The organism is Streptomyces sp. NPDC008163 (assembly GCF_042956885.1).
Lineage (GTDB): Bacteria > Actinomycetota > Actinomycetes > Streptomycetales > Streptomycetaceae > Streptomyces > Streptomyces drozdowiczii_A.
On sequence record NZ_JBIBHG010000006.1, the window covers coordinates 245,559 to 460,975 of the forward strand.

Genomic DNA, 215,417 nt, shown 5'->3' on the forward strand with positions numbered 1-215,417 from the left:
CTCAAAAACCCGCCCCCCCCCCCCCCGGCGGGGCTGGCGGGGGGGTCCCGCCCGTGCTCGGGGGGGGGGGGGGCCCCCGGGCCCGGGGCCGGGGGGGGCCCCGGGGGCCCCCGCTTCTCCGTCAGGCCGCCGGCCGGGTCGCCTTGAGGGAGTACATCAGCGGGATGCGCGGACGGTCCGGCGGAAAGCGGAAGAAGTCGTCGCGTCCGCGTTCCAGGACCGGGAAACGCGCGAAGAGCGAGACGTCGTGCTCGTGAAGGAACTCGATCCGCAGACCGGCGGCAGCCAGCGCGGACACCACGCTGCCCACCGGATGCTGCCACTCGACGCTTCGGTTGTGGACGGTCGGGGCATCGAAGTCCGCGTACGTACCCGGCGTCTCGTCCACCCATGCCTCACGGCTGAAGTAGTCGTGGACGATCCGCGAACCCGTCTCGTCGTCCAGGCAGTCCGTGAGCGGATGGAACTCCGCGAGGTAGAGGAAGCCACCGGGCGCCACCAGCGAGGCGACCGTCTCGGCCCAGCGCTCGATGTCGGGCAGCCAGTTCAGCGCGCCGACGCCCGTGTAGACGATGTCGTACGAGGAGTCCGGTACGGCCTGGGCCGCGTCGTACACGTCGGCGGCGACGAAGGCCGCGCGGTCGGGGCCGAGCCCCAGATCCTGGGCGAGGGCGCGGGCGGTCTCGACGGCCGGTTCGGAGAAGTCGAGGCCGACGACCTGCGCAGCGCCGTGCCGCGCCCAGGAGAGCGTGTCGAGTCCGATGTGGCACTGCAGGTGCAGCAGCGACCGCCCGGTCACATCACCGACCTCGGCCAGCTCGAAGGGGCGCAGAGCGTCCTTCCCCGCTCGGAAGGAGCCCAGGTCGTAGAAGTCACTGCCTGCGTGGATGGGCACACGTTCATCCCACATCCTGCGGTTGGCCTCGCGCCAGTCGGGCGGTATCGGAGCGGTGGACATGTGCGCGAGGTTATCCACAGGCTGCGGGCGAAGCGAACGGATTGTCGGGCGCCCGGCGCAGAATGGGGTCATGACTGAGGCCACTGGTTCGCCGACGACCGCATCCGTCCCGCTGTGGGAGCAGCGTTTCCGCGCTCCCCGGGTGTCGCTGCCCGACTGGGCCGAGGACGCGCCGGACCGCGCGTTGTTCGTCTCCAACGCCACGGGGACCTACGAGCTGTACACGTGGGACCGGGCGACCGGTGAGCAGCGCCAGGTGACCGACCGGCCGAACGGGACGACGGACGGTGTGCTGACGCCGGACGGCGCGTCCGTGTGGTGGTTCGACGACACCGACGGGGACGAGTTCGGGGTGTGGATGCGCCGGCCGTTCCACGGCGGGGTGGACACCGGGTCCGCGCCGGCCGCGCCCGGCCTCGCGCCGTCCTACCCGGCCGGGCTCGCGATCGGCCGGGACAACACGGCGGTGATCGGCCGTTCGACGGACGAGGACGGCACGACGGTTCATGTCGTACGGCCCGGCGCGGACCCCGTGGAGATCTACCGGCACCGCGAGTCGGCCGGGGTCGGCGACCTGAGCCATGACGGGACGCTGATCGCGCTGGAGCACACCGAGCACGGGGACGCGATGCACTCCGCGCTGCGCGTGGTCCGGCCGGACGGGACGACCGTCGCGGAGCTGGACGACACCGAGGGCGGCACGAAGGAGCTGGGCCTCGCGGTCCTCGGCTTCGCGCCGGTCGACGGGGACACCCGGCTGCTGGTCGGACACCAGAGGCGCGGACGCTGGGAGCCGATGATCTGGGATCCGGTGGCGGGCACGGAGACGGACCTGGCCATCGACCTGCCGGGCGATGTGGGCGCCGAGTGGTATCCGGACGGCTCCGCGCTGCTCATCGAGCACGGCTTCGAGGCCCGCAGCGAGCTCTGGCGGTACGAGCCCGTCGCGGCCGACGGCAAGCCGGTCCGGGTGGAGACGCCGACCGGCACGGTCTCCGGCGCCACGGCCCGCCCGGACGGGACGGTCGAATATCTGTGGTCGTCGGCGGCCGAGCCGCCCGTCGTCCGCTCCACGACCGGCGCGGTGGTGCTCGACCCGCCCGGCGCCAAGGCCCCGGCATCGGTGCCCGTCGAGGACGTGTGGGTGGACGGGCCCGGCGGTCGCATCCACGCCCTCGTCCAGCGTCCGGCGGCTCCCGCCGAGGGGCCGTTCCCGACGGTCTTCGAGATCCACGGCGGCCCCACCTGGCACGACAGCGACGCCTTCGCGGCCGGCCCCGCGGCCTGGGTCGACCACGGCTACGCGGTCGTCCGGGTCAACTACCGCGGCTCGACCGGATACGGACGGGCGTGGACGGACGCGCTCAAGCACCGGGTCGGGCTGATCGAGCTGGAGGACGTCGCGGCGGTACGGGAGTGGGCGGTCAGGTCCGGCCTCGCGGACCCGGCGAAGCTCGTCCTGGCCGGCGGCTCCTGGGGCGGCTATCTCACGCTGCTCGGCCTCGGTACGCAGCCCGGTGACTGGGCGCTCGGACTGGCCGCGGTGCCCGTGGCGGACTATGTCACGGCGTATCACGACGAGATGGAGGCCCTGAAGGCGATGGACCGCACGCTGCTGGGCGGGACGCCGGAGGAGGTGCCCGAACGGTTCGAGGCGTCGTCGCCCCTGACGTACGTGGACGCCGTGCGCGCCCCGGTCTACATCTCCGCCGGGGTCAACGATCCGCGCTGCCCGATCCGCCAGGTGGAGAACTACGTGGACCGGCTGAAGGACCGGGACGCCGTGCACGAGGTCTACCGGTACGACGCGGGGCACGGCTCGCTCGTCGTGGAGGAGCGGATCAAGCAGGTGCGGCTGGAGCTGGACTTCGCCCGCCGCCACCTGCCCGGCGTGTCGCCTGCGGGGCCCGGAGACCCGGCCGGTCCGGGCGAGGAGGTGCCGGCCGGCGGCGCGTAGGAGTGGCGTCGCCCGGCGCGTAGGGGACGGATGAAGGGCCGCTTTCCGGGTGCCCCCGCTCCGGCCGGCCGGAGCGGGGACCGTACCGTGGAGGGGTGTACCGGTTCCTGCTGACCCCGCGGTGGTGGGGGATCAACCTCTTCGTCGTGCTGGCGATCCCGTTCTGCGTGTTCATGGGCACCTGGCAGCTCGGCCGCTTCGAGGACCGCGTGCACACGCACGAGGCCGCCGAGAAGCAGCCCGCGCCCGGCTCCCGGGCCGCCGAACCGCTCGACGAGCTCCTGCCCGTCGACACGGAGACCTCCGGCCGGCCCGCCACCGCGACCGGGCGGTACGCGGACCGCTTCCTGGTTCCCGGCCGTGAGCTGGACGACCGGAAGGGCTTCTACGTCCTGGACATGCTGCGGACGGACAGCGGCAAGGCCCTGCCGGTGGTACGCGGCTGGCTGCCCGGGAAGCCCGGACAGACCCGGGTGCCGCCCGCGCCGGCCGGCCGGGTCACGGTGACCGGCGACCTCCAGGCATCGGAGAACGCGGGCACCGCCGGGGTCGGCGCGACGGGCGGGCTGCCGGACGGCCAGGTCGGCATGATCAGCGCGGCCTCGCTCGTCAATCTGGTGCCTTACGACGTGTACGACGCCTGGGTGACGCTCCCGGCGAGCGGTGCGGGCGGCTCCGGGACGACCGCGCTGCGTCCGGTGCCGGCCGCCGCGCCGGAGGGCGGCGGGCTCGACCTCAAGGCCTTCCAGAACCTCGGCTACACGGGTGAGTGGTTCGTCTTCGCCGGGTTCGTGCTCTTCATGTGGTTCCGGCTGCTCCGGCGCGAGGCCGAGGCCGCCCGGGACGTCCGGCTCGGACTGGTCCCGGGGGCGGAGGCCGCCTCCCCGCCGGCCCCCGAGGAGGAGGCCGTCACCGACGCGGAGGTCCGCTCGGGAGCATGAGCGGGCGGCCTCGGCGGCGCGGACCCGCCCGGCGCCCCCGTAGCAGGCCCACCGGGCGCCCCGTAGCCGCTCCTACGACGACGGTTCCAGGACGCCTGTCCGGTAGATCGTTCCCGCGCAGGCGTTGTCGATCTTCGCAGCGGCGACCGGAGCCCCCGGCTCCGGGGTGTGCTGCACGGAGATGCTGCCCTGGGCGGGGGTGCCCCCGTCGGAGCCGAACTGTGTCTCCGTGCCCGTCTCGCTCTCTCCGGTGTCGCCGCCCGCAGCGGCCCCGGCCGAACCGCCGCTGCCGGCTCCCGCCGCGCCGTCCGTCGGCGTCGGGGAGGGCGAGCCACCGGTGGACGGGCAGGTGTCCTTGGGGACCCAGGCGAACTGCACCTCGTAGACCGCGTCCGGCTTCAGCAGGACGACGGCCTCCTCGGTGGCGGGGGCGGGCAGACCTGAGGCGGGGTCGCCCTCGGTGTGCTTGACGACCTGGATCCGGGTCGGATCGGCGGCGCCCATCGCCTCGAAGCCCACGGTGCCGCCGCTGCTCACCGCGCAGTTCTCGCCGGAGACGTTGGCGATGCGGAAGGCCCCGTACACCGTGCCGTCGGCACCCGCCGCGCCGGTACTGGCCGACTTCACGCCGAGCTGTGCCGGGTCGCACGGACGCATGACGTCCACCGCGCTTCTGGCGGGATCGGCTGACGGGCCGGCCGGGTCGCCGTCCTGGCCCTGGGCGCCGCTGTCGGACGGGCTCGTGGTGCTCTCCGGAAGCCCCTGGCCGCCGTTCGGGTGGCCGCCACCGCTCTCGCCGCCACCGCCGTTACCGGTGTCCGCGCCGGAGTCGTCGCCGTTGCCGCCCTGCGCCTGCTCGCCGTGGCCGGCGATGGCGGGGCTGGCCGTGCTGGAGCCGTCCGAGTTGGCGACGTGTACGAACGCCGGGATCGCGGTGCCGATGAGCAGTGCCGCCGCGGCGGCGCCGACCAGGGCCTGCCGCCGACGGGCCCGTCGGACGGGGACCGCGCGCTGCAGCCGGTCGAGGCTGCCCTCGCTCGGCTCCAGGCCCTGCACGACACCCTGCATCATGCGGCGCAGCGCGTCCTCGGCACCGTCGTCGCCCTCGTCGCCGAAGGGCGGGCCGCCGCCGGACGGGCCCCCTCCGCCGAACAGGCCGGCCGGGGCCACGAGGCCCTCGGTGTCGCCGTCGCGGTCCGCGTGCGGAGCGTTCTCCGGCCCGTGGTTCACAGTTCCGTTCCCAGTCCGGTCCAGCGGGAACCCGCGCGAGGCACCGCGCCGGTATCCGTTGCGGCCCCCCGGCCGCGGGTCCTGTTCATGGTCGTGATCGTGGTGGTCGTCGCGCCGGCTCATACCTGCGCCTCCATCACCACGCGCAGGGCGGCGATGCCGCGTGACCCGTACGCCTTCACCGAGCCCAGGGATATCCCCAGCGTCTCGGCGACCTGAGCCTCGGTCATGTCCGCGAAATAGCGCAGGACCAGCACCTCGCGCTGGCGCCTCTGGAGGCCGCGCATCGCCTTGATCAGCGCGTCCCGCTCCAGCTGGTCGTACGCCCCCTCCTCGGCGCTCGCCATGTCCGGCATCGGCTTGGAGAGCAGTTTCAGCCCGAGGATCCGGCGTCGCAGCGCCGAGCGGGAGAGGTTGACGACGGTCTGCCGCAGATACGCGAGGGTCTTCTCGGGCTCGCGGACCCGGTTGCGCGCGGAGTGCACGCGGATGAACGCCTCCTGCACGACGTCCTCGCAGGATGCCGTGTCGTCCAGCAGCAGGGCCGCGAGGCCGAGCAGCGAACGGTAGTGGGCGCGGTAGGTTTCGGTGAGATGGTCGACGGTGGTTCCGGCTGCCACGCTCTCTTCAGCACCCTCGCGCTGCGCCGGCAGCCCCGTCTGGCGCGCGGCGGGCATGGGCGCGATCACCGGCATGCCACCGGCTGCACGGGCCCGTCGGAGCGGTCGCACCGAAGCGCCGCGCAAGGGGCCCACCACTGTGATATCGAGAACCTCTGCCACGCCAGTTGGACACGCTTCCCCCCGTCAGGGTTGTACGCATACGGCACCGCGTTTGAAGCCCTGCGCAATGCCTTCATACGTACCCGCTCTTCCCCAGATGCCTCGCACATGCGCCCCGCCGCGCAAGAAGTGACCGCTTAGACGCCTGGCGCCCGACCCGCGGTTGCAACGAACCGAAAGGTCATCGTCTGTCACGGCGACTGCCCAGCTCAAGAGGTTCAGACCAGCGAGTTGCTCACAGAACGTTCACAGAAAGTGCAAAACAGGTTCGATCCGGACCTCATGATCGCGGCCGGTCACGACCGGGGGAATTCGGCGGCCACGGATTCGGCGATCTGGGCCACGTTGAGCGCGGCCCCCTTGCGGAGGTTGTCGCCGCAGACGAAGAGTTCCAGCGCCTGCGGGTCGTCCAGCGAGCGCCGGACCCGGCCGACCCAGGTCGGGTCGGTGCCGACCACGTCGGACGGGGTGGGGAAGTCGCCGGCGCCCGGGCTGTCGTACAGCACGACCCCGGGAGCGGTCGCCAGGATCTCGTGGGCCCGGTCGACCGCGACCTCGTTCTCGAAGCGGGCGTGCACGGACATCGAGTGTGTGGCGACGACGGGTACGTACACACAGGTCGCCGACACCCGCAGGCTCGGCAGGCCGAGGATCTTGCGGCACTCCTCGCGGATGGCCAGTTCCTCGGACGACCAGCCGTCCCCGGCGTCCGTCCCGGCCCACGGGACGACGTTGAGCGCGACCGGAGCGGCGAACGGGCCGCCGTGCGTGTCGCCCACGACACGGCGCACATCGCCCGGTTTCGTACCGAGTTCGGTGCCGGCCACCATCGAGAGCTGTTCGCGCAGGGCGGCGACCCCGTCGCGGCCGGCGCCGCTGACGGCCTGGTACGAGGAGACGACGAGTTCCCGAAGGCCGAACTCGGCGTGCAGGGCGCCGACCGCGACGATCAGCGCCAGCGTGGTGCAGTTCGGGTTCGCCACGATGCCGCGCGGCCTCATCCGCACGGCATGGGGGTTGATCTCGGGCACGACGAGCGGAACGTCGTCGTCGGTCCGGAAGGCGGCGGAGTCGTCGATGACGACGGCGCCCTTGGACGCGGCGAGCGGGGCCCAGCGCGCGGAGACATCGGCGGGCAGCAGGAACAGTGCCACGTCGATGCCCTCGAAGACGTCCTCGGTGAGTTCGAGGACCTCGCTCTCCTCACCGCGTACGACCAGCTTGCGGCCGGCCGAGCGCGGTGAGGCGACGAGTCTGACCTCGCCCCAGACGTCCGCGTGCTGCGAGAGGATCTGGAGCATGACGCCACCGATCGCCCCGGTCGCACCGACGACCGCGAGCGAAGGGCGGCGTGCGGTCATCGGCCGGTGCCCCCGTACACGACGGCCTCGTCGGAGTCGCTGTCGAGACCGAAGGCGGTGTGCACGGCGCGCACGGCCTCGTTGACGTCGTCGGCACGGGTGACCACCGAGATCCGGATCTCGGACGTCGAGATCAGCTCGATGTTGACGCCGGCGTCGGACAGTGCCTCGAAGAAGCCCGCGGTGACCCCGGGGTTCGTCTTCATACCGGCGCCGACCAGGGAGATCTTGGCGATCTGGTCGTCGTAGCGCAGCGAGTCGAAGCCGATCACGCCGCGGTTGCGCTCCAGGGCGTCGATGGCCTTGCGGCCCTCGGCCTTCGGGAGCGTGAAGGAGATGTCCGTCAGACCCGTCGACGCGGCGGAGACGTTCTGCACCACCATGTCGATGTTGACCTCGGCGTTCGCGATCGTACGGAAGATCGCGGCGGCCTCGCCCGGCTTGTCGGGCACGCCGACGACGGTGATCTTGGCCTCGGAGACGTCATGGGCGACTCCGGAGATGATCGCGTGCTCCACCTTCTGGTCCCCTTGCGGCTCGTTGCTGACCCAGGTGCCGCGCAGTCCGGAGAAGGACGAGCGGACGTGGATCGGGATGTTGTATCGGCGTGCGTACTCGACGCAGCGGTGCAGCAGCACCTTGGAGCCGGACGCGGCGAGCTCCAGCATGTCCTCGAAGGAGATCCAGTCGATCTTACGGGCCTTCTTGACGACCCGCGGGTCGGCGGTGAACACGCCGTCCACGTCGGTGTAGATCTCGCAGACCTCGGCGTCCAGCGCGGCCGCGAGCGCGACGGCAGTGGTGTCGGACCCGCCGCGGCCGAGGGTGGTGATGTCCTTCTTGTCCTGGGACACACCCTGGAACCCCGCGACGATCGCGATGTTCCCCTCGTCCAGCGCCGTACGGATACGGCCCGGCGTCACATCGATGATGCGCGCTTTGTTGTGGACCGAGTCGGTGATGACGCCCGCCTGGCTGCCGGTGAACGACTGGGCCTCGTGGCCCAGGTTTTTGATCGCCATGGCCAGCAGTGCCATGGAGATCCGCTCTCCCGCGGTCAGCAGCATGTCGAACTCACGCCCGGCCGGTATCGGGGATACCTGCTCGGCGAGATCGATCAACTCGTCCGTCGTGTCGCCCATCGCGGACACCACGACAACCACCTGGTTGCCGTTCTTCTTGGCATCGACGATTCGCTTGGCGACGCGCTTGATGCCCTCGGCATCGGCTACGGAGGAGCCTCCGTACTTCTGCACGACAAGGCCCACGTGCGCTCCTCGCTCAGTCCATTACTGCGGTCGGCTCAGTTTAACGAGCAGCCCGGAAACGCCCCGCTGATACCACATGGTGAGATGTCCCGCTCACCACGTGATCATCGGGGCGCCACCCGAACCGCTCGTACCGGCCTGCTGCCCACCGAACACGTACGCATTCCCCTTTGTGGCCCAGCCCACACGTGGTCGCGCCGACCGGACCCGCCTACTTCGCCGGGCGCAGCCCCAGCGGGCCCGCGATCTCCTCGAACATGACGCGGCCCGCCTCCTCGGCGAGGTCGTCGTCGCCGGCGTCCTGGTCGGTGTCCAGGCCGTCCAGCTCCTGGAGAGGCTGGTTGAGGCGGATGTGGGCGATCAGGGACTGGAGGGCGCGGAGGGTGGCGGAAGCGGTGGAGCCCCAGTTGGAGAAGTAGGAGAACTGCCACCACCACAGGGCCTCGGTGGTGCGGTCCTCCTCGTAATGGGCCAGGCCGTGGCGCAGGTCGGTGACGAGGTCGGCCAGGTCGTCGGAGATGCGGGATGCGACCGGGGCCTTGCGGGGCTCGTACGGGTCGAAGACCTCGGAGTAGACGTCGATCGGCTCCAGGAGGGCCGCGAAGCGCTCGCGCAGGCCGTCCGCGTCCGGTTCGGCGCCGAGGTCGGGCTCGTAGCGCTCGTCGGGGACGATGTCCTCGTACGCGCCGAGCCGGCCGCCGGCCAGCAGGAGCTGGGAGACCTGGAGAAGCAGGACCGGAACGGCCTCTTCCGGCTCCTCGACCTTGGACACCTCGGTGACCGCGACGATGAACGTCTTGATCTGGTCCGCGATCTGGACCGCGAAATCGCCGGGGTCCTGCGTGACGGTGTTCAACGTGGCGTCAGACATCGAGGAGACCTCCCGTGTGCACGGTCGGAGACGGTGAGTAGAAGATAACCGCGCTGAACGTAAAGCCGCCGTGAGATGCGGAATCGCGACCGTCAGACATCGAGCAGCCGCCTCCCCTCGAAGGCGCGGCCGAGCGTGACCTCGTCCGCGTACTCCAGGTCGCCGCCCACCGGCAGGCCGCTGGCGAGCCGGGTGACGCGCAGGCCCATCGGCTTGACCATCCGCGCCAGATACGTCGCGGTGGCCTCGCCCTCCAGGTTGGGGTCGGTCGCCAGGATCAGTTCGGTGATGGAGCCGTCGGCGAGACGTGCGAGGAGCTCACGGATGCGCAGGTCGTCGGGGCCGACGCCCTCGATGGGGCTGATGGCCCCGCCCAGCACGTGGTAGCGCCCCCGGAACTCACGGGTCCGCTCGATCGCGACGACGTCCTTGGGTTCCTCGACCACGCAGATGACCGACCGGTCGCGCCGCTGGTCGCGGCAGATGCCGCACTCCTCTTCCTGGGCCACGTTGCCGCAGACCGCGCAGAAGCGGACCTTGTCCTTGACCTCCAGGAGGGCGTGGGCCAGGCGCCGCACGTCCGTGGGCTCCGCCTGCAGCACGTGGAAGGCGATCCGCTGCGCGCTCTTGGGACCGACGCCGGGCAGCCTGCCCAGTTCGTCGATGAGGTCCTGAACCACGCCTTCGTACAACGGAACGCCTTCCTGACTGAGTCGGCTGAGTCGTGGTACGTACCGTAGGGGGTACGCACGGTCTTGGGTATGCGGCCGGTCAGAACGGGAGGCCGGGCATGCCGCCGCCCAGGCCCTGGGTCAGCGGGCCCAGCTTCTGCTGCTGGAGCTGCTGGGCGTTCTCGTTGGCCGCCTGGACCGCCGCGACGACGAGGTCCGCGAGGGTCTCGGTGTCCTCCGGATCCACCGCCTTCGGGTCGATCACCAGGGAGCGGAGCTCTCCCGAGCCGTTGACCGTCGCCTTGACCAGACCGCCGCCCGCCTGACCGTCGACCTCGGTCCTGGCAAGCTCTTCCTGGGCCTGGGCGAGCTCCTGCTGCATCTTCTGGGCCTGCTGCAGCAGCTGCTGCATATTGGGCTGACCACCACCGGGAATCACGGTCACTCCAGGCATTTCGACGACAATTGTTTCGGTACGCCGAGCCTACGTTGTCCCCGGGCGGCGCGCCCCACCCGCCGAGGAGCAACTCTTTCGGGTGAGATCCAGGCGGCGGTGCCGGGTCTCCTATACCTGACCAGAGGCCGTGCACACCCGGGAATACCGCGATTTCGACCCCACGGCCCACCATTCGGCGGTAGGAAGAGCATGCGTCCCGACACGCACGCGCCTACCCCTCGTCACGCATGGTTACGCATGGGGGACTGCCCGTCGCGTCCAGGGGCCGGGAGCGGAGCAGAGATCCGTCCCGTCGTCGAGTACGCGGCCGAGAGCACGCGTCGCCATGCAGCATGCAGAGGAGTACCCCGGTGAGTCAGCCGGAGATGCAGCCCGAAGTGCCGCCCCGCAAGTCCGGCACGTCCGGCCCGGCGGGTGCGGCCGCTCCCTCCGGTACGGACTCCGAGGACCGTGCGGGGCGGGTCCGTGACCTGACCGGGGAGCCGTTCCCGCTGGGGGACTGGGGGGAGCCCTCCCAGCGGCTGGACGAGCTCTACCGGTGGCTGGAGGCGGACGCACTGCGCACCGCCGACTGGTATCTGAACGACCGGCTGTGGAAGCGGCGCGGCGCCAGAACGCTGCGGATGGGCACCGCCGCCGGGGCGGTCGCGGGTGCCGCCCTGCCGCTGCTCGACCTGACGGGCGCGCTGCACGGTGCCGCCGGCTGGGGCTATCTGTCGCTGTTGCTCGGCGCCGCGTGCATGGCGTGCGACCGCTACTTCGGCCTGACCTCGGGCTGGATAAGGAACCTCGCGACCGCGCAGGCCGTGCAGCGCCGGCTCCAGGTGCTCCGGTTCGACTGGGCGTCGGAGTGCGTACGGGAGGTGCTCGGCCCGGCCGAGGGCACCGCGAGCGAGGCGACCGAACGGTGCCTGGGCGTGCTGCGGCGCTTCTCCGAGGACATCACGGAGCTCGTGCGGTCGGAGACCGCCGACTGGATGGTGGAGTTCCGGGCCGGGCCCGCACCGCTGGGGATGCAGGCCCTGGTCTCCGGCGGCTCCGGGAACGGGCGCCCGGAACCGGGCTCGGCGCCCGGCCGCTTCCCGCTCCAGTCGATGGGCCGGCCGAACATGCCCCGGCAGCGCCCGCCGGAGTCCCCGCGCTGACCGTTCGCCGGACGGCGCGGGGACTCCGGCGCGGGGCACCGGGACCGCGTCAGCTGAAGACGATCATCGATCCCTGGGCGAGGCTGCGGGTGGCCGCGGCGTGCAGGCCGAGCCAGACGTGGCGCTCCCGGGCGAAGGGGTTGTCGTCGTACGGGACGGAGGTCGCCGGTTCCTCCAGCTCGGTGGGGGCGGTGGGCGGAAGGGGGGCGGCCGGCGGGTTCGCCGGGTCGATTCCGATGGCCGGGGCGACGAACTCCAGCTCGCGCAGCAGTCCGTGCGCGGAGCCGAGCGGGCCGCCCGCCGCCAGCAGGTCGTCGGTGGAGACGGGCGCCTCGAAGTCGAGGGGGACGTACGCCCCCGCGTGGTCGAAGTGCCAGACCAGGTGCGACTGCCGGGCCGTGGACTCGAACATCTCCAGCAACTGCTCGTAGTCCCCGCCCAGCTCACCGACCGGCGTGACGGCGAGGCCGCTGAGCTGGAGCAGATAGGCGCGGCGGAGGAAGTGCAGGGCGTCGTAGTCGAAGCCCGCGACCGGGGCGACGTCTCCGGTCAGTCCCGGCATGTAGGCGTAGACGGGGACGGGCGGCAGTCCGGCCTCGCCCAGGGCTTTGTCGTAGAGGGCGATCTCTTCGGCGAAGGGGTTGTCGGGGCTGTGGCACAGCACATCGACGAGGGGGACAAGCCACAGGTCACAGGCCACGAAGTCTCGCTCTCCAACGGGGGCGTGCGGTGGTCGGGACAGCGTAATGCGACCGGCAGCGCGCGCACAGTGGTCGCTCACGACCTGCCCGGGGCGTGGAGGGGCGGCGGCGGCGCCGGGGGCTCAGGCGTGCCCCTCGGTCTCGTCCGCGGACGGCCCCAGCCCGGCCAGGCGGTCGGCCCAGCTCAGCGCGTGGCCGTTGTACCCGTCTATCACCGTGCGCAGGGCCTCGCGGTCCCGGTGTGTGATGGCGGCGACCAGTTCGGCGTGGCCGTTCCACAGCCAGTCCCGCAGATCGGCGTCGCCCCGCAGGTAGGGCACGGCGAACACCCATGCCTGGACGCGCAGCCGGTGCAGGAAGTCGCTGATGTAGCCGTTGCCGATGAGCCCGCCGAGCTCGCGCCAGAAGCGCAGGTCGTAGCCGATGAGGATGTCCAGGTCACCGCTGCGGGCCGCGCGGGCGGCCTCCTCGGCCCGGCGGCGCACGGAGACGAGCGCGTCCCGGTAGTCGGCACGCCGGTCCGGGACCGGCTCGGGGAAGACGTCCCGGATGACCCCGTCCATGACCAGGGCGCGGGCCTCCACCATCGCCCGGTAGTCCGCGACCGTGAACTGGTGCACCCGGAATCCGCGGTGCTGGTCGGATTCGAGCAGGCCCTGCGCGGACAGGTCGAACAGCGCCTCACGGACGGGGGTCGCGGACACCCCGTACTGCTCGGCGATCTGCTTGACGGTGAACTCCCGCCCCGGCAGCAGACGCCCGGCGAGCACCTCGTCACGCAGCGCGTCCGCGATCTGCTGCCGCAGGGTGCTGCGGGTGACGGCTCCGCTCGGGCACATGGCGCCCCTCCCCCATTCGGTTCCGGGTCACCTTAGACCGGGGTCGCACCGGCCCCGAGCCCCGGAGGGGCCCGGCCGGACGATCCACGCCGCTATTCTCGTCCCCGTCCGGCGTGTTGTCGTACGGGGGAGGCCGCACACCATGGAGAAGCTCGGGTCGACCGATCCACAGCGCATCGGCGCCTACCGCCTGCTGGGACGCCTCGGCGTGGGCGGGATGGGCCAGGTGTATCTGGCCAGGTCCGACCGGGGCCGTACGGTCGCGCTCAAGCTGGTACGCGAGGAACTGGCCGCCCAGCAGGAATTCCGGGACCGCTTCCGCCAGGAGGTACGGGCCGCCCGCCGGGTCGGTTCCACGTGGACCGCGCCCGTCCTGGACGCCGACACCGAGGCCGACGTCCCCTGGGTCGCCACCGGATACGTGGCCGGTCCCTCCCTGCACGCCACCGTCTCGGGAAGGCCGGGCACCGCGTCCGGCCCGGCCCCCGGCGCCTACGGTCCGCTGCCGGAGCGGTCCGTCCGCGTTCTCGGCTCCGGGCTGGCGCACGCCCTGAAGGCCATCCACACGGCCGGCCTGATCCACCGGGACCTGAAACCCTCCAACATCCTGCTCACGATCGACGGCCCGCGCGTCATCGACTTCGGGATAGCCAGGGCTCTGGACACCATCACCGACGGCGGCCTCACCCGCACCGGCGCCCTGGTCGGCACCCCCGGTTTCATGTCTCCGGAGCAGGTGCGGGGCGAGCGGGTGAGCGCGGCCAGCGATGTGTTCTGCCTGGGGTCGGTGCTGACCTACGCCCTGACCGGCCGGCTTCCCTTCGGCGCCGTGGCCAACGAGATGCACGCCCTGCTGTTCCGCATCGCGCAGGAGGACCCGGACCTGACCGGGGTCACTCCGGGGCTCGACGACCTGATCCGCGGCTGCCTCCACAAGGACCCGCAGGCCCGGCCTTCCACCGACGACATCCTGGCGCTCCTGGCCGACGGCGACAACAGCGCGGAACCCTGGCTCCCGGGCGCGCTCCTCGCCCAACTCGGCCGCCACGCCGTGGAACTGCTCGACTCCGAGGACCCCGAAGACGCTGTGCCGGCCGGCGACGCCCCGACGGACGCGGGGGCGGGCGGCAGCGCCCCGACCGCGGTGGCGGCCGACAGCGCCCCGAAGGACGCGGTGGCGGGCCCGGATCCGGCCCGGACTCCGAGCAACGCCCCCTCCCCGAGCGCCTCCCCCGTCCCGGGGGCCGGGAAGCCGCAGGGCGCGGTCCCTCTCACCAAGCCCGGCGCCCCGGCCGACGCGGTGAGCGACGCACCGTCCGGCGCTGCTCCCGACGCGCGGCCCGCCGCTGCTCCCGATGCCCGGTCCGAGCCCCCGTCCGGGGCCCCGTCCGACGCTCCTTCCGCCGTCCCGGCCGTACCGGGCGCCGAGCCTCCCGTCGAGCCGGCAACCGAGGTCATCGACGCCCCCACCGGTCCGACCGCCCCGCTCCCGTCCCCCGGGCTGCCCGGGCCCGTCCACGCGCTCCCCGCCTCGGCCGCCGGCGCGGCCGCCACGCCGCCGAGCGGGCCGCCCCCGGCCACCCCGCCTCCCGGCTACGGCTACCCGCACCAGACCGCCCAGCCGCAGCAGGTCCAGGGCTTCGGCCACCCGCAGCAGCCCAACCCCGCCCAGGCGTACGGCTATCCACAGCAGCCCGGCCAGGGCCAGGCATACGGCTACCCCCAGCAACCGAGCCCGGACCACGGCTACCCGTACGGCTATCCGCAGCAGCCGGGCCAGGGCGCCACGCCCCCGTACGGGCCCGGCTACCCCACCGGCACCCAGCATCCGGCCCCCGCTCCCGAACCGGCCCGCAGGAGCAGCGGCTCGACCATCGCGCTGATCCTCGTCGCCGTACTGGTCGCCATAGGCGCGGGCGGGTCCGTCTACGCCCTCATGAACGACCAGGGCGGGACGCCCACGGCCAAGCCCAGCCGCTCGGCCGGTCCCTCCCCGTCGCAGGCCATCGACGACTCCCCCTCCCCCGACGTCTCCCCGGACCCCTCGCCCGACGACGGGGACAACGGCGAGGAGGGCGGCGTCCCCGACGGGTACCTCGGCTCCTGGTCCGGCAGCATCGACAATGCCACCGGCCACTCCACCCGTGAACTCGTCATCCGCCAGGGCGCGGTGGGAGACACGGTCCTCACCCTCACCGCCGAGGGCCCCCTCGCCACCGGCGGCACCTACCGGTGTGTCTTCGAGGCGACCCTGACCGCCGAGGCCGCCGACGGCGAGTCCGTCAGCATCGGCCCCTCCACGGTGACGGAGGGCGAACCGGCGGCTTCCTGCACTCCGGGGGCTCCGACCACGCTCACCCTGCTCCCGGACGGCGGGCTGAGCCGTGAGAACACGTCGAGCGGCGAGAAGCTGACGTACACGAAGACCGGCTGACCCGCCGGGCCGGGCGGGGCCGGAACCACCCGTGCGTGCACACGGCTGCCCTTCGCCCGTCCGCGCCGCCGGTTTCACTGGACGAGCGGCCGGAGCGACATGAGCAGGTGCTGGTGGACCGTGTCCCCCGCCCCGTCCGCCGCTGCCGTCGCTTCCTCGTGGTCCCGGTGTCCGGTGATCATGGCGCGCTGCCCCTGGCCCATGAGCTGGAACCGGACCACCGGGGTGTCGAATGTGGCCAGCGCGTCCATCAGGTAGGACGGGTTGAACCCCACGGTGATCTCGTCGGCGCCGAGGAGTCGGGCAGGCAGACGCTGGGATGCCACGTCGTCCTCGTAACCGGCCTGGAGCAGGACGGAGTCGCCGCTGAACGCGAACTGGAGCGGGCTGTCTCCGTCCGCCACGACCGCGACCCGCTTCACCGCCTCGACCAGCGGTTCGCGCTCGGTCACCGCCTTGACCGGCCGACTGAGCAGGAACAGCTTGTCGTGGCGCGGGAGCCTGCCGTCGAGCAGCCGGACCGTGGTGCGCATGCCCTCCCGTTCGAAGCCCGCCGAACCGCCGTCCAGGGCGAGGCGGACCGTACCGGGGCGGGCGCCGACCGAGCGGGCGATCTCGCTGAGCCGACGGGCCGAGACGACGACGTCCGCCGTGGCGCCGTGGCCCGTGGGCCGCCAGTCGAGCGTGCGGACGGCGAAGCGGTAGCGGTCGGTGGCGGCGAGGGTCATCCGCCCGCCGTCGAGCGCCAGGCGGATTCCGGTGAGCGTGGGGAGGGTGTCGTCCCGGCCGGCGGCCACCGACACATCGGCGACGGCCGCCGCGAACTCGGGCCCGTCCACCTCACCGAGTATCTCCGGCAGCGGCGGCAGCGCGGGGTAGTCGTCCAGGGGCAGGACGGACAGCCCGAATCCGGCGCCGCCGCCCGTCACCGTGAACCGTGAACCCTCGACCGCGCATTCCACCGGTCCGTCGGGCAGCACCTTGCACACGTCCAACAGGCGGCGCCCCATGACCAGGACCTTCCCCGGCCGTTCCGTCCGCGCCGCGACCTCGATGCGGGCGGACGCCTCGTAGTCCAGACCGGAGATGCTCAGCCTGTCGTCCGCCGCTTCCAGCAGCAGCCCGCCGAGGACGGGCACGGGTGACCGGGTGGGCAGGACGCGGGCGGCCCAGGAGACGGCGTCCGTCAGCTCGCCTCGTTCGATCCGGAACTCCATCGTGATGACCTCTCCTCGTGCGCCGACCGGCTGCGGTCCCGACGCTTGCGACGTTAGAGGCGGCCACTGACAACGAGGCGGGGGACGCCTCCGTCCGCAAGGCCGGAGGCGTCCCCCACACGAGTGAAGTTGCCGGATGAAAGCGCTGGTCAGCAGCTCAGGTTGGAACCGGGCGTGGTGCCGAGGATCTGCACGAACGCCTGGTACTTGTCGATGCGGCTCTGGACCTGGGCGGGGTTGCCGCCGTTGCACTCGATCGAGCCGTTGATGGAGCGGATCGTCTCACCGAAGCCGGCGCCGTTCACCATGGCGTTGTGGGCGGTCATGGTGCCGGGGCCGCTCTGGGTGTTCCAGTACCAGAGACCGGTCTTCCAGGCCACGGCCGCGTCCTGCTCGACCAGGTAGGGGTTGCCCAGCAGGTCGATGCCGAGCGCGTCGCCCGCGGCCTTGTAGTTGAAGTTCCAGCTGAGCTGGATCGGACCGCGCCCGTAGTACGCGGCCTGGCCCGCCGGGCAGCCGTAGGGCTGGCTGCTGTCGCAGTAGTGCGGGTAGTTGGCGGTGTTCTGCTCGACGATGTACACCAGCCCGCCGGTCTCGTGGCTGACGTTGGCGAGGAAGGCCGCGGCCTCCTGCTTCTTGACGGTGTCACTGCCCGTGTTGGCGAAGCCCGGGTAGGCGTCCAGCGCGGCGACCAGCCCGCTGTACGTGTAGAAGGAATTGCGGCCCGGGAACATCTGGTTGAACTGCGCCTCGCTGACCACGAATCCGGAGGACGAGCCCGGGTCGCCCGGGTCCGTGCCGCCTCCGCTTCCGCAGGCACCCTGGTCGGCCCAGACGTCCGAGCTGCCCGGCTTCTCGTTCTGCGTCCACCACTTGGCGGTCCAGTTGTGCCCGTTGTACGAGGCGGTGCCGCCGCCCGTGTAGACGGACGAGGCGTTCCAGGCGGCCGCGCAGTCGGCGGCCGACGCGGTGGTGGCGGGGAGTACGACGAGCCCTGCGACGACCGCGCCCAGCGCGGCGAGCAGGCCCATGATGCGACGGAACATCTGCACACTCCTTCGTCGCGGCGCGCCGGTCGTCGCGGCGCACCGCCGTGGGGGGTTGCCGCCACTCAAGCGCGGTTGGTCTGGACCTGTCAAGGTCTAGACCAAAAACCGGAACCTCTTCCACCGCGCCGACCCCGGAGCCTCCCGCGACGCAAAGACCGCATCCGCCCCGGAGCTTGAAACGGCATCAGCAGGTGAGATGCGAACCCGGATCGACGCCGATGACCTCTGTGATGTGCTCGTACTTGGCCGCCCGCGCCTGCACCGAGCCGGGGTTTCCGCCGTTGCACTCCAGTGAGCCGTTGAGCGAGCGAATGGTCTCACCGAAGCCGGCCCCTCCGACCATGGCGTCGTGGGAGGTCATGGTGCCGGGGCCGTTCTGGGTGTTCCAGTACCAGAGCGCGGTCTGCCAGGCGACGGACGGATCACGCTCCACCAGCCACGGGTCGTTGAGCAGATCGAGACCGAGCGCGTCTCCGGCGGCCTTGTAGTTGAAGTTCCAGCTGAACATGATCGGGCCGCGCCCGTAGTAGGCGGACTGGCCCGCCGGGCAGCCGAACGGCTGGCTGTAGTCGCACTTGATCCAGTAGTTGGCCTCGTTGATCTCCTTCACGTACCGCAGGCCGACCGACTCGAAGTCGGCATGCGTCAGGAAAGCCGCGGCCTCCCGGCTCCTGGTCTCCTCGGTCCCGGTGTTGGCGAAGCGGGGATACGCGTGCAGCGCGTCGATCAGGCCCTGGTAGGTGTAGAAGGGGTCGCGCTCGGGGAAGATCTCGTCGAACTCCGCCTCGCTGATGACGAAGTCGGACACCCCTCCCGTACAGGCGCCCGCGTCCGCCCAGACAGTGGTGGCGCCCGGGTTCTCGTTCTGCGTCCACCACTTCGCCGTCCAGTTGCGGCCGTGGTGCGAGACCGTGCCGCCGGCCCGGTAGGCGGTCGAGGAGCTCCAGAGGGGTGCGCACGACGCGGAGCCTGTGGCGTCCGAGGCGGCCGGCGCGGCGGTTGCGGCACCGGGCAGGAAGGCTGCCGCGGCGACGACCGCGCTCAGTACGGTCAGGATGCTCTTGATGCGGTTCAGCGCTGCTCACTCCTTCGACAGGACGGGCATGGTGCGCCGCACACCCCGGCGGGCGGGCCGTGCGAGCATCCCTGCACCCAACCGTCGCTGGTCTGAACCTGTCAAGGTCTAGACCAGACGGCCTCACTGGGCGCGCACACGGCGGAGGGCCGGGGCTCAACCGCCGCCCCGGCCCTCCTGTGCACCCGTACGACTACAGGAACGAGTTGATCTCGATGGTCTCGGTGCGGCCGGGGCCGACGCCGATAGCGGAGATCGGGGCGCCGGACATCTCCTCCAGCGCCTTCACGTACGCCTGCGCGTTCTTCGGCAGGTCGGCGAACGTCTTCGCCTTGGTGATGTCCTCGGACCAGCCCGGAAGCATCTCGTACACCGGCTTCGCGTGGTGGAAGTCGGTCTGGCTGTACGGGAGCTCCTCGACGCGCTTGCCGTCGATCTCGTACGCGACGCACACCGGGATCTGCTCCCAGCCGGTCAGCACGTCCAGCTTGGTGAGGAAGAAGTCGGTGAGGCCGTTGACCCGGGTCGCGTACCGCGCGATGACCGCGTCGAACCATCCGCACCGGCGGTCACGGCCGGTGGTGACACCGCGCTCGCCGCCGATACGCCGCAGCGCTTCGCCGTCCTCGTCGTGCAGCTCGGTCGGGAACGGCCCGGCGCCGACACGGGTCGTGTACGCCTTGAGGATGCCGATGACCCGGCTGATCTTGGTCGGACCCACACCGGCACCGGTGCAGGCGCCGCCCGCGGTCGGGTTCGAGGAGGTCACGAACGGGTACGTGCCGTGGTCGACGTCGAGCAGCGTGCCCTGGCCGCCCTCGAACAGGACGACCTTGCCCTCGTCGATGGCGTTGTTCAGGACGAGCGTCGTGTCGGCCACGTAGGGCTTGAGCTGCTCCGCGTACTGGAGCATGTCCTCGACGACCTTGCCGGCCTCGATGGCGCGCCGGTTGAAGACCTTGGCCAGAAGCTGGTTCTTCTGCTCCAGGGCCGCCTCGACCTTCTGCTCCAGGATCGACTCGTCGTAGAGGTCCTGGACGCGGATGCCGACCCGGTTGATCTTGTCGGCGTACGTCGGGCCGATGCCGCGACCGGTGGTGCCGATCTTGCGCTTCCCGAGGAACCGTTCCGTCACCTTGTCGACGGTGACGTTGTACGGAGTGATCAAATGAGCGTTGCCGCTGATCAGCAGCTTCGACGTGTCCACGCCGCGGTCGTTCAGCCCACTCAGCTCGGAGAGCAGGACCGCCGGGTCGACGACGACACCATTACCGATGACCGGGGTACATCCCGGTGACAGGATGCCGGAGGGGAGGAGATGCAGTGCGTACTTCTGGTCACCGACGACCACCGTGTGGCCGGCATTGTTGCCGCCCTGGTAGCGCACCACATAGTCCACGGATCCACCGAGGAGGTCGGTGGCCTTTCCCTTGCCCTCGTCACCCCACTGAGCACCGAGCAGCACAAGTGCGGGCACAGGCGTACACCCCTTCCGGGCGGGGCATGTCCAAGGTCAGGGGGCGTACGAAAACGCCGTACATGCCGTACGTCGTTGTACGGCACAGTCCGAACCGTCGAACCGGGTGCCCCGGAATAGACGAAACCCCTGGCGCAATAGCGCAAGGGGCTCTTGCACCAAGATGCTACCCGAGGAAGGACCGAGGTGTCGGCTGCCCAGCCCCCCGGTAACGGTGCGCCCCACCTGCTGGTGGTGATCGATCCGGTCGCCCGGCGGACGGACGGCGAGTCCGTCCGCATCGCGAAGGACGTGCTGAGCGCGGGCTCGCACGCCAAGATCTGCCTCCCGGACAGCCCCGGGGAATTCGCCCGGGCCCTGTCCCGCCGGGGCGGCCGTCGGCCGGTGGTGATCGGCGACGACCGGGCGCTGCGGCGCGCCGTGTCGCTGCTGCACCGGGAGCGGGAGCCCGCCATGAGCGCGTTGTCGCTCGTCCCCGTCGGCGCGTCGGGCGCGCTGGAACTCGCCCACTCGCTCGGCGTGCCGAACGGCGCCGTGGCGGCGGCGCGCACGGCGCTGGACGGGGCGGTGCGCCGCCTCGACCTGCTCGTGGACGACAGCGACGGCGTGGTTTTGGGCGCGCTGCGCATCCCCGCGCTGAACGGCGCCCCCGGCACGGGTGTGGACCGCCCGGGCGTGTCCTCCGTCTGGGATGCCTGCCGCTCCCTGGTCCGCACCCTCGTGCGCCCCGCACCTCCGGAACCGCTCCCCCTGCCGCCGACGCACCGGCTGCGCGTGGAGGCCGACGGCGTCGTGCTGAACGACCTCGACCGTCCGGTCGCCTCCGTGACGGTGACGTCGGGCTGCGGCGACGACGGCCTGGCCGCCGTGACGATCGACGCGCCGGACACCGCCCCGGTCACCACGGAGGCGAAGGCGGTCACGGTCTCGGGGGCGGACTTCCGCTACCGGGCGGACATACAGGTCGCGGGGCCGGTGCGGACCCGGACGTGGACGGTCCGGGCGGGGGCCTGGGGGCTGATGCTCCCGGCGGGATAGCGGGCGCGGACGGTCAGGCGCCCGCGCCGGAGCTGCCCGCCGGCAGGTCGAGGGTCTTGCGGTGCTCCTCCCAGCGGCCCATCAGCCCCTCCAGCTCCGACTGCAGGAACTCGAAGAACGCCGCCGTCTCGGCGATCCGGGCGCCGGCCGGGGTGTGCTCGCCGAGCGTGCGCGCGCCTTCCTTGAGGGTGCGCTCCCAGCGGGTGAGGACCTGGTCGCGGCTGGCGAAGGTGGTGTACCAGATCTCGTTGTGCAGGCGGTACCGATCGCGGCGCGAGCCCGGTTCGCGTTCGCGGCCGACCATGCTGACCTGCGTGAGGTAGTTGATCGCGCCGGACACGGCGGCGGGGCTGATCTGCAAGGCAAGGGCGAGCTCCGCCGAGGTCATCGAGGCGTCGTCGTCCGCGAGCAGCGCCGCGAAGACGCGCGAGGCCATGCGCTGCATCCCCGCCTCGGTCATCTCGGACGCGAACCGCTCGACAAACCGCGCGACGGCCTCGGCATCTCGGTCCCCGGGGCCCCGGACCGCGCCCTCGGCCGCCATTTCCTCCGCGGATTCGCCGCTCATCCCGCTCCTCTTCCTCCGTGCGCCACTGCATGTCACTCCTTCGAGTTTATACGGTTCCTTAACTTCACAATTTTGTGAAAGTAGCGTACGTTCAAAATCATGACGAAGGCAATCACCGTGGCCGGACTGTGCAAATCGTTCGGCCGGACGCAAGCGCTGGACGGGCTCGACCTGGCCGTCGAGACCGGTGAGGTCCACGGCTTCCTCGGTCCGAACGGATCGGGGAAGTCCACCACCATCCGGGTCCTGCTGGGGCTGCTCAGAGCCGACTCCGGTGCGGCCCAGCTGCTCGGCGGCGACCCCTGGCACGACGCGGTCGAGCTGCACCGCCGCATGGCATACGTGCCGGGGGACGTCACGCTCTGGCGCAACCTCTCCGGCGGCGAGGTGATCGACCTGTACGGGCGGCTGCGCGGCGGTCTCGACGAAGCGCGGCGGGCGGACCTCGTGGACCGCTTCGAGCTCGACCCGACGAAGAAGGGGCGGACGTACTCCAAGGGGAACCGGCAGAAGGTGGCCCTCGTCGCCGCCTTCGCGTCGGATGTCGATCTGCTGATCCTGGACGAACCGACCAGCGGGCTCGATCCGCTGATGGAGGAGGTCTTCCAGAGCTGCGTGGCCGAGGAGCGTGAGCGCGGCCGGACGGTGCTGCTCTCCAGCCACATCCTGAGCGAGGTCGAATCGCTCTGCGACCGGGTCAGCATCATCCGCCAGGGCCGGACGGTGGAGACCGGATCGCTGGCGGACATGCGCCATCTGACGCGCACGCACATCAGCGCCGAGCTGATACGCGATCCGGACGGCCTGACACAGCTCCCAGGTGTCCATGACCTCGGCGTCGAAGGGCGGCGGGTCTCGCTCCAGGTGGACACCGACCAGCTGGACGCCGTCCTCAAGTCCCTCTCGCTGTCCGGTGTCCGCTCGCTGACGTGCACCCCGCCCACGCTGGAAGAGCTTTTCCTCCGGCACTACACGGCGGACGGCGCTCAGTCGTCGGGGGTGGTGGCGCGATGACCGCCGTGCCCCTCGTGACGAAGGCGGGCGTGCGACGCCGGGCCTCCACCGGACAGCTCACCGGGACCTGGGCCCTGCTGAGACTCGCCCTGCGGCGGGACCGCATCGTCATCCCCGTCTGGGTTCTCGTGCTCGGCGGCTCCTTCTTTTCCGTCGGTACGTCCATCTCCTCGCTCTACGAAACGCCCGCCCAACGGGCCCAGCTCGCCGCGTCGATGAACGGCAACAGCTCCGTGCGGGCCATGTACGGGCCCGTTTTCGGCGACTCCGTCGGGGGCCTTGTCAGCTGGCGCATGCTCGCCTTCGGCGCGGCGCTGGCGGCGGTGATGAGCCTGGTCGTCGTCGTGCGCCACACCCGGGAGGAAGAGGAGACGGGGCGTCAGGAGATGCTTTCGTCGGCGATGGTGGGGCGCCGTGCTCCGCTCACCGCCGCACTGCTCGCGGCTCTGATCGCCAACGTCGGCCTGGCGCTGGTGATCACAGCCGGAATGGCCGGCTCGGGTGCGGGTGGCGCGGGAGCGGTGGCGCTCGCGTCGGCCGTCGCCGGGGTCGGGTCGCTGTTCGCCTGCACCGCAGCGATCGCCGCGCAGTTCACCGAGAGCGGGCGCCTCGCGAAGGGGGTCACGGCGACGGCGGTGGGTGCCGCGTTCGTCCTGAAGGCGGCGGGCGACTCGGCCACGGACGACGGCTCCTCCCTCCTCACCTGGCTCTCCCCCCTCGGCTGGGCGGAGAACGTCCGGCCGTACGCGGAGGAGCGCTGGTGGGTGCTCCTCCTGATCGGCGGCGCGGTGGCGGTGCAGTGCCTCGTGGCGTACGCGCTGACCGGGCGCCGGGACGTCGGCATGAGCTTCCTGGCGGCGCGCCCGGGGCCGGCGCGGGGCCGGATGTCCACCGCCTGGGCCCTGGCGATACGGCTGCAACGCGGCGCGCTCCTGGGGTGGACGGTGTCCTTCGCCGTGGTCGGCTTCGTCTTCGGCGGACTGGCCGGCGGGGCGGCGGACCTCGTCGGGGACAACGAAAAGGCCCGGGAGATCTTCGAGCGGATGGGCGGGCAGTCCGGCCTCACCGACGCGTTTCTCGCCTCGATGGTCTCCGTGCTCGGCACGGTCGCCGCTCTGTACATCGCCGCGTCGGTGCTCCGGCTGCACGGTGAGGAGACCGCCGGCCGCGCGGAGCCGGTGCTCGCGGGCGGGGTCGGCCGGCTCCGCTGGGCGGGGGGCCATCTGCTCATCGCCTTCGGCGGGGCGGCCCTGATCATGGCGGTCGGCGGTCTCGGCCTGGCGGCGGGATACGGCCACGCGCTCCCGGCCGTGCTCGGCGCCTGCCTCGTGCAACTGCCCGCCGTCTGGCTGCTCGGCGGGATCACGGCCCTGCTCCACGGGGCGATACCGAAGGCGGCCCCGGCGAGCTGGGGCGCGGTGGGGCTGTGCCTGGCGCTCGGCTGGATCGGGCCCGCCCTGGACCTGCCGCAGCCGGTGCTGGACGCGTCGCCCTTCACGCACCTGCCGAAGCTGCCGGGAGCCGGGATGGAGTGGGGGCCGGTGCTGCTCCTCACCGCGTTGTCGGCGGCGCTGGTGGCCGCGGCCCTGGCGGCGTTGCGCCGCCGGGATCTGGTGACGTGAGAGCGCGGCGGGCGGACGGGGGCAGGGCGGGCGGATAGGGGCAGGGCGGGCGGATGGGGGCAGGGGCCGGTGGCCGCCCACCCCCGCCCGGGAGAGCCCGCCCCCGCCCGGGAGAGCCCGCCCCCGCCCGGGAGCCCAGCCCCGCCCGGCATCCCGCCCGCCCCGCGGACTCACACCTCGACCCGCAGCTCCTTCAGGCCCCTGATGACATAGCCCGGGTTCCACTCGGGCTCGGCGGCCAGTCGCAGGCCGGGGGCCTTGCGCAACAGCTCACCGAAGGAGGCGGCCAGCTCGACCCGGGCGAGCGGGGCGCCCAGGCAGAAGTGGATCCCGGCACCGAAGGTGATGTGCGGGTTCTCCCGCCGGGCGAGGTCCAGGGTGTCCGGGGCCGCGAAGCGGGCGGGGTCGCGGTTGGCCGACCCGAAGAGCAGGGCCACCTCGGAGCCCCGTGGAATGACCGTGCCGTCGATCTCGATGTCGTCCAGGACCCAGCGCTCGAACATCTGGAGGGGAGTGTCGTACCGCATCAGTTCTTCCAGCGCCGTGGGCAGCAGCCCGTGGTCGGCGCGGAGGGCGGCCAGTTGCTCGGGGTGGCGCAGCAGCGTCCACCAGCCGTTGACCGTGGTGTTGACGGTCGCCTCATGCCCGGCATTCAGGAGGAGGACGCAGGTGGAGACCATCTCCTGCTCGCTCAGCCGCTCGCCCTCGTCGTGGGCGGCGACGAGGGCGGAAATCAGGTCGGTGCCCGGGTGGACGCGCCGCTCGGCGATCAGCTCGCGCAGATACGCGGAGAATTCGAGGGAGGCTCGGACGGCGGCGCGGGCGGTGTCCTCGGACGGGTTGAGCTCGAACATCCCGCAGATCGCCGCGGACCAGGGCCGCAGCGGGGCCCGGTCGGACTCCGGGATACCGAGCATCTCGGCGATCACGGCCACGGGCAGCGGCTCGGCGACGGCCGCCAGCAGGTCGCCCCCGCCCTGCTCGACGAAGTCGTCCACGAGTCCGGCGGCCAGCCGCTGGACGGTGGGGACGAGTTGTTCGACCGTGCGCGGGGTGAACGCCTTGGACACCAGGCGCCGGATGCGGGTGTGGTCCGGCGGTTCGAGGTCCAGCAGCCCCTGCCCGTTGAGCGTCTCGAACGGCTCGTGCTCCGGGGGCGGGGGTGTCCGGCCGAACTCCTCGTGTGTGAACCGGTGGAGGTAGGTGCGGCCCAGCCGCCGGTCTCGCAGCAGGGCCGACACATCGGCGTAGTGCGGGACGAGCCACTGGTCGGTGGGCTCGAAGTAGTGCGCCCGGCCGGTGGCCCGCAGTTCGGCGTAGGCGGGGTACGGGTCGGCGACGAACGCCGCCGACCAGGGGTCGAACGGGGCGGGGGAGGTGCGGGGCTGGTCCATGGGCCGACGCTAGACCACGGTGCTCAGGAAGGGGTGACCAGGCGGGCCTCATAGGCGAAGACGGCTGCCTGGGTGCGGTCGCGGAGACCGAGTTTGACCAGGATGCGGCTCACGTGGGTCTTGATGGTCGACTCGGCGACGACGAGATGTCCGGCGATCTCCGCGTTCGACAGGCCCTGGGCGATGAGGACGAGCACCTCCGTCTCGCGCTCGGTGAGGTCGCCGACCCGGGCCAGGGCCGGAGGGCGGGGAGCGGAGGCGAGTCTGGAGAACTCGGTGATCAGGCGCCGGGTCACGGTGGGGGCCAGCAGCGCCTCGCCGGCGGCGACCACACGTACGCCGTCGGCGAGCTGGCGGGCCGAGGCGTCCTTGAGCAGGAAGCCGGAGGCCCCCGCGCGCAGGGCCTGGTAGACGTATTCGTCGAGGTCGAAGGTGGTGAGGACCAGGACCTTCGCGTCCGCGTCCGCGGTGACGATCTCGCGGGTCGCCTCGATGCCGTTGAGCTCCGGCATGCGGATGTCCATCAGCACCACGTCGGGGCGGAGCGCGGCGACCTGGGAGACGGCCTCGCGGCCGTTCACCGCCTCGCCGACGACCTCGATGCCCGGCATGGCGTTGAGCAGGACCGAGAAGCCCTCGCGGACCATCATCTGGTCGTCCACGATCAGGACCCGGATCGGCGGGGCGGCGGGCTGCGTGGTCATACCTGCTCCTTGAAGGCGCCGGGCGCACCGGGCGCCGTCTGCTGGGCGGGGATGAAGGCCGTGACCTCGTAACCGCCCTCCTCGGTGGCCTCGGCGGTCATCTCGCCGTTCAGCATCGCGACCCGTTCCCGCATGCCGGTGATCCCGTGCCCGGCCCCCGGCGACGGCTTCACCGGAGCGGTCGGCGGTCCGTTGACCACGCGCAGGCCGAGCCCGCCGAGGACGTAGCCGATCTCGACCCTGGCCGTGGCGCCCGGGGCGTGCCGCAGGCTGTTGCTGAGCGCCTCCTGGATGATGCGGTACGCCGACAGCTCGACGCCCGGGGGCAGTTCACGGACCGCCCCGGTCACCGCCTTCTCCGTCACCAGGCCCGCGTCCCCGACATTGGCGAGCAGCCGGTCGAGGTCGGCGAGGGTGGGCTGCGGCGCGTCCGGTGCCTCGTAGTCGTCGGCCCGGACGACGCCGAGGACCCGGCGCAGTTCGGTGAGCGCGGCCACGGCGTTCTCCCGGATCGTGACGAACGCCTGCTCCAGCTCGGGTGGCGGGTTCTCCACCCGGTACGGGGCGGCCTCGGCCTGGATGGCGACGACGGACATGTGGTGGGCGACCACGTCGTGGAGTTCGCGGGCGATCGTGGTGCGCTCCTCCAGCAGCGTGCGCCGGTCGCGCTCGACGGCGGTGACGGTGCGCTGCACGGTGACCTCGCGCTGCGCCTCCCGCCGTACCTGGACCAGGCTCACCACGAGCAGCGCGAACGCCGAGACCACGGCCATGCCCGCGGTGTTCGGCCCGCCGGCCCCGCCGGTGACGACGCCCTCCACGACCAGGCCCAGCAGCAGCGTGAGCACCCACATCCAGGCGGCGGTGCGCGGCCGGGTCCTGGCCGCGACGACGAACAGCACCACCAGGTGGGAGATGAAGACGCTCGGCGACCACGGTTCGTAGCCGCCCACCACCACGCTCACCGGCATCAGAACCATCGACATCCAGAACGCCCCGACGGGCCTGATCAGCGTCATCGCCACGCAGACGGCGGGCAGCAGCCCGGACAGCAGGACCCCGGCGTTGCCGGTGACCGTGAACCCCGCCATGAAGGTGATCAGCGCGACGCCCAGCACCACCGCGTGCGGGGTCCACGCGGCCCGTGCCGCGAGCCGCCGCGGCAGCCGTCCGGTCAGGGGCCCGTCCGTGCGCATCGGCCCCATCGGCCGGTAGGCGAAGGCGTCCTCGAAGAGGTCTTCCCGGAGGTCGTCCATGGCACGCGCGGCGAGCCGTAGCTCCGGGCTTCTGGTCTTGGTCTCGGTCACGCCTCAACGGTAGGCGGGGCGGCGGGCCGGGTCGTCAGCAGTGGTGCGGATTCCCGGCCGTCCGTCGCAAGTACTACGCGCCTGCCGCCACGCGTCTACCAGGCGAGCTGAGCGATCTCTTCCGCGACCACCGCGCACGCGTCCGCGGCCGGGTCGATCAGCGGGAAGTGGCCGACGTCCGGCAGCAGGGTCAGCCCCACCGTCTCGCCCTCCTTCGCCGCCGCGTCCACAAACGCCTCGGAGACGGCCGCCGGGACCGTGAGGTCCGTCGTGCCCTGGACGACGGCGGTCGCGATGCCCGTGGGCAGCAGCCGGGACGGATCGGCGTACGCACTCCGCTCGGCGAAGTCCTCCTCCGTTCCCAGCAGCTGTCCGACCGCCCCCGAGCACACGTCGAGGGCGACCGCCGAGCCGAAGTCCGCGATCGGCGCCAGCGCCACCACGCCCCGCAGTGCGGGCGGCCTCGCGAGCCGCCACGGCGAACCCTCCGGCAGGACGTGCCGGGCGGCGGCCCACAGGGCCAGCTGCCCGCCCGCCGAGTGCCCGGTGACGACGATCCGACGGACGTCCGCCGCCGGCAACTCCCGCGCCAGCAGCTCCGGCAGCGCGTCCATCGCGGCGGCGACGTCGTCGAAGGTCTCCGGCCAGCGCCCCGCCACCGGGCCGGTCCCGCGCTGCTGCGGGAGCTCGCTGCCGCGCCGGTACTCCACACTGGCCACGGCGAACCCGCGCCGCGCCAGGAAGTCCGCGAACGGCGACACATGGGCCCGGTCGAACGGAGCCCGCCACGCGCCGCCGTGCAGCACGACCACGACCGGCGCGCCGGTGAGGCCCCCACGCGGGGCGTAGAAGTCGATGACCTGGTCGGGGTGGCTGCCGTAGGCGGCGGACGCGTCGGGGGCGACGGCCGGATGCGAGAAGGCCGACTCGGTCTCGGCGGCGTCCCGCTCGCGCGCGGCGGAATCCGACATCCTGCTCCCACCCTCCCTGTCGTCCGGCCCAACTGGCCTGACCTGCGGGGACGGTACCAGTACGGCAGAGGACCCCGATCACCGGGAATCGGCACCCCCGGTCCCGCGTCGAAGCCCGTGCACGGCACCTGCCCCGCGACATGGCGCCGTCCGGTGACCGGGGCGAGCCGGTCACCGGACGGATGCGGCAGCCTACGCCGCCGGAGCGCCCAGAACCTCCGCGAGCACCCGCGCCGCGCGTTCCGCGTCCGCGAACCCCACGTACAGCGGTGTGAAACCGAACCGCAGCACATCGGGGCGGCGCAGGTCCCCGACGACACCGCGCGCGATCAGCTCGGCCATCACGGGCTCGGCGTCGTCGCACCGCAGCGCGACCTGGCTGCCCCGTTCCGCGTGGGCGGTCGGGGTGACCGAGGTGACCCGCCCCTCGGGGGCGTACGCCTCGACGCACTCCAGGAAGAAGTCCGTCAGGGCCAGGGACTTGGCCCGGACCGCCTCGATCCCGACACCGTCCCAGACGTCGAGGGACGCCTCCAGGGCCAGCATGGACAGGATGTCGGGCGTGCCGACCCGGCCCCGGACCGCTCCGTCCGCCGGGGTGTATCCGGGCGTCATCGCGAACGGGTCCGCATGCGACGTCCACCCCGGAAGAGGCGAGTCGAAGGACGCCTGGTGGCGCTCGGCGACGTACAGGTAGGCGGGCGAACCGGGGCCGCCGTTGAGGTACTTGTACGTGCAGCCGACCGCGAGGTCCACGTCGTGCTCGTCCAGGCCGACGGGGAGCGCGCCCGCGCTGTGGCACAGGTCCCAGACGGCGATCGCGCCCGCGGCCCGCACCGCGGCGGTCAGCCCCGGCAGGTCGTGCAGCCGGCCCGAGCGGTAGTCGACGTGGTTGAGCAGGACGGCGGCGGTCCGCGGACCGAGCGCGTCCGGTACGTCGGCGGGGGCGACCGGGACGATGCGGTGACCGGTCATCCGGGCCGCCGAAGCGGCGATGTAGCCGTCGGTGGGGAACGTCTGCGCGTCGACCAGGATCTCTTCGCGGCCCTCCGGCGCCAGCCGGGTCGCGGCGACGAGGGCCTTGAAGACGTTCACGCTGGTCGAGTCCCCGACGACGATCTGGCCGGCCGCCGCACCGACGATCGGGGCGATGCGGTCACCGATCCGTTCCGGCGCCGTCCACCAGCCGCTCTCGCCCCAGGACCGGATGCGCAGCTCACCCCACTCGCGGGTGAGGACCTCCTGCACCCGGGCGGGCACGTGGCGCGGCAGCGCGCCGAGCGAGTTGCCGTCCAGGTAGACGGTGTCGTCCAGGGTGAACAGCCCGCGCAGCGGTGCGAGGGTGTCCTCGGTGTCGAGCGCCTGTGCGCGCTCCTGCAGGTCAGACATGGCTGCGGGCCGTCCAGAGCTCGGGGAACACGTTCTTCGTGGCGCGCTTCTCCAGCCAGGCCACGCCGGCCGAGCCGCCGGTGCCGGTCTTGGAGCCCATGGCCCGCCGGGTCGCGAGGAGATGGTCGTTGCGCCATCGCCACACCAGCTCGCCCACATCGGTGAGCACCTCGCCGAGGCGGACCAGTTCGTCGTTCTGGTCCGGGTTGGCGTAGATCTCCGCCCAGACGGCCTCGACCTCGGGCGACGGCTCGTACTTCTGGGTCAGGTCCCGGCCGAGTACGGACTCCGGGATCGCGTGCCCGCGCCGGGCGAGCAGGGCGAGGGCCTCGTCGTACAGGCCGGGCTCCGCGAGGGCCTTCTCCAGCTCCGCGTGGACACGGGGCGCGCCCCGGTGCGGCACCAGCATGGACGCGGACTTGTCGCCGAGCAGGAACTCCATCCGCCGGTACATCGCCGACTGGAAACCGGAACCTTCGCCGAGCGAGGACCGGTAGGAGTTGAACTGGGCGGGGGTGAGCTGGGCGAGCGGTGTCCAGGAGGCGTTCAGGGCCTCCAGTTCGCGCAGCGACCGCTTCAGCGCGTCCTGCGCGACGTCCAGGCGGTCCTCGCGCATCGCGTGCGCGGCGGTCTCCCACTCATGGACGATGACGGTGAACCACAGTTCCATGACCTGGGTGGTGACCAGGAAGACCATCTCGCCGGGATCGTCCGAGCGGAGGTGCTGGAGGTGGGTCAGGACATCCGCCTGGACATAGTCCTCGTACGGAGTCGTGCCCGCGAAGTCGAGGTGCGGGGTCGCCGCACCGGTGGCTTCGGGGTCGGGGTGAATCGTCGACATCGCTGTCTCCTCGACACGAGCTTCCGGGTAGCGGTCCGCCCCTTCCCCTCGGAAGTGGAGCCCCGGTCCCCTGTTCGCATCCTAAACGCCTGCTCCGGACACGCGCAGGCCCCGCAGTCGCGGATGCGGAACTGCGGGGCCTGCGGTACGGCGTCGACTAGCCGAGGGTCTCGGCGGCGGTCGGCGAGGAGTCGCGGAGGAACGTCGAGCAGCGCTCGTACTCCTCCTGCTCGCCGATGGCCTGCGCGGCCCGGGCGAGGGCGTGCAGCGCGCGGAGGAAGCCGCGGTTCGGCTCGTGCTCGAACGGCACGGGGCCGTGGCCCTTCCAGCCGGCCCGGCGCAGCGCGTCGAGGCCGCGGTGGTAGCCGGTGCGGGCGTAGGCGTACGACTCGATGACCCGGCCGCCCTCGAACGCCTCGTCGGCGAGCTGTGCCCAGGCCAGCGAGGAGGTCGGGTACTTCGCCGCGACGTCGGTGGGCGCGGTGCCGGCGGCGAGCAGCTCGCGCGGCTCCGGGTCGTCGGGCAGGTGGGTCGGGGGCGGGCCCCCGAGCAGGTTCTCGTGGATCGACATGCTCCCAGTGTGCCTGGCACGGGGCCCCGCCGAGGACCCGGCGGGTATGAATCCGGCCCGGTCCGTGCAGCCGGCGGACCCGCCGCCTCCGTCACCCCCCGGCGTCCGGCCGGGCGGTCTCCGGCGCGGGTTCCAGCGGCGGGCTCGTGACGCCGCAGTGCACCGCGCACTCGGGCCGCGCGCTGTCCTCCACGGGGGCGGGCGTGCGAACGGTCGCCCAGGCGATCAGCGCGCCGAGCACCAGCAGCCCGGCGCACATCGGCATCGCCCGCCGGAACGTCGCGGCGAACTCCCCGGCGTCCCGGTACGCCTCCGGCCCCATCCCGGCGAGCAGCGGCAGCGCGGCCACCGCGATCAGGCCGGCGGCGCGTGCGGCGGCGTTGTTGATGCCGCTGGCCAGCCCGGCCCGCCCGGTGTCCACGGAGGCCAGCACGGTCGCGGTGAGGGGCGCCACGACGGTGACGAGACCGACGCCCAGGACGGCCACGGCGGGCAGTACGTCGGTCAGGTAGCCGGTGACGGAGTCGGAGCCCTCCCCCACGCGCAGCATCAGCAGCATGCCCGCGGCGGCGATCAGCGGCCCTGCGGTGAGCGGGATGCGCGGGCCGATGCGCTGGCCCAGCTCGCCCGAAGCGGCCGAGAACAGCAGCATGAGGAGGGTGGTCGGCAGCAGTGCGGTGCCCGCGCCCAGCGCCGAGTAACCGGCGACGACCTGGAGCTGGATCGCGGAGAGGAAGAAGTAGCCGCCGAGCGCCGCGTACACGCACAGGGTGACGATGTTGACGGCGGTGAACTGCCGTGACGCGAACACCGACGGCGGCAGCATCGGATGTGCCCGCCTCCGTTCGAGCTGCACGAAGGCGGCGCCGAGGAGCACCCCGCCCAGCGCCGACCCGATCACGGCCGGAGAGGCGCCCTGCCCCGGCGCCCCGATCAGCGCGTACGTCACCAGTGCGAGCGCGAGGGCGCCGAGGGCCGCCCCGGCGACGTCGAAGCGCCCCTCGGCGTTCGGATCCCGGGACTCCGGTACGTGGCGCAGCGCGACGGGCACGCAGACGGCGGCGAGCGGCAGGTTGAGCAGGAACACCCAGCGCCAGCCCGGCCCGTCCACCAGCCAGCCGCCCAGGAACGGCCCGACGGCCGCGCCGACCCCGCCGAATCCGGACCACAGCCCGACCGCGCGGGCCCGGTCGTCGGGGTGGAAGCTCGCCTGGATCAGGGCCAGCGAGCCGGGTGTCAGCAGCGCGCCGCCGACCCCTTGGAGGGCGCGGGCGGCGATGAGCACGGGGGCGTTCGGCGCGAGGCCGCAGACCAGTGAGGCGGCGGCGAACCAGATGACACCGACCACGAAGACCCGCCTGCGCCCGTAGCGGTCGCCGAGCGCCCCGCCGAGCAGGATCAGCCCGGCGAGGGTCAGCATGTAGGCGTTGACCGTCCACTGGAGCGCGGCCAGGTCGGTGCCCAGGTCGTCGCCGATGCGGGGCAGGGCGACATTGATGACGGTGGAGTCGAGCATCGCCATGCTCGACCCGAGCACCGTTGTCAGGACGACCCAGCGCCCGGCGGCGGAGGCCACCCGGATCGAGGGCCCGTCCGCTTCGCTCTTCTCCATGGCCTCAGCATCGTCGGCACCCGGCCGAAGGGCCACCGGGAGTCCTCAGGAATCGACCCGGACCGCCTCGATGCCCCGGATCAGCGCGTCGAGCCCCGCCTGGACCTTGCTCCGGGCGCACCCCACGTTCAGCCGCACGAAGCCCTCGGCCCCGTACGTGCTGCCCGGCATCACCGCGACCCGCTCCCGCTCGATCAGGACACGCTGCAACGCCTCGTCGTCCCGGACGCCGGCGCGCCGCAGATCGATCCAGGCCAGGTATCCGGCCTGCGGCGGCTCCCACTCCAGGGCCGGGAACGCGGTGTTCAGCCGGTCGGCGACCAGGGCCAGGTTCTCCGCGACGTACGCGCGTACCGCGTCCAGCCACGGCCCGCCCTCCCGGTAGGCGGCGATGTGCGCGGTCAGCGAGAGCACCGCCGGTGAGGCGAGGCCCTCCGCCGTCTCCATACGGCGCAGATACTCGGTCCGGTCCTCGGGCCGCCCGATGAGGCCGTACGAACCGGTCAGCGCGGGGAAGTTGAACGACTTCGAGGCCGAGCTGATGACCGCCCAGCGCGCGTCGCCGCCGACCCGGGTCCACGGCACGTGCGGGAGCCCGTTGTGCACGAAGTCCGCGTGGATCTCGTCGCTGATCACCGCCACGCCGTGGCGCGCGGCGAGTTCGGCCATCCCGGCGAGCTCCGCCTCCGTCCACACCCGGCCGGACGGATTGTGCGGGGAGCAGACCACGAGGACCTTGCTGTCCGGCCGCGCGAGCTCCCGCTCCAGCGCGTCGGAGTTCCCCAGCGGCACGCCCCGCAGCTCCCGTCCGAGCCCGTGGATCGCCTTGCGGAAACCGTCGTACGTGGGCGTGTGCAGGACCACCCCATCACCCTCGGCGGTCCACATCTGGAGCAGCTGCGAGAGCTGGCTGAGCACCGACGGCCCGTACACCAGGCTCCCGGTGTCGATCTCGGTGCCGTACCGCGTCGCATACCAGTGGGCGACGGCCGACCGGAAGTCGCCCAGTCGCCAGTCCGTGTAGCCGAGCACGCCGTGTTCGAGGCGGGTACGCAGGGCGGCCAGCACCTCGGGGGCGGTCTCGAAGTCCATGTCGGAGATGGTGAACGGCAGCAGCCCGTCCACCCCGAAGCGGTCCGCGACCCCGTCCCACTGGACGCACCAGGTTCCGCGGCGGTCGATCACGGTGTCGAAGTCGTAGGACGTGCTCACAGCTGTTCCCTCGGGTCGTGCGTGACGGATCCGGACATGCCGTGGGCCCGGCACCCCGAGGGGTGCCGGGCCCACGGCACACATCCGTACCGGATTACTTCAGCTTGGTGCCGGTGGAGCGCAGGTTGGCGCACGCCTCCGTGACGCGCTTGGCCATGCCGCCCTCGGCGGACTTGCCCCAGCTGCGCGGGTCGTAGACCTTCTTGTTGCCGACCTCGCCGTCGACCTTCAGCACGCCGTCGTAGTTGCGGAACATGTGGTCCACGATCGGGCGGGTGAAGGCGTACTGGGTGTCGGTGTCGAGGTTCATCTTCACAACGCCGTTCTCCAGCGCGGTGGTGATCTCCTCGGCGGTCGAGCCGGAGCCGCCGTGGAAGACGAAGTCGAACGGCGACGTCTTGCCGTACTTGGCGCCGACGCCCTCCTGAAGGTCCTTGAGGAGCTCCGGACGCAGGACGACGTTGCCCGGCTTGTAGACACCGTGCACGTTGCCGAACGAGGCGGCCAGCAGGTAACGGCCCTTCTCGCCCAGACCCAGCGCCTCGGCGGTGCGCAGCGCGTCGTCCACGGTCGTGTAGAGCTCGTCGTTGATCTCGTGGGTGACGCCGTCCTCCTCGCCACCGGTCGGGGTGATCTCGACCTCAAGGATGATCTTGGCGGCGGCGGCCTTGGCCAGCAGCTCCTGGCCGATGGCCAGGTTGTCGGCCAGCGTCTCGGCCGAGCCGTCCCACATGTGCGACTGGAACAGCGGGTTCAGACCCTTGGCGACGCGCTCGGCGGAGATGTCGAGCAGCGGGCGGACGTAGCCGTCCAGCTTGTCCTTGGGGCAGTGGTCGGTGTGCAGCGCGACGGTGACGTCGTACTTGGCGGCGACGATGTGCGCGAACTCGGCGAGGGCAACGGCGCCCGTGACCATGTCCTTGTTGTACTGGCCGCCCAGGAACTCCGCGCCGCCGGTCGAGATCTGCACGATGCCGTCGCTCTCGGCCTCCGCGAAGCCGCGCAGGGCGGCGTGCAGGGTCTGGGTCGACGTCACGTTGATGGCCGGGTAGGCGAACTTGCCTGCCTTCGCCCGGTCGAGCATCTCGGCGTATGCCTCGGGGGTTGCGATGGGCATCTGTCCGCTCCTTGGGATGTGCGGGTGTGCGTTGCTGGGTCCCTGACCTGGGGGCGACGTCATCGTCGCCCCCATCTTCCCAGACTCTGCTTCCGGCTCCACCCGGCGGTGTCCCCCAGGATCGGGGGCGTCCGTTCGCAGGGATACGACAAAGGCGGTCGGTTTCACGTGAAACCGACCGCCTCCGGAGAAACCCGCAGGTCACGCCAGGTCGAGGTCCGCGACCGTGTAGACGTGGACGTACGGAAGGCCCGCCTCGGCGATGGCCGGGGCGGCACCGCGCTCCACGATCACGGCCACGGCCACGACCTCGCCGCCGGCCTCGCGGACGGCCTCGACGGCGGTGAGCGGCGAGCCGCCGGTCGTCGAGGTGTCCTCGACGACGAGGCAGCGACGGCCCTTCACGTCCGTGCCCTCGATCCGGCGCTGCATCCCGTGGGCCTTCTGCGCCTTGCGGACGACGAAGGCGTCCAGCTCCTGGCCACGGGCCGCGGAGGCGTGCAGCATCGACGTGGCGACCGGGTCGGCGCCGAGCGTCAGCCCGCCCACGCAGTCGTAGTCCAGCTCGGCCGTCGCGTCGAGCATGACCTGGCCGACCATCGGGGCGGCCTTGCCGTCCAGCGTGATGCGGCGCAGATCGATGTACCAGTCGGCCTCCAGGCCGGAGGAGAGCGTCACCTTGCCGTGAACCACGGCCTTGTCCTTGATCTGCTGGAGCAGCTCAGCACGTACGTCAGTCATGGCTACGAGGATAAGGCGCGCGTTTTCCGCGGCGGCCCGCCCGAGGCCGAGGCCCGCCCGGGACCGCGGCCCGCCCGCCGGACGGAGCCCTGCGCTCAGAGCCGGCGCCAGCTCCAGGTGGTGGCGATCTCCAGCGGCTCGATCGGAGTGACATAGCGGGGGTCGGTGTTCAGCCCGTTCGGCGGCCCCGACTGCGGCTCCACGCAGACGGCCTCGTCCTGCTCGTCATAGATCACGACCCACTCGGACCGGCTCTTCACCGTCAGCTCCAGCCGCTGCGGCCAGGTGAGGGTGACGTCGACACCGTCCGGCATTCCGAAGCAGTCGTCCCACGGGCCGGCCAGCGGCGGGATCCGGCGGCCGGTCGGCAAGTGGTTCTCGCCGCGCTCCTCCTGCCAGGCGGCGTCGAAGTCGATACGGACCTCCTCGCCGCTGTCGAGGCGGCGGCGGAACCACGGGTGCCAGCCCGCCTGGGCCGGGAAGGAGTCCCCGTACGTCTCGATGCCGAAGGCCAAGGTGAGGGAGTCCTCGGCCAGTTCGAAGGTCTGGGTCACCCGGCCCGGGTACGGCCAGGGGTCGGCCAGGTCGTAATAGAACGACGCCTGGGTCCCGGTCCCCAGGGCGGTGTGCCACGCCGTGTCGCGGCCGGTCCCGTGGATGGCGTGCGGCGGAGCGGTCAGCGGCAACTGGTGGAGGACGCCACCGTCGCGGAACTGTCCGTTCTCGGTCCGGCCGCACCACGGCACCATCGGGAAGCAGCCGTACCGCTCCCCCTGCCGCAGCAGTTCGGTACCGCCGATCCGCAGGCTGCTGATCCGGCAGCCGTTGGCGGGGTTCACGGTCAACTCTGTGTCGCCGACGGAGAGCCGGACGTCCTTCTCGCTACTGCTCACGGGACGACCCTACTGGCGCCGCTACCTCCGGCGCCGCAGCGCCCGGCTGACGACCACCGCCGAGGCAAGGGCCAGCGCGGCGGCCGGGGCGACCCAGCGCAGCGTCGCACCCGCACCGCCCGAATCCGGCGAGGGCACGGGGGCGTACCGGCCGCGCGGCGGGGCGTGGTCGACCTCCTCCGCACTGCGCCCGATCATGGTGCGCCGGGCATGCGCGGCCTCGGCAGGCGGCCCGTCCGGCACGGTGAACTCGATCCCGGCGACCGGGTCCAGCGACGACGGCGGGATGGGCGCGTCAAAAAGGGACTCCCGGTCCTCCGACGGCTCCCCGTCCTGTGCCCCGTCCTGTTCCGCGCCCCGCTCCCCCGGCTGCTCCACGCCCGGCGCCTCGTCGGGGGCGGCCTCGTGGGTCGGCAGCGACTCCTCGGCACCGCTCAGGGGGCCGGAGCCGCTGAGCGGGGAGCCGGCCGAGGGCTCGGGGCCGGTCTGGTCCGCGTCCTCGGCAGCCTCTTCGAGCGCCTTCTCCACGGCCTCCCCGACGGCCAGCTCATCGGCGGTGACCTCCGCGGCACCCGGCGTCCCGGCCGCGCCGGCGGAAGCCCCGTCGGTGGAGGTCCTGTCACCCGCAGCCCCGTCGCCCGGGGCCCCCGCCGCGCTGCCGGTGCCCGGCGCGCCTCCCGCCCCGCCGCCCCACGCCTCGTCGGCCGCGCCCTCGCCCTGGGCGGCCAGCGACTCCGTCACGAGCTGCTGGGCGAACCGGTCCAGCAGGCGGTGGGCCGTCGACAGCGCCGCGGCCGGCTCCAGGTCCCGCAGACGGCCGTCACCGGTCGCGCCGCCCTCGAAGGCGATCGACGTGCCCTCGTCGCCCTCCGTCAGCCGAAGGGTCAGGGACAGCTTCACGGAGCCGCCGCCCCGGGCCTCCGCGCCCTCGCCCTCCACCAGGACGGCGTGCACGGAGTCCACGTCCGGGTCGCCCGGCAACGGCGTGAGGCGCAGGGTGCCCCGGTACGTGATGGTGTGGCCGCCGGCCCGGATTCTGAGCCGGCCCTCCAAGGGGCCCGCCGACGCGTCGGCGTCCTGCTGGAATCCCGGTACACAGCGGGCTACCCGGACGGGGTCGCCCAGCGTCCGCCGCAGGGCCGGGACCGGAACCGGAACGAACACCTCATGCTCCATGGTGAACGAGCCTACTCAGCCCCAGCCGTCCCGTCAGCGCTTCCGCCCCCGCGACCGCCCCCGCACCCCGTCACCTCGCTCACCCGCGACCGCCCGGCTGCCGCACCTCACCGCTCCTCCCAGTAGCGCGGGTGCACCAGCGTCGACGGCGCGAGGCCGGACAGCCGCCCGGCCTCCGCGCTGCGCCCCGCGTCCAGCAGCCCCGGCACGCTCAGGGAGCGCAGCGCGGGCGCGTCCGGGGCCAGGCCGAGCGTGGGCGTCGCCGCCGTCCCGGCCAGCAGGAACCCCCAGCCGCGGTCCCCGTCCGCACTGCTCCCCGCCCGGTCGGGGCCGATCGTGAAGCCCGACCGGCGGCCGTGAATCAGGTAGGGGCGCGGACGCAGCCCGGCGGCCCGCATGGACGCCTCGACCGTCCAGTAGGTGCGCGGTCGCACGACGGGCGGTCCCGCGTGCACCGCGAGCCGTCCCCCCGGTGCGAGGGCCTCGGCGACCAGGCCGTAGAACTCCGCCGAGTAGAGCTTCGTGCCGGCGGAGATCCCGGGATCCGGGAGGTCGGAGATCACCACGTCGTAGCGCCCGCGGGCGGTCCGCAGCCAGGTGAACGCGTCCCCGGTCACCGTCGTCACACGGGGGTCGTCCAGCGCGTGCGCGTTCAGCGCGGAGAGCGCGTGGTCCGTACGGGCCAGTCGGGTGACGGCCGGGTCCAGCTCGACCAGGGTCACGCTCCGGACGTCCGGGTAGCGCAGCACCTCCCGCGCGGCCAGCCCGTCCCCGCCGCCCAGGATCAGCACCCGGGCGTGCGTCCCCTTCATCGCCGGGTGCACCAGCGCCTCGTGGTACCGGTACTCGTCGCGGGAACTGACCCGCAGCCGTCCGTCCAGATAGAGGTCCAGGGAGCTGCGCCCCGCCCCGGTCAGCACGACCTCCTGCACATCGGTCTGCACGGCGACCCGCACCTGGTCCCCGTACACCGCGCGGCGCGCCGCGCGCTCGAAGTCGTCGGCCAGCAGCGCGGCCGTGGCCAGCACCGCGATCACCGTGACGTTGGCCGCGATCAGCAGCCACCGCGTCCTGGGGATCAGGTCCCGCCGGAACACCCACAGCACCAGCGCCCCGCCCGCCGCCGCGTTCACCGCGCCGGTCAGCAGCGCCCCGGTGAGCTGGCCCAGCATCGGCAGCAGCAGGAACGGGAAGGCGAGGCCACCGACGAGCGCGCCCACGTAGTCCGCCGCGAAGAGATCGGCGACGGCCCCGCCCGCGTCCTGCCGGTCCACCCGCTGGATCAGCGTCATCAACAGGGGGATCTCCGCGCCGATCAGGATGCCGATCGTCAGCGAGAATCCGACCAGCGCGTACCGCGACTCTCCGAACCAGGCGAACGAGGCGTAGAGCACCAGCGCCGAGAAGCCTCCCACCAGGGCGAGCGCCGCCTCGATCAGCCCGAAGCCCACCGCCGCCCGGTTGCGTAAACGTTTCGCGAGCAGCGAGCCGATCCCCATCGCGAACACCATCACGGAGAGCACGACGGACGCCTGGGTGACCGAGTCACCGATCAGATAGGAGGCGAGCGCCACCAGTTCGAGTTCGTACACCAGTCCGCAGGCGGCACAGACGAAGACGGCGGCCAGCACGAGGTACCGACCTGTCCTCGGCCTGACGGGAAGCCGCGCCGCGCCCCCTCGCAGCGACACCTGGTGGTCGATCATGCCGCGAACGCTACGTCACTGATCGCTTGCCGCTTGTCACCCACAAGGGTGTAACTGGCGCACCCGAAGCGCGGCGGGCGTGCGTCACAGCGCCACCGCGGGCGTCCGTACGCCCACCCGGGTCCGCGTGACGACGAGCTGGCCCTCCTGCGGGTACGCGTGCCAGGTGCGCCACCGCACCTGGCCCTCCGTCCGCTGGGCGAGCATGGCCGTGAAGGCGTGCGGGCTGCCCGGAAACGTTCCGGCCAGGCCGTGGGGATGGTCGGCGACGAGCGCCAGCAGTTCCTGTGCGCGCCCGGCGAAGGAACCCGCGCTCAGCGTCTCGACGCGGGCGGCGAACTCGTACTCCCAGTCGCCGACCCGCTTGGCGACGCCCAGCGGCAGCGGCGTGCTGCTGCCGGGCATACAGGCGACGGTCTCGGAACAGCTGCCCTGCTCCTCTTCCAGAAGCACCTGGTGGGAGGCGCCGAGCAGCCGCAACTGCATCGTGGCGCCGCCGAGTTCGAGGTCGAGGACGGCCAGCGCGGGAAGCGGCTCGCGCCCCAGCGCCCAGGCCAGATCGGCGGCACGGGTATCGGAATAGGCCGTATGAAGGGTCGTGAGCATGGGTCGGCTCCGCAAACACGCATGGACACATGGACAGGGGACGCCCCCGCGTCGTGCGCGTGGGAGGTGGGAAGCGCCCGATCAGGTCCAACTGGGGTCCGAGGGCTGGATGTTCTCTCCCATGAGGGAATCACGAACTACGCCGCACTCACAGCGTTTTTGCCCAACTTGCCGGGGTTTCCATCCCCCTCGGGGGGCCTTCCGCTCACCTGTTCACCGCAGACCCATGAGAGGCCCAACAAAAAGGAGCCCGGAGGGACTTGGCGCGTGCCACCGCGCGTCCCCCCGGGCCCCCGGGCGTGTGCACGGACACGCCCTCGCGGACCAACTGCCCCGTGTCAGCTGCCTCCGCCGCATCCGCCCCCGCCGCCGCAGGAGGAGCCCCCGCCGCACGAGGACCCCCCGCCGCAGGAGTGACCGCCCGAGTGGCCTCCGGAGTGGCCTCCGGAGTGGCCGCCCGAGTGCCCACCGCTGCCGCAGGACGAGCCGCCGCCGCTGTCCCCGGCCCACCAGCTGCCCCCGGCGGCCGAGCCGCCCGCCGTGCCGCGCCGCCTGCTGCGCGCCGGCGTACGCCCCCGCCCGCCGGCCCCCGCCAGCTTCGCGACGAGGAACACGACCAGCACGAACAGAATCACGCCTACCAGCACACCGCCCATGACCTCACGTCCTTCCTTCCCCCGAAGCGAGGCCCCCCGCTCCGCGCCCCATCCGGCGTGCAGGGGAGATGCCCCTGCCGCCGCACGGCCAAAGCAGACTTGAGCAAGTCCAGAGCTTGCGCGCAGGATGGCGGCCATGACACACGGACGACCGCTGCTCAACCGCCGCCTCGCCGAGTTCGGCACGACGATCTTCGCGGAGATGTCCGCGCTGGCCGTCCGCACCGGAGCCATCAATCTCGGCCAGGGCTTCCCGGACACCGACGGCCCCGAGGAAGTCCGCGAGGCCGCGGTGCGTGCCCTGCGCGACGGGCGGGGAAACCAGTACCCGCCCGGCCCCGGCGTCCCCGAGCTGCGCACCGCGATCACGGGCCACCAGCAGCGGCGCTACGGCCTGGCGTACGACCCCGACACGGAGGTGCTGGTCACCGCGGGCGCCACCGAGGCCATCGCCGCCTCGCTCCTGGCGCTCCTGGAACCCGGCGACGAGGTCATCGCGCTGGAGCCGTACTACGACTCGTACGCCGCCTCCATCGCGATGGCGGGCGCCACGCGCGTTCCCGTCACGCTGCGCCCCGACACCTCCGCGGGCACCTACCGGCTGGATCTCGATGAACTGCGCGCGGCGGTCACCCGGCGTACCCGGCTGCTGCTGATCAACACCCCGCACAACCCCACCGGCACCGTTCTCAGCCGCGAGGAACTGCACGCGATCGCGGAGCTGGCCTGCGAGCACGACCTGCTCGTCGTCACCGACGAGGTGTACGAACATCTGGTCTTCGAAGGCGAACACCTGCCGCTGGCCGGCTTCCCCGGCATGCGCGACCGCACGGTCACCATTTCTTCCGCCGGCAAAACATTCTCGTACACCGGCTGGAAGATCGGCTGGGTCACCGGCAGCGCCGAGCTGGTGACGGCGGTGCGCTCGGCGAAGCAGTATCTGACGTACGTCTCCGGCGGGCCGCTCCAGTACGCCGTCGCCGAGGCGCTGCACCTGCCCGACAGCTTCTACGAGGAACTGCGCGCGGACCTGCGCACCAAGCGGGACCTGCTGTGCGCGGGCCTCGCCGAGGCCGGGTTCGCGGTGTACCGGCCGGCCGGCACGTACTTCGTCACCACCGACATCCGCCCGCTCGACGCGGCCGGTGACGGCATCGCGTTCTGCCGGGCACTGCCGGAACGCTGCGCAGTGGTCGCCGTCCCCAACGCCGTCTTCTACGACCACCGCGACGAGGGCGCGCCCTTCGTGCGCTTCACGTTCTGCAAGAGGACGGACGTGCTCGAAGAGGCCGTCACCAGGCTCAAGCAGCTGTGACACACGACGAGGCCCGGTGCGGGATTCCCGCGCCGGGCCTCGTCGAAACGCCTGCGCTCAGGCGTCCGGAGCCGACTGCTCGGTGCCGTCCTCGGGCTTCTGCTCGGCCGGGGCCAGACCCAGGCGCTCCAGCAGCCACTTGTCGAACTCGATCGAGGCGCGCACCCAGCTGACCGTCGAGGAGACGAAGTGCTCCAGGGAGACGCCGGTGCCGATGAGCATCTGCGCCTCACCGATCAGCCGGACCGAGGGGCCGGCCTCCTCGGAGCCCTCCTCGGGCTCGTGGGTGTGCGTGTAGACCTTGGGCCACAGGGTGCGGCGGTTCCAGTCGTCGATCGCGTCGAGGAGGACCGGACGCTGGTCCGTGGCGTGCGGGCGGTCGTAGAACGTACGGACCGAGAAGACCTGCTGTTCGCCCTCGCCGCGGAACATGAAGTACGTGCGGAATTCCTCCCACGGCGCGGCGAGGTCGCCCTCGTCGTCGACGACGTACTTCAGCTCCATCTGGTCCAGCAGCTGCTTGACGAGGTCCTGGTCAGGGACGACGGGGCCCTCCGGTCCTGCCGCCTGCGGTTCGGGCTGAGCCCCGAAGTTAGGAATCGAGGACGGGTCGATAGACATCGCTGGTACTCCTGTGGATCTCGTGGTTTCCTGCCGACGACCCTAACCGCGTTTGGCCGTCGCGGCGTAGACCGCCCGGGCTACGCCTTCTCCGGGATCATCCCCGCCCCGGCCCCCCGCACCCGGGCCCAGGCAGCGGCGGCCAGGGCGGCACAGACAACCCCCAGGACCCCGGCGGCCCCGATGGTGGTCGCCGAGGAGCCGGTCAGCTCGGTCACAGCGCCCCCGGACGCCACGCCGATGCCCTGCATGGCGATCATCCCCGACCGGGCGAGCCCCAGCGCCTGGCCCCGCCGGTCGGCCGGGGTCAGCAGGACGAAGGTGGCCCCGGCGGTGACCTGGTACGCCGAGCACACTCCGGCGACGAACAGCAGCAGCATGGCTACTTCCGCACTGGGATCGAGCAGGTAGCCGGCCAGCGGCAGATTCGCGGCGACGGCCAGCGGGCCCAGCAGCCGACGCCGGGTCTCGTCCCCGATCCCCGGCCGTACGAGCACGGCCGCACCCAGCACCATTCCCGCCGGATGCGAGGCCAGCAACAGCCCCACCGCGTAGGCCCCGCCGCCGGCCTCGTCCGCGAACGGGGCGGCCAGCCCCTCCGGCAGGACGACGAAGCCGGCGAGCCAGCCCATGACGAGCAGCGAGCGGAGCCTGCGGTCCGACCAGATCAGTGCGGCGGCGGCGCCGACCTGCGCGCCGAGCTTCGCCGTGCGGGCCTCGGCGCTCGCGACCGGGCGGGCCTTCACCCCGAATCTGATGATGACCGCCGAGAGCAGGAAGGTCGCCGCGTTCACCGCCAGCGAGCGGCTGCTGCCCAGCCACGCGACGATCAGGCCGCCCCCGGCGAATCCGACCAGCTGGCCGGCCTGATGGGTGATCTGCATGATCCGCTGGCCGCGCTCGTAGCGCTCGACGCCTAGCAGGGTGGGCAGCATCGCGCCCTGGGCCGCGCTGAACGGCGCCTCGGCCAGTTGCGCCAGCACCAGCATCCCGGCGAGCAGCGGCAGAGGCATACCCGGCAACGCCATCAGCCCGACCAGCACCATCCGGGTGAGATCGCAGGTGACCATGACCGTGCGCCGGGGAAACCGGTCCGCGAGGCCGGAGAGCAGTACTCCGGACAACAGGGCCGGCAAGGTGGTCAGGGCGTAGGTCGCCGCGGTCCATCCCGGTGATTCCGTACGCTCGAAAACAAGCAATGACAACGCCACGCGAGCCAGCTGGTCGCCCAGGATCGACTGAGCATAAGCAGACCAAAGGGTACGGAATTCGCCAAGGTGAAAGAGATTGTCAGATCTGGACTTCTTGGGCCCGTTGTTTATCTCATCGCCTATCCGCTCGTTCATGCGGGCACGCTACCGGCCGCCCGATTCGAGCTCTAACCCCTGCGACGGGAAGGCTGCCGCAGGTGCAGCGCGGTGTCCTGTTTATGCGTGCACGTCGGGCCGCACCGCGCGGCTCTGTGCCCCGAACTCCCTTGCCAGGAGGGATGTGAGAGGGCCCACGACCGTTCCCCGGCAGGAGTTGACGCACCGAGGACGGTCTTGGCCTTTGGCTCGATATCGATGTTGAAAAATGGATCACCCGGAGCGGGAATGTGACCCCCGACTTCTCGGGTGTCACATTCCCGGCCGACCGTCCCCTGCCCGGCCGCTCTCAGCTCGCCGTGCCCACGATCAGGCCGTCCTCGAAGCGGTCCACGCGAACCGTGTCGCCGTCCCGGATCTCGCCCGCCAGGATCTCCTTCGCGAGGCGGTCGCCGATCGCCGTCTGGATGAGGCGGCGCAGCGGCCGGGCGCCGTACGCCGGGTCGTTGCCCTCCTCGGCCAGCCAGGCCAGGGCCTCCGGGGTGACGTCCAGGGTGAGCCTGCGGTCGGCCAGGCGCTTGGCGAGCCGGTCGATCTGGAGGCCCGCGATGTGCGCCAGCTCGTCGCCGGACAGGGCGGAGAAGACCACCAGGTCGTCAAGACGGTTCAGGAATTCCGGCTTGAAGGAGGCCCGGACGACCTCCAGGACCTGGTTCTTCTTCTCTTCCGATTTGGTCAGCGGATCGGTCAGGAACTGGCTGCCGAGGTTGGACGTCAGGATCAGGATGGTGTTCCGGAAGTCCACCGTCCGGCCCTGTCCGTCGGTGAGCCGGCCGTCGTCGAGGACCTGGAGCAGGATGTCGAAGACCTCGGGGTGGGCCTTCTCGACCTCGTCCAGCAGGACGACCGTGTACGGGCGGCGGCGGACCGCCTCCGTGAGCTGGCCGCCCTCCTCGTAACCGACGTAACCGGGCGGGGCGCCGACCAGCCTGGCGACGCTGTGCTTCTCGCTGTACTCGCTCATGTCGATGCGGACCATGGCCCGCTCGTCGTCGAAGAGGAAGTCCGCGAGGGCCTTCGCCAGTTCGGTCTTGCCGACCCCGGTCGGGCCGAGGAACAGGAACGAGCCGGTCGGGCGGTCGGGGTCGGCGATGCCGGCGCGGGTGCGGCGTACCGCGTCCGAGACGGCCTGCACGGCCTCGGTCTGCCCGATCAGCCGCTTGCCCAGCTCCGACTCCATGCGCAGCAGCTTCTGCGTCTCGCCCTCCAGGAGGCGGCCGGCCGGGATGCCCGTCCAGGCGCCCACGACATCGGCGATGTCGTCCGGTCCGACCTCTTCCTTGACCAGGGTCTCCTTGGGCTCGCGGGCGGCCTCCTGCTCGGCCTCGTCGGCTTCGGCCAGCTCGCGTTCCAGGCCGGGGATCTCCCCGTACAGCAGCTTCGACGCGGTGTCGAAGTCGCCGTCACGCTGGGCACGTTCGGCCTGGCCGCGCAGGTCGTCCAGGCGTTCCTTCAGCTCACCGACCCGGTTGAGGCCCTGCTTCTCCTTCTCCCAGCGGGCGTTGAGGCCGCGCAGCTCCTCCTCCTTGTCGGCGAGGTCGCGACGCAGCTTCTCCAGACGCTGCTTGGAGGCGGCGTCGGTCTCGTTCCTGAGGGCCAGCTCCTCCATGTGCAGCCGGTCGACGGAGCGCTGGAGCTCATCGATCTCGACGGGCGAGGAGTCGATCTCCATGCGCAGCCGTGAGGCCGCCTCGTCCACGAGGTCGATGGCCTTGTCGGGCAGAAAGCGGGAGGTGATGTAGCGGTCGGACAGGGTCGCGGCGGCGACCAGGGACGCGTCTGCGATCTGGACCTTGTGGTGGGCCTCGTAACGCCCCTTGAGGCCGCGGAGGATCGCGATGGTGTCCTCGACGGACGGCTCGGCGACCAGCACCTGTTGGAAGCGGCGCTCCAAGGCGGGGTCCTTCTCGATCCGCTCGCGGTACTCGTCGAGCGTGGTCGCGCCGACCATCCGCAGCTCGCCGCGGGCCAGCATCGGCTTGAGCATGTTGCCCGCGTCCATCGCGGAGTCGCCGCCGGCGCCCGCGCCCACGACGGTGTGCAGCTCGTCGATGAACGTGATGATCTGGCCGTCGCTCTCCTTGATCTCGGAGAGGACGGTCTTCAGGCGCTCCTCGAACTCGCCGCGGTACTTCGCGCCCGCGACCATGGCGCCCAGGTCGAGCGAGACGAGCCGTTTGTCCTTGAGGGATTCGGGAACGTCGCCCTTCACGATGCGCTGGGCGAGCCCTTCGACCACGGCGGTCTTGCCGACGCCCGGCTCACCGATGAGCACCGGGTTGTTCTTGGTGCGCCGCGAGAGCACCTGGACGACGCGGCGGATCTCCTGGTCCCGGCCGATGACCGGGTCGAGCTTGCCCTCGCGGGCGGCGGCGGTGAAGTCCGTGCCGAATTTCTCCAGGGCCTTGTACTGGCCCTCCGGGTCGGGAGTGGTCACCCGGCGCCCTCCCCTGCTCTTCTCGAACGCGTCCAGCAGCCTCTTCGCACTGGCCCCCTGCCCGTCGAGGATCTCACCGGCCCGGCCGCCCTTCGCGGCGGTCCCGATCAGCAGGTGCTCGGTGGAGACGTAGTCGTCGCCCAGTTCCTTGGCGCGCTGCGCGGCGTCCGCGATGACGGCGAGCAGCTCGCGGTTGGGCTGGGGCGGGGCGACGGTCGACCCGGTCACGCTGGGCTGCGCGGCCAGGAGCCGTTCCGTCTCGGTGCGCACGGCGATCTGGTCGGCCTCGACGGCGGCCAGCAGATCGACCAGATTCTCGTTGTCCTCGCCCGCGAGCAGCGCGAGCAGCAGATGGCCCGGGGTCAGATCGGCATGCCCGTCCTTCACGGCCCTGCTGGTGGCCGCGTTGAGGGCGTCCCTGCTCCTGTTGGTCAGCTCGGCGTCCACGTGCGCTGTCTCCTCCTTGCGATGACGAGTCCGTTCCCACTACTGACACGGTCAACGTGCACAAAGTTGAGTCTATTCCACTCAAGGCTGATCGCGGCCAGGGTTGAGCGCATTCCACTCAAGGCGAAATGCGGCCCTGCCCCTCTTCCGAGTGAACCGGCCGTCGCGGGCACCCGCCACCGCAGGCCGTTCCCGCCCGCATACGCTGGGACCCATGGCAGTCGACGTACACCAGCCGAGCCCCGAGTACCTCGCGTTCTGGCGCGAGAGCCACGTGTGCACGCTCACCACGCCCCGCCCGGACGGCACGCCGCACGTGGTCCCGGTGTGCGTGACGTACGACCCCGAGGCCGGCCTCGCCCGGGTCATCACCAACAAGCACAGCCGCAAGGTGGCCAACATCCTGGCCGCGGGCCCGGAGGGCGCCCGGGTCGCGGCGTGCCAGGTGCACCGCCGCCGCTGGGCGACCCTGGAGGGCGTGGCCCGGGTCAGCGCGGACCCGGAGCGGGTCGCGGAGGCCGTACGCCGCCACACGGAGCGCTACGACCGGGTGCCGTCCCCCAATCCGGACCGGGTCGTCATCGAGATCACCCTGGACCGGGCGCTGGGCCGCGGCTGAGCGGGCCGCCCGCGGGCAAAGCACAACGGCGCCACCGTGTTCAGGTCACGGTGGCGCCGTTGTGTGGGGGAAGTGACTGAGCGACGTGGAACGACGGGGGATCGCTCAGGCACTGTGGGGGGTGGCGGCAATGGCTTCGGGTTCGAACAGCTGGTGGTCACGCTGTGCGAGATTCACAAAAATCATGTCGTACCGGATGGCACAGCGCACCGGCTGCGGCGCACCCCGCGGCTTGCGCAGGCAACGGTAGGCACGGACCTCACCGTCGTCCTCGCGGGCGACGACGACCGGGTCGCCGAACAGAGTGACCATCAACGAGTCACCACGGTGGGGCAGCGCCGTGACGAGATCGATGAAATGCCACCCTGACCGGTAGGCGGTCGCCATCTCACGCCGGAAGGTCCGGTCGTCCGGGGGGGTGGTCATGTCAGGCGCCCGACCGGGCCGGCTGAATCCAGGCGATGTCGCCGGGGACTGCCTTTCCGCTGGACCAGGCAATGTCGCCCGCAGCGACGTCCGCCCGGGTCGACCAGGCAATGTCTCCAGCCGCCGCCCCGCCCCCGACCCTCGATGCAATGCCGCTGCCGCTCAGGGCCACGAGCCCCAGAGCCGCGACGAACGAGGCGGCAAGCGCCGAGCGAAGCATTCGCTTATACATAGTCGGCTTCGTCCTCACTTGTGGATTCTTCTCCCCCGCACCAAAGACGATGTCTCACCTGGGCACACGAACACCACTGAGTCGATGCATCATGTTCCTGCATGTTCATGAACCTGGGGGGTGGAGAAATGGTCACAAGCGATATAAAGCCGACACATCCTCATGGCATCACTGAGCTCTGTGCCGAAGGAAGGCATCTCTACGCGAGTGCGCTGCGTTCAGGCCGCATCACGCGGGCCGAGGTCGAACCCGCCCCCTGCCTCATGGACTTCGCACTGCTGCACCCCGACCCCGACGACGCCGCCTGGCTCAGGCCCGTACCGCCGTCGGCCGCACTGGCGAAGCATCTCAATCCCATCGAGCGCGAAATCCAGGAGCGGCGCCGGCACTCGGTCCGACTGGCCGAATCCTTCGTACCGTTCATGGACATCAGCGCGCAGGACGCGCCGACAACCCACGCCATCACTGTGCTGGAGGGCTTCAACCGGATCAACGCGGCGCTCGATCTGGCCACTGCAGAGTGCCTGACCGAAGTCCTCACCGTCCAGCCCGGCGGCGGCCGGAGCGAGGACCGGCTCAACGAGGCGCTGGAGCGCGGACTGTCCGTCGTGGACCGCGGTGTCAGCATTCGCACCCTCTACCAGCACACGGTCCGCCACAGCCCCGGAACCCTGGCGTACGCCGAGCAGATAGCCAACAAGAATGTCGAGATCCGGACCCTCGAAGAGCTCATCGAGCGGCTCATCATCTTCGATCGCACGGTCGCGTTCATCCCTGCGACGGACGACCGGCAGAACGCCCTGGAACTGCGCCACCCCGGCCTGGTCGAGTATCTGGTCAAGGTATTCGAGCAGTTGTGGGCCCGGGCCGCCCCGTTGCGCGAAGAGATCAAGTACGACTCCGTACCCCGTGGCCTCAGCGGTGTCCAGCGTTCCATAGCCCAACTGCTCGTCGAGGGGCATGTAGACGACTCGATCGCGCGGCGCCTGGGAATGAACGTCCGTACCTGCCGGGCCCATGTCGCCAAGCTCGCTGCCGCTCTCGGCAGCACCAGCCGCGCCCAACTCGGCTATCTGATCGCCCGGTCAGGAATCCTGGACCAGGATTCCTGACCGGGCGGCCGCGGCCCCAAAGATCCCCACCCCCCGGGCCGGGCGGGCGATCCACGCAATGGGGGAGAGCATGGCAACGCCCTTGATCAGCCGGTCGAGTTCCCGGCTCCCCCGACTCGTCCAGACTGGCCCGGGAACTGGGCCGGCACCACCGTCATCTTGCTGCACGGCTGGATCCCGCCGGTGCCTCCGTCCGCGGCGCTCGCCCATCTGCTCCAGCCGGTCACCCGCGAGATCCACGAACGCATCAGGCTCTCCGCGGCCCTGGCCGACTCCCTGGCACCCCTGGCCCCGTCGCCGGCACCGACCCCAACCTCGCGATCACGAAGCTCATGCACACCCTCAACGCCACCAGCCGCACCCACCTCGGCGCCCTGCTCGTCCGGTCCGGCCTCGCGGAGGGCCCCTCCGGGCCCGTGTGGGCTGACAACGCGAAGCGGCCCGCCACACCCGGAGAACCGGGGTGACGGGCCGCGTGGCGCGGGGTCAGTCCTTGGGGCGCTTGGGGCGCCAGACCACCAGGGCGCTGGTCTGCTGCACGTCCTGGTACGGGACCAGGTCGCGCCGGTAGGACGCGTGGACCTGGGCCTCGCGCTGCTGCATGGCCGCCGCGGCGCCGTCCACGGCCGCCGAGAGTTCGGCGACGCGCTGCTGGAGCGCCGCGACCTGGTTCTCCAGCTCGATGATGCGCTTGATGCCGGCGAGGTTGATGCCCTCGTCCTGCGACAGCTGCTGCACCGTACGCAGCAGCTCGATGTCGCGGGCCGAGTAGCGCCGGCCGCGTCCGGCCGTGCGGTCGGGCGAGACCAGGCCGAGGCGGTCGTACTGGCGCAGTGTCTGCGGATGCAGGCCCGAGAGCTGGGCCGCGATCGAGATCACGTACACCGGTGACTCGTCGGTCAGTTCATAAGGATTACGCCGTCGGCCGTCCACCTCAAGCTCCCTTCGCCGCCTGGAACAGCTCCGCCCTCGGGTCATGCCCCGCGGTCGCCTTGCGGTATGCCTCCAGCGCGTCCCGGGCCTCGGTACCGAGGTCGGTCGGCACGGTCACCTCGACGGTGACCAGGAGGTCGCCCCGGGTGCCGTCCTTGCGGACCGCGCCCTTGCCGCGGGCCCGCATCGTACGCCCATTCGGCGTACCGGCCGGTAGCTTGAGTGTCACGGGCGGTCCGCCGAGCGTCGGCACCTTCACCTCGCCGCCGAGCGCCGCCTCCGTGAAGGTGACGGGCACCGTGACGGTGAGGTTGTCGCCCTTGCGGCCGAAGACCGGGTGGGCGTCGACGTGGACCACGACGTACAGATCGCCGGCGGGTCCGCCGCGCTCGCCCGGGGCGCCCTTGCCGCGCAGCCGGATGCGCTGCCCGTCCGAGACGCCCGCCGGGATGCGCACCTGCATGGTCTTCGAGGAGCGGGCCCGGCCGCTGCCCTTGCAGACGTCGCAGGGGTCCTGGGCGATGAGGCCGCGGCCCTTGCAGTCCACGCACGGGTCGGTCAGCGAGAAACCGCCGCCGCTGCCGCGCGAGACCTGACCGGTGCCGACACAGGTCGGGCAGACCCTGGGGGTGCCGTTCTTGTCGCCGGTGCCGGAACACGCCTTGCAGGGGGCCTGGCTGGACATCCTGAGCGGGACGGTGGCCCCGTCGACCGCTTCGGTGAAGCTGAGCGTCACCTCGGACTCGATGTCCTGGCCGCGCCGCGGCTGCACCCTCGTTCCGGCGCCGCCGCCGCGATTGAAGAGGCCGCCGAACACGTCGCCGAGGCCGCCGCCGCCGAAGCCGCCTGCGCCGCCGCCCTGACCCCCGCCCGGGGCGCCTCCGAAGAGGTCCCCCAGGTCGAAGTTGAAGTTGCCCTGGGCGCCGCCCGGCCCGGCTCGGAAGCCGCCGTTGCCGAAGAGGGCGCGCGCCTCGTCGTACTCCTTGCGCCTCTTGGCGTCACCGAGGACGTCATTCGCCTCGGAGATCTCCTTGAAGCGCTCCTCCGCCTTGTCGTCGCCCTTGTTGGCGTCCGGATGGAACTCGCGTGCGAGCTTCCGGTACGCCTTCTTGATCTCGGCGTCGGTGGCGTCCTTGGGGACGCCGAGAACCTTGTAGTAGTCCTTCTCGACGAAGTCCTTCGTACTCATCGACGTCCCTCCTTCCGGACGACCGGCCGGGAGCCCCCCGTCCGGGCGGCGCCGGGCCCGCAGGCCCTGGCACCGGCCGGACGGGAGGCCCTGGTGGCCAGGCGGTGTACTGCCAGGTGATCGGACAGGATGTCAGACCTCCTCGCCGCCACCGCTCTCCTCGTCGTCTGCCTTCTCTTCCTTCGCGGCCGCGGGAGCCGCCCCCGGCTGGGGTTCGGCGACCGCGACCCGCGCGGGGCGGATGGTGCGCTCGCCGATCCGGTAACCGGGCTGCAGGATCGCCACGCAGGTCGTCTCCGTGACGTCCGGCGCGTAGCTGTGCATCAGGGCCTCGTGGACCGTCGGGTCGAAGGGCTCGCCCTCCTTGCCGAACTGCTGGAGGCCCAGCTTCGCGACGACCGTCTCCAGCGATTCGGCCACCGACTTGAACCCGCCCACGAGTTCGCCGTGCTCCCGGGCCCGGCCCACGTCGTCCAGGACGGGCAGCAGCTCGGACAGGAGGTTCGCGACGGCGATCTCCTTGACCGTGACCCGGTCCCGCTCCACACGGCGGCGGTAGTTCTGGTATTCGGCCTGAAGCCGCTGGAGGTCGCCGGTGCGCTCGCTGAGCGCCGTGCGGACCTGGTCCAGCTGCGCGGTCAGGGCCGTGGTCTCGTTCGCGTCCCCGGCCGGGGCCGCCGCCTCCTCCTCGGAGGGGGTGGCGGCCTTCGGCTCGGCGTCGTCAGAGGTGGCGCCGGAGGGGACGTCGGGCTTCTCCTCGAAGCCCGGAGTCTCCTCGGTCACGCCGCACCGCCCTTGGAGTCCTTCTCGTCGTCCACGATCTCGGCGTCGACGACATCGTCCTGGGCGTCGCCCTGGGCCTGCTCGGCACCGGGCTGCGCGTCACCCTGCGGGCCACCCTCGGCCTGGGCGTTGGCGTACATCGCCTGGCCCAGCTTCTGGGAAACGGCCGCGACCTTCTCGGTGGCCGTGCGGATCTCGGCGGAGTCCTCGCCCTTGAGCTTCTCCTTCAGCTCGGCGACCGCGGTCTCCACCTCCGTCTTCACGTCGGCCGGGACCTTGTCCTCGTTGTCCTTGAGGAACTTCTCGGTCTGGTAGACGAGCTGCTCGCCCTGGTTGCGCGACTCGGCGGCCTCGCGGCGGGCGTGGTCCTCCTCCGCGTACTTCTCGGCCTCCTCACGCATCCGGTTGACCTCGTCCTTCGGCAGCGAGGAGCCGCCGGTGACGGTCATCTTCTGCTCCTTGCCGGTGCCGAGGTCCTTGGCCGTCACGTGCATGATGCCGTTGGCGTCGATGTCGAAGGAGACCTCGATCTGCGGGACACCGCGGGGGGCCGGCGGCAGACCGGTCAGCTCGAACATCCCGAGCTTCTTGTTGTACGCCGCGATCTCGCGCTCGCCCTGGTAGACCTGGATCTGCACGGACGGCTGGTTGTCCTCGGCCGTCGTGAAGATCTCGGACCGCTTGGTCGGGATCGTGGTGTTGCGCTCGATGAGCTTGGTCATGATGCCGCCCTTGGTCTCGATACCGAGGGACAGCGGGGTGACGTCGAGGAGCAGGACGTCCTTGACCTCGCCCTTGAGGACACCGGCCTGGAGCGAGGCGCCGATGGCGACGACCTCGTCCGGGTTCACACCCTTGTTGGCCTCCTGGCCGCCGGTCAGCTCCTTGACGAGCTCGGCGACGGCCGGCATGCGGGTGGAGCCACCGACGAGAACGACGTGGTCGATCTCGGAGAGCTGGATGCCCGCGTCCTTGATGACGTTGTGGAACGGGGTCTTGCAGCGGTCCAGGAGGTCCGCGGTGAGCTGCTGGAACTGCGAGCGCGTGAGCTTCTCGTCCAGGTGCAGCGGGCCCTCGGCCGACGCCGTGATGTACGGCAGGTTGATCGTGGTCTCCGTCGAGGAGGACAGCTCGATCTTCGCCTTCTCCGCGGCCTCGCGGAGACGCTGGAGAGCCATCTTGTCCTTGGACAGGTCCACGCCGTGTCCGTTGGCGAACTGCTTCACCAGGTAGTCGACGACGCGCTGGTCCCAGTCGTCACCACCGAGGTGGTTGTCACCGTTGGTGGCCTTCACCTCGACGACGCCGTCGCCGATCTCCAGGAGCGACACGTCGAAGGTGCCGCCACCGAGGTCGAAGACGAGGATCGTCTGGTCGTCCTTGTCGAGCCCGTACGCCAGCGCGGCGGCGGTCGGCTCGTTGACGATGCGCAGGACGTTCAGGCCCGCGATCTCGCCGGCCTCCTTGGTCGCCTGACGCTCGGAGTCGTTGAAGTACGCCGGGACGGTGATCACCGCGTCGGTGACCTTCTCGCCCAGGTAGGACTCCGCGTCGCGCTTCAGCTTCTGCAGGATGAAGGCGCTCATCTGCTGCGGGTTGAAGCTCTTGCCGTCCAGGTCGATCTTCCAGTCAGTGCCCATGTGGCGCTTGACGGAGCGGATGGTCCTGTCGACGTTGGTCACAGCCTGGCGCTTGGCGACCTCGCCGACCAGCACCTCGCCGTTCTTCGCGAAGGCGACGACGGACGGCGTGGTCCTGGCGCCCTCTGCGTTGGTGATGACGGTGGGCTCGCCGCCTTCGAGAACGCTGACGACGGAGTTAGTCGTGCCCAGGTCGATGCCGACCGCACGTGCCATTTCGATTCCTCCAACTGACTACTTGAGTGGATCTGACTCAAGGATGCACGACTCGCCTGCCGGAGTCAACAGACCTGAGTCGAGCAGACTCAACTTAGGTGCTCGCAGTGCGCGCCATCGGCGACACCTGGCGCCTCGGACGCCGCACAGCCCTTCCCCATCATGGCCGCATGGGATCGTTCTGTCACAAAATGCCGCGAGCAGCACAAAAGCGGCATTGGATCCGCCGATTGCAGGCAGGTGCGAACGATGCGTACGCAGAATCAGTGGGGAAGCGGACCCCGGCCGCGCCGCCGGCGCCTGCCCCGGATCCCCCGCCCGACCGCCGAACGCACCCTCGATCTGACCCTCGGTTCGGCCCTGCTGCTGCTCGCCTCCCCTTTACTGGCCGCCGCCGCCCTGGCGCTGGCCGTACGGGGCCGCCGCGTGACGCGGCGCTCCCCGCGCACCGGACTGCACGGCACCCCCTTCGTCCTGCGCTCCCTGGACACCCGGTGGCTGAAGCTGGACGTGGTGTCACGCCTGCACCACGTGGTACGCGGCGAGCTCTCCCTCGTCGGACCCGCGCCGCTCGCCCCGGGCGACGCGCGGAACGGCAGCGGGGGCGCCCGGCAGTGGCGCCAGGAGCTGAAGCCCGGACTGACCGGCCTGGCCCAGGTGCGGCACCGCTCGGGGATGCCGTGGGACGAGGCGGACCTCCTGGACCAGCACTACGCCGAGCACCGGGGGCTGCGGCTGGACCTGGCGGTCCTCGCCGAGGCCGTACGCGTACCCCTGCGCGAGGCGGCCCACACCTTGCCGTGGCCCGGCAAGGCACGCCTGAGCGACACAGATCACCGCCTGCCCGGCTACAGGACAGCGGAATAAGTGGGTAGTGTCGGCACAGACTGATTAAGTTACTGCTTAGTAGTAGCGATACTCGTAGTCCCAGTGGTCACTGGAAAGACGCAGTACTCGCTAGTAGACGCTGGATCGATCCCACCTCGCAGGCCCGAGGAGCCCCCAATGCAACTCGCCGCGATCATCGTGTCGCTGGTGCTGACCGTGGTCGGCGTTGCGCTCATCGCCCGAGCCGTCGCGCAGATCTACCGGTTCGTCACGCTCGGACAGCCGGTCCCGGCCGGCAGCCGCACCGACTCCGTGAAACAGCGCACGATCACGCTGGCCAAGGAGTTCGTCGGCCACACCAGGATGAACCGATGGGGCATCATCGGCATCGCCCACTGGTTCGTCGCCGTCGGCTTCCTGACCCTGGGCCTGACCATCGTCACGGCATACGGTCAGCTGTTCAAGGCCGACTGGGTCCTGCCCGTCCTCGGCGGCTGGCTGCCGTACGAGGTGTACACGGAGTTCATCGCGCTCGCGACGACCGTGGGCATCCTCGTCCTCATCGCGATCCGCCAGCTGAACCTGCCCTCCCGGGCCGGCCGCAAGTCGCGTTTCGCGGGGTCGAAGATGGGCCAGGCGTACTTCGTCGAGGCCGTCATCCTCGTCATCGGTCTCGCGATCATGACACTGCGCGGCCTTGAGGGCGCGCTGCACCACGTGGACGGCTACGAGGCCGCGTACTTCGCCTCGTACCCCCTGGTCGCGGCGTTCAAGGGGCTCAGCCTCGGCACCCTCCAGAACCTCGTCTACCTCACCGCGATGATCAAGCTCGGCGTCACCATGGCCTGGGCGATCACCGTGGGCCTCAACACCAACATGGGCGTCGCCTGGCACCGCTTCCTGGCCTTCCCGAACATCTGGTTCAAGCGGAACGCGGACGGCGCGGTGGCGCTCGGCGCCCTCCAGCCGATGACGACCGGCGGCAAGGAGATCGACTGGGAGGACCCCGCCGAGGACGCCGTCTTCGGTGTCTCCCAGGTCGAGCAGTTCTCCTGGAAGGGCATCCTCGACTTCTCCACCTGCACCGAGTGCGGCCGCTGCCAGTCGCAGTGCCCCGCCTGGAACACCGGCAAGCCGCTCTCCCCGAAGCTCCTGATCATGTCGCTGCGCGACCACGCGCACGCCAAGGCCCCGTACCTGCTGGCCGGTGGCGGCAAGGACATGGAGGGCGAGGAGAAGGCGACCGAGGAGCAGCTGAAGGACGTCCCCGCGGCCGCCCTCGCGGAGGCCGAGCGCCCGCTGATCGGCACGGTCGAGGAGAACGGCGTCATCGACCCGGACGTCCTCTGGTCCTGCACCACCTGCGGTGCGTGCGTGGAGCAGTGCCCGGTCGACATCGAGCACATCGACCACATCGTCGACATGCGCCGCTACCAGGTGATGATCGAGTCCGCGTTCCCGTCCGAGGCGGGGACCATGCTCAAGAACCTGGAGAAGAAGGGCAACCCCTGGGGGCTCGCCAAGAAGCAGCGCGTCGAGTGGACCAAGGAGGTCGACTTCGAGGTCCCGATCGTCGGCAAGGACGTCGAGGACCTCACCGAGGTCGACTACCTCTACTGGGTCGGCTGCGCCGGCGCCCTGGAGGACCGCGCCAAGAAGACCACCAAGGCCTTCGCGGAGCTGCTGCACATCGCGGGCGTCAAGTTCGCGATCATGGGCGGCGACGAGAAGTGCACCGGTGACTCGGCCCGCCGTCTCGGCAACGAGCCGCTGTTCCAGCAGCTCGGCGCGGAGAACGTCGCGATGCTGAACATGGCGTTCGGCGAGGACGACGAGGACGACTCGACGAAGAAGGCCAAGGCCGCGAAGAAGATCGTCGCGACCTGCCCGCACTGCTTCAACACGATCGCGAACGAGTACCCGCAGCTGGGCGGCGAGTACGAGGTCATCCACCACACGCAGCTGCTCCAGCACCTCATCGACGAGGGCAAGCTGATCCCGGTGACCCCGGTCGAGGGTCTGATCACGTACCACGACCCCTGCTACCTGGGCCGTCACAACAAGATCTACACGCCCCCGCGCGAGATCATCGCGAAGGTGCCGGGTCTCCGGAACGAGGAGATGCACCGTCACAAGGAGCGCGGCTTCTGCTGCGGCGCCGGTGGTGCCCGGATGTGGATGGAGGAGCGGATCGGCAAGCGCATCAACAACGAGCGCGTCGACGAGGCCCTCTCCCTCAACCCGGACATCGTCTCGACGGCCTGCCCGTTCTGCCTGGTCATGCTGACCGACTCGGTCAACGGCAAGAAGAACGACGGCAAGGCGAAGGAGTCCGTCCAGGTCGTGGACGTCTCCCAGCTGCTGCTCGACTCCGTGAAGACCCCGGCCGACCCGGCGGGCGACCCGGAGTCGGCGGACGAACCGGAGCCGGAACCGGCGAAGTAGCCGGAGCGGCGTCACGGCGCGGTGAAGCGGTCGGACCTGCCTCGGGGGCAGGACCGGCCGCTTCCGCGTTTCCCTTCCGCGTTTCCCCTGCGGAAGGGTGGGGAAAGCCCCCCGGGGTTCCCCTAGGGGATGTCACAGCTGGGCGTCAAAGGCCGGTACTTCCCCGGCCCCGGGCTCTCGTAACCGGCGGACCGGGTACGTTCGATGACGTGGCTGGATTCAGGATCGGACGCGGCCGGGACAACCGCACCCCGCAGCAAGGGCAACAGCAACCGCGGCAGCAGCCGTACGGCAATCAGGCACCGCCGCCGTACGGGCAGCAGCAATGGCCGCCGTCGGGAGGACAGGGCGCCCCGCACCACGCCGCACCGGGTCACCACGGCGGCCGCCAAGGGGGTGGTGGCTACCCGGGCGGCGGCTACGCCGGCGCCGGTCCGGACGAGCCGGAGTACTTCACCGACCCGACGCCGTACCCGTATCCCCAGGGCCCCAACCACGGCGGCGACCCGTACGCGAACAATCCGGGTCACACGCAGGCGTTCCGCGTGGACGAGGAGCCGTACAGCGACGGCAACGCCTACCGCGCCGGCCACGCGCCCGCGGCCCCCATAGGCCCGCGCCTGCACTGGAAGCAATTGCTGAGCGGCATCGTGACGCGCCCCGGCCCGACGTTCTGGCAGATGCGCGACTACGCGGTCTGGGGTCCGGCCCTGATCGTGACGTTCCTGTACGGCCTGCTGGCGCTCTTCGGCTTCGACCAGGCGCGCGACGACGCGATCCACGCCCCGGTCTCCAGCGCCGTGCCCTACGTGATCCTCACGGGCGTCTGCTTCGTGCTCGGCGGCCTGGTACTCGGCGCGGTCACCCACACACTGGCCCGCCAGCTCGGCGGCGACGGCGCGTGGCAGCCGACGGTGGGCCTCTCCATGCTGATCATGTCGATCACGGACGTCCCGCGCCTGGTCTTCGCGATCTTCCTGGGCGGCGAGAACGCACTGGTCGTCATCCTCGGCTGGGTCACCTGGCTGGCCGCGGCGGCGCTCCTCACCTCGATGGTGAGCAAGTCGCACGACCTGCCGTGGCCGAAGGCGCTGGGCGCGTCGGCGATCCAGCTGCTCGCGCTGGTGTCGATCCTGAAGCTGGGCACGATCTGACGGCTGCGCCGCACGTACGCGAAAGGGCCCCGGGTGACCGGGGCCCTTTCGCGCTGCGAGGCTGTTACTACGCGTCGAGGACCTGCCCACTGCGCCGCACGACGGGCTTCTCGACACTCCACGGGAAGTTGATCCAGCGGTCGGTCTTCTTCCACACGTACTCGCACTTCACGAGCGAGTGCGACTTCTCGTAGATGACCGCGGACCGCACCTCGGCGACGTGGTCGATGCAGAAGTCGCGCACCAGCTTCAGCGTCTTGCCGGTGTCGGCGACGTCGTCGGCGATGAGGACCTTCTTGTCCGAGAAGTCGATCACGTTGGGCACGGGCGCCAGCATGACCGGCATCTCCAGGGTGGTGCCCACGCCCGTGTAGAACTCCACGTTCACCAGGTGGATGTTCTTGCAGTCCAGCGCGTACGCCAGACCGCCCGCGACGAACACACCGCCGCGCGCGATGCTCAGCACCACGTCCGGCTCGTACCCGTCGTCGGCCACGGCCTGCGCCAGCTCCCGCACGGCGTGCCCGAAGCCGTCGTACGTCAGGTTCTCGCGTACATCGTCAGTCATCGGGCCCTCACACCTGCGTCCGGTGGAAATTCATGAAGGAGCGCGACGCGGTGGGACCGCGCTGCCCCTGATATCGCGACCCGTACCGCTCGGAGCCGTAAGGGAACTCCGAAGGAGAACTCAGCCGGAACATGCACAGCTGGCCGATCTTCATTCCGGGCCAGAGCTTTATCGGCAGCGTCGCGAGATTCGACAGCTCAAGGGTCACATGCCCGGAGAAGCCCGGGTCGATGAAGCCCGCCGTGGAATGCGTGACCAGCCCGAGCCGGCCGAGCGAGCTCTTTCCCTCCAGCCGCGACGCGAGATCGTCGGGCAGCGAGATGACCTCGTACGTCGACGCCAGCACGAACTCCCCGGGGTGCAGGATGAACGCGTCGTCCCCCTCCGGTTCGACGGTGCGGGTGAGATCCACCTGCTCGACGGCGGGGTCGATGTGCGGGTAGCGGTGGTTCTCGAACACCCGGAAATAGCGGTCGAGCCGCACGTCGATGCTCGACGGCTGCACCATCGACGCGTCGAATGGATCAATGCGTACGCGTCCGGCGTCGATCTCGGCGCGGATGTCCTTGTCTGAGAGAAGCACCCACCGAGGATACGCAGAACGCGCGGGCCCGCCCTCATCGGGCCGCCCGCGCGCCTGTCGTCCGTCACCCGCCGCCGCTACCGCTGCTCAAGCACCACGGGCACGGCATGCCGCAACCGAGCACACCGGGGACACCGGATGAGCCGCCCGGGCCCGATCCGCCCTGCCCCGAGCTGCTGCATCGGAAACGAGCTGGTTGCGAAAACGTGCCCTTCGGCACAGCGGACGACGGTGCGCTCCATGGAGTCCATCAAGTCCCTTCCCCATCAAGCCGTGGACGAGACCGCCACATTAGGGGATGAACAGGGCCCCCTCCACACACCACTCCGCCCACCCACGCTACGCCCCCAACTCCCGCGCCGCGCACAGCGGATCCGGGACGTCGCCGCGAGGGGATCACGATGGGGTACAGTGTCCGAGGATGCGCCGCTGGATACCACATCGGCCATTTTCGCGGGTGTAGTTTAATGGTAGAACATGAGCTTCCCAAGCTCAGAGCGCGAGTTCGATTCTCGTCACCCGCTCCATGAAAAAGCCCCAGGCCAGTGGCCCGGGGCTTCTTTGTTTGGGTCACCTTGGATGCGTTCGGTCGGCTTCGGTGGCCTCTCCCTGGATAATCGACGTATGGCATCACAGCCCAGCCTTTCCGATCTCCGTCGTGCCAAGTTCGCCCGGCGCATGCCCGCAGCGCTGTCCGAGCTCGCCGGCCCCGAGCACGGCACGGTGAGCCTGCCGCTCCCCCTTGCGTGGTCGGGACTGACCACGTTCGACCTCGACCAGCCACGGCTGCGGATGAGCTATTACCGCATCGTCCTGGCCGAGGGCCAGCACGACGACCTGGTGCGGTACCTCAATCGCAGCCTCCTCGTCAGCCTGTGGCCCACACTGCGCACGCTGATCAGCCGTGATGTCCGTGAAGTCTGGGAACGCGCCTTCGACGAGCTGGCTCACAGTGCCCAGGCTGCTGCGTGAACCTCACCGACCTGCACCGTCGCCTGCTGGCTGATGTGCTCGCCGTAGGTGGCGAATACCCTCTGGCGCTTACCGGTGGCTACGCTGTCCAGGCGCACGGCGCCTGGTCGATCGGCTCAGCCAGGACCTCGATGTCGCGACCGAAAATCCCCAGCGCATGGAGGACATCGCGACCGCCGTACGCATCGGCTTGGAGCACTGCGGATGGCAGGTCAGTGCTCTGGAAACAGACCCGCTGTCCGCGCGCCTGATCGTCACCGACCCTGTCAGCCGTGACGAGTGCGAGGTCGACATCCTCAAGGAAGCACTCTGGCGGCCCCCCGTACACACAGAGCACGGCTTGGTGCTCTCCCTCGAAGACGTCGTCGGCACCAAGGTCCGCGCACTGGCCGACCGGGGTCTCGCCAGGGACCTGATCGACGTACAGGCCGCCACGAACCGCTGGAGCCACGTCGAACTCGAAGAGCTCGGACGGCGTCACGCCCGCGACTCCTTCGACCTGAGCGAGCTCCAAGCACGGTTGATGGGAGCCGACTGGATCGACGACACGGAATTCGCCGCCTACGGACTCGACGAGCAAGCAACAATCGGGCTGCGCCAGTGGGCACAGGCATGGGCCACCGACATCGGCGAACGACTCCAAGAGCTGGAGACTCCGCACGAAGACTGATGGCCGCGTGGAGACCGGACATGCTCAGCAAGATGCACGTCTGGCCAGTCAGCACCCAGCGAACGTGCCCCATCCGTGCCCTTCAGAGCGGACAACCGCGGTCACGTGCGGTATCCATAGACCACACCGACCTCACACATCCCGACCGAACACGCAGGTCAGGACCACTTTCACTGACCCAGAATCGCTGATTCCCAAGCTCAGAGCGCGAGTTCGATTCTCGTCACCCGCTCTTCCATGAACCCCCAGGTCGTAGACCTGGGGGTCCGTCGTTGCCCAGACCTCAGGATCGCCGCACATGCCCGCAGCCCTATCGTTATGCGCGCCGGACGGGCACGCCTGGCCACATGCTGAGGTGGCGCGTCGTCGAGAGCGGGGGGAGCGGCATGGATGACGAGGCGCGGGCGACGGTGCTGGAACTTGAGCCATACCGAGGCGAGTTGGTTCGTTACTGCTATCGCATGCTGGGGTCGTACGCAGAAGCCGAGGACGCCGCTCAGCAGACCCTCGTCCGAGCTTGGCAGAACGCCGGGCAGTTCGAGGGCAGGTCGTCCCTGCGCTCATGGGTGTACCGCATCGCCACCAACGTGTGTCTGGACGCCCTGGCTGCCGGGAGGCGGCGGGCGCTGCCGATGGACCTGTCCGGGCCGTCGGACGGCGCCGCGCCTCCAGGCGCACCGGCGGACAGCACGCTGTGGATCAACCCTCTGCCCGATGGCGATCCGGCGGCTTCCGCGATGACCGGCGAGTCGGTGCGGCTGGCGTTCGTCGCCGCGCTCCAGCACCTGCCGCCCAAGCAGCGAGCCACGCTGCTCCTGCGGGATGTCCTCGGCTTCTCGGCCCGCGAGGTCGCCGACCTGCACGGCTGCACCCTCGCCTCCGCCAACAGCGCTCTCCAGCGGGCCCGCGCCACTCTGGCCGACCGCCGGGACAGGACCGGCGAACTCGGCCTCCCGGCGCCCGGTGGCACCCAGCAGGTCCTGGCCGAGCGGTACGCGACGGCGTTCTCCCGGTACGACATGGAGGAGCTGGGATTGCTGCTCCACGTCGACGCCACTCTGTCCCTGCCGCCGTACGCGAAGTGGATGCGCGGGATGGCCGATATCAAGTCGTGGCTGACCGGACCAGCCGTCGGCTGCCGCGGTTCGCGGCTCATCCCGACCGTGGCGAACAGCTCCCCCGCCTTCGGCCAGTACCGGCCCCGTACGGATGGGACCGGCTACGAGCCCTGGGCTCTCCAAGTCCTCGAGTTCTCCGGCGACCGCATCGAGAGCATCACGGCATTCCGTGACACCGCGCTCCTCTTCCCTCTGTTCGGCCTGCCAGGACACCTGAGCGGTGAAGCATGTCCCGGCGTCCCGACCTGATCACTTGGCGCTGCCCTCGGCGAGTGTGTGGGCGACGAGGGCATTCGCATGACCGTGGCCGAGTCCGTGTTCGGACTTGAGCCAGCCGACCAGCTCCATGTGCTTGGTGAGCGGGGAGGAACGAATGAGACCCTTCCACTCCGCGATCGGACGGCCGTACTTCTTCTCGATGGACGGGAAGTAACTGGCAGGGCCTTTCACCGCGTTGTCGTTCATGGTTGCTCCTTTTCGGATCGTGATCCTCTTGGTGGTACGGGTGAGAACAGCGTTCTGCTAGTGGTCGCCCGGAGTGTCGGCCAGCCGCGCCATCACCGCGCTCAGCCACAACAGACCGAAGCCGGCACTGGCGGTAAACGCAAGAACCGAGGCGGCAGAGGCCGCGAATCCGGCGAGGACAGCCACAGGCATGACACGCGATGCCACGGCCCAGCGGCGAAGACCCCGGGCGGCAAGCGGGCGAGCCAGAACGACGAGTGCCGCACACAGAGCGAGATAGCCGATCATTCCGGCAGCCATGTGGACCGCACCGTGGCCGCTCATCACCGTCGCGTCCGGGGAGCCTGCGGGGAAGCCCGCACCGGCGTCGGCCGGGAAGGCGGCTGCTGCACAGAAGGAGAGGCCGAACACTCCGACCAAGGCCGGTGCCCATACCTCGGCGGGGCCTCTGTGAAGAGTCCGCCGTAGCCCGGCCGCGCCGACGAACAGCAGCGCTCCGGTGACCACGAAACTCAGCGTCTGAACCCAGCCGGCCCCACCCAGAGCGAGTTGGCTGATCGCGTTTCGAGTGAAGTCGAAGCCGTCGCGCGTGAGGCCCTGGGCGATTCCGGTCGCAAGGAACAGTGGACCTGCCACCACACCACCGACCGTCAGCCACCGCGCCGTGGATCGCTGGATGGTGGCTACCGAGTGGATGGGGCCGGGTGTGGTGAACGTGCCGGTCATGGCGTGCCTTCCTCGTTGCGACGGTGTCACCCGTATGACCGACGACGAGCGGCAAGATGATCGACCTCCAGTGTGTGCCCTGGCTCACATAGAGGAGCACGGGTCTTTCAGTGACGAAGAGCTTGCCGAGGCCCGCGCGAAGATCTTCGGTTCCACAGTCGCCTCCAAGGGCGCGGACACCGCGTGAGCGAGCGACATCGACACCGTCGTCCTGGACTCGGAACAGCTCTCCGCCTGGATCGTCGCGCCGCCCACCCCCGTGCCCAGCAGAGCGGACAACAATGGTCGGGCGTGGTCCCCATAGCCCATGGCTGTGCATCCCGGCCCATGCGAAAGGACAGGTCAGAGCCGAGTCAACGCCCCCAACACCGCTGATTCCCAAGCTCAGAGCGCGAGTTCGATTCTCGTCACCCGCTCTTTGACGGGCCGGGTCGCCGGCCTCGTGGTCGCGGCCGTCGCACCGCTTCCGCGCCACGCGTATAGGTGTGGGGATTGCGGTCGGTGCTCAGCTGACGGTCAGGACGGTGTTGCCGCGTACTCGGCGGGCCCGGAGGTCGATGATGGCGTCGGCGGTACGGGACCAGTCGCGGACCGAGCCGATTTCGGGGTGCAGCCGGCCACCGGCGACCAGGCGTACCAGGGCGGCGAGGTCGTGGCCGTAGGTGGTGTCAGACGTGGTGTAGTCGAAGTGCTGGATGCGGGCCTGGTTGGGGCCCCCGAAGAAGTCGAAGAAGTTCAGGGTGGCAGGTTCGCGGCTGGCCTGGCCGAACCACACCAGCAGCCCGCCGGGGGCGAGCGCGGCCAGCGCGGTCGGCAGGCTCGTTCCGCCGACGGACTCCAGCACCACGTCGTAGGGGCCGGCGGCATCCTCGACGGAGGTGACCAGCTCGCAGGCGCCGAGTTCCATCAGCTTCGCACCGCGTTCGACGGTGGCGCTGACGGCAGTGACGGCGGCGCCGGAGGCGGCGGCCAGTTCGGTGACGTAGTGCCCCACCCCGCCGCTGGCACCGGTGATCAGCAGTCGGCGGCCGGCCACCGGGCCGGTGGCGCGCAGCAGCCGCAGCGCGGTGAGTCCGGCCAGGGGGAGGGCGGCGGCGGTGACGGCGTCGACGCTGTCGGGGAGTTCGGCGAGATCGGTGGTGGGCACGGCGACCCGTTCGGCCCAGCCGTGGGCGGGCGGGTGGGCGACCACACGGGTGCCGACGGCGGGTCCGCTGCCGTCGGCGGCGGCCCGTGCGACGGTGCCGGCGACGTCCTTGCCCGGCCGCCAGCCGTCCCAGCGGCGGGCCAGGCCGCCGTCGAGCTGGAACGTCTCGCCGCGGTTGACAGAGAACGCCTCGACCGCGACCACCGCTTCGTTGTCGGCGGGTTCGGGTTCGGGAGCCTCCCCGATGAGAACGGGCTGGTCGGTGTCGGCGGGCGCGCCGGGAAATATCGCCTTCATGGTCTTGCTGTCCTGTCGGGTGGATTGTCGGGTGGGTGGTTGGTGGTCGGTGGGCGGTTTCAGGCGACGAGCGCGCGCTGCCAGTGCTGGGTGTCGGCGTACTCGCGCATGTTGGTGATCTTGCCGTCGCGGACGGTGAAGACCCCGACGTTGCTCTCGCGGTACGGGCGGCCGGTCTTGCCGGTGGCCCAGGAGTCCCACTCGACCAGCACCTGGTCGCCGGCCCCGAAGTGGTGGGTGACCTTGATGCCGATCTCCTTTTCCGGGTCGAGGTGCGCGAAGGCGGTGGCAAGGAAGCCGTTGATCACCTGGTCGCGGCCCTGCCAGGTGCCTGAGATCGGCAGATCGCCGCCGTACCAGCAACTGCCGTCCACGGCCCAGGAGTCACGGATGGCATCCTGATCACCGGCAGCCAGAGCGTCGAAGTACCGCAGCACCACGGTGGTCGGATCGGTCTCGGTGAAGACGACGTTCTTGGCGTGCAGGGTGTCGAAGTGCTCGCGCACTGCGGCGATCTTGCCGTCGCGGACGGTGAAGACCGCGAGGCAGTGCTGGTCGTAGTAGCCGCCGGACCTGGCCTGGGCGCGGGTGTTCCACTCGGCGAGCACCCTGTCGCCCTCGGCGATCAGACCGTCGAAGCTGAACTCCATGGTCTCCGGCAGCAGTCGGGCCACCATCTGGGGCACGAACTCCTCGAGGATCGCCTCCGGCCCCGTCCAGGTGCCCGACAGCGGCAGGTCGCCGGCCAGGGTCCAGGTCGACTCGGCGGTGAAGAAGCCGCGCAGGGCCTCGATGTCGCCGGTCATCAAGGTGTCCATGTAGGCCTGGACGACGGCCTTGGCGGCGGCGGTGGCCTCCTGGGTACTCATCTTGTTCTGCCTTTCCGTGGGGCTGTCTCTCTCGGTGCCATGAACGTATGGCCCCGGTAGCGCGCGGGGGAAAGACCTGCTCTGGCTCAGCCGATACCAGTGCGGCATAAGGCCAGCTCAGAGGCCGGAACAGGGCGCGCCGCGTGGCATGGCTTCGCCGTCTTCGTGCCCTCCTGGCGGTGGCCGAGGAGCGGAATTCCATCCGCGCGGCCGCCCGGCCGCTGATAACCCGGCCCGCCCTCGGCCGCTGGATACCGCGAGCTGGAGAAGGACCCGGGCGTCGGACTCCTGGACCGCACCATCCACGGGTGACTCGATCACCGGGCCGCCGTCCGTGGCATCGGCGTCGCACGTCAGCCGGACGGTGCCGCCGACGCGTCCGGCCGCCGCGGACGGATCCGCCTCGAAGCCGTCACTGCATTCGGCATCGGGATCGGAATCGAAGCAACCTCGCATTCGGCAGCGGGATCGGAGCACCTTCTTTGATCCATTGGTGGATACGGGTACGGTTTACGGCGACATCGCGTGTCGGTCACCGGCTGGGTGAGGCATGGAGGTGTCGGGACATGCCCTCGGAGGCATTCCTTGTCAGTCGAGTTGAATCACACGATCGTCCACGCCCGGAACAACCGGGATTCCGCGGAATTCTTCGCGAACCTGCTCAACCTCGAGATCACCGCCGAGTGGGGCCCGTTCATCGCGGTCGCTCTGGGGAACGGCGTCACCCTGGACTTCGCGACCGTTCCGGTGGACAGCATCACGCCGCAGCATTACGCCTTCCTGGTCTCGGAGGAGGAGTTCGAGGCGGCGTACGCGCAGATCAGGGAGCGCGGCATCGAGCACTACGCCGACCCCCACCGGAAGCAGCCGGGCACCATCAATCACAACGACGGCGGCCGGGGCGTGTACTTCATGGATCCGGCGGGTCACGCCATGGAGCTCATCACCGTGCCGTACGGCGGCTGGACGACGACCTCGTAACCGCATGCGCCGAGGACCGCGCTCCCGTGGGGAATGCGGTCCTCGGGCGCTGCCTGGGCCCCGGGGGGCGCGGGCGTCAGCTCTGGGCGTCGTCGTCCGGCGGCTCCGTACTTCCGGCCGCACGCGTCTTCTCACGCATCTTGCGCACCAGCTCCGCCTTGCGGTCGGCGGCGCCCTGGCGGTCGAGGTTGCGGTGCGGGCCGTTGTTCTGCCGTTCGGCGCGGGACAGCTTCTTGCGCTGGCCGCCGCCCTGGCCCACGGGGTTGTTGATGTTCTTGCTGTCGGTCACGGGTTCTCCCGGTGGTGTGGTGAAGGGATCTACGGATTCACGGTGGGGGACGGGGCGGTGACGCGGGACGTCAGCGGGCCCGTCTCGCTCTCACCCGTAAATCGGCGCCTGGAAGAACATGCCGATGACGTTACCCGGTCCTGTCGGACCCGCACGCCATGCCTTTCGCCGGCCGGGGGCCCGGCCGGCGTGTGTGCCTGCCGGGCCCTCCCGCGTACCGGTGGGACCGTCAGTGCTCGGAGTACGTGAAGTCGCCCATGGTCCAGGCGCTGATGTCCGCGATCGCGACGCGGTACATCCCGCCCGTCTCCGGGATCCCCACCGTGCCCTGGAGGATCCGCGCCATGTGGAAGTGCAGATACTCGGGCGGGCTCTCCTTCCGGGCCGTAGCGGTGAAGACGGCGGAGAACTCGCCCAGCCGGGCCGAGTCCGTCAGGACCTCGGACACCCGCTGCCGCCATACGGCTTCGGGCGCCAGGCGGCCGGTGATGACGGCACCACCGGTGACCACGGTGAGGGACATCTGGTTGCTGTGCCCGGACTCCACCAGTGTGGCGACGTCTACGAGCAGCTCGTCAGGCTTCGACATGAGAGCCGATCCTATGCACGGCTCGGCCCGGCGTCCCGCAGTCGGTCGTCCTCCCGGGGTCGGATGACCCGACCGCGACCGTCACCCCTCTCCCCGACGCGGGTCATCGATATCCACCGCGATCTCGATATCCAGCGTCGAACGGAACGTGGCGGTGTTTCCCGAGACCCGGATCCGGTCGAAGGGATTGGACTCGGTGAAGAACAGCGCCCAGATCAGTGCCCGGTCGGTGGTCAGCCGCGCGAGGAAGCCATCCGATCCGTGCGACCCCTCGCCGCCCCACAGCAGACCCCGCACCCCCAGGTCAACGACGGTCAGGCCGTCGACGGCGGAGACCCACGACGGATCGTCCTCCAGCGTCGCGTCGAGGTCGAAGGGGGCGGCGACCGTGAAACCCGGTGGTACGTCCGGGGTGAGGTCGACGTCGTAGGAGCGCCCGTCGGCGTAATGGAGTGCGTCCCTGATGGGGAGCGTCCACTCTTCCCACAATCGCTCGATCGCAGTCATACGCGTCTGGCGCCTTTCGTCGTAGATCCAGCAGCACCGTCGAGTGTGACGGTCGCAGCGGTCGCCGTCCCGGTGTTCGCGGTCACGGCTCCGCACAAGCACAGCGGAACGGAGCGCACTCGCCGCGCCCGGCACCGAGGTACCGAGCCGGCTCCGGGGCCTCGCGCGTCACCGGCCCTGGGCCTCGAACAGGGCCGCATCGGCGTACGTCAGAGAGTGGGCTGCTTCACCGGCTGCGAGGCCTTCGGGCAGGGGTCGCACCACGCGCTTCCGCGCAGCACGGGTGCGCCCAGCCGCTCACCGGGACTCGCGCGTGCGTGCGAGCATGGGATGTTGGTTGTCGGGCGCTGGGGGGTCATGTCGTCGTGTTCGTGCCGCACTTCACGCTTCCGGAGGAGTTGTTGCTGCTCGCGCACGATCCCGTCGAGGGACGGACCGTGTGCCGGCCGTATGCGCTGCGGATCGGGATCGCGGGGGCCGTGGCCGCCGAACTGCTGCTGGCCGGGCGGGTCGTCGTACAGGACGGGAAGATCGGCGCGACCGGTGCGCCGGCGCTCGGGGACTCGTTTCTGGACGCGGCGCTGGCCGGGGTCGCCGGCCGTCGTAAGGGGCACAAGCTCCCGCGGTGGGTGCGCGAGACCGCGGGTGTGAAGACCAGCGCGGGCAGGACGGACGAGGTGTGGCGCCACCGGCTCGTCGCGCGCGGGGCCCTGCGCGAGGAGCGCACCCGGGCCCTGGGGGTCATCGCGCAGCGCCGCCACCGCGTGGGCCCGGACGACCGGACGTCCGCCGCGCGCGAGCGGGTGTCCGCCATGGGGCACGGGACGACCGACGACGAGCGCGCCCGGCTGCTGGCGGCGCTCGTCGGTGCGATGGGGCTGGCCCGGAACGTACTGCCGGGGGACGAGCTCTTCCGGGCGCGCAGCGAAGTGACGGCCTCCGCCGGCCGGGACCCCATCGCCCGCACCGTACGGGACCTGGTCCGCGAGCGGGAGGGCACGCCGGGGCGCACGCGCGGCGCCGAGCCGCTGGCCGAGGGCTCGGGCTGGAACCCGCTGAGCTGGATCTTCGACGGTGACGGCGGCGATGGCGGCGGGGACTGAGGGCGGGCGCGGTCCGCGCTAGCCTCGCGTCCATGCACAGCAGCCCGACAGCGCATGCGCGTTGCCTCTACGGGGACGAGTACGGGCCCACCCCCGCGTGCGGGCTGGAGCACGACGAGCACTACTTCATCGAGGAGTTGACGTTCGCCGACGCGGGCGCCGTCCTCGCCATGCTGCGTGAGCTGGCCCCGAACATCGTGGATGGCTACCTGCCCGTGTGGGTACGCAACCTGGCTTACCGACTCGTGCTGTTGCAGCGGCCGGACGAACCGGCGCTGCTGCGGGAGGCGGCTCAGAGCTTGTGGCTGCACGGTCCCGACTGGGACGACGTGGCCACCGGGCTGGTGGCGAGGGCCGATGAGCTGGAGTCGGCCGGCTGACGGGCTCGCACGACGCGGACAGAACCGCCGGCAGCTGGGTCGCGGCCCACCACGAGCTCGGGCGGGTGGACTTCGCGGCCGAGGCCAGGACGTGGATCGACCTGGTCACGAAGATGCCGGCTGCCTGACGGGACGCCTGGGGACGACGCGCTACGGGCAGCTGTCCTCGAACTTCACCGCCGTGATCTCGACCGGCTGCCCGTTCAGCTTCGTACCCGCCGCCGGTGCCTGGGTGCAGACCTTCCAGTTGCTCTCCAGCAGCACCATGCGGTCCTCGGCGGCGTCCTTGACGGTGAGCGAGGTACCCGAGTCGAGCGCGGCGCGCGCGGTGTTCACCGACCTGCCCGCGAGGTCGGGCATCCGGCCGCCCACCGCCTTCGGCGCCTTCTGGCCCTCGGCCGGGCACTTCTCCTCGGTCTTCACGGCGCCGAAGTCCAACTCGGTCGTCGTGGCGACCGACTTGCCCGCCCGGACGTTCTGGGAGCAGACCTTCCAGTTCCGGTCGAGCACCTGCATGCGGTCGCGGCCCGCGCTGTCGTGCGAGGTCAGGGTGGAGAAGCCCTCGGCCTGGGCCGCGTCCTGCGCGGACTGGAGGCCCATGCCGACGAAGTCGGGTACGGAGACCTTCGCGCCGGAGTCGTCGTCGGCCGGCCGGGCCGTGGCCTTCGGTGCGGGCGGCTCGGCGTCGGCCGTGGCGTCGGCCCTCGGCGTCGCCGTCACGGTGACCGTCGCGACCGGCGCGGGCGTGGCGCTGTTGGCATTCGCCGTGCCGCTGCCGCTGCCGGCGCTTCCCGCGACGGCTCCGGCGACGAAGAATCGTGAAGGTGGGCCGCCCCCTGGCAACGATCACCCGAACGAGGTAATTGACCGATCGTTCCAGTAAGGCCTACGATCTTGAACGTGGCCAGGACCAAGGAATTCGATCCGGAGGCCGCACTGCAGGCAGCCCTTGAGCTGTTCTGGCAGCGCGGCTACGAAGCGACGTCGATGGCCGACCTCGTCGAGCACCTCGGCATCGGCCGGGCCAGCATCTATGCCACCTTCGGCAACAAGCACGAGCTGTTCCTGAAGGCCATGGACCGTTACGCGGAGGGGCGCGATCCGCTCCTTCTCGCGGAGCTGTCCCAGCCGGGGCCCGCCCTGCCCGCCGTCCGGGCCGTGGTGCGCCGCATGGCCGACGAGGCCACATCGCTGGAGGCGCGGCTGCACGGATGCCTCATCACCAACACCGCGTCCGAGCTGGCACCGCACGATCCGGCGGCGGCCCGCCGCGTCGAGATCAGCTGGGAGCATCTCGAAACGCCGCTGCACTCCGCGCTCATCCGGGCCCAGGCCCAGGGTGAGCTGCCGGAGGACCGCGACCCGCGCGCACTGGCCCGCATGCTGCTCGTCCTACTCCAAGGCATACGGGTCGTCGGCAAGGCGTCGAGCGACCCCGCCCGCGTACGGGACGCCGCCGAGCAGGCCCTGTCACTGCTGGACTGAGCCCCGCCGCCCGAACGGCCTGCCACTCCCCGGCGCGAGCCGGAGGCGATCTCGCAGGGCCGGATAATGGAACGATCGATCCAGTACTTCACTCACGTTGTTCTCCGGAGGAGTTGCGGAAATGAACCTCTTCATCGGCAGGTCCGTCCTCGTCACGGGCGCCGGCTCCGGCCTGGGCCGTGCCACAGCGCTCGCCTTCGCCGCCGAAGGCGCGTCGGTGGTGGTCGCGGGGCGGACCCGGGCGTCCCTGGACGAGACCGTGCGGCTCATCGGGGCGAGCGGTGGCACGGCCACCGCGGTCGTCGCCGACGTCACGGAATCGGAGCAGGTCCGCCGCCTGGTCGAAGAGAGCGTGGACCGCTTCGGGGGGCTCCACATCGCGGTCAACAATGCCGGAATACTGCGGGGCTCCGGCCCGGTGGCCAACGTGACCGAAGAGGACTGGGACGCGGTGCTGCGGACGAACGTCACCGGGGTGTGGCTGGCGATGAAGCACGAGATCGCCCACATGCGCGCCCATGGAGGCGGCGTCATCGTCAACATCGCCTCCAACCTCGGGGCCCACCTGCGGATACCGAACGCCGCCGCCTACATCACGTCGAAGGCCGCCGTTTCCGCGCTGAGCCGGGCCGCGGCGCTCGACCACATCCACGAGGGCATCCGCATCAACGCCGTCAGCCCGGGAGCCTCCGATGCGCCGATGTCCCTCCGCCCGGGCGAGACCGAGGCCGACCGGGCGGAACGGGTGAAGTCGCAGAACCCGCTCGGCAGGCTCGCCGGGGCCGACGAGGTGGCGGCCGCGGTGCTGTATCTCGCCTCGCCCGCCGCCGGAGCGGTCGTCGGCACGGACCTGGTCATCGACAGCGGAGCGGCGGCGTGAAGAAGGGGGCGGCGGCGGGGCAGGGGTCCGGAGCCGGGAGTGGCGGGGTCCCCGGGGACAGGGCCTAGCATCGGGGCCCACCGATCACTGGAGTAAGCCGCCATGACCTTGTCGCCGCGTATCGGGGTTGTCATCGTGACCATGGGGACCCGACCCCGGGAGCTGGAGGCGCTGCTCGCGTCCGTGGCGAAGCAGGATGTGCCGGCCGCCCGCCTGATCCTGGTGGGCAACGCGACCTCGCTGGACGACGTCTCGACCGATGTCCTCGGCGCGGCGGGCACCCCCGGTGCGACCGAGGTGACGAAGGTGCCGCTCACGGAGAATCTGGGGTGCCCCGGCGGACGGAACGTGGGCCTTCGGATGATCTGCGATGCGGACGAGGTCGATGTCGTGGTCGAGTTGGACGACGACGGGCTGCTCATCGCGACGGACGTGTTCCGCGAAGTGCGGCGGCAGTTCGCCGAGGACCCGGGGCTGGGGATCATCGGGTTCCGGGTGGCCGACGAGCAGGGGCGGACCGAGCGGAGGTGGGTGCCCCGGCTGCGGGCGGGCGATCCGATGCGCGGGGGGCCGGTGACCGCGTTCCTGGGCGGCGGGCACGCCTTCTCGGTGCCGATGCTCCGGCGGATCGGGCTGTGGCCGGGGGAGTTCTTCTTCGGGCACGAGGAGTCGGACCTCGCGTGGCGGGCGCTGGACGGCGGGTGGGAGATCCGTTACGTGCCGACGCTGGTCCTCCAGCATCCCCGGACGTCGCCGGCGCGGCACGCCGTCTACTACCGGTTCACCGCGCGGAACCGGGTGTGGCTCGCGCGCAGGCGGCTGCCGGCTCCGCTGATCCCGGTCTATCTCGGCGTGTGGATCACGCTGGCCATGCTGCGGATGCGCTCGCTGACGGGGCTCAGGGCGTGGTGGGGAGGGTTCGTGGAGGGGGTCAGGACGCCGGCCGGGGAGCGGGCGCCGATGAGCTGGCGGACGGTGTGGCGGATGACCCGTCTGGGAAGGCCGCCGGTTCTGTGAGACAGGTGGACGGCGGAAGCGCTCCGGGGCGGCCGCCGCCACCCCGGAGCACCTGGTGGATCACGCCGTGCAGGAGACCGTGGGCCAGGTCCAGCTGCCGTTGGACTGGATGGTGACGCCGAAGTTGTTGCCACTGCCGTTGGGTCTGGCGGTCAGCACCTGGGCGCTGGGGTAACTGGCGCTGATGTTCCAGGTGGAGAGGACCTTCTCCGGGGAGGGGACGTTCATCGTCACGGTCCAGTTGCCGGAGCCGGAGACCGCGACGTTGAGGTTGTAGCGGTCGCCCCACTTCTCGCCGGCGGAGAGGGTGGCGGTGCAGCCGTTGTTGCCGCCGCCCGTTCCGCCACCGGTACCGCCGCCGTTGTCACCGCCGCCGGACGTACTGCCCAGCGTGATGCTGGAGCTGCCGCTGCTCTGGTATCCCTCGGTGGCCATGATCATGTAGTTGAAGCTGCCGAGGTTCATCCCGTGCTGGGCCCAGGCGTCGAAGTGGTTGCCGGTGGTGATGGTGCCGCCGGTCCGCTTGGACTGGCGGACGCTCCAGTACTGCTTGAAGGTCTTGTTGCCCTCGATCGAGGGGGCGTTGGTCCGGGTCGTCTCGTAGATGTCGTACGTGCCGCCGTCACTGGTGACCGTGCCCTTGAAGGTCCCGGTGGGCCGGTACGTACCCCAGTTGTCCACGATGTAGTACTCGACCAGGGGGTTCTGCGACCAGCCGTAGAGGGCCAAGTAGGCGTTGCCGGAAGGATTGAAGGAGCCGGAGTACGTCACGCTGCGGCGGCCGCCCGTGCTCCAGCCCTTGCCGGCGACGAAGTTGCCGGTATTGCTCCAGGACGTTCCGTAGCTGCCGCCGGAGCCGAGGTTCATGGAGACCGTGCCTGCGCTGTCCGTCCAGAACGAGTAGTAGTAGCCGTTGTTGGTCCCCGTCTGGTTGGAGGTGACGGTCGTGTCGGCGGTGGCCGTGCCGGGCAGGGCGATCGCCGCGACGACCGCGATCACCAGGGCGAAGGCGCTGCGGATGAACAGTCGTAGACCGTTCGGGGGTCTGGTGCGGCTCGTCGGATGTGCGGGGTTTGCGTGCATGGGGGGGATGTCCTCCTCGTCCCGTGAGCAGGTAGGCGTCGGCGGGGGCCTGCCGACGGCGCTCAGTGTTGGACCGCCCCCTGGGGGTGTCAATGGTTTCGGCATGAGTTGCGAAACCTTCGATTGCCCTACGGGATAGGCGAGTTGGACGATTGTGCAGTTCAACGACTACAAGCACGTGGGAAGTTCGGGACCGGTTCGATTCGAAGGAGGTGGTCCCATCGAACCGAATGGCCTTCATTTCGAAAGTTTCGGGTCGGTGAGGGCAGTGATCAGCCTCTAGGGTTTGGCACGTGGTGGTCGGTGAAGACGTACGGGCGGACGCGAGCGAGTCGGTGTGCGAGCCGTGGTGGCGGGTCCACCGTGTCCCGCTGGTATCCGTCGTGGCCGTGCTGCCGCTGTACGCCGTGTGGGCGGCCGTCCTGTCCACCGGTGGCGGTGACCTCGCCGCGCAGCTCGCCTGGTCCGGGTTCACCGCGCGCCACCCGGGATCGGCGTACAACCTGTCCTGGTACGGGGGGACGCACACCGCGAACTACAGCGTCTTCTCCTCGTACGTGATGGCACTGGTCGGCGTCCGCACGGTCTCCGTCCTCTCCGGGCTCGCCGCCACCTGGCTGCTGGCCCGTCTCTTCGTCCGTACGAGCATGCGCCGCCCGCTGCCGCCCGCGCTGCTGGGCGCGTTCGCGCTGTGGTGCAACGTCGCATCGGGGCGGACGACCTTCGCGCTCGGCGTGGCCGTCGGGCTCGTCGCCTGCCGTTACGCCCACCGGGCCTCGGTGGCCGTCGTGGCGGGGGCGCTGGCCACCATGGCGAGCCCGGTGGCCGGGCTCTTCCTGGTCGTCGTGGGCGCGGCCCACCTGCTCGACCGGCGGTGGCGCACGGGCGCGGTCCTGATGGTCCCGTTCTTCGCGGCCGTCGGCGCGACGACGCTGCTGTTCCCGTTCCGGGGCGAGCAGCCCATGCACGCGGACCGGGTGTGGATGCCGGTCCTCGTCTGCGCGGTGCTCGCGGCGGCGGCGCCCCGGACGCGGGAATGGCGGCTGACGCGGTACGGGGCGGTGGTGTACGCGGTCGGCGTGGTGCTGACGTTCCTCGTCGCGTCCCCCATCGGCACGAACGTCGAGCGGCTGCTCGGCCTGGTCGCGGTGCCCGTGCTGTGCGCGGCCGTCCTCGACACGGTCCGGGCCGGGGCGCGGGTGCGCGCGGGGCTCTTGGCCGCCGTCCTCCTGCTCTCCGGGCTCTGGCTCGTCGACAAGACCGTGGACGATCTGCGCGTGTCCACCCCCGTCCCGGCCTGGGCGTCCCGCACCGAGGGCGTCGTCGCCGCGCTCGACCGGCTGGGCGCCGACCGGGTCCGCGTCGAGGTCGTCCCCGCGCGCAACCACCGCGAGGCCACCGTCCTCGCCCCGCACGTGAACATGGCCCGGGGCTGGAACCGCCAGCTGGACGTCGAGCGCGGGCGCCTCTTCTACGAGGGGCGGCTCACCCCGGACCGCTACCGCGCCTGGCTCGACCGCTGGGCGGTGGGCCTCGTCGTCCTGCACCACGGGCGCCCGGACGGACCGGCCGAGGCGGAAGCGGCCCTGGTCAGGGGCGGGTTGCCGTGGCTGGACCAGGTGTGGGAGGACGACGGCTGGACGGTCTACCGGGTCCGGGAAGCCACCCCGCTCGCGTCCCCGCCCGCCACGGTCACCGGCGGCGACGACGCGGAGCTGGTCCTGCGCGTGGAGCGGGCCGGCCCGGTGACCGTACGGGTCGCGCACTCGCCGTGGCTCCGGGTGCGCGGGCCGGGCGGGGCCTGTCTGCGGCAGGAAGGCGAGTGGACGCGGCTGACCGTGCGGAAGCCGGGGACGTACCGGCTGGACTCGGCGTACGGACTCGCCCGTTTCACGGAGCGCGGCTGCTGAGAGCGCGCCGGGGCCCCGCGCACTCGGCCCGCCCGCGCGCCCGCGCGCCCTCGGCCCGCCTCCGCGCTCTCGGGCCCCGCCCGCCCCCTGCACCCCGGCCCCCCGCAAACCCCGGGCCCCGGCCGTGCGCCCTCCGGGCGAGCCCGCACCCTCCCCACGCCGGTGAGATCTCGGCAACACCCGGGCAATGAAATGCGGCGGAAACACACGGGGTCCCTCGTCGAAACGCGAGCCGGTCACGCTCGCAGTCGCTCCCACCGCTCACCGCCCCGAGGAGGGACTCCCCGTGACCCCCGTGACCGTGGCCGCGCCCGGCCTGGACACCGGCGACACCGCCTGGCTGCTCGCCGCCACCGCCCTCGTTCTGCTGATGACGCCCGGGCTCGCGCTGTTCTACGGCGGCATGGTCCGCACGAAGAGCGTCCTCAACATGCTGATGATGAGCTTCGTCTCGATCGCCCTGGTCACGGTCGTCTGGCTGCTCGCGGGCTATTCGCTGGCCTTCGGCGACGACGCGTTCGGCGGGCTGGTGGGGAATCTGGACCACTTGGGCCTGGCGGGCATCGGGCCGGACGCGCGGACCGGCGGGGTGCCGACCCTGCTGTTCACCACCTTCCAGCTCACCTTCGCGATCATCACGGCGGCGCTGATCAGCGGTGCGGTGGCGGACCGTACGAAGTTCGCCGCGTGGCTCGTCTTCGTACCGGTGTGGACGCTGCTCGTATACGTGCCCGTCGCGCACTGGGTCTGGGGGCCCGGCGGCTGGATCAAGGACGCGCTGGGTGCGCTGGACTTCGCCGGGGGGCTCGTGGTGGAGATCGCGTCCGGCGCCTCGGGGCTGGCCCTCGCGCTCGTGGTGGGGCCGCGCATCGGATTCCGGAAGGACGCGATGCGCCCGCACAACCTGCCGATGGTGATGCTCGGCGCCGGGCTCCTCTGGTTCGGCTGGCTCGGCTTCAACGGCGGCTCCGCGCTCGCCGCGAACGGGATCGCCGCCGCCTCGATGCTCAACACGCTCGTCGCGGGCTGCACGGGTCTGCTGGGCTGGCTCTTCGTGGAGCAGAAGCGCGACGGACACCCCACCACCTTCGGCGCGGCCTCGGGCGCGGTCGCCGGGCTGGTCGCGATCACACCGGCCTGCGGCACGGTCGGCATCGTGGGCGGCGCGGCGGTCGGGCTCGCGGCGGGTGCGGTCTGCTCGTACGCGGTCGCGTGGAAGTTCCGCTTCGGCTACGACGACGCGCTCGACGTCGTCGGCGTGCACTTCGCCGGGGGCGTCGTCGGCACCCTCCTGATCGGGCTGTTCGCGACCACCTCGATGACCGGCGGCGCGGAGGGCCTGCTGTACGGGGGCGGGGCGGGCCAGCTCCTGAAGCAGGCGGTGGCCGTGGTGGCGGTGGCGGCGTACACCTTCCTCGTGACGTACGGGATCGGCAAGGCGATCGACCGGCTGATGGGCCTGCGGGCCAGTGCCGAGGAGGAGGTCACGGGCCTCGACCAGACGCTGCACGCGGAGAGCGCCTACGATCACGGCGCGCTGGGCCACGCGGCCCCGCAGTCGGCGTCGCTCCCCAGGGACAGGAAGACCGCACCGTGAAGCTCATCACCGCCGTCATACGCCCGCACCGCCTCGACGAGGTCAAGACCGCGCTCCGGGAGGTCGGCATCCAGGGTCTGACCGTCACCGAGGCCGGTGGTTACGGCCGCCAGCACGGGCACACCGAGGTGTACCGGGGCGCCGAATACCGCGTCGATCTGGTCCCCAAGATCCGCATCGAGGCGGTCGTGGACGACGCGGACGAGGAGGCGGCCCTCGACGCGGTCGTCCGGGCCGCCCGGACGGACCGGATCGGCGACGGCAAGGTGTGGGTCCAGCGGGTGGAGACGGTGATCCGGGTGCGCACGGGCGAGCGGGGGCCCGACGCCCTCTAGGACCGCTGGCCTTCAACGGCGTTTCAGCAGGTCCGAGTCCAGGGCCACCACCACCGCGCGGGTGCGGTCGTTGACGTCCAGCTTGGCGAAGATGCGGAGCAGGTGGGTCTTCACCGTGGCCTCGCCGATGAACAGGCGGCGGCCGATCTCGGCGTTCGACAGGCCGTCCGCGACCGCTTCCAGGACGTCCGACTCGCGGGCGGTCAGGGCGACCGGGGCCGGGCGGCGCATCTTGGCGACCAGGCGCTGGGCGACGCGCGGGGCGAGAACCGTCTCGCCGCGGGAGGCCGCGTGGATGGCGTCCACCAGCTGTTCGCGGGTGGCGTCCTTGAGCAGATAGCCGGTGGCGCCCGCCTCCACGCCCCGTTCGATGTCCGCGTCGGTGTCGTACGTGGTGAGGATCAGCACCCGGGTCGGGGCGGGCCCCGCGACGATCTCCGTGGTGGCGCCGACGCCGTCGAGGACCGGCATGCGCAGGTCGAGCAGGGCCACGTCCGGGCTGAGGCGTTCGACCAGGGCGACCGCCTCGCGGCCGTTGCTCGCCTCGCCGACGATGTCGAGCGTCGGCTCGGAACCGAGCAGGGCGACCAGTCCGGCGCGCATCACGGTGTGGTCGTCGGCCAGGACGATGCGCAGGGGTGCGGGGGTGGACGTCATGGCACCTGGGGCCTCTCGTGCAGCGGGATGGTGGCGAGGACGCGGGTGCCGTCGCCGAGCGAGCTGGTGACGGTGAGCCCGCCGCCGAACTCCGCGAGGCGCCGGCGCATGCCGTCCAGGCCGAAGCCCCGGGAGTCCTCCACGACGAAGCCGCGCCCGTCGTCGGTGATCTCCAGTTCGGCGCCACCGGGGTGTTCGGTGAGGACGACGCCCACGGTGGTGGCGGCGGCGTGTTTGCGTATGTTGGCCAGGGACTCCTGGGTGCAGCGGAGCAGGGCGACCCGGGTCGGCTGGTCGCAGTCGATGTCCGCGAGTTCGGCGGTGACCGTGAGGCCGGTGTCCTCGGTGAAGCGGTCCAGCGTGCGGCGGAGCGTCGCGGCGACGGAGCCCGCGGCGACCCCGCTGCTGGGGGCGGACCCGACCAGGACCCGGGCCTCGGCCAGATTCTCCCGGGCCGTCTGCTCGATGGACTGCAACTGCTGGGCACTGCGCGCCGGGTCCGTGGCGAGCTGGGACCTGGCCGCCTCGGCGAGGACGATGATCGACGCGAAGCCCTGGGCGAGGGTGTCGTGGATCTCCCGGGCGAGGCGTTCGCGCTCCTCGGCCGCGCCCTGGCGCTTCTGGATCTCGGCCAGTTCGAGCTGGGTGCTCTGCAACTCGGCCCGCAGGGCGGCCCGTTCGTCGCGCTGGGCCAGGGCCCTGGGGGTCAGGACGGCCATCAGGACGGCGACCGCCCAGACGCCCAGCGAGGAGAGGGTGTTGTGGAGGAAGACCTCCGGCTCCCCGCCCTCCCTGAGACTCCCACCGACCGTGATCGCCAGCGCCCCGAGCCCCGTGAAGAGGACGGCGCCCCGGGGGCCGTCCACGAAGACGATGAACTGCGCGAGCATCACGGTGTAGAGGGCGCCGAATCCGTCGCCCAGGTAGGCGAGGAGCCCGAGCCCCGCGGTGAGCACCGACAGATAGCCGTACGGGCCCGGCACCCGGCTCCCGGGGCGCAGTCGCACCCGCGCGTAACAGGCGGCGATGACGACCGTCACGGCGAGGATGCCGAGCTTCCGGTCCCCGGGCGACCCGCCCGCCGTCGTGACCAGGGTGACGAGGGCGACGAGGCCCCAGGACAGGGCCTCCCAGCCGTGGAGCACCCAGATCCAGAGCGGGTCGCCGCGTTGCGGCCGTTGAAGCATGCCGGTCAGCCTACGGGGAGGGCCGGAGCGGCCTCGGTGGCGGCCGTGGTGCGGGGCTTCCGGGGCCAGGCGCGTTCCCCGAGGAGCAGCAGGAGCGACGGCAGGATCATCATCCGGATCACCACCGCGTCCAGGAGGACCGCCACCGCGAGGCAGAAGCCCATCTGCTTCATCTCCGTGAGGTGCAGGAAGACGAAGGCCGCGAAGATCGTGACCATGACGAGGGCGGCGCTCGTGACGACCTTCGCCGAGCGGGCGATGCCTTCGAGGACGGCCTCCCGGGCGCTCATGCCGTGGTCCATGGCCTCCTTGATCCGGCTGACGACGAAGACCTGGTAGTCCATCGACAGTCCGAAGAGCAGCACGAAGAGGAAGAGCGGGACGCGGGAGGCGATGGCGCCGAGCGAGTCGAAGTCCAGCAGCCCCTCGGCCCAGGTGCCCTGGAAGACCAGGACGAGGGCGCCGAGCGCGGCGGCCGCCGAGAGCAGGTTGAGGACGACGCCGATCAGGCCGATGACCGCCGAGCGGAAGGCGACCGCGGTGGTGACGAAGGTGAACAGCAGCAGGAAGCCGATCACCAGCGGCAGCTTGCCGCGTTCGTGGTGCACATAGTCCTGTCCGCGTGCCACGTCACCGCTGACCGCCGTCTCGGCGCCGGTCAACTTCCCGACGGTCGCGGGGATGTAGCGGTCGCGGAGGTGGTCCAGGGATGCGATGGCCTCGTCCGCGGGCGCGGGGTGCGGGACGGCCAGTTCGAGCACGGAGACCCGGCCGTCGGCGGAGGTGCGGAGCACGGGCCTGCCGGTGCGGGCGAAGAGCGGGTCGGCCTGGGCGCGCCGCCCGAGTTCGGTCAGCGCCGCCCTGGCCTCGGGCGCGCGGTCGGGGCTCGTACGGGTCACCACCTCGTGCTTCACGAGGAGTTCGGGATACGCGGCGGTCAGCCGGTCGTACACCTGCATGGCCGGGATGGAGCGGGAGAAGGTGTCCTTGCCGGGGTCGACGAGCTTGAGGCCCAGGGCGGGCGCGGCGACGGCGAGCATGACCAGGACCGAGGCGCACAGGGTGGCCACGGGGTGGCGCCGGGCGGGGCGCAGGAGGGCGGTGAAGACCCGGCCGTTCTCGGGCTTCGGGCGCTTGGTGGTGACCGGGGCACCGCGCTTCGCGCGCCGGGCGGTCTTCCTGGCGGCGCGGCGTTCGGCGCGGTGGCCCAGCTTGACCAGCAGGGCGGGGAGCACGGTGAGCGAGCTGAGCACGGCCACGGCGACGACCAGGATCGTGCCGGTGGCCAGCGAGGAGAAGATGACGTCCGTGGCGAGGTAGAGGGTCGCGGTGCAGACGATCACCGCGAGCCCGGAGACCACCACGGCCCGGCCGGCCGTCGCCGCCGCGAGCTCCACCAGGGCCTCGGGGCCGAGGCGGCCGCCCGCGCGGGCCCGTTCCTCGCGTTCGCGCTTGAGGTAGAAGAGGGTGTAGTCGACGCCGACCGCGAGGCCCATGAGCAGGATCATGTTGGTGCCGACGCCCGGGTCGGGCAGCAGGTGCGAGGCCAGCATGGACAGGCCCATCGTCGCGGCGATGGAGGAGAGCGCGAGCAGCAGGGGCACCCCGGCCATGACGACCGAGCCGAAGACGGCCAGCAGGATGACGAGCGTGACCGGCAGGGAGAGCCGTTCGGAAAGCGCGAGGTCGTCGCCGCGCTGGTCGTTGACCCCCTTGCTGATGGCCGGTGAACCGGTCTCCTCGACGACGAGTTCCGGGTGGGCGCCGGCCACCTCGGCGGTTTCCGCGAGGAGCGGGACGACGTTCTTCCTGCCGTCCAGCTCGGCGCCCTCCATGACGACGCTCACCCGCAGAGCGGTGCCGTTCGCCGAGGGGACCGGTGCCGCCACGTCGCGCACCTCGTCCAGGGCCCGCATGCGGGCGGTGAGTTCGCGGGCGGCCTGGTTCGCGCGGGCGGTGTCCAGGGGGCCGGAGGCGGACCGGATCAGGATGTGTTCGGTGGGCCGGCGCTGAAGGCCCGCGTCGGTGGCCATCGACTCGGCGTGACCGGCCTCGCCGACCCAGAAGTCCTTGGTGGTGGCGGCGTTGGAGCCGGCCGCGATGCCGGCCCCGAGGCAGAGGAGGACGAAGAGGAACCATCCGGTGATCGCGCGCCAGGGGTGCCGGGCGCTCCACCGGGCCATGTGTACGGGTCGAAGTCTCATGTCCCCCATGCTGTTTCGGAGGGGGGTGCGCCCGGCAGCCTCGTCCGGTGGAACCGGGGGTCCACCGGTCGGTGGACCCCCGGCTACGGCTCGGGCGCGGTGAGATACCGCTGAACGGTGGCCCCGAGCCAGTCCACGATCTCGTCCCGGCCGAGCGCCACGCTTGCCGGGAAGCGCAGTACGTAACGCGTCAGCGCGAGCCCCAGCACCGCCGAGGCGCACAACGCCGCCCGTGTCGACGCCTGTTCGGGGTCGTGGCCCAGGCGGCGGGCCAGCGGGATGAGCTGGTCGCGCAGCACGGTCTGCATGCGCTCGGCGGCGGCCGGATCGGTGGAGCCGACCCGCAGCAGCGCGGTCAGTTCGCCGTTCTCCTCCCAGAGGGTGAGGAAGTGGCGCACCAGCGTGCGGCCGATCTCGTCGTGCGGTTCGAGGGGCAGGCCGGGCAGTCCGGGGTCGATGGCGACGGCCGCCGCGAACAGGCCCGCCTTGTTGCCGTAGTAGCGCATCACCATCGACGGGTCGATGTTCGCGTCGCCCGCGATGGCCCGGATGGTCGCCTTCTGATAGCCGTCGGCCGCGAACCTCGCGCGGGCCGCGGCGAGGATCGCGGCGCGGGTGGCGTCGGAACGCCGTGCGGCCTGCTGGTTCTCCGTGGTGCCGGTCATACCAACGAGCGTAGGCCAACAACCGTTGACATACCAGAAGCGGGGTCCTACGTTAGCCAACACGCGTTGGCCAACGGGTGTTGGCAAAGCAGCGCGACCGCATCTCCGGGAGGGGACCACCATGTCCGTGGAGCTCAACCACACCATCGTTCCGGCCCGCGATCCTGAGGTCTCGGCGCACTTCCTGGCCGGCGTCCTCGGCCTGGCCGTCGATCCGCCGCTGGCGCACTTCACGCCGGTCAGGCTGTCGAACCGGGTGACCCTGGACTATGACCGGGCGGAGCGATTCGAGCCGCACCACTACGCGTTCATGCTCGGCGAGCAGGAATTCGACGCCGCGTTCGCCCGCATCCGGGACGGCGGAATCACCTGCTACGCCGACCCCGCGTGCCGCGAACCCGGACAGATCTACGAGAGCAAGCAGATCCCGGGCCGCCGGGGCACCTACTTCCGCGACCCCGACGGGCATCTGATGGAGATCCTCACACCGGGCGCCACCGAGCGCCGATGACCACCGCCGCACCCGAACGACGGAGAAGCGCCATGCCACGGAGGAGCACCATGTCACTGAAGAACGTCAACACCGCCTTGATCGCGGTCTGCACGCTGTTCGTGCTCTATCTCGGGCTGACCTTCATCCTGGCCCCCGAGGCGTCCACGCACGGGGTCGGCCTGCCCACGTGGCCCTCCGGAAACGGCGACGGGTTCCTGATCATGAAGGGCACCCGGGAGCTGGCCATGGGCCTGGTCATCGGCGTCCTGCTGGTCACGGGCCACCGCCGCGCCCTGGGGCTGGTCCTGCTGATGGAGGCGGTCGCCCCGTTCGGCGACATGATCAATGTGCTGACCCATGACGGACCGCTCTCCGCCGCGTTCGGCATCCACGGGCTGACCAGCGCGTTCATCGTGGTCACCGGGATGCTGGTGCTCCGCGAGACCGGCCGGGCGCGCACGGTGCCGGCTCCGCGCGCCGCCTGACCCGGCCGGGCCGAGCGACCCGTCAGAGCCGGGCCGCCAGACGGGCCTTCGCCTCCGGCCACTCGTCCGCGAGCAGCGAGAAGTACACCGTGTCGCGCCAACTGCCGTCCGGGCGGCGGCGGTGGCGGCGCAGGACGCCCTCGTGACGGGCACCGAGGCGGGCTATCGCCTGCTGGGAGCGCTCGTTGAGGTGGTCCGTCTTCAGCTGGACGCGGCCCATGCCCAGGTCCTCGAAGGCGTGGGTGAGCAGGAGCAGCTTGGTCTCCGTGTTGACGGCGGTCCGCCAGTACGCGCGGCCGTACCAGGTCGAGCCGATCTCCAGGCGCTCGTGCGGCACGTCGATGTCCAGGAAGGACGTCCAGCCGATGGCCCGCCCGGTGGCCAGGTGGACGACGGCGAAGGGGACGTACGAGGCGTTGGCGAGCATCGCGGCGAGCGCGGCCTCCATGTCCTGACGGGTGCGGGGCACCGGGCCGCCGAGCCAGCGCCAGACCTCGTCGTCGTCCCCGCCGGCGGCGAAGAGGTCGTCCAGGTGCCCGGGGGCGAGCGGTTCGACGCGGACATGGCGGCCGGTCAGGGTCACGGGGAGCGGGCGCGTGGCGGTCATGTCCGCAGCCTACCCTTGTACGTACTAGCGTCAAACAATGTATGCACTAGTGCGTATTTCCCGCGTCCTCCGTGTCCGCCTCGCCCTCCCGCCCGGCCGCCGCACGCATGGCCGCCGCCATGGACCGGATCTCGGGCAGCTCGTCGTACAGCGCCTGGCCGGGGCAGCTCGTCTGGTAGGTGTCGCGGTGGCCGGAGATGACGTTCAGCACGGCCACCTCGCCCTTGGGGTAGCGGCTCGCGTCGTTGGTCGAGCGGAGCCTCACCTTGCCGCGCGGGTCCTCGCCGGGGCGCAGCTTCCACGCCGCGAGGGTCGCCAGGGCCCGCACGACGGGGGCCGGGACCTTCTCGCCGTCGTGGTAGTCGCCGAGCACCGCGATGCCCACGCTGTCGGCGTTGAAGCCGGTGGTGTGGGCGCCGCGCACCGAGCGCGTGATGCCGCCGGCCCGGCCCTCGTAGATGGTGCCGCACCGGTCGACCAGGAAGTTGTAGCCGATGTCGTCCCAGCCCCGGCCCTTGATGTGGGCCTCCTCGACGTTCCGGATCAGCTCCGGGGCCTGTGCGCAGTCGTAGTCGTTCGTGTCGCCCGTGTGGTGGACGAAGACCGCGCGGACGGCGCCCGTGTAGGCGGCACGTTCCCGGACGATGGACTCGTCCGCGTGCCAGGCCGTCCTGCTGACGACGACCGGCTGCGGCGCGGCCACCGCCCGCGTGCGGGGGGCGGCGGGCGGCTCGGCCAGGATGTGGGGTACCGGGGCGTCCCGCGGCACCAGCAGGGCCAGCGGGAGAACCGCGGCACCCAGCCATATTCGGTGGGGCCACATGGCTCCACCCTGCGGCTATCCCGCCCGGCCCGCAGATGAGGTGGCCGATCGGGTGAAATCACCCCGGCCGGGGAATAGCCCCGGGCCGCGTCCGGACCTGCCCGGTCCGGCGATATCCTGGGGGCAGCAGCGGGCCGGTGACGGCCACTGCGCGGCGGTGGGGCCCGCCGTACCCGAACCGCGAGCGCTCACGCGCCGCCAACGGTCCCTACTTGCGCAGACGCGCGCCCGTATCCGACGGGCGCCCCGGCAGGTAGGAGACGTATGCCCGGCTCATTCACGAAGAACCCGCAGACCGCGGTCGTCGCCGTGGTCGCGCTCGGCGGCGCGACCGGCGCCTCGGCCCGCTACGGCGCCGGGCTGCTGTGGCCCACCGCGAGCGGCGGATTCCCCTGGACGACCCTCGTCGTGAATGTGACCGGCTGCGCGGTCATCGGGGTGTTCATGGTGGTGATCAGCGAGGTGTGGGCGGCGCACCGCCTGGTGAGACCGTTCTTCGGGACCGGGGTCCTCGGCGGGTTCACCACCTTCTCGACGTACGCGGTCGACATCGAACAGCTCGTGTCCAAGGACCGGGCCGGCACCGGACTGGTCTATCTCGGAGTGACACTGCTCGCGGCCCTCGCGGCGGTGTGGAGCGCGGTGTGGCTGACGCGCCGCGCACTGGCGTGGAGGCAGGCATGACGACACCCGTGACCGAACCGGGGCTGCGGCTGACCGTGCTGGTCGGCGAGTCCGACAACTGGCACCACCGGCCCGTCTACACGGAGATCGTGCACCGGGCGCACGCCGCCGGGCTCTCCGGCGCCAGCGTCTTCCGGGGCATCGAGGGCTTCGGCGCCTCCTCGATGATCCACACCCAGCGGCTGCTGTCCCTGAGCGAGGACCTGCCCGTGGCCGTGGTGATCGTGGACACGGAAGAGGCGGTACGGGCGTTCCTGCCGGAGATCGCCGAGCTGACCGGCGGCTGCCCGGTGACGCTGGACGCCTGCGAGATCGTACGGAGCGCCCGGATAGAGGGGGAACAGGGGTGAACTGGCTCCTGGTGATCGCCGGAGCGGCGGTCGGCGCCCCGCTGCGCTATCTCACCGACCGGGCGGTGCAGTCCCGCCACGACACGGTCTTCCCGTGGGGGACGTTCACCGTCAACATGGCCGGCTGCCTGATCCTGGGCACGCTGACCGGAGCGGTGGCGGCCGGGGCGGCCTCCTCGCACCTTCAGCTGCTGCTCGGGACCGGGCTGTGCGGGGCGCTGACCACCTACTCCACGTTCAGCTACGAGACGCTGCGGCTCGCGGAGGACGGGGCCAGGTTCTATGCGGCCGCCAATGCCGTGGTCAGCGTCGTCGTGGGTCTCGGCGCGGCCTTCGCGGGCGTCACGCTCGCCGAGGCGGTCTGGGCCTGACCCGGCGCTCGGAGGGCGGCGCGGTGATGGTGACGGGGACGCCGGAGGGGGCCTGCGCGCCGGTGATCCGGCTGAGCTCCTCCCCGCCGGAGCGGACCTCCGTGATCCGCGGGGTGATGCCCGCGTCGGCCATCAGCCGGATCATGTCGCGGCGCTGGCTGGGCAGCACCAGCGTGACGACGCTGCCGGACTCCCCGGCCCGGGCGGTGCGGCCGCCCCGGTGCAGGTAGTCCTTGGGGTCGGCGGGCGGATCGACGTTGACGACGAGGTCCAGGTTGTCGATGTGGATGCCGCGCGCCGCGACGTTGGTCGCCACCAGGACCGGGACGTGCCCGGTCTTGAAGCGCTCCAGGGTGCGGTTGCGCTCCGGCTGCGTCTTCCCGCCGTGCAGGGCGGCCGCCCGGACCCCGCTGTCGAGGAGGTGGGCGGTCAGCTCGTCCACCTCCTGCTTGGTGTCCAGGAACATGAGCACCCGGCCGTCGCGCGCCGCGATCTCCGTCGTGACGGCGAACTTGTCGGACGGCCGTACGTGGAGCACGTGGTGCTCCATCGTCGTCACGGCGCCCGCGGCCGGGTCCACCGAGTGGACGACCGGGTCGTTCAGATAGCGCCGGACGAGCAGATCGACGTCGCGGTCCAGGGTCGCCGAGAACAGCATGCGCTGGCCGCCCACCGGGATCTGGTTGAGCAGCTGGGTGACCTGGGGCATGAACCCCAGGTCGGCCATCTGGTCCGCCTCGTCCAGCACCGTCACCTCGACCCGGTCCAGGACGCAGTCGCCCCGCTCGATGAGGTCCTTGAGGCGGCCCGGCGTGGCCACGACGACCTCGGTGCCCCCGCGCAGCGCGGCCGTCTGGCGGCCGATCGACATCCCGCCGACGACGGTCGCCAGGCGCACCCGCAGCGGCTTCGCGTACGGGGTCAGCGCGGCGGTCACCTGCTGGGCCAGCTCGCGGGTGGGGACCAGGATCAGGGCGCGCGGATGGCGGGCCTCGGCGCGGTGCCCCGCCGTGCGGGCCAGCACCGCCAGGCCGAAGGCGAGGGTCTTGCCCGAGCCGGTGCGGCCCCGGCCCAGCACATCGCGCCCGGCCAGCGAGTTCGGCAGGGTGGCCGCCTGGATCGGGAACGGCTCGGTGACGCCCTGCGCGGTCAGCTCCGCCAGCACGGCGTCGGGCAGGTCCAGTTCGGCGAAGGCCGCGACGGGGGGCAGCGCCGGGGTCTCGGTCCGCGGCAGCTCGTACTCGCCCTGCCGCGCCACGGGCTTGCCGCCCTTGCCGGCGAAGCGGCGGTCGGGGGCTGCGGAGCGGCCCTGTCCGGAGCGGCCGGCGCCCCGGGTGCGGAAGCCGCCGCCCGCGCGGGAGCCCGAGGCACCCTGGCCCCGGGAGCGGGAAGAACGGTCGTGGGGGCGGGGGGCGCGGTCGCGGCTCAAGCGGAACCTTTTCGTCTGGGGCGGCTCTTTCCGATGGTAACCGGGGCGGGTGCGGGGCGCCGGGCCCGTAAAACCGGCCCCGGACAAGGACACTGACCGGACGGTCAGTTGATGACTGCCCGAGCAGGGGCCATAATGTGCGGGTAGCCCTTCACGCATCCCCCGTCGTGAAGGGCTACACCCCTTTGCGGGCGCGCGTGGCGGCAGCGCGCACCGGCGTCTTCACGGGCAAGGGACTCCCCTCGTGGCCCCCTGCCCATGTTTTTTCGAGTTAACAGTGACGTAGAGTGTTTGCGCAAGCCCGCTCCGGACACCGGATGAGATTGCTCCGCTTCACGCCCTCTCCGGTCGCCCGCCTCCGGGAGGGTGGTCGGGGGTTCGTTACAGTACGAGCCCGTTGACCGAATCGAGCGCCGCCCGGGGCCGGACAGGGGCCTGTGGCGGACGTGAACGTGGGGGCCGGATGGACAACGGCGAAGAGCGCGCGCCGGAGCTGCGGACGCTGCGCCAGAAGGTCGAGTACATGGTCGAGAAGACCTTCCCCGGCCGGAAGATCTCGGGCCGTTTCTTCGCCGACCTGGTCAAGGAGCGCGGCGGATCGCTCTCCCACAGCTACTTCTCCAACATCCTGGCCGGCAAGGTGACCCAGCCGTCCGAGGAGATCCTGAAGGCGCTCGGCCTGGGCTTCGGCGTGGACTGGCGGTTCTTCAAGGAGGAGTCCGAGGTCGTGGACGACGTCGTGGCCGGGCTCCAGTTCCTCGCCAAGCGGCGTACGGGCGAGATCAGCGGGCTCGCCGGGCGCGGGCTCGACGAGGACGGGCTGCCGCCCGAGCTGCTGCAGTTCGCGATGTCCCTGCTGCGGGACGCCGAGGAGCGCACGCCCCCGGCCGGCGGCGGACAGCAGGGCTGAGCCATGTCCCTGCGGAAGTTGCGGAGAGAGTGCGAGGAGGGTCTCGCGGAGCTGCCGCTGCCCTCGCCGTTCTCCATACCCGGCCTGGTGGCCAACATGGAGGCGGCCCGGGGCCGGACCATCGTGCTGCACGAGATGCCCGACCGGCTGGCGCGTGTCAACGCCGCCTGCGGGCTGCGCCTGAAGAGCGGGGACACCAGCTTCGTGCTGTACCGCCGACGCCCCACCGCGTACCAGACCCAGCACGTCATCCTGCACGAGCTGTGCCACGAGTGGTTCGACCACGGCACCTCGCTCGACGCCCAGCAGCTCCAGCGGCTGCTGCCCGTCTTCGACACCTCGCTCATCTCCCGGATGGTCGGCCCGGACGCGGTGCTCGCCCCGGACGCCGTGCAGGCGCGCGCGCAGTACGACACCCACGACGAACGCATGGCCGAATTCGGTGCCTCGCTGATCCCCCGGATGGCCCGGGACGTCACGAGCGATGACATGGTGGGGCGGCTCGCCAACTCGCTCTCGCGCCCGGTCGCCCACCGCCGCGGCGGCCTGTTCCGGCGTCCGTAGGATCCGTACCGCCCGGCTCGACTCCCCCCACACCCGAGGACTTCTTCCGTGACCCCGCTCGACCTCGCCGGCTATCTCATAGCGGGCCTGATGACAGCCGTCGCCCTGTGGCGCATGCCGGCCGCGCTCTGGGGTGACGAGGAGGACCGGCGCCGCCGGGCGCTGTGGGGGTGTTACGCGGGATTCGCGCTGGCGCTCTGGACGAAGACCCGGTTCGTACGCGTCGGGCTCAACGACAGCCCGGTGACCGACCTGTCCGTCCTCATCAAGCACTACACCGCGACCATCGCGATTCTGGCCATTCTCAGTTACATCGTGGCGATCTACGGCCGGTACGAGGACGAGGGCGACATCCCCCGGCACGTACGGTTCGCCCGGCTCATCCAGCAGGTCGCGGCCAAGGCGTCGGCCGCCACCCTGGTGCTGCTCACCGTGCTGTTCTTCACCGTGGTCGACCGCTCCACGCCCTCGGACCGCTTCGTCGCGGACCACGCCGGGCAGTGGGGCGCCACGCTGTACATGAGCGTCTTCTACCTCTACCTCGGCGCCGCGTCCGCCGTCTGCGCGTACCAGTGGGCGCTGGCCACCGGAAGCGCCCGGATGCGTCATCTGCGCGTCGGGCTCGGGATGATGACGTTCGCGATGTTCATCGGCGTCGGCTACACCGTCAGTCGGACGCTGTTCCTCTGGGTCAGCGTCGTGGACCGGCCGAGCGAGTCCTTCGCGCTGGACTTCGACGAGGTCACCGAGGCCGCCCAGGTCGTCCTCTTCCTCTTCTTCGCGGTCGGCGCCTCCATCCCGGCCCTGAGCAACGTCCGCCGCCGCGCCAAGCTCTGGCGGGCGCAGGTCCGGCTGCACGGCCTCTGGTACGAGCTGATGACCGCCTTCCCGGACCAGCCCTTCGAGCCCCCGCGCCCGCTGCCGCGGGAGCTCACCCGCTTCGACACGCCCGCCGACCTGCGCGTCGACCGCTGGGCGGCGGACATCGCGGACGCGGTCGAGAAGCTGCGCCACTACGTGCCGGACACCCTGCTGCCCGCCGCCGAGGCCGCCGCCGGGGCCGGCCCCGGCTCGCCGCTGTCCGCCGCGTACTGGATCAAGGCCGCGCTGAGCGCCCGGGACGGCGGGGCGGCGGCCGGTGAGGCGGCGGCCGTCTCCACCCAGCACGCCACCGACCAGGACGGCGAGGTCGCCTGGCTGGTCCGGGTCGCGGCGGCGTACCGCACGGTCACGCCGGAGCGGGCGCGTCAGATCCTCGACATGTGTGACACCACGGGCAAGGAGCAGCCGGCATGACCACCACCGACTCCACCGGCACGGCGTCGGCCCCCGACCACACCCTCGCGCGGCGGGTGACCGACGTCCTCCAGCCCCGCAATCTGCTCCTCGTCGGCATGCTCGGCATCGGGCTCGCGGCGGCCGGGGAGTGGACCGGGCTGCTCTGGGGGCTGCTCGGCGCGCTGTGCGCGGGGATCGTGCCCGCCGGATACATCGAGTGGGAGCGGGGGCGCGGCACCTGGGGCGACCGCCATGTCGTGGACCGCACCAAGCGGGCGCCGATCTTCTTCGTGATCCTGGGCTCCATCGGCGCCGGTTCGGCGGTCATGGTGCTGGGCGGGGCGCCCACCGGCATCCTGGCCGCGATGCTCGCGCTGTGGGCGATGACGGTCGTGCTGCTGGCGGTCAACACGGTGTGGAAGATCTCCGTGGACGCCTCCGTGGCCTCGGCCGTGGTCGCCCTGCTGGCCGCCGTCCACTCGCCGTGGTGGCTCCTCGGGTACGCGATGGCGGCCGCCGTCTCCTGGTCGCGGGTGGCGCTCGGCTACCACACGGTCGGCCAGGTCACGGCGGGGACGGCGCTGGGCGCGGCGACGGCGGGGGCGTTCCTGTTCGTGTGACCCCGGCTCAGAGCTCCGGGGGCACGGCCTCCGGCTGCTCCCTGGTCCGCGAGGCCATGACCGCGATGTCGTCCTCGGCGCCGGGGCCGAAGTGTTCGAGCACCCGGTCCAGGAAGGTCTCCAGATCGCCGTTGTCCGGCAGGGTCAGCTCCCCCAGCCGGGCGACGCAGGCGTCGATGTCCTCGCCGCGCCGCTCCACGAGCCCGTCGGTGTACATGAAGAGCACCGTGCCCGGGCCGCACTCCATCACCGCGGACCGGTAGCCGCCGAAGCCGGTGCCGAGCGGCGGGGCCGCCGGTACGTCGCAGATCCGGGTGCCCGCCGCGCCCGGGTCGAGGAAGACCGGCGGCAGGTGGCCCGCGCTCGCCACCTCGCACAGCCCGCCGTCCGCGTTGACCACGGCGAGCAGACAGGTCGCCGCCCGGTCGATCCCGGACCGCTCCACCATCCGGTCCAGCTGCTCCAGGATGCGGTGCGGGGGCAGCTCCTCGTCGGCGAGGAGGCGCAGCAGCGAGCGGTAGTGGCTCATCGCGACGGCCGCCTCGACGCCGTGGCCCATGACGTCGCCCATCGCCTTCAGGTGGCGCCCGTCGGGCAGCGGGATGACGTCGAACCAGTCGCCGCCCACCAGGACGCTGCGGTCGGCCGGCAGATAGCGGGTGGCGACCTCGATGTGCGGGTGGGGCGGCCGTGGCTCGGAGAGCAGGGAGCGCTGGAGCTCCAGGGCGATGGTGTGCTCGTGGGTGAAGCGGCGCGCGTGGTCGAGATGGACGGCGGCCCGCCCGGCGAGCTCCCGGGCCACCACCACGTCGTCGTCCGAGAAGACCGGGGAGCCGCCGGCCCTGAGCAGGCCGAGCACGCCGATCGGGGCCCCTCGCACGGAGAGGGGGACGGCGACCGCCGAGTGCAGCCCGAGCTCCCGGTAGGCGGCGACGCGCTCCGGGCTGGGCGCGACGCGGCTCAGCCGCTCGGGGTCGGTGAGGTCCTCGACCACGGGCTGGTTGGTGGCCAGGCAGCGCGGTACGGCGGCCTCCTCCTGATAGTCGATGTAGTCGCCGGCCACTCCGAACCGGGTGACGCCCCGGCTCAGCCCGCGTACCGCCGACATGGCCGCCCGGCGCAGCCGGACCACGTCGGGCGGGGCCGGGCGCACCGGCGGGGCGACGTCCGGCGGGAAGACCTCCACGATGGCGACGTCGGCGAGGCCGGGGACGACGAGGTCGGCCAGCTCGGCGCAGGTGGTGTCCATGTCGAGGGTGGTGCCGATGCGGGTGTTCGCGCTGTCCAGGAGGGAGAGGTGGCGCTGGGCCTGGGCGAGCCGGCGCTGTTCGTCGTCGGCCATGACCTCCAGCACGATCCCGACGACGCCGACGGCCCGGCCGTCCGTCTCCAGGCGGTGGTAGGCCCCGTGCCAGTAGATCCGGGCGGTCCCCGACTCGGCGGGCAGCCGGCCGCTGGAGGTGACCTCGCGGGCCCGGCCGTCCGCGAGCACGGCGCGCATCAGGTCCTCGCGGGCGTCGATGTCGGGCAGCACCTCGCTGGGGCGGCGGCCGATGTGGGCGGAGGGCGGGAGGCCGTTGCGGCGTACGAGGGCGTGATTGACGTACAGATAGCGCAGCTCGGTGTCGAACACGGCCACGCCCGCCGTCGTGCCGTCGAGCACGGTGGCGAGCGCCGTGACGTCGATGGACGGCGGATGGTCGGCGTGCACCGGCAAGACAAACCTCCTGAGGCAGGGCACGGGCCGCCTGCTGCCCGGCCCTTCATCCTCGGTCGCCGGGCCCGCTCCCGCATCCGCAGCAGCGCCTAGGGGGTGCCGGCCGCGTACGAGCCGGGGGTCGTGCCGAAGGCGTGGCGGAAGGACTGGATGAAGGCGCTCGGGCCGCTGTAGCCGCAGGCCACGGCCACCGAGGTGACCGAGCCGCCCGAGGCGAGCAGGGTCAGCGCGTGGTGCAGGCGGAGCTGGGTGCGCCACTGCGGGAAGGACATCCCGGTCTCCGCGCGGAAGAGCCGGCTGAGGGTGCGGGGCGCCGCGCCGACGGCCGTGCCCAGCTCGCCGAGGGTCCGGCCGTCCGCCGGGTCGTCCTGGAGGATGCGGGCGATGTCGCGGAGCCGGGCGTCGGCCGGGGTGGGCAGGCAGACCCCGAGCGGTTCGACCCGGCGCAGCTGGTCGAGCGCGACGCGCTCCAGGTTGCGGCGGCGGCGCGCGTCGCCGGTGAGCTCGGTGTCGTCGGTCAGGCAGGCCACGACCTCGCGCAGCAGCGGGGTGACGGCGAGGACGGTCGGCCGGTCGAGCCGGAGCGGATTGTCGGCCGGGGCGAAGCTGAGCGCGCGCAGCTCGGTCGGCCCGTACGCGAGGTGCGCGTGGACGACGCCCGCCGGAATCCAGACCGCCCGGTGCGGGGGCACCGCCCAGACGCCGAGCGGGGTGGCGACCTCCAGGACCCCGCGCGAGGGGCAGACCAGCTGGTGCTCCAGGTGGTGGTGGCTCTCGATGCGTTCCTGGTGCGCGAGCGGGACCCGGGCGGGGCCGTGCAGTGTGCGGCCGTTCAGCGACATGAAGAGGCAGATTATCGCTAGCCCGCTTCCCGGTGCGGCCGGAATCCTCGAAGGGACCCTTCGAGGAGGAGCGCCTTCATGACCACCGACAACGCCGCGCGGGCCGGTGCCCCGCCCGCCGACGCCCCCTCCGCCGCGGCCGCCGCCGCGCCCGTCTCCGCCTGGCGGCGGATGCGGATGTGGGGCGCCGCGCACGCCGTGGACGACCTCTACCAGGGCCTCGTGCCCGCCTGCGTCCCGTACTTCGTGCTCGACCGGGGCTACAGCTATGTCGCCGCCTCCGGGCTGACCCTCGCGGCGGCCCTCGGCAGCTCGGTGCCGCAGCCGTTCATCGGCCTCGCGGTGGACCGCTACCGGCTGCCCCGGCTGGCGCCCGCCGGGCTCGCCGTCGCCGGGACCGGGCTCGGCCTGTCCGGTCTGGTGCGGCCGTACGCCGCCGTCTGGCTGCTGATCCTGCTCTCCGGTCTGGGCGTGGCGATGTTCCACCCGGCGGCGGGCAAGGCGGCCCGGGAGGCGGCGGGCGACAGCGCGTCCGCGATGAGCGTCTTCGCGGCGGGCGGCAGCGTCGGCTTCTTCCTGGCCCCGGTGCTGGCGACCCCGGCACTCGTCGCGATGGGGGTCGGGGCGACGGCGCTGTTCATCCCGCCCGCCGTCCTGATGGCGTTCGTCCTGCTCCGGCACCGCCCGGCCGCCGCCCCCGCGCGCCGGGCCGGGCGGGCGGGGCGGGACCGCTGGCGGCCGTTCTTCTTCCTGACCGGGATCGAGGTGGTGCGCTCGGTGGCGTTCTTCGGCGCGATCACCTTCATCGAGCTGTTCTGGATCCGCCACCTCCACTCGGGGCGGGGCGTGGCCGGGGTCGCGCTGGCCTGCTTCCTGGTCGGCGGGGTCGCCGGCACACTGCTCGGCGGCCGGATCGCGGACCGCGTCGGCATGGTCCGTACGGTGCAGCTGGGCGGTCTCGCCGCCGTGCCGGCCCTGGTCGCGCTGCGGGTGACCCCGGGCACCCTGCTGCCGCTGGTGTTCGCGGTCCTGGCGGGGCTCGCGCTGAACGTGCCGTTCGCCGTCCTGGTGAAGCTGGGTCAGGACTACCTGCCGGGGCGCCCGGGCACGGCGGCCGGGGTCACGCTGGGCCTCGCCGTCAGCATCGGGGGCCTGATCGCCCCGGCGCTGGGGGCGGCGGCGCAGGCGTACGGGCCGCAGGGCGTGTTCACGATCCTGTGCGCCATCCCCGTACTGGCCGTGCTCCTCGGGTTGTTCCTCACCGAGCCGGAACCGTCCCCGGGTGGCTGACCGTCCCCCGTGACGGAGGCATGCTGTACGCGACACGGGCGGCACCACCGCCGCCCGGGCGCAGCACACCGAAGGGCACGCCATGGGATCGTCACCGCAACTGGGTTCAGCCGTACCGGACTTCACGCTTCCGGGTGGTGTGCTCACCGAGGACTCCTTCGAGCGGCGCGACTACAAGCTCGCGGAGGCGCGCGGCCGGACCCTGGTCCTCGCCTTCTATCCGGGCGACAACACCACCGTGTGCACGAAGCAGTTGTGCGCGTACTCCTCGGGCATGGAGACGTTCGAAGAGCTGGACGCGGAGGTGTGGGGGATCAGTCCACAGGGTGTGGACAGCCATGAGTCGTTCGCCCGCGCCCATGGGCTGCGCATGCCGCTGCTGGCGGACCCGGGCCGGGAGACGGCCCGGGCCTTCGGCGTCGCGGCGCCCGGGATCGGGGTGCGGCGGGCCGTCTTCCTGATCGACGCGGAGGGGGTGCTGCGGTGGAAGCACGTGGCGCTGCTGGGGGCGACGTTCCAGTCCCTGGACACCCTCGCCGACCAGTTGTCCGGCATCAAGAACGCGTAAAAGGTTGCCGGGTTCCGGCAATGTCGCACGGGGGGTGCGTATGGGACCATCCAGCCAGTTCGACGGAAAAGCAGCACGGGGGTCGGCGGGGCCGGGAGGGGTGATCATGTGACCTTGTTTCTCGGTCTCGGCATCGCGGGGGTCGCCCTGCTCGCCCTGTCGCTGATCTTCGACGGGATCCTGGAGGGCCTCTTCGGGGGCCTGCTGGAGGGCCTGTTCGGCGGGCTCGTCTCCCTTCCGGTGATCGCTGGCTTCCTTTCGATGCTCGGCTTCGGCGGCGCCATCGTGCTCGGCACGACCGGAGCCGGCACCCTCGTCGCCACCGCGGCGGGGGCCGCGGCCGGGGTGGTCGCCGCCCTGCTGACCTGGAAGTTCAGCCGCGCCCTGATGCGGGACCAGACCGACGCGACGCCGCGCGGCGAGGACCTGGTCGGCACGTCCGGGTCGGTGGTCACCGCGATCCCGGCCGACGGCTACGGCGAGGTCCTGCTCCGCCTCGGCGGCCATCTCGTGAAGCTGTCCGCGAAGTGCACGGTGCCGGTCGCGCGCGGCGCCGAGGTCTGGGTCGAGGCGTCGCTCTCCAGCACATCGGTGTCGGTCCGTCCCGTCGAACGCTGACCGGTACGCCCGGCACCATCACCGCTCGTCTCACGACTGCCCCCGCCAGGGGGCAGAGGGGGAAACCGCATGAGTCCCGTAATGATCGCGATCGTCGGAGTCGTCGTACTCCTCTTCCTGCTCGCCCTCGCCGTGATCACCCGTTACAAGGTGGCCGGCCCCAGCCAGGCGTTCATCATCACCGGCCGCCGGGGCAAGAAGTCCGTCGACCCGGTGACCGGCCGGACCAGCATCGACAACAGCGGCCAGAAGGTCGTCGTCGGCGGCGGCGTCTTCGTCGTGCCGTTCGTCCAGCAGAAGTTCACCCTGGACCTGTCCAGCCGGCACATCCCGGTCGCCGTGCGCGGCGCCGTCACCCTGCGCGGCGTCAAGGCCCACCTCGAAGGCGTCGCGATCGTCAAGGTCGGCGGCAGCGAGGACGCCATCCGGGCCGCCGCCCAGCGCTTCCTGCGCCAGCAGGACGGGATCGTCGGCTTCACCCAGGAGGTGCTGTCCGGCGCGCTGCGCGCCATCGTCGGCCGAATGTCCGTGGAGGACATCATCCGCGACCGCGCCGCGTTCGCCGGCCAGGTGGCGGAGGAGGCCGAGGCGAGCCTGTCCGGTCAGGGGCTGATCCTGGACGCTTTCCAGATCCAGGACATCACGACCGAGGGCTCCTACCTGGAGGACCTGGGCCGCCCGGAGGCCGCCCGCGCCAAGCAGGAGGCCGACATCGCGGAGGCCATCGCCCGCCGCGCCTCGGAGCAGGCCCGGCTGAAGGCCGCCGAGGAGATCGCGATCGCCGAGCGGACGTTCTATCTGAAGCAGGCCGAGATCAAGGCCGAGACCGAGGCGGCCGCCGCCAAGGCCAACGCCGCCGGTCCGCTCGCCGAGGCCGCCCGCCAGCAGGAAGTGCTCACCGAGCAGGAGAAGGTCGCCGAGCGCCAGGCCGCGCTGACCGACCGCGAGCTGGACACCAAGGTCCGCAAGCCCGCCGACGCCGCCCGCTACCAGGCCGAGCAGGAGGCGGAGGCCCGCCGCATCGCCCAGGTCAAGGAGGCCGAGGCGGCCGCCGAGCGCGCCCGGCTCACCGGTCAGGGCGAGAAGCTGCACCGCTCCGCGCTCGCCGAGGCGGTGCGCATCGAGGGTGAGGCGGAGGCCGCGGCCATCGCGGCGCGCGGTTCGGCCGAGGCCGAGGCCATGCAGAAGAAGGCCGACGCCTTCGCGCAGTACGGAGACGCGGCCGTGCTCCAGATGCTCGTCGAGGTGCTGCCCCAGGTCGTCGCCAAGGCCGCCGAGCCGATGAGCGCGATCGACAAGATGACCGTCATCTCCACGGACGGCGCCAGTCAGCTGTCCCGTACGGTCACGGACAACGTCGCCCAGGGCATGGAGCTGCTCAGCTCCACCACCGGTGTCGACCTCGCCGCGCTGCTCCAGAACCTCAAGGGCGCGGTGCCGAAGCCGGCCACCGCCGAGCCGGCGGTCCCGGTGGCTCCCGCGGCCCCGGCGGCCTCGGCCGAGAAGAACGGGAAGATCGAGATCGGTGACTGATCCCCGTACGAACTGATCCACCGTCGGACCCGACTCGCGTGCCCGGCCGGTTGCGCAACCGGCCGGGCACGCGTGTGCCGGGCCCCGGACCGTCACGCGCAGCCGGCCGGAAAACGGCCCTCCGGGGTGGCGCATACCTCCGGATAAGGTAATGCGGGTCTAAAGAGATCGCCAAGTGCCTCGCGCGTACCGCGCTCCTCGGGAGGAAGCCATGGGAACCCACCGCACCACGCTGCCCGGAGTCGGCGTCCAGTACGACTACACCACCGAGTCGGGGCAGCACATCTCCGTCGTGGTCCACCACGACGGGCGGCGGTTCATCGGTTTCTACGACCAGGACGACCCTGATTCGTGCCGGCTCTCCGTCCCCCTGACCCCACAGGAGGCGACCGGTCTCGCGCACCTCATCGACGCGGCGCCCATCGACGCCGTACGGACCGAGGGCATCGACCTGGTCACCGAGCACATCCCGCTCGGCGCCCGCTCGCCGTACGGCGGCCGGCTGCTCGGCGACACGAAGGCGCGGACCCGGACCGGCGCCTCGATCGTGGCGGTGCTGCGCACCCACAGCGCGCACCCGTCCCCCGGGCCGGATTTCCGGCTGGCCATCGGCGACACGCTCATCGCCGTCGGAACACGCGAGGGCGTCGACACGCTCTCCGAGATCATCGCGGAGGGCTGACCGTGCACGACACGACCGCACTGCTCATGGAGCTCGGCTCCGTCATCCTGGGACTCGGCATCATCGGGCGGTTCGCCGGCCGGATAGGGCTCTCGCCAATCCCCCTCTACCTGCTGGCCGGGCTGGCCTTCGGCGAGGGCGGGCTGCTGCCGCTCGGGGCCAGCGAGGAGTTCACCGCCGTCGGCGCCGAGATCGGCGTCATCCTGCTGCTGCTCCTGCTCGGCCTCGAATACAGCGCCTCCGAGCTGGTGACCAGCCTGAAGACGCAGTACCCGTCGGGGGCCGTGGACTTCGTGCTCAACGCGACCCCGGGCGCGGTCGCCGCGCTGATGCTCGGCTGGGGGCCGGTCGGGGCCGTCGCGCTCGCCGGTGTCACCTGGATCTCCTCGTCCGGTGTGATCGCGAAGGTCCTCGCGGACCTGGGACGCCTCGGCAACCGGGAGACACCGGTCATCCTCGGGGTGCTGGTCATCGAGGACCTGTCGATGGCGGTCTATCTGCCGCTGCTCACCGCGATGCTCGCGGGCGTCGGCCTGGCCGGCGGCAGCGTCGCCCTGCTGATCGCGCTCGGCACGGTCGGCCTGGTGCTCTATCTGGCGCTGCGGCACGGCCGGCTCATCAGCCGCGCGGTGTCCTCAGACAATCCGGAGATGCTGCTGCTCGTCGTGCTCGGGCTGACCGTCCTGGTCGCCGGGGTGGCCCAGCAGCTCCAGGTCTCGGCCGCCGTCGGCGCGTTCCTCGTCGGCATCGCGCTCTCCGGTGAGGTCGCGGAGGGTGCGCGCAAGCTGCTGACCCCGTTGCGGGACCTGTTCGCCGCCGTCTTCTTCGTGTTCTTCGGGCTCTCCACCAACCCGGCCGAGATCCCGCCGGTGCTCCTGCCGGCCGCGCTGCTCGCCGTCGTCACCGTCTTCACGAAGATCGGGACCGGCTGGTACGCCGCCCGGCGCGCCGGCATCGGACCGCGCGGGCGCTGGCGGGCGGGCGGCACGCTCGTCGCGCGCGGCGAATTCTCCATCGTCATCGCGGGTCTGGCCGTCGCCACGGAGCCCCGCATCGGCCCCATCGCCACCGCGTACGTCCTCATCCTGGTCATCGTCGGCCCGCTCACCGCGCGCTGGACCCAGCCGGTGGTCGAGCGCGTCCAGAAGTGGCGCGGCAAGGACGGCGGGTCCGCCGCTGCCGCGGACACCGCTCCCGTCCCGGCGGCCCGGGAAGAGGTCTCGGCGTCGACCGAGTGACGGTGCGTCGGGGTAGGGGCGGCGGGTGCGGCGCCGGTGCCCGCCCCGGCCGCCGGGCCCCTTACGCCCCCGCGGGCAGGTCCGGCGCCCAGCCCAGCGGGTAGGCGTCGGTGCCCTCGGCGGGGGCCGCCGCCTCGCCGCCCGCGTCGGTGAACGCCCGCAGCGCGTCGATCAGCGCGGCGCGCTGCGCGGGGGCGATGCGCTCCACGATCGAGGCGACCTCCCGGCGGCGGCCCGCCGTGACCTCCTCCACCAGGCGGTGGCCCTCGGGCGTCACCCGGAGCACCGTCTCGCGGCGGTTGGCCGGGTTGACCTGACGTTCCGCGAGGCCCGCCGCGATCAGCCGGTCGAGCATCCGCATCGCGGTGGAGGGGTTCACACCGAGGCGATCGGCGAGGGTGACGAGCTTGGCCTCGCCATGCGTGGAGAGCACCACGAGCAGCCGGAACTGGGGCAGCGTCACCCGGTCCTCGACCGCCGCGAGCGACCGGGCGGAGACGGCGACCAGCAGTCTCGACGCGGTCAGCACCGCACCCGTCACCGCGTCGACGTCGTCCCCGTCCGGGGCGGTCGGGGGGTCTTCGGGTGCCTGTCCGTGCGCGGCCATGCCCCTTTTTACCGCGCCCGCCCGGCTTACTCGAACCGGCGGTCATCCGATACGGAAACGCCGCGCAACCGGTACCGGACCGACAGCGGCGAGCGCTGGCACCGACCTTTGGATTGTGCAACGTTTGCATAGTGACGCATGAATCCGCAGCTTCGCCCGCTCCCCGGCGCCCGGCCCCGCCGACCGGCTGGCGGCGCACCGCCTTCCGGCTCCCCGTCCACCTGTTCCGCATGGGGCTCGGGCCGCTCTTCGGGGGCCGGCTTCTGCTGCTCGTCCACACCGGCCGCGTCTCGGGCCTCCCCCGCCGGACCGTCATCGAGGTCGTGGAGGCGGGCAGCCACGAGGGCCGGGCCTGCTGGACCGTCGCCTCGGGCTTCGGCCCCGGTGCGGACTGGTTGCGCAACCTGGAGCGCACCCCGCACGCCACGGTGCAGGTGGGCCGCCGTTTCCACGCGGTGACCGCGCAGGTGCTGACCGCCGGGGAGGGCGGCGAGCTGATGGCCCGGTACGCGCCCCGCCACCCCAGGGTCGCCCGACGGCTCTGCGGGTACCTGGGCTTCGAGGTGGACGGCGGTACGGAGGACTACCGGCGGGTGGGCGAGTCGATCCCGTTCGTCCGGCTCACGGAGGGCGCGAAGCGCTGACCCCTCAGACCCGCGCCGGTTCGGGCTCCCCCACGGGGTGCGGGCGGGGCGCGCCCGGCCGGTACAGGAACAGGGTGACGACGAGGCCGAGAGCGAAGAAGCCCGCGGACCACCAGTACGCGGTGGCGTAGCTCTCCAGCTGGGCCTGGGCGACGGCGGACGGGGTCGGCCTGCGGCCCACCAGGTAGTTCGTGGCGGCGGTGGTCGCGAGGGTGTTCAGCAGGGCCGTGCCGATGGAGCCGCCGACCTGCTGGCTGGTGTTGACCGTCGCCGACGCCACCCCGGCGTCCCGTGGCCCGACGCCCGCGGTGGCCAGGTTCATCACCGTGGCGAAGACGGCGCCGAGGCCGATGCCCAGGCAGAGCAACGGCGGCAGTACATGGGCGGCGTAACTGCTGTTCAGGTCCAAGGCGGTCAGCCACACCATCGCGGCGGCCGCGATGCCCATCCCGGTCGGGACGATCGGTTTCGCGCCGAATCGCAGCAGCAGCACATTCGTCGTCGTCACCGACGAAGCGATCATGCAGGCGACCATCGGGATGAAGGCGAGCCCGGTGGAGACCGGCGAATAGCCCAGGCCCTTCTGCAAGTAGTACGTGAGGAAGAGGAATACGCCGAACATGCCGCCGCCGGAGATGAACATCGCGAGGAACGACGCCGCCCGGTCCCGGTCCAGCACCACCCGCAGCGGCAGCAGTGGATGCGCCGCCCTGGTCTGCCACCATGCGAAAGCCGCCACCAGCACCGCGCCCGCCACCAGGAACCCCCAGGTCAGGGGCGAACTCCAGGCATGCGACTCGGCCTCCGAGAACCCGTAGACGATGCAGAAGAGACCGGCCGAGACCAGCAGCGTCCCCGGGATGTCGAGCCGGGGCCGGTCCGCCGGCGCCCCCGCCGTCAGCAGCCGCCAGCCGCCGACGAAGGCCAGGAACGCGAAGGCCAGGTTGACGTAGAGGCACCAGCGCCAGTCCAGGTACTCGGTGAGCACCCCGCCGAGCAGCAGCCCCACCGCACCGCCCGCCCCCGCGATGGCGCCGTAGATCCCGAATGCCTTGGCCCGCTCCTTGGGCACGGTGAACGTCGTGGTGAGCAGGGACAGCGCAGCCGGGGCCAGCAGCGCGCCGAACACGCCCTGGAGAGCGCGGGCCAGCACCAGGATCTCGAAGCTCGGGGCGGCACCGCCGATCGCGGAGGCGCCCGCGAAGCCGACGAGGCCGGTCAGGAAGACCACCCGGCGGCCCACCAGGTCGGCGATGCGCCCGCCGAGCAGCAGCAGCGAGCCGAAGGCGAGGGCGTACGCCGTGACGATCCACTGCCGGTTGCCGTCGCTGAAGCCGAGGTCCTGCTGGGCGGAGGGCAGCGCGATGTTCACGATCGTCGCGTCGAGCACCACCATCAGCTGGGCGAGGCCGATCACCCCGAGCACCCACCAGCGGTGGGACGGATGGTCCTCCCGGGCGTTCGCCCGGCGGGTTCCTGCTTCTCGGGGACCTGCTTCACGGGCCATGGGGCGGATCTCCCTCGCTGCGCACACCGCCGGAATCCCCCGGCTGATCACGCTAGGCGGAGGGAGCCGGTCCCGCATGTGGAGCGGAGCTCAGACCTCTTTGGCGGGCCAGTCGAGCAGCCGGGCGCCGATCACCGCGGTCTGGAGCGTGTAGCGGTGCTGGGGGTCCGCCGGGTCGGAGCCGGTCAGCTGGTGGATGCGTTCCAGCCGGTACGTGAGGGCCCGGACGCTCAGCGAGAGACGGCGGGCGGTCTCGGCGGCGACACAGCCCGCGTCGAAGTACACCGTCAGCGTCTTGAGGAGCGGTTCGGCGCCGCCCCGGGCCTTCTGGAGCGGGCCCAGCTCACTGCGGACGAGATCGGCCATGGCCTGCCGGTCCCGGGTGAGCACGGGGTAGACCAGCAGGTCGGCGGCGAACAGCACGGGGTCGTCCAGGTCCATCCGGTCCGCCAGGTCCAGCGCGTCCAGCGCCTCGTCGTACGACTGGACGACGCCGCCGGGGCCCCGGTGGGCGCGGCCGACGGCGACCCGGCCGCCGTCCGTCGCCGCGTGAGCCTGCTTCGCGAAGTAGCGCAGGACGTCGGGCTGGCTGCCGGGCGCGACGCACACCATGCGCCCGTCCTTCGTGGTGAGCAGGATCTTGCGGCCGCCGAACCGGGCCAGCATCGCCGACTCCACGTGCCGGGGCACCGCCTCCGTCTCGGTGTACGCCTCCGGGCCGGTCGCGACCGCCACGGCGTGGGCGCGCGAGAGGCGCAGCCCGAAACGGGTGGCGCGCTCGGCGAGCCGGCCCAGATCGCTGCGCCCGTAGAGGAGGTCGTCGATGAACTCCCGCCTGGCGGCCTCCTCGCGGCGCACGGTGAGGCGCTGGGCGCGCTCGAAGCCGTCCGCGAACGCGTCGACCGCCTGCTCCATCGCGGCCAGCGCACTGTCGGTGGAGGCGGCCACGGCGGCCGGAGTCGCGCCGGGGGCGGGGGCGGGCCAGGCGGCGCGGGTCTCGGCGAGATGCATGCGGACCAGGGCGCGGAGCTGGTGGCCGGCCTCGGCGGCCTTCCGGCCCAGGGAGCGGCGGGAGTCCAGCTCCTCGCGGGTGAGCCGCCTCCCCGAGACGGCCGCCTCGCCGAGTATCCGGGCGTAACCCTCCAGAAAGCTGTCGGGAATCACCGGTTCCGCCACGCGTCCGCCTCCGTTCCTGTCCCGTACCGACACCAGCCCAACGCACGAGGAGCGGTGCCGGTGCCCGGCATCGGAGAGCGGAGAACGTTGCCGCATTCCGGCAATGCGATCGGGCGTGCCCGGATGACACGATCCTGTCAGCACCAACCGGGGGACCAACGGGGGAAACACGGGGTGCAGGGGGGATCGGGGGAAGACCCGGCTGCCGCGGTGTCGTCGAGGGCGACGCCGTGGCACCGGGGTCCTGGACCGGTCCGCGCGGACGCCGGCGACATCGCCGACGGAACGGCAGGGGGGCGGGACCGATGCGGGAGTTCCTGGACGCGACGCTCTCCTTCCCGGCCGTGCTCTTCGCCGCCGCTCTGGTCGTCGTCATCGCCTTCTGGCTGCTCGTCCTGGTCGGCGCGGCCGACCACCACTCCTTCGACGCCGACCTGGACGCCGATCTCGCGGGCGTCGGCGGCGTCCCGGTCACCGTCTCGGTGTCCCTGATGATCGCCATCGGGTGGTTCTCCGCCCTGACCGGTTCCGTCCTGGTGCACCGCTCGGGCGCCGCCGGACCGCTGCGCGCCGTGCTGGCCTGCGCGGTGCTCGCCGGGGCGCTGCTGCTCGCCTGGGGTGCGGTGCGGCTGCTCGTCCATCACTTCCGGCGCTGCTTCCCCGACCAGCCTCCGCCATCGCGCCAGGACTTCCTGGGCCGCGTCTGCACGATCCGTACCGGCTCGGTCGGCCCGGACTTCGGCCAGGCCGAGGTCACCGCCGACGACGGGACCACCGCCACCGTCCAGGTGCGCCAGTTGGAGCCCGTCGACGCGGAGCTGACCTCCGGATGCTCCGGACTGCTGTACGCGTACGACGAGGCCGGGGAGTTCTTCTGGGTCTCGGCCTTCGACAAAGCGCTCGACCCGGGTCCGCCGCACGGCCGTACGGCCTCCGGCCCCGCCGTCTGAGCCACCGCTCCTGTCGGCGCGGTGCGCCCGTCCCGCCTGCCCGGACGCCGTGTTCCGCCGCGCCGTGTTTCACGTGAAACCGCTCATTTCCGCACCACCTGCCGCCAAGGACTGTCATGGATGCCATCTCCTTGGGCCTCGGCCTGCTCGTCGCCGTGGTCCTGCTCATCGCCGTAGCCGTGCTGCTGATCATCACCCGGCTCTTCCGCAAGGTGGAGCAGGGCAAGGCCCTGATCATCTCCAAGACCAAGAAGGTCGACGTGACCTTCACCGGCGCCGTCGTCCTGCCGGTGCTGCACAAGGCCGAGTCCATGGATATCTCGGTCAAGACCATCGAGATCCGTCGCACCGGGCGCGAGGGCCTGATCTGCCAGGACAACATCCGCGCCGATATCCACATCACGTTCTTCGTGCGGGTCAACAAGACCGTCGAGGACGTCAAGAAGGTCGCCCAGTCCATCGGCACCGAGCGCGCCAGCGACAAGGTCGCCATCCAGGAGTTCTTCGCGGCGAAGTTCTCCGAGGCGCTGAAGACCGTCGGCAAGCAGCTGGACTTCGTGGACCTGTACACGAAGCGCGAGGAGTTCCGCGACCGGATCATCCGGGTCATCGGTACCGATCTGAACGGCTATCACCTGGACGACGCGGCGATCGACTTCCTGGAGCAGACCCCGATGGCGCAGCTCGACAGCGCCAACATCCTGGACGCCCAGGGCATCCGGAAGATCACCGAGCTGACCGCGATCGAGCACGTCCGCACCAACGAGTTCCAGCGCACCGAGCAGAAGGAAATCACCCGGCAGGACGTGGACGCCCGGGAGACCATCCTGGAGCTGGAGCGCCGGCAGGCCGAGGCGGAGATCAAGCAGCGCCGCGAGGTCGAGACGCTGCGGGCTCGGGAGGAGGCGGCGACCGCCCGGGTCCAGGAGGAGGAACGCCTGGGCGCCCAGGCCGCGTTCATCAGGACCGAGGAGCAGCTGGGCATCCAGCGGGAGAACCAGGCGCGCGAGATCGCGGTCGCGCAGAAGAACCGCGAGCGGGTCATCGCCGTGGAGAACGAGCGCATCGAGAAGGACCGGATGCTGGAGGTCATCGGGCGCGAGCGCGAGACCGAGCTGAACCGCATCGCCGCGACGAAGGAGGTCGAGGCGGAGCGCCGCGAGGTCGCCGACGTGATCCGCGAGCGGATCGCGGTGGACCGGACGGTCGCCGAACAGGAGGAGTCCATCAAGACGCTCCGGTCCGTCGAGGAGTCCGAGCGCACCCGCAAGTCGGTCATCATCGCCGCCGAGGCGGAGGCGCAGGAGCGGCTGGTCAAGGACATCAAGGCGGCCGAGGCGGCGGAGGCCGCGGCCACCCACCGGGCGGCCGAGCAGCTGACGCTCGCGGAGGCGCGGCTGAAGACCGCCGACCTCGACGCGCAGGCCAAGCTGCGGCTCGCCGAGGGCATCCAGGCGGAGTCGGCTGCGCCCGGCCTCGCGGACGTCCAGGTGCGGGACGCGGCGGCGGAGGTGATCGAGAAGACGGGGCTCGCCGAGGCCGAGGCCACGTCCGCGCGGCTCAAGGCGGAGGCCGAGGGCGCCCGTCTCAAGGCCCTCGCGGACGCGGAGGGTACGCAGGCGCAGGCGACGGCCGACGCGGCGATGATCGGCGAGAAGCTGAAGGCGGAGGCCGCCGGTCTCACGGAGAAGGCGGCCGCGATGGCGGCGCTGGACGACGCGTCGCGCGGGCACGAGGAGTACCGGCTGCGGCTGGCCGCCGAGAAGGAGATCCGGCTCGCGGGTCTGGACGTCCAGCGGCAGGTCGCCGAATCGCAGGCGACGGTGCTCGCCACGGGGCTGGAGAACGCGGACATCGACATCGTCGGCGGCGAGTCGGCCTTCTTCGACCGGCTGGTGTCGTCCATCTCGCTGGGCAAGAGCCTGGACGGCTTCGTCTCCCACTCCGATACGGCGAAGGCGCTGGCCGGTCCGTGGCTGAACGGCGAGTCCTCGTTCACGGAGGATCTGACGCGGGTGCTGTCGTCGGTGTCAACGGGCGATGTGCAGAACCTGACGGTGTCGGCGCTGCTCATGCGGCTGATGGCCGCGCCCTCCGCGGGGGTCGGTGCGGACCAGGTCCGCGCGCTGCTGGACCACGCGCGGTCGCTGGGCCTGGCGGACGTCCCGTTGAGCGGCCTGGCCCCGGCGGGCCTGAACGGTACGCCGGTGTCGTAGGGGCCCGTGCCCGAACGCCCCACCGAGCCCCGTCCGTCCTCAATCGCCGGACGGGCTCGGACGGGCCGACGTCCGCAGCCCGTACGCCTACACCGGCGCCCTCCGTCCTCAATCGCCGGACGGGCTGGGTGGGGCCCGGCCACCGCTCGGAACCGGCCGGCCGGGCGGACCTTCCAAGCCCGTCCGGCGATTGAGGACACCGGGACAGCACGTCCGATCCGGCCCGCAGATCAATGAAGCCCGTCCGGCGATTGAGGACACCGCCGCAAGCCACACCGCAAGGAGCACCCAGTGGACACCGTGACCGCCCCCGCCGCCGGGGACTACGACGTCCTGCGGCGCCGCCTCCGCACGCACGCCACCGAACTCGCCCGCAGGGCCACCGACCTCAACGCCCGCCGCACCGAGGCGTTCGGCGCCACCGGCCTCCAGCTGCTCGGCAGCGAGCAGATCCGGACGGACCGCCCCTCCACCCCCCGCGACCTCGTCGCGCTCGGCGGCGAGCTGCTGTTCGGCTTCGAACGCGGCCCGGGCCGACAGGACGCCCCCGCCGTGGACGACGTGCTCGCCCTGTACGCCGCCGACCTCACCCCCGGCACCGGCACCCCCCTCACCGACGCCTCCTTCGTCCGTGAATTCGACGGCCTGCACCGCTACTTCCGCGACGCCCGCCTGCTGCGGCTGCGCCGGACCGAGGGCCGCCTCCTGGCGGTCTTCCGTACCGGCGACACCGCCGAGGACATCCGGGTCCTGCGCTGGGCGCTCGACCCCGACGGCTCCCCCGGCGCGTTCCTGGACGCGCGCGGCGAGCGCGACCACGTCTTCCCGCCGTCGCACGACTTCACCTGGACGACCGCCGGCCGCGAGGCCCACGTCGCGGGCCGCCACCCGCACCTCGCCATCGGCTGCGAGGCCGAGCTGTACGTGGACACGCTGGGCGGCACGCTCACCGTGAAGACCGTCAACGACACGGAGACGCCGGAGGGGATCTACGAGGAGCCGGTCACCGAACCCCTCCAGTCGCTCGCGGACGCCGAGGTCGAGTACGCGGAACTGGGCCCGCTCGTGCTGCTGCGGGTCCGCCCGTACAAGGAGGAGGCGCGGCGGTACCTCGTCTTCAACGCGCTCCTGGGCACCGTCACCCGCCTCGACGGCATCGGCCCGGCCTGCCAACGGCTCCCGGAGGACCAGGGGATCATCTTCCCCGGCGGCTTCTACCTGACGACCGGCGAGGCCCGGACCTTCGACATCGCGCAGCCGCTCACCGACCCGGTCTTCGAGGAGGCCGTGCGCTCCCCGAACGGCGAGGACGTGCTGTACGTCTTCCGCTCCCGGCAGGACGGCCGCAGCCTGCTGCTTCCGTACAACGTGATCCGCCAGGAGGTCGCGACCCCGCTCCAGGGCCGGGGCCACGCCCTGCTGGACGACGGCACGCTGGTCGTGCTGCGCGATCCGGTGGAGGACGGCCCGGCACGCGTACACCCCTTGCAGCGCTGGCAGACGCCCTACCTCTCCGACACCTGCGCCGCGTCCCGCCCGGCGGGCGAAGGCCCGCTGGCCCGGGTCGGCAACGCCGACCTCGTGCGCGGGATCTCCGACTGCCTGGCCCTCGCGCACGCCGCGTCCAAGACGACGCCGACGGCCGCCGTCTACGACCGGCTGGTCGCCGACTGTGTACGGGCGGGCGACCGCTACCACTGGCTGGACGACGCCGGACTCGGCTCCCTGGCGGAGCCCCTGGGCGAGCTGCGGGAGACCGCGCGCCAGGTCGTCGCCGAGTTCGAGGCGGTCCAGGCCCTCACCCGGCAGGCCGCCGACGCGCTCACCGAGACCGCCGACCGCATCACCACACTGGTCCGCCGGGTCCGCGGCGAGGCCCCGCGCACCGCCGCCGAGTGGGTCGACCGGCTCACCGAGCTGCGCCGCGCACACGGCCACCTGACCACCCTCGCCGAGATGCGGTACGCGGACACCGAGCGCATCGCGGAGCTCACCGCGACCACCGCCGAGGACATCGAGGCGGCCGCCCGCCGCGCGGTCGCCTTCCTGGCCAGGGACGACGCCTTCGCCGGGTACCACGAGGACATCGCCCGCCTCACCGACGAGGCCGCCGAGCTCGCCACGGTCACCGACGCCACCGCGCTCGGGGACCGGCTGGCCGCCATGACGGACGGCCTGGGCACCGTCACGGACGTCGTCGCCGGGCTCGACATCGGCGACGGGGTGGTCCGCACGTCGATCCTGGAACGCGTCGCGGAGGTCCTGGGCGCCGTCAACCGGGCCCGCGCCACACTCGACGCCCGCCGCCGCGCGCTCGCGGACCACGAGGGCCGGGCCGAGTTCGCCGCCGAGTCCGCGCTGCTCGGGCAGGCCGTCACGGCCGCCCTGGCCGCCGCCGGCACTCCGGAGTCCTGCGACGAGCAGCTGGCCAGGCTGCTGCTCCAGCTGGAGAACCTGGAGGCCCGGTTCGCGGAGTACGACGACTTCCTGGCGGAGCTGAGGGAGCGCCGGACGGAGGTGTACGAGGCGTTCTCGGCGCGCAAGCAGGGCCTCCAGGACGAGCTGGCCCGCCGCACCGAACGCCTCGCGGACTCCGCAGCTCGGGTCCTGGAGACGGTCGCCCGGCGCGGCGCCGCCCTCCCCGACGCGGACGCCGTCCACACCTACTTCGCCTCCGACCCGATGGTCGCCAAGCTCCGCCGGACCGCCGAGGAGCTGCGGGCGCTCGGGGACACCGTGCGCGCGGAGGAGCTGGACGGGCAGCTGCTCGCCGCCCGCCAGGAGGCGGGCCGGGCCCTGCGCGACCGCGACGAGCTGTACGCGGACGGCGGGTCCGTGATCCGCCTCGGCCGCCACCGGTTCGCGGTGAACACCCAGCCGTTCGAGCTGACCCTCGTGCCGCAGGACGGCACGCTCGCGTTCGCCGTCACCGGGACCGACTACCGGATGCCGGTGGCCGACCCGGAGTTCGCCGCGACCCGCCCGTACTGGGACCAGACGCTGCCCTCCGAGTCCCCGGCGGTCTACCGGGGCGAGCACCTGGCGGCCCGCCTCCTCGACGAGCACGGCGCGGACCGCCTCGCCACCCTGGACGACGGCGAACTCACCAAGCTTGTACGGGAGTCGGCGGCGGCCGCGTACGACGAGGGGTATCAGCGCGGGGTCCACGACGAGGACACGACCGCGATCCTGGCCGCGTTGCTGCGGCTGCACGCGGGCGCCGGGCTGCTGCGCTTCCCGGCCGCCGTCCGGGCCGCCGCCCAGCTGTTCTGGGCCCATGGGACGGACGAGGCCCGCCGCACCTCCTGGACGCGCCGCGCCCGCTCGCTGGCCCGCGCCCGGGAGACCTTCGGGCTCGCCCCGGCGGTCACCGCGCTCCAGGAGGAGTGGGCGTCGGTGATCGGCGGCGAGGGTGCGCGGTCCGTCGCCGCGTACCTCTTCGAGGAACTGACCGGCGGGCCCGAGGGCTTTGTGACGGGCGCCTCCGTCCGGGCGTTCCTGGACAAGTTCCGGCACGCCACCGGCACACCGGCGTACGACGACGACCTCGCGGCCCTCGCGGACGACCTGCCCGCCCGGCGCCAGCTCGTGGAGGGCTGGCTCACCTCGTACGCCGAGGCGAGCGGCACGGAGCTCGACCCGGGCGACCTCGCGGAGGCCGTCGCCGTGGAGCTGTGCCCCGAGCCCCTGCTCGGCCGGTACGAGGCGGACGCGCCGCTCACCGAGACCGTCGACGGGCTCCTCGGCGTGCACCCGCGCATCGAACGCGGCCGGATCACCGTCCGCATCGATGAACTCCTTTCCCGGACCGAGGAGTTCCGTACCGCCCTCGTCCCCGGATTCCGCGCCTACCAGCGCCGCCGCACCGCCCTGGTCGCCGCCGAGCGGACCCGGCTGCGGCTCGACGACCACCGCCCGCGCGTGATGTCGGCGTTCGTGCGCAACCAGCTCCTCGACGAGGTCTATCTGCCGCTGATCGGGGACAGCCTCGCCAAGCAGCTCTCCACCGCCGACGCCGACCGCCGCACCGACTCGCAGGGCCTGCTGCTGCTCGTATCGCCGCCCGGCTACGGCAAGACGACGCTCATGGAATACGTCGCCGACCGGCTCGGGCTCGTCCTCGTCAAGGTCAGCGGACCGAACCTGGGCCACGACGTGACCTCGCTCGACCCCGCGCAGGCGGGCAGCGCGACCGCGCGCCAGGAGATCGAGAAGATCAACTTCGCGCTCGAAGCGGGCAACAACACGCTGCTCCACCTGGACGACATCCAGCACACCTCGCCGGAACTCCTCCAGAAGTTCATCCCGCTCTGCGACGCCACGCGCCGCATCGAGGGCGTACGGGACGGCCGGCCGCGCACCTACGACCTGCGGGGCAAGCGGTTCGCGGTGTGCATGGCGGGCAATCCGTACACCGAGTCCGGGGCGCGCTTCCAGGTACCCGACATGCTCGCGAACCGGGCGGACGTGTGGAATCTGGGCGAGGTGCTGTCCGGCCGCGAGGACACCTTCGCGCTGAGCTTCGTGGAGAACGCGCTGACCGCCAACCCGGTCCTCGCCCCGCTCGCCGGCCGCTCCCGCGAGGACCTGGCGCTGCTGCTGCGGCTCGCGTCCGGGGACCTGACGGCCCGCCCGGAACAGCTCGAACACCCCTACGCGCCCGCCGAGGTGGACCGGATCACCGCCGTGCTGCGCCATCTGCTGCGGGCCCGGGACACGGTGCTCGCGGTCAACTCCGCGTACATCGCGTCCGCCGCGCAGACCGACGCCACCCGCACCGAGCCGCCGTTCCGGCTCCAGGGCTCGTACCGCAACATGAACCGGATCGCGGAGCGGATCGCGCCCGTGATGAACGACGCGGAGCTGTCCGCCGTCGTGGACGACCACTACGCGGGCGAGGCGCAGACCCTGACCAGCGGCGCCGAGGCCGCGCTCCTGAAGCTCGCCGCGCTGCGGGGCACGCTCACGCCCGAGCGGGCCGAGCGGTGGGCGGCGCTCTGCTCCTCGTACGTCCGCACCCAGGCGCTGGGCGGGCCCGAGGGCGATCCGATGACCCGCGCGGTGGCCGCGCTGGGGCTGCTCGCGGACCGGATCGCGGCCGTCGAGACGGCGATCGGGCGCGCCGCCGACCCGCGCCATCTGCCGGCCGGGCCGCACGACGACCGCTGACCGTCCTCGATCAACGGAAGGGAGCAGGGCATGCTGGGTCACGTGTCCTTCCCCCAGCAACCCCAACCCTCCCCCTTCACCGGCCACATGGTCGTCTGCGGAGACGACGCACTCGCCCAGCGGCTCGCCGTGGAGCTGCGTTACGTGTACGGGGAGCGGGTCACCCTCGTCGTGCCGCCGGAGCCGGGTGCGGTCAGGCCGGACGAACCGCTGAGCGGGCGCGGGCGGGCGGCCGCGCTGTTCGGGCGGATGGCGTCCGCGATGAACCGCAACGGCGGAGGGCTGTTGCACGGCGCGGACGGGGACTCCCTCGCGGGCGTCGAGCCGGTGCGCATCCTGCAGGCGGCCGAGCCGTCCGACGAGTCGCTGGCGGATGCGGGCATCGCCCGGGCATCGGCGGTCGCCCTCGTCTACGACGACGACGAGCGCAACATCCGGGCCGCGCTGACCGCGCGCCGGCTCAACCCCCGTGTGCGGCTGGTGATCCGGCTCTACAACCGCAAGCTGGGCCAGCATCTGGAGACCCTGCTCGACCAGGCGGCGGCCGTCGCGTCCCCCGGGCTCGACCCGGCCTCGATCGACGCCTCCACCACCGTGCTGTCCGACGCGGACACCGCCGCGCCGGCCCTCGCGGCCACCGCGCTCGCCGGGTCGACGCGGGTCATCCGGGCCGAGGGCCTCTTCCTGCGGGCCGCCGAGCGCACCCCGCCGCCGGGCGGCCAGATCGCGAACCCCGGTCTGTGCACCCTGGCCCTCCTCTCCTCCACCACCCACGACCCGGCGGGCGCGGAGGGGTCCGACAGCAGCGGGGCGGAGGGGCCGCAACTACTGCCCGGACCCGCGGAGATCGCCGCCGCGACCGGGCGCGGCACGGTCGTCCTGGAGGCCGTCACGCAGTCCGGTCCGGCGGCCCCGAAGCCCCGGATGAGCGGGCGGAGCGCGCCGCTGAGCCAGTTCTTCTCGCGGCGGCTGCGGTGGTCGGCGCTGGGCGTCGGGCTGGCGGTGCTCGGGCTCGCGGTGGCGTCCTCGTTCACGACCGGCGACCATCCGCTGCACGCGGCCTACCTCACCCTGCTCGACCTGTTCGCGATGGGCGACCCGGCGATCGGTGAACCGACCGCCCGCCAGGTGATCCAGATCCTCTCCGGCATCGCGGGCCTGATGCTCCTGCCGCTGCTGGTGGCGGGGGTCCTGGAGGCGTTCGGCTCGCTGCGCAGCGCCTCCTCGCTGCGGCGGCCGCCGCGCGGGCTCTCCGGGCACGTGGTGCTGCTCGGGCTCGGCAAGATCGGCACCCGGGTCCTGGTGCACCTGCGGGAGCTGGGCATCCCGGTGGTCTGCGTGGAGGAGGACCCGGACGCGCGGGGCATCCCCCTCGCCCGGCGGCTGCACGTGCCGGTGGTGCTCGGTGACGTCACGGACGAAGGGGTGCTGGAGGCGGCCAAGATCGGCCGCTCCCGGGGGCTCCTCGCGCTGACCAGCGTCGACACGACGAACCTGGAGGCGGCGCTGTATGCCAGGTCCCTCAAGCCCAGGCTGCGGGTGACGGTCCGCCTCTTCGACGACGAGTTCGCCACGGCGGTCTACCGCACGCTGCGCACGGCGCACCCGCAGGCGATCACCCGCTCCCGCTCGGTCTCCCACCTGGCGGGCCCGTCCTTCGCGGTCGCCATGATGGGCCGGCAGATCCTGGGGGCGATCCCGGTCGAGCGCAAGGTGCTCCTGTTCGCGGCAGTGGAGGTGGGCGGCCACCCCCAGCTGGAGGGCCGCACGGTGGACCAGGCCTTCCGCGAGGGGGCCTGGCGCGTCCTGGCCCTGGACGTGGCCCCCGGTTCCCTCGTCTGGAACCTCCACCCGGGCTACGTGCTGCGCCCCACGGACCGCGTCATCATCGCCGCGACGCGCCGCGGCCTCGCGGAGCTGCTGGGACGGCGCCGCCGCACGAGCCCGTCCGGCGTGTGAGACCCGGGGCGCGCCGTGCCCTCGGGCGCCGGACCGGCTGGGTACGCGCTACGGGCGCCAGCCCCGGCGGCACAGGACCAGCCGGTATCCGTCCGGGTCCTCCACCGTCACCCCCCACTCGTTCCAGTACGGGTTCGGGGAGGCGACCCTCGTACCGCCGCGGGCGAGCAGCCGGGCCACCAGGTCCTCCGGGACCGGGCCGTCCAGGTACAGGACGAGCAGGTCCTCCTCGGTGGGCCGGGGGGCGACGTGCCCCCGTGTGAGCTCCAGATGCCAGGGGGCATCGGGATGCCCCACCATGAGAAGGTCATGCGTTCCCGGCTCCCGCCCCGCATCCGCGCGGAAGAGGACCGTCAGCCCCAGCCCCTCCACCCAGAACCGTTCGGCGGCGCCGAGATCGCGGGAGGGACGGGCGAGGCGGACATGCGTCTCGGCGGTGAATGACACGGGGGTCCCTTCGTCGGGCGGGCGCGTGGCTGCGTTGCCGCAGCGTACGAGGGCCGCCGGGCCGCACGCATCGGCCATCGGACCTGGTCCCCGGGTCGGAAGGAATACCCCGCCCCCGCCCCCCGTTGTACGGGGCGTCGGATAGTTCAAGATTCAACAATAGCGACCAGGAGGCGGACGCCATGCAGTTCGGGATCTTCACCGTCGGGGACGTCACCACCGACCCCACCACCGGTACGACGCCGAGCGAGCACGAGCGGATCAAGGCCACCGTCGCCATCGCGCGGAAGGCCGAGGAGGTCGGGCTCGACGTCTTCGCGACCGGTGAGCACCACAACCCGCCGTTCGTCCCCTCGTCACCGACCACCACACTCGGCTTCATCGCGGCGCAGACCAAGAACATCGTCCTGTCGACCTCGACCACGCTGATCACCACCAACGACCCGGTGAAGATCGCCGAGGACTACGCCACGCTCCAGCACCTCGCGGACGGCCGCGTGGACCTGATGATGGGGCGCGGGAACACCGGCCCGGTGTACCCCTGGTTCGGCAAGGACATCCGCCAGGGCATCCCGCTCGCCATCGAGAACTACGCCCTGCTGCACAAGCTGTGGCGCGAGGACGTCGTGGACTGGGAGGGCACGTTCCGTACGCCGCTCCAGTCGTTCACCGCGACCCCGCGGCCCCTGGACGGCGTGCCGCCGTTCGTCTGGCACGGCTCCATCCGCTCGCCGGAGATCGCCGAGCAGGCCGCGTACTACGGCGACGGCTTCTTCCACAACAACATCTTCTGGCCCATGGAGCACACGAAGAAGATGGTGCGGCTGTACCGCCAGCGGTACGCGCACTACGGTCACGGCACCGCCGAGCAGGCGATCGTCGGCCTCGGCGGCCAGGTGTTCATGCGGAAGAACTCCCAGGACGCGGTACGCGAGTTCCGTCCCTACTTCGACAACGCGCCGGTCTACGGCCACGGGCCGTCGATGGAGGACTTCACCGAGCAGACCCCGCTGACCGTCGGCTCGCCCCAGGAGGTCATCGAGCGGACGCTGTCCTTCCGCGACGCGGTCGGCGACTACCAGCGTCAGCTGTTCCTGATGGACCACGCCGGACTTCCCCTGAAGACCGTGCTCGAACAGCTGGACATCCTCGGCGAGGAGGTCGTCCCCGTACTGCGCAAGGAGTTCGCCGCGCTGCGCCCGGCCGGCGTCCCCGAGACCGCGCCACTGCACCCCGCCCACGCCGCCACGAAGGAGAGCTGACCGTGTTCGCCACCGAACCCGTGAGGATCGTCGCCGTATCGGCGGGCCTCAGCAACCCGTCCTCGACCCGGCTGCTGGCCGACCGGCTGGCCGCCGCCACCCGCGAACGGCTCGACGCCACGCAGGACCGCCCGGTCGACGTCCGGGTCGTCGACCTCCGCGACCTGGCCGGGGACATCGCGAGCCACCTGGTGTCCGGCTTCCCGCCGCCCGCCCTGGAGGACGCGCTCGCGGCGGTGACGGGCGCGGACGGCCTGATCGCGGTCACGCCGGTGTTCACCGCCTCGTACAGCGGACTGTTCAAGTCGTTCTTCGACCTGGTCGAGAACACCGCGCTGACCGGCAAGCCGGTGCTCGTCGCCGCCACCGGCGGCACGCCCCGGCACTCGCTGGTCCTGGAACACGCGATGCGTCCGCTCTTCGCCTACCTGCGCGCCGTCACCCTGCCGACCTCGGTCTACGCGGCGTCGGAGGACTGGGGCGCGTCCGGCGACGAGTACACCGAGGGCCTGCCCGCCCGCATCCGGCGCGCGGGCGGCGAGCTGGCCGACGCCGTCAGCGGCGGCCGGGCGGTCTCCGGCGCGTCCAGGACGCCCGGGCTCGACGACGAGGTGGTCCCGTTCGAGCAGCAGCTCGCGGCCCTGCGCACGGCCTGACCGCACCCACGGAGATCGCCGTTTCGCCCGTTTTGACTAGAGTCGTACGGGAACACGTGATCCGAGCACAACCGCGGAACCGAGCTGGAGGCAGAGATGGGCAGGATCGTGGTGGGCGTCGACGGCTCCGAGTCGTCGGTCAAGGCACTGCACTGGGCCGTACGCCAGGCGGAACTGACCGGTGACACGGTGGAGGCCGTCAACAGCTGGGAGTACCCCGCCACCAGCTGGGCGTCGATGATGCCGGGCCTCCCGGAGGACTTCGACCCCCAGGCCATGGCCACGGTGTCGCTCACCGAGACCCTGGAGGAGGCGCTGGGCGCCCAGGGCGCCGCCGCCGTCAGCAAGGTCGTCGTGATCGGCAACCCGGCACAGGCCCTGCTGGACCGGGCGGAGGGCGCGAACCTACTGGTCGTGGGCGCGCGCGGCTACAGCGGCTTCAAGGCGACCCTGCTCGGCTCGGTCAGCCTGCACGTCACCCAGCACGCCTCGTGCCCGGTGACCGTCGTCCGCAACTGATCCGGTACGCAGGGGAGGGCCCCGCACCATGCGTGGTGCGGGGCCCTCCCGCGTACTCACAGCTCCACGACGTCCGCCACCGCACACGCCACGTTGTCCGGCGCGCCGGCCGCCTCCGCCAGCCCGATCAGCGCGCCCACGGCGGTGGACGGCCCGTCCGCCCCGGCCAGCACCCGCGCCAGCTCCCCGCCGTCGACCACCGCCGACAGACCGTCCGAGCAGAGCAGATAGCGGTCGCCGGGCAGCGCGTCCCGCACGTCCACATCGGGCCCGGAGCCGTACGGGCCGTCCCCGGCCAGCACCTTGAGGAGCATGGCGCGCTGCGGGTGCGAGAACGCCTCCTCCTCCGTCAGCGAACCGTCGTCGATCATCGACTGGACCAGGCTGTGGTCGTGCGTGATCCGGAACAGCTCGCCCCCGCGCAGCAGATAGGCCCGGGAGTCCCCGATGTGCACGAGCCCCAGCCGCGATCCCGTCCACAGCATCGCCGTGAGCGTCGTGCCGGACTCCTCCGGCGCCGTGCTCCCCGCCACCGCGTCCCGCACCGCGAGCGCCGCCCGCTCCGCCGCGTCGTGCAGGGTGTTCAGCAGCTCGCCCGCCGGCACCGCGCCCGGCGCGAGCGGCTTCAGGGCCTCGATCGCGGCCGTGCTGGCCCCCGCCCCGCCCGCGCCGAACCCGTCGGCGACCGCGAGCAGCCGGGCACCGGCGTAGACCGCGTCCTGGTTGGTCTCGCGCACCGCGCCCGTGTCCGTCCGGGCCGCGTAGCGGATTCCGAGTGTGCCCACCGATGTCATGACGTCCTCCGTCGACAGCTGGTCGATGAGGAAGGCCGCGAGATCACGGCGGGCCGCCGTCTCCGCCTCGACGCGCGCCCAGTACGCCCGGATCGCCGCGGCGGCCGCGCCGGAGTCCAGCGCGATCACCTCCCTGATCCGGGCGAGCGGCATCCCGATCCGGCGCAGCCAGGCCACCAGCCGGGCCGCCCGCACCTGCGCCGGGTCGTAATACCGGTAGCCGTTCACCGGATCGACCAGGGCCGGCGGAAGCAGGCCGAGCTCGTCGTAGCGGCGCAGCGCCTTCGCGGAGAGCCGGGACAGCCGGGCGAACGCCCCGATCGTCACCAGCTCCGCGCCGGGGCCCCGCCCCTGCCCGTCCTCCGTCACCGCACGCCTCCTCATACCGGGCGGACTTCCCGCCCCGGCACACTCGATCCTTGGCCTTCCCCCATGGAGAAGGTCAAGGATCGTTGACGTGCGGGTGGGCGCGGGCGTCACTCCCGCGTATAGAAGTAGTAGTACGCGGCTAGCAGTCCGCCGGCTCCGAGGACCAGCCCGAGCACCGACGCCGCCAGGATGCTCGCACCGGACAGGCTGTAGAGGAAGCCGATCGAACCCCCGGTCAGCACCCCGTACGCGGCGGCCCGCAGTTCGCGCGGCAGCCGGTTCTGGATGCGGCCGAGCCCGAAGCAGAGCACCGCGAGGACGGCGCCCGAGACCAGCCCGAGGGCCAGCCGGGTGCCCGTGAGGACCCCGCCGCCGCGGACGATGGCGGTCGCGTAGCAGCCCATGATCACGCCCAGCGTGACCGGGATCGCCCAGCTGAGGACCGGGCGGTGCCGGGCGGGCATCGCGTGCCTCCCGCGTGCCGGCACCGAAGCTTGTGCGGCCATGGCAGAGAGCTCCTTCCGTCACCCCCGCTTTCCCTCCAGAGCACACCTGGTCGGGCCGCCCGGCAACTCGGATGGCCCATGGCCCGGGGCGCCCCGGCGCCATCCGGGATTCCCTGGAGGGGTGCGGACGTATCTCTCGGTGGCCCTGTCGGCGGTACTGCTGGTGCTGCTGGCCGTCCTGGTGCCGCTGAGCGCGCTGTCCGCCTGGGTCGACCTGGAGATCGACGACACGGACCGTTACGTCTCCGCCGTCGCCCCGCTCGCCGACGACCCGGCGGTGCAGTCCACCGTCGCCGACCTGATCACCGACAACGCGATGAAGCAGATCGACGTCGGACCGCTCCAGAGCACCGTGCGCGATTTCCTGCACCAGGCCGTGAAGTCCTTCACCACCACGGAAGCCTTCCAGGATGCCTGGACCGCGGCCAACCGCACCGCCCACGAGACGGTCACCGCCGCGCTGGACGGGCAGAGCGGCGAGAGCGTCACCATCGACCTGGCGCCCGTCACGGAGCAGGTGAAGCAGAACCTGGTGGACAACGGGGTGCCGTTCGCCGACCAGATCCCCGTCCAGCACACCGACATCCAGCTGGTCTCCGCCGACCGCGCCGACCAGCTGCGGCAGAGTTTCCGGTGGCTGCGGACCGCGAGCGTGTGGCCCGCCGTCGGGACGCTCCTGTTCGCGCTGCTCGCCGTCGCGATCGCCTGGCTGCGCGGCGGGCCCGGCCGCCGGGCCCGCACCCTGGCCACGCTGTCCGGCACCGCCGTGGCCGGAGCCGGCTTCGCGCTCGGCGCGCTGGTGCTGCGGGGGCTGCTGGCGCTGGCCCGCGACCGGGTCCTCGACGAGGTCCCGGACAGCGACACCGGCGCCGCCGCCGCGGTCTTCGACGCGCTGACCTCCTCGCTGCGCACCGCGGTGTGGATCGTCTTCGGCCTGGGCCTGGCCGTCGCGGTGTGCGCGGTGGCGGCCCGGATCTGGGCCCAGCGGGTGCTGCCGGCCCCGGCGGAATGACGCGGCCGCTCCCGCCGGAGCGGCCCGACTGGGAGGTGTACGGATGCGAGCCATCGCCGTGAGCGCGCTGCGGGCCGACCCGGTGCTGGTGGAGCTGCCCAAGCCGGAGCCCCGGCCCGGCGAGGTCCGGGTGCGGGTCGAATACGCCTCGCTCAATCCGCTGGACTGGCAGGTCACGGACGGGTCCGCCGGTGAACTCGCCCCGGCGCCCCAGACTTTCCCGTTCGTCGTCGGCCTGGACTACGCGGGCCGTGTCGACATGATCGGTGGCGGCGAGAACCGCTTCCGGGTGGGAGACCCGGTGTTCGGGCGGGCGGATGTGGCCGACGCATGCGGCTCGTACGGGGAATACCTGTGCGTGGAGCAGGACTCCGCCATCACCCTCGTCCCGCGCGGTCTCACCTCACGCGCCGCCGCCGCGCTGCCGTCCGCCGGGATGGCCGCCGCCCAGATCCTGGAGGCGGTCGCCCTGCGCGGCCACGAGACCCTGCTGGTCGTCGGGGCGGCGGGCGGGGTCGGCTGCTGTCTGACCCAGCTCGCCCGGGCGCGCGATGTCCGGGTGATCGCGGCGGTGCGCGGTGACGAGCGGTCCAGGATGGGGTCGTTGGGCGCCGTCGCCTCGGTGGACCTGACGGACGGCCCGCCCGCCGATGCCCTGCGGAAGGCCTGCCCGGACGGCATCGACGCGCTCGCCGACCTGGCGTCGGCGGCCCCGGACGCGTTCGCGGCGTACGCGGCGGCGGTCCGGCCGGGCGGCATCGCGCTCTCGGCCCGGGGCGCCGCCGCCGGGGCCCGGCTGCCCGAGGGCGTCGGGGGCGTCGACTTCCGGCTCGACCCGAGCCCGGTCCTGCTGGACGTGCTGGCGGCGGGCGCGGCGGACGGCATCCTGCGCGTGCCCGTCGACGTGGAACTGCCGTTGGAGGAGGCGCCGTCGGCCCTGGCGCGCAACCGGGCGGGCGGGGCGCGCGGCAAGACGGTGATCGTGCTGCACCGCTGACGCGCGGCGCGGCTACTCCGCGGGGTCTGGGCCCGTTCCGCGCAGCCGGTCCATCTCGCGGCGGTCCCGCTTCGTGGGCCGCCCCGCGCCCCGGTCGCGTACCGGGACCTGGATCGCGGTCTCGCGCGGCGGCGGGGGCGGGCTGTTGTCGATGAAGCACTCGGCGGCCACGGGCGGGCCCACCCGCTTCTTCACCAGCTTCGACACGACGACGACCCGGTCCCGGCCCGCGTGCCGGAGCCGTACCTCGTCGCCGACGCGCACCGACTGCGCGGGCTTGGCGCGTTCGCCCGCGACCTTCACATGACCCGCACGGCAGGCGGCAGCGGCCTGCGCCCGGGTCTTCGTGAGCCGGACCGACCAGATCCAGACATCGACCCGGACGCTGCCCTCCGCCTGCGGAGTCTCACCCGAAACCATGCGCCCGACTCTAGGCGGTGGTCAGGACGGTACGCTCCCGCGTCAACTCGACGCCTACGCGGTGCAGGTGAAGTGGGGGCACCGTGAACGCCCGTACAGGGCCTCAGGACTCGGTCCGGGCTCGGTTCGCTCTCGGTTGTCCCACATGCGGGCCGTGCCGTCGAACGGCCTTATCCGGCCGCTAACCTTACGTATCCGCCCTGGCCAGGGATCAATTCCCGCAGTACGGACATTCATCGCACCCAACTCACGCGAAAGGCTCGCCCATGGGCATTCGGAGCTTGCTGCGCAAGGTGTTCGGCCGTGACCGCACGGAACAGGACGACCCGACGACGGCCACGGTCCCGCCCCAGGGCGCGCACACGAGTGCCACGGAGCCGGAGCCGGACGAGGCGCCCGTCAGGATCTCGGTCCCCGCCCCCGCGTCGTCGGACGACGACACGCAGACGGCCTCGTCGGACGCCAAGGCGTCGGACCTGGTGGCCGCGGCCTTCGACAACCCGGCCACGCCCACGGTCCCGGCCCAGGGCAAGGGCCCGGACGCGGTGGCGCCGGAGGCGCCCGGGGCAAAGGCGCCGGTGACGGCCGCCGAGACCGCCGAGGCGGAGGCCCCCGAGCCCGTCGCGGAGGCCGAGGCGCCCGAACCGTCCGCCGTGGCCGAGGCCCCCGAGCCCGTCGCGGAGTCGGAGCCGGTCGCCGAGACCGCCGCCCCCGTGACGGAGCCGGAGGCGCCCATCGCGGCCCCCGAGCCGGTCACGGCCACCGAGACCCCCGAGCCCGAGCCGGTCATCGCGAGCGAGACCCCGGAGCCGGAGCCGGTCGCCGAGCCCGAGCCGGTCGTGGCCCCCGAGCCGAAGGCGTCCGCCGAGCCGGTGGCCGCGCCGGCCCCTGTCGTGGTCCCCGAGCCGGAGGCCGCCGCCCCCACGCCGATCGTCATCGACATGGACCCGGAACCCGAGGCGGCCCCGGCCGCCCTCGCCGCCCCGGGCAAGCCCGCGCTCAGCCTCGCCAAGGTCAAGGCGCGGGCCCCCGAGCTGGCAGGGGCGTACAAGGCGGCGCAGGCCGGGCTGAAGGCCCACGGGCTGACCGGGCTGCGCGCCACGGTCTACCTGGTCCTGGACCGCTCCGGCTCCATGCGCCCGTTCTACAAGGACGGCAGCGCCCAGCACCTGGGCGACCGCACGCTCGCGCTCGCCGCGCACCTGGACGAGAGCGCCACGGTGCGGGTCGTGTTCTTCTCGACCGACATCGACGGCACCGGCACGGTGGAGCTGGACGGCCACGAGGGCCGGATCGACGCCCTCAACGCGGGCCTCGGCCGGCTCGGCCGGACGAACTACCACCGCGCGGTCGAGGAGGTCGTCGCGCACTACGAGGCGTCCGGCTCGACCGGTCCCGCGCTGGTGGTCTTCCAGACGGACGGCCCTCCGGACGTCCGGCAGACCGCCCGCCAGGCGATCGACGCGGCGGCCCGGCTGCCGCTGTTCTTCCAGTTCGTCGCGTTCGGCGAGGCGGACGCCAAGGGCTTCGACTTCCTGCGGAAGCTGGACGCCCCGAACACCGGCTTCTTCCACGCGGGCCCCGCCCCCCGGGAGATCCCGGACGCCACGTTCTACCGCGAGCTGCTGGCCGCGCTCCCCGCGTGGGTGGCCGCGCGTTCCTGAGACGCCGGCAGACGTACGGTCACGGCGAGCCCGCCCCCGGGGCCCGGCACCGCCGTGACCGTGCAGCCCCGGGTTGTCCGCCGCGTCCATGACGGGCCCGGTGTTGCGGACCTTCCAGCAGGCCGCCGCCGGGACCACCGACACGACACCGCGCCGGCCCGGCAGGTTCGCCACCCGCCGGCCCGGCGGCAGCCGGTTCCGCGCACCGGACAGGGACGCTCAACGACCCAGCGACTCCGCGTCCCCCATCACGATGACGGGCTCCATGGCCGGGTCGAGGGCGCCCAGGAGTTCCTTCATCCGGTCCTCGGTGACGGAGACACAGCCCTGGGTCGGTCCCCCGTGGTCCACGTGCACCCAGATCCCGCCGCCGCGCTCCTCGCCGAGGGGGCGGGCGTGGTCGAGCGGGGAGGTGCCGGGGACGCGGTTGTAGTCGATGGCGACGACGTAGTCGAAGGAGCCCTCCAGCGGTTCCCCGTGGAACCCCTCGCCCGCCACACGGAAGTCCGGGCTCAGGTCGTACGGCAGGGCCGTGTCCGGGGGCGCGAGGCGGCCGCCCGCCGCGGTCAGCGTGAAGACTCCGACCGGTGAGCGCAGATCGCCCTCCCAGTGCTCGTCGGTCCAGCCGTTGAGGGCGTTGTGGGCGGGCCAGGGGCCCAGCGAGGCTCGCCAGCCCGGCCCGGCGGGCCCGTCCCGGGTGTAGAGGACGGCGGTCGACCGGTTGTCATCCACCGAGTCGCCGGTCACCACGAACGCCTGCCGGGCCGTGGCCGGGACCGCCGCCCTGGTCTTCGGCCCGAGGCCGGGCAGCTCCGCCGGCTGCGGCGAGGCGGCCGGCGGCGACGGAACGGGCAGCACGGACGACGGCACCCCGGCGGGGGATGCGGCGGCGGACGCGGCGGCCCCCGGCGGCCCCGGCACGCCGCTGCCCCGAGCCTGATCCGTGGCGCCCCCGCTCATCTCCGTACCGGCGAAGCCACCCGCCCCACAGCCGGCGAGCAGCGCGAGCAGGACCAGGGAGCAGACGACGTGCGGCAGGCGCAGGGGTGTGCGCGAAGGGGGCACGGGCACGGAGGGCTCCTCAGCAGTGGATGCGCCGATGTCGGCCCAGCCAGTCATTGCCGCCCGCGTCACCGCCCAATCCGGGGCCGACCCCATCCGGCCGTAGGCGTTCAGGTGATTCGTGTGCTTAATCGGAACCGTTGGGGACGCGTCACGCGAACAGCCCCCGACCAGTGGCGGCCGGGGGCTGTTTCACGTGAAACGGGCGGAGCTACTTCTGCGCGTCCTTCGCCGGCGCGGCCGGCTTGCGGAGCTGGATGTTGAGCTCGCGGAGGCGGGTCTCCTCCAGGACGGTGGGCGCGCCCATCATCAGGTCCTGCGCGTTGCCGTTGAGCGGGAAGGCGATCGTCTCGCGGATGTTCGGCTCGTCGGCGAGCAGCATCACGATGCGGTCGACGCCCGGGGCGATGCCGCCGTGCGGCGGGGCGCCGAGGCGGAACGCCTTGAGCATGCCCGCGAACTCGCGCTCCACGGTCTCGCGGTCGTAGCCGGCGATCTCGAACGCCTTGATCATCAGCTCGGGCTCATGGTTCCGGATGGCGCCGGAGGACAGCTCGATGCCGTTGCAGACGATGTCGTACTGCCAGGCGAGGATGTCCAGCGGGTCCTTCTCCTCCAGGTCCTTCAGACCGCCCTGGGGCATCGAGAAGGGGTTGTGGGAGAAGTCGATCTTGCCGGTCTCCTCGTCCTTCTCGTACATCGGGAAGTCGACGACCCAGCAGAACCGGAAGACGCCCTCCTCGAAGTGGCCGGCCCGCTTGGCGGCCTCGACGCGGACGGCGGACATGATCTTGGAGACCTCGTCGAACTCGCCGGCGCCGAAGAAGACGGCGTGGCCCGGGACGAGCGAGAGGCGCTCGGTGAGCGTCTTGACGTCGGTCTCGGTGAGGAACTTGGCGATCGGTCCCGCCAGCGTGCCGTCCTCGCCGACGCGGACCCAGGCGAGGCCCTTGGCGCCGTGCTGCACGGCGTAGTCGCCGAGGCCGTCGAAGAACTTACGGGACTGGCCCGCCGTGTCCGGCACCGGAAGGGCGCGGACGTGCTTGCCGGCGAACGCCTTGAACTCCGAGTCCGCGAAGACGTCGGAGATGTCGACCAGCTCCAGCTTGGCGCGCAGGTCCGGCTTGTCGTTGCCGTACTTCAGCATCGACTCGCGGAACGGGATGCGCGGGAACGGCGAGGTGACGTGGCGGCCGTTGCCGAACTCCTCGAAGAGCTCGGTCATCAGCTTCTCGATCGGCCGGAAGACGTCCTCCTGCTCGACGAAGGACATCTCGACGTCGAGCTGGTAGAACTCGCCGGGCGAGCGGTCGGCGCGGGCGTCCTCGTCGCGGAAGCAGGGCGCGATCTGGAAGTAGCGGTCGAAGCCCGAGATCATCAGCAGCTGCTTGAACTGCTGCGGGGCCTGCGGCAGCGCGTAGAACTTGCCGGGGTTCAGCCGGGACGGGACGACGAAGTCACGGGCACCCTCGGGGGAGGTCGCGGTGAGGATCGGCGTCGCCATCTCGTTGAAGCCGAGGGCGACCATCTTGGAGCGGATCGCGGCGATCACGGCGGAGCGCAGCATGATGTTGCGGTGCATGCGCTCGCGGCGCAGGTCCAGGAAGCGGTACTCCAGGCGCCGCTCCTCGTTCACGCCGTCCTCGGCGTTGATCGTGAAGGGCAGCGGGCCGGCCTCGCCCAGCACCTCGACCTCGGAGACCTCGATCTCGATCTCGCCGGTCGGCAGGTCCGGGTTGACGTTGTCGGCGCCGCGCGCGGAGACCTTGCCGTCGATCCGGACGACGGTCTCCTTGGTGAGCTTCGCCAGGGCCTCGTTGCCCGGGGTGCCGGGGCGGGCGACGAGCTGCACGAGACCGTAGTGGTCGCGCAGATCGATGAAGAGGATGCCGCCCAGGTCTCGGCGATTGTGCAGCCAGCCGCTCAGCCGGACGTCGGTGCCGACGTCAGAGGCGCGGAGCTCGCCGCAGGTGTGGGACCTGTACCGATGCATCGTCGTTCATCCAGTCTTCGCGGTTGGGGGAAATTCAGCCCTCCCAGGCTACCGCCCGCGACCGGAGCGTTTCATTGTCATTGTCCGCGCCAAGATCGTCCGCGGACCGGCACCCGTGCCCTCGCCACGCATGCCGGTTTAAAGTGGGGCAATGCGCACCGAGGATGTGCTGGCCGCGACCGCGACCGGGCTGTGGCGCTGGGACAACGGAGCCGGGACGGTCACGCTCGACGCGGAGGCCGCCCGTCTCCTTGAGCTGCCCGCCGAGCCCGGCGTCTTCCGCGAGTCGGAGGTCCGCTCCCGCTTCCACCCCGTCGACTGGAACGAGATCGCCGGGGTGGTCGGCCTTGCCGTGGCGGAGGGCACCCTGGCCGAGGCCCGGCTGCGCATCGTGGACGGCAGCGGCCGGGTCCTGCGCATCGTGCGCAGCCGCTCCAAGCCGGTCCCGGCCGGCGAGGGCCGCGAGGACTACGTCCTCATCGGCACGCTCCAGGAGGTCGCCGAGCCCCCGCCGGGCACCGCCGGGACGCACACCGCCATCACCGGCGACTGGCGGCGCTCCCGCGAGGCGTTCCTGCTGGACGCGGGGCGGGCCCTGGCGGAGGCCGGGTCCACCACGGAGGTGCTGCGGGTCGCCTATTCGCTCTCCATGCCCGGCTTCTCGCCGGACGGCCTCGCGGTCTTCGGCGTCGAGGGCGAGCGGCTGACGGTCGTCGGGCAGCACGGGCACTCCCTCAGCGACGAGGGCCCCTTCACCGACATGCCGCTGGACACCGACTACCCGGCCACCGAGGTCGTCCGGACGGGCCGGGCGATCTATCTGCCCACGCCGGAGGAGTACCGGGCCCGCTACCCCGCCACCTGGCCGCTGGCCCAGCGGTTCGGGCGCCGCTCCTGGGCCTTTCTGCCGCTGATCGTGTCCGGGCGCACGATGGGGACCTGGATGGCCGGCTTCCGGCACCCGGTGGCGTTCTCGCCGGACGAGCGGTCGGTGCTGACGACCGTGGCCCGGATGCTCGCGCAGGCGCTGGCCCGGGCGGGCGCGGCGGACACCGAGCGGGAGCTGTCGCTGGGCCTCCAGCGCACGATGATGCCGTCGCTGGGCCCGGGCATCCCGGGCATGACCGTGGCGGCGCGCTATGTGCCGACCGGCGGCGGCCTCCAGGTGGGCGGCGACTGGTACGACCTGATCCCGCTGCCCAGCGGCCGTATCGCCCTCGTGATCGGCGACGTCCAGGGCCATGACGTGCGGGCGGCGGGCCTCATGGGCCAGCTCCGGATCGCTCTGCGCGCGTACGCCTCCGAGGGACACCGCCCCGACGCGGTGCTGGCACGCGCCTCACGCTTCCTCTCCGGCCTCACCGACCCGGGCGAGGACGACGACTCCACGGCCGCGCGCTTCGCGACCTGCCTGTACGCGGAGGCGGACCCGAAGACCGGTGTGCTGGACATCGCGCGGGCCGGGCACCCGGACCCGGTGGTGATGACCGCCGACGGCACCGCCGTCATCCGGCAGACCGAGGGCGGGCTGCCGCTGGGCGTCGAGGCGGACGCGGACTATCCGACGACCCGGTTCGTGCTGGAGGCCGGGGAAACGATCATGCTCTGCACGGACGGGCTGATCGAGACGGGCGGCCACGACCTGGCCACCGGCTGGGTCCGGCTCCGGCCGATCCTGGAGCGGCACACCGGCGACCTGGAGAAGCTGGCGGACGCCTTGGTGCAGGCGGTGCACGGACCGGGCTCGCACTACACGACCGGGCCGCTCGCGGACCGGCGCGAGGACGACGTCGCGGTGCTGCTGCTGCGACGCGAGGGCTCCGTCACCTCCTCGCCCGCACCCCGGCGGACCGCGCTGTCCATCGCCCAGGCCGAACCGGAGCGGATCTCCACGGCCCGGCAGCTGCTGCGGGAGCTGCTGCACGACTGGGCGGACGCGGACCAGGTCGACGCGGCGGTGCTGCTGCTCTCCGAGGTCGCCACGAACGTCCTGGTGCACACGGACGGGGACGCGCTGATGGTCGCCCAGGCGACCGGGACGCCGGGCGAACGCTGTCTGCGGGTCGACGTGTCGGACGGCAGCGACGAGCTGCCGCACAAGCGGCGGCCCGGCGAGATGGCCTCCAGCGGCCGTGGCCTGGTGCTGATGGAGATGCTCGCGCACAAGTGGGGCGTCGATCCGCGGGGTGCGGGCAAGTCGATCTGGTTCGAGCTGAACGAGGCCGAGCACCCGGAACCGGACTTCCCCGGCCTGGACCTGGACTAGCCGATCATGGCCGGGTCCGCGAGCCCGGCATGTTCCAAAGGAAAGACCCTCGTCAGCCGTCCTGAGCCTCCGGCGCGGCCCGCCCGCCCTTGCGGAGTTCGCCGATGATGCCGAAGGCCGCCGCGCAGAGCGGGACCGCGAGCAGCATCCCGAGGATGCCCGCGACGCTCGCGCCCGCCGTCAGGGCGATGAGGATCATCGCGGGGTGCATCTGGACCGTACGGCTCTGGATCATCGGCTGCAGGATGTGGCCCTCCAGCACCTGGACGGCGAGGACCACGCCGAGCGCCCAGAGCGCGATCGCGAACCCCCGGTCCGCGAGGGCCACCAGCACGGCGACGGCACCGGAGATGAACGCCCCGAGGTACGGGATGTAGGCGCCGACGAGGACCAGCGCGCCGAGCCCCACCGCGCCCGGCACCCGCAGGATCAGCAGCCCGACGGTGATGCAGACCGCGTCGATCAGGGCGATGAGCGTCGTCCCGCGCATGAAGCCCTCGACGGCCTCGAAGGCCCGCCGGCCCATCGCCTCGACCATGTCGCCGGTGCCGCGCGGGGCGAGGGAGTGCGCGAGGTTCGCGGCGCGGTCCGCGTCGCGCAGGAAGAAGAAGGTCAGCAGCAGGGCGAGGACGCTGGTCGCGACGAGGGAGCCGAGGACGCTGATGCCGGTGAGCAGCCCGCCCGCGGCGGTGGCGCCGAACTTCTCGACCAGCTTGCGGCCGCTGGCCTCCAGGTCGTTCACATCGATGTCGTCCGCGACCTGGGAGTGGTCGACCACCCACTGTCCGGCGTCCTTCAGCGACTGGACGATCTGGTCACCGGTCTCGACCAGCGCGGCGACGACGATGTAGCCGGCGCCGCCGACCACGGCGAGCAGGACCGCGCAGGTGACCGCGGCGGCCAGCGAGCGGTTCACCCCGTGGGTGGTCATCCGGCGGTGGACCGGGCCGAGCAGCGCCGTACCGAGCAGGGCGAGCAACACGGGGGTGACGGCGGTCTTGAGGATGATGCACAGCCAGACGGCGACGGCGGCGACACCGGTGACCAGCAGGACGACGCCGCACCAGGCGGCGGTCCGCCGGGCACCGTCGGGCAGGAGTGGCTTCGGGGTCTGCACCCTGCCAGCCGATCACGGCCGGGCAGCGGTGTCCCGCCCGCGCCGCCGTACGAGTGACGGAGCGTCACACACCGGCGGCGGGGGCGGGAGGGCTGGTCACATGCCGTGGACGGCGGGCACGGTGCCGAGGCGGCCGGCCTGGAAGTCCTCGAAGGCCTGCTTCAGTTCGGCCTGGCTGTTCATCACGAACGGCCCGTAGTGCGCCATCGGCTCGCGGATCGGACGGCCGCCGAGCAGGACGACCTCCAGGTCCGGGGCGTTCCCGTCCTGCTTCTCGTCGGCGCGCACGGTCAGTGAGGAGCCGGCGCCGAAGACGGCGGTCTGGCCCATGTGGACCGGGCGGCGCTCCGCACCGGCGGTGCCGCGCCCGGCGAGCACGTACGCGAGGCCGTTGAAGTCCTCGCGCCAGGGCAGCGTCACCTCGGCGCCGGGGCGCACGGTGGCGTGGATCATCGTGATCGGGGTGTGCGTGATGCCGGGGCCCTCGTGGCCGTCCAGCTCACCGGCGATCACCCGGAGCAGCGCGCCGCCGTCCGGGGACGCGAGCAGCTGGACCTGGCCGCCGCGGATGTCCTGGTAGCGCGGGGCCATCATCTTGTCGGCCTTCGGCAGGTTCACCCAGAGCTGGAGGCCGTGGAAGAGGCCACCGGACATGACCAGGGACTCCGGGGGCGCCTCGATGTGCAGGAGCCCGGACCCGGCCGTCATCCACTGGGTGTCGCCGTTGCCGATGGTGCCGCCGCCACCGTGGGAGTCCTGGTGGATGAAGCTGCCGTCGATCAGATAGGTCACGGTCTCGAAGCCGCGGTGCGGGTGCCAGGGCGTGCCCTTCGGCTCGCCCGCCGCGTACTCCACCTCACCCATCTGGTCCATCATGATGAACGGGTCGAGGTACTTGTAGTTGATCCCCGCGAAGGCGCGGCGGACCGGGAAGCCCTCGCCCTCGAAGCCGCTCGGCGCCGTGGTCACGGCGAGCACGGGACGGGCCGCGGCGTCGCCGGAAGCGGCCACCTTGGGCAGGGTCAGCGGGTTCTCGACGGTCACTGCGGGCATGGGAGCCACCTCCGGGGGACGGTACTGCCGTCAATTTAGTTGAATGGTGAACATCCTGCAAGGCGCCCCTCATTCCCGCGCGCCCCGGGAGAGCCGGAAGGGGCCCGTACCGAGAGCGGTACGGGCCCCTTCCGGAAGCCTCAGGAGGCGGATCAGCCGCCTGCGCGGCAGGGCCTAGCCGTACATGCGGCGCATCGCGAAGTCGACCATCTGCTCGACGGCCTTGGCGTCGAAGACCATCCGGTGCTCGCCCTCCATGTCCAGGACGAAGCCGTAGCCGGTGGGCAGCAGGTCGATCACCTCGGCGCCGGTGATCACGAAGTACTTGGAGTCCTTGCCCGCGTACCGCCGCAACTCCTTGAGCGTGGTGAACATCGGGATCACCGGCTGCTGGGTGTTGTGCAGCGCGAGGAAGCCCGGATTGTCGCCGCGCGGGCAGTAGACCTTCGAGGTCGCGAAGATCTGCTGGAAGTCCTCGGCGGCCAGCGAGCCGGTCGTGAAGGCCCGTACCGCGTCACCCAACGACGGCGGCGAGGGTTCGGGGTACAGCGGCTGCTCGCCGTAGCCGCCCCCCATCGGCTGCTGCGCGCCCTGGTTCTGGTCGTAGCCGTACATGGAACAAAGAGTAATCGGCCACATCCGGGGCTCAGGGGGTTGCGTCTTATTACTGACGGGTAGCATCATCGTAGAGGTCACCTGATATGTCCGGGCCACCCCTCCACGGGGCGCTGCGCGCCACTGCTATTGATTACGGAGCCTTCCCATGGGGCACTACAAGTCGAATCTCCGCGACATCGAGTTCAACCTCTTCGAGGTCCTCGGGCGCGACAAGCTGTACGGCACCGGACCGTTCACGGAGATGGACGTCGACACCGCGAAGAGCATCCTCGACGAGGTCGCCCGCCTCGCCGAGAACGAGCTCGCCGACTCCTACGCGGACGCCGACCGCAACCCGCCGGTCTTCGACCCGGAGACCAACACCGCGCCGGTCCCCGACACGTTCAAGAAGTCGTACCAGGCGTTCATGGAGTCCGAGTACTGGCGCCTGGGCCTGCCGGAGGAGATCGGCGGCACCACCTCGCCGCGCTCCCTGATCTGGGGTTACGCGGAGCTGCTGCTCGGCTCCAACCCGGCCGTCTGGATGTACTCCTCGGGCCCGGCGTTCGCCGGCATCCTCTTCGAGGAGGGCAACGAGGCGCAGAAGAAGGTCGCCGAGATCGCCGTCGAGAAGCAGTGGGGCTCGACGATGGTGCTGACCGAGCCGGACGCCGGCTCCGACGTCGGCGCCGGCCGCACCAAGGCCGTCGAGCAGGAGGACGGCTCCTGGCACATCGAGGGCGTGAAGCGCTTCATCACCTCGGGCGAGCACGACATGTCGGAGAACATCCTCCATTACGTGCTGGCGCGCCCCGAAGGCGCGGGCCCGGGCACCAAGGGCCTCTCCCTCTTCCTGGTCCCGAAGTACCACTTCGACTGGACCACCGGCGAGCTGGGCGAGCGCAACGGCGTGTACGCGACGAACGTCGAGCACAAGATGGGCCTCAAGGCGTCCAACACCTGCGAGATGACGTTCGGCGACCGCCACCCCGCCAAGGGCTGGCTGATCGGCGACAAGCACGACGGCATCCGCCAGATGTTCCGCATCATCGAGTTCGCCCGCATGATGGTCGGCACGAAGGCCATCGCCACGCTCTCCACGGGCTACCTGAACGCGCTGGAGTACGCCAAGGAGCGCGTCCAGGGCACCGACCTGTCGCAGTTCATGGACAAGGCCGCGCCGAAGGTCACCATCACGCACCACCCCGACGTGCGCCGCTCGCTGATGACGCAGAAGGCGTACGCGGAGGGCATGCGCGCCCTCGTCCTCTACACCGCCTCCGTCCAGGACGCGATCCAGGAGAAGGAGGCCGCGGGCGAGGACGCCAAGGCGCTGCACGGCCTCAACGACCTGCTCCTCCCGATCGTCAAGGGCTACGGCTCCGAGAAGTCGTACGAGCAGCTGGCGCAGTCGCTCCAGACGTTCGGCGGCTCCGGGTACCTCCAGGAGTACCCGATCGAGCAGTACATCCGCGACGCCAAGATCGACACCCTGTACGAGGGCACCACGGCCATCCAGGGCCAGGACTTCTTCTTCCGGAAGATCGTCCGCGACCAGGGCGCCTCGCTCAACGCGCTCTCCGAGGAGATCAAGAAGTTCCTCGCGGGCGCCCAGGACCACGAGGAGCTGTCCGGCGCGCTGGACAGCCTCGCCAAGGCCGCGGTGGACCTGGAGGCGATCGTCGGCACGATGATCACCGACCTCACCGCGACCGGCGAGGACGTCAAGAACATCTACAAGGTGGGCCTCAACACCACCCGCCTGCTGCTGGCCTCCGGCGATGTCGTCGTCGGCTACCTGCTGCTCAAGGGCGCGGCCGTGGCCGCCGAGAAGCTGCCGACCGCCTCCGCGAAGGACGTCCCCTTCTACCAGGGCAAGATCGCCGCCGCGAAGTTCTTCGCCGCGAACATCCTGCCGGGCGTCGGCGCCGAGCGCGCGCTCGCCGAGTCCGTCGACAACTCCCTGATGGAGCTGGACGAGGCCGCCTTCTAGGAGCCGCTCCGCACGTCTGCCGGCCGCCGCCCCCGGATCCGTTTCCGGGGGCGGCGGCCGCATGATGGGCGCGGTGGGCCGGGGGGCGACAGGGAATCCTTTCGGCCACGTCTGGCTACAGTGAAGAACATGAGTTCCTCCCTCCGCTTCGACCGCGGGCACACCGACGATCTGATGGCCTTCCTGATGGCCTCACCCTCCCCGTACCACGCCGTGGCCACCGCCGCCGCCCGCCTGGAGAAGGCCGGATTCCGGCAGGTGGAGGAGACCGCGGCCTGGGACGGGACCGCCGGTGGCAAGTACGTGCTGCGCGGTGGCGCGATCGTCGCCTGGTACGTGCCGGAGGGCGCGCAGGCGCACACCCCGTTCCGGATCGTCGGCGCGCACACCGACTCGCCGAACCTCCGGGTCAAGCCGCTTCCGGACAGCGGCGCATACGGCTGGCGCCAGATCGCCGTGGAGATCTACGGCGGCACCCTGCTCAACACCTGGCTGGATCGCGACCTCGGTCTCGCCGGCCGGATCTCGCTCCGTGACGGCAGCGACCGGCTCGTCTCGATCGACCGCCCGCTGCTGCGCGTCCCGCAGCTCGCCGTGCACCTGGACCGGTCGGCCAACCCCGACGGGCTCAAGCTGGACCGGCAGAAGCACATGCAGCCGATCTGGGGGCTCGGAGACGTCGAGGAGGGCGACCTCATCCGGTTCGTCGCCGAGGAGGCGGGCGTCGAGGCCGAGGACATCACCGGCTGGGACCTGATGCCGCACCCCGTCGAGCCGCCCGCCTACCTGGGCCGCGACCGCGAGCTGCTGGCCGGGCCGCGCATGGACAACCTGCTCTCGGTGCACGCGGCGACCGCCGCGCTCGCCGCCGTCGCCGGACAGCCCGACTCGGAGCTGCCGTACATCCCGGTGATGGCCGCCTTCGACCACGAGGAGAACGGCTCGCAGTCGGACACCGGCGCGGACGGGCCGCTGCTCGGCACGGTCCTGGAGCGCTCGGTCTTCGCCCGGGGCGGCGGTTACGAGGACCGCGCCCGTGCCTTCGCCGGCACGGTGTGCCTCTCCTCCGACACCGGCCACGCGATCCACCCGAACTACGCGGAGCGCCACGACCCGACGCACCACCCGGTCGTCAACGGCGGACCGATCCTCAAGGTCAACGTCAACATGCGGTACGCCACCGACGGCGGCGGCCGGGCCGTGTTCGCCGCTGCCTGCGAGAAGGCGGGCGTGCCGTGGCAGACGTTCGTCTCCAACAACGCGATGCCCTGCGGCACGACCATCGGCCCGATCACCGCCGCCCGGCACGGCATCAAGACCGTCGACATCGGCGTCGCCATCCTGTCCATGCACAGCGCCCGTGAGCTGTGCGGCGCGGACGACCCGTACCTCCTCGCGAACGCGCTGGCGGCCTTCCTGGCCGGCTGACGCCCGGGGCGGGAGGCCGCGTCAACCTCCCGCCCAGGCATGCTCGTTGCCGGGCAGGGTACGCGCTCCGTACACGGCCCGGAGGTCCCGGGCCGCCTGGGAGGCGGAACTCATGGGACTCGGCGGATGCATTCTCCTCATCGGGGTGGGGGCCATCCTGGCCTTCGCGACCGATTGGCACATGGACAGCGTCAACGTCGACCTGGTCGGCTGGATCATGATGATCGTCGGCGTCATCGGCGTCTTCGTCTACGCGAGCGTCATCCGGCGCCGCCGCATGGTCGTGCCGCCCACCACGACGGTCGTCTCGGACGACGAACGGCACCTGTGACCGGGGGCGATCCGGCCACACCCCCGGAACACCACGGCGGAATCCCCGATATTCTGGGCACTTGTCCGTGACCCGGAACCGGGCGCGTCAGACCCCGAAGGGGAGCCGCTCGTGGAGTTCCGGCTGCTCGGCACCGTCTGCGTCGACACGCTGACCGGGCCGCTGCCCCTCGGCCCCGCCAAGCGCCGCAGCCTGCTCGCCGCCCTGCTGCTGCACGCCAACACCCCCGTGTCGATGGCCCGGCTGACCGACTGCCTGTGGGACGAGGAGCCTCCGCTCCACGCCCGCACGGTCATCCAGGGCCATGTGTCCCGGCTGCGCGCCCTGCTGGTCGGCGCGGACGCGCAGGCGTACGGGGTCGAGCTGGCGACGCTCGGCGACGCGTATGTGCTCCGGGTGCCCGAAACCCTGCTGGACTCCCAGCGGTTCGAGGAACTGCTGATGCTGGCCCGCGAGCAGCGGGACCCCGCCGACACGGTGCTGATGCTGAAGGAGGGCCTGTCGCTCTGGCAGGGCCCCGCCCTCACCGGCGCCTTCGCGAGCGCCCCGCTCCAGGCGGCCGCCCACGCGCTGGAGGAGTCCCGCCTTTCGACGGTGGAGCAGCTGGCCCGCGCGTACGGGGAGCTGGGCGAGCATCACCGCGCGGCGGCGGTGCTCCGCGCGGAGGCCGTCGCCCATCCCCTGCGCGAATCCCTGGCGGCGGCCCTGATGACCGCCCTCCACCGCTCGGGCCGTCAGTCCGAGGCCCTGGACTGCTTCCACCGCACCCGCCGCCTGCTCGCGGACGAACTGGGCATCGATCCGGGCCGGGAGCTGGCGGACGCGTATGCGCGCATTCTGCGCGGGGAGGGCGGCCCCGGTGGGCCCGTCGCTTCCGGGCGCACTGCCGCAGCCGGTCCGCCGCTGCCCTGCGCCCCCTCCGCCGACACCCGTCCCGGCGCGGCGCCCGGCGGACCGCAGCCGTCCGCCGGGACGGCCACCACGCAGGCCGTCCTGCCCGGCGTGGCCGGTACGGTGCAGGCCGTCCCGCCGGCGCACGTGTCGCCCTCCCCATACACCGCCGGAGGCGTACCCGCCGATCTGCTGCCGCGCGCGCCGCGCGGGTTCCACGGGCGGGGGGCCGAGCTGACCGCGTTGTCGCGGGCGGCGGCCGGGGAGGCGCCCGTCTGTCTGGTCACCGGGCCGGCCGGGGTCGGCAAGACCGCGCTGGCGCTGCACTGGGCGCGCCGGTCCCCCGCCGCCTTCCCGGACGGGCGGCTCTTCGCGGATCTGCGCGGATTCGGGGAGACCGCCGAGCCGACCCCGCTCGAAGTGCTGCGGGAGTTCCTGCTGGCGCTGGGTGTCGCGCCCCGCCGGGTGCCGGAGTCCGCGGCCGGGGCGGCGGCGCTGTTCCGCTCGCTCACGGACCGGCTCAGCCTCCTCGTCGTGCTGGACAACGCCCGGGACTCCGCGCAGGTCAGGCCGTTGCTGCCGGGCGGCGCGGACTGCGTCACGCTGGTCACCAGCCGGCACCGGCTCGACGGTCTCATCGCCTCGGACGCGGCCGTCCCGGTCCCGGTGGACATACTCGAACCGACGGACGGCACCGCGCTGCTGGCCGGGGTGCTCGGCGAGGAACGGGTCCTCGCGGAACCGGTGGCGGCCAGGCGGCTCGCCGAGCTCTGCGGCGGACTGCCCCTCGCGCTGCGGGTCACGGCGGCCCGGCTGGCGGGCCGCCCGCAGTGGACGCTGGCCGCCATGGCCGGTGAACTCGCCGACGAGCGCAGCCGGCTGTCCTATCTGGACGTGGAGGACACCGGCGTGTCCGCGGCTCTGCGGCTCACCGTGCAGCAGCTGCCGCCGGACGCCGTCCACCATCTCGGCCGGCTCGGCCACCACCCGGGCAGCCACTTCGACCCGTACACCGCCGCCGCGCTCGCCGGCAGCGATCCGGTCACCGCCGGGGCCGCGCTGGAACGGCTGGCCGCCGCCCATCTGGTCACGGAGGCGGGCCCCGGGCGCTGGATACTCCACGACCTGGTGCGGCTGTACGCGCGAGGACTCGACCCGGCGGCGGCGCCGGACGCGCTCGTCGGGGTGCTGGACCACTACATCGCGACCGCGCTCGCCGCCGCCGACACGGCGGAACCGGGCGGGGAGCCCTGCTTCGTGCTGCCCGACGGCTTCCACGCGCCCGCCGCGACCCGGGACTTCACGGACCGGGCGGAGGCGATGAACTGGCTGGCCACCGAACGCGAGGACCTGACCCTGGCGGCCGCCGCGGCCCGGTCCGCCGGGCTGGACGACCGGGCGTGGCGGATCATCCTGCTCCAGTGGCCGCACGTGGTCTGGCGGGTCCGGGACGGCTGGACCCCGATGCTGGAACTCGCCCTGGCGGCGGCCGTCGCCCGCGAGGACCCGTACGCCGAGTCCCGGGTCCGCAATCTGCTCGGCTGGGTGCTGACGGAGGAGGGCAGGACCGGTGAGGCGGTCGCCACGCTGGAGCCCTCGCCCGGTCTCGCCCGGCAGGCGGGGGACCGGCTCGGCGAGGCGACGGCGCTGATCAACCTGGCCATCGTCCAGGCCGAGCAGGGCGGCCTGGACGTGGCGACGGAGGGCTGCGAGCGGGCCCTCGAACTGGCCCGTGAGGAGCCCGACGCGCACACCGAGATGCTGGCGCTCCAGCACCTGGCCCGGATGCAGCTCACAGCGGGCCGCCCGCAGGACGCCCTGGACTCCGCCCGGACCGCATTCGACCTGGGCCCCGAGCACGAGGAGGCGGCCCGCCGGGTGCTGCTGCTGTCCGTCAGCGGCGAGGCCCGCCTCGCCCTGGGCGCGGAGCAGGAGGGCATCCGGCTCCTGGACCAGGCCGCCGCGGAGGCGGAGCGCGCCGGCTACGACGAGGGCGCGGTCCGGGCCCTGGAGGCGCTGCTCCGGGTGACGGCGAGCCCGGACCACGTACGCCGCCACACCGAGGCGACCCGCCGCCTGACGGCGGACACCCCCTAGGCGTCCATCCCCGCGAGGACCAGCGGCAGCCGGGCCGCGCCGTCCTTCGTGACGCGGACCGGGACGCCCCAGTCCTGCTGGTGGACGTGACAGGCCGGGTACTCGTTCGCCGGGTCGTCGTCACAGGACGCGGCCATCGCGGAGACGTGCAGGACGCCCTCGGTGACGCCGTCCGCGAGGACGAGGTCACGGAAGAGGTCGGTGCCCGCGCCCTCGCCCTCGGCCAGCAGCCCGGGCGGGGTCGAGGAGACCAGCAGCCGCGTCGAGGGGCCGTATCGGGTGTCCAGCTTCTGCCCGGCCGGTGCCTGGAAGACGACGTCGAGCCGGAGCGCTCCGGGGGCGACCTCGGTGGCGGCCCGCTGGGTGCGGTGCGCCTGCTCGGCGACGCGTACCGCCTCCTCGGGCAGCCGCAGCCGGGTCAGCCGGTGCCGGGCGGACTCCACGACGACGAGGTCGCCGTCCACCAGCACGGCGTCGCTGGGCTCCCGCAGGTCCGTGGCCAGGGTGGTGACCTCGCCGCTCGCCGGGTCGTACCGGCGCAGGGCGTGGTTGTAGGTGTCGCAGACGGCAACGGACCCGTCGGGCAGGGCGGTCACGCCGAGGGGGTGCTGGAGCAGGGCCTGCTCGGCGGCGCCGTCCCGGTGGCCGAAGTCGAAGAGGCCGGTGCCCACGGCGGTGTGCACGGCGCCCTCCCGGTCGACCCAGCGCAGCGCGGACGTCTCCGAGTCGGCGACCCACAGCCGCTCCTCGGTGGCCGCGAGCCCGGACGGCTGGGCGAACCACGCCTCCGTGCCGGGCCCGTCGACCAGGCCCTCGTTGGTGGTCCCGGCGGCAACCCGTACGGTGCCGTCCTCGGGGTCGTACGTCCACAGCTGGTGCACCCCGGCCATGGCGATCCACAGCCGGCCGTCGAACCAGGCGACGTCCCACGGCGAGGAGAGGTCCACCTCGCGGGCCGGGCCGCTGGTGGGCGCCCCCTGCCACCACTGGCGACCGGTGCCGGCGAGGGTGGTCGTGGTCCCGGTCGTCAGGTCGAGGGCCCGAATGGCGTGGTTGACGGTGTCGGCGACCGCGATCCGTCCGTCGGGCAGCAGGGCGAGCCCCTGCGGCTCGCTGAAGCGGACCTGGTCGGCCCCGCCGTCGGTGAACCCGCGCTCGCCCGTCCCGAAGCGCCGGCGCACGGTCTCGCCGTCCGGGTCCAGCTCGACCAGCCGGTGCCGGGTGGTGTCGGAGACCAGGAAGCCGCCGTCCGCGAGGAGCAGCGCCTTGCCGGGGAACCGCAGATGCGTGGCGACCGGCTCCGGTGCCACGTAGGGCCCGTCCCCGCGTCGCAGGGTGCCCTTCGCCGCGTGCTCCGTCTCCAGCTCCTCGACCAGCCTCTCGATGGCGTGGGCGTGGCCCTCACCGGCGTGCTGGGCGACGACATAGCCCTCGGGGTCGATGACGACGAGCGTGGGCCAGGCGCGTACGGCGTACTGCTTCCAGGTGGCCAGCTCGGGGTCGTCGAGGACCGGGTGGTGCACCTCGTACCGCTCGACCGCGTCCACGACGGCCTGGTGTTCCGCCTCGTGCACGAACTTCGGCGAGTGCACGCCGATGATCACGACGGTGTCGCGGTGCTTCTCCTCCAGCTCGCGCAGCTCGTCGAGAACATGCAGGCAGTTCACACAGCAGAAGGTCCAGAAGTCGAGGATGACGATGCGTCCCCGCAGGTCAGCCAAGGTGTACTGCCGGTCGCCTGTATTGAGCCAGCCGCCCTTGCCGATGAGTTCGGGGGCCCTGACGCGTGCACGTGTTGCCATGGGACAAGTCAACATCACCGTGGCGTTCCCGCATTCCACAGGTGGCTCGGGGAACCTGTGTGCCATGAGACTTCTCGTGCGTGAGCGCATTTTCAGCATCGGTGACGACTACTGGATCGAGGACGCGGACGGCCGCAAGGTCTTCCTGGTCGACGGCAAGGCCATGCGGGTGCGCGACACCTTCGAGCTGAAGGACGCGCAGGGCCGGATCGTCGTGGAGATCCGCCAGAAGCTCCTGAGCCTCCGCGACACGATGCTGATCGAGCGGGACGGCGAACAGCTCGCCAAGGTCAAGAAGAAGCATCTGTCGCTGCTCCGCAACCACTACCGCGTGACCCTCGCGGACGGCACCGAGCTGGACGTCAGCGGGAAGATCCTGGACCGCGAGTTCGCGATCGACTACGACGGCGAGCTGCTGGCCCAGATCTCCCGTCGCTGGCTGTCCATCCGGGACACGTACGGCATCGACATCGTGCGGGACGACGCCGACGCGTCGCTGCTGATCGCGGTGGCGGTGTGCGTGATCGTGCTCGCGGAGAAGGACCACGACGACTGACCGTGTGCCCACGCGCCCGAAGGGCCCCTTGTTTCACGTGAAACCGTGAGACGAGCGGCCCTTCGCGCTTCAGATCTTCGGTGCGGCCAGCCCCAGTCGCCGGTCCTTGAGGGCCGGGAACTGCTCCCGGGTCGCCGCGACCTTGGCCGTGTCCAGCTCCACGGTCAGCACCTCCTCGTCCGCACCCGCCTCCGCGAGCACCTCGCCCCAGGGGTCGACGGCGATGCTGTGCCCGGCCTGCTGGATGCCCGCGTGGGTACCGGCGGAGCCGACGGCGAGGACGTACGACTGGTTCTCGACGGCACGGGCCCGGGCCAGCAGCGTCCAGTGGGCGCGGCGGCGCTCCGGCCAGCCGGCCGCGACGACCAGGGTCTCGGCACCGGCGTCGACCAGGCCCCGGAACTGCTCGGGGAAGCGCAGGTCGTAGCAGGTGGCGAGGCCGAGCGTGGTTTCCGGGAGGGGGACGGTGACCAGGTCCTCGCCGGCGCCCATCATGACCGCCTCGCCCTGGTCGAAGCCGAAGCGGTGGATCTTGCGGTAGGCGGCGGCCCGCTCGCCCTCGGGGGAGAAGACGAGCGTGGTGTTGTAGAGGGTGCCGTCCCCGGCCCGTTCCACGAAGGAGCCGGCGTGCAGCCAGACCCCGGCCTCGGCGGCGGCCTTGGCCATCACCTCGTGCGTCGGGCCCGTCAGCGGCTCCGCCTCGTCCTCGAAGGCCGTATAGGCGAAGGCTCCGACCGGCCACAGTTCGGGCAGGACCACCAGATCCGCGCCCCGCTGCGACGCCACCAGCGATGCGGCGCGTTCCCTGCGGGAACCGACGGGTTCGTCCGGGTCTACTGCGATCTGGATGAGGGAGGCGCGCACACTACCACCGTCCTGGCATTCGAGCCGTCAACACCGGCCTACGATCGTCACACGAAAGCACTGCCGGGGTGCCTGCTCGCAGCGTAACTTAGCCACCGAACCTCATCGCCGCCCGCAGCCCGCAGCCCGACCGTCCGCGCCCAGTTGCCCATGCACCGCAGAACCGCACGAGGGGTCCCGTGACCGTCCATCCCAGCCTCCAGAACTACGCCGACGCCTGGACCCACTCCATCGAGTCCATAGCCGAGCTGGTGAGCCCGCTCGCCGAGGGGGAGTGGAACGGCCGCACACCCTGTCCCAACTGGTCCGTGCGCGACATCGTGTCGCACATCATCGGCATGGAGTGCGAACAGCTCGGCGACCCCCGCCCGATCCACACTCTGCCGCGCGACCTGTTCCACGTACAGAGCGAGTTCGCCCGCTACATGGAGATGCAGGTCGACGTCAGGCGTCACCACACCGCGCCGGAGATGACCTCCGAGCTGGAGTACACGATCATCCGTCGCTCCCGGCAGCTGCGGAACGAGACGCGGGACCCGGAGACCATGGTGCGGGCGCCGCTGGGCAAGGAGCAGACCCTGGAGACGGCGCTGCGGATGCGCGCCTTCGACGTCTGGGTGCACGAGCAGGACCTGCGGACGGCCCTGGGCAGGCCCGGCAACCTGGACTCCCCCGGCGCCCTGGTCGCCCGCGACATCCTGCTGCTGGGGCTGCCGAAGGTGGTGGCCAGGAGCGCGGGCGCGCCGGCCAACTCCGCCGTGGTGCTGGACGTCCACGGGCCGCTGGAGTTCATGCGCACCGTGCGGGTCGACGCCGAGGGGCGCGGTTCGCTGGACGTCGCCCCGTCGCTCGGGCCCGCCGCGACGCTGTCCCTGGACTGGGAGACGTACGTACGGCTGGCCTGCGGCCGGGTGCGGCCCGCCGCCGTGGCGGACCGGATCAAGACAGAGGGCGACCAGGAGCTGGCCGACGCCATCCTCCAGCACTTCGCCGTCACCCCGTAGCAGCCGAGCCCCGCAGGAGCCCCGGCACACAGCGGCGCCCGCCCCCGCGACGGGGGACGGGCGCGCCGCCATTCGGGGCCGGTCACACCGGCACGTGCACCGCTTCCACCCGGCTGATCACATGGTGGTCGCGCTCGCGGCGCGCGGCCCTCGCGCGCAGCCGCAGGATCTGCGCGACGCCCAGCACCTCCAGGACGAAGACCGACGAGAACGCCACCCGGTAGTTGTCACCGGTCGCGTCCAGCAGCACGCCGACCGCGAGCAGCGTGGTCATCGAGGCGATGAAGCCGCCCATGTTGACGATGCCGGACGCGGTGCCCTGGCGCTCCGGCGGGTTGGCCGGGCGGGAGAAGTCGAAGCCGATCATCGAGGCGGGCCCGCACGCCCCGAGCACCACGCACAGGACGACCAGCAGCCACATCGGCGCGTGGTCCCCGGGGTGGAAGATCGTCACCGCCCACAGCGCGGCCGTCGTGCCCACCGTGCCGAGGGCGAGGGGGACGCGGGCCGCGTGGTGGCGGGCGATCACCTGCCCGTAGACGAGCCCCAGCGTCATGTTCGAGAGGACCACCAGGGTCAGCAGCTCACCGGCGGTGCCCCGGCCGAGCCCCTGGTCCTCCACCAGGAACGGCATGCCCCACAGCAGCAGGAACACCATCGCCGGGAACTGCGTGGTGAAGTGCACCCACATCCCGAGCCGGGTCCCGGGCTCCCGCCAGGCGGCGGCGATCTGCCGGCGCACATAGGCCCCGCCGGCGTGCTGCGCGGGCGGCGGTTCGTAGCCCTCGGGGTGGTCCTTGAGGAAGAGCAGGAGCAGCACCAGCACCACGACCCCGGCCAGCGAGCTGCCGACGAAGGTGGTCGTCCAGCCGAGGCCGTGCAGGGCGCGGGCGATGACCAGCGTGGAGACCAGGTTGCCCGCCATCCCGAAGAGGGCGGCGACCTGGCTGATCAGCGGTCCGCGCCGGGCCGGGAACCAGCGCGTCCCCAGCCGGAGCACGCTGATGAACGTCATCGCGTCGCCGCAGCCCAGCAGCGCGCGGGAGGCGAGCGCGGTGCCGTACGAGGGGGAGAGCGCGAAGCCGAGCTGGCCGAGGGTGAACAGGACGGCCCCGAGGGTCAGGACCCGCTTGGTGCCGAGCCGGTCGACCATCAGGCCGACGGGTATCTGCATGCCCGCGTACACGAGCAGCTGGAGGATGGAGAAGGTGGACAGCGCCGAGGCGTTGACGTCGAACCGGTCGGCGGCGTCGAGTCCGGCGACGCCGAGGCTGGTCCGGAAGATGATGGCGACGAAGTAGACGGCGACGCCGATGCCCCAGATCCTGACGGCACGCCGGCCGCCGGGCGGGTCACCGGGCAGGGGCAGGGTGGGCGCGGCGGCGGAACTCACCGGTCCTCACCCCGGACCAGCACCTTGACCCGGCTGACGTGGCGGCGTACGACCTGGGCGGCGCCTTCCGCGTCACCGGCCCTGATCGCCTCCAGCAGTTCGCCGTGCTCCGTGATGTTGGCGGCGATCCTGTCCGGGTGGGCCTCCATGACGGCGACGCCCATCCGCAGCTGGCGGTCGCGCAGCTGGTCGTAGAGGCGGGAAAGGATCTCGTTGCCCGCGTGGCGGACGATCTCGGCGTGGAAGCAGCGGTCCTTCACGGAGACGGTGGCCAGGTCGCCGGCGTCGGAGTAGTGCCGCTGCTCCTCCAGGAGCGCTTCCAGCCGGCTGATCAGCTGCGGGGACGCGGGTACCGCCTTGCGGGCGGCGAACTCCTCGACCAGCAGCCGGGTCTCCACCACGTCCGCGATCTCTTGGGCGGAGACGGCGAGCACCAGGGCGCCCTTCTTCGGGTAGAGCTTGATCAGCCCCTCGACCTCCAGGCGCAGCAGCGCCTCGCGCACCGGCGTGCGCGAGACCCCCACGGCCTCGGCGAGGCCGCCCTCGGTGAGCAGGGTGCCGCCCTCGTAGCGGCGGTCCAGGACGGCGTCCTTGACGTGCGTGTAGACGCGCTCGGCCGCCGGGGGCCGCTTCGCGGGCGGGGTCGTGGGGGCAGGGCCGGGTGCTGCGGAGGGAGCGGGGGCTGGCATGCGTACAGCATAGATACAACATGCACGCAAGCGCCGTCCCGTCCACGATGTGGGCGTCGGAGCCGGACCGGCTAGCTTGCGACGGCCAGCAGCAGCGTGGTGCCGCCGTCCTCCTCAGTGATGTCCCTGACGTGCTCGAACCCCACCTTCCGCAGGGCCGCGAGCGAGGCCGTGTTCGGCTCGGCCACGGTCGCGTACACCTGGTCCAGGCCCAGCGCCCCGAAGCCGTACGCGGTGATCGTCCGCGCCAGTTCGGTGCCGAGGCCCCGGCCCCACGCCTCGGGGGCGAGGCCGTAGATCAGCTCGTACCCCTCCACCACCTTGGCCGGTTTGATCTCCGCGTGGCCGACCGTCCGGCCGTCTTGGCGCACGGCCCAGACGTCGAAGCCCTCGCTGCCGTAGGCGTGCGTGAAGATGCGGGCGAACGTGGTGCGGTACTGCTCCTCCGGCCAGGGCCCGTCACCCATCCACCGGGAGACGCGGGGGTCCAGGAAGAGGGCGACGAACGCCTCCTCGTCGGCGGGCACATACGGTTCGAGGACCAGGCGCTCACTGCGCAGGGAAGGGGTCATGCCGGGGGACGCTATCCCAGCCGTCAGGCGGACGGCCCGTCGTTTTCCACCAGCCGCAGCGCCGGGCGCCGGGGTGCGAACTCGCCGAGGCCGAGAGCCGCCTCGCGCCAGTGCGCGGCCAGTTCGAGCAGGCGCTCCTCGTCCTGGCGGTAGTCCGGCGACGGCACGTCCGGCACGGTCCGCCACAGGATCGTCGCGGCGAAGCGGACGGCGTGCAGCGCGGCCGTCGTATGCGCCTCGACCCCGTCCTCGCCCAGTTGCCGCAGCGCTTCCAGGCGCTCGGCGAGGGCCACGAGCTCGCCGTAAGCCCTGACGGACTCCTGCGCACGCACGACATCGTCCACGGTGACCTCCGGCCTCTGGGGCGCTCGGATGTGACGCCGATGGTAGCCCCTGGCCACCGCGCGGCCCCGCCGCGTGGCCGCCGCGGACCGCCCCGCCGCCCCTGGATGTCGTAAAAAATCACCCATGAGTGTGCCCAACCATGCGGGGCAGTCGTTCGTCTTATCAGCGCGGCGGCACCCTCATGTGGCCGCCTTCCAGGGGCATTTGGAGCGTTCACTTTGAAACTCGGCATTAAGGGCATAAGGCGCGGTTCGGCGACCGTCACGGTGGCCCTCACCACGGGCGCCCTGATCGCGGGCGGCGCGTTCGCCTCCTCGGCGCAGGCCGCCGCTCCCAGGGCGCCCTACTTCGCCAAGGCACGGGCCGCCGCGCCCAAGGCGCCCTCGATCGTCGCCAAGGGCGGCTTCGTGATGAACAACGGCACCGGAACGACGCTGTTCACCAAGGCCGCGGACACCCGTCGCTCCACCGGTTCGACGACGAAGATCATGACCGCGCGCGTGGTGCTGGCCCAGAAGGGCCTGAACCTGGACTCCAAGGTCACGATCCAGAAGGCGTACAGCGACTACATCGTCTCCAAGGGCGCGTCCTCGGCGCGGCTGATCGTGGGCGACAAGGTCACCGTGCGCCAGCTGCTCTACGGCCTCATGCTGCCGTCGGGCTGCGACGCCGCGTACGCGCTGGCGGACAAGTTCGGCTCCGGTTCGACGCGCGCGGCGCGGGTGAAGTCGTTCATCGGCAAGATGAACAGCACCGCCAAGACCCTCGGTCTGAAGAACACGCACTTCGACTCGTTCGACGGCATAGGGAACGGGTCCAACTACTCGACCCCGCGCGATCTGACGAAGCTCGCCAGCAGCGCGATGAAGTACTCCACGTTCCGCTCGGTCGTGAAGACGAAGTCGACCAAGCAGAAGGTCACGACGAAGAGCGGCGGCTACCGCTACATGTCGTGGACCAACACGAACAAGCTGCTGGGCACGTACAGCGGCGCGATCGGCGTGAAGACGGGCTCCGGCCCGGCGTCCAAGTACTGCCTGGTCTTCGCCGCGACCCGCAGCGGCAAGACGGTCATCGGCACGGTCCTGACCTCGACGTCCGAGGCGAACCGCACGGCGGACGCGAAGAAGCTGATGGACTACGGCTTCAAGAAGTAAGCCGACTGTACGAGTTGTACGTGAAGGGCCCCGCACACCGTGGTGTGCGGGGCCCTTACACGGTCTCAGCCCTTGGCCGGAATGAACCGCGTCCCCTCCACGCCGCCGTACCGGTCGATCTCGATCGGGGCCGCGTTCGGGTCGGTCTCGCGGTCCTTGCCCGTCTCCCCGTCCAGGACGACGGGCCGTCCGCCCACCTCGCCGTACAGGGCGCCGTGCCAGAAGCCGGTCACCCCCGGCACCGACCGCCCGGAGTGGTCGGGGAGCACCCACTTGTGCCGGAACGTGGTCGCGTCGATGACCACGATGCCGCGGTCCGAGACGTTGTAGCCGGACTTGGAGCACGCGACCAGCGACCGCGCGTCGTCCAGGCAGCGGTAGTCCGGCTTGTCGATGATCAGGCGGAGCTTGCCGTCGACCGCGTCCACGACGTCCGTGTGGCCGTCCCGGTTCGCACTCAGCAACGCCGACGAGGCGCGGGCGGGCTGCCGCGCGCCCGCGACGGTCCACCGCCGCTCGCCCGTCTCCGCGTCGACGCCCAGCAGCCGGCCCTGGTGGTATCCGGTCTCCTCGCCGCCGGCCACGACGCCCTCGGCGAGGTTCAGCGCCCGGTAGTCGCCCTTCTTCCAGCGGACGGCCCCGGTGGCGGTGTCGAGGGCGTACGTGGTGTCCGCGTCGGTGACCACCGCGGTACCGGCGTCCACCCCGACGACCTGCGGTGCGAGGTTCCCGTCGGCGCCGATGGCGGTGGCGGCCATCCCGGTGGCGCTGGGGTCGGACGGGATCTCGGCCGACCACGTCCGCTTGCCGCTGGCCGTGTCGACGGCGGCCACCTCGATGACGAACCGGTCCGGCACGGTCCCCTCGCCCGGCACCCGGCGGTCCCACGCGGCATAGACGGTCCGGCCGTCGTCCGAGACCAGGGGCGCGACCCGCTCCGTCCCGAAGCCGCCCCGCTCCGCCTCGTGCTTCGTCGCCGCGTACCACCGGGAGTCGCCGGTCCGGGTGTCGATCGCGTCGATCCCCCGCTGGTCGTCGACGTACGCGACCCCGTCCGCCAGCGTCACCGCGGGCCGCAGGGCCTCCCCGCTCGACGTGCTCGGCTGCTGGGCGCCCGTCAGGTCGACCGCGTCCCCCTCGAAGCGCACGGGCGGGTCGAAGGAGCGCCGCACCGGCTTCTTCGCGTCCCCGCCTCCGGATCCTGCCGCCGCCTTCGCACCACCGGCCTCGTCGCCGCCCCCGCAGCCGGTCAGCGACACCGCCGCCAGCGCGGCCGCGGCCGCGGCGACCGCCCACCGGTGTGCCGTCCTTCTCCCGCCCATCGCTCCCCCTGGCCCGCTCTTCGCGCTCTTTGCGATCACAACGACCTTAACGGCCAAGGGCTTTCGGGGACGAGGCCCGGCCGAAAACCGGTGGAAGTCCTCCCACCGTCCCACTACCGTCCAGCCGGGCCCCGCCGTTCGCGGCGCAGCCCCGCATCTGCCGTCCCCTGAAAGGGCGTTCCGTTGTACATCGCGTGAGACCTCCCCACTGCTGATCGGCCGCGCGCCGCACCCTGTGCGCCGTGCCGCTTCCCGCTGCGGATTTCTCACACGGAAACCGGTGTACACCTGTGCTCACCCATTGGGCCGTCATGCCCACTCGCCTGCCCCTCGTCCTGCGCCGCTGTCACGCCTGCGCGTCCGGCACCTTCCGGGCGCACGGCAAGTTCCGCGTCAACGCGAACCACAAGCTGCTCGACGCCTGGCTCCTCGCGCTCTGCACGGGGTGCGGGGACACCACCAAGGTCACGATCCTGGAGCGCGCGCACGTCCGCTCCGTGCGGCCCGGACTGCTGGACCGGATGCACGCCAACGACCCGGTGCTGGCGGGCGAACTCCTCCGGGACGGTGCCGTGCGGCGCCGCAACCGCATCGCCCTCGACTGGACGGGCGCCTGGCGCCTGGACACCGGGGGCGCGGATCACCCGGACCACGAGGCGGCCGAGGTGTCGGTCCGCTTCGACGCGCCCGTCCCCGTACGCCCGCTGCGCCTGGTGGCGGACGGCTTCGGCCTCTCGCGGGGCGAGACGGAACGCCTGCTGGCCGAGGGGAAGCTCGTCTCGCCGGTCCGCCTGACCGGGCGGACATCGACGGACTTCGGCTTTCTGCTGAAGCGATGAGGCGGCGGGGGCCGGTCGTCGACGGACCGGCCCCCGCACCACCGTCAGTGCGCGGCCAGCCGCCCGACGAGCCCGATCGCGCGGGCCAGCAACGCGCGCTCCTCCTCGGTGAGTTCCGCGTCGATCGCGCGGGCCAGCCAGTCGGCCCGGCGCTCCCGCTCCTCCTCCAGGAGCGCGCGCCCGGCGTCCGACAGCTCGACCAGGCTCTTGCGGCCGTCGGTGGGGTGGGCGCGGCGGGTGATCAGCCCCTGGTCCATCAGCAGCCCGACCGCGCGCGCCATGGACTGCGGCCGCACCCGCTGGTTGGCGGCGAGCTCGCTGGTGGTCAGCGCGCCGTTGCGGTCCAGTTCGCCGAGCACGGCCACCTGGCCGAGCGGCATCTGGTCCTCAAGCTTCACGCGGCGGGTGAGCTTGCCCATCGCTGTGCGCAGCTCGGCGGCGATGGAGGCGGATTCCGGGAGGGGCATACCGCACTTTAACGCGGGGTCGGAATCAGGACAGCGGCATGGGCAGCAGAGCTGCGCAGCACAACTGTTCAGCGCAACTGCTCAGCCTTACTGAACAGCATTGCTGTAGAGTTCTCGCTGCCGGGTCCCGCGCCACCGTCGTCGCAGCCGGACCGCGGCACGCGACAACGGGAAGGACTCCCATGACCGCCATCACTTCCGTCACCGGCCGCCGCGTCCTGGACAGCCGGGGCAATCCCACCGTCGAGGTGGACGTGGTCCTGTCGGACGGCTCGCTCGGCCGGGCCGCGGTCCCCTCCGGGGCGTCGACCGGCGCCCGCGAGGCCGTGGAACTGCGCGACGGCGACCCGGCCCGCTGGCACGGCAAGGGCGTCGACCGGGCCGTGGGCCACGTCAACACCGAGCTCTCCGCGGCCGTCATCGGCCGGGACGCGGAGGACCAGGCCGGGCTGGACGCCGCGCTCGTCGCGGCCGACGGCACCGCCACGAAGTCCCGGCTGGGCGCCAACGCGATCCTGGGCGTCTCGCTGGCCGCCGCCAAGGCCGCCGCCGCCGCGCACCGCCTGCCGCTCTACCGCTACCTGGGCGGGTCGGACGCCCGGCTGCTGCCCGTCCCGATGATGAACATCGTCAACGGGGGCGCCCACGCCGACAATCCGCTGGACTTCCAGGAGTTCATGATCGCCCCGATCGGCGCGGAGACCTTCGCCGAGGCGGTCCGCATGGGCTCGGAGGTCTTCCACACCCTGCGCCGCGACCTGCTCGCCGCCGGCCACTCCACGGGTGTCGGCGACGAGGGCGGCTTCGCGCCGTCCCTCCGTACGGCGGAGGAGGCGCTGGACTTCGTCGTGGCGGCCGTCGAGCGCACGGGGTACCGGCCGGGCGCGGACATCGGCCTGGTCATGGACCCGGCGACGTCGGAGTTCTTCCGCGACGGGGTGTACGCATACGCGGGCGAAGGCGTACGCCGCACCCCGGCGGAGCACGCGGACTACCTGGTGAAGCTGATCGACGCCTACCCGGTCGTGTCGGTCGAGGACGCGATGGCCGAGGACGACCTCGACGGCTGGCGCGAGCTGACCGCCCGCGTCGGCGACCGCTGCCAGCTCACCGGCGACGACGTGTTCTGCACCAACGACGCGCTGCTGCGCGAGGGCATCGCCTCCGGGGTCGCCAACTCGATCCTGGTGAAGGTCAACCAGATCGGCACCCTGACGGAGGCGATGACCACGGTCTCCACCGCGCACCGCGCCGGCTACACGGTCGTCATGTCGCACCGCTCGGGCGAGACCGAGGACACCACGATCGCGGACCTGGCGGTCGCCACGGGCTGCGGCCAGATCAAGACCGGCTCCCTGTCCCGGTCCGACCGCACCGCGAAGTACAACCAGCTGATCCGTATCGAGGAGGAGCTGGGCGCGGGCGCCCGGTACGCGGGCACGGAGGCGCTGCGCGCCCGGTAGGGGTGACGGGACCCTGGCGGCCCTCGCCGCAGGCGCGTAGCATCCGGTCGGTCTCGGCCCCATGAGCCCCACGAGCCGCGTGGGCCACGGGAGTTACGTCCACATGACCCCAAGGGGGACCAGGATGTCAGCGCTTCCCACGATCATCGTCGTCGTCTTTCTGGCCCTGCTGGTGATCTGGATCATCTCGGCGTTCACGGGCGGGCGCGGCAACGGCCGCTGACCGCGCCGGGCCGGCCGCTCGGCGCCCGGGGTGTCCGGCCCGGCCCACCGGACCCGGAACTGCCGACCGGCCGCCGGGAGCTCACCGAAGCGCAGTGAGGGCGGGGTCGGCCGGGTACGTCCCGGCCTCCGTCCGAAGGACCTCCGCGCAGATGCGGGCGACGTCCTCCCACTCGGGGTGGATCTCGCGGACCGCCGGGTCCGTGCGAGGAGTACCTGGCGCCGGTGACCGCGAAGCTGGTGGACTTCTTCCGGAAGCACATGGGGTGGGACGAGGCCCGGGAGGCAGAGGGTGAGCACGGTGATCGTGCCGTTGGCGGCGGAGTACGCGGAGCAGGTGCTCGCGATCTACCAGGCGGGGATCGACGAGGGCAACGCCACCTTCGAGACGGAGGCCCCGTCCTGGGCCGCGTTCGACACCGGCAAGCTGCCCGGGCACCGGTTCGCCGCCCTGGACGCGGCGGGGGCGGTGCTGGGCTGGGTCGCGGCGACCGCGGTCTCGGACCGGTGCGCGTACGCGGGAGTGGTCGAGCACTCCGTCTACGTCCACCCGGACGCCCGCGGCCGGGGGATCGCCTCCGCGCTGCTCGGGGCGCTGACCGACTCCACGGACCGGGCCGGGATCTGGACCGTCCAGTCCGGCATCTTCCCGGAGAACACCGCCAGCCTGGCCGTGCACCGGCGCGCCGGCTTCCGGGTCATCGGGACCCGGGAGCGGATCGGACGCCATCACGGTGTCTGGCGCGATGTCGTCCTGGTGGAGCGCCGCAGCCCGGCGATCGGCTGAGCCGTAGGCCCCCGCTTCCGGGGCACACGCCTTCCATGACCTCATCGTGGAGTGGAGCGCGGGGCCGCCTGGTCCTGGCCGGGTGCGCACTGCTGGTGCTGACCGCCTGCGGGCACGGTGACGGGCCCAACGGCGGCGCGGGCGGGCCGGAGGCGGACTTCCGGACGGTCTCCCTCGCGCAGGGCGCCCGGCTCGTCATCACCACCCAGGGCGGAGTGCGCGTCGTCGGGACGGACGGCGACCGCGTCACGGTGGACGACTCGGTCCTCGCCCACGGGGACGATGCCCACGGCGACGACGGGGACGGGGCCACCTACACGCTCGACCTGCCCTGCGACGAGGGCGCCGAGCGCGACGACCGGGCCCGGGACAACTGCGGCGGCATGCCCCTCGTGCGCGTCCCCGCCGGGGTCGCGCTCACCGTGCGGGCGCGGAACGCCGGGATCGACGTCAGCGAGGTGCGGGGCGGGCTCAGCCTCAGCACCGTCAACGGCGACGTCACCGTCCAGGACTCCGGCGCGAAGGACGCCGTCCAGCACCTGGTGACCCGGAACGGGTCCGTCCGCGCGACCGGTCTCCGGGGTCTCCACGTCGACGCCGAGACGGTGAACGGCGACGTCGACCTGGGGTGCGCCACCTCGCCGGACACGCTCAGCGGCGTGACCCGCAACGGCTCCGCGCGCGTCACGCTCCCGGCCGGCACACCCTCGTACGCGACCGACGCGCACACCGTCAACGGCCGCTCGACCTCGGACATCCCGGTCGCCGAGCGCTCGGACCACGCGCGCCGGCTCACTCTGCGCACGGTCAACGGCGACACGGAGGCCCGGCGGGGCTAGGGGGCGTCTTGCGTCAAGCCAGGAAATTCCGGACCATCGACCGTATATTCGTAAAATGCGCTTTGTGGACATCGCGCCGTTCCTCCACGCCCGGCCGGGAGCCGTGGGGTGAGGGATCCCGGAAGGCTTGAGGCGCTGCGGCTGGCGGGGCTGACCGCGGCGGCCGATCCCGGCATGGACCGGTTCGCGAGGCTGGTCACGCGCCTGCTGCGCGTCCCGGTGTCGCTGGTCTCGCTGCTGGAGCCCGACCGGCAGGTGTTCCCCGGCATGGTCGGGATGTCCGGCCACTGGGCGGCCCGGCGCGAGACCCCGCTCAGCCACTCCTTCTGCCAGCACGTCGTCGCGGACGGCGGCCCGCTGGTCCTCAGCGACACCCGGGCGCACCCCCGTACCTGCGCCAGCCTCGCCATCCCCGATCTCCAGGTGATCGCGTACGCCGGTATGCCGCTCACCGACGCCGACGGACACGTCCTGGGCTCGCTCTGCGCGATCGACCACCGGCCCCGGGAGTGGACGGCGGACGAGCTGCACGACCTGGAAGACCTCACCGCCGCCTGCTCGATGGAGCTGCGGCTGCGGATCGCTTCGGAGCTGATCCAGCGGGACCGCGACCACGCCGGTCTCCTGCTGCGCGCCTCGATCGAGCTCGCCCACGCCCGCGATCTCACGGACCTGACCCGCCGCCTCCGCCACCTGTTCCAGGGGCCCGCCGAGCCCGCCTTCGTGGGCCTGCTGCTCGCCGACGGCCAGGGGCTGTGGCGGGTGATCGACCCGGACGACGTACGGCCGGTGGAGAGCTCCCTCCACCGGCTCGGCCGGGACGCGCCCTTCCCCAGCGCGCAGGCCATGCGGGAGCAGCGCACGGTCTTCGTCCCGGACCGCGCGGCACTGGTGGCCGGCTTCGCGCCCGAGGCCGTCGCCGGCTACGACTCGCTGGGCCTCCAGTCCGTGCTGTGCGTCCCGTTGCCGAACGGCCACGGCGTGCTGACGTGGTGCTGGTCCCGCCCGCACGTCATGGCGCCGACCGAGGAGGCGGTGCTCACCACGGTGGCCGGATATGTGAGCCAGGCCGTGGAGCGCACCCGCTTCGTGGCGAACCGGCTCAGCACCGCGGAGCAGCTCCAGGCCGCGATGCTGACGGAGCTGCCGGACGTGCCCGGCCTGGACATGGCGGCCCTGTATCTGCCCGCCGCCGACCAGGACATGGTGGGCGGGGACTGGTACGACGCCTATCCGCTGCCCGCGTCCCTCATGATCTCGATCGGTGACGTGATCGGCCACGACGTCCGGGCCGCCACCGTGATGGGCCAGATCCGCAGCATGCTCCGCCAGGCCAGCCTGGACGACCCGGCCCGTTCACCCGCCGCCGCGCTGCACGCCATCGACAAGGCCATCGGCGTCCTGCCCCTCGGCATGGGCGCCACGGCGGTCCACGCCCGCCTCGACCTCGATGCCGGCCGCTGGCGCCTGACCTGGTCCAACGCCGGACACCCTCCGCCGCTCCTCTACACCCCGGGCGCGGGCGTCGCGCCCCTGTCCGGCCACGACCTCCTCCTGCTCGGCCTGCCGGACGCCCCGCCCCGCCACGACCACACCCACGACCTGCCCCCGGGCAGCGTGCTCCTCCTCTACACGGACGGCCTGGTCGAACGCCGCGACACGGACATCGACGCGAGCACCACGCACACGGCCGCGCTCCTCTCCCGCCACGCCGACAAGCCCCTCCCCCTCCTCCTCCAGGCCCTCTCCACCGGCCTCGCGGAGGTCCCGCAGCGGGACGACGTGGCGGTGCTGGTGGTGCGGGTGACGCGGCCCGGCAGGTGACGGGCGACGAACCGCCGTCCGAGCGATCACGAGGGGAAGGCCACACGGGCCACCCGGGGTCCGAGCCGCGCACCGGCGGGAAGACCGTGTGCGCCGAACTCGCGCTACAGGCGCGCCCGCACCGGCTGGGCGCGAGCCGTCACGCGTCCGACCGGACGACCACCACTCGCCGCCCACGCGTGTGACCCGCCCGGCTGTCCGCGTGCGCCTGCGCCGCCTCCGCGAGGGCGTACGACTTCTCGACGGGGATGTGGAGCCTCCCCCGCTCGATGAGGTCCACCGCCTCCGCGAGCGCGTCCGGCACGCTCCCGGCCACGCCGGAGAAGCGGACGCCGAATTCCGGGGCGCCGAGATCGGCGATGGTGATCACCCTGCGCGGATCGCCCGTCAGCGCGACGAGTTCGGGGATCACGCCCGACCCGGCCAGATCGAGCGCCGCGTCGACCCGGCCGAGCCGCCGCACCCGCTCGGCCCAGCCATCCCCGTACGTCGTGGCGAGCGCGCCCAGCCCGCGCAGGTAGTCCTGGTTCGCGGCGCCGCCCGTGCCGATGACCGCGATGCCCCGGTCGCGGGCGATCTGGAGCACCGCCGACCCGACACCCCCGGACGCCCCGCTCACCAGCAGCGTCTCGCCCGGCCGTACGCCGACCTGGCCGATGACGCGCAGAGCGGTCTCCACCACGGACGGATACCCGGCCGCCTCCTCGAACGTCAGCCCCTCGGGCATCCGGGCCCAGGCCGACAGCACGGCGAACTCGGCGTAGGTGTCGGCCCCTTCGCCGAACACGCGGTCGCCGGTCTCCACGCCCTCGACATCCTCACCGACCTCGTCCACGACCCCGGCGGCGTCCAGCCCGACGCCGGCGGGCAGCACGGTCGGATGGGCGCCCAGGACCTGGCCCTCACGGACCCTCCAGTCGACGGGGTTCACGCCTGCCGCCCGCACGGCGATACGTATCCGGCCGGGACCCGCGTGGGGCTCCTCGGCGTCGATGAGGCGCAGGACGTCGGGGCCGCCGAACTCGGCGAAGCTCACTTTCTTCATGCCGGGGACCGTAACACTAACGGGTAGCGTTTTGAAACGGTTACGGATACGTACCTGCTAGCGTGAGCGCATGACCGTGCAGTCCGGGCGCCGTGAGCGCAAGAAGGCCGCGACCCGCCAGAAGATCGCCGACACCGCCCTGCGGCTCTTCCTGGAACGCGGATACGACGCGGTGGGCATCCGGGACATCGCCGCCGAGGCGGACGTGGCCGTCACCACGCTCTTCTCCCACTTCGCCTCGAAAGAGGCCCTCGTGTTCGAGCAGGACGCCGACTTCGAGCACCGCCTCGCGCAGGCGGCCACCGACCGCGCACCGGACGAACCGCTCATGGCCTCGCTGCGCCGCGAGATCCACGCGATGGTCCGGCACTGCACGGCGGACGGCGCCGCCCCCCTCTGGCGGATGATCGACGGATCGGCCTCGCTGCGGGAGTACGAGGAGTCGATGAGGCTTCGGCACGCGGAGTCACTGGCGACGGCCATCGCCGCCGACCCCCGGCTGTCCCGGACCCCGACGGCCTGCCGGACGATCGCCAGATTCGTGGTCGACGCTCACGCACTGGCCCGCGAGGCGGCCGATCCGGAGGCCGCGGTGGACGAGATCTTCGGGATGATCGAAGCGGCCTGGGAGGTCACGGGCCCCTGAGGGACCCGTCCGACACCACCACCATCACCCCGCGAGGTCGCGCCGCAGCGTGAACCAGGCCGTCGGGAACGGGTTCGTGCCGGGTGTCACGTCGGTCAGCCGCCAGCCCGTGAACCGGGTCTCCAGCTCATCGGCGGTGACGCCGGAGATCGGGTCGTCGAAGGCCTCGGGGCCGTAGCCGAACATCAGCAGCGTCGCCCCCGGGGCGGCCCGCTCCGTGAGGCCGGCGGCGTACGCGTCGCGGCGGTGCGCGGGGATGCCGCAGTAGCAGCTCAGGTCGAAGAACAGGTCGTACGGGCCGGGCGCGCCCACCCCGTCGAGCCGGGTGGCGTCCCCGCAGAGGATGTCGACGTCGGCACCGGCCGCCTCGGCCCGCTCCCTCGCCCCCCGCACCGCACGGTCGACCAGGTCTACGGCGGTCACCCGCCAGCCGTGCCGGGCCAGATACACCGCGTTGGTCCCCATGCCGCAGCCGAGCTCCAGGGCACGTCCCGGACGCGGCGCGCCGGGCCCCTCCACCAGGGCGATCAGCTCGGGCGGGGTGACGCCGGTGTCCCAGGGCGGGGCGTCGTCCCGGTAGTAGTCCTCCAGCATGCGTCGTACGGCGGCCTCCTGGTCGAGTTCGGCGGCCGTGTGGGGCTCCCTCATCGCTCCTCCAGAATACTAGAGTCGAACTTTAGTGTTCGACTCTAGATATAGGCTCGGAGCATGGACAGCGTCAAGGGAACCGGCTCGCGGAACGCCAAGCGCCCCGACGGGCGGGCGGAGCGTTCACGGCTCACCCGGGAGAAGATCGTCACGGCGGCACGGGAGTTGTTCGTCGCGCGGGGGTACGGGGCGACGAGCCTCCAGGAAGTGGCGGACCGCGCCGGAGTGGCCGTCCAGACCGTGTACTTCGTGTTCCGGAACAAGCGCGCGCTGTTCAAGGACGTCGTCGACACGACGATCGCGGGCGACGCCGAACCGGTCGCCACGATGAACCGGGACTGGTTCCGCGACGCCTGCGCCGAACGCACCGCTCAGGGGCAGCTGAGCGCCCATGTCCGGGGCGTACGCGAGATCCTGGGCCGGGTCGCACCGATCATGCCGGTCATCGCGACGGCCTCGGCCACGGATCCGGAGATCGCCGCGGAGTGGACCTCGGACCCGGACCCGCGTTACGTCGTCCAGCGCGCGGCGGCCGGGGAACTGGTCCGTAAGCCCGGCATGCTCCCCGGCGTCGACGCGGACCGCGCCGCCGACCTGCTCTACGGGCTGCTCAGCCCGGAGTTGTACCTGGTCCTCGTCCGCGACCGGGGCTGGACGCCCGACGCCTGGGAGGAATGGGCCCGTACGACCCTGACCGCCCAGCTCTGCGGCGGGGCCGGGTAACCGACCGGGCCGGGCGCCGCGCAAGTCGTACGGCTCAGCCGCCCTGCCCCGCGCTGCCGATCGGGCCGACCCGCACCGGCTCGCCGGACCCGTCCGTGACGGGCAGCGAGGGCTTGCCCGGCCAGGGGAGGGTGACCGGCTTCGTCTCGTTGGGCGGGGTCACCACCAGGCCGGTGATGCGGACGCCGGAGCCTCCCGTCTCGTTCAGCGGGTAGGTGACGGAGAAGGCGATCGTCTTCCCGGTCTTGAGCACGTACGGGTCTCCGGGCGCGCCCTTGCGCTCGGCGGACAGTGTTCCCGCGTTGGTCTTCAGGTCGACGCCCGCGAAGCCCGCGATCACACAGTCCTGGCCGCCGGTGTTCTTCATCTCCACCGCGACGGTCCCGTCGCGGTCGCCGTCGATGAAGTTGTCGATCGCCGTGATCTTCAGCCCGTCGGTGCGGCACTTGGCGGCCGTGCCCTGATCGTCGGTCCCGGTCCCGGCAGAGTCGTCCTTCCCGCCTGAACTCGCCTCAGGGGAAGCCGAGTCCGTGCCTCCCGAGTCCGAGCCACCCGAGGCCGGAGCCTCGCTGGACGGGGACGCGGTCGCCACGTTCGACGGGTCGGTCCGCGCTGCGGCGTCGTCGTCGTTCTGGCAGGCCGTGAGCGACAGGCCCGCGACGACGGCCAGGGTGGCGAAGGTGACCTTGTGTGTGCGCATCGTTTCGTCCTCGGTATCCGTTGAGCGAACGCTTCCGCTCAGCAAGTACCCTCCGGGACGGGAATACGTTGCGCCCAACCGGTGGCTAATACACCCTTGTTACACAGCCGGCGGACAGGCGAAGGGGCCCGCGCGAACCTCGCGCGGGCCCCTCGTACGGACGACTACGCCCAGGTGATCAGCCGCTTCGGCTGCTCCAGGATCGCGGCGATGTCCGCCAGGAACTTGGAGCCCAGCTCGCCGTCGATCAGACGGTGGTCGAACGACAGCGCCAGCGTGGTGACCTGACGGGGCTTCACCTTGCCCTTGTGGACCCACGGCTGGAGCTTGATCGCGCCGACCGCCAGGATCGCGGACTCGCCCGGGTTGAGGATCGGCGTGCCGGTGTCGACGCCGAAGACGCCCACGTTGGTGATGGTCACCGTGCCGCCCGCCATCGCGGCCGGGGACGTCCTGCCGTCCCGGGCCGTGGCGACCAGCTCGCCCAGGGACGCGGCCAGCTGCGGCAGCGTCTGGTCCTGGGCGTCCTTGATGTTCGGGACGATCAGGCCGCGCGGAGTGGCGGCGGCGATGCCCAGGTTCACGTAGTGCTTCTGGACGATCTCCTGGTTCGCCTCGTCCCAGACCGCGTTGACCCCGGGGTTCCGCCTGATCGCGACCAGGAGGGCCTTGGCGATGACGAGGAGCGGGTTGACCCGCACCCCCGCCATGTCCTTGTCCTCCTTCAGCTCCGCCACGAGCTTCATCGTGCGCGTCACGTCGACGGTCACGAACTCGGTGACGTGCGGAGCGGTGAACGCGCTGCCGACCATCGCCTGCGCGATGGCCTTGCGGACGCCCTTGACCGGGATACGTGTCTCACGGGCACCGGCCGGAATGGGCTCCGCAGCCGGAACCACCGGCTCCACCGAGGGCGCCGAAGGGGCCACCGGCTCCGAAGGGGTCGCCGCCGCGTGCACGTCCTCGCGCGTGATGACACCGCCGGCGCCGGTCGGGGTGACCGTCGCCAGGTCGATGCCCAGGTCCTTCGCGAGCTTGCGCACCGGCGGCTTGGCCAGCGGACGGGCCTCCGGAACCGCGGCCGTGCCCTGGCCGTTCAGCTCGGCCTGCACGGCGGCGGGCGCGGCAGCCGGGGGCGCGGTCTCGGCGCCCTTGCGGGCCCGGCGCTTCGTGGAGCTCTCGGCCACCCCGTAACCCACCAGGACGGGCTGCCGGCCCTTGGGCTCCTCGGCGGGAGCGGCCTCGGCGGGAGCGGCCTCGGGGGCCGGGGCGGCGGCGGGCTCGTCGGCAACGGCGTCACCCGAGCCCGGCGCCACGTCCACCGCGATGATCACCTGGCCCACGTCGACCGTGGTGCCCTCGGGGAAGCGCAGTTCGTGGACGACGCCGTCGAACGGGATCGGCAGCTCGACGGCGGCCTTCGCGGTCTCGACCTCGCAGACGACCTGGCCGTCCGTGACGGTGTCGCCGGGCTGGACGTACCACTTGAGGATCTCGGCCTCGGTCAGTCCCTCGCCCACGTCGGGCATCTTGAACTCACGGAAGCGAGCAGCGTTGGAAGTGTCGGTCATCGTGGTCACGCTCCTCTCTCCTCAGTACGCCAGCGAGCGGTCGACGGCGTCGAGCACCCGGTCCAGGCCCGGCAGGTACTCCTCCTCCAGGCGCGCCGGCGGGTACGGCGCGTGGTAGCCGCCGACCCGCAGCACGGGCGCCTCCAGGTGGTAGAAGCACCGCTCCGTGATGCGGGCGGCGATCTCGGCCCCGGAGCCGTAGAAGACGGGCGCCTCGTGGACGACGACCAGGCGGCGGGTCTTCTCGACGGACGCCTGGATGGTGTCGAAGTCGATCGGGGACATCGAGCGCAGGTCCACGACCTCCACCGACTTGCCCTCCTCCTGGGCGGCCGCGGCGGCCTCCAGGCAGACCTTCACCATCGGGCCGTACGCGGCGAGCGTGAGGTCCGTGCCGGTGCGGGCGACGGCGGCCGCGTGCAGCGCGCCCGGGATGGACTCGGTGTCGACCTCGCCCTTGTCCCAGTAGCGCCGCTTCGGCTCGAAGAAGATGACGGGGTCGTCGCTCTGGACGGCCTGCTGCATCATCCAGTACGCGTCGGACGCGTTGGACGGGGAGACCACCTTCAGCCCCGCGACGTGCGCGAACAGCGCCTCGGGGGACTCGCTGTGGTGCTCGACGGCGCCGATGCCGCCGCCGTACGGGATGCGCACGACGACGGGGAGCTTGATCTTGCCGAGCGCGCGGGCGTGCATCTTCGCGAGCTGCGTGACGATCTGGTCGTACGCGGGGAAGACGAAGCCGTCGAACTGGATCTCCACGACGGGCCGGTAGCCGCGCAGGGCGAGGCCGATCGCGGTACCGACGATGCCGGACTCGGCGAGCGGGGTGTCGATGACGCGGTCCTCGCCGAAGTCCTTCTGGAGGCCGTCGGTGATCCGGAAGACGCCGCCGAGCTTGCCGACGTCCTCACCCATGATGAGGACCTTCGGGTCGGTGTCGAGGGCCTTGCGCAGCGACTCGTTGAGCGCCTTGGCGAGGGACATCTTTTCCACGGCCATGGTTACTTGCCCTCCTCGGCGAACGATGCCTGGTAGGCGGCGAACTCGGCGCGCTCCTCGTCGACGAGCGGGTTGCCGTCGGCGTAGGCGTGGTCGAAGATCGCCATCCGGTCCGGGTCGGGCATCGCCCGTACGGCCTCGCGGACGCGCTTGCCGAGGGTCTCGCTCTCCTCGTCCAGGGCGGTGAAGAACGCCTCGTCGGCCGCGCCCTGCTTCTCCAGGTAGGTGCGCAGGCGCAGGATCGGGTCCTTCGCCTCCCAGGACGCGCGCTCCTCGTCCGCCCGGTACTTCGTCGGGTCGTCCGAGGTGGTGTGCGCGCCCATGCGGTACGTGAACGCCTCGACCAGGGTCGGGCCCTCGCCGCGCCGGGCGCGCTCCAGGGCGGAGCGGGTGACGGCCAGGCAGGCCAGGACGTCGTTGCCGTCGACGCGGACGCCGGGGAAGCCGAAGCCCTGGGCGCGCTGGTAGAGCGGCACCCGGGTCTGCTTCTCGGTGGGCTCGGAGATCGCCCACTGGTTGTTCTGGCAGAAGAAGACGACCGGGGCGTTGTAGACGGCGGAGAAGGTGAAGGCCTCCGCGACGTCACCCTGGCTGGAGGCGCCGTCGCCGAAGTACGCGATCACGGCGGAGTCCGCGCCGTCCTTGGCCACGCCCATGGCGTAACCCGTGGCGTGCAGGGTCTGCGAGCCGATGACGATCGTGTACAGGTGGAAGTTGTTGGTGTTCGGGTCCCAGCCGCCGTGGTTCACACCGCGGAACATCCCGAGCAGATTGGTCGGGTCGACGCCCCGGCACCAGGCCACACCGTGCTCACGGTAGGTCGGGAAGACGTAGTCGTCGTCGCGCAGGGCCCGTCCCGAGCCGATCTGGGCGGCCTCCTGGCCCAGCAGCGAGGCCCACAGGCCCAGCTCGCCCTGGCGCTGGAGGGCGGTGGCCTCGGCGTCGAAGCGGCGGGTGAGGACCATGTCCCGGTACAGGCCGCGCAGTTCTTCCGCGCTCAGGTCGATCGAGTAGTCCGGGTGCTCGACCCGCTCGCCCTCGGGCGTCAGCAGCTGTACGAGCTCGGGCGTCGAACCCTCCGGCGTCTTCGCGGGCGTTTTCGCGGCGCTGGTCCGCTTGCTGCTGCGTCGCGGTTTACGCGCGGCAGCAGTGCTCTCCACGGTCACGTGCGTGCTCCTCCGTCGGTCCGGCCCCCGGGGTCTGCCGGGAGACCAGTGCGGCTCGCCTGTGTCCGTACCCGTGCACGGGGTGGGTGCCGCTCGGTCCGGGAAACAGGCGTGACAGGTGCCCCGGCGAGCGCCCTGTCCAAGGCACGTTACCCAGTGCGTCCCGCAACTGCGAAACCCTCCCTGACCTGCGATTTTGCTTGGATATCCAAGTAAATCGAGGAATTCGGGAAGCCTCGCTGGTCACAGCACTGATCACAGCCTCGCAGGCCGCCGGAACAACGGCACGTTATCCCGCCCGACAGCGGCAGGGAAGGGGTGAGTGTGTGAGACTGCGATTGTGCGCGAAAAAGGAAAAATCACTGTATTTCTACTCGACGATCATGAAGTGGTCCGGCGCGGGGTCCATGAGCTGCTCTCGATGGAGGACGACATCGAGGTGGTCGGCGAGGCCGGTACGGCGGCCGACGCGCTGGTGCGGATTCCGGCGGTCCGCCCCGATGTGGCCGTGCTCGACGTACGGCTGCCGGACGGCAGCGGGGTCGAGGTCTGCCGCGAGATCCGGTCGCAGGACGACTCCATCCACTGCCTGATGCTGACCTCGTACGCGGATGACGAGGCCCTTTTCGACGCGATCATGGCGGGCGCCTCGGGCTACGTGCTCAAGGCGATCCGGGGCAACGAGCTGCTGGCGGCGGTACGGGACGTGGCGGAGGGGAAGTCGCTGCTGGACCCGGTCGCGACCGCGCGCGTGCTGGAGCGGCTGCGGGACGGGAAGCGCGGCCGGGACGACGAGAAGCTGGCGAACCTCACGGACCAGGAACGCAAGATCCTGGACCTGATCGGCGAGGGGCTGACCAACCGGGTGATCGGCGAACGGCTGCACCTCGCCGAGAAGACGATCAAGAACTACGTGTCCAGCCTGCTCTCCAAGCTGGGCATGGAGCGCCGCTCGCAGGCCGCCGCCTACGTGGCCCGGCTCCAGGCGGAGAAGCGCTGAGAGGGGACTTTGGTCCCGGCGAAACGGGGGCCCCGGCCTCTTATCCGGCCCACACGCCCTGGCCGACAGTGGAAGGCATGTCCACCGAGGAACTCCACGCGATCGACCTGCTCGGCCGGGTCCCGTACGGCCGGCTGGCGACCAGCATGCGGGCCCTGCCGATGCTGACGGTGGCCCGGCACATCGTCATCGACGGCCGTGTCGTGCTGCGCATGCACAGCGGGCTCGGCCACCACGGCGCCTGCGACGGCGCGGTCGTGGCCTACGGCGCGGACAACTTCAACACCGCCCCCGTGGGCACCGAGGACCTGTGGTCCGTGCAGTTCACCGGGCCCGCCCGGGTCGTGGAGCCGACCCCCGCACAGCGCGAGCGCTTCGGGCCGCCGCCCGTCGAGGTCAACGGCGAGCCCTTCGCCCCCTCGTACCTCTGGCTCGAACCTCACTTCGTCACGGTACACACTCTGGACTTCCACGCAAGCCGGCAGATCCGCAACGCAGCGTGATCTAACATCTGACGCGTGTCGCGCTCATCTGTCGCCTCCCCGCCGGTTCCCCCGGTCGGCGAGGTGCTCCGCCGCTACCCGGACGCCGGTACGCCGCTCACCTGCGCACCGCTCACCCAGGGCCTGCTCAACCACGGTTACCGGGTGTCCACGACGCGCGGCTCGTACTTCCTCAAGCACCACTCGGACGACACCACCCGCGACCGCGCCACCATCGTCCGCCAGCACCGCGCGACCCGGCGCCTCCAGTCACTCGGAGTACCCGTCGCCCCGCCCGTCCGGGCCCGCGACGGCGAGACCGTCACCGAGATCGCCGGCCGCTGCTACGCCCTCCACCCCTGGGTCGACGGCCTGCACCGGGGCGGCGCCCAGCTCACCCTCGCCCAGTCGACACGGCTCGGGACGCTCCTCGGAGCCGTACACACGGGTCTTGAGCGGGTCATGGCGGCCGAGCGCGACACGGGGACCGGCGGCGGGCATCCGCCCGGGTACGCGAGCCCCGAGGCGGCCGACACCTTCGCGCTGATCGGCGACCTGCTCGCCGCCGCGCGCGGACGCTCCGGACGGGACGCCTTCGACGAGCTCGCCGAGCACCGGCTGCGCGAGCGGCGCACCCTGCTGGAACGGTACGCCGACCACCGGCCGCCCGACCCCGGGGCGCCCGCGACCGGCTGGGTGCACGGCGACTTCCACCCGCTGAACGTGCTCTACCGGGGCGCCGACCCGGTCGCGATCCTGGACTGGGACCGGCTGGCCGTCCAGCCCCGGGCCGAGGAGGCGGTCCGGGCGGCGGCGATCTTCTTCGTGCAGCCGGCCGGCGCGCTGGACCTGGCGAAGGTGCGCGCCTATGCCCGGGCCTACCGGCGAGCGGCCGGGGCGGACGCCGGGGAGCTGGCGGCGGCCGTGCACCGGGTCTGGTGGGAACGGCTCAACGACTTCTGGATACTGCGCTGGCGCTACTGCCTGGACGACCGCAGGGCCGACCCGCAGTTCCCCGCGGTGTCGGCCCTGGCGGTCTGGTGGACCCGTGAGTACGAGGCGGTGCGCGCGGCCTTCACGGGGTGAGCGGGGCCCGGTGAGCGGGGCTCAGTTGCCCGTGCCCGTGCCCGCCGTGCCCGCCGTCGTTCCGGCGGAGGCGCCTTCGGCGACGCCGCCCGGGGCGCCCTCCGAACCCTCGGCCGCACCCTCGCTGGTACCGGTGCTGCCTCCGTCGCTGGTACCCGTGCTGCCGCCGTCACTCGTGCCGGTGCTGCCGCCCTCGGTGGTCGTGCCGGTGTCGCCGGTGTTCCCCGTACTGCCGTTGCTGGAACCGTTGCTGCTGTTCCCGCCGGCGCCGTTGCCGCTTCCGCCGTCGTCCGTACCGCCGTTGTCCGTGCCGCCCGTGCCCGGCTGGGGCGAGCTGGCGGACGGGGACTCGGAGGTCTTGCTCGGGGTGGGCGACGGCGACCAGGTGTCGTCGTCCCAGCCGCCGCCGGTGCTGTCGCCCGGCTGCTGGGTGTCGTCCTGGGTGTCGTCGGGGGTCGGGGTGGGGGAGTCCTCGGTCGGCGTCGGCGCGCTGGAGGTCTCCGTGGGCTGCTTCTCGTGCTTCTGGCCGCCGCCGTTCGCCGCGTTGAGCGCGATGGCCACGCCCGCGCCGATCGCGATCAGGGCGAGCACGACGAACAGCCACAGCTTGCCGCGGCCGCCGCCCTGCCGGGTGGAGCCGCCGTCGTAACCCCCGTCGTCCGGGTTCATCGGCGGCAGGATCGGGGACTGCGAGGTGTCGCCGTGCTGCGGGTAGCCGCCCATGGCGCGCGTGGCGCCGGTCATGCCGCCGGGCGGGGTGCCGGGCCCGTCGTTGAGGACGACCGGGCCGGTGTTCCACGTACCGGTGTGGCCGCCCTGCACCTGGAGCATCTGCAGGCCGTACTGGACCAGGCCGCGCATCTCCTCGGCGCTCTGGAAGCGGTCGTCCGGGTCCTTCGCCAGCGAGCGCATGACGAGCCCGTCCAGCTCCGGCGGCACCGATTCCAGGATCTGCGACGGCGGGACCGGGGTGTCCTGCACATGCTGGTACACCACGGACAGCGGCGTCTCACCCGTGAACGGGGGCCGCAGCGCCAGCAGTTCGTAGAGCAGGCAGCCGGTGGCGTACAGGTCGGAGCGGTGGTCGACGGCCTTGCCGAGCGCCTGCTCGGGGGAGAGGTACTGCGGCGTGCCCATGACCATGCCGGTCTGCGTCATCGTGGACTGCGCGCCGTGCAGCGCGCGGGCGATGCCGAAGTCCATCACCTTGACCGCGCCGGAGTTCGTGATGATCACGTTGGCGGGCTTGATGTCGCGGTGCACGATGCCGTGCTGGTGCGAGTAGGCCAGCGCCTCCAGGACCCCGGAGACGATGATCAGCGCCTGCTCCGGCGGCGGGGCCTCGGCGTTGATCAGCAGGTCGCGGATGGTGCGGCCCTCGACCAGCTCCATCACGATGTACGGCACGGTCTGGCCGGCGACGGTGTCCTCGCCGGAGTCGTACACGGCGACGACCGCGTGGTGGTTGAGCCCGGCGACCGACTGCGCCTCGCGCGTGAAGCGGGCCTTGGAGACCGGGTCCTCGGCGAGGTCGGAGCGCAGCAGCTTCACCGCGACGGTGCGCCCGAGCCGGACGTCCTCCGCCGCGAACACCTCGGCCATGCCGCCCCGGCCGAGCCGGTGGGTCAGCCGGTAGCGTCCGTCGCCGACGACCCCGCCGATGCCCCAGGAATCGGTGCCATCCGGAACGCCGCCGCCGTTTGCTTCGGGTTCGGGTGCCATCAGTCCTCGCCGTCGTATCTGTCCGCGTCTGTCCGCGCGTCCGCGCGTCCGCGGGGTCTCACGGTGCCTTGCTGCGTCGCCGGCTTCGCTGCCGGCCGCATTGCCCCGTCACGCTACAGCCTCGGTAGGACAGGCCGATTCGGCGCCGGACCGGCCATCCAATCGGCTGGCGCGCCGCCGACGCAAATTCCATGCTGATCCTGTAACGCTTCCGAGACGCTTCCAGCGCGTACGGTCACGGAACGGGCACCCGGCTTGACGTGTCGTACCCCTACGGCAGACTTGGCCGGTAATTACGGATGATCGCGTGAGTCGCGCGCCGAATTCCCGGGAGTCGCGCGCCAAGGGGGAAGCAAGTCATGAGCCACGACGGCGGACACGGTTCGCAGGGTCGTTACGCGGGCGGGTCCGTCGCCGGCGGCCGCTACCAGCTGCGCGACCTGCTCGGCGAAGGCGGGATGGCGTCCGTATACCTGGCGTACGACTCCGCCCTCGACCGGCAGGTCGCGATCAAGACACTCCACACCGAGCTGGGCCGCGAGCAGTCGTTCCGCGAGCGCTTCCGCCGCGAGGCCCAGGCCGTGGCCAAGCTCCAGCACACCAACATCGTCTCGGTGTTCGACACGGGCGAGGACGAGCTCGGCGGCGCGCTGATGCCGTACATCGTCATGGAGTACGTCGAGGGGCAGCCGCTCGGCTCCGTACTCGCGGCGGACATCCGCTCCCAGGGCGCGATGCCGGCCGACAAGGCGCTCAAGGTGACCTCGGACGTGCTGGCCGCGCTCGACACCAGCCACGAGATGGGCCTGGTGCACCGCGACATCAAGCCGGGCAACGTCATGGTGACCAAGCGCGGTGTCGTGAAGGTCATGGACTTCGGCATCGCCCGCGCCATGCAGTCGGGCGTGACGTCGATGACGCAGACCGGCATGGTCGTCGGCACCCCGCAGTACCTCTCCCCCGAGCAGGCCCTCGGCCGCGGCGTCGACGCGCGCTCCGACCTGTACTCGGTCGGCATCATGCTGTTCCAGCTGCTGACCGGGCGGCTCCCCTTCGACGCGGACTCCCCGCTCGCCATCGCGTACGCGCATGTGCAGGAGGAGCCGGTCGCCCCGTCCACCATCAACCGCTCGCTGACCCCGGCGATGGACGCCCTCGTCGCCCGCGCGCTCAAGAAGAACCCGAACGAGCGCTTCCCGAGCGCGGCGGCCATGCAGGACGAGATCGCGCGCGTGCTGAGTGCGAGCGGCCACACCGGTGCCCCGGTGATCGTCGGCGACGGCGGCGCACCGGCCAACAGCGGCTCCGGCGTCGGCTCGGCGGTCTTCCCGCCCGTCGACCAGTCCGCACCGGCCCCGCAGAGCGTCCAGACGCCGTACCAGCCGGGCCCGTACCAGTCCCCCGGCCCGTACGGCCCGGCGACGCCGGCGCCCGCCACCAATCCGTCGTACGGCTACCCGCAGACGGCCGCCCCGGCCTACCAGAGCCCGGCGCCGATGCAGCACCAGACGCCCGCGCCGTACACGATCTCCCCGCAGACAACGACGTCCCCGGCCTCGGGCGGCGGCTCCAAGCGGAACATGCCGGTGATCATCGGCTCGATCGTCGTGGCCCTGGTCGCGATCGGCGGCCTGATCACGGTCATCGCGATGAACGGCGACGACAAGGGCGGCGCGGATGCCAAGGCCACCGAGTCCCCGTCCGGCGAGCACCGCGATCCGGAACGGAACCGGACCATGAAGACGGAGGACTGCACGGACGCGTCGGAGGACACCGACGACCCGCAGAAGGTCGACGCCCCGAGCTTCATGTACAAGGACATCCTCTCGGTGCGCTCCTGCGCGGACGCGGCGGGCTGGACGCTCAAGGTGAAGAAGGTCCCGGGCAACGCGTACGCGGAGGACCAGGTCATCAACCAGTTCCCGTCGTCCGGGACCGCGGTGCCCGAGGTCGGCGCGCACTTCGAGCTGGAAATCGCGACGGGGGACCCCGCCTAGGGCCTGGCGGGAGCCATCCGTACGCCTCGTCCGGGATGCCGGTCGTACCGTCGCGTGTGACGGTGGCCGCATGGCTTCGGTACGGCTCCGCGCGCGCTCTTCCCGGGGCGTGGCCTGCCTGGCGCTGACGGCGGCGGCGACCCTGGGGGCCGCCGCGCCGGGCGCCTCCGGGACGCCTTCGCCGTCCCCCTCCGCTTCCCCTTCGCCGGGCGCTGTCCCTCCGCCGGCCGCTTCTCCTTCGCCGGGCGCGTCCCGGTCCGTTGACGCGCAGTCCCCGCTCGCCGGGTGGCCCGCCGGGGCGGGGCGGCAGCGGCCCGGGCGGTCGGCCGCCGAGGTGGCGCGGCAGGACGCGCTGGAGGACCGGGAGCCACGGCCCTCGCCCTCCGAGTCCGCCACCGTGCCGGTCTTCACCCCCGACCCGGCCGACTTCCGCGATCCCCCGCCCGCGGGCCGGCAGGCCCTGAGCGGGACGACCGTGCGGCGGGTCCAGCAGCTGTCGCTCGGCGCGGGAATCGCCCTGGTCGGACTGGGTCTCGGCTTCCTCGCGCTGCGGATGCGCCGCGCCCGCTGACCGTACGGTGCCCCTTCCGCCCTCCTTCCGTACCGCTTCCGTACCGCTTCCGTACCGCTTCCGCGGGGACTTGCGGTGATCAACATACTCGGTATACATACTCAGTATGTCGATCCGTCACGGGCTCCTCGCCCTCCTGGAGCGCGGGCCGCGCTACGGCTCCCAGCTCCGCACCGAATTCGAGTCGCGCACCGGCTCCACCTGGCCGCTCAACGTCGGGCAGGTGTACACGACGTTGAGCAGGCTGGAGCGCGACGGCCTGGTCGTCCAGGACGGCGAGGACGACCAGGGCCACGCCCTCTACTCGATCAGCGACGCCGGGCGCACCGAGCTGCGCGCCTGGTTCGAGACTCCGGTCGACCGCAGCAACCCGCCCCGTGACGAGCTGGCCATCAAGCTGGCCATGGCGGTCGGGGCGCCCGGCGTCGACATCAAGGCCGTCATCCAGGCCCAGCGCCACCACACGGTGAAGGCGATGCAGGACTACACCCGCCTGAAGGCGCGGTCCCTCGCCCAGGCTCCCGCCAACCGCGACGAGGTGGCCTGGCTGCTCGTCGTGGAGCAGCTGATCTTCCAGGCCGAGGCCGAGGCGCGCTGGCTCGACCACTGCGAGGCCCGGCTGACCCGCCTCGCCGAAGCCGCCGCCACGGAGCCGGAGGAGGGCCCGTCCGCGGGCCCGGCCGGCCGCACCGCCGCTCGGCCCTCCGCCCGTTCCCGCACGCGCCGCTGAGTCCGACGCCTCTACATCCACCGTTCCGAGAGGGAACCATGTCCCTGCACGTCCCGTCTCCGTCCGCCCCGCCCCTGCCGGTGGACGCACCGGTGCTCGAACTCCGTTCGCTCACCCGCACCCACGGCACCGGCATCGCCGAGGTGCAGGCGCTGCGCGGCATCAGCCTGTCGGTGCACGCCGGTGAGCTCGTCGCCGTCATGGGCCCGTCCGGCTCCGGCAAGTCCACCCTGCTCACCCTCGCCGGCGGTCTGGACACCGCGAGCGGCGGCCAGGTGATCATCGAGGGCCAGGACATCTCCACGCTCGGCCGCAAGGGGCTCGCCGCCCTGCGCCGCCGAAGCGTCGGCTACGTCTTCCAGGACTACAACCTGATTCCCGCCCTGACCGCCGCCGAGAACATCTCCCTGCCGCGCGAGCTCGACGGCGTCTCGGTCCGCAGGGCCCGCAAGGAGGCCCGCGCCGCGCTGGAGGAGATGAACCTCCTGGAGATCGCGGACCGCTTCCCGGACGAGATGTCCGGCGGCCAGCAGCAGCGCGTCGCCATCGCCCGCGCGCTGGTGGGGGACCGGCGCCTGGTCCTCGCCGACGAGCCGACCGGGGCGCTCGACTCCGAGACCGGCGAGGCCGTACTCGCGCTCCTGCGCAACCGCTGCGACCAGGGCGCGGCCGGCGTGATGGTCACGCACGAACCGCGTTACGCGGCCTGGGCGGACCGGGTCGTCTTCCTCCGGGACGGTTCGATCGTGGACCAGACGCTGACGGTCGGAGCCGATTCGCTGCTGGCCGCCGGGGGAGCCGAGTGAGCCTCTTCACGGGGTGGCGAGCCGCCCTCCGGATCGCCCGCCGCGACGCCCTGCGGGCCAAGGGCCGCAGCGCCCTGGTCGTCGCGATGATCGCGCTGCCGGTCCTCGGGGTGACGGCCGCCGACATCACGTACCGCAGCGCGGAGCTGAGCCCGGCCGAGAAGCTGACGGCCGAGATCGGCTCGGCCGACGCGGTGTACAGCGACGTCGGCCTGGGGCCGATCCAGCAGATGCCCGACGGCGACATGTACGACAGGGCGAGCGGGAAGGAGCCCTTCGAGGAGCCGGAGCCGATCGACATGCGCTCCGTGCTCCCGAAGGGCGTACGGGCGATCAGCGAGCAGTCCGTGTCAGCGACGGTCAGCACCTCGTACGGCATCGCGAGCACCGAGATCATCGAGCTCAGGACTTCGGACCGGATGGCCCGGGGGCGGATCGGCCTCGTCGGGGGCGCGTTCCCGCGCTCCGCCGACGAGCTGGTGGCCACCGAGGCGTTCCTGGAGTCGGCGGGCCTGGAGGTGGGCTCCGGCATCGAGGTGACGACCTCCGGCAAGAAGTACACGATCACCGGCGCGGTCGAACTGCCCGCCGACCTGAGCGCGAAGCAGCTGTACGCGGAGCCGGGCGCGGTGATCGCCCCGTGGGCGGCCCTGGCGAAGCACGACAAGAAGGTGCCGGCGCCCCAGCCGGGCGAGACGCGGTGGCTGGTCGAGGGGGCGGGGGAGGCCGGGATCGTCTGGAAGGACGTGCTAGCCGCCAACAAGGCCGGTGCCCTCGTCACCTCCCGGCAGGTCTTCGAGAACCCGCCGCCGGACTCCGAGATCCCGCTGCTGCGGACGAACCCGCAGTACGCCGCCGACCGCAGCTTCACGTCCGACGAGACCAGCGCCGCCCTGATCACCGTGGTCGCGATGGCGCTCCTGGAGGTCGTGCTGCTGGCCGGACCCGCGTTCGCCGTCGGCGCCCGTCGCTCCCGGCGCCAGCTGGGCCTGCTCGGCACCTGCGGCGGCGACCGGAGCCAGGTCCGCGCGGTCGTCCTCGGCGGCGGTCTGGTCCTCGGTGGCGTCGGCGCGGTCGCCGGTGTCGTGACCGGTCTGGCGCTGACGGTGCTGTTCCGGCCGATGATCGAGGGCTGGGCCGGTCACCGTTTCGGCTCCCTCGCGCTGCATCCCGCCGAACTCCTGGTCATCGCCGTGCTCGGTCTGGTCACCGGCCTGCTGGCGGCGTTCGCCCCGGCGATCGTGGCCGGCCGCCAGTCGGTGCTGGAGTCGCTGACCGGACGGCGCGGGGTGCGCCGGAGCTCCCGGGTACTTCCGATCACGGGCGCCTGTGTGCTCGCGGTCGGGGTGCTCATCGCGGTCTACGGGGGCACCAGCGGCAACTCCACGCTGGTCGCCGGCGGCTCGGTCGTCGCCGAGCTGGGCCTGCTGGCCTGTATCCCGGTGATCGTCGGGCTGCTGGGCCGGCTCGGGCGCAGGCTCCCGCTGTCGCCCCGGATGGCGCTGCGGGACGCGGCCCGCAACCGGGGCCGTACCGCTCCGGCGGTGGCTGCCGTGATGGCAGCGGTCGCGGGGTCCGTCGCCATCGCGACGTACATGTCCAGCAGCCTGGCCGAGTCCGACTACGCCTACATGCCGATGCTGACCAAGGGCACGATCGCCCTGACGGCCGGTGATCCCGAGGCCGCCGAGCGGCTTCCGGCGGCCCGTGCCGCCGTCGAGCACGACATGGCGGTGACCGGCGCCCGGGCCGACATCTCCCGGGTCTGGGCGGGCAGCGACTGCAACGTCTACTACGAGGACGAGAACAGCGGCTGCGGCTCCCTCTCGCTGGTCAAGCCGACCGGCAAGGGCCACACCTGCCCGCTCGACACCAAGGGCGCCAAGGAGCTGGCCGCACGGCTCTCCGCCGACGAGCACCGCGCGATGATGCGGACCCCCGCCTGCGTGGACGTGCACAACTCCACCGGGTCCTTCAGCTACGACTCCGACAACATCGTCGTCGGTGACGCGGCGCTGCTCGGCACGTACGTGAAGCTGGACGATCCGGCGGCGGCCGCCGCGCTGAAGGCCGGCACCCCGGTCCTGCTCAACGAGGCGTACGCGGAGAACGGCGAGGTCACCCTCAAGACCGTCCACACGTACAACGCCAAGGACAAGAAGAACCGCGCGCTGCACCCCGGGCCCGCCCGGAAGACGAAGGACCGGCTGAAGGTGTACATCGCGAAAGCCGAGTACGCCACGACGCCCGGCATCCGCATGATCCTCCCGCAGCGGACCGCCGAACGCCTCGGGCTGCACACGCAGCCGCTCGGCAGTGTGTACGCCGTCGCCCACGACCCCACGGAAGCGGAGAACCAGCGGGTCTCGGCGGCGATCGACCAGGCCGGGGGCGGTCTGTGGGTGCAGACCAACTCCGGGCCCAACGACCGGGGCAGCACGATCCTGCTGATCCTCACCCTGTTCGCCGGGGTAGTGACGCTGGGCGCCGCCGCGATCACGACCGGCCTGGCCAAGGCGGACGCGGAGGCCGACCTCACCACGCTCAGCGCGGTCGGCGCGCCCCCGCGCGTACGGCGCTCCCTCTCCGGATTCCAGTGCCTGGTGGTGGCGCTGACCGGGGTGCTGCTCGGGACGGCGGCGGGTCTGGTGCCCGCGGTGGCGCTGCGGCTGGTCGATCTGCGCGAGGCGATGGAGTACATGCGGCAGCAGCCCATGGAGTCCGCGTACACGCCGATCGTGCTGCCCTGGGCGACCATCGGCCTGCTGGCCGTGGCGGTCCCGCTGCTGGCGGGCGGCCTCGCGGCGCTCTTCACCCGCTCCCGGGTGGCCCTGGCGAGGCGGGCCGGCTGAGCGGCTGCGCTATTCGGTGCCCCCGGGGCGGTGGATCAACCGTTTCCGGGGGCACCACAGTGTTGAAGACCATGTGTGCGAGACAATGGCGGCATGGAGATGCCGAGGAATGAACGGTCGCAGGAGCACCCCCAGGTCCTCGTAGTGGGGCAGGACGGCATGGCGATCGGCGGCGGTGGCACTGACGACGAGTCGCGGGAGGTCCCGGTGACGGAGATGGTCGAGCAGCCCGCGAAGGTCATGCGGATCGGCAGCATGATCAAGCAGCTCCTGGAGGAGGTCAGGGCCGCTCCTCTCGACGAGGCGAGCCGGGTGCGGCTCAAGGAGATCCACGCCGGTTCCGTGAAGGAGCTGGAGGACGGCCTCGCGCCGGAGCTGGTGGAGGAGCTGGAGCGGCTGTCCCTGCCGTTCACCGAGGACTCGGTCCCCTCCGAGGCAGAGCTGCGGATCGCCCAGGCCCAGCTGGTGGGCTGGCTGGAGGGCCTGTTCCACGGCATCCAGACCGCGCTGTTCGCCCAGCAGATGGCGGCCCGCGCCCAGCTGGAGCAGATGCGCCGCGCCCTGCCGCCCGGCAGCGGCCCGGAGGAGGACGGCGGAATCGACCCGCACGGCCCGGTCCGCTCGGGGCCGTACCTGTAACCGACCACGTACGAGAGAAGGGCCCGGCACACAGCGGTGTGCCGGGCCCCTTCCGTACGCTCGCGTGCGCTCAGACGCCCGTCGGCGGCTGGAGCAGCACCTTGCCGATGTGGGTGCTGGACTCCATGACGCGGTGGCCCTCGGCGGCGTCCCGCATCGGCACCGTCCGGTCGACCACCGGCTTCACGACACCCTCCTCGATGAGCGGCCAGACGTGCTCGCGGACGGCCGCGACGATCGCCGCCTTCTCGGCGAGCGGGCGCCCGCGCAGCGAAGTCGCGGTGACGGCAGCCCGCTTGTTGAGCAGCATGCCGAGGTTCAACTCGCCCTTGGCACCGCCCTGGAGCCCGATGATCGCGAGCCGGCCGTTGACGGCGAGCGCCTGCACGTTCCGGTCGAGGTACTTCGCGCCCATGATGTCGAGGATGACGTCCGCGCCGGCCCCGGCCGTGGTCTCGCGGATCTCCTCCACGAAGTCCTGCTCGTGGTAGTCGATCAGGATGTCCGCGCCCAGCTCGGCGCAGCGCGCCAGCTTGTCGGGGCTGCCGGCCGTCACGGCGACCCGGGCGCCGACCGCCTTGGCGAGCTGGATCGCCATCGTGCCGATGCCGCTGGACCCGCCGTGCACCAACAGGGTCTCGGCGGGGCGCAGATGGGCCACCATGAACACGTTGGACCAGACCGTGGCCGTCACCTCGGGCAGCGCCGCGGCCCGCACGAGGTCGAGACCCTTGGGCACGGGGAGGAGCTGGCCCGCCGGAACGGCGACCTTCTCCGCGTAACCGCCGCCCGCGAGGAGTGCGCATACCTCGTCGCCGACGGCCCAGCCGGTGACCCCGGGCCCGACGGCGGAGACACGGCCGGAGCACTCCAGGCCCGGGTAGGGGGAAGCTCCCGGCGGCGGGTCGTAGAAGCCCTGGCGCTGGAGCACATCGGCCCGGTTGACCGCACTGGCCACGACGTCGACGAGGACTTCGCCGTCGCCGGGGACGGGATCGGGCACCTCGGCCCAGACGAGCGCCTCGGGGCCACCGGGTTCGGGGATCGTGATCGCATGCATGGCCGCGAGGCTACTCCGTGGGCGGGGCGGTCTCAGGAACGCGGGACGCCCTGGTGCGGCGGGTGGGTGGGCGGCTCGTTCGAGGCGCGGACGATGGTGATCAGGCGGTCCGTCAGCTGCAAGGGGCTCGCCGCCGGGTCGTCGTAGCCGAGCAGCCGGTGGCCCCGCAGCACGTTGACGACGAGGTCGTCGGTCTCCCGCACGCTCTTGCCGACCTCGCTCTTTATCACCGGCCGTTCGACCAGATCGAGGCCGCTGCCCTGCTGGATGAGGTCCTCCATGACCGTGCCCGCGCTGGGGCTGAGCACGGAGAGGCCGAGCAGCCGGCCCGCCGCGCTGGCACTGGTGATGACGGCGTCCGCCCCGGACTGCCGCAGCAGCGGGGCGTTCTCCTCCTCGCGGACCGCGGCGACGATCTTCGCTCCCCGGTTGAGCTGGCGGGCGGTCAGTGCGACCAGCACCGCGGTGTCGTCGCGCTGGGTGGCGATGATGACCTGTCGGGCCTTCTGAAGCTCGGCGCGGAGCAGCACATCGCTGCGCGTGGCGTCCCCGACGACCCCGGTGAAGCCTTCGGCGTTGGCGACCTCGATCACCTTGGACTGCGGGTCGACGATGACGATCTGTTCCTTGCTCAGCCCGGTGGCGCACAGGGTCTGGATGGCCGAGCGGCCCTTCGTCCCGAACCCGACGACGACAGTGTGGTCACGCAAGTTGGTTCTCCAACGCTTCAGCCGGAAGTCCTCCCGGGTCCGCTCCGTGAGGACCTCAAGGGTGGTGCCGACCAGGATGATGAGGAAGAGCACACGCAGCGGTGTCACGAGCACCACATTGGTGAGACGGGCCCCGTCGCTGTACGGGGTGATGTCGCCGTACCCGGTGGTCGAGAGGGTGACCGTCGCGTAGTACACCGAGTCCAGCAGGTCGACCTTGCCGTCGGCCGCGTCGTGGTAGCCGACCCGGTCGACCCAGACGATGAACACGGTGATGGCCAGCACCATCAGAGCCATCATCAGCCGCTTGGCGACCTGACGCGCCGGCCCGTCCACGACCCGGCGCGGAAGCATCACCCGGGTGGGGACGACCTGTTCGCCGGCCCGCCTGGCCATCGCGTCATGGCCGGGAAGTTTCACGTGAAACACCCTTCAGTCCACGGCGTCGCCGAGGCCCACGGTAGATCGAGGATCTCCACCTCGGTGCCGGACCGTACCCCGCCCGGCTCCACGACGGCCAGCCCGTCTGCGGCGGCGATCCCGCGCAGCATGGCGGGACCGTTGTAGTGCAGTGGTACGACGTGCTCTGCCCCGCCCGCGGTTCCGGGTTCTCCGGCCGCACGGTGGACCACGGGCACCAGCCGGGTGTCGTGTGGATGCCCGTGCACATCGTCGCGCACGGCTGCCAGGTACGGGTCGTCGGGGGTGCGCCCGGCCAGTCCGCCGAGGAGCGGCCCGGCAAGGGTGAGCAATCCGGAGACGGCGGCCAGCGGGTTGCCGGGCAGCCCGACGAGCCAGGGCCCGTCGGAGGGGAGCCGGGCCAGCAGCATCGGGTGGCCGGGCCGCACGGCGACCCCGTCGACCAGGAGCTCGGCCCCGATCCGGCCGAGGACGCGGTGGACGTGGTCGACGGGCCCGGCGGCGGTGCCGCCGGTCGTGACGATCAGGTCGGCCCCGGAGTCGGTGAGCGCCTTCCACAGGGCCTCCGCGTCGTCGCCGAGGCGCTGCGGTGGCGTGACCTCGGCGCCCAGCGCGTGTACCCAGGGCCCGATCATGGGGCCCAGCGCATCGCGGATCAGCCCGTCGTGCGGCAGCCCGGCGGTCAGCAGTTCGTCGCCGAGGACCAGGACGTCGATGCGCGGCCGGGCGCGGACGGGCAGCTCGTCGTACCCGGCGGCCGCCGCGAGGCCGAGCACGGCGGGCGTGACGACCGTGCCGGGCGGGAGCAGGATCTCCCCCGACCGGCATTCCTGGCCGCGCGGCCGGATGTCCTGCCCCTGGCTCACGGAACGCTGCGCGTACAACATGCCCTTCGCCTCGTCGGCCTGCGCGTGCTCGCTGCGGATGACGGCGGTGACCTCGGCGGGGATACGGGCACCCGTGGCGATGCGCACGGCTTCCCCGTCGGCCGGCGGAGCGGGCACGCCGTGCCCGGCGAGGATGCCGCCGCCGTCCTGGATGCGCCAGGGCCCGGGTCCGGCGACGGCCCACCCGTCCATGGCCGAGGTGTCGAAGGACGGCAAGTCGGTGAGGGCGGTCAGCGCCTCCCCCAGAACCCGCCCCAGGGCCGCACCGAGCCCGAGCCACTCGGTACGCACAGCCCCCCGCTGCCCGGCCCGCGCGGCAACGGCCCGGGCCGCCTGCCAGGAAATCGCCGCGTGCCGGGTGCCGGCCTGTCCCCCGGCGGGCCCGGCGTCGGGACCGGAGGCACCGCCGGAACGATGACTCGGCCGGCCTCCGTCGCGGAGCGCGTGGGCCACGTGGGCGGCGGACGCGTCGGAGCCGAAATCTACCGGCCGATCAGCACCCCCGGCACCGCCCGCCGGGACATCCGCGCTGGAGTCCAACGACACGCCAGAACGCCAGGGGTCGCCGACCACCTCAGCAGCGGAAACGTCGGAGCCGGAACCTACCGGCCGATCAGCACCCCCGGCACCGCCCGCCGGGACATCCGCGCTGGAGTCCAACGACACGCCAGAACGCCAGGGGTCGCCGACCACCTCAGCAGCGGAAACGTCGGAGCCGGAACCTACCGGCTGATCCGTGAGGCCGGTTCCGCTCAGCGGGGCGTCCGGCCGGGGGACCGACGAGGCGGCGGGGCGGTCGCCCGGCTCACCGGGGCCCCGGCGGGCGTCGCCCGCCCGGGCAGCGGGCGGGTCTGGGTCCTGGCCTGCAGGCCGGTGGGAGCGGCCGGGTCGGCCTGCACGGTCGGCGCCGGGGCCCGTCGGCGCGGCGGGGTGAGCCCGCTCGCCGGGGGCCGGGGCGTCCGACCAGTCGTCGTGGAGGCTGGTGAGCCAGTCGCCCGGCAAGGGGTGTTGATCGCTCGGCGGCCCGGCGGGCCGGTCGGACCGCGCGCCGTCCGACCCGTCCTCCGCGTCGCGAAGCGGCTGGCGGCGCACGAGGGCCAGGGCCTGGGCGACAGCCCGCTCCTCGTCGGCCCGCGCAGCCGCCTCGGCGGCGGCTCGACTCCCCGATGCGCCGCGCCCGGCGCGACGCTCGTCCACGGACGCCGCCTCGCCGCCGAGTTCGCCGGAGCCTTCCGGCTTCCCGGCCCCCCCAACCTCCTCGGAGCACCCGAGACCGCGGGGGCCTTCAGATGCACCGGGCCCCCCGGACCCCGTCACGGTGTCCCGTTCTCGTCCGCCCACCGGAGCGCGAGCGCGGTCGCCCTGCGGGCGGCCTCCGCCACGGCCTCGGGCCCTCCGCCGTCGCCGCTCGCCTTCGCCGCCGCGTATCCGACCAGGAAGGTCGTCAGGGGCGCGGCGGGCCGGGCGACGCCATGGGCGGCGTCACGGGCGAGGTCGAGCAGGAGGCCGGTGTCGACGTCGAGGTCGATGCCGAGTTCTTCCTTGACTGCGGTGATCCATTCGTCCAGCACCGTCCCATGTTCTCTGATCCGGGCCCGGGCCGAAGCGATGTCCTCCCAGGTGTCGCAGTCGAACGAGGCGAGAGGGCCCGCCGCCACCCGGCACAGCGTCAGTTCCTGTGTGAGCAGCCGCAGCGGCAGTCCCCCGAGGCCCCCGTGCTCGGCGGCGAGACAGGCCAGTTCGCGACGGAGCGGCTCGCCCCGGTAGACGGCGACGAGAGGCTGGTCGCGCCCGCCCTCGTCGGAACAGAGAGCGCCTTCGACGCCCTCCCGCCCCGAGGCGGACAGCAGGGCCGCGACCGTATCGGCGCCCAGGAAGGGCAGATCGGCGGAGAGCACGAGCACCCGCTCCGCCGAGGTGTGCCGGACCCCGGCCCCCAGCGCGGCCAACGGCCCCCCGCCGGGCGGGACTTCGCGTGCCCAGGTCACCGCACGCGCGGTGGGCCGCCGGTCCCCCACCACCACGGTGATCCCGGCGTCGGGGCAGGACGCGAGGACCCGGTCGAGGAGCGGACGCCCGCCCACCCGCACGGCGGGCTTGTCGGCACCGCCCAGCCGCTTGGCGGCCCCTCCGGCGAGAACGATGGCGTCGTACGCGGTCATGCCCCGAGTATGCGGGGCCCGGCGACCGGACCCCGCGTCGCCCCTACACGCTCCGCAGCAGCATCGCCGGCTGCTCCACGCAGTCCGCCACGTACCTCAGGAAGCCCCCGGCGGTGCCGCCGTCGCAGACCCGGTGATCGAAGGTCAGGGAGAGCTGGACGACCTGACGCACGGCGAGCTGGCCCTCGTACACCCACGGCTTGGGGACGATCCGGCCGACGCCCAGCATCGCGGCCTCGGGGTGGTTGATGATCGGCGTCGAGCCGTCCACCCCGAAGACCCCGTAGTTGTTGAGCGTGAACGTGCCGCCGGTCAGCTCGGCCGGTGTCAGCGTGCCCGTTCTGGCCGCCTCGGTCAGCCGGGCGATCTCGGCGCCGATCGACTCCGTGGTGCGGGCGTGGGCGTCCCGTACGACGGGGACGACGAGACCCCGGTCGGTCTGCGCCGCGAACCCGAGGTGGACCTGCGGCAGCCGGACGATCTCGCGCGCCTCCTGGTCCACCGTGGAGTTGAGCTCCGGGTAGCGGGCCAGGGCAGCCGTGCAGATGCGGGCGAGGAGGGCGAGCACCGACACCTTGGGCGTACCGGCCCCGGCGGCGCCGTTCATCGCGGCGCGCGCGGCCATCAGCCCGGTCGCATCGGCGTCGACCCAGCAGGTGGCGTCGGGGATCTCCCGTCGGCTGCGGGCCAGCTTGTCGGCGACCGCTCCCCGTACACCGCGCAGCGCGACCCGCTCCCCGACGGGCGCGGAAGAAGCGGCGGGCTCCGGGGCGGGCGCCTCGGCGGCCGACCGGATCGCGGACTCGACGTCGGCGCGCAGGATCAGCCCGTCGGGCCCCGACCCGGCGAGCCTGCGCAGATCCAGATCGTGCTGCCGCGCGAGCTTGCGGACCAGCGGGGACACCACCGCGACCGGCCCCGACACGGGGTCGGGCACGGGCGCCGGAGCAGGTGCCGGTGCAGGTGCCTGTGCCGGTGCCGGTGCCGCAGTCTCGACGGACGCCACAGGCACGGCTACCGCCGCCTTCAGCCCCTCCGGCCGGACCCGCCGGCGCCGCACGGGCGGCGCCCCGGTCCCGTACCCCACCAGCACGTTCCCGGACCCGGAATCCTCCGTACCGGAATCGGCGTCCGCACCGTCCCCAGCGGATTCCACGGGAGATCCGACGGCCACGGTCAGCAGCGGCGCACCCACCGGAAGTTCGGTGCCCTCGTCGCCGAAGCGGGCGGTCACCACGCCCCCGTACGGGCAGGGCACTTCCACCATCGCCTTGGCCGTCTCGACCTCGACCACCGGCTGGTCGATGGCGACGACGTCCCCGACCTCCACCAGCCAGCGCACGATCTCGGCCTCGGTCAGCCCCTCGCCGAGATCCGGAAGCTTGAACTCAAGAACCTGAGGCATCAGTTGTCCGCCTCCCACTGGAGCCGCGCCACGGCGTCGAGGACCCGGTCCACACCGGGAAGGTGGTGCCGCTCCTGCATCGGCGGCGGATACGGGATGTCGAAGCCGGCGACCCGCAGTACCGGTGCCTCCAGGTGGTGGAAGCACTGCTCGGTGATCCGGGCCGCGATCTCGCCGCCGGGCCCGCCGAAGCCGGTGGACTCGTGGACGACGACCGCGCGCCCGGTGCGGCGGACCGAGGCGGCGACGGTCTCGTCGTCGAACGGCACCAGCGAGCGCAGATCGACCACTTCGAGGTCCCAGCCCTCGTCGACCGCCGCCTGCGCGGCCTCCATGCAGACCGGCAGGGACGGCCCGTAGGTGATCAGCGTGGCGCTGCGGCCTGGGCGGCGCACGACGGCCCGGCCGATGGGCTCCACGGCGGTGGGGTGCTCCGGCGACCAGTCCGCCTTCGCCCAGTACAGCCGCTTCGGCTCCAGGAAGACCACGGGATCGTCCGAGGCGATGGAGACCCGCAGCAGCCCGTACGCGTCCTCGACCGTGGCCGGGGTGACGACATGGAGACCGGGGGTCGCCATGTAGTACGCCTCCGAGGAGTCGCTGTGGTGCTCGACGCCCCCGATGCCGCCGCCGTACGGCACCCGGACGGTGATCGGGAGCGGCATCGCGCCCCCGGTCCGGTTCCGCATCTTGGCGACATGGCTGATGAGCTGCTCGAACGCCGGATACGCGAACGCGTCGAACTGCATCTCGACCACGGGCCGCAGCCCGTACATCGCCATGCCGACCGCCGCCCCGAGGATGCCCGCCTCGGCGAGCGGGGTGTCCGTACAGCGCTCGTCGCCGAACTCCTTCGCCAGGCCGTCGGTGATCCGGAAGACCCCACCGAGCGTCCCGACGTCCTCCCCCAGGACGTGCACCGTGGGGTCCTCGGCCATCGAGTCGCGCAGCGCACGCCCCAGCGCCTGCGCCATGGTGGCGGGCTTGGCCTTCGCCGTCCGTTCGCCGGCCGTCACCGCTGCCGTGGTCATCGCGCCGCTCCCCCGTCCTCCGTGCCGTGCTGGTCGCTCTCCGCGGCCAGTTCCTGTCGCAGCCGGGCCGCCTGCTCCCGCAGCTGCGCCGTCTGCTCCGCGTACACATGGCCGAAGAGGTCCATCGGGTCGAGCACCGGGTCCGCGTTCATCCGCTCCCGCAGCGCCGCCGCCATCCGTTCGGCGGCCGCCCGTGCCTCTTCCACCCCCTCGCCGTCGAGCAGGCCGCGCCCGGTCAGCTCGCGCTCCAGGAGCTGGACGGGGTCGTGGTCCCGCCACGCCTCGACCTCGCTGTCGCCGCGATAGCGGGTCGCGTCATCGGCGTTCGTATGGGCGTCCATGCGGTACGTGACCGCCTCGACCAGCGTCGGACCGCCGCCGCTCCTGGCCCGGGCGACCGCCTCGGAGAGCACCTGGTGCACCGCCGCCGCGTCGTTCCCGTCGACCAGCCGGCCGGGCATGCCGTAGCCCACGGCCTTGTGGGCCAGGGACGGCGCCGCCGTCTGCTTGGCCAGCGGTACGGAGATGGCGAAGCCGTTGTTCTGCACGAGGAAGACCACCGGGGCCTTCCAAACCGCCGCGAAGTTCAGCGCCTCGTGGAAATCGCCCTCACTGGTGCCGCCGTCGCCGACCATCGCCAGCGCGACCACGTCGTCACCCTTCAGCCGCGCGGCGTGGGCCAGACCCACGGCATGCGGCAACTGGGTGGCGAGCGGGGTGCAGAGCGGGGCGATGCGGTGCGCGCGCGGGTCGTAGCCGGTGTGCCGGTCGCCCCGCAGCAGCGTCAGCGCCTCGACCGGATCGAGGCCCCGGGCCACCGCCGCGAGCGTGTCGCGGTAGCTGGGGAAGAGCCAGTCCCGCTCCTCCAGGACCAGGGCGGCCGCGATCTCGCACGCCTCCTGGCCCGTGCTCGACGGGTAGACCGCCAGCCTGCCCTGCTTCGTCAGGGCCGTCGCCTGGGCGTTGTACCGCCGCCCGCGCACCAGCTCCGCGTAGAGCCGCAGCAGCAGCTCGGGATCGGCGTCGGCCACCGCGTCCGTACCGAGGACCCGGTACGGTTCCGGGTCCGGGAGCAGCGGCGCGGGATCGGTCAGCGGCTTCCAGGCCGGGGGCGGCGTGGGCCGGTAGGCGGCCGCACCGGGCAGCTCTTGGACCGTCATGACAGGCACCTCCGAGCATCGAGGGGTGTCGACATATGGTGATATATCGAAAACGGCGTGAAGCACAGGTGTGGCGTGCCTCACCTACCGATTGTTCGGTCGCGAGCGCATTTTGGCTACAGGCACCGCCAGCCTGTGGACAAACGGTTTTCCACAGCCTGGGATAGGGGCAGGTCGTCCAGGACGGGGAGGCGCGGGAACATGCCAGCTGAACAAATGGCCGACGGGGCCGAGGGGCCGGGCCACGTTCCACCGGCACGCCCGCTCGATTCCATCGACCACGCCATCCTGCGACTGCTCCAGACGGACGGACGCGCCTCGATACGGTCGGTGGCCGACCGCGTCCATGTCTCGCGCGCGAACGCGTACGCCCGGATCAACCGGCTCATCGAGGACGGCGTGATCCGGGGCTTCGGCGCGCGGGTGAACCACGAGCGGGCGGGGCAGGGCGCCTCCGCGTACATCACGCTCAAGATCGTCCAGAATTCCTGGCGGACCGTCCGCGAACAGCTCCAGGCGCTGCCGGGAGCCACCCATATCGCGCTGGTCAGCGGCGATTTCGACGTCCTGCTCCTGGTGCACACACCCGACAACCGGACCCTGCGCGAGCTGGTGCTGACCCGCATTCAGGCCATTCCGGAAGTGCTCTCCACGCGCACGCTGCTGGTGTTCGAGGAAACGGACCTCGACCCGGGAACGGATCGCCCCACGGAGCTCGCCTGAGCGGATACGGGCAGGTCAGCGGGGGCCCGTACCGGCCTTCATGCCGTCGAAGGCCAGCCGCACCACCGTGTCGGCGAGACGCTCCCCGTCCGCGCCGCCGTCGGGCAGCGGCCGGTACCACTCAACGAGCGAGTTGACCATCCCGAACAGCAGCCGCGTCGCGAGCCGTATGTCCACGTCGGAGCGGAGATCGCCGTCCGCGACGGCCGCCTTCAGCAGTTCCGCGACCCGCTGGTCGAACTCGCGCCGCCGCTCCAGGGCCCAGCGCTCGGTCTTCGTGTTGCCCCGCACCCGAAGCAGCAGCGTGACGTAGGGGAGTTCGGCTATCAGCACCTCGACGGTACGACGCGTGACGTACTCGACCCGCTCGATCGCGCGGCCCCGCGTCGCCCCCGGCTCGTCGAGGATCCCGAACAGCCCGTCGAGGGCCCGGCTGACCGCTCGGCGCAGCAGCTCCTCCTTGCCCGCGACGTGGTGGTAGATGGACGACTTGGAGATTCCGGCCGCCTTGGACAGGTGCTCCATGGACGTGCCGTCGTAGCCGCGCTCGTTGAACACACGGACGGCGACGGTCAGCAGAGTCTCCGGTGTGTACGTGTCCCGCTTGGCCGTGGTCATGTCCGCGATCCTCCCCTACGAGTTGTCCACAGGTTTCGTGGGCCCCCTTGTCCCGACCGATCGTTCGGTTACTCTAACTCTGTCCGCCCGTACCTGCCCAGCTCGATGAGGAGTTGGTCCGCCATGGCCGCCGAGCTCTCCCCGCACCTGCTGTCCGAGAAGCACCGCCCCACGCTGGACCGGGCCCTCGAAGCGATCCGCACCCGTGACTACTGGTCCCCGCACCCCGAGCATCCGAAGGCGTACGGAGAGGGCGGCGCCCCGGGAAGCCTCGGCGCCGCCGAGGGCAAGGCCGCCTTCGACGCCGTGCTGCACGGCCGCCTCGACCTCGGGCAGCCCGGCACCGACGGCTGGACGGGCGGCGAGATCTCTCCGTACGGCCCCGAGCTCGGCGTCGAGTACCCGCACGCGGACCTGGACGTGCTGCTTCCGGCGATGCGCGCGTCCATGCCGGCCTGGCGTGAGGCGGGCCCCGAGACCAGGGCCCTGGTCTGTGTGGAGATCCTGGCGCGGATCAGCGCCCGCACCCATGAGTTCGCGCACGCCGTGATGCACACCAGCGGCCAGGCCTTCATGATGGCTTTCCAGGCCGGCGGCCCGCACGCCCAGGACCGCGGCCTCGAAGCCGTCGCCTACGCCTACGAGGAGCAGCTCCGCGCGCCCCGGACAGCCGACTGGTCGAAGCCGCAGGGCAAGCGCGACCCTCTCGCGCTGCACAAGACGTTCATCCCGGCGGGCCGCGGCATCTCGCTGCTGATCGGCTGCAACACCTTCCCCACGTGGAACGGCTACCCGGGCCTCTTCGCCTCCCTCGCCACGGGCAATCCGGTCCTGGTCAAGCCCCACCCCCGCGCGGTGCTCCCGCTGGCCCTGACGGTCCAGGTGGCGCGCGAGGTGCTCGCGGAGGCCGGTTTCGACCCCAATCTCGTCGCCCTGGCCGCCGAGCGCCCCGGCGAGGGCATCGCCAAGACGCTGGCGGTCCGCCCCGAGATCAAAATCATCGACTACACGGGCTCCACGGAGTTCGGCGACTGGCTGGAGGCCAACGCCCGCCAGGCCCAGGTCTACACGGAGAAGGCCGGCGTCAACACGGTCGTCGTGGACTCCACGGACGACTACCGCGGCATGCTCGCCAACCTGGCGTTCTCGTTCTCCCTGTACAGCGGCCAGATGTGCACCACCCCGCAGAACGTGCTCATCCCCCGCTCCGGCATCACCACGGACGCCGGTGACAAGTCGTACGACGACGTGGTCGGCGACATCGCCGCCTCCGTCACCGGCCTCCTGGGCGACGACGCCAGGGCGAACGGCCTGCTGGGCGCCCTGGTCAACCCGGAGGTGAAGGCCCGCCTGGAGTCGGCGGCCCAGCTGGGCGAGGTCGCGCTCCCGTCCCGCGAGGTGGCCAACCCGGACTTCCCCGACGCCACCGTCCGCACCCCCGTGATCGTCAAGCTCGACGCCGCCAAGACGGACGGCGAGGCCCCCTACCTCACGGAGTGCTTCGGCCCGGTCTCCTTCGCGGTCGCGGTCGACTCCACGGCGGACGCCCTGGAGCTGCTGCGCCGCACGATCCGCGAGAAGGGCGCGATGACGGTCGGCGCGTACACGACGTCCCCGGAGGTGGAGCGCGCGGTGGAGGACGTCTGCCTGGACGAGTCCGCCCAGCTCTCCCTCAACCTCACCGGCGGCGTGTACGTCAACCAGACGGCGGCGTTCTCCGACTACCACGGCTCAGGCGGCAACCCCGCGGCCAACGCTGCCCTCTGCGACGGAGCCTTCGTCTCCAACCGCTTCCGCACGATCGAGGTCCGCCGCCAGAACTGAGGCCCGTCCCCGGGCGTAGATCCCAGCCTCGCCGGCGGCGTTTGAGGCGCGGGGCCCGGGGCGAAGCCCCAAAACCAGCCCCTGCGGCGCTTGAGCAGCGGGGTCCGGGGCGGAGCCCCGGTTTCGGGAAGGGGCGGGGAGGGGGAAAGGCCCGCCGCAGGCGCAACGTACCCGCCCCGCTCCCACCTCACCCCGGAATCACCGCATACCGAGCCACCCAAGCATGCATGGCGATGGCGGCGGCCGCCCCCGCATTGATCGACCGCGTAGACCCGAACTGCGCAATGGAACACACCATCTCCGCACACCGCCGAGCCTCCTCCGTCAGCCCCGGCCCCTCCTGCCCGAACAGGAGGACGCACCGCCGAGGCAGCACTGTCCGCTCCAACGGCACCGCCCCCGGCAGATTGTCGATCCCGACGATCGGCAGCCCCTCGGCCGCCGCCCAGGCGGTCAGGCTCGCGGTGTCGGGATGGTGACGGACATGCTGGTAGCGGTCGGTGACCATCGCCCCGCGCCGGTTCCAGCGCCGCCGCCCGACGATGTGCACCTCCTTGGCCAGGAACGCGTTCGCGGTCCGCACCACGGACCCGATGTTGAAGTCGTGGCCCCAGTTCTCCACGGCCACATGGAAATCGTGGCGGCGCAGATCGAGGTCGGCGACGATCGCCTCACGGGTCCAGTACCGGTACTGGTCGCCCACGTTGCGCCGGTCGCCACCGGCCAGCAGCTCGGGGTCGTAACGCTCGTCCTCGGGCCAGGGCAGCGGATGCGGCCCGACACCGATCCCCGTACCGAACCCCTCGTCGTACTGGACGGGCTCATCGCCCGCGGGCGCGCCGCCGCCGCTGGTCTCACCGGTGCTGCCGGTCTCACTGCTCACCCGACGAGGGTATGGCTCCCGTCGCCCTCGGGCTCCGGTGCCTCCGGGCCACCATCGGCGGCACGCGGCGCAGGCACCCGCCCCCGGAACACCCGCTCCCGCCCCGAGGCCACCCGCCCGCCGAGCCACACCAGGAAGACGGTCGGCAGGAAGACGGCGTCCGCGGCGATCATGGCCATCGAGAAGAACGGCAGCCCCAGCAGCAGCGCGATCCCCGCGTGCTCGCAGATCATCGCGCCGAGCAGGAAGTTCTTCACACGCCGGTTGAAGAGGGTGAACGGGAAGGCCACCTGCACGATGACCGTGGCGTACGACAGCACCATGACCATGACGCCGCTGGAGGCCAGGAGGTCCGACAGTGCGGGCCACGGGGTGAAGTACTCCAGCTTGAGCGGGTAGTACAGCGCGGTCCCGTCCTGCCAGCGCGAGCCCTGGATCTTGTACCAGCCGGCCGTCGCATAGATCAGGCAGACCTCGGCCATGATCACGAGGAGGGTGGCGTTGTGCGCGAGATTGGCGACGACGTCGAGGAGGGTACGGAGCTCGCCGCGCGGCGCGTACCGGTTCACGGCCCACCAGGCGCCCTGGCCGATCCACAGGCACCACAGGAGGAGCGGCAGCCACACCGTCCCGCCCAGGCCGCCCGCCACCGAGGCCCCCACCAGGACGGCCCCGAGCACCACCCACAGCACGATCCCGGCAGGCTCCCCGGGCGCCGGCCGCCCACCGGACCCCTGGCCGGCGTCCTCCGCCGGTCCGCGCTCGCGCGCCCGCCGGGCGTCCAGCGACCAGACCTGCCCGCAGCGGGTCAGCACCAGGTAGATGGCCATCAGGTGGATGACGTTGTCGCCGCCGTCCCCCATGAAGATGCTGCGGTTCTGCAGCGAGAGGACTCCGGCCATGAAGACCACGGAGACGGCGCGGGTGTGCCAGCCGAGCATCAGCAGGAGGGAGGAGAGCAGCGCCAGCGCGTAGACGATCTCGAACCAGACCGCGCTGTCCGACCACATCAGGGTCGTGAACGCCTGGTTCCCGGCTATCAGCTGCCGCGCCAGGTCCCAGCGCCAGGGCGCGTCAGGGCCGTACATCTCGTGCCGATGGGGCAGCTCACGGAGCAGGAACAGCAGGAAGGTGGCCGAGAAGCCGATGCGGATGACGGCGCTCTGGTACGGGCCGAGGGCCGAGGCCGTGACGCGCTGGACGGCGCCGGCGAGGCCGCGGGTCCGGTGGGGGGTGCTCACTCTCCCGCCTCCTCGGGCAGGTCGTCGGCGGTGACCTTCCACCAGGGCAGGACGCGGTAGGACGGGCCGGTGCTGATCTTCTCGTCGCTCCACTCGGGGGCCGCGACGGCCCGTATCTCGGACCGGACCTGAATCCTCAGGACGGTCCCGCCGCCGTACCGGCCGTCGAGGCGCAGCATCACCAGGCGGCGGACGTACTTCTCCGACAGGGTGCCGCGCAGGCCGTTGGCCCGGTTCTTGTCGTCGTGCGATCCGACGTAGAAGTCCCAGGCCCGGCGGAGCTCGTTCTGCTGGACGTGGCTGGGCAGCGGGTTTCCGCGTATCGCCCGGCCGTCCTCGGAGGAGAGATCCCGCCAGGCCGTCGTCCGGGGGCCGTCTGCGCCGGATATCTCGGCGCGCACCTGGACGGACACGTTCTGCTGCAGCGGGTTGGGCGCGAAGAGCTTCCAGTTCTGTTCGAACTCGGGATACACCCAGTCGTCCACCGCCGCGCCGTGCTGCTTGGTCAGCGTGTTGGAGGGCGCGACATGCAGGAAGACCATGGCCAGCTGCATGCAGGCGAGCACGCCGAAGGCGGCGAGCGCCACGGCGGCGACGATCTGGTACGGAAACGAGAGCCCGGCCATTCCGCCGGTCTCCGCGGGCGCCGCCTCGACGGCGGGAACGGGTCCGCCCTCGCCGGAGGCGTCCCTGTCGTCGTCCGAATCCATCCCGCCCCGATCGCGTCGGTTATCCACAGGGTTGACACCCTACGGGCCCCGGACTCACCATTGAAGACATTGAACCGAACGATCGGTCGGTAGGGAGTCCGGGATGGCGGCAGTGGCTGCGAGCCAGACAGCGCAGACGGCACCAGGCGGCGAAGCAGAGCCCGAAGCGGCGCTCCAGGCCGCCTTCGACGCGGCGGTCGCGGCCGACGAGCGCATCGAGCCGCGCGACTGGATGCCGGACGCGTACCGCGCCTCCCTGGTCAGGCAGATGGCCCAGCACGCCCACTCCGAGATCATCGGCATGCAGCCGGAGGCCAACTGGATCACCCGCGCCCCCTCGCTGCGCCGCAAGGCCATCCTCATGGCCAAGGTGCAGGACGAGGCGGGCCACGGCCTGTATCTGTACAGCGCCGCCGAGACCCTGGGCACCGGCCGCGAGGAGCTGCTCGACAAGCTCCACGCGGGACGCCAGCGCTATTCCTCGATCTTCAACTACCCCACGCTGACCTGGGCGGACGTGGGCGCCATCGGCTGGCTCGTGGACGGCGCCGCGATCACCAACCAGGTCCCCCTCTGTCGCTGCTCCTACGGCCCGTACGCCCGCGCGATGGTCCGCATCTGCAAGGAGGAGTCCTTCCACCAGCGCCAGGGTTACGAACTGCTCCTCGCGCTGAGCAACGGCACCCCCGCACAGCACGAGATGGCCCAGGACGCGGTGAACCGCTGGTGGTGGCCTTCGCTGATGATGTTCGGCCCGCCGGACGACGCATCGGCCCACTCGGCGCAGTCGATGGCCTGGAAGATCAAGCGGCATTCCAACGACGAGCTGCGGCAGCGGTTCGTGGACATCTGCGTCCCCCAGGCCGAGGCGCTCGGCCTGACCCTCCCCGACTCGGACATCCGGTGGAACGAGGAGCGCGGCAGGCACGACTTCGGTGCGATCGACTGGACCGAGTTCCAGGAGGTCCTGAAGGGCAACGGCCCGTGCAACGAGCAGCGCCTCACCCAGCGCCGCCGCGCGCACGAGGAAGGCTCCTGGGTCCGCGAAGCCGCCGCCGCATACGCCCGCAAGCACACGCCCGGCGCGGACCCGGCGGTACGGAACGGAAAGGCGACAGCATGAGCAGCTCGACGGACTGGCCGCTGTGGGAGGTGTTCGTCCGCTCGCGGCGCGGGCTCTCCCACACCCATGCCGGCAGCCTCCACGCGCCGGACGCCGAAATGGCCCTGCGCAACGCGCGCGACCTCTACACCCGCCGGTCCGAGGGGGTCTCCCTGTGGGTCGTGCCCTCGTCCCAGATCACGGCGTCCTCGCCGGACGAGAAGGACTCGTTCTTCGAGCCGGCCGGTGACAAGCCCTACCGGCACCCCACGTTCTACGAGATCCCGGACGGGGTGAAGCACCTGTGAGCGCGGCCCTCGCCCTGGGCGACGACGCGCTGGTGCTGTCGCACCGGCTGGGGGAGTGGGCCGGCCACGCCCCGGTGCTGGAGGAGGAGGTCGCCCTCGCCAACATCGCCCTCGACCTGCTGGGCCAGGCCCGGCTGCTGCTCTCCCTCGTGGGCGACGAGGACGAACTGGCCTACCTCCGTGAGGAACGCGCCTTCCGCAACGTCCAGCTGGTCGAGCAGCCGAACGGCGACTTCGCCCACACCATCGCCCGGCAGCTCTACTTCTCCGTCCACCAGCAGGGCCTGTACGAGCAGCTCGCGGCCGGGGACGGCCCGTTCGCGGGAATGGCGGCCAAGGCGGTCAAGGAGGTCGCCTACCACCGGGACCACGCCGAGCAGTGGACGCTGCGCCTCGGCGACGGGACGGACGAGAGCCACGAGCGGATGCAGCGGGCGGTGGACGCCCTGTGGCGCTTCACCGGCGAGCTGTTCCAGCCGGTCGAAGGCGTCGACGTCGACTGGCAGGCGCTGCACAGCCGCTGGCTGGAGGCCGTCACGGACGTCCTCGGCCGGGCCACCCTGACCGTGCCGACGGGCCCGCAGACCGGCGCCTGGACGGCGGGCGCGGGACGGCAGGGCATCCACACGGAGTCCTTCGGCCGGATGCTCGCCGAGATGCAGCACCTGCACCGCAGCCACCCGGGGGCGTCATGGTGACCTGGACCTCCGTCGAGGAGGAGCTGCTGAGCCTCGCGGGCTCCGTCCCGGACCCGGAGCTGCCCGTGCTGACGCTGGAGGACCTCGGGGTGGTCCGGGGCGTGGAGGTGCACGACTCGGACCACGTCACGGTCAGGCTCACGCCGACGTACACCGGCTGCCCGGCGATCGAGGCGATGTCGGCGGACATCGAACGCGTGCTGCACGACCACGGCGTGGCCGAGGTGTCCGTGGAAACGGTCCTGTCGCCCGCCTGGTCGACGGACGACATCAGCGCCGAAGGGCGCCGGAAGCTGGCGGAGTTCGGCATAGCCCCGCCCCGCCCGCACGACACCGCGTCCGGCGGTCCGGTGCCGCTCGCCCTGTCCGTGCGCTGCCCGCACTGCGGCTCCACCGAGACGGAGCTGCTGAGCCGGTTCTCCTCCACGGCGTGCAAGGCGCTCCGGCGCTGCGTGGCCTGCCAGGAGCCGTTCGACCACTTCAAGGAGTTGTAGATGTTCCATCCGCTCCGGGTCAGCGGGATCGAGCGGCTCACGGACGATTCGGTGGCCGTCACCCTCGCCGTCCCGCCCGGCCTGCACGAGATCTTCCGGCACAAGCCCGGCCAGCACCTCAATGTCCGCTACACCGTGGACGGCGAGGAGGTCCGGCGCTCGTACTCGATCTGCGCACCGGCCCCCGAGCCCTCGGCCGATCCGGCGCTCCGGGTGGGCATCCGGCTCGTGGACGGCGGCGCCTTCTCCACGTACGCGATCAAGGAGCTGCTGGTCGGCGACACGATCGAGGCGATGCCGCCGATGGGACGCTTCGTGCTGACGCCCCGCGTCGGGCAGTTCGCGGCGATCGTCGGCGGGAGCGGCATCACCCCCGTGCTGTCCATGGCGGCCACCCTGCTCGGCCGGGAGCCGAACGCCACGTTCTGCCTGGTCCGCAGCGACCGGACGGCCGCCTCGACGATGTTCCTGGACGAGGTCGCCGATCTGAAGGACCTCTATCCGGACCGGTTCCAGCTGGTCACCGCCCTGTCCCGGGAGGAGCAGCAGGCCGGTCTGCCCTCGGGCCGGCTGGACGGCGAACGCCTCTCCGGACTGCTTCCGGCGCTGCTGCCGGTGGGGGAGATCGACGGCTGGTTCCTGTGCGGGCCGCTGGGCCTGGTCCGGGCCGCCGAGGCCGCGCTGCACGGGCTGGGCGTGGACCGCTCCCGCATCCACCAGGAGATCTTCCATGTCGAGGAGACCCCCGCCGCGCCCGCGGGGCCCCGGGTCGAGACGCCGGTCGGCTCCGTCCTGACGGCCACGCTCGACGGCCGGTCCGGCAGCTGGCCGGTGGAAGGGGGCGAATCGCTGCTGGAGACCGTGCTGCGCAGCCGCTCGGACGCTCCGTACGCGTGCAAGGGCGGCGTCTGCGGTACCTGCCGGGCCTTCCTGGTCTCCGGTGAGGTGCGGATGGACCGGAACTACGCCTTGGAGCCGGAGGAGACGGACGCGGGTTACGTGCTGGCCTGCCAGTCCCATCCGGCCACCGAGGAGGTGGAGCTCGACTTCGATCGCTGACGCCCCGGCACGGGGGCCTGGGGCGGAAGGCGGGGCCGGGAGGCCGGGGCGGTTCGTATCAGGCGACGAAGGCGGGGGTGCCGCTGTCGGTGACCATCGGGCGGCCCGCGCCGTCCCAGGCGAGCATGCCGCCGTCGATGTTGACGGCGTCGATCCCCTGCTGCACCAGGTACTGGGTGACCTGGGCGGACCGGCCGCCCACCCGGCACATCACGTGCACGCGGCGGCCGTCCCCCACCGCTTCGGTCAGCTCACCGAAGCGGCCCACGAAGTCGCTCATGGGGATGTGCAGGGCGCCCTCGACGTGTCCGGCCGCCCACTCGTCGTTCTCCCGGACGTCCAGCACGAGGCCGTCCGCCGGAACGGACGCGACATCGACCGTGGGAAGCGGGCCGAAATTCATGGGTCATGCCTTCTCTCGTCAGTGCGCTCGGGGGCACCGAAGCAGTGCGCTCGGAGCCACCGAAAACGCTACTGCACCAGAGCCGCGAGCTCCGCCTCCCGCTGCGAGACCTCGCCCAGCAGCTGTTCGGCGATCTCCTCCAGCAGCTGGTCCGGGTCGTCCGGGGCCATCCGCAGCATGGCGCCGATCGCGCTCTCCTCCAACTCCTGGGCCCACTCGGTCAGCAGTTCCTTGCGCTGGGTCAGCCAGTCCAGCCGGGCGTAGAGCTCGTCGGCCTCGCTCAGCTCCTGCCGCGGCGCGGCAGGGCCCGCCGCCCACTCCTCGGCCAGTTCGCCGAGCAGGGCCTCGTCCCCGCGCCCGTAGGCGGCGTTGACGCGCGCGATGAACTCGTCGCGCCTGGCCCGCTCCTGCTCGTCCTGGGCCAGGTCCGGGTGCGCCTTGCGGACCAGGTCGCGGTAGAGCTTGCGCGCCTCGTCGGTGGGCCGGACCCGCTTGGGCGGGCGCACGGTCTGATCGGTCAGCATGGCCGACGCCTCGGGGGACAGGCCCTCGGTGTCCATCCAGTCGTGGAACAGCTCGTCCACGCCAGGCATGGGCATCACGACCGACCGCGCCTCCTGGGCCTTGCGCAGGTCCTCGGGATCACCGGTCTTCGCCGCCCGCGCCTCGGCGATCTGCGCGTCGAGCTCGTCCAGCCGCGCGTACATCGGGCCCAGCCGCTGATGGTGCAGCCGGGAGAAGTTCTCCACCTCGACCCGGAACGTCTCCACCGCGATCTCGAACTCGATCAGCGCCTGCTCGGCCGCCCGCACCGCCTGCGCGAGCCGCGCCTCGGGCCGCTCCCGCGCACCGCTCTCGCCCCCGGGCCCACCGGCACCGGCCTCCGCCTCGGCCACGCGGTCGGCATCCCGCACCGCGTCGTCCGGCCGGCCATCGTCCGGCCGTGCCTCGTCCTGCGGGTCATCGTCGTTCCGGGAGATCGGCTCCCCGGCGGCTTCGTGGGTCACCCGCCCAGCGTATGGCCCCGGACCCCGCCGGGGACACGCGGTCACCGCGGCAGGCGCCCCGGCCCGCGCCCGGACAGCCACCCCAGCAGCCCGCTACACCCCCCGCTCCGCGGCGATCCGTCCCGCCCCGATCGCCCGGACCAGCTCACCGTGGTCCGCCTCCGTGCGGTCCGCGTAGGTCACCGCGAACGCCGCCACCGCCTCGTCCAGCTCGTCGTTCTTGCCGCAGTAGCCCGCCAGCAGCCTCGGGTCCGCGCTGTGCGCGTGGGCCCGCGCCAGCAGCGCCCCCGTCATCCGGCCGTAGTCGTCGACCTGGTCGGCGGCCAGGGCAGCAGGGTCGACGCTGCCCTTGCGGTTCCTGAACTGCCGTACCTGGAAGGGCCGTCCGTCCACCGTCGTCCAGCCCAGCAGATGGTCGCTGACGACCTGCATCCGCTTCTGCCCGAGCACCACGCGCCGCCCCTCGTGCGCGACCTCAGGCAGCGCGAACCCCACGGCGGCCAGATGCGGTCCGAGGACCGAGGGTCTGGCCTCCTTCACCTGGAGCACCAGCGCCTCCCCCCGGTGGTCCAGCAGCAGCACCACGTACGAGCGGGTGCCCACGCTGCCGGTGCCGACCACCCGGAAGGCCACGTCATGGATCGCGTACCGGGCCAGCAGCGGCAGCCGGTCCTCGGAGACGGTCCCCAGATAGTCCCCGAGCCCCGCCGCCACGGCGGCGGCCTCCGCGTCCGGGACCCGGCGCAGCACCGGCGGCGCGTCCACGAAGCGGCGGCCGCCGTCCTCGCAGTCCTCCGTGGACTTCGCCGCGAACCGGGCGCTGGTGTTGTTGCGGGCCTTCTCGGAGACCCGCTCCAGCGTGCCGAGCAGGTCCCGCGCGTCGGTGTGGGAGACGAGTTCCTCGTCCGCGATGGCGTTCCACGCGTCGAGCGCGGGCATCCGGGCCAGCAGCCGCATCGTCCGCCGGTAGGCGCCCACGGTGTCGTACGCGCCCTTGCGGCAGGTGTCCTCGTCGGCACCGGCCTCCCGGCCCGCGAGCACCAGCGAGGTCGCCAGGCGCTTGAGGTCCCACTCCCAGGGCCCGGCCACGGTCTCGTCGAAGTCGTTCAGGTCGATGACGAGGCCGCCCCGCGCATCGCCGTACAGCCCGAAGTTGGCCGAGTGCGCGTCGCCGCAGAGCTGGGCGGCGACCCCGGTGACCGGGGTGCCCACCAGGTCATGGGCCATCAGCCCGGCCGAGCCGCGCAGAAAGGCGAAGGGGGTGGCGGCCATCCGGCCCACCCGTATCGGCGTCAGCTCCGCCACCCGGCCCCGGTTGGACTCCTCCACCGCGCGCACCGCGTCCGGCCGCCCGGCGGGCAGGTCGAGCGTCGCGTGCGCGGACCGGGGCACCCGCGCCCGCAGCGCCTTGCCCCGCTCCTTCGGCCGCCGCTCGGCCTCCGCGTCAGCCCGGTCCCTACGGCGTGCGAACCCCGGCACGGCCGGTATGCGCTGCGCAGGCGCCCGCGTGGGAGGCATCGCGCCCCCACCGCCGCGTTCGACGAGTCGCACCGGCGGCAGTCCCGTCCCGGTCGTTTCCATGGCGCGCAGCCTCCCCCGCCCCGCCCGGCAGAGCCACCGGGTACCTGCCCCAACATCAACTGCCGCCGACGGTACCGCCGTGCGCCGAACGCCGTCTGCCCCTGTGGACAACTCCGAAGGCCGGGCGCTCGCTCACCGGTCAGCCGCTCAGACCCCCACCGCCTCCTCCATCTCCTCTTCCTCCTCCTCGACCGACGACCGCGCCGGCCCGGCAGGAGCGGCGGCGGGAGCGGCGGCCGCAGGGGCGCCCGCCGAGTGCCGCCTCGCCTCGGCCAGGCCCGCGAGCCCCGTCAGCACCAGGCCCGCGACGAACCAGAGGGCCAGCACCAGCAGGTTTCCGCCCAGCGCGTGGTCGCCGAAGTACACATGGCCGCGTACGCCCTCCACGAAGCCCGCCCCGTTCCAGAAGGAGTGCAGTGCCCCGAAGAAGCCGGGCTGGAGTTCGGGCCGGAAGATCCCGCCGGAGCTGGTGAAGTTGAGCATGACGAACAGCACCATCACGCCGAGCGTGGTCCACCGCTTGAGGAAGGTGTGCAAGCCCACACCGATCAGCAGGATGCCCGCCGAGTAGAGCCACGCCATGGCCCACAGCCCCGCGAGTCCGTGGTCCACGAGACCGAACAGCGGCCCCGCGAACACCGCCCCGATGACGCTCACCACCAGCGAGGCGCCCAGCGCCAGCGCCGCCCGGACCCGTAGCCGCAGGACCGCTCCGGCGCCGCCGATCACGGCGACGGAGGCGTACGAGCCGATGCTCACGGCGACCAGCAGGAAGAAGATGCCCTGGCCGGTGGGGTCGCCCGCGGCCGTGGGCGCGGTGTCGGTCACCTTCAGCGGGGCGCCCTGCCCCGCCGCGACCTGGGTGAAGACCTTCTCGACCGCCGTCGCGCTGGTGTCGGAGGAGGCGGAGGCGACGAGCAGTTCGGGGGCCCTGCCGGGGATGTAGGCGCCGTAGCTGTCCTGCGTGCGCAGGTGCTCGGCGGCGGTGGCGCGGTCGGTGACGGTACGCACGCTCAGCGCGCCGTCCCCCTTGTCCTGGAGGGTCTGCGCCAGCACCTGTGCGGACGGTCCCGAGCCGACCACGTCGACCCGCAGGTCGTGCGGTTCCGGGGCGTGGAATGCGCCGAGGTAGGCGAGGCCCATGCCGATGCACATCAGCAGCGGGGTGACGAGGTGGCTCAGTACGTGACGCAGCGCGCCCGCCGGAGAGCCGGCGGCGGCACTCGGGCCTGCGGACATGGGGGCTCCAGACGATCGGCCAGGTAGTTGGTTTTTACAACTCAACTGGTTGGCTTTTACAACTTCGATTCCGTTGTACTCTACAACTGAACTTTCGAGGAAGGCGAACCCGTGCCAGGCACCCCCGGAGAACGCGAGGAGTCGCTGGACGTCATCCAGCGCGAACTGACCGCCTTCGCCCGCCGCGCGCGGGCCGCCGCGGCCCGGCTCCACCCCGAGCTGCCGCTCGTCTCGTACACGCTGCTGGCGCATATCGATGACCAGCAGGGCTGCCGCGCGACCGATCTGGCGGCGCACTACATGCTCGACAAGTCCACGGTCAGCCGGCAGATCGGCGCCCTGGAGAAGCTCGGCCTGGTGGAGCGCCATCCCGACCCGGACGACCACCGCATCCAGGTCCTGCACCCCACCGAGGCCGGAACGCAGGCCCTCGCCGCCACCCAGGCCAGCCGGCGCGCGGCCTATCAGGAACGCCTCGCGGACTGGACGGAGGACGACCTCGCCCGGTTCGCCGCGTACCTGCTGCGCTACAACGCGGCGGGCGACGCTCCACACCCGTAAAACGGGCGTTTCACGTGAAACCAAACACACAGGGAAGGGGTCGGCCCTGAACTTCCGGCCGAACTGAAGAAGCCCCCCGGGCGATGCCTGGGGGGCTTCCTTCTTGTGCGCGAGGGGGGATTTGAACCCCCACGTCCCTAAGGACACTGGCACCTGAAGCCAGCGCGTCTGCCGTTCCGCCACTCGCGCAAGAGTGGTGTTTCCGGGCTCTCCCACTTTTCGGTGCGATCGCCTGGCGACATCCGGAAGATTAGCACGCTGGACAGGGTGGATTCACATCCGTTGTTTCGCCGCCCGATCACCGGGCACTCGCCGCACGCTCGGCCGACGTACGCAGAACGTCCGAAAGGAACAGGGAACCCCCATGGGTCGCCCCCCACTCCTCCTGAGTGCGTCCAAGGTGCGGGACACTGTGAGGAGGCCGCCTCTACGATCCGTGTGAGGGGGGACACTCATCCACAGGGCAGACAAGGGGAACCAGCCGATTTCCCGACGCGTGGATACGATCAGTAAGCAGTACAGGGACGACGACACCGGAGGAGGTGCCCCATGGGAGTGATGAAGCGCTTCGAGCAGCGTCTCGAAGGTCTGGTCAACGGCACTTTCGCCAAGGTCTTCAAGTCCGAGGTCCAGCCGGTAGAGATCGCGGGTGCCCTCCAGCGGGAGTGCGACAACAACGCCACCATCTGGAACCGCGAGCGGACCGTCGTCCCCAACGACTTCATCGTCGAGCTCAGCGCCCCCGACTACGAGCGCCTGAGCCCGTACTCCGGCCAGCTCGGCGACGAGCTCTCCGGTCTCGTCCGGGACTACGCCAAGCAGCAGCGGTACACGTTCATGGGCCCCATCAAGGTCCACCTGGAGAAGGCCGAGGATCTCGACACCGGCCTCTACCGGGTCCGCAGCCGCACTCTGGCGTCGAGTTCGTCACAGGGCCAGGGGCAGGGTCAGGGCCCGGCACAGGGCCAGAGCTACGGCGGCCAGTCCCCCCAGCAGGGGTACTCCGGCCGTCCCGCCCCGCAGGCTCCGGGCGGTTACGGCTACCCGCCCACCTCCGCCCCGCCCATGCCCGCCGGCCCGCCGCCGGGTGCCGGGCGGCACGGCGGTCCGGACCGGCGCCCGCCGGCCACTCCCACCTCCCTGCCGAACGTGCAGGTGCGGCGCTGGATCGAGATCAACGGCACCCGCCACCAGATCTCCCGCCCGACGCTGGTCATGGGCCGCAGCACCGACGCCGATGTGCGGATCGACGACCCCGGCGTCTCCCGCCGGCACTGTGAGATCAGGACCGGAACGCCCTCGACGATCCAGGATCTCGGGTCTACCAACGGCATCGTGGTAGACGGGCAGCACACCACCCGCGCTACGCTCCGCGACGGCTCGCGGATCGTCGTGGGCAGCACCACCATCGTTTACCGGCAAGCCGAAGGGTGAAGCGGGGGCAATGTCAGAGCTGACCCTGACGGTCATGCGGCTAGGTTTCCTGGCTGTTCTGTGGCTGTTCGTGATCGTGGCCGTCCAGGTCATTCGCAGCGACCTGTTCGGAACGCGCGTCACGCAGCGCGGCTCACGCCGCACCGCCAACGACGCGCGTCCGCCCCAGGGACGCCAGAACGCGGCACCGCCGCAGCAGCGCCAGCAGCCCGGCCGCCAGCGCCGGGGTGCGCCGACCAAGCTGGTCGTCTCCGAGGGCACGCTCACCGGCACCACGGTGGCGCTCCAGGGGCAGACCATCACGCTCGGCCGTGCCCATGATTCAACGATCGTGCTGGACGACGACTACGCGTCCAGCAGGCATGCCAGGATCTACCCCGACCGTGACGGCCAGTGGATCGTCGAGGATCTCGGGTCCACCAACGGCACGTACCTGGACCGGACCCGCCTCACCACCCCGACGCCCGTTCCGCTGGGCGCGCCGATCCGGATCGGCAAGACCGTCATCGAGCTGCGGAAGTAGTACGACAATGAGCGAGCGGAGCGAGCGAGCCGCGGGGGTCCGGGCATCGGACCCGGCCTGGCTCCCGACCGGAGGGTGGGCAGTGTGGCTCGAGACCGGCTGTACCCCGAACCGACGGGTGAGGTGCGCATGAGTCTGTCCCTGCGCTTCGCCGCCGGGTCGCACAAGGGCATGATCCGGGAGGGGAACGAGGACTCCGGTTACGCCGGACCCCGCCTTCTCGCGATCGCCGACGGCATGGGCGGCCAGGCGGCCGGTGAGGTCGCCAGTTCCGAGGTGATCTCCACCCTCGTCCAGCTCGATGACGACGTCCCGGGCTCCGACATCCTCACCTCGCTCGGTACGGCGGTCCAGCGGGCCAACGACCAGCTGCGGATGATGGTCGAGGAGGACCCGCAGCTGGAGGGCATGGGCACCACGCTCACCGCCCTGCTCTGGACCGGCCAGCGCCTCGGCCTGGTGCACGTCGGCGACTCGCGCGCGTACCTGCTGCGCGACGGCGTGCTCACCCAGATCACGCAGGACCACACCTGGGTCCAGCGGCTGGTGGACGAGGGCCGGATCACCGAGGAGGAGGCCACCACCCACCCGCAGCGCTCCCTGCTGATGCGCGCGCTGGGCAGTGGCGACCACGTCGAACCCGACCTCTCCATCCGTGAGGTCCGGGCCGGCGACCGCTATCTGATCTGCTCCGACGGGCTCTCCGGCGTCGTCTCCCACCAGACGATGGAGGAGACGCTCGCCAGCTACCAGGGCCCGCAGGAGACCATCCAGGACCTGATCCAGCTCGCCCTGCGCGGCGGCGGACCGGACAACATCACCTGCATCGTCGCCGATGTCTTCGACGTCGACAGCAACGACACCCTGGCCGGGCAGCTCAATGACACCCCGGTCGTCGTCGGCGCGGTCGCCGAGAACCAGGCGGCCCAGCTGCACGACGGCGGCGCGATGCAGACGCCCGCCGGCCGTGCGGCCGGCCTCGGCCGTCCCGTACCGCCGCCCTCCGGCAGCTTCGGCCCGCCCGGCAGCGGCGACGACTCCGGCTACGACGGGATGCCCGAGGGGTCCTTCGGGTCCTACTCCGACGACGACTTCGTCAAGGGCGGTGGCCGCAAGTGGCTCAAGCGGTCCCTTTACGTGGCGCTGGCGCTGGCCGTGGTCGGCGGCGGCCTCTACGGCGGCTACCGCTGGACCCAGACCCAGTTCTACGTCGGCGCGAAGAGCGACAACGTCGCGCTGTACCGGGGCATCAGCCAGGACCTGGGCTGGCTCTCGCTCTCGAAGGTCGAGACGGACCATCCCGAGATCGAACTCAAGTACCTCCCGGCCTACCAGCGCAAGAAGGTCGAGGCGACGATCGCCGAGGGCAGCCTCGCCGATGCCCGCGAGAAGATCAGCGAGCTCTCCGTCCAGGCGTCCGCCTGCAAGAAGGACGAGCAGCGCCGCGCCGCCGAGAAGGCGCACGGCGACGAGGGTCAGGCACAGGGCACGGACACCGACGCCACGAAGGCGTCCAAGTCCGCCAAGACATCCGGTGGCGACACCAAGTCCGAGCAGACTTCCACGACTCCCACTCCTGGGCCCAGCCTCTCGGAGGAAGAGAAGAAGCTGGTCCCGCAGTGCGGTAAGAAGTAGAGCCGTAGGGGGCCTTCAGCACCATGAGCGTTGTCACCAACACGACCACGATCGGCGCGATCGACGCGCCGAGCCGGCGCAACACCGAACTGATGTTGATGGTTTTCGCCATCGCCATCTCGGTGTTCGCCTACGCCAACGTGGGCCTGGCCATGGACGGCAAGCTGCCGTCCGGCATGTTCGGCTACGGAGCGGGGCTCATCCTGCTCGGCGGTGTCGCCCATCTCGTGGTGCGGAAGTTCGCCCGGTACGCCGACCCGCTGCTGCTGCCGCTGGCCACGCTGCTCAACGGGCTGGGATTGGTGCTGATCTGGCGGCTCGACCAGTCGCCGAAGCTGATCAGGGATGCGGAGAACTACTACGGGGCGTTCACCCCGTCCGCTCCCCGGCAGCTGATGTACTCGGCGGTCGGTGTGGCGCTCTTCGTCGGCGTGCTGCTGCTGCTGAAGGACCACCGCATCCTGCAGCGCTACACGTACATCTCGATGGTGGCCGCGCTGTTCCTGCTGATCCTTCCCATGTTCTTTCCGGCCAAGTTCGGCGCGAAGATCTGGATCAACATCGCCGGATTCTCCATCCAGCCCGGGGAGTTCGCGAAGATCATCATCGCGATCTTCTTCGCCGGCTATCTCATGGTCAAACGCGACGCGCTGGCACTCGCCAGCCGCCGCTTCATGGGGCTGTACCTGCCGCGCGGGCGCGACCTGGGCCCCATCCTCGTCATCTGGGCCCTGTCGATCCTGATCCTGGTCTTCGAGACCGACCTCGGAACGTCGCTGTTGTTCTTCGGGCTTTTCGTGATCATGCTGTACGTCGCCACCGAGCGGACCAGCTGGATCGTCTTCGGTCTCCTGATGTCGGCTGCGGGAGCTGTGGGAGTCGCGAGCTTCGAGCCGCACGTCGAGGCCCGCGTAAACGCCTGGAAGGACCCGTTCAAGTGCTTCCACACGAACAACTCCTGTGAGCAGATCGGGAACGCCATCATGTCGTTCGGTTCGGGCGGCACGCTCGGTACCGGATGGGGCCAGGGCCACTCCGACCTGATCGGCTTCGCCGCCAACGCCGACTTCATCCTCTCCACCGTCGGTGAGGAACTCGGCCTCGCCGGGATGATGGCCGTCCTGCTGGTCTACGGCCTGATCGTCGAGCGCGGTGTCCGCACGGCACTCGCCGCCCGCGACCCGTTCGGCAAGCTCCTCGCGATCGGGCTCTCCGGCGCCTTCGCGATCCAGGTCTTCGTCGTCGCCGGCGGCGTCATGGGCCTGATCCCGCTCACCGGCATGACGATGCCGTTCCTCGCAGCCGGCGGTTCGTCCGTGATCGCCAACTGGGCCCTGATCGGCATCCTCATCCGCATCAGCGACACCGCCCGTCGCCCCGCGCCCGCCCCCGCACCCTCGACCGACGCCGAGATGACCCAGGTGGTCCGCCCGTGAACAAGCCCCTGCGCCGGATCGCGATCTTCTGCGGCGTCCTGATCTTCGCCCTGCTCGCGCGGACCAACTACCTGCAGTACGTGAAGGCCGACGCCCTCAACACCCGCGACGAGAACCGCCGCGTCCGCATCGAGCGGTACGCCCACGAGCGCGGCAACATCATCGTGGACGGCAAGTCGATCACCGGGTCCGCCGAGACCAAGGGCAGCGACTTCAAGTACAAGCGGGTCTGGAAGGACGGGCCCATGTGGGCCCCCGTGACCGGCTACTCCTCGCAGGCGTTCGGCGCTACCCAGCTGGAGAACCTCGAGGACGGCATCCTCACCGGCAACGACGACCAGCTCTTCTTCAACCGGACGATGTCGATGTTCACCGGTGAGGAGAGGACCGGCGGCAACGTCGTCACCACGCTCAACGGCGCGGCCCAGAAGGCCGCCTTCGAGGGCCTCGGCAAGAAGAAGGGCGCCGTCGTCGCCCTCGACCCGGGGACCGGAGCGATCCTGGCGCTCGCCAGCACCCCCTCGTACGACCCCTCGTCCTTCGCGGGCAACGGCCTGTCCGACAGCAAGGCCTGGCAGTCCCTGAAGGACGACAAGAACAAGCCCATGCTCAACCGGGCGCTGCGTGAGACCTACCCGCCCGGGTCGACGTTCAAGGTCGTCACCGCCGCCGCCGCCCTGGAGAACGGGCTCTACGAGGACATCGACGAGGACACCAAGTCGCCGCTGCCCTGGCGCCTGCCGCAGACGAGCCAGGACCTGCCCAACGAGGGCAACATCCCGTGCGAGAACGCCTCGCTCCGCAAGGCGCTGCGCTACTCCTGCAACACCGTCTTCGGCAAGATCAGCGATGACCTGGGCAACCAGAAGATGATCGACGAGGCCAACAAGTTCGGCTTCAACAAGGAGATCTTCACCCCGGTCCGCGCGGACGCCAGCGTGTACCCCGAGGACAACCGGCCGCAGAACGCCATGGCGGGCATCGGCCAGGCGTCCAACCGCGCCACCCCGCTCCAGATGGCGATGGTCGCCTCCGCCGTCGCCAACGACGGCAAGCTGATGCAGCCGTACATGGTCGCCGAGCGCAAGGCGCCCAACCTGGACGTGATCTACACGCACGAGAAGGAAGAGTTCAGCCGGCCCCTCTCGGCGGAGAACGCCCAGAAGCTCCAGGGCATGATGGAGACCGTCGTCAAGGAGGGCACCGGCACGAACGCCCAGATCCCGAACGTCACGGTCGGCGGCAAGACCGGTACGGCCCAGAACGGTCTGAACAACAAGGGGAACCCGTACGCGTGGTTCATCTCGTACGCGAAGACCGACAAGGGTTCCCCGGTGGCCGTGGCCGTCGTCGTGGAGGACAGCGACGCCGGCCGCGCCGAGATCTCCGGTGGTGGCCTGGCCGCCCCGATCGCGAAGTCGGTCATGAAGGCGGTCATCGACAGCGAGAAGTGAGACCGCTCACACCCGGCCGTGAAAGCGACTCTGTGGATACCGGTCGGATATCAGGTACCGCCTCCGGGCCGATCAGCTGATGCGCGGCCGGTAGCGTATGCGCGAACAGCACACCGCCGGACCGCGCACCGGTGCGGTCAGGACTGACGGAGAGGGCTGGAACAGTTATGGAAGAGCCGCGTCGCCTCGGCGGCCGGTACGAGCTGGGCTCGGTGCTCGGCCGTGGTGGCATGGCCGAGGTCTACCTCGCCCACGACACCCGGCTCGGCCGCACTGTCGCCGTGAAGACGCTCCGGGCGGACCTCGCCCGCGACCCGTCCTTCCAAGCCCGGTTCCGCCGTGAGGCCCAGTCCGCCGCCTCGCTCAACCATCCGGCGATCGTCGCGGTGTACGACACCGGCGAGGACTACGTCGACGGGGTCTCCATCCCGTACATCGTCATGGAGTACGTCGACGGCTCGACGCTCCGCGAGCTGCTGCACTCCGGGCGCAGACTGCTGCCCGAGCGGACGCTCGAAATGACGGTGGGCATCCTTCAGGCGCTGGAGTACTCGCACCGCGCGGGCATCGTCCACCGCGACATCAAGCCGGCCAACGTCATGCTGACCCGGACCGGACAGGTCAAGGTCATGGACTTCGGCATCGCCCGCGCCATGGGCGACTCCGGTATGACGATGACCCAGACCGCGGCCGTCATCGGCACCGCCCAGTACCTCTCCCCGGAGCAGGCCAAGGGCGAGCAGGTCGACGCGCGGTCCGACCTCTACTCGACCGGCTGCCTGCTCTACGAGCTGCTGACCGTCCGGCCGCCGTTCGTCGGGGACTCCCCGGTGGCGGTCGCGTACCAGCACGTACGGGAAGAGCCGCAGCCGCCGAGCAACTTCGACCCCGAGATCACGCCCGCGATGGACGCGATCGTGCTGAAGGCGCTCACCAAGGACCCCGACTACCGCTACCAGTCCGCGGACGAGATGCGCGCCGACATCGAGGCGTGCCTCGACGGCCAGCCGGTCGCCGCGACGGCGGCGATGGGTGCGGCGGGCTACGGCGGCGGCTACCCCGGCGGGTACGACAACGACCAGCCGACCACCGCGCTGCGCGCCGCCGACCAGAGCGGCGAGCGCACGTCGATGCTGCCGCCGGTCAACCCGGACGACGGCGGCTACGGCTACGACGACCGCCCCGACCGCCGCAGGCAGAAGAAGAACCACACCTCGACGATCCTCCTGGTCGTCGCGGGCATCCTGGTGCTGATCGGCGCGATCCTCATCGGCAAGGCGGTCTTCGGGGGCGGCGGCGGAGACGACGGCGCGTTCGACGTGCCCACCGTGGTCGGCACCACGGTGAAGGACGCCCAGAAGCTGGCCGACAACACCAACATCGTCCTCAAGGTCGGTCCGAAGGAAGAGTGCAAGGACCAGCCCAAGGGCAAGATCTGCCGCCAGACACCGGAGGACGGGAAGATGAAGGAGCAGGAGACCCTCACGGTCTTCGTCTCCAGCGGCCCGCCGAAGGTCGATGTGCCGGACGTCACCGAGAAGTCCGAGGACAACGCCCGCGAGATCCTTGAGAAGCGGGGCTTCACCGTCAACGTCACCTCGGTCGAGTCCGACCAGGCCGATCCCGGCACCGTCCTGGAGCAGTCCCCGAAGGGCGACACCAAGGCCGAGGAGAACTCCGAGGTCACGCTCAAGGTCGCCACGGAGAAGCTGCTCACGGTGCCGAACGTGTCCACCCGCTCGTACGACGAAGCGGTGGCCCAGCTGAAGGGGATCGGCTTCACCAACATCGGCAGGTCCGACGAGGACTCCGACAAGCCGGCGAACGAGGTGATCGGCCAGAACCCCGCGCCGGACACCAAGGCCGGCAAGGACACCTCGATCATCCTCAAGGTCTCCAAGGGCCCGACGCAGCCCCCGACGGCGGCCATCCCCGAGGTCCGCATGCACAAGGTCTCCGAGGCCAAGCAGATGCTGACCCAGGCCGGCTTCACGAACATCCAGTTCGCCGAAGGCAGCTCGGACGACGACAACGCCATTGTCGCCAACGCCGACCCGCAACCCGGCACACAGTCCGACCCGGCCACCACCACGGTCACTCTCACCACGGTGGGCGGAGGCAACGTCGTCGCCGGGCCGAACGGCGGCGGCAGGGGCCACTGACCCGCTCTCCGCACCCGGTACGAACAGAGGGCCCCGGTCACCTTCGCGGTGACCGGGGCCCTCTGCCGTGACGCCGCAGTCGTCAGCGCAGCTCCGGCGGCTTCGTGCGGTCGCGGTCGACCTTCTCCGTACGGACCAGCTCGCCCCACACGATGTAGCGGTACTTGGACGTATAGACCGGGGTGCAGGTCGTGAGCGTGATGTAGCGGCCGGCCTTCTTCACGCCCGAGCCCTTCGGGACGGCCCCCAGCACGTCGACGTTGTACTTCGACGTCTCCGGCAGCTCGCTGAAGACCTTGTAGACGTACCAGGTGTCCTTCGTCTCGAAGACGATCGCGTCCCCGGTCTTCACCTTGTCGATGTTGTGGAACTTCGCCCCGTGCCCGTCCCGGTGGGCGGCCAGCGCGAAGTTGCCCTCCTTGGCGGAGGGAAGCGCGGATTTCACCGGATCGGTGTAGTAGCCGGCGACCCCGTCGTTGAGGGTTTCGGTGTCGGTGCCCTTCTTGACGAGCACCTCGCCGTTCTTCATCGACGGGACGTGGAGGAAGCCGATGCCGTCCTTGGTGTCCAGCGCGCCGGGGCCGTCGGCCCACTTGTCGCGGACGGTGTGGCCCTGCTTGGTGGCCTCGCGGTCGGCCAGCACGTTCGTCCACCACAGCGAGTAGACGACGAAGAGGCCGAGCACCAGACCTGCGGTGATGAGCAGTTCACCGAAGACACTGACCGCCGTCGCGATGGGATGGCGGCCGCCCTTCCGCGCGGGTGGCGCGGACTCGTCGGTCCGCTCCTGGTCCTCGGTCGTCGCTGTCATAGCACCGCCCTGTCGTCATGGCGTGGGGCCCGTTCAGTCCGCGAGCACGTCGGGCTTCCCCTCGCTGCGCGGCCGTTCGTCGACCATCTTGCCCCAGACGATCAAACGGTACGTACTCGTGAATTCCGGCGTACACGTCGTCAAGGTGATGTACCGGCCGGGCTTGGTGAAGCCGGACTGCTTCGGCACCGGCGCGATCACGGAGACGTTGGAGGGCGAGGTCTGCGCCAGCACGCTCGTCATCTCGTACGTGTAGTACGCCTCCCGGGTCTCGACCACGATCGGGTCACCGGGCTTCAGGCGGTTGATGTAACGGAACGGTTCGCCATGGGTGTTGCGGTGGCCGGCCAGCGCGAAGTTGCCCTCCTTGGCGGAAGGCATCGCCGTCTTCAGCGGCTTCTCGCTGTAGTGGCCGACCATGCCCCGGTCGAGGACCTTCTCCTTGCTGGTGCCCTCGGCGATCGGCGTGACGACGTCCAGCTTGGGGATGTGGATGATGGCGAAGCCCTGCCCCGGCTCGAACGCCTCCTGTTTCTCGGGGGTGTTCTCGTTCTTGGCCCAGTCGTCCTGGATCTTGTGGGTCTCCCGGCCGGCGATCTGGTCGGCGCGCACATTCGTCCACCAGAGCTGGTAGGTGACGAACAGCAGCATCAGGACGCCCAGGGTGATGAAGATTTCACCGATGCCCCGGCTGATGACGATCGCGGGGCTGTCCTTGGCGGCCTTGGCCGCGCGGCGCGCCTCCATGCGGGTCATGGGCTTCGCCGGGGCCCCGTCCGGCGCGGCGCCCGCCGGACGCGGCGGCGCGGAACGCCGTCTGCCACGGCCCTTCGCGGCGCGCCTGCGCTCGGCACGGCCGCCGGTGGGCGGGGGCGCGGGCGTGGCCGCGTCGGATACGCCTCCGGGCTCCTCGGCCTCGGCGGGCGCCTCCGGCTCCGGGTGAGGCGCGGGCACGACCGGGGCGTCCGCGTCTATTCGCCCGAGGATCTCGGTGGCGGGCTCCACGGCCTCGCCGCCCGGGGGCTGCGGGACGGCCGCGGGGCCCGGGTCGAGCGGGGCGTACGGATCGGGCGCGGGCTGCGACGCCTCCGAAGGCGGCTGTACGGGCTCCTGGTGGCCGTACCAGTCGCGCTGGTACCCGGCGGGGTCGTACCACTCCTGCGGGGCCTGCGGGGGGTCCTGTGGCTCGTAGTGCGCCTGCTGCTGCGGAACCACGGGCTGCGGAACCACGGGCTGCGGGACCACGGGCTCCGGGACCACGGGCTCCGGGCCCGGCAGCGGGTCGTTCAACGGGTCCGCCAGCCGGTGGACCGCCGCCTCGAACGCGCCCGGGTCCTCGTACGCCCTCGGATCGTGCGGGTCGTCCTGCCCTGCCCCGGCTCCGTGGCGGGGTGGGGTCACGCGACGGCCTTGCCCACCACCGGAGCGAGCCCCGCCGACCTCTCGACGGCTCCGGTGTCCCCGCAGCGCACCAGCCAGTTGGCCAGCATCAGGTGGCCGTGCTCGGTGAGCACCGACTCCGGGTGGAACTGCACGCCCTCGACGGCCAGCTCGCGGTGGCGGAGGCCCATGATGATGCCGTCGGCGGTCCGCGCGGTGACCTCCAGCTCGTCGGGCACGGTGTCCGGCTCGGCGGCGAGCGAGTGGTAGCGGGTCGCGGTGAACGGCGAGGGCAGGCCGGCGAACACGCCCGCGCCCTCGTGGAGGACCGGCGAGGTCTTGCCGTGCAGCAGTTCGGGGGCGCGGCCGACGACGCCGCCGTACGCCACGGCCATGGACTGCATGCCCAGGCAGACCCCGAAGACCGGGACGCCGGTCGCCGCGCAGTGCCGCACCATGTCGACGCAGACGCCCGCGTACTCCGGGGTGCCGGGGCCGGGCGAGAGCAGGACGCCGTCGAAGCCGTCCTGCGCGTGGGCCGTGGTCACCTCGTCGTTGCGCAGCACCTCGCACTCGGCACCGAGCTGGTAGAGGTACTGGACGAGGTTGAAGACGAAGCTGTCGTAGTTGTCCACGACGAGGATGCGGGCGCTCATCGGGCGGCCCCCGTCGGCGCGCTCGCTCCGTCGACCGTCACATCGCCGAACGGAAGCAGCGGCTCCGCCCACGGGAAGACGTACTGGAACAGCACATAGACGACCGCCAGGGCGAGCACGAGCGAAATGAACGCACGCACCCACACGTTGCCCGGCAGATGCCGCCAGATCCAGCTGTACATCCAGACCCTCCATTCGGTACCGGGTCCAGACTAAAGGGCCCGGGGCCCGGCGTGGGATGCCTGTGGAAAGCTGTGCGGCGCCTGTCGCCGTCTGCTACTTCACCGGCTCCGCGTAGTGCAGGTCCACCGTGCCCGAGTAGCCGGGGAGGGTCGCCGCCCCCTGCTCGTCGACCTTCCAGCCGAGCCCGTACGCCTGCACGTACAGGAGGTAGTTCTGGATCGCGGGCGAGGCATCCAGCGCCCGGCGCAGCGCATCGGGGTCGCCGACCGCGGTGATCTTGTACGGGGGTGAGTAGACCCGGCCCTGGAGGATCAGGGTGTTGCCGACGCAGCGCACGGCGCTGGTGGAGATCAGCCGCTGGTCCATGACCTTGACGCCCTGGGCGCCGCCCTGCCAGAGGGCGTTGACGACCGCCTGGAGGTCCTGCTGGTGGATGACCAGGTCGTTGGGCTGCGGATCGGGGTAGCCGGGGCTGGCGGTGGCATTGGGCGGGGCGTCGTTGAGGGTGACGGATACGGCGGGGCCGGACAGCTCGGTGGTGCCCGCGGTCCGCTCCAGCGCCTTGAGCTTGGCGGCCTCCGCCTTGGTGCTGCCGTTGTCGCGCTGGGCGAGCCTGTCGATGTCCCCGCGCACGGAGGCGGCGGACTCCTCCAGGGCGGCGTTCTTCTCGCTTCGCTGCTGGATGAGGTCGGAGAGCTTGAGCAGTGAGGCGTCGGTCCGGATATTGGTCCCCTTCGCCGTATTCGCGCTGGTCACGAAGATGAGTCCGGCAAGGGCGAAAACGGCAGCCGTGAGCAGTCTGACCGGGTGCCGGAAGGTGCGGCGGACCGGCCCGGGGGGAGAGTCGGCAGAATTGCTCAACGTACCCTTATCTCCTTCGGTGCCACGGAAGGACTACGCTAACGGACGCCCGGGGGAGGCCACATTCCCCCTCGCGCCCCGCCCCGGCGCCAGCCACAGTTCCCTGCGCGGTCACGCAGCGCATCGACAGGAGAGTTCCTCGTGCCGAAGTCACGGATCCGCAAGAAGGCCGACTTCACGCCGCCCCCGGCGAAGCAGGCGACCAACATAAAGCTCACCAGCCGCAGCTGGGTGGCGCCCGTGATGCTGGCGCTCTTCCTGATCGGACTGGCCTGGATCGTCGTTTTCTATGTGACCGACGGCGACCTGCCGATCAAGTCGCTGGGGAACTGGAACATCGTCGTCGGCTTCGGCTTCATCGCCGGCGGCTTCGGCGTCTCCACACAGTGGAAGTAGCCCGCGCGACCGCGTAGAACCACACACCGGTCCCGCTCCGCAACCCCTGCCCTGAGTTACCCACAGCGTTATCCACAGGTGGGGGAAAAGGTCAGACGATCTGTGGATAACTCTCAGGCCGTTGACGCCGGTGTGACTGCAGCCGCCCCCGCCCGAGGGCGGAACGCCCCTTGTCCCGACTGGAAAAACCCAGCTCAGGGACAAGGGGCACAGTTGTACCCGCACTATGCACAAGATCAGGATCAGGCTGTGGAACCCTGTGGACAACTTCGGTCACAAATGGTCCACACTCGCCCCGGCGGTGACCTCTAAGTGAGGGCGGCCGTTCTCGTCACCACGATCAGGACGACGGCCACGAGCACCAGGGCACAGGTCCCGAACTGCACCAGATCACGCCGCTCACGCGGGGCGTGCACCATGCCGATCCCGATCAGCACTCCGGCGATCAGCCCACCGACGTGCGCCTGCCAGGCGATCCCGCCCCAGGGGTTGAAGGTGATGATCAGGTTGAGCACGAAGATCGCGATGACCGGGCGCATGTCGTAGTTCAGCCGGCGCATCAGTACGGCGGTGGCACCCAGCAGACCGTAGATGGCACCCGAGGCCCCCAGAGACGGCTGGTTCGGCTCCGCGAGCCAGTACGTCAGGGCACTGCCCGCCAGCCCGGAGAGCAGATACAGCGAGAGGAAGCGGACGCGGCCCAGCACCGCCTCCAGCGGGCCGCCCAGCCACCACAGCCCCAGCATGTTGAAGGCCAGGTGCCACGGTGCCTCGTGCAGGAACATCGCCGTCACCAGCCGGTACGGCTGACCCTCCGCGACGCCTTCGAGCGGCCCGTCGTCCGTGAAGACGTCACGGCCCAGGAGCTCGAGATGGTCGATCAGCGCGCCGTTCACCGCAGCTGCGACGAACACGGCGACATTGATCCCCAGCAGGATCTTGGTGATCAGCCGGGGGTCCGCCGCGACGACGCCCCCCGCCAGCGTGCGCGGCCGGGCGGCGGACGCGCCGTGCCCCGTACCGGACCCCTGGCGGACGCAGTCCGGGCACTGGAAGCCGACCGACGCGTCGACCATGCAGTCCGGGCAGATGGGCCGGTCGCAGCGGACGCACCGGACCGCCGTCTCCCGGTCCGGGTGGCGATAGCAGGGGGCCGGCCCCTCGACGGGCGGGGGCGGTCCGGACGCGCCCGGCGGCTGCTGGTCCATCGGTCCCATGGCTTCCCGGTCCCCTCGGTCCTCGTCGTCGCGCGGGTGCGCACGACACCGCCCCGCGCGTCCGTTCTGTCATGAGATACGGACGGGCGGGGCGGTTGGTTCCCGAACGTGGAATCGGAGAGTGAGCGAGCGGACGCGGAGGGCGATCAGCGCCTCTCGATGGCGACCGACTCGATGACGACGTCCTGCACCGGACGGTCGGTACGCGCGTTGGTCGCGGTCGCCCCGATGGTGTCCACCACCTCCCGGCTCTTCGCTCCCTCCACCTCACCGAAGATCGTGTGCTTGCCGGTCAGCCAGGCCGTCGGCGCGAGCGTGATGAAGAACTGCGAACCGTTGGTGCCCGGTCCGGCGTTGGCCATGGCCAGCAGATAGGGCTGGTTGAAAGCGAGGTCGGGGTGGAACTCGTCCCTGAACTCGTACCCCGGGCCGCCGGTGCCGTTCCCCAGCGGGTCACCGCCCTGAATCATGAAACCGCTGATCACGCGGTGGAAGACGGTGCCGTCATACAGCCGGCCCTTGGACTTCTGCCCGGTGGTCGGGTCCGTCCACTCACGCTCGCCCTCGGCGAGCTCGACGAAGTTCTTGACCGTCTTGGGAGCGTGGTTCGGCAGGAGCCGGATCTCGATGTCGCCCTTGTTGGTCTTCAAGGTGGCGTAAAGCTGCTCGGCCACGATCTGCCTTCCGTGAGTCTGCACGTGTGCTCTGCGCGACTGCGCCGCGCGCCGGCCCGGCGCGGTTCGCGGACCGTGCCGACGCCCCGATCCTTGCACGCGCCGGGCCCACACCCGCGCGGCACGGCCGGTGCGGCCAAGTGCGTGACGAACCGGCGCGATACGGGATGAACCATGGCATGGTCGTCGGAAGGTACCGAATGACCCGGATGCCCGCCCCACATGCCGCAGAGGGCCCGCGCAGGCATGATCTCGAATTGGGTGGAAAGGCGGAGTACCTACCCGCCACCAAGGAGGAGGATCCCGTGACCCGCATCGACAGCGTGCGTGCCGCAACCGACTCGGCGAGGGACAGCGTGCAGCACGCCGCGGAAGTGGTGGCGCCCTACGCCGACTCGGCCAAGGACCAGGCCGTTCACTATGCACACGAGGCCCGCACGCTGCTCGCACCGAAGGTGTCGAAGGCAGCCAAGCAGGCCCGTGTGCAGTACGGCGCGCACGTCGCCCCGCGTATCGAGCTCGCCCGCACACACGTACCCCCCAAGGTCGACGAGGTCGCCCAGCGCGCCGCGCTCCGCACCCGTCAGGCCGCCCGCAGCGCCGCGGACTACACCGTCCCGCGCATCGAGAGCGCCCGGGCCGCCGCCCAGCCGGTGGCCGAGGAAGCCGCCACCCGCAGCGCCGCCGCGGTGGCCGCCCTGCGCGGCCAGGTCACGGCGAAGCAGATCCGCAAGCTGGCCAGGAAGCACGAGCGGCGGGCCAGGGCGGGCAAGGCGTTCAAGGGCCTGGCCATCACCGGGATCCTGGCGGGCGCCGGCTACGCGGTGTGGCGCTGGTGGGACAAGCAGGCCAACCCCGAGTGGCTGGTGGAGCCGCCCGCCCCCACCGAGGTCGACGACCGCGCCCCGCTGTCCTCCGTCGACGGCAGCCCGCACGCCTCGACGCTGCTGGACCCCGAGGTCGAGGCCAAGCAGGCCGACGCCGAGGCGGCCGGCGAGGACGGCCCGGACGCCACGGGCGGCACGGCCCCGGACGACCGCGCCTGACCCGGGCACCCCGCACGACAGCACGCGCAGAACGGGCGCCGGAGGACCGCGAGGTCTCCCGGCGCCCGTCCGCGTACCCGGGACCCTCCCTCCGTACCGGAGTACCCGGGACCCTCCCTCCGTACCGAATGCGCGCGGTCGTTCTGTACTACCGTTCGGGCACCGGCAGGAGGCCGTGGAGGGGGAACGTGAGCGCTCGCATTCTGGTCGCCGAGGACGACGCGAAGCAGTCCCGTCTGATCCGGATCTATCTCGAAAGAGAAGGACACGCGGTCCATGTGGTCGCGGACGGACGGGCGGCGCTGGAACGGGCGCGCTCGGCGCGGCCCGACCTCATCGTCCTCGACGTGATGCTCCCCCTGGTCGACGGCCTCGACGTGTGCCGCATCCTGCGCACCGAGTCCGACGTGCCGATCCTGCTGCTCACCGCCCGGGTGGCCGAGGAGGACATGCTCCTCGGCCTCGACCTCGGCGCCGACGACTACCTCACCAAGCCGTACAGCCCGCGTGAGTTGACCGCTCGGGTGCGGGCGCTGCTGCGCCGCTCGGGAAGGTCCGGCGGGGGCGGCGGGCCCGCGGTGCTGCGGGTCGGCGAGGTGGAGCTCGACACCGCGCGGTTCGAGGTCCGGGTGGCGGGCCGGGCGGTGGAGCTGACCGCGAAGGAGTTCGCCATCCTGGAGACGCTCGCGCGGGAGCCGGGCCGGGTCTTCACGCGTGCCCAGATCATCGAGCGCGTCTTCGGTTTCGACCGGGACGTGCTGGAGAGGACCGTCGACGCCCATGTGATGAACATGCGGCGGAAGCTGGGGACGGGCCCGGACGGCAGCCATGTGGAGACGGTGTACGGGAGGGGCTACCGGCTCACGGACGGTCCCGTCTCCGCGTCACCCCCCGCCGGGGGTTGACCGTCCCGTGCCCGGGGAAGGGCGACCGCGAACGTCGTCCCCTCCCCGACCGTGCTGCGCACCTCGATGGCGCCCCCGTGGTCGGCGACGATCTGACGGGCGATCGACAGACCCAGTCCGCTGCCTCCGGTGGCCCGGTCCCGCGAGGCGTCCGCCCGCCAGAAGCGGTCGAAGAGCCGTGGCAGGTCATCGGCCGCTATCCCGGTGCCCGTGTCGCGTACCTCCAGTACGGCGCGGTCGCCGTCCCCGAGCAGGGCCAGGGTCACGGTTCCCCCCGGGGCGGTGGCCCGCAGCGCGTTGCCGACGAGGTTGCCGACGACCTGGCGCAGCCGGTCCGGGTCGGCCCGCGCGTACACCGGCCGCGGCGCCTCCAGGTTCAGTACGAGGCCGGCGGCCCCGGCCTGCGGGATGTGGGCGCGGTGGCTCGTCTCCAGGAGCTCGCGGAGATCGACGTCCCGGTGGTGGTAGGCCAGCGCGCCCGCCTCGGCCAGCGCGAGGTCCCGCAGGTCGTCCACGATCCGCTGCTGCAACAGCGCCTCCTCGTGGAGGGATTCGAGGAGTTCGGGGGTCGGTTCGAGGACCCCGTCGCGCAGGGCCTCCAGATAGCCCCGCAGATTGGCCAGCGGGGTGCGCAGCTCGTGCGCGATGTCGCTGGTGAGGCGGCGCTGGTGCTCCTCGCTCGCCTGGAGCGAGTCGGCCATGCGGTTGAAGGCCCCGCCGAGCTGCGCGATCTCGTCCCGTCCCGACGCGGGCACCCGCCGCCCCAGGTCGCCCTCGCCAAGCCCCTTCGCGGCGAGCGTCAGGGCGCGAACGGGACGCAGGACGGCCCTGCTCAGCAGCAGCCCGCCCAGGATGACCACGAGGGCCACGCCCCCGGCGACGGCCGCGGTGGGCGCGACGGCCAGGGTCGGCGGCGACTCGTCCCGGAAGCCGAGCGCGACCTCCAGGCGGGGCGGGGCCACGGAGGCGACGCGCTCGTCGAAGACCCGCTGCAAGCAGTCGGAGAACCGTTTCCCGGACTCGCACGCCCGCAGCGCGTCGAGATCCCGCGGCGTCAGCGCGTCGTACGCCTCCGTGGGCTCCGGACACTGAGCGGGCCTGTGCTCCGCGCGCACCGTCGGCACACCGAAGGCACCGGTGCCGGTGACGGTCCCGGCCCCCGCACGGGTCAGGCAGGCCGCGTCGGCGGCGTACGAACGGTAGTCGGAGACGGCGGAGGCGGTCTGCTTCACGGAGGCGCGCGGCACCTGCCCCGGGGGGAGCCGCAGCGTGGGGCGTGCGTCGACCAGGACCGGCGGGCGGGGGGGGGCGCGGGGGGGGGGGGGGCGCGGGGCGCGGGGGGGGGGGGGGGGGGCCGCCCGCGGCCCCCCCCCGACACACCCCACCCCAACGGCCGCCCAAAAG

Annotated in this window: 203 protein-coding genes, 2 tRNA genes and 2 pseudogenes; 96 read left to right on the forward strand and 111 right to left on the reverse strand. The window is 71.8% G+C overall.

The features are described 5' to 3' along the window. Positions 1 to 121: 121 nt before the first annotated feature. Positions 122 to 958: a methyltransferase domain-containing protein gene (locus tag ACFZAT_RS15925; protein WP_391264693.1), complete on the reverse strand. Its 837-nt coding sequence runs from the start codon at positions 956 to 958 to the stop codon at positions 122 to 124. 70 nt (positions 959 to 1,028) lie between these two features. Between ACFZAT_RS15925 and ACFZAT_RS15930 the strand changes: the two genes are divergently transcribed. Beyond that, positions 1,029 to 2,915, forward strand: a complete 1,887-nt coding sequence (locus ACFZAT_RS15930) for a prolyl oligopeptidase family serine peptidase (protein WP_391264695.1) — start codon at positions 1,029 to 1,031, stop codon at positions 2,913 to 2,915. Between the two features lie 95 nt (positions 2,916 to 3,010). After that, entirely contained in the window at positions 3,011 to 3,856 is an 846-nt protein-coding gene (locus ACFZAT_RS15935) for an SURF1 family cytochrome oxidase biogenesis protein (protein ID WP_391264697.1), read from the forward strand. Positions 3,857 to 3,928: 72 nt separating this feature from the next. Here ACFZAT_RS15935 and ACFZAT_RS15940 read toward each other — a convergent pair whose 3' ends face one another. The 7 genes from ACFZAT_RS15940 to ACFZAT_RS15970 all read right to left on the reverse strand — a co-directional run bounded on the left by ACFZAT_RS15940 (position 3,929) and on the right by ACFZAT_RS15970 (position 10,478). Beyond that, complete coding sequence (locus tag ACFZAT_RS15940) at positions 3,929 to 5,086, reverse strand: hypothetical protein (protein ID WP_391264699.1); 1,158 nt, start codon at positions 5,084 to 5,086, stop codon at positions 3,929 to 3,931. 119 nt (positions 5,087 to 5,205) lie between these two features. Then, positions 5,206 to 5,781 (reverse strand): SigE family RNA polymerase sigma factor, encoded by a 576-nt coding sequence (locus ACFZAT_RS15945; protein WP_018102121.1) that lies wholly within the window; start codon positions 5,779 to 5,781, stop codon positions 5,206 to 5,208. Positions 5,782 to 6,164: 383 nt separating this feature from the next. Then, positions 6,165 to 7,229: an aspartate-semialdehyde dehydrogenase gene (locus tag ACFZAT_RS15950; protein WP_391264701.1), complete on the reverse strand. Its 1,065-nt coding sequence runs from the start codon at positions 7,227 to 7,229 to the stop codon at positions 6,165 to 6,167. Continuing rightward, complete coding sequence (locus ACFZAT_RS15955) at positions 7,226 to 8,497, reverse strand: aspartate kinase (RefSeq protein ID WP_018102119.1); 1,272 nt, start codon at positions 8,495 to 8,497, stop codon at positions 7,226 to 7,228. The genes ACFZAT_RS15950 and ACFZAT_RS15955 overlap by 4 nt, the downstream gene beginning before the upstream one ends. 211 nt (positions 8,498 to 8,708) lie before the next feature. Beyond that, on the reverse strand, positions 8,709 to 9,368 hold the full coding sequence (locus ACFZAT_RS15960; protein WP_391264704.1) for a DUF5063 domain-containing protein: 660 nt from the start codon (positions 9,366 to 9,368) through the stop codon (positions 8,709 to 8,711). Between the two features lie 92 nt (positions 9,369 to 9,460). After that, positions 9,461 to 10,060 carry a recombination mediator RecR gene (gene recR, locus ACFZAT_RS15965; RefSeq protein ID WP_018102117.1) on the reverse strand — a complete coding sequence of 200 codons (600 nt, stop codon included), beginning with the start codon at positions 10,058 to 10,060 and terminating at the stop codon, positions 9,461 to 9,463. A gap of 79 nt (positions 10,061 to 10,139) precedes the next feature. Then, positions 10,140 to 10,478, reverse strand: a complete 339-nt coding sequence (locus ACFZAT_RS15970; protein ID WP_328904383.1) for a YbaB/EbfC family nucleoid-associated protein — start codon at positions 10,476 to 10,478, stop codon at positions 10,140 to 10,142. A gap of 383 nt (positions 10,479 to 10,861) precedes the next feature. Here ACFZAT_RS15970 and ACFZAT_RS15975 point away from each other — a divergent pair, with 383 nt between their 5' ends. Further along, positions 10,862 to 11,641 carry an SLATT domain-containing protein gene (locus ACFZAT_RS15975; protein ID WP_391265021.1) on the forward strand — a complete coding sequence of 260 codons (780 nt, stop codon included), beginning with the start codon at positions 10,862 to 10,864 and terminating at the stop codon, positions 11,639 to 11,641. Positions 11,642 to 11,690: 49 nt separating this feature from the next. Here ACFZAT_RS15975 and ACFZAT_RS15980 read toward each other — a convergent pair whose 3' ends face one another. After that, positions 11,691 to 12,341 (reverse strand): hypothetical protein, encoded by a 651-nt coding sequence (locus ACFZAT_RS15980; protein ID WP_391264707.1) that lies wholly within the window; start codon positions 12,339 to 12,341, stop codon positions 11,691 to 11,693. Positions 12,342 to 12,464: 123 nt separating this feature from the next. Continuing rightward, positions 12,465 to 13,181, reverse strand: a complete 717-nt coding sequence (locus ACFZAT_RS15985) for a GntR family transcriptional regulator (protein WP_391264709.1) — start codon at positions 13,179 to 13,181, stop codon at positions 12,465 to 12,467. 142 nt (positions 13,182 to 13,323) lie between these two features. Here ACFZAT_RS15985 and ACFZAT_RS15990 point away from each other — a divergent pair, with 142 nt between their 5' ends. Then, entirely contained in the window at positions 13,324 to 15,615 is a 2,292-nt protein-coding gene (locus tag ACFZAT_RS15990; RefSeq protein ID WP_391264711.1) for a protein kinase, read from the forward strand. A 74-nt stretch (positions 15,616 to 15,689) separates the two neighbouring features. Here ACFZAT_RS15990 and dnaN read toward each other — a convergent pair whose 3' ends face one another. The 4 genes from dnaN to ACFZAT_RS16010 form a co-directional block, all read right to left on the reverse strand. Then, on the reverse strand, positions 15,690 to 16,832 hold the full coding sequence (gene dnaN, locus ACFZAT_RS15995; RefSeq protein ID WP_391264713.1) for a DNA polymerase III subunit beta: 1,143 nt from the start codon (positions 16,830 to 16,832) through the stop codon (positions 15,690 to 15,692). A gap of 149 nt (positions 16,833 to 16,981) precedes the next feature. Further along, positions 16,982 to 17,878, reverse strand: a complete 897-nt coding sequence (locus tag ACFZAT_RS16000) for a glycoside hydrolase family 19 protein (protein WP_391264715.1) — start codon at positions 17,876 to 17,878, stop codon at positions 16,982 to 16,984. Positions 17,879 to 18,065: 187 nt separating this feature from the next. Further along, positions 18,066 to 18,938, reverse strand: coding sequence for a glycoside hydrolase family 19 protein (locus ACFZAT_RS16005; protein WP_391265022.1), 873 nt, complete (start codon positions 18,936 to 18,938; stop codon positions 18,066 to 18,068). Positions 18,939 to 19,149: 211 nt separating this feature from the next. After that, positions 19,150 to 20,433 (reverse strand): adenylosuccinate synthase, encoded by a 1,284-nt coding sequence (locus ACFZAT_RS16010; RefSeq protein ID WP_391264717.1) that lies wholly within the window; start codon positions 20,431 to 20,433, stop codon positions 19,150 to 19,152. Positions 20,434 to 20,619: 186 nt separating this feature from the next. On the opposite strand from ACFZAT_RS16010, the gene ACFZAT_RS16015 reads away from it, so the two are divergent. After that, positions 20,620 to 21,471: a diacylglycerol kinase gene (locus tag ACFZAT_RS16015; RefSeq protein ID WP_391264719.1), complete on the forward strand. Its 852-nt coding sequence runs from the start codon at positions 20,620 to 20,622 to the stop codon at positions 21,469 to 21,471. A 13-nt stretch (positions 21,472 to 21,484) separates the two neighbouring features. On the opposite strand, the gene ACFZAT_RS16020 is transcribed toward ACFZAT_RS16015, so the two are convergent. After that, entirely contained in the window at positions 21,485 to 22,039 is a 555-nt protein-coding gene (locus tag ACFZAT_RS16020) for a MarR family transcriptional regulator (protein WP_391264721.1), read from the reverse strand. Positions 22,040 to 22,138: 99 nt separating this feature from the next. Here ACFZAT_RS16020 and ACFZAT_RS16025 point away from each other — a divergent pair, with 99 nt between their 5' ends. Together ACFZAT_RS16025 and ACFZAT_RS16030 are read left to right on the forward strand one after the other, a co-directional pair. After that, positions 22,139 to 23,053, forward strand: coding sequence for an ATP-binding cassette domain-containing protein (locus ACFZAT_RS16025; RefSeq protein ID WP_391264723.1), 915 nt, complete (start codon positions 22,139 to 22,141; stop codon positions 23,051 to 23,053). After that, positions 23,050 to 24,675: an ABC transporter permease gene (locus ACFZAT_RS16030; protein ID WP_391264726.1), complete on the forward strand. Its 1,626-nt coding sequence runs from the start codon at positions 23,050 to 23,052 to the stop codon at positions 24,673 to 24,675. The genes ACFZAT_RS16025 and ACFZAT_RS16030 overlap by 4 nt, the downstream gene beginning before the upstream one ends. A gap of 170 nt (positions 24,676 to 24,845) precedes the next feature. Here ACFZAT_RS16030 and ACFZAT_RS16035 read toward each other — a convergent pair whose 3' ends face one another. From ACFZAT_RS16035 to ACFZAT_RS16110, 16 genes are all read right to left on the reverse strand, one after another. Next, on the reverse strand, positions 24,846 to 26,069 hold the full coding sequence (locus tag ACFZAT_RS16035) for a cytochrome P450 (RefSeq protein ID WP_391264728.1): 1,224 nt from the start codon (positions 26,067 to 26,069) through the stop codon (positions 24,846 to 24,848). Between the two features lie 23 nt (positions 26,070 to 26,092). Next, complete coding sequence (locus tag ACFZAT_RS16040) at positions 26,093 to 26,773, reverse strand: response regulator (RefSeq protein WP_391264730.1); 681 nt, start codon at positions 26,771 to 26,773, stop codon at positions 26,093 to 26,095. Next, positions 26,770 to 28,029 (reverse strand): histidine kinase, encoded by a 1,260-nt coding sequence (locus ACFZAT_RS16045; RefSeq protein WP_391265023.1) that lies wholly within the window; start codon positions 28,027 to 28,029, stop codon positions 26,770 to 26,772. Before ACFZAT_RS16045 ends, ACFZAT_RS16040 begins: the two co-directional genes overlap by 4 nt. A gap of 146 nt (positions 28,030 to 28,175) precedes the next feature. Further along, positions 28,176 to 29,051 carry an alpha/beta fold hydrolase gene (locus ACFZAT_RS16050; RefSeq protein ID WP_391264732.1) on the reverse strand — a complete coding sequence of 292 codons (876 nt, stop codon included), beginning with the start codon at positions 29,049 to 29,051 and terminating at the stop codon, positions 28,176 to 28,178. A gap of 192 nt (positions 29,052 to 29,243) precedes the next feature. Beyond that, positions 29,244 to 30,440 carry a kynureninase gene (kynU, locus tag ACFZAT_RS16055; protein ID WP_391264734.1) on the reverse strand — a complete coding sequence of 399 codons (1,197 nt, stop codon included), beginning with the start codon at positions 30,438 to 30,440 and terminating at the stop codon, positions 29,244 to 29,246. Next, the gene (locus ACFZAT_RS16060) at positions 30,433 to 31,281 is read right to left on the reverse strand and encodes a tryptophan 2,3-dioxygenase family protein (protein ID WP_391264737.1); all 849 of its coding nucleotides are present in this window, start codon (positions 31,279 to 31,281) and stop codon (positions 30,433 to 30,435) included. Before ACFZAT_RS16060 ends, kynU begins: the two co-directional genes overlap by 8 nt. 157 nt (positions 31,282 to 31,438) lie before the next feature. After that, complete coding sequence (locus tag ACFZAT_RS16065; protein ID WP_391264739.1) at positions 31,439 to 31,852, reverse strand: DUF3151 family protein; 414 nt, start codon at positions 31,850 to 31,852, stop codon at positions 31,439 to 31,441. 91 nt (positions 31,853 to 31,943) lie between these two features. Next, positions 31,944 to 33,464 carry a DHA2 family efflux MFS transporter permease subunit gene (locus tag ACFZAT_RS16070; RefSeq protein WP_391264741.1) on the reverse strand — a complete coding sequence of 507 codons (1,521 nt, stop codon included), beginning with the start codon at positions 33,462 to 33,464 and terminating at the stop codon, positions 31,944 to 31,946. A 45-nt stretch (positions 33,465 to 33,509) separates the two neighbouring features. Beyond that, positions 33,510 to 34,676 carry an aminotransferase class I/II-fold pyridoxal phosphate-dependent enzyme gene (locus ACFZAT_RS16075; RefSeq protein ID WP_391264743.1) on the reverse strand — a complete coding sequence of 389 codons (1,167 nt, stop codon included), beginning with the start codon at positions 34,674 to 34,676 and terminating at the stop codon, positions 33,510 to 33,512. 94 nt (positions 34,677 to 34,770) lie between these two features. Then, positions 34,771 to 35,793 (reverse strand): class II fructose-bisphosphate aldolase, encoded by a 1,023-nt coding sequence (fbaA, locus tag ACFZAT_RS16080; RefSeq protein WP_073966477.1) that lies wholly within the window; start codon positions 35,791 to 35,793, stop codon positions 34,771 to 34,773. Positions 35,794 to 35,994: 201 nt separating this feature from the next. Further along, on the reverse strand, positions 35,995 to 36,534 hold the full coding sequence (gene pyrE / locus ACFZAT_RS16085) for an orotate phosphoribosyltransferase (protein WP_391264746.1): 540 nt from the start codon (positions 36,532 to 36,534) through the stop codon (positions 35,995 to 35,997). 95 nt (positions 36,535 to 36,629) lie between these two features. Next, positions 36,630 to 37,427 (reverse strand): aldose 1-epimerase, encoded by a 798-nt coding sequence (locus tag ACFZAT_RS16090; protein WP_391264748.1) that lies wholly within the window; start codon positions 37,425 to 37,427, stop codon positions 36,630 to 36,632. 21 nt (positions 37,428 to 37,448) lie between these two features. Beyond that, positions 37,449 to 38,591, reverse strand: coding sequence for an SRPBCC domain-containing protein (locus tag ACFZAT_RS16095; RefSeq protein ID WP_391265024.1), 1,143 nt, complete (start codon positions 38,589 to 38,591; stop codon positions 37,449 to 37,451). Between the two features lie 119 nt (positions 38,592 to 38,710). Next, entirely contained in the window at positions 38,711 to 40,309 is a 1,599-nt protein-coding gene (locus ACFZAT_RS16100; RefSeq protein ID WP_391264750.1) for a polyamine aminopropyltransferase, read from the reverse strand. A gap of 84 nt (positions 40,310 to 40,393) precedes the next feature. Next, on the reverse strand, positions 40,394 to 40,915 hold the full coding sequence (locus tag ACFZAT_RS16105) for a DUF2617 family protein (RefSeq protein WP_391264752.1): 522 nt from the start codon (positions 40,913 to 40,915) through the stop codon (positions 40,394 to 40,396). Positions 40,916 to 41,253: 338 nt separating this feature from the next. Continuing rightward, positions 41,254 to 41,571, reverse strand: coding sequence for a hypothetical protein (locus ACFZAT_RS16110; protein ID WP_391264754.1), 318 nt, complete (start codon positions 41,569 to 41,571; stop codon positions 41,254 to 41,256). A 136-nt stretch (positions 41,572 to 41,707) separates the two neighbouring features. Here ACFZAT_RS16110 and ACFZAT_RS16115 point away from each other — a divergent pair, with 136 nt between their 5' ends. Next, positions 41,708 to 42,886: a pyridoxal phosphate-dependent aminotransferase gene (locus ACFZAT_RS16115; RefSeq protein WP_391264756.1), complete on the forward strand. Its 1,179-nt coding sequence runs from the start codon at positions 41,708 to 41,710 to the stop codon at positions 42,884 to 42,886. A 57-nt stretch (positions 42,887 to 42,943) separates the two neighbouring features. Here ACFZAT_RS16115 and ACFZAT_RS16120 read toward each other — a convergent pair whose 3' ends face one another. The 3 genes from ACFZAT_RS16120 to clpB all read right to left on the reverse strand — a co-directional run bounded on the left by ACFZAT_RS16120 (position 42,944) and on the right by clpB (position 47,758). After that, positions 42,944 to 43,507: a YbjN domain-containing protein gene (locus ACFZAT_RS16120; protein ID WP_073966484.1), complete on the reverse strand. Its 564-nt coding sequence runs from the start codon at positions 43,505 to 43,507 to the stop codon at positions 42,944 to 42,946. Between the two features lie 80 nt (positions 43,508 to 43,587). Then, positions 43,588 to 44,853, reverse strand: a complete 1,266-nt coding sequence (locus tag ACFZAT_RS16125) for an MFS transporter (protein WP_391264759.1) — start codon at positions 44,851 to 44,853, stop codon at positions 43,588 to 43,590. A gap of 310 nt (positions 44,854 to 45,163) precedes the next feature. Continuing rightward, the gene (gene clpB, locus ACFZAT_RS16130) at positions 45,164 to 47,758 is read right to left on the reverse strand and encodes an ATP-dependent chaperone ClpB (RefSeq protein WP_391264761.1); all 2,595 of its coding nucleotides are present in this window, start codon (positions 47,756 to 47,758) and stop codon (positions 45,164 to 45,166) included. Positions 47,759 to 47,972: 214 nt separating this feature from the next. Between clpB and ACFZAT_RS16135 the strand changes: the two genes are divergently transcribed. Continuing rightward, on the forward strand, positions 47,973 to 48,377 hold the full coding sequence (locus ACFZAT_RS16135; RefSeq protein WP_391264763.1) for a TIGR03618 family F420-dependent PPOX class oxidoreductase: 405 nt from the start codon (positions 47,973 to 47,975) through the stop codon (positions 48,375 to 48,377). Positions 48,378 to 48,482: 105 nt separating this feature from the next. On the opposite strand, the gene ACFZAT_RS16140 is transcribed toward ACFZAT_RS16135, so the two are convergent. Continuing rightward, on the reverse strand, positions 48,483 to 48,803 hold the full coding sequence (locus ACFZAT_RS16140; protein ID WP_391264765.1) for a (2Fe-2S)-binding protein: 321 nt from the start codon (positions 48,801 to 48,803) through the stop codon (positions 48,483 to 48,485). Positions 48,804 to 49,136: 333 nt separating this feature from the next. Here ACFZAT_RS16140 and ACFZAT_RS16145 point away from each other — a divergent pair, with 333 nt between their 5' ends. From ACFZAT_RS16145 to ACFZAT_RS16155, 3 genes and pseudogenes are all read left to right on the forward strand, one after another. Beyond that, positions 49,137 to 50,147: a helix-turn-helix transcriptional regulator gene (locus ACFZAT_RS16145; RefSeq protein ID WP_391264767.1), complete on the forward strand. Its 1,011-nt coding sequence runs from the start codon at positions 49,137 to 49,139 to the stop codon at positions 50,145 to 50,147. Positions 50,148 to 50,318: 171 nt separating this feature from the next. After that, positions 50,319 to 50,479: pseudogene (locus ACFZAT_RS16150) on the forward strand (helix-turn-helix transcriptional regulator); the annotation flags it as partial. Continuing rightward, the gene (locus ACFZAT_RS16155; protein WP_391265033.1) at positions 50,480 to 50,614 is read left to right on the forward strand and encodes a hypothetical protein; all 135 of its coding nucleotides are present in this window, start codon (positions 50,480 to 50,482) and stop codon (positions 50,612 to 50,614) included. It abuts the pseudogene before it with no gap. Positions 50,615 to 50,633: 19 nt separating this feature from the next. Here ACFZAT_RS16155 and ACFZAT_RS16160 read toward each other — a convergent pair whose 3' ends face one another. The 4 genes from ACFZAT_RS16160 to dnaK form a co-directional block, all read right to left on the reverse strand. Further along, a complete protein-coding gene (locus ACFZAT_RS16160; protein ID WP_018522258.1) occupies positions 50,634 to 51,080 on the reverse strand; it encodes a heat shock protein transcriptional repressor HspR in 447 nt (148 codons plus the stop codon). Position 51,081: 1 nt separating this feature from the next. Next, a complete protein-coding gene (gene dnaJ, locus ACFZAT_RS16165) occupies positions 51,082 to 52,269 on the reverse strand; it encodes a molecular chaperone DnaJ (protein WP_391264770.1) in 1,188 nt (395 codons plus the stop codon). Positions 52,270 to 52,401: 132 nt separating this feature from the next. Further along, entirely contained in the window at positions 52,402 to 53,052 is a 651-nt protein-coding gene (grpE, locus tag ACFZAT_RS16170; protein WP_391264772.1) for a nucleotide exchange factor GrpE, read from the reverse strand. Next, on the reverse strand, positions 53,049 to 54,908 hold the full coding sequence (dnaK, locus tag ACFZAT_RS16175) for a molecular chaperone DnaK (protein WP_391264775.1): 1,860 nt from the start codon (positions 54,906 to 54,908) through the stop codon (positions 53,049 to 53,051). The genes grpE and dnaK overlap by 4 nt, the downstream gene beginning before the upstream one ends. A gap of 249 nt (positions 54,909 to 55,157) precedes the next feature. On the opposite strand from dnaK, the gene ACFZAT_RS16180 reads away from it, so the two are divergent. From ACFZAT_RS16180 to ACFZAT_RS16190, 3 genes are all read left to right on the forward strand, one after another. Continuing rightward, entirely contained in the window at positions 55,158 to 55,775 is a 618-nt protein-coding gene (locus ACFZAT_RS16180) for a sugar transferase (RefSeq protein ID WP_391264777.1), read from the forward strand. Positions 55,776 to 55,913: 138 nt separating this feature from the next. Next, a complete protein-coding gene (locus ACFZAT_RS16185) occupies positions 55,914 to 58,181 on the forward strand; it encodes a heterodisulfide reductase-related iron-sulfur binding cluster (protein ID WP_391264780.1) in 2,268 nt (755 codons plus the stop codon). A gap of 209 nt (positions 58,182 to 58,390) precedes the next feature. Next, on the forward strand, positions 58,391 to 59,335 hold the full coding sequence (locus tag ACFZAT_RS16190) for a YIP1 family protein (protein ID WP_391264782.1): 945 nt from the start codon (positions 58,391 to 58,393) through the stop codon (positions 59,333 to 59,335). Positions 59,336 to 59,402: 67 nt separating this feature from the next. On the opposite strand, the gene ACFZAT_RS16195 is transcribed toward ACFZAT_RS16190, so the two are convergent. Further along, a complete protein-coding gene (locus tag ACFZAT_RS16195; RefSeq protein WP_391264784.1) occupies positions 59,403 to 59,903 on the reverse strand; it encodes a phosphoribosyltransferase family protein in 501 nt (166 codons plus the stop codon). Positions 59,904 to 59,910: 7 nt separating this feature from the next. After that, positions 59,911 to 60,486 carry a dCTP deaminase gene (dcd, locus tag ACFZAT_RS16200; protein ID WP_018102070.1) on the reverse strand — a complete coding sequence of 192 codons (576 nt, stop codon included), beginning with the start codon at positions 60,484 to 60,486 and terminating at the stop codon, positions 59,911 to 59,913. A 453-nt stretch (positions 60,487 to 60,939) separates the two neighbouring features. Here dcd and ACFZAT_RS16205 point away from each other — a divergent pair. The 4 genes and pseudogenes from ACFZAT_RS16205 (at position 60,940) to ACFZAT_RS16220 (ending at position 63,495) form a co-directional block, all read left to right on the forward strand. Then, positions 60,940 to 61,013 (forward strand) — tRNA-Gly (locus ACFZAT_RS16205). A 97-nt stretch (positions 61,014 to 61,110) separates the two neighbouring features. Beyond that, complete coding sequence (locus ACFZAT_RS16210) at positions 61,111 to 61,458, forward strand: transcriptional regulator (protein ID WP_391264787.1); 348 nt, start codon at positions 61,111 to 61,113, stop codon at positions 61,456 to 61,458. After that, positions 61,455 to 62,128 (forward strand): annotated as a pseudogene (locus ACFZAT_RS16215) (nucleotidyl transferase AbiEii/AbiGii toxin family protein). Before ACFZAT_RS16210 ends, ACFZAT_RS16215 begins: the two are co-directional and overlap by 4 nt. A gap of 386 nt (positions 62,129 to 62,514) precedes the next feature. Next, entirely contained in the window at positions 62,515 to 63,495 is a 981-nt protein-coding gene (locus ACFZAT_RS16220; protein ID WP_391264789.1) for an RNA polymerase subunit sigma-70, read from the forward strand. Here ACFZAT_RS16220 and ACFZAT_RS16225 read toward each other — a convergent pair whose 3' ends face one another. Next, positions 63,496 to 63,711 (reverse strand): DUF4287 domain-containing protein, encoded by a 216-nt coding sequence (locus tag ACFZAT_RS16225; RefSeq protein WP_391264791.1) that lies wholly within the window; start codon positions 63,709 to 63,711, stop codon positions 63,496 to 63,498. A 57-nt stretch (positions 63,712 to 63,768) separates the two neighbouring features. Beyond that, entirely contained in the window at positions 63,769 to 64,437 is a 669-nt protein-coding gene (locus ACFZAT_RS16230) for a DUF998 domain-containing protein (RefSeq protein WP_391264792.1), read from the reverse strand. A gap of 34 nt (positions 64,438 to 64,471) precedes the next feature. Between ACFZAT_RS16230 and ACFZAT_RS16235 the strand changes: the two genes are divergently transcribed. Beyond that, positions 64,472 to 64,624 carry a hypothetical protein gene (locus tag ACFZAT_RS16235; protein ID WP_391265034.1) on the forward strand — a complete coding sequence of 51 codons (153 nt, stop codon included), beginning with the start codon at positions 64,472 to 64,474 and terminating at the stop codon, positions 64,622 to 64,624. Between the two features lie 318 nt (positions 64,625 to 64,942). Here the strand turns inward: ACFZAT_RS16235 and ACFZAT_RS16240 are convergent, their stop codons facing one another. Both ACFZAT_RS16240 and ACFZAT_RS16245 read right to left on the reverse strand, forming a co-directional pair. Continuing rightward, positions 64,943 to 65,881, reverse strand: a complete 939-nt coding sequence (locus ACFZAT_RS16240) for a zinc-binding dehydrogenase (RefSeq protein ID WP_391264794.1) — start codon at positions 65,879 to 65,881, stop codon at positions 64,943 to 64,945. Positions 65,882 to 65,940: 59 nt separating this feature from the next. Then, a complete protein-coding gene (locus ACFZAT_RS16245) occupies positions 65,941 to 66,750 on the reverse strand; it encodes a nuclear transport factor 2 family protein (RefSeq protein ID WP_391264796.1) in 810 nt (269 codons plus the stop codon). A 585-nt stretch (positions 66,751 to 67,335) separates the two neighbouring features. On the opposite strand from ACFZAT_RS16245, the gene ACFZAT_RS16250 reads away from it, so the two are divergent. After that, positions 67,336 to 67,731, forward strand: a complete 396-nt coding sequence (locus tag ACFZAT_RS16250; RefSeq protein WP_391264798.1) for a VOC family protein — start codon at positions 67,336 to 67,338, stop codon at positions 67,729 to 67,731. Positions 67,732 to 67,807: 76 nt separating this feature from the next. On the opposite strand, the gene ACFZAT_RS16255 is transcribed toward ACFZAT_RS16250, so the two are convergent. The 3 genes from ACFZAT_RS16255 to ACFZAT_RS16265 form a co-directional block, all read right to left on the reverse strand. Then, the gene (locus ACFZAT_RS16255; protein ID WP_391264800.1) at positions 67,808 to 68,020 is read right to left on the reverse strand and encodes a DUF6243 family protein; all 213 of its coding nucleotides are present in this window, start codon (positions 68,018 to 68,020) and stop codon (positions 67,808 to 67,810) included. Positions 68,021 to 68,249: 229 nt separating this feature from the next. Continuing rightward, positions 68,250 to 68,609: a hypothetical protein gene (locus tag ACFZAT_RS16260; protein WP_391264802.1), complete on the reverse strand. Its 360-nt coding sequence runs from the start codon at positions 68,607 to 68,609 to the stop codon at positions 68,250 to 68,252. Positions 68,610 to 68,690: 81 nt separating this feature from the next. Then, the gene (locus ACFZAT_RS16265) at positions 68,691 to 69,116 is read right to left on the reverse strand and encodes a hypothetical protein (protein WP_391264804.1); all 426 of its coding nucleotides are present in this window, start codon (positions 69,114 to 69,116) and stop codon (positions 68,691 to 68,693) included. 371 nt (positions 69,117 to 69,487) lie between these two features. On the opposite strand from ACFZAT_RS16265, the gene ACFZAT_RS16270 reads away from it, so the two are divergent. Together ACFZAT_RS16270 and ACFZAT_RS16275 are read left to right on the forward strand one after the other, a co-directional pair. Next, positions 69,488 to 70,219, forward strand: coding sequence for a GPP34 family phosphoprotein (locus ACFZAT_RS16270; protein ID WP_391264806.1), 732 nt, complete (start codon positions 69,488 to 69,490; stop codon positions 70,217 to 70,219). Between the two features lie 32 nt (positions 70,220 to 70,251). Beyond that, complete coding sequence (locus ACFZAT_RS16275; RefSeq protein ID WP_391264808.1) at positions 70,252 to 70,599, forward strand: hypothetical protein; 348 nt, start codon at positions 70,252 to 70,254, stop codon at positions 70,597 to 70,599. 150 nt (positions 70,600 to 70,749) lie between these two features. Here ACFZAT_RS16275 and ACFZAT_RS16280 read toward each other — a convergent pair whose 3' ends face one another. Continuing rightward, complete coding sequence (locus ACFZAT_RS16280) at positions 70,750 to 71,442, reverse strand: hypothetical protein (RefSeq protein WP_391264810.1); 693 nt, start codon at positions 71,440 to 71,442, stop codon at positions 70,750 to 70,752. Between the two features lie 57 nt (positions 71,443 to 71,499). On the opposite strand from ACFZAT_RS16280, the gene ACFZAT_RS16285 reads away from it, so the two are divergent. The 3 genes from ACFZAT_RS16285 (at position 71,500) to ACFZAT_RS16295 (ending at position 73,981) form a co-directional block, all read left to right on the forward strand. Beyond that, positions 71,500 to 72,084, forward strand: a complete 585-nt coding sequence (locus ACFZAT_RS16285) for a TetR family transcriptional regulator (protein ID WP_391264812.1) — start codon at positions 71,500 to 71,502, stop codon at positions 72,082 to 72,084. Positions 72,085 to 72,205: 121 nt separating this feature from the next. Then, complete coding sequence (locus tag ACFZAT_RS16290) at positions 72,206 to 72,964, forward strand: SDR family oxidoreductase (protein WP_391264814.1); 759 nt, start codon at positions 72,206 to 72,208, stop codon at positions 72,962 to 72,964. A 102-nt stretch (positions 72,965 to 73,066) separates the two neighbouring features. After that, on the forward strand, positions 73,067 to 73,981 hold the full coding sequence (locus tag ACFZAT_RS16295) for a glycosyltransferase (protein ID WP_391264816.1): 915 nt from the start codon (positions 73,067 to 73,069) through the stop codon (positions 73,979 to 73,981). A 60-nt stretch (positions 73,982 to 74,041) separates the two neighbouring features. On the opposite strand, the gene ACFZAT_RS16300 is transcribed toward ACFZAT_RS16295, so the two are convergent. Next, positions 74,042 to 75,064, reverse strand: coding sequence for a glycoside hydrolase family 11 protein (locus ACFZAT_RS16300; RefSeq protein WP_391264818.1), 1,023 nt, complete (start codon positions 75,062 to 75,064; stop codon positions 74,042 to 74,044). Positions 75,065 to 75,399: 335 nt separating this feature from the next. Here ACFZAT_RS16300 and ACFZAT_RS16305 point away from each other — a divergent pair, with 335 nt between their 5' ends. The 3 genes from ACFZAT_RS16305 to ACFZAT_RS16315 all read left to right on the forward strand — a co-directional run bounded on the left by ACFZAT_RS16305 (position 75,400) and on the right by ACFZAT_RS16315 (position 78,906). Beyond that, entirely contained in the window at positions 75,400 to 76,974 is a 1,575-nt protein-coding gene (locus tag ACFZAT_RS16305; RefSeq protein WP_391265025.1) for a hypothetical protein, read from the forward strand. A 286-nt stretch (positions 76,975 to 77,260) separates the two neighbouring features. Then, positions 77,261 to 78,571 carry an ammonium transporter gene (locus ACFZAT_RS16310; protein ID WP_391264820.1) on the forward strand — a complete coding sequence of 437 codons (1,311 nt, stop codon included), beginning with the start codon at positions 77,261 to 77,263 and terminating at the stop codon, positions 78,569 to 78,571. Beyond that, the gene (locus tag ACFZAT_RS16315) at positions 78,568 to 78,906 is read left to right on the forward strand and encodes a P-II family nitrogen regulator (RefSeq protein WP_391264823.1); all 339 of its coding nucleotides are present in this window, start codon (positions 78,568 to 78,570) and stop codon (positions 78,904 to 78,906) included. Before ACFZAT_RS16310 ends, ACFZAT_RS16315 begins: the two co-directional genes overlap by 4 nt. 12 nt (positions 78,907 to 78,918) lie before the next feature. Here ACFZAT_RS16315 and ACFZAT_RS16320 read toward each other — a convergent pair whose 3' ends face one another. The 4 genes from ACFZAT_RS16320 to ACFZAT_RS16335 all read right to left on the reverse strand — a co-directional run bounded on the left by ACFZAT_RS16320 (position 78,919) and on the right by ACFZAT_RS16335 (position 83,619). Then, positions 78,919 to 79,563, reverse strand: a complete 645-nt coding sequence (locus ACFZAT_RS16320) for a response regulator (RefSeq protein ID WP_391264825.1) — start codon at positions 79,561 to 79,563, stop codon at positions 78,919 to 78,921. Next, the gene (locus ACFZAT_RS16325) at positions 79,560 to 80,750 is read right to left on the reverse strand and encodes a histidine kinase (RefSeq protein WP_391264828.1); all 1,191 of its coding nucleotides are present in this window, start codon (positions 80,748 to 80,750) and stop codon (positions 79,560 to 79,562) included. Before ACFZAT_RS16325 ends, ACFZAT_RS16320 begins: the two co-directional genes overlap by 4 nt. A 5-nt stretch (positions 80,751 to 80,755) precedes the next feature. Continuing rightward, positions 80,756 to 82,954, reverse strand: coding sequence for an MMPL family transporter (locus tag ACFZAT_RS16330; protein WP_391264830.1), 2,199 nt, complete (start codon positions 82,952 to 82,954; stop codon positions 80,756 to 80,758). 83 nt (positions 82,955 to 83,037) lie between these two features. Further along, on the reverse strand, positions 83,038 to 83,619 hold the full coding sequence (locus ACFZAT_RS16335; protein WP_391264832.1) for a TetR family transcriptional regulator: 582 nt from the start codon (positions 83,617 to 83,619) through the stop codon (positions 83,038 to 83,040). A 121-nt stretch (positions 83,620 to 83,740) separates the two neighbouring features. On the opposite strand from ACFZAT_RS16335, the gene ACFZAT_RS16340 reads away from it, so the two are divergent. Both ACFZAT_RS16340 and ACFZAT_RS16345 read left to right on the forward strand, forming a co-directional pair. After that, positions 83,741 to 84,130, forward strand: coding sequence for a VOC family protein (locus tag ACFZAT_RS16340; RefSeq protein WP_391264834.1), 390 nt, complete (start codon positions 83,741 to 83,743; stop codon positions 84,128 to 84,130). Between the two features lie 50 nt (positions 84,131 to 84,180). Beyond that, on the forward strand, positions 84,181 to 84,597 hold the full coding sequence (locus ACFZAT_RS16345; protein ID WP_391264836.1) for a DUF4267 domain-containing protein: 417 nt from the start codon (positions 84,181 to 84,183) through the stop codon (positions 84,595 to 84,597). A 22-nt stretch (positions 84,598 to 84,619) separates the two neighbouring features. Here ACFZAT_RS16345 and ACFZAT_RS16350 read toward each other — a convergent pair whose 3' ends face one another. Together ACFZAT_RS16350 and ACFZAT_RS16355 are read right to left on the reverse strand one after the other, a co-directional pair. After that, positions 84,620 to 85,204 carry a GNAT family N-acetyltransferase gene (locus tag ACFZAT_RS16350; protein WP_391264838.1) on the reverse strand — a complete coding sequence of 195 codons (585 nt, stop codon included), beginning with the start codon at positions 85,202 to 85,204 and terminating at the stop codon, positions 84,620 to 84,622. Between the two features lie 46 nt (positions 85,205 to 85,250). Continuing rightward, positions 85,251 to 86,027: an N-acetylmuramoyl-L-alanine amidase gene (locus tag ACFZAT_RS16355; protein WP_391264840.1), complete on the reverse strand. Its 777-nt coding sequence runs from the start codon at positions 86,025 to 86,027 to the stop codon at positions 85,251 to 85,253. 264 nt (positions 86,028 to 86,291) lie between these two features. Here ACFZAT_RS16355 and crcB (ACFZAT_RS16360) point away from each other — a divergent pair, with 264 nt between their 5' ends. From crcB (ACFZAT_RS16360) to crcB (ACFZAT_RS16370), 3 genes are read left to right on the forward strand one after another with little or no spacing between them, the layout of a single operon-like run. Next, entirely contained in the window at positions 86,292 to 86,711 is a 420-nt protein-coding gene (gene crcB, locus ACFZAT_RS16360; RefSeq protein ID WP_391264842.1) for a fluoride efflux transporter CrcB, read from the forward strand. Next, positions 86,708 to 87,061: a DUF190 domain-containing protein gene (locus tag ACFZAT_RS16365; RefSeq protein ID WP_391264844.1), complete on the forward strand. Its 354-nt coding sequence runs from the start codon at positions 86,708 to 86,710 to the stop codon at positions 87,059 to 87,061. The genes crcB (ACFZAT_RS16360) and ACFZAT_RS16365 overlap by 4 nt, the downstream gene beginning before the upstream one ends. Then, positions 87,058 to 87,432 (forward strand): fluoride efflux transporter CrcB, encoded by a 375-nt coding sequence (crcB, locus tag ACFZAT_RS16370; RefSeq protein ID WP_391264846.1) that lies wholly within the window; start codon positions 87,058 to 87,060, stop codon positions 87,430 to 87,432. Before ACFZAT_RS16365 ends, crcB (ACFZAT_RS16370) begins: the two co-directional genes overlap by 4 nt. On the opposite strand, the gene ACFZAT_RS16375 is transcribed toward crcB (ACFZAT_RS16370), so the two are convergent. Then, positions 87,404 to 88,861, reverse strand: coding sequence for a DEAD/DEAH box helicase (locus ACFZAT_RS16375; RefSeq protein ID WP_391264848.1), 1,458 nt, complete (start codon positions 88,859 to 88,861; stop codon positions 87,404 to 87,406). The two genes, crcB (ACFZAT_RS16370) and ACFZAT_RS16375, sit on opposite strands and share 29 nt — an antisense overlap. A 463-nt stretch (positions 88,862 to 89,324) precedes the next feature. Here ACFZAT_RS16375 and ACFZAT_RS16380 point away from each other — a divergent pair, with 463 nt between their 5' ends. Genes ACFZAT_RS16380 through ACFZAT_RS16395 form a run of 4 tightly spaced genes read left to right on the forward strand, consistent with a single transcriptional unit; the run spans position 89,325 to position 92,233 of the window. Next, positions 89,325 to 89,771 carry a hypothetical protein gene (locus ACFZAT_RS16380; protein ID WP_391264851.1) on the forward strand — a complete coding sequence of 149 codons (447 nt, stop codon included), beginning with the start codon at positions 89,325 to 89,327 and terminating at the stop codon, positions 89,769 to 89,771. A gap of 3 nt (positions 89,772 to 89,774) precedes the next feature. Continuing rightward, positions 89,775 to 90,335, forward strand: coding sequence for a toxin (locus ACFZAT_RS16385; protein WP_391264853.1), 561 nt, complete (start codon positions 89,775 to 89,777; stop codon positions 90,333 to 90,335). A gap of 48 nt (positions 90,336 to 90,383) precedes the next feature. Next, a complete protein-coding gene (locus tag ACFZAT_RS16390; protein WP_391264855.1) occupies positions 90,384 to 91,631 on the forward strand; it encodes an MAB_1171c family putative transporter in 1,248 nt (415 codons plus the stop codon). Then, on the forward strand, positions 91,628 to 92,233 hold the full coding sequence (locus tag ACFZAT_RS16395) for a hypothetical protein (RefSeq protein ID WP_391264857.1): 606 nt from the start codon (positions 91,628 to 91,630) through the stop codon (positions 92,231 to 92,233). The genes ACFZAT_RS16390 and ACFZAT_RS16395 overlap by 4 nt, the downstream gene beginning before the upstream one ends. 7 nt (positions 92,234 to 92,240) lie before the next feature. Here the strand turns inward: ACFZAT_RS16395 and ACFZAT_RS16400 are convergent, their stop codons facing one another. Next, positions 92,241 to 93,950 (reverse strand): SpoIIE family protein phosphatase, encoded by a 1,710-nt coding sequence (locus ACFZAT_RS16400; protein WP_391264859.1) that lies wholly within the window; start codon positions 93,948 to 93,950, stop codon positions 92,241 to 92,243. 89 nt (positions 93,951 to 94,039) lie between these two features. Next, entirely contained in the window at positions 94,040 to 94,792 is a 753-nt protein-coding gene (locus tag ACFZAT_RS16405; RefSeq protein WP_391264862.1) for a helix-turn-helix domain-containing protein, read from the reverse strand. 78 nt (positions 94,793 to 94,870) lie between these two features. Between ACFZAT_RS16405 and ACFZAT_RS16410 the strand changes: the two genes are divergently transcribed. The 6 genes from ACFZAT_RS16410 to ACFZAT_RS16435 all read left to right on the forward strand — a co-directional run bounded on the left by ACFZAT_RS16410 (position 94,871) and on the right by ACFZAT_RS16435 (position 100,721). Then, positions 94,871 to 96,082 carry an MFS transporter gene (locus ACFZAT_RS16410; protein ID WP_391264864.1) on the forward strand — a complete coding sequence of 404 codons (1,212 nt, stop codon included), beginning with the start codon at positions 94,871 to 94,873 and terminating at the stop codon, positions 96,080 to 96,082. An 82-nt stretch (positions 96,083 to 96,164) separates the two neighbouring features. Next, a complete protein-coding gene (locus tag ACFZAT_RS16415; RefSeq protein WP_391264866.1) occupies positions 96,165 to 96,650 on the forward strand; it encodes a redoxin domain-containing protein in 486 nt (161 codons plus the stop codon). Positions 96,651 to 96,758: 108 nt separating this feature from the next. After that, a complete protein-coding gene (locus tag ACFZAT_RS16420) occupies positions 96,759 to 97,268 on the forward strand; it encodes a hypothetical protein (RefSeq protein WP_391264868.1) in 510 nt (169 codons plus the stop codon). A gap of 69 nt (positions 97,269 to 97,337) precedes the next feature. After that, positions 97,338 to 98,801 (forward strand): SPFH domain-containing protein, encoded by a 1,464-nt coding sequence (locus tag ACFZAT_RS16425; protein WP_391264872.1) that lies wholly within the window; start codon positions 97,338 to 97,340, stop codon positions 98,799 to 98,801. Between the two features lie 211 nt (positions 98,802 to 99,012). Further along, positions 99,013 to 99,483, forward strand: coding sequence for a TrkA C-terminal domain-containing protein (locus tag ACFZAT_RS16430; RefSeq protein WP_345111138.1), 471 nt, complete (start codon positions 99,013 to 99,015; stop codon positions 99,481 to 99,483). Between the two features lie 2 nt (positions 99,484 to 99,485). Beyond that, positions 99,486 to 100,721, forward strand: coding sequence for a cation:proton antiporter (locus tag ACFZAT_RS16435; protein WP_391264875.1), 1,236 nt, complete (start codon positions 99,486 to 99,488; stop codon positions 100,719 to 100,721). A 61-nt stretch (positions 100,722 to 100,782) separates the two neighbouring features. Here ACFZAT_RS16435 and ACFZAT_RS16440 read toward each other — a convergent pair whose 3' ends face one another. After that, positions 100,783 to 101,328 (reverse strand): MarR family transcriptional regulator, encoded by a 546-nt coding sequence (locus tag ACFZAT_RS16440; protein ID WP_391264877.1) that lies wholly within the window; start codon positions 101,326 to 101,328, stop codon positions 100,783 to 100,785. 131 nt (positions 101,329 to 101,459) lie between these two features. On the opposite strand from ACFZAT_RS16440, the gene ACFZAT_RS16445 reads away from it, so the two are divergent. Further along, positions 101,460 to 101,972 (forward strand): nitroreductase family deazaflavin-dependent oxidoreductase, encoded by a 513-nt coding sequence (locus ACFZAT_RS16445; protein WP_391264879.1) that lies wholly within the window; start codon positions 101,460 to 101,462, stop codon positions 101,970 to 101,972. 4 nt (positions 101,973 to 101,976) lie between these two features. Here ACFZAT_RS16445 and ACFZAT_RS16450 read toward each other — a convergent pair whose 3' ends face one another. Together ACFZAT_RS16450 and ACFZAT_RS16455 are read right to left on the reverse strand one after the other, a co-directional pair. After that, the gene (locus tag ACFZAT_RS16450; RefSeq protein WP_391264881.1) at positions 101,977 to 103,479 is read right to left on the reverse strand and encodes a DHA2 family efflux MFS transporter permease subunit; all 1,503 of its coding nucleotides are present in this window, start codon (positions 103,477 to 103,479) and stop codon (positions 101,977 to 101,979) included. 90 nt (positions 103,480 to 103,569) lie between these two features. Beyond that, entirely contained in the window at positions 103,570 to 104,655 is a 1,086-nt protein-coding gene (locus ACFZAT_RS16455; RefSeq protein WP_391264884.1) for a helix-turn-helix domain-containing protein, read from the reverse strand. Between the two features lie 305 nt (positions 104,656 to 104,960). Here ACFZAT_RS16455 and ACFZAT_RS16460 point away from each other — a divergent pair, with 305 nt between their 5' ends. The 4 genes from ACFZAT_RS16460 to ACFZAT_RS16475 all read left to right on the forward strand — a co-directional run bounded on the left by ACFZAT_RS16460 (position 104,961) and on the right by ACFZAT_RS16475 (position 114,949). Then, positions 104,961 to 105,605, forward strand: coding sequence for a hypothetical protein (locus ACFZAT_RS16460; RefSeq protein WP_391264886.1), 645 nt, complete (start codon positions 104,961 to 104,963; stop codon positions 105,603 to 105,605). Between the two features lie 116 nt (positions 105,606 to 105,721). Continuing rightward, positions 105,722 to 107,821, forward strand: coding sequence for a flotillin family protein (locus ACFZAT_RS16465; protein ID WP_391264888.1), 2,100 nt, complete (start codon positions 105,722 to 105,724; stop codon positions 107,819 to 107,821). A 291-nt stretch (positions 107,822 to 108,112) separates the two neighbouring features. Beyond that, a complete protein-coding gene (locus tag ACFZAT_RS16470; protein WP_391264890.1) occupies positions 108,113 to 112,990 on the forward strand; it encodes a DNA repair ATPase in 4,878 nt (1,625 codons plus the stop codon). A gap of 30 nt (positions 112,991 to 113,020) precedes the next feature. Beyond that, complete coding sequence (locus ACFZAT_RS16475; protein WP_391264893.1) at positions 113,021 to 114,949, forward strand: NAD-binding protein; 1,929 nt, start codon at positions 113,021 to 113,023, stop codon at positions 114,947 to 114,949. Positions 114,950 to 114,997: 48 nt separating this feature from the next. Here the strand turns inward: ACFZAT_RS16475 and ACFZAT_RS16480 are convergent, their stop codons facing one another. Beyond that, positions 114,998 to 115,396 carry a VOC family protein gene (locus ACFZAT_RS16480; RefSeq protein WP_391264895.1) on the reverse strand — a complete coding sequence of 133 codons (399 nt, stop codon included), beginning with the start codon at positions 115,394 to 115,396 and terminating at the stop codon, positions 114,998 to 115,000. A gap of 182 nt (positions 115,397 to 115,578) precedes the next feature. Here ACFZAT_RS16480 and ACFZAT_RS16485 point away from each other — a divergent pair, with 182 nt between their 5' ends. From ACFZAT_RS16485 to ACFZAT_RS16495, 3 genes are all read left to right on the forward strand, one after another. Then, positions 115,579 to 116,658: a CE1758 family FMN-dependent luciferase-like monooxygenase gene (locus ACFZAT_RS16485; RefSeq protein ID WP_391264898.1), complete on the forward strand. Its 1,080-nt coding sequence runs from the start codon at positions 115,579 to 115,581 to the stop codon at positions 116,656 to 116,658. 2 nt (positions 116,659 to 116,660) lie between these two features. Continuing rightward, positions 116,661 to 117,314 carry a CE1759 family FMN reductase gene (locus ACFZAT_RS16490; protein WP_391264900.1) on the forward strand — a complete coding sequence of 218 codons (654 nt, stop codon included), beginning with the start codon at positions 116,661 to 116,663 and terminating at the stop codon, positions 117,312 to 117,314. Positions 117,315 to 117,410: 96 nt separating this feature from the next. Then, positions 117,411 to 117,833 carry a universal stress protein gene (locus tag ACFZAT_RS16495; RefSeq protein ID WP_161210193.1) on the forward strand — a complete coding sequence of 141 codons (423 nt, stop codon included), beginning with the start codon at positions 117,411 to 117,413 and terminating at the stop codon, positions 117,831 to 117,833. 56 nt (positions 117,834 to 117,889) lie between these two features. On the opposite strand, the gene ACFZAT_RS16500 is transcribed toward ACFZAT_RS16495, so the two are convergent. Then, positions 117,890 to 119,011 (reverse strand): MerR family transcriptional regulator, encoded by a 1,122-nt coding sequence (locus ACFZAT_RS16500; RefSeq protein ID WP_391264902.1) that lies wholly within the window; start codon positions 119,009 to 119,011, stop codon positions 117,890 to 117,892. 92 nt (positions 119,012 to 119,103) lie between these two features. Next, on the reverse strand, positions 119,104 to 119,502 hold the full coding sequence (locus tag ACFZAT_RS16505) for a hypothetical protein (protein WP_391264904.1): 399 nt from the start codon (positions 119,500 to 119,502) through the stop codon (positions 119,104 to 119,106). Positions 119,503 to 119,623: 121 nt separating this feature from the next. Between ACFZAT_RS16505 and ACFZAT_RS16510 the strand changes: the two genes are divergently transcribed. Then, on the forward strand, positions 119,624 to 120,514 hold the full coding sequence (locus ACFZAT_RS16510; RefSeq protein WP_391264906.1) for a hypothetical protein: 891 nt from the start codon (positions 119,624 to 119,626) through the stop codon (positions 120,512 to 120,514). Positions 120,515 to 120,557: 43 nt separating this feature from the next. Beyond that, positions 120,558 to 121,511, forward strand: coding sequence for an alcohol dehydrogenase catalytic domain-containing protein (locus tag ACFZAT_RS16515; protein WP_391264908.1), 954 nt, complete (start codon positions 120,558 to 120,560; stop codon positions 121,509 to 121,511). A gap of 12 nt (positions 121,512 to 121,523) precedes the next feature. Here ACFZAT_RS16515 and ACFZAT_RS16520 read toward each other — a convergent pair whose 3' ends face one another. Next, the gene (locus ACFZAT_RS16520) at positions 121,524 to 121,931 is read right to left on the reverse strand and encodes a S4 domain-containing protein (RefSeq protein ID WP_391264910.1); all 408 of its coding nucleotides are present in this window, start codon (positions 121,929 to 121,931) and stop codon (positions 121,524 to 121,526) included. Between the two features lie 266 nt (positions 121,932 to 122,197). On the opposite strand from ACFZAT_RS16520, the gene ACFZAT_RS16525 reads away from it, so the two are divergent. Continuing rightward, positions 122,198 to 123,595, forward strand: a complete 1,398-nt coding sequence (locus ACFZAT_RS16525; protein WP_391264912.1) for a VWA domain-containing protein — start codon at positions 122,198 to 122,200, stop codon at positions 123,593 to 123,595. A gap of 219 nt (positions 123,596 to 123,814) precedes the next feature. On the opposite strand, the gene ACFZAT_RS16530 is transcribed toward ACFZAT_RS16525, so the two are convergent. Both ACFZAT_RS16530 and aspS read right to left on the reverse strand, forming a co-directional pair. Beyond that, positions 123,815 to 124,666, reverse strand: coding sequence for a L,D-transpeptidase family protein (locus ACFZAT_RS16530; protein ID WP_391264914.1), 852 nt, complete (start codon positions 124,664 to 124,666; stop codon positions 123,815 to 123,817). 202 nt (positions 124,667 to 124,868) lie between these two features. After that, positions 124,869 to 126,650, reverse strand: coding sequence for an aspartate--tRNA ligase (aspS, locus tag ACFZAT_RS16535; RefSeq protein ID WP_391264916.1), 1,782 nt, complete (start codon positions 126,648 to 126,650; stop codon positions 124,869 to 124,871). A 151-nt stretch (positions 126,651 to 126,801) separates the two neighbouring features. Here aspS and ACFZAT_RS16540 point away from each other — a divergent pair, with 151 nt between their 5' ends. Further along, complete coding sequence (locus ACFZAT_RS16540; protein ID WP_391264919.1) at positions 126,802 to 128,916, forward strand: SpoIIE family protein phosphatase; 2,115 nt, start codon at positions 126,802 to 126,804, stop codon at positions 128,914 to 128,916. A 52-nt stretch (positions 128,917 to 128,968) separates the two neighbouring features. Here the strand turns inward: ACFZAT_RS16540 and ACFZAT_RS16545 are convergent, their stop codons facing one another. The 3 genes from ACFZAT_RS16545 to ACFZAT_RS16555 form a co-directional block, all read right to left on the reverse strand. Next, positions 128,969 to 130,033 carry an AI-2E family transporter gene (locus tag ACFZAT_RS16545; RefSeq protein WP_391264921.1) on the reverse strand — a complete coding sequence of 355 codons (1,065 nt, stop codon included), beginning with the start codon at positions 130,031 to 130,033 and terminating at the stop codon, positions 128,969 to 128,971. Between the two features lie 96 nt (positions 130,034 to 130,129). Then, positions 130,130 to 131,086: a pirin family protein gene (locus ACFZAT_RS16550; RefSeq protein ID WP_391264924.1), complete on the reverse strand. Its 957-nt coding sequence runs from the start codon at positions 131,084 to 131,086 to the stop codon at positions 130,130 to 130,132. 174 nt (positions 131,087 to 131,260) lie between these two features. Then, positions 131,261 to 131,701 carry an SseB family protein gene (locus ACFZAT_RS16555; RefSeq protein WP_073966564.1) on the reverse strand — a complete coding sequence of 147 codons (441 nt, stop codon included), beginning with the start codon at positions 131,699 to 131,701 and terminating at the stop codon, positions 131,261 to 131,263. A 148-nt stretch (positions 131,702 to 131,849) separates the two neighbouring features. On the opposite strand from ACFZAT_RS16555, the gene ACFZAT_RS16560 reads away from it, so the two are divergent. The 4 genes from ACFZAT_RS16560 (at position 131,850) to ACFZAT_RS16575 (ending at position 138,423) form a co-directional block, all read left to right on the forward strand. Then, positions 131,850 to 133,676: an acyl-CoA dehydrogenase C-terminal domain-containing protein gene (locus tag ACFZAT_RS16560; protein ID WP_391264927.1), complete on the forward strand. Its 1,827-nt coding sequence runs from the start codon at positions 131,850 to 131,852 to the stop codon at positions 133,674 to 133,676. Positions 133,677 to 133,805: 129 nt separating this feature from the next. Then, on the forward strand, positions 133,806 to 135,104 hold the full coding sequence (locus tag ACFZAT_RS16565; RefSeq protein WP_391264929.1) for a M18 family aminopeptidase: 1,299 nt from the start codon (positions 133,806 to 133,808) through the stop codon (positions 135,102 to 135,104). A gap of 112 nt (positions 135,105 to 135,216) precedes the next feature. Continuing rightward, a complete protein-coding gene (locus ACFZAT_RS16570; RefSeq protein WP_073966566.1) occupies positions 135,217 to 135,435 on the forward strand; it encodes a DUF6458 family protein in 219 nt (72 codons plus the stop codon). Positions 135,436 to 135,546: 111 nt separating this feature from the next. Continuing rightward, positions 135,547 to 138,423 carry a BTAD domain-containing putative transcriptional regulator gene (locus ACFZAT_RS16575; RefSeq protein ID WP_391264933.1) on the forward strand — a complete coding sequence of 959 codons (2,877 nt, stop codon included), beginning with the start codon at positions 135,547 to 135,549 and terminating at the stop codon, positions 138,421 to 138,423. Here the strand turns inward: ACFZAT_RS16575 and ACFZAT_RS16580 are convergent. Further along, complete coding sequence (locus ACFZAT_RS16580; RefSeq protein ID WP_391264935.1) at positions 138,420 to 140,225, reverse strand: thioredoxin-like domain-containing protein; 1,806 nt, start codon at positions 140,223 to 140,225, stop codon at positions 138,420 to 138,422. The genes ACFZAT_RS16575 and ACFZAT_RS16580 overlap by 4 nt on opposite strands. A gap of 64 nt (positions 140,226 to 140,289) precedes the next feature. Between ACFZAT_RS16580 and ACFZAT_RS16585 the strand changes: the two genes are divergently transcribed. Then, on the forward strand, positions 140,290 to 140,781 hold the full coding sequence (locus ACFZAT_RS16585; RefSeq protein WP_391264937.1) for an LURP-one-related family protein: 492 nt from the start codon (positions 140,290 to 140,292) through the stop codon (positions 140,779 to 140,781). A gap of 69 nt (positions 140,782 to 140,850) precedes the next feature. Here ACFZAT_RS16585 and ACFZAT_RS16590 read toward each other — a convergent pair whose 3' ends face one another. After that, complete coding sequence (locus tag ACFZAT_RS16590) at positions 140,851 to 141,645, reverse strand: nitrilase-related carbon-nitrogen hydrolase (RefSeq protein ID WP_391264939.1); 795 nt, start codon at positions 141,643 to 141,645, stop codon at positions 140,851 to 140,853. Between the two features lie 179 nt (positions 141,646 to 141,824). Between ACFZAT_RS16590 and ACFZAT_RS16595 the strand changes: the two genes are divergently transcribed. Continuing rightward, positions 141,825 to 142,649, forward strand: coding sequence for a maleylpyruvate isomerase family mycothiol-dependent enzyme (locus ACFZAT_RS16595; protein WP_391264941.1), 825 nt, complete (start codon positions 141,825 to 141,827; stop codon positions 142,647 to 142,649). An 82-nt stretch (positions 142,650 to 142,731) separates the two neighbouring features. Here ACFZAT_RS16595 and ACFZAT_RS16600 read toward each other — a convergent pair whose 3' ends face one another. From ACFZAT_RS16600 to ACFZAT_RS16615, 4 genes are all read right to left on the reverse strand, one after another. Continuing rightward, a complete protein-coding gene (locus ACFZAT_RS16600) occupies positions 142,732 to 144,042 on the reverse strand; it encodes an MFS transporter (RefSeq protein ID WP_391264944.1) in 1,311 nt (436 codons plus the stop codon). Beyond that, the gene (locus ACFZAT_RS16605; RefSeq protein WP_391264946.1) at positions 144,039 to 144,731 is read right to left on the reverse strand and encodes an FCD domain-containing protein; all 693 of its coding nucleotides are present in this window, start codon (positions 144,729 to 144,731) and stop codon (positions 144,039 to 144,041) included. Before ACFZAT_RS16605 ends, ACFZAT_RS16600 begins: the two co-directional genes overlap by 4 nt. 71 nt (positions 144,732 to 144,802) lie before the next feature. Next, positions 144,803 to 145,303 carry a GNAT family N-acetyltransferase gene (locus tag ACFZAT_RS16610; protein WP_391264949.1) on the reverse strand — a complete coding sequence of 167 codons (501 nt, stop codon included), beginning with the start codon at positions 145,301 to 145,303 and terminating at the stop codon, positions 144,803 to 144,805. A 23-nt stretch (positions 145,304 to 145,326) separates the two neighbouring features. Further along, positions 145,327 to 145,647: a hypothetical protein gene (locus ACFZAT_RS16615; RefSeq protein WP_391264951.1), complete on the reverse strand. Its 321-nt coding sequence runs from the start codon at positions 145,645 to 145,647 to the stop codon at positions 145,327 to 145,329. A gap of 219 nt (positions 145,648 to 145,866) precedes the next feature. Between ACFZAT_RS16615 and ACFZAT_RS16620 the strand changes: the two genes are divergently transcribed. After that, positions 145,867 to 146,805, forward strand: coding sequence for a serine hydrolase (locus ACFZAT_RS16620; RefSeq protein WP_391264952.1), 939 nt, complete (start codon positions 145,867 to 145,869; stop codon positions 146,803 to 146,805). Between the two features lie 65 nt (positions 146,806 to 146,870). On the opposite strand, the gene ACFZAT_RS16625 is transcribed toward ACFZAT_RS16620, so the two are convergent. Then, positions 146,871 to 148,127, reverse strand: a complete 1,257-nt coding sequence (locus ACFZAT_RS16625) for a PQQ-binding-like beta-propeller repeat protein (protein ID WP_391264953.1) — start codon at positions 148,125 to 148,127, stop codon at positions 146,871 to 146,873. A 290-nt stretch (positions 148,128 to 148,417) separates the two neighbouring features. On the opposite strand from ACFZAT_RS16625, the gene ACFZAT_RS16630 reads away from it, so the two are divergent. Beyond that, positions 148,418 to 148,966: a DUF1062 domain-containing protein gene (locus ACFZAT_RS16630; protein WP_391264954.1), complete on the forward strand. Its 549-nt coding sequence runs from the start codon at positions 148,418 to 148,420 to the stop codon at positions 148,964 to 148,966. A 44-nt stretch (positions 148,967 to 149,010) separates the two neighbouring features. On the opposite strand, the gene ACFZAT_RS16635 is transcribed toward ACFZAT_RS16630, so the two are convergent. Next, positions 149,011 to 149,433, reverse strand: coding sequence for a MarR family transcriptional regulator (locus tag ACFZAT_RS16635; protein ID WP_391264955.1), 423 nt, complete (start codon positions 149,431 to 149,433; stop codon positions 149,011 to 149,013). A gap of 182 nt (positions 149,434 to 149,615) precedes the next feature. Here ACFZAT_RS16635 and eno point away from each other — a divergent pair, with 182 nt between their 5' ends. Beyond that, the gene (eno, locus tag ACFZAT_RS16640; RefSeq protein ID WP_391264956.1) at positions 149,616 to 150,896 is read left to right on the forward strand and encodes a phosphopyruvate hydratase; all 1,281 of its coding nucleotides are present in this window, start codon (positions 149,616 to 149,618) and stop codon (positions 150,894 to 150,896) included. Between the two features lie 304 nt (positions 150,897 to 151,200). Here eno and ACFZAT_RS16645 read toward each other — a convergent pair whose 3' ends face one another. Continuing rightward, positions 151,201 to 151,473: a hypothetical protein gene (locus ACFZAT_RS16645; RefSeq protein ID WP_391265026.1), complete on the reverse strand. Its 273-nt coding sequence runs from the start codon at positions 151,471 to 151,473 to the stop codon at positions 151,201 to 151,203. Between ACFZAT_RS16645 and ACFZAT_RS16650 the strand changes: the two genes are divergently transcribed. From ACFZAT_RS16650 to ACFZAT_RS16660, 3 genes are all read left to right on the forward strand, one after another. Beyond that, a complete protein-coding gene (locus ACFZAT_RS16650; RefSeq protein ID WP_391264957.1) occupies positions 151,411 to 151,905 on the forward strand; it encodes a GNAT family N-acetyltransferase in 495 nt (164 codons plus the stop codon). The two genes, ACFZAT_RS16645 and ACFZAT_RS16650, sit on opposite strands and share 63 nt — an antisense overlap. 35 nt (positions 151,906 to 151,940) lie before the next feature. Then, positions 151,941 to 152,744: a DUF4097 family beta strand repeat-containing protein gene (locus ACFZAT_RS16655; RefSeq protein ID WP_391264958.1), complete on the forward strand. Its 804-nt coding sequence runs from the start codon at positions 151,941 to 151,943 to the stop codon at positions 152,742 to 152,744. A 108-nt stretch (positions 152,745 to 152,852) separates the two neighbouring features. Further along, positions 152,853 to 154,568: a SpoIIE family protein phosphatase gene (locus ACFZAT_RS16660; protein WP_391264959.1), complete on the forward strand. Its 1,716-nt coding sequence runs from the start codon at positions 152,853 to 152,855 to the stop codon at positions 154,566 to 154,568. A gap of 139 nt (positions 154,569 to 154,707) precedes the next feature. On the opposite strand, the gene ACFZAT_RS16665 is transcribed toward ACFZAT_RS16660, so the two are convergent. Next, positions 154,708 to 155,613, reverse strand: a complete 906-nt coding sequence (locus tag ACFZAT_RS16665) for an alcohol dehydrogenase catalytic domain-containing protein (RefSeq protein ID WP_391264960.1) — start codon at positions 155,611 to 155,613, stop codon at positions 154,708 to 154,710. A 70-nt stretch (positions 155,614 to 155,683) separates the two neighbouring features. Here ACFZAT_RS16665 and ACFZAT_RS16670 point away from each other — a divergent pair, with 70 nt between their 5' ends. Next, a complete protein-coding gene (locus tag ACFZAT_RS16670; RefSeq protein ID WP_391264961.1) occupies positions 155,684 to 156,259 on the forward strand; it encodes a TetR family transcriptional regulator in 576 nt (191 codons plus the stop codon). A 24-nt stretch (positions 156,260 to 156,283) separates the two neighbouring features. Here ACFZAT_RS16670 and ACFZAT_RS16675 read toward each other — a convergent pair whose 3' ends face one another. Continuing rightward, positions 156,284 to 156,907, reverse strand: coding sequence for a methyltransferase domain-containing protein (locus tag ACFZAT_RS16675; RefSeq protein ID WP_391264962.1), 624 nt, complete (start codon positions 156,905 to 156,907; stop codon positions 156,284 to 156,286). Between the two features lie 60 nt (positions 156,908 to 156,967). Here ACFZAT_RS16675 and ACFZAT_RS16680 point away from each other — a divergent pair, with 60 nt between their 5' ends. Then, on the forward strand, positions 156,968 to 157,630 hold the full coding sequence (locus ACFZAT_RS16680; RefSeq protein WP_391264963.1) for a TetR family transcriptional regulator: 663 nt from the start codon (positions 156,968 to 156,970) through the stop codon (positions 157,628 to 157,630). A gap of 34 nt (positions 157,631 to 157,664) precedes the next feature. Here ACFZAT_RS16680 and ACFZAT_RS16685 read toward each other — a convergent pair whose 3' ends face one another. From ACFZAT_RS16685 to pdhA (ACFZAT_RS16700), 4 genes are all read right to left on the reverse strand, one after another. Further along, positions 157,665 to 158,330 (reverse strand): DUF4232 domain-containing protein, encoded by a 666-nt coding sequence (locus ACFZAT_RS16685; RefSeq protein WP_391264964.1) that lies wholly within the window; start codon positions 158,328 to 158,330, stop codon positions 157,665 to 157,667. Between the two features lie 164 nt (positions 158,331 to 158,494). Beyond that, positions 158,495 to 159,910 carry a 2-oxo acid dehydrogenase subunit E2 gene (locus tag ACFZAT_RS16690; protein ID WP_391264965.1) on the reverse strand — a complete coding sequence of 472 codons (1,416 nt, stop codon included), beginning with the start codon at positions 159,908 to 159,910 and terminating at the stop codon, positions 158,495 to 158,497. Between the two features lie 12 nt (positions 159,911 to 159,922). Then, positions 159,923 to 160,903: an alpha-ketoacid dehydrogenase subunit beta gene (locus ACFZAT_RS16695; protein WP_018101959.1), complete on the reverse strand. Its 981-nt coding sequence runs from the start codon at positions 160,901 to 160,903 to the stop codon at positions 159,923 to 159,925. A 2-nt stretch (positions 160,904 to 160,905) separates the two neighbouring features. Next, the gene (gene pdhA, locus ACFZAT_RS16700; protein WP_391264966.1) at positions 160,906 to 162,069 is read right to left on the reverse strand and encodes a pyruvate dehydrogenase (acetyl-transferring) E1 component subunit alpha; all 1,164 of its coding nucleotides are present in this window, start codon (positions 162,067 to 162,069) and stop codon (positions 160,906 to 160,908) included. A 340-nt stretch (positions 162,070 to 162,409) separates the two neighbouring features. Between pdhA (ACFZAT_RS16700) and ACFZAT_RS16705 the strand changes: the two genes are divergently transcribed. The 3 genes from ACFZAT_RS16705 (at position 162,410) to ACFZAT_RS16715 (ending at position 164,637) form a co-directional block, all read left to right on the forward strand. Then, a complete protein-coding gene (locus ACFZAT_RS16705; protein ID WP_391264967.1) occupies positions 162,410 to 163,069 on the forward strand; it encodes a response regulator in 660 nt (219 codons plus the stop codon). Positions 163,070 to 163,146: 77 nt separating this feature from the next. After that, the gene (locus ACFZAT_RS16710; protein ID WP_391264968.1) at positions 163,147 to 163,572 is read left to right on the forward strand and encodes a pyridoxamine 5'-phosphate oxidase family protein; all 426 of its coding nucleotides are present in this window, start codon (positions 163,147 to 163,149) and stop codon (positions 163,570 to 163,572) included. 63 nt (positions 163,573 to 163,635) lie between these two features. Next, the gene (locus ACFZAT_RS16715) at positions 163,636 to 164,637 is read left to right on the forward strand and encodes a phosphotransferase (RefSeq protein ID WP_391265027.1); all 1,002 of its coding nucleotides are present in this window, start codon (positions 163,636 to 163,638) and stop codon (positions 164,635 to 164,637) included. A gap of 21 nt (positions 164,638 to 164,658) precedes the next feature. On the opposite strand, the gene ACFZAT_RS16720 is transcribed toward ACFZAT_RS16715, so the two are convergent. Beyond that, complete coding sequence (locus ACFZAT_RS16720) at positions 164,659 to 166,359, reverse strand: protein kinase (protein WP_391264969.1); 1,701 nt, start codon at positions 166,357 to 166,359, stop codon at positions 164,659 to 164,661. A gap of 359 nt (positions 166,360 to 166,718) precedes the next feature. On the opposite strand from ACFZAT_RS16720, the gene ACFZAT_RS16725 reads away from it, so the two are divergent. The 6 genes from ACFZAT_RS16725 to ACFZAT_RS16750 all read left to right on the forward strand — a co-directional run bounded on the left by ACFZAT_RS16725 (position 166,719) and on the right by ACFZAT_RS16750 (position 173,954). Next, on the forward strand, positions 166,719 to 168,356 hold the full coding sequence (locus ACFZAT_RS16725; RefSeq protein WP_391264970.1) for a protein kinase: 1,638 nt from the start codon (positions 166,719 to 166,721) through the stop codon (positions 168,354 to 168,356). 70 nt (positions 168,357 to 168,426) lie between these two features. Beyond that, positions 168,427 to 168,927 (forward strand): hypothetical protein, encoded by a 501-nt coding sequence (locus ACFZAT_RS16730; protein WP_391264971.1) that lies wholly within the window; start codon positions 168,427 to 168,429, stop codon positions 168,925 to 168,927. Between the two features lie 106 nt (positions 168,928 to 169,033). Beyond that, positions 169,034 to 169,657: a helix-turn-helix transcriptional regulator gene (locus ACFZAT_RS16735; protein WP_391264972.1), complete on the forward strand. Its 624-nt coding sequence runs from the start codon at positions 169,034 to 169,036 to the stop codon at positions 169,655 to 169,657. Positions 169,658 to 169,695: 38 nt separating this feature from the next. Then, positions 169,696 to 170,463, forward strand: a complete 768-nt coding sequence (locus ACFZAT_RS16740) for an ATP-binding cassette domain-containing protein (protein WP_391264973.1) — start codon at positions 169,696 to 169,698, stop codon at positions 170,461 to 170,463. Then, positions 170,460 to 173,315, forward strand: a complete 2,856-nt coding sequence (locus tag ACFZAT_RS16745; RefSeq protein WP_391264974.1) for an FtsX-like permease family protein — start codon at positions 170,460 to 170,462, stop codon at positions 173,313 to 173,315. The genes ACFZAT_RS16740 and ACFZAT_RS16745 overlap by 4 nt, the downstream gene beginning before the upstream one ends. A gap of 93 nt (positions 173,316 to 173,408) precedes the next feature. Beyond that, positions 173,409 to 173,954, forward strand: coding sequence for a bacterial proteasome activator family protein (locus tag ACFZAT_RS16750; RefSeq protein WP_073966598.1), 546 nt, complete (start codon positions 173,409 to 173,411; stop codon positions 173,952 to 173,954). A 70-nt stretch (positions 173,955 to 174,024) separates the two neighbouring features. On the opposite strand, the gene ACFZAT_RS16755 is transcribed toward ACFZAT_RS16750, so the two are convergent. From ACFZAT_RS16755 to pdhA (ACFZAT_RS16785), 7 genes are all read right to left on the reverse strand, one after another. Then, positions 174,025 to 175,014, reverse strand: a complete 990-nt coding sequence (locus ACFZAT_RS16755) for a zinc-binding dehydrogenase (protein ID WP_391264975.1) — start codon at positions 175,012 to 175,014, stop codon at positions 174,025 to 174,027. Between the two features lie 32 nt (positions 175,015 to 175,046). Then, positions 175,047 to 176,120 (reverse strand): NAD-binding protein, encoded by a 1,074-nt coding sequence (locus ACFZAT_RS16760; RefSeq protein WP_391265028.1) that lies wholly within the window; start codon positions 176,118 to 176,120, stop codon positions 175,047 to 175,049. 20 nt (positions 176,121 to 176,140) lie between these two features. Further along, positions 176,141 to 177,697 (reverse strand): molybdopterin-binding protein, encoded by a 1,557-nt coding sequence (locus ACFZAT_RS16765; RefSeq protein WP_391265029.1) that lies wholly within the window; start codon positions 177,695 to 177,697, stop codon positions 176,141 to 176,143. A 647-nt stretch (positions 177,698 to 178,344) separates the two neighbouring features. After that, positions 178,345 to 179,193 carry an NTP transferase domain-containing protein gene (locus tag ACFZAT_RS16770; protein WP_391264976.1) on the reverse strand — a complete coding sequence of 283 codons (849 nt, stop codon included), beginning with the start codon at positions 179,191 to 179,193 and terminating at the stop codon, positions 178,345 to 178,347. Between the two features lie 43 nt (positions 179,194 to 179,236). Continuing rightward, positions 179,237 to 180,598, reverse strand: coding sequence for a 2-oxo acid dehydrogenase subunit E2 (locus tag ACFZAT_RS16775; protein ID WP_391264977.1), 1,362 nt, complete (start codon positions 180,596 to 180,598; stop codon positions 179,237 to 179,239). Then, the gene (locus ACFZAT_RS16780) at positions 180,598 to 181,629 is read right to left on the reverse strand and encodes a transketolase C-terminal domain-containing protein (protein ID WP_391264978.1); all 1,032 of its coding nucleotides are present in this window, start codon (positions 181,627 to 181,629) and stop codon (positions 180,598 to 180,600) included. Before ACFZAT_RS16780 ends, ACFZAT_RS16775 begins: the two co-directional genes overlap by 1 nt. Next, the gene (pdhA, locus tag ACFZAT_RS16785) at positions 181,626 to 182,789 is read right to left on the reverse strand and encodes a pyruvate dehydrogenase (acetyl-transferring) E1 component subunit alpha (RefSeq protein WP_391264979.1); all 1,164 of its coding nucleotides are present in this window, start codon (positions 182,787 to 182,789) and stop codon (positions 181,626 to 181,628) included. The genes ACFZAT_RS16780 and pdhA (ACFZAT_RS16785) overlap by 4 nt, the downstream gene beginning before the upstream one ends. 216 nt (positions 182,790 to 183,005) lie before the next feature. Between pdhA (ACFZAT_RS16785) and ACFZAT_RS16790 the strand changes: the two genes are divergently transcribed. Further along, positions 183,006 to 183,512, forward strand: coding sequence for a winged helix-turn-helix transcriptional regulator (locus tag ACFZAT_RS16790; RefSeq protein WP_391265030.1), 507 nt, complete (start codon positions 183,006 to 183,008; stop codon positions 183,510 to 183,512). A gap of 15 nt (positions 183,513 to 183,527) precedes the next feature. Here the strand turns inward: ACFZAT_RS16790 and ACFZAT_RS16795 are convergent, their stop codons facing one another. Beyond that, positions 183,528 to 184,130, reverse strand: a complete 603-nt coding sequence (locus tag ACFZAT_RS16795; RefSeq protein ID WP_391264980.1) for a TetR family transcriptional regulator — start codon at positions 184,128 to 184,130, stop codon at positions 183,528 to 183,530. A gap of 123 nt (positions 184,131 to 184,253) precedes the next feature. Between ACFZAT_RS16795 and paaN the strand changes: the two genes are divergently transcribed. Further along, positions 184,254 to 185,954 (forward strand): phenylacetic acid degradation protein PaaN, encoded by a 1,701-nt coding sequence (gene paaN, locus ACFZAT_RS16800; RefSeq protein ID WP_391264981.1) that lies wholly within the window; start codon positions 184,254 to 184,256, stop codon positions 185,952 to 185,954. Between the two features lie 187 nt (positions 185,955 to 186,141). Here the strand turns inward: paaN and ACFZAT_RS16805 are convergent, their stop codons facing one another. From ACFZAT_RS16805 to ACFZAT_RS16815, 3 genes are read right to left on the reverse strand one after another with little or no spacing between them, the layout of a single operon-like run. Next, positions 186,142 to 186,837, reverse strand: coding sequence for a TrmH family RNA methyltransferase (locus tag ACFZAT_RS16805; protein WP_391264982.1), 696 nt, complete (start codon positions 186,835 to 186,837; stop codon positions 186,142 to 186,144). After that, entirely contained in the window at positions 186,834 to 188,078 is a 1,245-nt protein-coding gene (locus ACFZAT_RS16810; protein ID WP_391264983.1) for an HTTM domain-containing protein, read from the reverse strand. Before ACFZAT_RS16810 ends, ACFZAT_RS16805 begins: the two co-directional genes overlap by 4 nt. After that, positions 188,075 to 188,788, reverse strand: coding sequence for a DUF5819 family protein (locus ACFZAT_RS16815; RefSeq protein ID WP_391264984.1), 714 nt, complete (start codon positions 188,786 to 188,788; stop codon positions 188,075 to 188,077). Before ACFZAT_RS16815 ends, ACFZAT_RS16810 begins: the two co-directional genes overlap by 4 nt. 103 nt (positions 188,789 to 188,891) lie before the next feature. Between ACFZAT_RS16815 and paaA the strand changes: the two genes are divergently transcribed. From paaA to ACFZAT_RS16840, 5 genes are read left to right on the forward strand one after another with little or no spacing between them, the layout of a single operon-like run. Further along, positions 188,892 to 189,911: a 1,2-phenylacetyl-CoA epoxidase subunit PaaA gene (gene paaA / locus ACFZAT_RS16820; RefSeq protein ID WP_391264985.1), complete on the forward strand. Its 1,020-nt coding sequence runs from the start codon at positions 188,892 to 188,894 to the stop codon at positions 189,909 to 189,911. Continuing rightward, positions 189,908 to 190,198, forward strand: coding sequence for a 1,2-phenylacetyl-CoA epoxidase subunit PaaB (gene paaB / locus ACFZAT_RS16825; RefSeq protein WP_073966613.1), 291 nt, complete (start codon positions 189,908 to 189,910; stop codon positions 190,196 to 190,198). Before paaA ends, paaB begins: the two co-directional genes overlap by 4 nt. Continuing rightward, a complete protein-coding gene (paaC, locus tag ACFZAT_RS16830) occupies positions 190,195 to 190,896 on the forward strand; it encodes a 1,2-phenylacetyl-CoA epoxidase subunit PaaC (protein ID WP_391264986.1) in 702 nt (233 codons plus the stop codon). The genes paaB and paaC overlap by 4 nt, the downstream gene beginning before the upstream one ends. After that, positions 190,890 to 191,390 carry a 1,2-phenylacetyl-CoA epoxidase subunit PaaD gene (gene paaD / locus ACFZAT_RS16835; RefSeq protein ID WP_391264987.1) on the forward strand — a complete coding sequence of 167 codons (501 nt, stop codon included), beginning with the start codon at positions 190,890 to 190,892 and terminating at the stop codon, positions 191,388 to 191,390. Before paaC ends, paaD begins: the two co-directional genes overlap by 7 nt. After that, on the forward strand, positions 191,391 to 192,449 hold the full coding sequence (locus tag ACFZAT_RS16840; protein WP_391264988.1) for a 2Fe-2S iron-sulfur cluster-binding protein: 1,059 nt from the start codon (positions 191,391 to 191,393) through the stop codon (positions 192,447 to 192,449). Between the two features lie 58 nt (positions 192,450 to 192,507). Here ACFZAT_RS16840 and ACFZAT_RS16845 read toward each other — a convergent pair whose 3' ends face one another. From ACFZAT_RS16845 to ACFZAT_RS16860, 4 genes are all read right to left on the reverse strand, one after another. Next, on the reverse strand, positions 192,508 to 192,852 hold the full coding sequence (locus tag ACFZAT_RS16845) for a rhodanese-like domain-containing protein (RefSeq protein WP_391264989.1): 345 nt from the start codon (positions 192,850 to 192,852) through the stop codon (positions 192,508 to 192,510). Positions 192,853 to 192,920: 68 nt separating this feature from the next. Further along, entirely contained in the window at positions 192,921 to 193,859 is a 939-nt protein-coding gene (locus tag ACFZAT_RS16850; RefSeq protein WP_391264990.1) for a hypothetical protein, read from the reverse strand. 93 nt (positions 193,860 to 193,952) lie between these two features. Further along, positions 193,953 to 195,440 carry a DUF2252 family protein gene (locus tag ACFZAT_RS16855; protein WP_391264991.1) on the reverse strand — a complete coding sequence of 496 codons (1,488 nt, stop codon included), beginning with the start codon at positions 195,438 to 195,440 and terminating at the stop codon, positions 193,953 to 193,955. Positions 195,441 to 195,587: 147 nt separating this feature from the next. Next, the gene (locus ACFZAT_RS16860) at positions 195,588 to 196,679 is read right to left on the reverse strand and encodes a hypothetical protein (RefSeq protein ID WP_391264992.1); all 1,092 of its coding nucleotides are present in this window, start codon (positions 196,677 to 196,679) and stop codon (positions 195,588 to 195,590) included. A gap of 111 nt (positions 196,680 to 196,790) precedes the next feature. Between ACFZAT_RS16860 and ACFZAT_RS16865 the strand changes: the two genes are divergently transcribed. Continuing rightward, a complete protein-coding gene (locus tag ACFZAT_RS16865; RefSeq protein WP_391264993.1) occupies positions 196,791 to 197,240 on the forward strand; it encodes a MarR family transcriptional regulator in 450 nt (149 codons plus the stop codon). 106 nt (positions 197,241 to 197,346) lie between these two features. Here the strand turns inward: ACFZAT_RS16865 and ACFZAT_RS16870 are convergent. Continuing rightward, a tRNA-Leu gene (locus ACFZAT_RS16870) sits at positions 197,347 to 197,429 on the reverse strand. Positions 197,430 to 197,789: 360 nt separating this feature from the next. Here ACFZAT_RS16870 and ACFZAT_RS16875 point away from each other — a divergent pair. From ACFZAT_RS16875 to pknB, 6 genes are all read left to right on the forward strand, one after another. Beyond that, positions 197,790 to 198,674: an FhaA domain-containing protein gene (locus ACFZAT_RS16875; RefSeq protein ID WP_391264994.1), complete on the forward strand. Its 885-nt coding sequence runs from the start codon at positions 197,790 to 197,792 to the stop codon at positions 198,672 to 198,674. A 10-nt stretch (positions 198,675 to 198,684) separates the two neighbouring features. Beyond that, positions 198,685 to 199,197, forward strand: coding sequence for an FHA domain-containing protein (locus ACFZAT_RS16880; protein WP_018101923.1), 513 nt, complete (start codon positions 198,685 to 198,687; stop codon positions 199,195 to 199,197). A 129-nt stretch (positions 199,198 to 199,326) separates the two neighbouring features. Beyond that, positions 199,327 to 200,832, forward strand: a complete 1,506-nt coding sequence (locus ACFZAT_RS16885) for a Stp1/IreP family PP2C-type Ser/Thr phosphatase (RefSeq protein ID WP_391264995.1) — start codon at positions 199,327 to 199,329, stop codon at positions 200,830 to 200,832. 23 nt (positions 200,833 to 200,855) lie between these two features. Continuing rightward, positions 200,856 to 202,268 (forward strand): FtsW/RodA/SpoVE family cell cycle protein, encoded by a 1,413-nt coding sequence (locus ACFZAT_RS16890; protein ID WP_391264996.1) that lies wholly within the window; start codon positions 200,856 to 200,858, stop codon positions 202,266 to 202,268. Next, positions 202,265 to 203,722 carry a penicillin-binding transpeptidase domain-containing protein gene (locus ACFZAT_RS16895; protein WP_391264997.1) on the forward strand — a complete coding sequence of 486 codons (1,458 nt, stop codon included), beginning with the start codon at positions 202,265 to 202,267 and terminating at the stop codon, positions 203,720 to 203,722. Before ACFZAT_RS16890 ends, ACFZAT_RS16895 begins: the two co-directional genes overlap by 4 nt. A gap of 167 nt (positions 203,723 to 203,889) precedes the next feature. Continuing rightward, entirely contained in the window at positions 203,890 to 205,884 is a 1,995-nt protein-coding gene (gene pknB / locus ACFZAT_RS16900) for a Stk1 family PASTA domain-containing Ser/Thr kinase (RefSeq protein WP_391264998.1), read from the forward strand. An 82-nt stretch (positions 205,885 to 205,966) separates the two neighbouring features. Here the strand turns inward: pknB and ACFZAT_RS16905 are convergent, their stop codons facing one another. The 5 genes from ACFZAT_RS16905 to ACFZAT_RS16925 all read right to left on the reverse strand — a co-directional run bounded on the left by ACFZAT_RS16905 (position 205,967) and on the right by ACFZAT_RS16925 (position 209,775). Beyond that, positions 205,967 to 206,695, reverse strand: a complete 729-nt coding sequence (locus ACFZAT_RS16905) for a class E sortase (RefSeq protein WP_391264999.1) — start codon at positions 206,693 to 206,695, stop codon at positions 205,967 to 205,969. A 33-nt stretch (positions 206,696 to 206,728) separates the two neighbouring features. Continuing rightward, positions 206,729 to 208,096 carry a class E sortase gene (locus ACFZAT_RS16910; RefSeq protein WP_391265000.1) on the reverse strand — a complete coding sequence of 456 codons (1,368 nt, stop codon included), beginning with the start codon at positions 208,094 to 208,096 and terminating at the stop codon, positions 206,729 to 206,731. Then, positions 208,093 to 208,731 (reverse strand): aminodeoxychorismate/anthranilate synthase component II, encoded by a 639-nt coding sequence (locus ACFZAT_RS16915; RefSeq protein WP_391265001.1) that lies wholly within the window; start codon positions 208,729 to 208,731, stop codon positions 208,093 to 208,095. Before ACFZAT_RS16915 ends, ACFZAT_RS16910 begins: the two co-directional genes overlap by 4 nt. Next, on the reverse strand, positions 208,728 to 208,913 hold the full coding sequence (locus ACFZAT_RS16920; RefSeq protein ID WP_018101915.1) for a hypothetical protein: 186 nt from the start codon (positions 208,911 to 208,913) through the stop codon (positions 208,728 to 208,730). Before ACFZAT_RS16920 ends, ACFZAT_RS16915 begins: the two co-directional genes overlap by 4 nt. A 94-nt stretch (positions 208,914 to 209,007) precedes the next feature. Beyond that, positions 209,008 to 209,775 carry a DUF881 domain-containing protein gene (locus ACFZAT_RS16925; protein ID WP_391265002.1) on the reverse strand — a complete coding sequence of 256 codons (768 nt, stop codon included), beginning with the start codon at positions 209,773 to 209,775 and terminating at the stop codon, positions 209,008 to 209,010. Positions 209,776 to 209,916: 141 nt separating this feature from the next. Between ACFZAT_RS16925 and crgA the strand changes: the two genes are divergently transcribed. Then, on the forward strand, positions 209,917 to 210,171 hold the full coding sequence (gene crgA, locus ACFZAT_RS16930; RefSeq protein ID WP_265543105.1) for a cell division protein CrgA: 255 nt from the start codon (positions 209,917 to 209,919) through the stop codon (positions 210,169 to 210,171). Positions 210,172 to 210,479: 308 nt separating this feature from the next. On the opposite strand, the gene ACFZAT_RS16935 is transcribed toward crgA, so the two are convergent. Together ACFZAT_RS16935 and ACFZAT_RS16940 are read right to left on the reverse strand one after the other, a co-directional pair. Beyond that, complete coding sequence (locus tag ACFZAT_RS16935) at positions 210,480 to 211,379, reverse strand: rhomboid family intramembrane serine protease (RefSeq protein ID WP_391265031.1); 900 nt, start codon at positions 211,377 to 211,379, stop codon at positions 210,480 to 210,482. Between the two features lie 155 nt (positions 211,380 to 211,534). Beyond that, positions 211,535 to 212,062, reverse strand: coding sequence for a peptidylprolyl isomerase (locus ACFZAT_RS16940; protein WP_391265003.1), 528 nt, complete (start codon positions 212,060 to 212,062; stop codon positions 211,535 to 211,537). A 305-nt stretch (positions 212,063 to 212,367) separates the two neighbouring features. Here ACFZAT_RS16940 and ACFZAT_RS16945 point away from each other — a divergent pair, with 305 nt between their 5' ends. Both ACFZAT_RS16945 and ACFZAT_RS16950 read left to right on the forward strand, forming a co-directional pair. Then, positions 212,368 to 213,108, forward strand: a complete 741-nt coding sequence (locus ACFZAT_RS16945) for a DUF5324 family protein (RefSeq protein ID WP_391265004.1) — start codon at positions 212,368 to 212,370, stop codon at positions 213,106 to 213,108. Between the two features lie 188 nt (positions 213,109 to 213,296). Then, positions 213,297 to 214,013, forward strand: coding sequence for a response regulator (locus ACFZAT_RS16950; protein WP_391265005.1), 717 nt, complete (start codon positions 213,297 to 213,299; stop codon positions 214,011 to 214,013). Here ACFZAT_RS16950 and ACFZAT_RS16955 read toward each other — a convergent pair. Next, the gene (locus tag ACFZAT_RS16955; RefSeq protein ID WP_391265006.1) at positions 213,962 to 215,245 is read right to left on the reverse strand and encodes an ATP-binding protein; all 1,284 of its coding nucleotides are present in this window, start codon (positions 215,243 to 215,245) and stop codon (positions 213,962 to 213,964) included. The two genes, ACFZAT_RS16950 and ACFZAT_RS16955, sit on opposite strands and share 52 nt — an antisense overlap. Positions 215,246 to 215,417: the final 172 nt, after the last annotated feature.

What these genes read in the sequence shown, in the direction of transcription:
- ACFZAT_RS15925 (WP_391264693.1), bottom strand. Translation starts at nt 958, where the DNA reads ATGTCCACCGCTCCGATACCGCCCGACTGGCGCGAGGCCAACCGCAGG.
- ACFZAT_RS15930 (WP_391264695.1), top strand. Translation starts at nt 1,029, where the DNA reads ATGACTGAGGCCACTGGTTCGCCGACGACCGCATCCGTCCCGCTGTGG.
- ACFZAT_RS15945 (WP_018102121.1), bottom strand. Translation starts at nt 5,781, where the DNA reads ATGCCGGTGATCGCGCCCATGCCCGCCGCGCGCCAGACGGGGCTGCCG.
- ACFZAT_RS15950 (WP_391264701.1), bottom strand. Translation starts at nt 7,229, where the DNA reads ATGACCGCACGCCGCCCTTCGCTCGCGGTCGTCGGTGCGACCGGGGCG.
- ACFZAT_RS15960 (WP_391264704.1), bottom strand. Translation starts at nt 9,368, where the DNA reads ATGTCTGACGCCACGTTGAACACCGTCACGCAGGACCCCGGCGATTTC.
- ACFZAT_RS15975 (WP_391265021.1), top strand. Translation starts at nt 10,862, where the DNA reads ATGCAGCCCGAAGTGCCGCCCCGCAAGTCCGGCACGTCCGGCCCGGCG.
- ACFZAT_RS15985 (WP_391264709.1), bottom strand. Translation starts at nt 13,181, where the DNA reads ATGTGCCCGAGCGGAGCCGTCACCCGCAGCACCCTGCGGCAGCAGATC.
- ACFZAT_RS15990 (WP_391264711.1), top strand. Translation starts at nt 13,324, where the DNA reads ATGGAGAAGCTCGGGTCGACCGATCCACAGCGCATCGGCGCCTACCGC.
- dnaN (WP_391264713.1), bottom strand. Translation starts at nt 16,832, where the DNA reads ATGGAGTTCCGGATCGAACGAGGCGAGCTGACGGACGCCGTCTCCTGG.
- ACFZAT_RS16000 (WP_391264715.1), bottom strand. Translation starts at nt 17,878, where the DNA reads ATGTTCCGTCGCATCATGGGCCTGCTCGCCGCGCTGGGCGCGGTCGTC.
- ACFZAT_RS16020 (WP_391264721.1), bottom strand. Translation starts at nt 22,039, where the DNA reads ATGAGCGGCGAATCCGCGGAGGAAATGGCGGCCGAGGGCGCGGTCCGG.
- ACFZAT_RS16025 (WP_391264723.1), top strand. Translation starts at nt 22,139, where the DNA reads ATGACGAAGGCAATCACCGTGGCCGGACTGTGCAAATCGTTCGGCCGG.
- ACFZAT_RS16030 (WP_391264726.1), top strand. Translation starts at nt 23,050, where the DNA reads ATGACCGCCGTGCCCCTCGTGACGAAGGCGGGCGTGCGACGCCGGGCC.
- ACFZAT_RS16035 (WP_391264728.1), bottom strand. Translation starts at nt 26,069, where the DNA reads ATGGACCAGCCCCGCACCTCCCCCGCCCCGTTCGACCCCTGGTCGGCG.
- ACFZAT_RS16040 (WP_391264730.1), bottom strand. Translation starts at nt 26,773, where the DNA reads ATGACCACGCAGCCCGCCGCCCCGCCGATCCGGGTCCTGATCGTGGAC.
- ACFZAT_RS16045 (WP_391265023.1), bottom strand. Translation starts at nt 28,029, where the DNA reads ATGGACGACCTCCGGGAAGACCTCTTCGAGGACGCCTTCGCCTACCGG.
- ACFZAT_RS16050 (WP_391264732.1), bottom strand. Translation starts at nt 29,051, where the DNA reads ATGTCGGATTCCGCCGCGCGCGAGCGGGACGCCGCCGAGACCGAGTCG.
- kynU (WP_391264734.1), bottom strand. Translation starts at nt 30,440, where the DNA reads ATGTCTGACCTGCAGGAGCGCGCACAGGCGCTCGACACCGAGGACACC.
- ACFZAT_RS16060 (WP_391264737.1), bottom strand. Translation starts at nt 31,281, where the DNA reads ATGTCGACGATTCACCCCGACCCCGAAGCCACCGGTGCGGCGACCCCG.
- ACFZAT_RS16065 (WP_391264739.1), bottom strand. Translation starts at nt 31,852, where the DNA reads ATGTCGATCCACGAGAACCTGCTCGGGGGCCCGCCCCCGACCCACCTG.
- ACFZAT_RS16070 (WP_391264741.1), bottom strand. Translation starts at nt 33,464, where the DNA reads ATGGAGAAGAGCGAAGCGGACGGGCCCTCGATCCGGGTGGCCTCCGCC.
- fbaA (WP_073966477.1), bottom strand. Translation starts at nt 35,793, where the DNA reads ATGCCCATCGCAACCCCCGAGGCATACGCCGAGATGCTCGACCGGGCG.
- pyrE (WP_391264746.1), bottom strand. Translation starts at nt 36,534, where the DNA reads ATGACTGACGTACGTGCTGAGCTGCTCCAGCAGATCAAGGACAAGGCC.
- ACFZAT_RS16100 (WP_391264750.1), bottom strand. Translation starts at nt 40,309, where the DNA reads ATGATCGACCACCAGGTGTCGCTGCGAGGGGGCGCGGCGCGGCTTCCC.
- ACFZAT_RS16105 (WP_391264752.1), bottom strand. Translation starts at nt 40,915, where the DNA reads ATGCTCACGACCCTTCATACGGCCTATTCCGATACCCGTGCCGCCGAT.
- ACFZAT_RS16110 (WP_391264754.1), bottom strand. Translation starts at nt 41,571, where the DNA reads ATGGGCGGTGTGCTGGTAGGCGTGATTCTGTTCGTGCTGGTCGTGTTC.
- ACFZAT_RS16115 (WP_391264756.1), top strand. Translation starts at nt 41,708, where the DNA reads ATGACACACGGACGACCGCTGCTCAACCGCCGCCTCGCCGAGTTCGGC.
- ACFZAT_RS16120 (WP_073966484.1), bottom strand. Translation starts at nt 43,507, where the DNA reads ATGTCTATCGACCCGTCCTCGATTCCTAACTTCGGGGCTCAGCCCGAA.
- ACFZAT_RS16125 (WP_391264759.1), bottom strand. Translation starts at nt 44,853, where the DNA reads ATGAACGAGCGGATAGGCGATGAGATAAACAACGGGCCCAAGAAGTCC.
- ACFZAT_RS16135 (WP_391264763.1), top strand. Translation starts at nt 47,973, where the DNA reads ATGGCAGTCGACGTACACCAGCCGAGCCCCGAGTACCTCGCGTTCTGG.
- ACFZAT_RS16140 (WP_391264765.1), bottom strand. Translation starts at nt 48,803, where the DNA reads ATGACCACCCCCCCGGACGACCGGACCTTCCGGCGTGAGATGGCGACC.
- ACFZAT_RS16145 (WP_391264767.1), top strand. Translation starts at nt 49,137, where the DNA reads ATGTTCATGAACCTGGGGGGTGGAGAAATGGTCACAAGCGATATAAAG.
- ACFZAT_RS16155 (WP_391265033.1), top strand. Translation starts at nt 50,480, where the DNA reads ATGCACACCCTCAACGCCACCAGCCGCACCCACCTCGGCGCCCTGCTC.
- dnaJ (WP_391264770.1), bottom strand. Translation starts at nt 52,269, where the DNA reads ATGAGTACGAAGGACTTCGTCGAGAAGGACTACTACAAGGTTCTCGGC.
- dnaK (WP_391264775.1), bottom strand. Translation starts at nt 54,908, where the DNA reads ATGGCACGTGCGGTCGGCATCGACCTGGGCACGACTAACTCCGTCGTC.
- ACFZAT_RS16180 (WP_391264777.1), top strand. Translation starts at nt 55,158, where the DNA reads ATGCGTACGCAGAATCAGTGGGGAAGCGGACCCCGGCCGCGCCGCCGG.
- ACFZAT_RS16185 (WP_391264780.1), top strand. Translation starts at nt 55,914, where the DNA reads ATGCAACTCGCCGCGATCATCGTGTCGCTGGTGCTGACCGTGGTCGGC.
- ACFZAT_RS16195 (WP_391264784.1), bottom strand. Translation starts at nt 59,903, where the DNA reads ATGACTGACGATGTACGCGAGAACCTGACGTACGACGGCTTCGGGCAC.
- ACFZAT_RS16210 (WP_391264787.1), top strand. Translation starts at nt 61,111, where the DNA reads ATGGCATCACAGCCCAGCCTTTCCGATCTCCGTCGTGCCAAGTTCGCC.
- ACFZAT_RS16220 (WP_391264789.1), top strand. Translation starts at nt 62,515, where the DNA reads ATGGATGACGAGGCGCGGGCGACGGTGCTGGAACTTGAGCCATACCGA.
- ACFZAT_RS16225 (WP_391264791.1), bottom strand. Translation starts at nt 63,711, where the DNA reads ATGAACGACAACGCGGTGAAAGGCCCTGCCAGTTACTTCCCGTCCATC.
- ACFZAT_RS16230 (WP_391264792.1), bottom strand. Translation starts at nt 64,437, where the DNA reads ATGACCGGCACGTTCACCACACCCGGCCCCATCCACTCGGTAGCCACC.
- ACFZAT_RS16235 (WP_391265034.1), top strand. Translation starts at nt 64,472, where the DNA reads ATGACCGACGACGAGCGGCAAGATGATCGACCTCCAGTGTGTGCCCTG.
- ACFZAT_RS16240 (WP_391264794.1), bottom strand. Translation starts at nt 65,881, where the DNA reads ATGAAGGCGATATTTCCCGGCGCGCCCGCCGACACCGACCAGCCCGTT.
- ACFZAT_RS16245 (WP_391264796.1), bottom strand. Translation starts at nt 66,750, where the DNA reads ATGAGTACCCAGGAGGCCACCGCCGCCGCCAAGGCCGTCGTCCAGGCC.
- ACFZAT_RS16260 (WP_391264802.1), bottom strand. Translation starts at nt 68,609, where the DNA reads ATGTCGAAGCCTGACGAGCTGCTCGTAGACGTCGCCACACTGGTGGAG.
- ACFZAT_RS16265 (WP_391264804.1), bottom strand. Translation starts at nt 69,116, where the DNA reads ATGACTGCGATCGAGCGATTGTGGGAAGAGTGGACGCTCCCCATCAGG.
- ACFZAT_RS16275 (WP_391264808.1), top strand. Translation starts at nt 70,252, where the DNA reads ATGCACAGCAGCCCGACAGCGCATGCGCGTTGCCTCTACGGGGACGAG.
- ACFZAT_RS16290 (WP_391264814.1), top strand. Translation starts at nt 72,206, where the DNA reads ATGAACCTCTTCATCGGCAGGTCCGTCCTCGTCACGGGCGCCGGCTCC.
- ACFZAT_RS16295 (WP_391264816.1), top strand. Translation starts at nt 73,067, where the DNA reads ATGACCTTGTCGCCGCGTATCGGGGTTGTCATCGTGACCATGGGGACC.
- ACFZAT_RS16300 (WP_391264818.1), bottom strand. Translation starts at nt 75,064, where the DNA reads ATGCACGCAAACCCCGCACATCCGACGAGCCGCACCAGACCCCCGAAC.
- ACFZAT_RS16320 (WP_391264825.1), bottom strand. Translation starts at nt 79,563, where the DNA reads ATGACGTCCACCCCCGCACCCCTGCGCATCGTCCTGGCCGACGACCAC.
- ACFZAT_RS16325 (WP_391264828.1), bottom strand. Translation starts at nt 80,750, where the DNA reads ATGCTTCAACGGCCGCAACGCGGCGACCCGCTCTGGATCTGGGTGCTC.
- ACFZAT_RS16330 (WP_391264830.1), bottom strand. Translation starts at nt 82,954, where the DNA reads ATGAGACTTCGACCCGTACACATGGCCCGGTGGAGCGCCCGGCACCCC.
- ACFZAT_RS16335 (WP_391264832.1), bottom strand. Translation starts at nt 83,619, where the DNA reads ATGACCGGCACCACGGAGAACCAGCAGGCCGCACGGCGTTCCGACGCC.
- ACFZAT_RS16340 (WP_391264834.1), top strand. Translation starts at nt 83,741, where the DNA reads ATGTCCGTGGAGCTCAACCACACCATCGTTCCGGCCCGCGATCCTGAG.
- ACFZAT_RS16345 (WP_391264836.1), top strand. Translation starts at nt 84,181, where the DNA reads ATGTCACTGAAGAACGTCAACACCGCCTTGATCGCGGTCTGCACGCTG.
- ACFZAT_RS16350 (WP_391264838.1), bottom strand. Translation starts at nt 85,204, where the DNA reads ATGACCGCCACGCGCCCGCTCCCCGTGACCCTGACCGGCCGCCATGTC.
- ACFZAT_RS16355 (WP_391264840.1), bottom strand. Translation starts at nt 86,027, where the DNA reads ATGTGGCCCCACCGAATATGGCTGGGTGCCGCGGTTCTCCCGCTGGCC.
- crcB (WP_391264842.1), top strand. Translation starts at nt 86,292, where the DNA reads ATGCCCGGCTCATTCACGAAGAACCCGCAGACCGCGGTCGTCGCCGTG.
- ACFZAT_RS16365 (WP_391264844.1), top strand. Translation starts at nt 86,708, where the DNA reads ATGACGACACCCGTGACCGAACCGGGGCTGCGGCTGACCGTGCTGGTC.
- ACFZAT_RS16380 (WP_391264851.1), top strand. Translation starts at nt 89,325, where the DNA reads ATGGACAACGGCGAAGAGCGCGCGCCGGAGCTGCGGACGCTGCGCCAG.
- ACFZAT_RS16385 (WP_391264853.1), top strand. Translation starts at nt 89,775, where the DNA reads ATGTCCCTGCGGAAGTTGCGGAGAGAGTGCGAGGAGGGTCTCGCGGAG.
- ACFZAT_RS16395 (WP_391264857.1), top strand. Translation starts at nt 91,628, where the DNA reads ATGACCACCACCGACTCCACCGGCACGGCGTCGGCCCCCGACCACACC.
- ACFZAT_RS16405 (WP_391264862.1), bottom strand. Translation starts at nt 94,792, where the DNA reads ATGTCGCTGAACGGCCGCACACTGCACGGCCCCGCCCGGGTCCCGCTC.
- ACFZAT_RS16410 (WP_391264864.1), top strand. Translation starts at nt 94,871, where the DNA reads ATGACCACCGACAACGCCGCGCGGGCCGGTGCCCCGCCCGCCGACGCC.
- ACFZAT_RS16415 (WP_391264866.1), top strand. Translation starts at nt 96,165, where the DNA reads ATGGGATCGTCACCGCAACTGGGTTCAGCCGTACCGGACTTCACGCTT.
- ACFZAT_RS16425 (WP_391264872.1), top strand. Translation starts at nt 97,338, where the DNA reads ATGAGTCCCGTAATGATCGCGATCGTCGGAGTCGTCGTACTCCTCTTC.
- ACFZAT_RS16430 (WP_345111138.1), top strand. Translation starts at nt 99,013, where the DNA reads ATGGGAACCCACCGCACCACGCTGCCCGGAGTCGGCGTCCAGTACGAC.
- ACFZAT_RS16440 (WP_391264877.1), bottom strand. Translation starts at nt 101,328, where the DNA reads ATGGCCGCGCACGGACAGGCACCCGAAGACCCCCCGACCGCCCCGGAC.
- ACFZAT_RS16450 (WP_391264881.1), bottom strand. Translation starts at nt 103,479, where the DNA reads ATGGCCCGTGAAGCAGGTCCCCGAGAAGCAGGAACCCGCCGGGCGAAC.
- ACFZAT_RS16460 (WP_391264886.1), top strand. Translation starts at nt 104,961, where the DNA reads ATGCGGGAGTTCCTGGACGCGACGCTCTCCTTCCCGGCCGTGCTCTTC.
- ACFZAT_RS16465 (WP_391264888.1), top strand. Translation starts at nt 105,722, where the DNA reads ATGGATGCCATCTCCTTGGGCCTCGGCCTGCTCGTCGCCGTGGTCCTG.
- ACFZAT_RS16475 (WP_391264893.1), top strand. Translation starts at nt 113,021, where the DNA reads ATGCTGGGTCACGTGTCCTTCCCCCAGCAACCCCAACCCTCCCCCTTC.
- ACFZAT_RS16485 (WP_391264898.1), top strand. Translation starts at nt 115,579, where the DNA reads ATGCAGTTCGGGATCTTCACCGTCGGGGACGTCACCACCGACCCCACC.
- ACFZAT_RS16495 (WP_161210193.1), top strand. Translation starts at nt 117,411, where the DNA reads ATGGGCAGGATCGTGGTGGGCGTCGACGGCTCCGAGTCGTCGGTCAAG.
- ACFZAT_RS16500 (WP_391264902.1), bottom strand. Translation starts at nt 119,011, where the DNA reads ATGAGGAGGCGTGCGGTGACGGAGGACGGGCAGGGGCGGGGCCCCGGC.
- ACFZAT_RS16505 (WP_391264904.1), bottom strand. Translation starts at nt 119,502, where the DNA reads ATGGCCGCACAAGCTTCGGTGCCGGCACGCGGGAGGCACGCGATGCCC.
- ACFZAT_RS16515 (WP_391264908.1), top strand. Translation starts at nt 120,558, where the DNA reads ATGCGAGCCATCGCCGTGAGCGCGCTGCGGGCCGACCCGGTGCTGGTG.
- ACFZAT_RS16520 (WP_391264910.1), bottom strand. Translation starts at nt 121,931, where the DNA reads ATGGTTTCGGGTGAGACTCCGCAGGCGGAGGGCAGCGTCCGGGTCGAT.
- ACFZAT_RS16525 (WP_391264912.1), top strand. Translation starts at nt 122,198, where the DNA reads ATGGGCATTCGGAGCTTGCTGCGCAAGGTGTTCGGCCGTGACCGCACG.
- aspS (WP_391264916.1), bottom strand. Translation starts at nt 126,650, where the DNA reads ATGCATCGGTACAGGTCCCACACCTGCGGCGAGCTCCGCGCCTCTGAC.
- ACFZAT_RS16540 (WP_391264919.1), top strand. Translation starts at nt 126,802, where the DNA reads ATGCGCACCGAGGATGTGCTGGCCGCGACCGCGACCGGGCTGTGGCGC.
- ACFZAT_RS16550 (WP_391264924.1), bottom strand. Translation starts at nt 131,086, where the DNA reads ATGCCCGCAGTGACCGTCGAGAACCCGCTGACCCTGCCCAAGGTGGCC.
- ACFZAT_RS16555 (WP_073966564.1), bottom strand. Translation starts at nt 131,701, where the DNA reads ATGTACGGCTACGACCAGAACCAGGGCGCGCAGCAGCCGATGGGGGGC.
- ACFZAT_RS16560 (WP_391264927.1), top strand. Translation starts at nt 131,850, where the DNA reads ATGGGGCACTACAAGTCGAATCTCCGCGACATCGAGTTCAACCTCTTC.
- ACFZAT_RS16565 (WP_391264929.1), top strand. Translation starts at nt 133,806, where the DNA reads ATGAGTTCCTCCCTCCGCTTCGACCGCGGGCACACCGACGATCTGATG.
- ACFZAT_RS16570 (WP_073966566.1), top strand. Translation starts at nt 135,217, where the DNA reads ATGGGACTCGGCGGATGCATTCTCCTCATCGGGGTGGGGGCCATCCTG.
- ACFZAT_RS16580 (WP_391264935.1), bottom strand. Translation starts at nt 140,225, where the DNA reads ATGGCAACACGTGCACGCGTCAGGGCCCCCGAACTCATCGGCAAGGGC.
- ACFZAT_RS16585 (WP_391264937.1), top strand. Translation starts at nt 140,290, where the DNA reads ATGAGACTTCTCGTGCGTGAGCGCATTTTCAGCATCGGTGACGACTAC.
- ACFZAT_RS16605 (WP_391264946.1), bottom strand. Translation starts at nt 144,731, where the DNA reads ATGCCAGCCCCCGCTCCCTCCGCAGCACCCGGCCCTGCCCCCACGACC.
- ACFZAT_RS16610 (WP_391264949.1), bottom strand. Translation starts at nt 145,303, where the DNA reads ATGACCCCTTCCCTGCGCAGTGAGCGCCTGGTCCTCGAACCGTATGTG.
- ACFZAT_RS16625 (WP_391264953.1), bottom strand. Translation starts at nt 148,127, where the DNA reads ATGGGCGGGAGAAGGACGGCACACCGGTGGGCGGTCGCCGCGGCCGCG.
- ACFZAT_RS16635 (WP_391264955.1), bottom strand. Translation starts at nt 149,433, where the DNA reads ATGCCCCTCCCGGAATCCGCCTCCATCGCCGCCGAGCTGCGCACAGCG.
- eno (WP_391264956.1), top strand. Translation starts at nt 149,616, where the DNA reads ATGACCGCCATCACTTCCGTCACCGGCCGCCGCGTCCTGGACAGCCGG.
- ACFZAT_RS16655 (WP_391264958.1), top strand. Translation starts at nt 151,941, where the DNA reads ATGACCTCATCGTGGAGTGGAGCGCGGGGCCGCCTGGTCCTGGCCGGG.
- ACFZAT_RS16665 (WP_391264960.1), bottom strand. Translation starts at nt 155,613, where the DNA reads ATGAAGAAAGTGAGCTTCGCCGAGTTCGGCGGCCCCGACGTCCTGCGC.
- ACFZAT_RS16670 (WP_391264961.1), top strand. Translation starts at nt 155,684, where the DNA reads ATGACCGTGCAGTCCGGGCGCCGTGAGCGCAAGAAGGCCGCGACCCGC.
- ACFZAT_RS16675 (WP_391264962.1), bottom strand. Translation starts at nt 156,907, where the DNA reads ATGAGGGAGCCCCACACGGCCGCCGAACTCGACCAGGAGGCCGCCGTA.
- ACFZAT_RS16680 (WP_391264963.1), top strand. Translation starts at nt 156,968, where the DNA reads ATGGACAGCGTCAAGGGAACCGGCTCGCGGAACGCCAAGCGCCCCGAC.
- ACFZAT_RS16685 (WP_391264964.1), bottom strand. Translation starts at nt 158,330, where the DNA reads ATGCGCACACACAAGGTCACCTTCGCCACCCTGGCCGTCGTCGCGGGC.
- ACFZAT_RS16695 (WP_018101959.1), bottom strand. Translation starts at nt 160,903, where the DNA reads ATGGCCGTGGAAAAGATGTCCCTCGCCAAGGCGCTCAACGAGTCGCTG.
- ACFZAT_RS16710 (WP_391264968.1), top strand. Translation starts at nt 163,147, where the DNA reads ATGTCCACCGAGGAACTCCACGCGATCGACCTGCTCGGCCGGGTCCCG.
- ACFZAT_RS16720 (WP_391264969.1), bottom strand. Translation starts at nt 166,359, where the DNA reads ATGGCACCCGAACCCGAAGCAAACGGCGGCGGCGTTCCGGATGGCACC.
- ACFZAT_RS16725 (WP_391264970.1), top strand. Translation starts at nt 166,719, where the DNA reads ATGAGCCACGACGGCGGACACGGTTCGCAGGGTCGTTACGCGGGCGGG.
- ACFZAT_RS16730 (WP_391264971.1), top strand. Translation starts at nt 168,427, where the DNA reads ATGGCTTCGGTACGGCTCCGCGCGCGCTCTTCCCGGGGCGTGGCCTGC.
- ACFZAT_RS16735 (WP_391264972.1), top strand. Translation starts at nt 169,034, where the DNA reads ATGTCGATCCGTCACGGGCTCCTCGCCCTCCTGGAGCGCGGGCCGCGC.
- ACFZAT_RS16740 (WP_391264973.1), top strand. Translation starts at nt 169,696, where the DNA reads ATGTCCCTGCACGTCCCGTCTCCGTCCGCCCCGCCCCTGCCGGTGGAC.
- ACFZAT_RS16750 (WP_073966598.1), top strand. Translation starts at nt 173,409, where the DNA reads ATGGAGATGCCGAGGAATGAACGGTCGCAGGAGCACCCCCAGGTCCTC.
- ACFZAT_RS16755 (WP_391264975.1), bottom strand. Translation starts at nt 175,014, where the DNA reads ATGCATGCGATCACGATCCCCGAACCCGGTGGCCCCGAGGCGCTCGTC.
- ACFZAT_RS16760 (WP_391265028.1), bottom strand. Translation starts at nt 176,120, where the DNA reads ATGGCCAGGCGGGCCGGCGAACAGGTCGTCCCCACCCGGGTGATGCTT.
- ACFZAT_RS16770 (WP_391264976.1), bottom strand. Translation starts at nt 179,193, where the DNA reads ATGACCGCGTACGACGCCATCGTTCTCGCCGGAGGGGCCGCCAAGCGG.
- ACFZAT_RS16775 (WP_391264977.1), bottom strand. Translation starts at nt 180,598, where the DNA reads ATGCCTCAGGTTCTTGAGTTCAAGCTTCCGGATCTCGGCGAGGGGCTG.
- ACFZAT_RS16780 (WP_391264978.1), bottom strand. Translation starts at nt 181,629, where the DNA reads ATGACCACGGCAGCGGTGACGGCCGGCGAACGGACGGCGAAGGCCAAG.
- pdhA (WP_391264979.1), bottom strand. Translation starts at nt 182,789, where the DNA reads ATGACGGTCCAAGAGCTGCCCGGTGCGGCCGCCTACCGGCCCACGCCG.
- ACFZAT_RS16790 (WP_391265030.1), top strand. Translation starts at nt 183,006, where the DNA reads ATGGCCGACGGGGCCGAGGGGCCGGGCCACGTTCCACCGGCACGCCCG.
- ACFZAT_RS16795 (WP_391264980.1), bottom strand. Translation starts at nt 184,130, where the DNA reads ATGACCACGGCCAAGCGGGACACGTACACACCGGAGACTCTGCTGACC.
- paaN (WP_391264981.1), top strand. Translation starts at nt 184,254, where the DNA reads ATGGCCGCCGAGCTCTCCCCGCACCTGCTGTCCGAGAAGCACCGCCCC.
- ACFZAT_RS16815 (WP_391264984.1), bottom strand. Translation starts at nt 188,788, where the DNA reads ATGGATTCGGACGACGACAGGGACGCCTCCGGCGAGGGCGGACCCGTT.
- paaA (WP_391264985.1), top strand. Translation starts at nt 188,892, where the DNA reads ATGGCGGCAGTGGCTGCGAGCCAGACAGCGCAGACGGCACCAGGCGGC.
- paaB (WP_073966613.1), top strand. Translation starts at nt 189,908, where the DNA reads ATGAGCAGCTCGACGGACTGGCCGCTGTGGGAGGTGTTCGTCCGCTCG.
- paaD (WP_391264987.1), top strand. Translation starts at nt 190,890, where the DNA reads ATGGTGACCTGGACCTCCGTCGAGGAGGAGCTGCTGAGCCTCGCGGGC.
- ACFZAT_RS16840 (WP_391264988.1), top strand. Translation starts at nt 191,391, where the DNA reads ATGTTCCATCCGCTCCGGGTCAGCGGGATCGAGCGGCTCACGGACGAT.
- ACFZAT_RS16845 (WP_391264989.1), bottom strand. Translation starts at nt 192,852, where the DNA reads ATGAATTTCGGCCCGCTTCCCACGGTCGATGTCGCGTCCGTTCCGGCG.
- ACFZAT_RS16855 (WP_391264991.1), bottom strand. Translation starts at nt 195,440, where the DNA reads ATGGAAACGACCGGGACGGGACTGCCGCCGGTGCGACTCGTCGAACGC.
- ACFZAT_RS16860 (WP_391264992.1), bottom strand. Translation starts at nt 196,679, where the DNA reads ATGTCCGCAGGCCCGAGTGCCGCCGCCGGCTCTCCGGCGGGCGCGCTG.
- ACFZAT_RS16875 (WP_391264994.1), top strand. Translation starts at nt 197,790, where the DNA reads ATGGGAGTGATGAAGCGCTTCGAGCAGCGTCTCGAAGGTCTGGTCAAC.
- ACFZAT_RS16880 (WP_018101923.1), top strand. Translation starts at nt 198,685, where the DNA reads ATGTCAGAGCTGACCCTGACGGTCATGCGGCTAGGTTTCCTGGCTGTT.
- ACFZAT_RS16885 (WP_391264995.1), top strand. Translation starts at nt 199,327, where the DNA reads ATGAGTCTGTCCCTGCGCTTCGCCGCCGGGTCGCACAAGGGCATGATC.
- ACFZAT_RS16890 (WP_391264996.1), top strand. Translation starts at nt 200,856, where the DNA reads ATGAGCGTTGTCACCAACACGACCACGATCGGCGCGATCGACGCGCCG.
- pknB (WP_391264998.1), top strand. Translation starts at nt 203,890, where the DNA reads ATGGAAGAGCCGCGTCGCCTCGGCGGCCGGTACGAGCTGGGCTCGGTG.
- ACFZAT_RS16905 (WP_391264999.1), bottom strand. Translation starts at nt 206,695, where the DNA reads ATGACAGCGACGACCGAGGACCAGGAGCGGACCGACGAGTCCGCGCCA.
- ACFZAT_RS16915 (WP_391265001.1), bottom strand. Translation starts at nt 208,731, where the DNA reads ATGAGCGCCCGCATCCTCGTCGTGGACAACTACGACAGCTTCGTCTTC.
- ACFZAT_RS16920 (WP_018101915.1), bottom strand. Translation starts at nt 208,913, where the DNA reads ATGTACAGCTGGATCTGGCGGCATCTGCCGGGCAACGTGTGGGTGCGT.
- ACFZAT_RS16935 (WP_391265031.1), bottom strand. Translation starts at nt 211,379, where the DNA reads ATGGACCAGCAGCCGCCGGGCGCGTCCGGACCGCCCCCGCCCGTCGAG.